Raw genomic sequence first — 187,091 nt, forward strand, 5'->3', positions numbered from 1 at the left:
GTCCGGCGTACGGTCAGGCTGAAGCCATTCCGTCACGGACTGCGGTGCAGACAATGTGATGGGCGTATGATCTTCCGGATCAACGGTCAGACCTGCCCCAGTGGAGAGCACGTCAACGCGATGGCCGGCCAGCGTGGGCTTCTCATCATCGTTAAACAGGCTGCATCCACCCATCGCAGTCAGAGCGGCGCCGGAACAGGCAACACGCAGCATCGAACGGCGGCTCATGGGCGCAGAAGAACGGTCAGGACGGCGCATTAACCAGCGTCTCCAAAAGTTTCGAGAAGAGCCTGTGCACGCGCACGAGCCCCTTCAGGTGCAGATACACTTCCAACAATCTGCGTCAGAAGGCGACGGGCTTCTTTCTGCTGGTCAGCTGTCGCATCCGGACGCAGATCCAGAGCAACCAGACCTTCCTGAGCCAAAGCTGACCAGGCGCCACCATTCTGCGCAAGCGCTTCATAGCCGGGACGCAACGTCTTCGGGTCCGCCGTGTTGGTCTGAGCATTCAGGACCATGTAACGGGCCATGTCCTTCAAGGCAGGCTCAGCGACAGAATCGGACGCGACACTGTTCCAGGCCTTCAAAGCAGATGCCAGATCATGATCCTGCATCTTCAGATCCGCCAGACGCAGCGCTGCATAAGACCGCACGCCAACAGGTCCATGATCTGCCAGATCCTGAAAAACCGTCTCGGCTTTCTGCGTGACAGTCTTGTCGTGCTTGGGATCAGCCAGCGTCTCAAGTGTATTGAAATACTGAGCTGAGGCAGCCTGCTGGGCCTGCTTCCGGGCGTGATTCTGCCACTCCCAGACACCGCCGCCAATCGCTCCCACGACGACGACACCTGCCACAACAGCACCCCATCGGCGCGCAGCTGCCCGTAGGCGCTGAAGCCGAATTTCCTCGTTCACCTCTGTGATGAAATCGTCCGCCACCTGGTCCCCTGCTGGATCGGTCTTGTAAAGTTCTGGCGGAACCATACAGGCGCCGCACGTTTGCGGCAAACGCTTCGCTTGAGAAGCTGTTACCGAAAGAAACCGGCCGTCAATTTAGGGCTTCCTTAACCCCTGCCGCATGATGCTGCCAAACATGAAAAAACCAGCTCTGCTTCTATCGCCGGTTCTGATGTTTTGCACACTGTGCGGCTGCGCGCCGGACCGGATTGCCTCTGCCATTACCGGAAAAGATTGCAATACGGCCTATCTGTATGATGACGAAAGCTTCTGCTCCCGCCCGGTTGGTCCACCCCCGCCCCAGCCATACTGCACCACCAGCTTTGAAGGTACGGATTGCTGGGCCAGGCCGGACCTGATGCCGAATGTCGCGCGCCAGACCTATGAAGGCCCGACTTCTCTAACGCCACAACAGAATCAGGTGCGGATGGGCCAGTGAAAACCCGTCAGTGATGACCGAGCTTACGTCCCGCGGCAGTCAGCTCGGAAGAAAGCTTCTGGAATGATCCCGCGATGTGAGTCTGAACGGCCGCACTGGCAGAATGAATTCGTGAGATTTTAGCGCTGGCTTCCTGGCTGATGGCCGTCTCTTCACGGTTGGCCTGCCCTGAAACGCATGCGTTATAGGCCCGCGCTTCTTTTTCGTAGGCTGTCACTCGGTCCACGCTCTCGTTGTACTGGGCAACAGTCCCAGCCTTCACGGCCGGAGCGTCCGGCTCGGCACCACATTTTGGTGCGCTCCAACCGGATTCGGCGGCACTGGCTGTTCCAAAGGCGAACACGGACAGAAGGGACAGGCCGCAGAATGCGGCGACGGGGCGAATCATAAAACTCTCTTTCATGGTCGAAGCGTCGCGCGCCCTACGCCCCGATCAAGGCGCAAATTTGGCAAACCGTCCCGTCGCTTCACCAATCACCTCGTCGTCCTGCATGACCACCGTTCCACGCACGATGGTTGCCATTGGCCAACCCCTCACATGGGTTCCGTCAAATGGCGTCCACCCTGCAGGCGAGACGATCCAGTCATTGGTAATTTCCCGCTGTGCTTTCATGTCCACAAGCGTGAAATCTGCGTCGAAACCAACAGCCATGCGGCCCTTGGTCTGAAGACCGTAAACACGCGCTGGCCCGGCGGACATCAGATCCACCAGACGTGCCAGTGACAGACGACCTGCATTCACATGATCAAGCATGACCGGAACAATGGTCTGGACACCAGTCAGGCCAGCCGGGCAATTCGGCCAAGGACGTTTCTTTGCTTCCAGTGGATGCGGCGCGTGGTCCGAAGACACAACATCGACACGACCGTCCTGAATAGCCTTCCAGCTTGCCTCGTAGTGATAGCGATCCCGCAACGGCGGGTTCATTACGGCAAGCCCACCCAGCTTTTCATAGCATTCCGGGCCAACCTGCGTGAGGTGATTGACCAGCACTTCTACTGTTGAAACATCCCGAAAGTCAGCGAGATATTCCAGCTCTTCGGCTGTAGACGTGTGGAGGATATGGGCCGGCCGACCCGTCTTGCGGGCAATCGCCATGATGCGGCGCGTTCCCAGAAACGCACATTCCACATCCCGCCAGACACTATGTGTGGCGTAAGGCTGGCCTTCATGAAACATCGGCTTACGTGCCTGAAGACGGTATTCATCTTCGGAATGAAAGCAGACACGACGGTGGCCCGAACGCATGACGGCTTCGATGCCTTCGTCGTCCTCGATCATCAGGTTGCCGGTAGAAGACCCAGCGAAAACCTTGATGGCACAGACGCCTGGCTGCTGCTCCAGCATGGCGAGGTCAGGCGTGTTGTCACGGGTCGCCCCGATGTACATGCCAACATCAACATGAGCGACATTGCTGATGTGCTCGCGCTTCCAATCCAGCATCGCCTTGTCCGTAACGCTAGGCGAGGTATTCGGCATATCGAAAACTGTTGCGACACCGCCCAAAGCTGCCGCGCGCGTTCCGGTTTCAAGAGTTTCCACCGCAGCATTTCCGGGGTCACGCAGGTGAACATGGCTATCGATCAGGCCCGGCAGGACATGCAGCCCCGTCGCATCAATCACCCTTTCAGCTTCATCGTCGTGCGAAACTGACAGAGAAGCGATGCGGCCGTTTCGGACACCCAGATCCGCCTCCGCTTCTCCCCACGGGAATACGCAGCGGCCACCCCGGATAATCAGATCGTAATGCATGGTCTGTCCTTGTCAGTCTGATGAAAACCGCACTTAGCGAGCGCGGGAAAGTGTCTCGAAAACATCTCCGTCAGCCGGAATGCCTTCAACATGGTGTCGGAACCACAAAGCGTAGAACAGCAGCGTCCAGGCTTGGCGGGCGTGACCGCGCTGGGTCGCAGTCGAGAAAATACGTTCGACCTTGTGCGGAGCCATGACGTCCTGAATGCAGGACTGTTGCGCCACCAGCGGGCCCAGTCGTTGAGACTGTTTCTCGATCCACGGCCCAACAGGCACAGTGAAACCCTGCTTTGGGGCGAAAGGCTTTGCCTGTGGAAGCGCATCCTGAAGCCAGCGGCGCAGAAGCCACTTGCCGTATCCATCCCGCACTTTGAAATGATCCGGGAGAGACCAGACAGCCTTGGCCACAACAGGGTCCAGTAGCGGTGTGCGCCCCTCAGCAGAATGCGCCATCAGGCAGCGGTCCAACTTGAGCAACAAGTCATTCGGGAGCCATTCGGCGATATCAAGCGCTTGCACTGCGGGAAGCCCCGTCAAACGCTGGGACAGTTCCATGGCCGCGAGCCCGGCGCGCCACTGACGCCCCTGTCCCGGCACACACCGACCAAATGTACCCGAACGCCAGGGGCCTCTTCCGCCGCGCCACCATGGCTTCATAGCCCGACGATAGCGCCCATACCCAGCAAAGAGCTCATCTCCCCCCTCGCCGCTCAGGATCACAGTGACGTCCTTGCGCGCTTCCTGCGCCAGAAACCACGTTGGAATAATCGCGTAGTCTGCCGCAGGATCATCCATGCAGGCCACAATGGCAGGCAGATGGGACCAGACCATTGCTTCTGTGACGGTCAGAACATGATGATCTGCACCAACCGAAGCCGCCAGCGCTGCGGCATCGGTAGATTCGTCCGCTTTTCCAGTGTCAAAGCGCGCCGTCCAGGTCATGGGGCGCGGTAGCCCGAGTTTATGAGCGGCGGCGAGGATAGCAGAGCTGTCAATTCCGCCCGATAGAAACAGTCCCAGAGGAACATCGGCCCGAAGGTGCGCATGAACACTGTCAGTTAAGGCGGCATCGAGCCTGCGCAGAGCCTGCTCGTCCGTCAGGTCAGCGGGGATGGTTTCCGTGGCTTCCTGCAAAGCGTGGCGACGACGCGATTCAACGATCCGCCCATCCACAATCCGCAGGGTTTCACCCGGCAACAGGCGCCGTATTCCCGGGAAAACTGTTTTTTGCCCGGTTGTGAACTGAAGCTGGAGCAGTTCATTCCGCGCCTTGCTCCTGACCCGCCGAACCCCAAAGCCTCCGGCCAGCAAAGCCTGCGCCTCTGAGGCGAAAGCAATTCCACCTTCGTATTCCGCAATATAAAGTGGCTTGATGCCGAACGGATCGCGGGACAGCAGCATTTCGTGCTGGCCTTGCTCGTTCTCAACGGCGGCGATGGCGTACATGCCGCGCAGTTCGTGCGTATAGCCAGTTCCATCTCTCAGCCAGAGGTGCAAAGGCGGTTCACAATCGCTCCTGGTCTGGAAACGATCAGCAGGAAACGTACTGCGAATGTCCGGATCGTTGTAAATCTCTCCATTGGCAATCAACGCCGCATTCCCGACCCGGAAGGGTTGGGTTCCGCCAGCAATATCCACGATGGACAGACGGCGATGTCTCAGTGCTGCGCCTGTAAGATCCAGGCGCCCTTCCCCATCCGGCCCACGATGAAAAATCGCAGCAGACATTCGTTCCAGCGCGGCTTGATCGGGTGCCTTTCCGGGCAGACAGGACAGACCGGCGATTCCACACATCAGGTCAGCCCTCCGTCCAGAAATTCGGACCAGCGGGCCATCACGACATCCTGTGCAAACTCGCGCTCGAACCGGGCACGACCATTGTGTCGCAAACGCAGGGCAAGAGCTTTATCTTCCAGAATATTTCCGATCTGGACAGAGAGGGCTTTAGCATCCTCAACGGGAGCAAGAAGGCCATCTTCAGTCCCGGAAAGAATTTCCTGAGGCCCCTGAATAGCACTTCCGACAACAGGCACCGCTGCTGAAAGACCTTCAATCACGACATTTCCAAGCGGCTCGATCCGCGATGGGCAAACCATAACATCACAGGCCCGCAACCATGGCCCACTCTCCGCGACCCACCCCGGAAGATGAACACGGCCTGAAAGATTTTCGCTTCGGATCAGCGCTTCCAGCGTCGCACGTTCCGGACCTTCCCCAGCAATGACGAGGTGCACGCTTGGCAGACGGGTCATGGCGCGTATCAGGACATCAAACGCCTTGTTTCCATGCAGGCGTCCTAGAGCCAGCACAAACGGAACATCGGGAGGCAGGAAATCCGGGCGTACCGGTGTCACAGACGCAAAATCGGTCGCAAAATTCGGTAGGTAATGAACGCGATCCGCAGGCCATCCCTGGGCTTTCATCCAATCGGCCAAACCACGTGTATTACCAATCAGATGCTCGCAGCGCCGATAATTGGACAGATCGTAGTATCCGCCCAAACGCCCCGCTGTCCGCCAAGGACCTGTTGGCAGTTTGCGCGCCGCACGACTCATCCAGGCCACAACGACATCAGGCTGAAACTCATTCAGGTTCCGCCGCAAATGCGACCGCGTACTGACGTCCAGAGCGCCACCAAACCTGAACGTATGTGTTTCCACGCAAGCGGCACGCAGACGATCTTCCCGTGCGGAATCATGCCGGATCAGCGCGCGAACTGGGCGCTCATCCTGAGTTTGAGCCATGGAAAGGCGCTCAAAGAACAGTTCCGCCCCGCCTCGTGCCGAGCCCGCCATGACATGGGCCACTCTGGCTTTGCGCCCGGGAAAAGAAGACGACACCGCAGGCGAAGGCTGGAAAAAAACACTCATACTTTCTCTATCGGCCATGCAGGGCAGCGCTTCAAGGTCAGGTCCGGAAGGAACCAGCGTTTCCTGCCAGAATGGCTTTGGCAACATCCAGAACCGCTTCGACACTCAGGTCTTCCAACGACGCTTTTCCTTCCGGACCGGGAGCCGCGATTGCGAACGCCTCAGCCCCCGACGGAGCATATTCGGACATGCGGGAGGGACCAAACAGACCAAGCGTGGGCGTTCCGGCAGCGGCGGCCAAATGCATGAGGCCTGAGTCATTGCCTACGAAGAGCGCACAACGAGCAAGCAGCGCGGCTACTTCTCCAAGAGACCTGTCTCCGCCTAGGTCCAGCGCCTCCGGGAGCGCTTCCAGAACAGGTCTGGCCCGTTCTTTTTCTGCATCTCCCGGCCCATAAAACAGAACAGGTCGCATCCCCTGACGACGCAGGCCCTCAGCAAGCGCGACAAATCGCTCTGGAGGCCAGATTTTGCCATCCCAGTTCGCCGTTGGCCCCAAAGCCAGCCAAGGGCCACCCGCAAGCAGGTCTTCTGCAGTTTTGTCATGTTGGCTGGAGGTCCAGACACGCGGCATCGGTGTTTTGTGACGGCCAAGCGCATCACGAAGCTGCTCGATTTTGCGTCCGTCCCGACGTCCTCCCTGGACGATCAACCTTCGACGGGTCCGCAGCGTGAGGCTGAGGAGGGAACCCCGCAGATCCACAACCATAAACCAGCGCGTTCGGACGCAGGCAGACCAGAGGTCCAGCCAGTGTCGATCGTGGCGGCGTTTTTCAAGAGTAATAACCCGCTCACAGCGAGGGTCTGGCTCGAACAACCCTGCCGCGACCGGTCCACAGACAACGGTAAATACAGCTGCCGGATAGCGTTTTTGCAGAGCATCCAGCACACCAGTGGAAATAACGGCATCGCCAAGCCTGTTGGACGTGATGAACAGGATCTTCATCAGTCGCGGCGCCACACCGGATCCTTCAGACCATCCACAAAAGCTGTATGAGCCGCCAGCTCTTCTGCATTCGGAAGCGGCATTTTCCGTGGGGTCCGGTTCGCGAGCATATCACCTGCTTCAGCAATACTGCGGCTCCGTGAAGGTCCAGCCAATCCAAGCCCGCGCTGGCGGCCGCCCATCAGTTCGACATACACGTCTGCCAGCAATTTGCAGTCCAGCAGAGCGTTATGGGTGCCACGCTGGGACAGGTCGATGTTGAAGCGGCGACACAACGCATCAAGGCTGGCGGGCATACCCGGATATTTTTTGCGCGCCATTTCCACGGTATCGATCGCACGACTGGCGTAATCCAGCGGCGCGCGACCGCATTTTTGCAGTTCGGCGTTCACGAATTTGAAGTCGAAGCGCGCGTTATGCGCGATCATCGGGGCATCGCCAATAAATTCCAGAAATCCGTCTGCGATTTCTGGAAACTTCGGCGCACCCTCCAGATCTTCAATCCGAAAACCGTGCACCTTCGTGGCCTCGGCCGGAATGTCGCGCTCCGGATGCACCATAACGTGGTAATAATTGGTCGTCGGCAGATCATCGATCAGTTCGATGGCTGCAATTTCGATGATACGATCGCCCTGATCCGGGTCAAAGCCTGTGGTTTCCGTATCGAACAGGATTGAGCGTTTCATGAAGCCTCGCGCAGACGGTGCAAAAGAGCGCGAACCTGCCGGGCAGCAGATCCGCGGGAAAGGCCGGTTCGTATCACGATGTGTGCCCGGCGTCTGCGTTCGTGGTCCGGCATTTGCCGTGCGATAAGGGAACGTGCCTGTGCTTCGCTCATTCTGGCACCCGTTTTCCCGCGCTGATGAATACGGGACAGGCGTGTTGCCATGGGGGCCTCAACCACCACCACTACATCGCATTTCCGGTCCTCACCGATTTCCATCAGAAGCGGAATATCCAGGACACAGAACGGTTCTTTTCGCGCACGACATTGACGCAGGAACCTCTCTCGCTCGGCTTTTACAAGCGGATGCATGATGGCCTCCAACGCTTGAAGCGCGGCCACATTTCCAACCACAGCCTGACGCAGGGCCATACGATTCAGAACGCCGTTCTGCACTGCAACAGGAAAGACGCGGGCAATGGCGGGGAGCGCCTTTCCTCTTGGCCCCTGAAGGGTCCGCACAACAGCGTCCGCGTCAAAAACCGGCACACCGGCCCGGCGAAACAGAGCGGCGACTGTACTTTTCCCCGCCGCCATTCCGCCAGTCAGACCGATGATTTTCATGGGTTAGCGCAAACTTGCAGCCAGCAGATTGAAGGTTGCCTCATCGGCTTCCGGGTCTACTCCGAACCAGGATCGAAATCCTGCCCGAGCCTGATGAATCAGCATCCCGAGACCATCAACCGTTTGCAGATCGGCAGCTTTTGCCGCTTTCAGGAGCGGTGTCTCCCGCGGAGTATAAACAATATCTGTCACGCACAGGCTGGACCCGGCCTGTCGCAGCATTGCGCTCCAGTCTATGTCGGCTTTGCCGTTCATCCCCAGCGACGTTGCATTGACCAGAAGTGAACAGCCCGGAAGGAGAGACGGCCAGTCATACCACTCGACAGCTTCCCCTCCCTTCAAGGCCTCGACCATTGCTTCGGCGCGCGCCATGGTTCGGTTCGCGACTACAACTTCACAGCCGCGATCCAGCAGTGCAGCCGCAACGGCGCGCGCTGCGCCTCCAGCCCCAAGGATTAGCGCTCGGCCGGACAAGGTGACCCCATGTGCGGTGAGGTTGTCACAAAAACCCGTGCCGTCAGTGCAGTCACCGATAATCTGACCATTCTCAAAACGCACAGTGTTAACGGCTCCCGCACGCCTGGCGGTATCCGTCATGCTGTCGCAGGCCCGCATCGCGGCTTCCTTGTGCGGAATCGTGACATTCACGCCCCGAAAGCCTGCTGCAGCCAGTCCCTTGAGAGCAGCCTCAAAATGTTCCGGTCGCGTGGGGAGCGGCACATACGCCCCGTTCACATCGTGCACCCTGCACCAGTGATTGTGCAGCATGGGCGAACGAGAATGCTCCACGGGCCATCCCATGACACCAGCAAGTTTTGTATGTCCGTCAATCATGCAGCCAGTGTCTCCCAGACCTGAGGCAGAAGTCTTGCGAGACGCTCCGCCCATGCACGTTGCCCCTCCTCATCCGCAATAAGGTCCTGTCGAAGTTCAATTTCCAGATAGGGCAACCCGTTTGCTTCTGCATGCCGGGGGACTGTGTATTCGTTGGTATCAGTCAGGACGTAAGGCTCATTGTCTCCAACGCAAAGGTCACCTTCTGTCCGCAGAGTATCGATCATCACGCGAGCCATCCGGCTATCCTTGTGATGAAGAATGCCGATCTGCCAGGGGCGCCGAACACCCGCCATTTCCGGGGTAAAGCTGTGCAAGGCAATCAGCGCCGTCGGGCGCGATGTCCGTTCCGCCAGAACCTCGGCAATTGCATCGTGATAGGGATGAAGGATTTCGCGCTCTCGCCGTGCCCGGCAATGAACAGGCGCTTCACTGTTTCCTGGAACATGGGTCCCATCACTGACATGAGGCATGGATGTCGGGTGACCCGGCGCGCGGTTACAATCGATGACCAGCCGGGAATAGACCTGCTCAATCAGGGGAGAGCCCAGCAGGTCACGCAGAAACCGCCCTACCCCGACGATCCCGATGTCCCATGCAATGTGCCGGTGCCAGTCCGGTTCCCTGACGCCCAGAAACTCCAGTGCTTTGGGAACAGCTTTTCCCGCATGGTCACTCACCAGCACGAACGGTGACGGTTGGGTCTCAGGGAACAGGAGGAACGGTGCCGGATCATCGGCACCCAGCAGAGAAAGGGACATCGACTCTTTACGTTGTTAGCCTGCGAGGACGGACAAGGTATGGCGGACCGCATCGGCAGACCAGTCCATATTCCCAATGGCCTCGGCGACAACCTCACCCTTGGCGTTCAGCAGAAGGGACCGGGGCACGCCATGCAGCGCCATGACACTTGGCGTAAGATCTTTCAGATCGTCCGGACGTACATGCTTGATAGACGCCACCAGAGCATCCTGATCGGCCGTTTCCATCATTACAGAGGACGTCGGGTCCACGAGAAGCGGCAGGGCGTCAATCTGGTGTGCATCATAAAAGGCCCGGACCTTGGGCACCGTACTGCCGCGCACGGCTGCCGTCACAATCTGTGGCCCGTCTGCACCCAGAGCCTTGGCCGTCGCGTTAACGGAGGGAAGTTCACGAATGCACGGCGGGCACCAGGTCGCCCAGAAGTGCAGAACGAAGGGCTTGCCGAACCAATGCGACAAAGGGACTTCCTGCCCCTGCTCATTCTGGAAAGAGAGCACTGGCAGAGCACGAGGCTTGGCCAGAACGCCAAATGAATTCGGGACAAAGGGTATGCCTTTGTCTTCAGCAGAAGCGCTGAAAACACGGGAAGAAGCGAGCAGTCCGGCGGCTCCTGCGAGCGCGGCACGGCGGGTCAAAGAAAAAGTCATTAGTGGAATTCCTGGTGTCGTCAGAAAATTAAAATCAGATTCCGGCAAGAACGTCGTGCAGTTGACGCGCGGCATCAGGGGCGGACCAGTTCACGCCACCTTCGGCCGCAGCCCGAAGACGACCCGACGAATCAATCAGGTATGTGACTGGAATGGCGACATCGGATGTCTTCAACCATGCTTTGTAAGCAGCCTTGTCCATCGTCCACGCCGGGAGGTGCTTCAGACCCGCCGCATCCAGAAATGACGCAACCTTTTCCGGTGTGCCACTGGCTACAGCAGCGGGAATGATGGGACAGTCTGTTCCCAGGGACGCACAGAAAGCGTCGAGCTTTGGAAGCTCCTGTTTGCAAGGACCGCACCATGTTGCCCACACATGCAGCAGGAACGGCTTACCCCGCATCGAGGCCAGCGATTGCGTTGCCCCTGCTGGGCCAATCAGTTGCAGCGCTACGGGCTCAAGCTGCGGCTTACCCGGCGCCAAACTCCTGACCGAACGAAGATTTTCCTGTTTTCCAGCCCATGCGGCACCAGACAGGCCGGCAGCCACGCTCAAACCGCCTACGCCCGCAATAAATCCACGCCGACCAATCGTCACTGCCATCAAATCACTCGTTCTGCTGTCACTTCCGCCAGAACACCATTACTTTTTCAAAGCTGCAATAACTTTTCTGAACTGCGCCACACTCTCTGGCGCACCCCAGTCCGTTTCGCCTTCAATCACCGCGCGAAGACGACCCTCTGCATCAATCAGATAGGTAGACGGAAAGCTCAGCGGCTTTTCACCCAGCCAGCTCTGGAATTCATGAGCATCCGCAGACCACGGATCAATATGGGTCAGATTTTGCGCCTTAAGAAACGCAGCGACGGCATCCGGCCCATGACTGGCCATGGCGACCGGGACGATAGGGCTGTCGTCTCCAAGCGCCTTCATAAAGGCATCCAGCTGCGGCAGTTCATGTTTGCAGGGCGCACACCAGGTTGCCCAGACATGCAGAACAAATGGCGTGCCACGCCAGGCGGACAAGGCACGACTGCCGCCCTCCGGCCGCTGGAGCTTCAATTCCAGCGGAGCAAGACGTGCCGCCGCTGGCTCCAGAGACGGAACAATCGGTTTCGGGCGATCTTCAGCACGTGCGGAATTGCGCAGGCTGGCCGCCGCAGCTAGGCTTAGGCCTCCTGAAAGAAGGGTTCGCCGGTCGATCTGCTTCTGTTTCATCCTGTTACGGTTATCATGAAAAACGTTCCTGTCGAAAAAGAAACCGATCCTGCCTCAAGCTTTGAAGGTACGGCTGCCAACCCGCAATGGGGTGGCCGTTTCGCCTCCGGACCGGCTGCGATCATGAGTGAGATCAATGCCTCCATCGGCTTTGATAAAATCCTCTGGCGTCAGGATATCCGCGGCTCTCTTGCACATGCAGCGATGCTTCAGAAGGTCGGCCTTCTGACGGAAACCGAACTTGCGGAAATCCGGCAGGGACTGGGGGATATCGCACAGGAAATCGGCGAAGGACGCTTCGAGTTCGCCCCTGCCCTCGAAGACATTCACATGAACATCGAGGCACGCCTCTCCGAGCGGATTGGCGAAGCCGGCAAGCGCCTGCACACGGCACGGTCCCGCAATGATCAGGTGGCCACGGATTTCCGCCTGTGGGTGCGTGATGCGATTGACGGCCTTCAGGAACAGACTGCTTCCCTCATGCGCGCCCTTGCAACCCGCGCACTGGAACATCACGCAACGCCGATGCCCGGCTTCACGCATCTTCAGGTCGCTCAGCCTGTAACGTTCGGCCATCACCTTCTGGCTTACGTCGAAATGCTCTCCCGCGACCGTGGGCGCCTGCGCGATGCACGGGCTCGGTTGAACGAATGTCCGCTGGGATCAGCGGCTCTGGCTGGAACGTCCTTCCCGATCGACCGTGCAATGACGGCAGCAGCGCTGGATTTTGATCGCCCGACGGCCAATTCACTCGACGCCGTTTCAGACCGTGATTTCGCTCTCGAATTCCTGTCAGCCCTGTCTCTTCAGGCCATGCATCTGTCGCGACTGGCTGAAGAAATCGTCATGTGGGCATCCGCTCCTTTCGGATTCGTAACCCTGTCGGACGCGTTCACAACCGGCTCGTCCATCATGCCGCAGAAGCGTAACCCTGACGCGGCTGAACTGGTGCGCGCCAAGATCGGCCGCATTATGGGGAATTTTGTTGGCCTGCTGACTGTCATGAAGGGCCTGCCACTGGCCTACGCAAAGGACACGCAGGAAGACAAAGAACCTGTCTTTGACGCGACAGAAGCCATGACGCTCTCCCTTGCTGCCATGGACGGGATGATCCGGGACCTTAAGCCCAACACGGACCGAATGCGTGAAGTCGCAGGCATGGGCTTCTCCACCGCCACAGATCTGGCGGACTGGCTGGTGCGTGAACTCCGCGTGCCTTTCCGGACGGCTCATCACGTTACAGGCCGTTTGGTTGGCCTGGCTGAACAGAAAGGCTGTGATCTGGCTGATCTGTCCCTTGCCGAAATGCAGGCGGTGGAACCCGGCATCACTGCAGGCATTTTTGATGTTCTGACGGTTGAATCTTCCCTCGCCTCCCGCACCAGCTTTGGCGGCACGGCTCCGTCCAACGTTCAGCAGCAGGCTCAGGCCTGGCTGAACAAACTTGGAGAGACGACATGAAACGTTTTTTGATTCTCAGTCTGACTTTTCTCGCCCTCAGCACCAGCCTGAGCGCCTGTGGAAAGAAAGGCGCGCCACGCCCACCGGGCCCAGACTCTGACGTCACATACCCGCGGAGCTATCCTGCGGAGTAGCACTTTGCTCCGGTAAGCACTTTTCATGGGATGCCCCCACTCCGCTGGGTCATCCCATGATTTCAGCTCTCCGCGAGTGCTTGAAGCACGAGCGGATGAGCCAGAACCTGCTCGGCAGTCCATCCAGCAGCACGCAGCGTCCGAATACCTTCCACTCCATTCCGTTTTGAGAGCTTCTGGCCACCTGCGTCTTTGATAAGGGCATGATGGCGATAGTGAGGTTCTGGCCATTTCATCAAGCACTGAAGAACACGATGAATGGATGTTGCGCCATACAGATCCCGACCACGCGTGACACAGTTCACACCCTGTTTGGCATCATCATGCGTGACGCAGAGGTGATAGGAAACACCCGTGTCCCGTCGGGCCAGCACAACGTCTCCAAATTCGTCAGCGCGGCCAGAAATTCTTCCCTGCCCCACTTCGTACCAAGACGGAACTTCCTGAAGCTCATCAAGCGCGCGCTGCATGTTCAGGCGCCAGGCTGGCACACGCCCGGATATTAATCGGCCGCCACAGAGACATGTGCCCGGGTAAACAATACTTCCGTCTGGAGCATAAGACGTAGAAGCCGCAGCAATTTCAGCTCGTGTACAAACGCAGGGGTAGAGAAGCTCCCTGTTCCTGAGTTCAGTCAAAACATGGGCATATTCCGCCAGATGCCGGGATTGTTGACGCACAGGTTCCTGCGACCATAGCCCCAGCCATTGCAGATCCTCGCCCAGCGCATCGGTAAAAGCTGATGTGCACCGCGCGGTATCAATGTCCTCAATCCGCACAAGAAACCGCCCACCCTGTCCGGCGGACGCACGCGCGTGAAGGGCAGACACAACATGTCCAAGATGCAGGAAACCAGTCGGGCTGGGCGCAAAGCGCGTTACAGGAGACAGCGTCATCAAGCTTTCATCAGGGTTTTCTTGCAGTTCATGAATTTTACTGAAATAGTCATCTCAAAGAAGCCGACGACGCATGTTTATCGGCGTTTGTCTTAAGTTTTCTACGCCGAAGTTCCCGCATGTGCCGTCCTTCAAAAAAGGAAGCGCGTGGTGCCTGTCAGTAGTCAGCATTTTCCGGCTCTTGTTCTGAATGCGGATTTTCGTCCGCTCTCATACTTTCCGCTGTCGCTATGGTCATGGCAGGAAGCCGTGAAGGCTGTGTTTCTGGACCGGGTATCCGTTCTATCAGAGTACGAAGACGCCGTCGTTCACTCTCCCAGCATGGCCATGCGCCTTCCCAGCGTCATCGCACTGAAAGATTACATTCCCTCAGCACGAAAACCCGCTTTCACACGGTTCAACGTTTTCTTGCGGGACAATTTTTCGTGTCAGTACTGCCATGATCGATTGCCAACACATGAGCTGACTTTCGATCACGTTATCCCCCGTGCGAAAGGGGGAAAAACAACCTGGCAGAACGTTGTTACCGCCTGCAGCCCCTGCAATCTCCTCAAAGGCTCCCGCCTCCCCAGCGAGATCGGCATGCATCCCCACCGAAAACCCGATCAGCCCAGCAGCCGCCTTCTTCAGGAAAACGGGAGGACCTTCCCGCCCCACTATCTTCACGAAAGCTGGCGTGATTATCTGTACTGGAACACTGAACTGGAGACCTGACACCACGTTTAGTGTCTCCAACTCCTGCAAGGATCACGTTCCATGCGTACAGGTCTCTTTGTTACCGCTCTCGCGCTGGGTCTCTCCGTTACGGCCCTGCCTGCTTCTGCTGAAACGATCCATCTTTTTGGCCCGTTCAAGGGCGAACATGGCGCAACATCCCCGATCAAGGGGTCTGCGTCTGCCATGCTGGACACAACCAAAAATACCCTGTCATACCGTTTCGAAGACAACGGTCTGACAGGTCCGGTCAATGCAATCCACCTGCATGGTCCAGCAGCCGAGGGTGAAGATGCAGGCGTAATTGCGCCGATCCCTGGCCCTTACCAGACCCGGATGACGGGAACCCTGACACTGACAGCAGATCAGGTGAAGGACGTGCTGGCAGGCAAAAGCTACATCAACCTGCACACGGAAAAATTCCCATCAGGTGAGGCTCGCGCCCAGCTCACGACAGAGCTGACAGGCCACAAGCACCATATGGAACACTAAGGTCTTTCCAGCCCAAACAAAGGCCTGCTTCGAAAGGAGCAGGCCTTTTTTCTGGATAGAGCTTAACGAGCGTTTATATCCGCCTCAAGTGACCATCCAGTTACCCGAGGCGTAGTTTTATGCGGATTAAAGAGAGGATCTGCCTCCTCTATCCACCCTCCTTAGCTGCGATGAATTCGAGCCGACACATAAGGTTTCGGCGTGTACGTCAGATCGGGCACCCAGGGCCACGTCGGTTTACGGCGATGATTACCGATATTGACGATATCCTGATTGATAGCCCCCGGCGAAAGCGCCATGAGCGCCGGATTGGCCAGCGGCTTCATGGTTGGGTTGAGATACCCGCATTTCAGAACGACAATGCTAAAATCAGTTGGCTCCAGCCCAATATCCCGGAATGCTTCCGCCGAATGATACAGACGCCGCCGAGCAGAAAGCGTCGCCGTGATGCCATTGAATTCAATGACAGCTTCACCTTCATCGGGATGCGAGACCGGCGTCAGATGCTTCACAGTCGCGCGGACATGCACAGGCTTGCACATCACGGGATCCAGGGTCGCGCCGATAGATAACGGAAGAACTGCACCAACACCCGCCTTGTAACAGGCATCCGTTGCAGGCCGATCCGTCATTCCACCCAGCAGAACATTCTTCGCGCCAGCCTTTAGCAAAGCCTGAAGGAAAAAAGTCTGGTCAGAGTTGCCGCCACCGCCCGGATTATCTCCGGAGTCCGAAATGACCACGGGATGCGTTTTTGATGACATCGCACGGCTGAGACACTCATCGATCGTCCCGGTTGGTGTGCCGAAATGAAAGTCGTGTCGTGCGTCCCAGTATCGCTGCGCCAGTTCCGTAGCGATACGCTTCTGCTCTTCGACGTTCGTACCCGTGACAACCACGGAGGCAGCCGAACGGGGCTCATCAGCCCAGACATATCCAACCAGTTGGGAGACATCGAGAATACCTGGCAGCCGATTGTATTCCGCCAGATCCGCCCACAGGCGGCGTCCCGGTTCCCATTCTGTGCTGCTCTGCTCACCCGGAAGCAGCGCCGGTATGCTTGCCCACACAATTCCGGGCCGTAAGCCGTAACGTAGACAATGTGTAAGCATATCCGTAGCCCGCATGACATTCTCGATACGATCAACATGCGGCGCCGTGCGGTATGCCGTCAGAGCATCCAGCGTATCGACACTGCGCTGACTGAGATTACCGTGAAGATCGTAATAGGCGGACAACAGGCAATCTGGCCCGACGACAGAACGCGTTGCGGCATACCAGTCCCCCTCCGCATCATCCATGCCTTCGACACTCAGGGCACCGTGCATAGCCAGGTAAACACCATCCAGCGGTAGGAGCTTGCGCAGACGCTCAAGATATTCTGCTTTCAAAGCCTCATACGTCTTGCGCTCAACTGGGCCGCCTGGTGGTGCGGATGCTTCCAGGGTCGGCAAGAGGTCAAAATCATAACGATGCAGCGGCTGGGACAGCGGCGCTCCAAAAATCTCATCACCTCGGCGCGTGGTGAACTCCGGCATGCGGGAGCGAATACGGCTGTAAGTGCTGCATTCTGACGCAATCCCACCCACGGCAATCCGGGGCGTACCTTTAAAAGCTGGTATCAGCCCGTTTCCACGATCTTGGGCATACCCCTGCCCTCGTAATGCCAGTAGACCCGCTGGAAGCATCTTCAAGATCAGTCTGCGACGCACGTCGTTAGCCCTCGTCCTATTGTCCAGATGTTCAAAAAGCAGGAATTGTCGCAGCTCTCTTAAAGCGGAGGGCCGCCCGGAGTACTCCGCTGAAGGCGCCTCTGAGCAAAAAATGGACCGGCCTTCGAACTGTCACCGTGCCTGACACCGGCAATTCCTCACTTGTTTTGTCCGCCAGAAAATGGCGATGACACGAACATGCGAAAGTCTGAACGAGATCAATATTGTTTTGCTACAAAAACTAATGTCGCAATGCGCGTTAAATTGACGCGAGGCGAAACAAATGGCCGCCTTGATGATAACACCATAAAAAAAGGCCCGTCCCTCTTGGGACAGGCCTTTCCAAATGACAGAGGTTTAGAACCTCATTCCCACTCAATCGTTCCCGGCGGCTTGGACGTAATGTCGTAAGTCACGCGGTTAACACCCCGGACTTCATTGACAATACGGCCAGCAACGCGATTCAGGAACGCGAAGTCGAACGGATAGACTTCAGCGGTCATGCCGTCAGTGCTGGTCACGGCACGCAGAGCACAGGCCTGATCATAGGTCCGGCCATCGCCCATCACACCGACAGTCCGCACAGGAAGCAGAACCGCAAAAGCCTGCCAGATGGCATCATAGAGGCCGGCATTGCGGATTTCTTCCAGGTAGATCGCGTCCACCTTCCGCAGAAGATCCAGCTTTTCCTTGTCGATCTCACCTGGAATACGAATAGCAAGCCCCGGCCCCGGGAACGGATGACGTCCCACAATGTGTTCCGGAATGCCAAGTTCACGCCCCAGTTCACGAACTTCGTCCTTAAACAGTTCGCGGAGAGGCTCGACCAGCTGCATGTTCATGCGATCCGGCAAGCCGCCAACGTTATGATGGGACTTGATGGTAACGGATGGGCCACCCGTGAAGCTGACGCTTTCAATCACGTCTGGGTAGAGCGTGCCCTGAGCAAGGAACTGTGCGCCACCAAGCTTTGCAGCTTCTTCCTCGAACACTTCGATAAAGAGGCGGCCAATGGTCTTCCGCTTGATTTCCGGATCTTTGACACCTGCAAGTTCACTCAGGAACAGGTCAGATGCGTCGCGGTGAACCAGACGGATATTGAAGCGACCACGGAACGTCTTGACGACTTCGTCGGCCTCCCCGGAACGCAGGATGCCCGGATCAACGAAAATACAGGTCAGCTGGTCGCCAATAGCATCATGGATCAGCTTCGCAGCCACGGAGCTGTCCACACCGCCGGATAGACCACAAATGACGCGGCCGTCCCCGACCTGCTTGCGGATACGGGCAATTTCCAGCTCACGGAAGCCAGCCATCGTCCACGTGCCGCTGCAACCCGCTACATTGTGCGTAAAGTTACGAATCAGCGCAGCACCATGCGGCGTGTGCACGACTTCCGGATGGAACTGCACACCATACAGGCGGCGGCCTTCATCGGCGATGATCGCGAACGGAGCCCCTTCCGAATAGGCAACAGCGCGGAAGCCCGGCGGAAGCTGCGTGACGCGATCGCCATGGCTCATCCAGACCTGTTCGCGCTTGCCGCGTGCCCAGACGCCACGGAACAGGGCGCAATCTTCAGCGATGTCGATATAAGCGCGACCGAATTCACGATGTTCGTGCGTTTCGACCTTGCCGCCCAACTTCTGGCACATGGCCTGCTGGCCATAGCAGATGCCAAGAACCGGACGGTTCAGTGAGAAGACGATTTCCGGAATCGCCGGAGCATTTTCGTCATGGACGCTGGCAGGGCTGCCAGACAGAATGATACCGCGCGGATTGAATTCACGGATCTTCTCGTCCGTCGCCGTGAACGGCCAGATCTCACAGTAAACACCGCTCTCACGCACACGGCGGGCGATGAGCTGCGTTACCTGGCTGCCGAAATCCAGAATGAGGATACGGTCTTCGTGAAGTGTTTCGTCGAGTTTCGCGACGGTGCTGGCGTCCTGCTGGGTCAATGTGATGGCCTCGCGTTCCGTGTTCATGGTGCCTTTTGATGCTCTCCTATAAGGTGTTGTGTCGTCTGCGTCATCCATTCTGCATCACAGGACAGGCACAACATGCGTCCGATTGCTCTTTTTTCTCTTTCTGCCATGGCTTTTCTGGCAGCCTGCGCCACTCCTGATCCTGGAAATGATCCATCAGGCCGTTGGGTAGGCGCTCTCGTCACGGATCAGGGCTCCTGCCCTACAGAACGCACGTCCACACTTGATATTCGTGGGCGAAAGATCGTTTTCACACCGGGAGATGGGTCTGAAGTGCTCTCTGGCATCTATCAGCCCGGCGTTCATCACTATCACGCAGAGCTTGCCAGCAAGGACATGAACGGCCGTCCGACCGCGCTGGTTTTTAACGGATATCCCGTTGGTCAGGCGATTGGTGGCACTTTTGGTTCCAGTGCCTGCCGTGCTCACATCACCATGACAAGAAAGTAGAAATTAATTTTCAGAGGGGGGTTGTCAGGTTTTGAAACCGCCTGTAAAACCCCGCCTCAAGACGCACCCGTAGCTCAACTGGATAGAGCACCAGACTACGAATCTGGGGGTTAGAGGTTCAAGTCCTTTCGGGTGCACCATCTTACTTTTGGCTCTGCCAAAAACATACAGTGTTCGCACCCGTAGCTCAACTGGATAGAGCACCAGACTACGAATCTGGGGGTTAGAGGTTCAAGTCCTTTCGGGTGCACCACACAACATCTTCACAAAAATCAGTGCTGCAGTGCTTTCAGAGCACGATAGACGTCTTCCCATTCGTATGGCTTGGGAAGAAACATCGCCTTGTTTGGCAAAGGTCGCTTTTCCTGAAGATAAGCACCTGACGTCAGTACAACGCCGATCTGCGGCCAGCGAGCTCCAACTGTCTCAGCCAGATCCAGTCCGTTGAGCCGTCCGGGCATGTTCACATCCGAAAAGACGAGATCGACTGTCTCACCTTTGGAAAGAATATCCATCGCCTCATCGGCAGTAGCAGCAAGAATCGGGTTATAGCCGGCGTCTTCAAGCATATCCGCAGCCAGAAAGCGCAACAGGGCCTGGTCTTCAACAACCAGCACATTCTTGCGGTGCGTCAGATAGGCGTTGCTCGCATGCATGCCACGAGACTGCCCGACAGACGCCGTTCCTTTCCCTGCCATGACATACATAAAGTGCCCCTTTCCGGACCGAATAAAAAGTGGGGAACACCAAAGATCATGTTTCCCGATCCTTCAAACGCGTCATGCAGGCGATGTTTGCAGAATTATGAAAATTCTTCCGCCATCAACTAAGGAACAAGTGGAGCGGCCAACCCACCTGGCCCCACATCTGCCGCGACAGCAAGCCCGCCGATACCCCACGTTCCGTCCGGCTTTTGAAGCAGAAGCGGAGCGCCGCTTACTCCTTTTGTCGCCTCGCAATCGTGATGGACAAGACCACTGACTGTCACTCCGTTGATATGACAGTCCAGATCGCCGAAAGGCACTTCGTTTCTATCTTGCGAATACCCAACCAGCATTGCCCTTGCGCCATCCTGCACAGGAATCGCCGGGAGAAGATCCCGCGTCGCGATGACTGGTTCCGACAGCAACAGTGTTGCCCGATCACTGGCCCCGGTAGCGGATTCGTTTTTTGGGTCGTATCCGGGTGGGATAATGAATCGCACAACATGAGCATGTTGGCGGTATGAGCCCCGCGAGTATCCCATCAGCACATGAACATCGCTCGGCCGTATGTAAGTGTGCATTTTCGGCAGCCAGAGACAGTGAGCTGCCGTCATGACCACATTGGGAGCTACGGCAAAACCCGTACATTTAACGCCGAGTTCAGTCTGTACACGCCCCAGAATTCGCCAGGGCGCCGCACGGACGTCAATCAGTTCACGTCTGGCCCCGTCCCCAAGACCGGGCAGAGACGGAAGAGGCTGCGCACAGACCGTTCCTACCACCAGCAGTCCTAGAAAACAGGGCCAGTATTTCATTCCAGATTGTCCGGACCGAATGCGTCAGGCAGCAATTCCGCGAGGGTACGTGTCAGGAGCAAAGCTCCTGAGGGCGAAATCATGTGCACTTTCAGATCAGGCAGGCCGAATTCACGGAGTTTCTGCCGACAGCCACCGCACGGTGTGCAGGGTTGATCTCCACCACCTACAATCACGATTTCCTCAATGCGTCGTCCCCCGGCAAGAATCATGGCCGAAATGGCCCCCCCTTCAGCACAGGTTCCAAGCGGATAGGCTGCATTTTCGACATTACAGCCTGAATGAACCACGCCCTCACAGCGCAGGGCCGCGCCAACCTGAAAGCGGGAGTATGGCGCATAGGCCCGGGATCGGGCTTCAAGAGCCCGGGAGATCAGTTCTTCCATCATAATTCAGACACTAGCGCCTGTGTGAACAGCTTGGAACATCCAAGCGTCCACGATACGGTAGGAAGATCATGAATGCTCTCTCTTCCGAACCCACGCTCAACGACCTTCTGACAAGCCGCCCTCCTCTGGAGGTCAATGCGCGCGATGGTCTTCTTTTTGAAGGCGTGCCTCTGCATGTCATCGCCGCCGTAGCAGGAACCCCCTGCTGGATCACGGGAGCAGGCACTCTGCGTCGCCGTGCAAACGCGCTCAAAGCTGCTTTTGAAGCCCGCAAGTTGCCGGTGCATTTCCATTTCGCGATGAAATCACAGGATCATCAAGCCACACTCACGATCCTCCGCGAATGTGGCTATGGCGTGGACATCGTGAGCGGTGGAGAGATGACCCGCGCGCTACATGCCGGGATCAAGCCGGATGGAATCGTCTTTTCAGGCGTTGGAAAATCGGATCTTGAACTTCACGCAGCAGTGGAACACGGCATCCGGCAGATCAATGTCGAGAGCGTGGAAGAGCTTTATCGCCTGAACGATATTGCACGGGCCTGTGGCAAGATCGCTCCGGCAGCACTCCGCGTGAACCCGGATGTCGACGCACAGACGCATGACAAGATCAGCACGGGCCGCGCAGGAGACAAGTTCGGGATTGAACATCGTCGCGCGGTTGAACTGTACGCCGAAGCTGCTGCTTTGGAGCATGTGGAGCTTGTCGGCCTGGCGGTTCATCTTGGCAGTCAGATGCTGACGGCCGAGCCATTTCGCCAGGGTTATTCCCGTCTGGCCGATATGGTTCGGGAAATTCGTGCCCTAGGGCATACCGTCAAAACAGTGGACTGTGGCGGTGGGCTAGGCATTCGCTATCAGGATGAAATCGCTCCACCTCCGGAAATGCTGGCCGGTGTCATTGCCGAAACACTTGGAGACCTTGGGGTAGAGCTCAGCATTGAGCCCGGCCGCTGGCTTTCTGCACCAACCGGAATTTTGCTGTCCCGCGTGATTGAAACAAAAGCTGGCAATCCGGATTTCGTCGTGATCGACGCGGCAATGAACGATCTCGCCCGTCCTGCGCTTTATGATTCTTGGCACGGTATTCTGCCCGTCGCTCCGGCGGCATTCAACGATGCACTCAAACCGTGGGACGTGGTGGGACCAGTCTGTGAAAGCAGCGATATCTTTGCCAAGGACCGGGTTCTGCCCGCTTCCCTGAAGCGCGGAGATCTTGTCGCCCTTCTGGACACGGGAGCATACGGATCCGTCATGAGTTCGACCTATAATTCCCGGCCGTTTGCTGCGCAGGTTCTGGTCGATAATGGTCGCTGGGAGATCATTCGCCAGCGCCAGAGCGTCGAAGACCTGATCGCCGCAGAAACTATTCCGGACTGGCTCCTGCCCGCCCATGGCTGATTCGTTTGCCGCAGCAGCTCGCCTAGCTTCCGTCCGCCGTCGCGCTCGACGCGTTCTGTGGTGGGAACACGCCTGGCCAGCTCTGCGCTGGTCTTTGCTTCTCGCGGCATTCTATCTGCTGGCCTGTCTGGCCCGCATTCCCCAGTCATTGCCTGACTGGTTACACGCTCTTTTCGAGCTCACAGTCTTAGGGACTGCCTTCTGGCTGGGCATCAAAGGCCTGCGTGCTATCCCGCAGCCTACGGATGCTCAGGTTGATCGTCGGATCGAGCGCGACTCTCGCCTGGCCTATCAGCCCCTTCTGACCTTAGCAGACCGCCCCGCCTACGCAGCAGATGGCGAACAAGGCGCCATCTGGACGCAGCACGTTCAACGTGTAGTTTCCTCTCTAGGACCGCTTAAGGTCAGCCTGCCAAAGCCAGACGTCACGACGCAGGAAAAACTCGGGCTTGCCTCTATAGTCGCAGCCCTTGCCATTGCGGCCGTTCTGAGCGGCTCACATTCCCAATCCCGCTTGCACGCTGGCCTTGTGCCCGGTGTCGATGACGACAGTATTCCGCTCCCGTCCGTTCAGGCCTGGATCGACCGACCATCCTACGCTCCCGGCGCGCCAGTGTTTCTGTCTCAAACGCAGCAGGGCAATCCCATCCACGTTCCTCAGGGTGCCATTCTGAATGCGACCATTACAGGCACATCCGGGCGTCCGGTTCTTCGGGGGGCGACCTCCATCAGTCATGACCGTCTGGACGAACAGAGCTGGAGCGAAAAAGCCACGTTGCAGCAGACCGGCACGGTCACGCTAAAAGCCCGCGGCCGCACGCTGGGTTCATGGCGCGTGAACGTCGAGCCGGATCTGCCCCCAGTCGTAGCCTGGGACGGAAAACCCGCTCCCCAGAAAGATGACTGGCGCACCAGCCTTCCCTGGCACGTTCAGCAGACTTATGGCGTAGCCTCTCTGGAAGCGGAAATCCGACTGCCTGACCTGCCCAAAGGCCGCGTCGTGCGTGTTCCAGTGCCACTGAATGGACACCCCAAAGATGCGAAGGGAGAGGCACGCCCAGATCTTTCTTCGGACCCGTTTGCCGGAATGGAAGTCGAAGGCCGCCTTCATGCCGTTAGTGTTTCCGGCCGGGAAAACCACAGTGCTTTTGTACGCTTCCACCTAGGTTCCCGGAAGTTTTCGGACCCACTGGCACGAGCCATTGTCGCATTGCGTCGCCGGTTGATGCTGGGACAGGAACGTCCGCAGCAGGCGGCAGACGAACTGAAGCTCCTGACGCAGACAACGGATGTCCTCGCCCTCCTCGCCCCACTTGGCCTCGATATTGCTTCCCTGCAGTCCAATGCTCCTGAAGGAGCGGCGGAACAGGTGCCAGGGCAGCTTTGGGCACTAGCTCTGTATCTCGATGATCTCCGTCGGGACGGGCCGGAAATTGCGGATGCAGCCGCGGCCGTCCGGGCAGCACAGCAGAGTGTTCAGCAACAGCTCGATCACATGCAGTCTCTGGGAGATAAAGGCCATACTCTGGTTGAACAGGAAGAGCTTCAGAAGCGCACGAAAGCTCTCAAGGACGCCCTTAATCACCGCATGCAGCTTCTTTTTCAGAAGGCAGCCCAGAGCGGCATCATGATGCCGCAATCCGGCACAAGCTCTGCTGATCCATGGTCGGATCAGATGCAGCGCCTTCAGAACGATGCATCGCAGGGGCATGGGGATGAAGCATTACGTAAACTCCAGCAGATGGAAGACATGGCCGAGCATATGCGTCAGGCCACGCCGGAAGATCTGAAAGCCCTCGCGGCTCAGATGAAGGCTCAGGAAGAGGCACGCGCACAACGTGCCGCCCTCCATGATCTGGTTCATCGGGAAACGACCCTGCTGGATCATGCACAGTCCCGTTTGTCTGCTGCCCGCAAGGCCGCTCTGCCGCCTGACCAGCAGGACGGCCATGAAGACATCAGCCAGATGTCTACAGCCGATTTGCTGCGCCAGCTTGGAATGCAGCCTCCGCCAAATATGGAACAGTCAGCATCTCCAAAACCGGCAGCGCCTGTTGATCCTGCGACAGTCGCGGCGCAGTCGCCTGAACGCCGCGCAGATCATGCCTTTCAGCGTGCACTCTCTCGCGTGGATGAAATTCTTGGCCGTCGGGTAAAAGACCTGACAGGCAAGCCTGCCACTGCGTTCGACAAGGCAAAAGCGGATATGCAAGATGCCCGCAAGGCCTTGGCAGACCGTAAGGATGATCAGGCACTTACGGCAGAACAGAAGGCTCTCGCGGATCTGTCTGAGGCCGGAAAGCAGATGCGCCAGAGCCAGAAGTCCGGCGGATCTGGCCAAGGTAAAGGCGGAAGCCTGAGTTTCATCCCATCCATGGGTGGTGGTGGCTCTGGGCAACAGCAGCATGGCAAGGCTGGACAGCAGGGTGACGGAGGCGATCAGCCTGACGCCGGGGATGATGACGACGGGGACGAAGACCGCAAGGATCAGGATCCACTGGGCCGCAAGCTCGGCGAAGGCCAGAGCGGCAAGGATTCGGACGCCCACATCCCTGATCGTAACGCCCGTGATCGGGCACGGGATATCGAACGTGAACTACGTCGTCGCGCTTCCGACAGAACCCGCCCTCAGGGTGAACTGGACTATCTGGAACGTCTTCTAAAGTCGTTTTGAAGCCACAAAAAAAAGGTGCTCCGGATTTTCTCCTGAGCACCTTTTTTATACCGAAAACAGATATGTCTTAGGGAACGCGATAAAACGGGTTGGGGAGAAGGAAGCCCTTCTCTGCATGTCCGTCCGCAAGATCAGAAGGCTGATCTCCCAGGCTTGCAATGATCGTATACCCCTTGGCCTCGATGGCAGCGCGCGCTGGTGCCTTATAGTGCGCCGCATACCCATGAGATGTCATTGGGCGTAGATCCAGCCCGTCCCAATGCTTGATTCCCGCCAGATGAAGATTGCGTGCCGTCGCTTCACGCTCGTCTTCATGACGGCCTGTGATGAAGAACACAGCGACATGATTTCGCTCGGCTTCATTAATCAGAGCCAGGGTGGAAGCGAACGCCGGAGCACGGCCGCTCTTTTCCCAGGCAATCGCCCCGCAAGGGCCTTTCGGCAGCGCATCACAGGGACCATTGGCAATATAACCAAAGTTGTCCGCACGGATCTCGTCCCAATTGGAGAGTGTCGTCTCGTCAATATCGAGAACAATAGCTGGCTTGTGCACCTGAGGCGCCCGCTCGGACACCCAGTGACGAGCCTGTGCGATCACCGTGTCAAAATCGTGCTGGTAGTCACCACTATCGTGATACGCGCTGGCAGCCATGACAGCGTCACCAACGTTGGCAGGCTGCTCGGCGTAAGCTGCAAATGGCGTGAGAGCCGCACTGAAGAAAAGCCCGGTGGCGAGCAGAAAGGAACGGGTCATGGCGGGGCCACCTTTCGCGAAAAGAGAACAAGACCGACCCCAACCAGGGCCAGAGCCGTTCCGATAACGGAAACACCGGGATAACCCAACCCCATGGACAGGGCGACACCACCCAGAGCGGCCCCGATCGCATTGCCAAGATTGAAGGCACCGATATTGACCGAGGATGCCAGGGCTGGTGCATCGTGAGCAGCCTGCATGACCCGCATCTGAAGAGCTGGCATCAAGGCAAATGTCGCCGCGCCCCAAACGAGTGTTGCGATCAATGCACCTGGGACGGTTTGAGCCACCCAGGGGAAGAGCAGCATGACGGCACCCAGAATGGGAAAAAACATCAGCAGACTGCCATCCAGAGAACGATCCGCGCTGCGGCCACCAATCGCATTTCCGATGGAGAATCCAACGCCCGTCAGCATCAGGGCAACCGTGATGACCAGTGGGCTGGCATGCGTGATGTGCTGAAGAATAGGCGTGATGTACGTGTAGAGCACGAACATGGCCCCTGCCCCGATGGCCGTCGTGGTCAAAGCGAGCAGAACATTCGCCCTCAACAGCGCCTTGAGTTCACTGGCAACGTCTGGAACAGGACCAGCCTCACGGGCCGGAAGAGCCAGTTGCACGGCAATCATGGTCAGAACGCCCAGAATGGCCGTCACACCAAAGGCCATATGCCAGCCGAAATTCATGCCAAGCCACGTGGCAGCCGGGACGCCGATAATGTTGGCGACCGTCAGCCCCATGAACATTGTTGCAACGGCACTCGCCCGGCGCTCTGGCGCAACAACGGCAGACGCTTCGACAGCGCCCAGCCCGAAGAACGCACCGTGCGCCAGACTGGTCAGAACGCGTGAAGCGAACAGAAGCTCATAGCTTCCTGCAACGGCAGACAGGAGGTTCCCCGCAACGTAAAGCCCCATCAGGAGCGTCAGGGCGAATTTCCGACGAAGTCTTGCGAGAAGAAGAGTTATGAAAGGCGCGCCGACCATCACGCCTACAGCATAGGCCGTTACAAGTCCGCCCGCTTTCGGGACAGTAACCTGAAGGCCCTGTGCAATGACAGGCAGAAGACCCATCGGAGTGAATTCGGTGGTTCCGATGGCGAACGCGCCCACGGCCAGCGCCAATAAAGGCCAGTTCACGGGCAATCTCCGGGATTAACAAGTGTTCGAGGATGATCGAACCATGCCAGTCCCGAAGGCAGAGAACAAGATGGAGGGTTACATCATCCCGTTCATGTGCATGCCCGGCTCCATGCCGTCCATATGCATGCTCTTGTGTTTTGGATCATCAATCTTGCACTTGTGATCCTGAACTTCCTCACCGGATGCACGGTCCAGAGCATGAGCGACATCGTCGAGAATGACGAAGCCACCATGATGGCCCGGTGTCACCACGATCGTATGATCACCCATATTCTCCGCACCGATCAGCCGGAAAGGCGACTGATCAAGGGTCTGCACCAGCTTGGCACGATACGGATGACCGTAAAGGGAGACCGGGGTCCAGTCCTCACCAATCATGTTCTTGTCAATTTCCCCACGGACATAGGGCGTCAGACAGTCAATATGAATGTGGAGCTGGTCCTGCGTCCGGCCATCACGGGAATTAATAGCCAGCGAAAGGTGATCGTCTGAAACGGGAAAACCATATCCCTCAGACACCCGGTGACGTTCGGCCCAAGCTTCGGAGAAATAGTTTGGCGTGTCAGTCTGAAGCAACGAAGGATCTTCGATCCCAGGCACTTTTCGCGTGGGGATGAGCAGATACTGACCATGCCCGGCCAGATCTTTCAGAAGAGCATAACCGTCCTGCGGATCATACACTGCACACGGATGATGCTGGGCATCCTTCGCGCAACGGCTTCCAACAAGCTCCCACAACTTGTTACGGTCATGCCCAGGAACCTTGCCACAACCGACAAGGCCGGCCCCAATCGTGAGGGCCGCACACAGTCCCAATGCAGCCTTAGTCCCGATCTTCATTCTCAAACTCATTCTTCCCTTACCTGAGCCTCAAGCTGCATGGCTGCGGCCAATCGTTCAAAGCGTCGACGGACTGCACTTCCTGCTGCACGCACACTCCGTGCACCGAGGATCAGCACAAGCTGAGGTTCTTCCACCAGCAGGCGGCATTCTTCCAGCAACACTTCCGTTCCCGCGCACAGCGTATAGGCCAGACGCAGCGCCAGACCCAGCTTCACAGCACGATCAATTTCAGAGCGGGACAGAAGGCGGCGCGAGGGCTCAATCAGTGGAGCGTCCATCGCCACTTCATAACGCACGGCCAGGGTCAGGCCGATAAATGCACGGGCCGTGTGTTCGAACCCCACGCCGTGACAATGCATCACACGCTGATAGGTCTGTTCAGCACGATATTCCGGATGATCGTATGATCCGATATCCGAGAGGGTACAGGTCAGTTGACGCAGACGCTTCTGGGACGGTGTTTCACCCCGGAAAATCGGTGTCGTCCAATCCACGAGCGCCTTGGAGAGCGTCACGCTTCGCGCCAAACGGTCCGCCATTTCCTCCGCCAGCGTCGTCATGGGATCCTCCCCGGCGACAGAGGAGGCGACGTGTCGCATGTACCAGCCTTCCCGCAGGCCGTCCACGCTGAAGACCACTTTGGACGGACGAACACGTTCCATCAGGCACTTGAGGACGACCGCAGCGAAGGGCGCATCACCCAACCGCTTGCGTGGGGCATTTGGCAGTTTTTCAAGAGTTCGTTTTGAGGCACCGATGACCCAATCCGACATCTCCCGTGCTTCACCCTCAGAAAGCGTGAAGAGATGGACAAGATTCAGAGGATACTGCGTCCGTGCAATCTGAAGACGTGCCAGAGCCCGGAACGCTCCGCCGACCAGATACAATGGGCGGCCACTCATACCCGGAAGCCAGTTGACCTCCTGAAGCATTTCAGAGGCAATCCGCTCAGCTTCCAGCAGAACACCCTTCGCCCGATCCTGAAGACGAATGACGCCAAGCTTGGTTGTCAGGGCTTCATAATATTGTCCGTCAGCAACATGGATGAGCTCCAGTGAGCCGCCGCCGATATCCGCAACCAGACCATTGGCTTCCGGCAGCCCGCAGAGAACACCACGGGCCGCATAATCTGCTTCCTCAGTGCCTTCGAGCACACGGATGGCTACACCAGGCATTCTTGCACGGATGGCAGAAACGAAGTCAGGCCCGTTGGAGGCGTCACGCACAGCCGCTGTGGCCAGAACTTCGAAAGGTTCCGCTCCCATGGCCCGTGCGACTGTGTGGAACCGGCCCAACACGTCCATCGCCAGGGTAACGCCCTCGTCGTTCAGACGACCCGTTGCATCCAGACCGCGCCCCAGCTTGAGTGTCACTTTCTCATTGAAGATGGGGAGCGGATTGCGCGCTACGCCTTCGAAGACCACGAGCCGAACGGAGTTGGACCCGAGATCGACGATGGCGGAGCGCTGTGCAGATGATGACATGAGGTTTCAGTCTTCCAGAATCCGGTCAGGCCGTTCGCGCGGGCGATGGGCCTCCGGAAGAGCTTTTTCCCGTGCGGCCGACCCACGGCCAGACAGGGAGGGATTGTTCATGAAGTACTCGTGTGCGGAGAACGGGTGTGCACCAGGAGACACCCGATGCCAACGCCCGTCCTTGGAAAGCGTCCAGCTCTGAAGGTTGTCCTTGATATTCATGGTCATGATCTGGCCGAGAATCTGCGCGTGGACGGTTGGGTTGGTGATAGGCACCATTGCTTCTACCCGCCAATCCATGTTTCGCACCATCCAGTCCGCGGAAGAAATGAAAACTTTTGCCTTATGCGACGGCATCCGGTGACCATTTCCAAACGCAAAGACACGCGCATGCTCCAGAAAACGGCCGACAATGGACTTGATGTCGATGTTGTCAGACAGCCCCGGCACACCCGGGCGAAGGCAACAGATTCCACGAATGATCCCAACGATCTTCACACCGGCCTGCGACGCTTCGTAAAGCAGGTCGATCAGTTCAGCATCGACCAGACTGTTCATTTTCAGCCAGATCCGGGCGGGACGGCCTGCTTTCGCGTGAGCGATTTCATCACGGATGAGCTGTTCAAGGGTGGAACGGATCGTCATGGGAGAGAAGGCTAACGCGTCCATTTTTTCCGGCGTGGCATAACCGGTCATGTAATTGAACAGCCGCGCAGAGTCTGACGCAAGTTTTGGATCGCAGGTGAAGAACGACAGATCCGTGTAAATCCGGGCCGTAATGGGATGATAGTTCCCGGTCCCGAAGTGGGCGTAAGAACGCAGTGTTCCGTTTTCACGACGCACCACAAGGCTCAGTTTCGCATGCGTTTTCAGATGCGCGAACCCGAAAACAACCTGTACGCCAGCCGCTTCCAGCGCACGCGAAAGACGAATATTGGCTTCCTCGTCGAACCGGGCACGCAGCTCAACCATGGCCGTGACGGATTTTCCAGCTTCCGCCGCCTCTATCAGAGCATGAACGATCGGACTATCGCGTGAGGTCCGATACAGCGTCTGCTTAATGGCCAGCACATTCGGATCACGCGCAGCCTGCCGCAGGAACTGCACAACCACATCGAAGCTCTCGAACGGGTGGTGGACGACAATGTCCTTAGCCCGGATCGCTGCGAAGCAGTCTCCATCATAATCCAGAATGCGTTCCGGGAAGCGTGGGCTGTACGGTGGGAAAACCAGATCCGGGCGGTCATCCACAATCAACTGCTTCAGATCTACAACGCCCACAAAATTGGGCATGACCACGACATCTTCGTCACCAACACCCAGCTCTTCACCCATTTCGCGCCCGAGCGTTTCAGGGAGCTTGTGATCAAGAGCCAGATGAATACCGACGCCACGACGGCGCTGCTTAAGCGCTGTTTCATAAGAACGAACGAGATCTTCCGCCTCGTCCTCAAACTCGACGTCCGTATCACGGATAATCCGCAGGACACCGGCCGCACCAATCATGAGACCGGGGAAAAGGCGATCTGCAAACAGGCTGATCAGGTCTTCAAGCAGGATGAAGCGGATTTCACCCGTAGCGTCCTTGCCTTCACCAACCCGGGACGGAAGGCGCAGGAAACGCGGTACCTGTGCGGGAAGCAGGATCAGCCCGTCCATGACGTGCTTGCCCGAGGCGGGGTCTTTGAGCCGCATCACCAGCGCCAGCCCCATGTTCGGAATAAACGGCAGCGGATGAGACGGATCAACGGCCAGCGGTGTCAAAACCGGGAAAACACGCTCATCAAACAGGGCTGAGAGCTGTGCGAGATCCGTAGCGTCCAGGCTTTCGGTCGACAGGATGGAAATACCGGCCTCTTTCAGCTCACCTTCAAGCTGATGCCAGACGCGCTGCTGCTCTGCGAGAAGGAACCGGGCTTTCTGACGCACAGCCGAAAGCTGCTGAACAGGCGTTGCTCCATCCGGGCTGCGCACAACCATGCCTTCACGGACCTGCCCTACCAGCCCCGCAACACGGACCGAGTAGAACTCATCAAGATTACTGGCGCTGATGGAGAGAAAACGGACACGCTCCAGAAGCGGATTGCGCGAACTTTCGGCTTCTTCAATGACGCGTTGATTAAAGTCGAGCCAGGAAAGCTCCCGGTTGATGAACCGCGCTGGGGATGTTGGCATGTCAGCATAGTCTTCAGCTGTCGGAACAACCATTCTGCGCCGCCGGGCCCGGGTTGCGGCTGGCGTCAGATTCCCCTCTCGCGGCTGGTTGCGCGAACGTCGACGGGGAGTTGGCTTATTATTTTCAGTCGTCACGATGGTCTCTTCCGGGAAGCTCGAACCAAAACCCGTTTAAGATCAAGGCTTGGGAGAAGTGTGTCAAACGTAGGTTTTATGTCATTCCTCTGACATATCAGGCATCAGAAGATCGGGAAGCATTTCTCGCGCAAGCGCCCGTGTAATTGCAGTTCCACGTGCGAGAGCCGCATCATCCAGTCGCTCAACCGCCGAAACCAGAGCATTTCCCGTGCGCGGCAGATGACGCCAAAGCCATTCCGTAACGGACTGCGAAACAACGAGCTGACGATCCGCCAGAAGAGAAAGCAGCAACGTTGCACGCAGATCGTCTTCCGGCTCTCCCGTGGCCGTCGTTGCGGTCGCACGGAGCCGGCTTCCCAGATCTGGCAGGGAGACATGGCTGCGTGACGGTGGAAGGCGCCCAACCATCAACACCCGGTCCCCCTGCGTCAGCGCGTCATTCAACAGATGGAGCATGGTTGCCTCATCGCCGGGCGAATCGGCGTTATCAATCGCAAGGTTTCCCCTTACGCGAATGCGCCCTCCGGAAGAGGCGTGAGAAAACAGGCGTGCATCCAGAATGGTCGCATCATGCTCCTGCGCCCAGACAGATAACAAATGGGTTTTTCCCGTGCCCGCTGGCCCCCAGAGCCACAATCGGCCATCAGGCCACACTTTGCGTGAAAGCCATGCGCGCGCAGGCGCATTTGAAGGGCTCGTGATGAAGCGTTCAGCTGTCATCGCGGTCGGACGACGCAGAGGAAAGGCCATCTGAGGTCCGGCATCGCTTATGGCGTGCCCTTCCTGTCCGTCCTGTTTTGTCATCCCTCATCCCTTTTCATGCCGTTACGCCTTCAATTCAAGCGTTCCGCCCGCGTGCAGGATGCTCTAGAACGGCGTCACGTCAACCAGCGGGAAGCTTCATCATGACCGATCAGCCCGACACCTCACAGGGCGCCAGCTATGCACAGGCTGGTGTAGACATTGCAGCAGGCGATGCCCTGGTCGATGCCATCAAGCCCGCAGCCAAAGCCACGAACCGTCCTGGCACTATGGGCGGACTGGGCGGCTTCGGTGCCCTGTTTGATCTGAAGGCTGCCGGTTTCACCGATCCGGTCCTTGTCAGTTGCACAGACGGCGTGGGCACGAAACTCATGGTCGCGATCGAAGCCGGCAAGCATGATGAGGTCGGAATTGACCTCGTGGCCATGTGCGTGAACGATCTGGTCGTTCAAGGCGCAACCCCGCTGTTCTTCCTCGACTATCTGGCGACCGGCAAGCTCTCCATTGAAGATGCCTCAACGGTCGTGAAGGGCATCGCACATGCCTGCGCAGAGTCCGGCTGTGCGTTGGTCGGTGGCGAAACCGCAGAAATGCCAGGTATGTATGCACCGGGACATTATGATCTCGCCGGCTTCAGTGTCGGCGCGGCAGAACGCGGCGCCCTCCTTCCCGCAGGCATCCGCGAAGGCGACGCACTGATCGGAATGCCCTCCTCAGGCGTTCACTCGAATGGCTTCTCTCTGGTTCGGGAAGTTGTTCGCCGTTCAGGCCTCGGCTGGAACGATCCTGCTCCCTTCTCTGAAGGGCATACACTCGCTGAAGCCCTGCTAACACCAACGAAGCTGTATGTTCGCAGCGTGCTGGATCTGCACGCCAAGGGCCTGCTCCATGGCTGCGCGCACATTACCGGCGGCGGCCTGCCGGGCAATCTGCCGCGCGTCCTTCCGGAAGGTCTGGGTGTTCGCATTGACGGTTCGTCGTGGGTCGTCCCATCCGTATTCCGCTGGATGGCAGAAACCGGAAATGTTTCAGCTGATGAAATGCTCCGTGTCTTTAACTGTGGCATTGGCATGGTTCTCGTCACTCCTGAGCCAGAGCGCGTTCTGGCTGAACTGGAAGCCCGCGGAGAAAGCGCTTTCCAGATCGGTGAAGTTGTCCGTTCCGACGAGGCTTATGCCCTGACGGCACCGGTCTCCTTCGCATGATGCAGAAAATGCCCATCGCTGTGCTTATCAGCGGGCGTGGCAGCAACATGCGTGCACTGATCGAGGCCTGTGAAAGGCCGGATTTTCCGGCTCGGATCGTACTCGTGCTCAGCAACAAGCCGGATGCGGCTGGTCTGGAGGTCGCCCGCGCGGCCGGTCTCCAGACGGCGGCCATTGACCACAAGGCGTTCGGGAAAGACCGCGAAGCTCATGAACGCAAAGTGGATGCCGCCATCCGCGCTTCTGGAGCCCAACTCGTCTGCCTTGCCGGATATATGCGTGTCCTGACGCCTTATCTCGTCAACGCCTGGGATGGCCGGATGCTCAACATCCACCCTAGTCTGTTGCCAGCATTTCCAGGACTGCACACGCATGAGGCTGCCATTGCTGCCGGCGCAACCGAACACGGTTGTACTGTCCACCTCGTAACTGCCGGGGTAGATGAAGGGCCTATTCTTGGGCAAGCGCGTGTGCCGGTTCTGAAGAGTGACACGCCCGATACACTTGCTGCACGCGTACTGGAACAGGAACATGCCCTGTATCCTTCGGTTCTACAGAACTACATCAACAGACAGTAAGCAGACGGCGGGATGAACAGAAATTTCTTCTTTCATCCCGCTCCTCATTTTATCTGGGCACTGTGTACTAAAGACACCTCTCAGTTAAATGCCCTGCCGATAATGACCGCAAAAAACGCTCAGCACTTCCAAAACTCAGTTTTATAATTTGCGGATTGCCTTACTCTGAGTGGGTGCATATGAGCCCGGATGGCAGTCGGTCATGTGCCCCAACAAGGAAATAAGCACTGATATGAAGTCCGTTTCGTCATTTTTTGCGTTCTGCAAAACAAATCTGCGGCTTCTTGAACTCGCTTATCTTCTCGCAATTGCCGTTATCGGCGTTTTTCTTGTGTACCGCGTCACGCCGGTTAGTGGCGTAGATGAAGAATTCCATTTTTACCGCGCGCAACAGATCGCTCAGGGAAATCTTCTGGCACAGCGTTATTCGGGGCATATGTTCGGGGGTGGGCTCGACACCAGTATGCTGACCTGGGTGCGCTATTTCAATGCAAACCGGGACCAGCACAAGCCTTCTGACAGCAATGTCGCTGCGCAGATTGCAAAGGATCGGGAGAACTCCAAAAGAGACCGGGAAGTCGTTCATTTCCCCTCGACCGCTTCATATTCCCCACTGATGTATATTCCCTCCGCCGCCGCCATGATAATCGCCAATGCCGGACATGGCGGCGTGGATACAAGATATTACGCTGGTCGTTTAGGGAATCTGTTTGGATACATCGGGATGCTCGCACTCGTCCTTGCGGTGCTGCCCGTAGGGCGACTGTCTGTCCTTGCCCTGATGACCACGCCAACAAGCCTCCATCTGGCGACAACATATAGCGCCGATCCTGTCACCAATCTGGGATCAATGCTGTTCCTCGCCTGCTGCCTACGGGCCCGGATGGCCACTCCCGAAGACCGGAAAATCTGGATCCGGCTGATTATCGCTTTGGCCGCTCCGCTGGGGCTTTTCAAATTAACCTGCAGTTTTCTAAGTCTCGGCTGCTTTCTTGTGCCGACGAACTCCTTTCCGACCCAGAGAAAATATATCCAATTCTGTATGACGGTCGTCGGATTGAGCCTTGTCTCCGCCGTTGTCTGGAACGGAATTTACCCATTCACGCCTGCGCATTACTGGAATACGGGAGGAGATCCTAAAGTCCAGATCCTGACCATGCTGAAGCACCCATGGTCTTTTGTTCGGGAAATCGCTGAAACTTACCGTGTTGGCTCGCACTGGTGGTGGGAGGACGCATGGGGACGTTTTGGCGGCGGCCCAGTGCCACTTTTCTTCAAGATTGGTGAAGGCACTGGGTATATAGCTATAGCTCTAATTGTTCTAATGGCTCTCGCTGACAAACGGCCCATTGCTAGTCCACGGTCCGGAGCAATCCTGATTGCGCTTGGTGCGCTTTATTCGCTCTTAACCCTTCTGGCATTCTACGTTGGGTTCTCTCACCTTGGAGAGGACACTGTCAGCGGCCTTCAGGGACGTTATTTTTATATAAGCTGTGCTGCTATTCTAAGTGGCGTTCTGTTGTTCCTGCCGCGCCAGAACAAGACGTATCAAACAGTCTGTGCGGGCCTTTTAGGCGCCTATTTCGTTTGCGTTGCGCATGTCTGCATTGAAGCAACCGGCATTTATGCGCGTCTTTGGAATTAACCCATAGAAATCCAAGGGGTCGGCTACTTCTTTCGCGGAAACCGTCCCCTCACTATTAAATGGTCCCGGCAATTACCAATACCGCGCCAGTATCGTCTGAACGATAGCGCCAAATCCTACCCATAGCCCCACCGTAAGAAGCGCAATTTCCACGGCTTTTGCTTTAGCAACGGACAGAAAATGGGGCGTTGATACGAAAGGAAAGATCAGCACTGAGAAAATGGCCGAAGGGATATAATATCTCCCCTGAAGACCGCCAATATAACTGTCACCGACGGGGGTCCAGATAAGATAGAGAGAAAGGCTGACAGTGCTGACAGTCCCAATGGATACACAAAATATGAGCGCCTTTCTCAGCAGCTCTTCTCTTCCAATTTTTCCTGTCAGGTAAAGACAAGAGAAAATACCTGCGAGAATGAAAAACATGACTTCGAACTGGTAAAACCAGTCTGGAAGTCGTGCATCAAGCCATCCCAGAACACCGACAAACTGACCCATTAAGGAATGAACAGAAACCCTGACTGTGTGCAGGAGTACTGTGATTGTTTTGAACGGGTGAGAAAGAACGAAATGTAGCTGACGCGCCGCATCAACGTCATCTAACGAGCGAAAAGGGATCTTCGTTGAGTGAACGCCCATAACCGACCATGCCAGAGCAGCAAGTGCGGCAAACACACACGCACCCGCAGCCGAGCGCCAGGCTGCCCATGGAGCAATGATCAGCGGTAGAAAAGCGATAAGAATATAAGGCGGCTTGGATGCAATAATGCATCCCATCAGAAGCGCGAGTGTCGGCCAGAACCATCTGTTCTTGCAGAAATCATCATTTAATCGAGTCATAAGAGCCGTACAGACTGCACAGGCTGCGATCAAAGGCCCATCCTGAGAGCAGGACGCGAACAACGACAGCGACATCGGCATTGAGAGAAATGCCGCAATAATCAGTCGTCCCTGACGGACAATCGCAAGGGCGAACATTCCGGCAAGGACGCAAAAGACGGCGTTGGACAGGCGCGCCAGATAAAAGGACTTTAGAATGTCTTCATGAAGTCTTTTGCCGACTTCAATCCCCACCACTGATGGAAAATAAAAGATCGGAGAATAGATCACCGTGTTTGGAAAGCCTGCTTCCCGCTTCGGACTTTTCCAGCTTAACGGTGCGCTGCCGAAGATACGGTTCCAGTCTACTTTCCGTTCATATCGACCTTTGAGATCATCATATCTGTAAGCGAATACAACGCTGTCTTCAGGAATGACACCACCGCTATCAGAGGCACTGAAACGATGGCCGATCAACTGTCCCTGAGAAATCTGTATGGCTCTCTGAAAATGATTTGGCTCATCTGCGACCTGTAATGGCGGGGTCGCAATCACCAGAAACATCAGGCAGGCAGAGACCAGAAGTCCCCAGACGATAGCCAGCGGATATTTGTAAAGGAAAGAAGTTGTAGCGTCGTTGCCCACAGATCGAACCATGCCTCTCTTCCATCATCATGCCGCAGAGTGGGCCTGGATGACAGCGGAACCGGGAACGTGTGAAGGCTGACCAGTCGGGGCGTTCAGATACCGTCCCAAATCATTGGAAATGGAGAGCCACAGAGCCTGCGGCTCTCCATTGGCAGAACCCAGACCTTACGGCAGGATTTCTGTCTCAGCGAAGAAGAAAGCGATCTCGTTCTTCGCGTTCTCAAGGCTGTCAGAACCGTGCACGGAGTTTGCTTCGATGCTTTCAGCATAAAGCTTACGCACGGTGCCCTCAGCTGCATCAGCCGGGTTCGTTGCGCCCATGACTTCACGGTGCTTTGCAACAGCGTTCTCAGCCTGCAGAACCTGCACGACAACCGGCTCAGCGAGCATGGAGGACACGAGGCTGCCGTAGAACGGACGCTCCTTGTGAACTGCATAGAAAGCGCCAGCCTGCTTCTCGGTCAGCTGGATGCGCTTCTGAGCAACGATGCGCAGACCGGCTTCCTCGAACACGGCATTGATCTTGCCGGTCAGGTTACGCTTCGTGGCGTCGGGCTTGATGATTGAAAGCGTGCGCTCGAGAGCCATCTTTCTTCTCCTGTTGGACAAAGGGGTAAATCCCGCCGTTCCACTAGAGCAAATTCGTAGTTCCTGATAGGTCTGTCGCGGTTTTTTCACTCTTCCCGACTGATCGAGGCGCCCGTGAGCCTGCTCACCATCACTGACCTGACTCTCCGCATCGCCGGCCGTACCCTGCTGGATGGCGCATCGCTGACAGTCGACCCCGGTCGGAAAATTGGCCTCATCGGAAAAAATGGGGCTGGAAAATCAACACTTCTTGGCGCGATTGCAGGGGATATTGCCCCGGATGGGGGCACCATCACGCTTGCAAATCGGGCCACAATGGGCCGCGTAAAGCAGGAAACACCATCTGGTGACACCTCGCTGATCGACACTGTGCTCGAAGGCGACATCGAGCGCGCGGCTCTCCTTGCCGAAGCCGAGACTGCCACGGACCCTGCCCGTATCGCAGATGTGCATGAGCGCCTGATTGCCATTGACGCCTACACGGCCCCCGCCCGTGCCGGTGCTATCCTGTCGGGGCTGGGCTTCGATCAGGACGCGCAGCTTCGCTCGGTCTCGGACTTCTCAGGCGGCTGGAGAATGCGTGTCTCGCTGGCGACGGCCCTCTTCCTCAGCCCTGATCTCCTTCTGCTGGATGAGCCCACTAACCATCTTGATATCGAAGCCACCCTCTGGCTCGAATCCTGGCTCGCAAAATTCCCTGGTGCGGCTCTGATCGTCAGTCATGACCGATCACTTCTCGACAATACAGTCGATGCCATTGCTCATCTGGATCATCAGAAACTCAGCCTGACGCCCGGCGGCTACGACAACTTCGTGCGCATCCGGACAGAACAGGCCCTTCAGCAAAATCGTATGGCTGAGCGCATTGCAACACAGCGTGCGCATATGCAGTCCTTCGTCGATCGCTTCCGCGCGAAAGCCACGAAAGCCAAACAGGCTCAGGCCCGCCTGAAAGCGCTTGAGCGCCTTCCGCAGATTGACAGCGTAGTAGAAGACACCCCGACGCGCTTTTCATTCCCGGAACCGCAGCCCCTTCCCCCACCGATGATCACCCTCGACAATGTCAGTCTAGGGTATGATGGACGGGTGGTTCTCAAAGGGCTGAACCAGCGGCTCGATATGGAAGACCGAATCGCGCTTCTGGGCCAGAACGGGCGCGGCAAGTCCACATTCGCCAAGCTACTGGCCGGACGTCTTGATCCCATGGCGGGATCTTACAATCATTCGCCAAAGCTTAAGATCGGCTATTTTGCGCAGCATCAGGCCGATGAACTTATCCTGTCTGAAACACCGATCGACCACATGGCCCGCGCCATGCCTGACGCGACGCCGGTTGCCGTACGCTCGCAGCTCGCGCGCTTCGGACTGGATGTTAATCGCGCTGAAACCCGTGTTTCAGAATTGTCCGGCGGGGAAAAAGCACGCCTTCTTCTCGCGCTCTCCACTCGTGACGCCCCGCATCTTCTCATCCTCGATGAGCCAACCAATCATCTTGATCTTGATGCACGCGATGCCCTGATCCGTGCCCTTTCCGAATTTGAGGGCGCGGTAATCCTCATCAGCCATGACAGCCATCTGGTGGAATCCGTGGCGGATCGGTTCTGGCTGGTTGAAGACGGGACCATTGCGCCGTTTGACGGCGACATGGCGGAATACAAGGCATGGCTGGTCGAACGTGCTCGCAAGGCCAGAGCGGAAAATACGGAGCGGAACAGAAACGCCAATCGTCCGGCCTCGCAGGAGGCGTCTCAGGCGACAGCTCCCCAGAAGAAAATTGACCGCAAGGAGCTCACACGAGCGCTGGCCCCGCTCCGCCGGAAAATTCGTGATGCTGAAGCGAAGCTGGCTCAGATCAATCGGGAAAAAGAGAAAATTGAGACCAAGCTTGCCGACCCGGAGCTCTATCAGTCAGGGAATCCCGGTGAAATCGCGTCGCTGAATGCTCATCTTTCTGCTCTGAACGCGACACAGGAGAAAACAGAAGAGCTCTGGCTCGAAGCACAGGCGGAACTTGAAGATGCTTCTGCCTAACCAAAGCCGAACTTAACTGTAGCATGTGTACTCTCACGGATGTCAGCACTCCGTGAGAGTACCGTTAGATCACCTCAGCCAATTGACCCGCCTTCCCGAAGTCCATAAGCCAACACCGGCCTACAGATTCAGGATGGACCGGCTGATGCCTATTTCGTTTTCCGACCCGAAGGACCGAGACGAGAAGGAACCGCGCGCGCGCGAACTTTCAAAAATTGCCAGCCTGTTACGGATCGCCCTGACTGTGACGCTGATCCTTCTGGCCGTCTGGCTGATGAAGGATGTGCTGGCTGTTGTTTTCGCCTCAGCACTGATGGCCGTCGTCCTGCATGGCCTCGCCCGGATCGTACGGCGCCACGTCTCGTTCATCCCCTATCAGGGCGCTGTTGCTCTCGTCACAGTGATTATCCTGCTCGCACTGGCAGGCCTCGTCTGGAGCAGCGGCCCGGCGATAGGGGACCAGTTCATTCGCCTCAAACAGGCCCTTGTCCAACAGTCCGGCGATCTGAAATCGCATCTTTCAGGGTCTACTCTCGGCCAGCTTGTTCTGGATCATCTTCCAACCGCAGTTGGCGGAAATGATGCAACGTCTGGCAGCCTTGGATCACTGGGCTCCGGCCTTGCGGGGTCCGTGACTGGCATTCTCAGCAGCGCCTTTGGTGTGCTGGGCACACTGGCTGTCATTCTGATTGCAGGGCTGTACTTTGCCTTGTCGCCTGCAATTTACATTGACGGTTTTCTACGCCTCGTTCCTTCCCAGCACCGCGCATCCGCACGTGAGTTACTCATGGCGGCTGGCACGACACTCTGGGCGTGGACAGCAGGTCAGGCCCTCGACATGCTCGTCGTGGGCATTCTGTCCGGGATTGGCCTCTCTCTGATTGGCGTCCCTCTTGCGCTTGCACTCGGTGTGGTCGCTGGTATCTGCAACTTTATTCCCTATATCGGCGCCATTCTTGGTGCGGTCCCGGCCGTGCTTCTGGGCCTTTCCATGGGAAGCAAAGAAGCCCTGTTCGTGGCTATTCTTTACAGCGTGATCCAGTTCTTTGAAGGCAACGTTCTTGCGCCCCTCATCCAGCGGCGTGCAGTCCATATGCCGCCTGCCGTTGCTATTCTGTCCCAGACGGTTTTCAGCACCATTCTTGGTATTCCGGGCCTGATCCTGGCGTCTCCGATCACGGCAGCCCTGCTGGCTATGGGAGACAAGGCAACGGCCCCTCTCGATGACGAAGAACAGACCCGCCGCGACGTCGGCGAAATTTCCGAAGACGAAGCCCGGAAAGACTGAATATTTCCCTTGCTCCTGACGTAACGTCATCATTGCAGATGATGCGTCAGGAGGAAGATCAATGACTGCAAAGACCCTGACCATTGGCGAACTTGCCAAAGCCAGCGCAACAACACCCCGGACACTTCGGCATTTCGAAGCTTTGGGACTCATCAAGCCAGCCCGAGCTGAAAATGGCAGACGCGTTTACACGCTCCAGACAATCAGCACGCTGGCACACATTTTTCTTTTAAAGCGCATGGGATTTAGTCTCGCTGAGATCCGCTCCCTGGAACTGAAGCCGGCATCCCCAAAAGATATCATAGAGACCCAACTCTCCCTGCTGTCAGCACGCATGGCAGTATGAGAAAGAACAATTTCCCAACTCCGCACCACCCATAATCTAATCTCTGACCAACTCTCTGGTTCGGAGAGCCAGATTTACGATGGTCCGATGGATCTGGTAGCATTTTTCCTTCTGCTGGAGAAGGAGAAGCCATTCTACAACGAGGAAACCTTCAGCCCGTTTTTGAAAAATACTTTACTGCGGAAGAACAGATGGCGTGGCAGACGCAAATGGATCGTCACCTCCCAACTGAAGACAGAACATCCTATCAGGTGCTCTAGGAACGACTTATCGTGCGCTGTGAAGATGCTCTTGCCCGCTTGGTATCCCCATCTGCCCCAGAGGCTCAAAGCCTCGCAAGGGATTGGCTGGAACTTCAGAAGCCTTTGCAAAAGGCCGTGGGCCCGGAACTCTGGCGCAAGACGGGGACAATGTACGAAGACATGCAGGACTGGCAGACACCTGAACGACAGGCGCCTTTCAGTCCTGAAGTGTTCAGCTTTATCCGTGAGGCTGCAATTCTGCGGGCTGGAGCGCCGTGAGAGACGCGTCTTCAAAGGCGTTCATGCGGTAGGGGCCATTGTCCTCAAGCTGCACGCCGACGATGTCCGCTTGATGTTTATGCTTCCAGATGGAAATGATGACCGGATGATTGTCCGCGTTGTTCATGCGCAGGATGACCTGCCCCTTCGCGGGCGGCTGCTCCCCGCTGGGGCCCCAGGCCGTTGTGTGCGACTGAAGCCACAGATTAATGTCCTGAACTTCAGTTGCGCTCAGATCCCGGCTGACAGGAGCGACTATCTTGCCTTCAGTCACCGGCGGAAATTTCCATGCGTGAATCAGCGGCCACGCCACGAACCAGACAATACCCACTGGAATGAAAACCAGTGCACAAAAAGCCAGTAACAGCTTCTGCTCGCGCCTCATAACGTGTCTCCTGCCCAGCTTTTCAGGGCTTCCGTGATACGATCCACTTCTTCACTCGTCAGCTCTGGCTGAATAGGAAGTGCGAGAATACGTGTTCCGAGATCTTCCGAAACAGGAAGAGCCGCACCGTCATGATGCTCGCTATACGCGGGCTGATGATGGAGAGGTTTCGGGTAGTACACTGCTGTCGGCACACCCGCGGCCTTCAGGTGCGCCTGCAGGGAATCCCGTTTCGCTGCATCTGGCAGCAACACGCTGTAAATCGCCCAGGCACTTTCGCTGTCAGGCACGCGCACCGGCTGTTGAATACCTTGCGGCATGGCACGGTCATATGCGCAGGCAATGGCTTCACGCTTGGTCAGCTCATCTTCGAAAGCATCCAGTTTCGCCAGAAGAACAGCCGCCTGAATCGTGTCCAGCCGACCGTTGATGCCAATCCGCTCCACTTCGTATCGCGTCTTGCCTTCACCGTGCGTTCTCAGGGAACGATAGAGGGTGGCCAGGTCCTCATCATCCGTCAAAATAGCACCGCCGTCTCCGTAGCCGCCGAGAGGTTTGGACGGGAAAAACGATAGCGTCGTAGCACGCGCCTCGTGCCCCAAACGGCGTCCGTGATAAGAGGCACCGAAGGACTGCGCGCAGTCTGCAATGAGCGTCAGATCTTCCTGGGCCGCAAAAATTTTCAGTTCATCCCAAGGCCCAGGCTGACCGAAAAGATCCACCCCAATCAGAGCTCGCGGCTCCAGTTCCCCGACCTTCCGCACAGCGGTCAGCCGCTCCGCGAGAGACGTCAGACTGATCTGGAACGTATCTGGTTCCACATCGACGAAAACGGGCGTTGCGCCCAAAAGGAGAACAACTTCAGCCGTCGCCGTATAGGTGAAGGCTGGTAGAAAGACCGCGTCCCCCGGTCCGATCTCTTCTGCCATCAGAACCATCAGGAGTGCATCGGTGCCCGACGAGACGCCAACAGCATATTTCGCGCCCCCGAACTCGGCCAGCCGCTGCTCTAGCTCCTCGACCTCAGGGCCCATGACAAAGCGACAATGCTCAAATACTGCGTCAACACGGCTCTTGATCGCGTCTTTCAAACGAGCCTGCTGTTTGGGCAGATCCAGGAAGGCTATCGGGGTAATCATGCAGTGACCTCCGCATCAGGCTGTGAAAGCGCGACCGCAGACGGCGCCTTTCCATCCCGGTTATGGTTGAATTCCGGCACCAGCCGGTGAAATATTTCCATGACAGCTGAAAGATCTTCGCGGTGGCACGCCGCTTCCAGCGCATTCATGGCATCAGTCGCGATATTGAAATCCACTGTCCGGGGAGACGCCATTCTCAGACCTGGCGCATCTGTCGGCACTGGGGCTTCCCGTCCATGAAACAGCTCTTCAAAAAGCTTCTCGCCAGGGCGTAGGCCCGTAATCTGGATTTCCACGTCTGTTTCTGGTTTGAGGCCAGCCAGACGGATCATCTGACAGGCAAGATCCATGATCCTGACCGGATCGCCCATATCCAGAACGAAAATGCCGCCCTGCCGGAGACGCTGATCCGTTGTATCTTCCCCGGAAGCATCCTGAGTGCCACGGACGGCAGCCTGAAGCACCAGACCTACGGCTTCAGGGATCGTCATGAAGTAACGGGTCATGTCCGGGTGGGTTACGGTCAGCGGGCCGCCATGTTCAAGCTGGCGGCGAAACAGGGGGACGACTGACCCTGTAGACCCCAGGACATTCCCAAAACGCACGGTCACACACCGCAAACCGCCTTTACCAGCACGCGCACGCATATCGAGCGCCTGTCCATAGACCTCAGCACAGCGCTTGCTGGCCCCCATGAGGCTGGAAGGGTTAACGGCCTTATCCGTCGAAATCATCACCATCGCCTGCGCCCCTGAACGCTCGGCCTCGTCCAGAACAATACGGGTACCCACGACGTTGGTCAGCACACCCTCGATCGGATTTGATTCCACGATCGGTACATGCTTGAGCGCGGCGGCATGGAAAATAAGTGCTGGACGGTATTCCATGAAAATTTCGGAGATCCTGCCGCGATCGCGCACATCAGCAATAATCTGATGCCGCTGAACCGCAGGATATCGCTCTGAAAGATCCAGGTTGATCTGCCACAGCGCATATTCGCTGTTTTCAATCAGAAGAATGGCAGCAGGTCTGAACGAAGCAATCTGTCGCGCCAGTTCAGATCCAATGCTGCCGCCAGCCCCCGTTACAGCGATGACCTGCCCAGCGATCAGGCGGCTCATTCCTTCGCTATTCAACGCTACCGGAGGTCTGTTCAACAGATCTTCAATGGCGACGGGACGAAGCTCAACACTATCTGCGGGCTTCAGATCAGTCAGAGAGGGCGTTCTCTGAACATCAACACCATACTCACGCGCCACTTCGAGGATACGGGACAACGGAGCGCCCCGCAGTTCGGACGTGGTGATAACCAACGTATCCGGCAGACGCCCCGAGGCTGACATCTGCTTCAGAATTTCAGGCGTTTCATCAATCGTTCCAAGAATGGGACAACTGTGAATGCGTCGCCCTGCCTGCTGCGTTCCCCCCGTCAGAAGCCCGACAACGCGACGTCCCGCCTGATGATCCCGCTCCATTGCGCGAATGAAAAGATCCGCTTCGTGATCAGCGCCAAGTAACAGCACGCGCTCACGCTCAGCGACCATAAGGCGACGGCGCGCTGTGAGCCGCCAGAACATGCGTAAAGCGCCCAGGCATGTCAGGAGGACCAGCGCATGAATGACGGGGAATGTTGTGCTTGGAAGCGGGTAGCCAGCCAGGTGCAGCAAAGTTGAGAACAGCGTGGCACTGACAACTGACGCGCAGGCAATATTAAAGAGATCGGAAAGACCGGAAAACCGCCAGTATTGCTGTGCCATACGGAAAGGCAGCCCGCTGACGAGGAGCGTGATCCCCCCGCCCGCCACAAACCACAGCGGATGAAGCAGTCCCCCATGAGGGTCAGCCAGCCAACGTGCCACAGGAGCTGCCGCTGCGGACACGACTCCATCCAGAAGGACATTGAGAGCGATGCGTCTCGCCTGTGCGGTCGTGCGACCTGTACGGCTGATAGCGCTAGACGGGGCCGGAGACTGAGGGCCAGAAGATGGTGTGACTTTCACGTCTCCCTTATAACGCCAAAACCACTGTTCCCATAAAGTCCGTCCATGCCCTTTTCTTTGTCGTCCTTTCTCTCCGGTCTTACCCTGCTGGACTTGTGTGCCGCAGTCCTGTGCACAGTCCTGGTCGTCCTGATGATTCAGGCCGGAATTATGGACACTCCCGTGCACCGCAGCTCCCATACGCGGCCAACCCCCAAAGGCGGAGGCATCGGCATTATCGGAGCTTTTCTGCTCTGCGCGTTACCAAGCCTGTTTCTCAAAGGGCAACCCATTCTAAATCCGCCCGTCATCGGAATGCTGGCCGGCGTTATTCTACTCGCTGCCGTTTCCTGGCTGGACGATCTGTATTCTTTCAGGGCGCGTTACAAGCTTGGTGCACAATTCATAGCCGCCTTTTTGGCCGCGGTTGGAACGGGCGCATCTCTGCCAATGATGGGGATTTTCATACTGGGGGCCGTGTTCATCACCAATGCCCTCAACTTTATCGACGGGATTAACGGGCTAGCCTCAGGCACGATGATGATCGCCGTGGCCCTTCTGGCGTCAGCAGGGATCCAGCCCGTTATTTTCGTGCTGTTCGCGGTGTGCCTTGCAGCATTTCTGCCATGGAATTTTCCTAAGGCCCGCATCTTCATGGGGGATGTTGGCAGTCAGGCAGGAGCGCTTGTCATTGCCTGGGGGACCATGCAGCCTTCCCATACTTCAGTGCAAATCGTACTCGCAGTGCTTTCGGGCGTGCTGTGGGATGTCCTCTTTACGTTGGCTCGCCGCGCCCGCGCAGGCGATCGACTGGCCGAGGCCCACCGTGGGCATCTTTATCAGCTCGCGATCCGCTCAGGACTACCGATGCCGCTTGTAACGATTGTCTATTGGGGATTTGCACTGTGGGGTGCTGCGGCCTGTCTGGCCAATGAGTGGCTCGTAACTGCCCTGCTCATTCTTCTGCCTCAGCTTTGCTGGACAGGATATATCTGCACGCGAGCCCGAGCCCGCGTGCAAGATCGCTGGTAATCAGCCAGCGCGACGTGTGCTGATACGCTCGACAGAAGCAGCTGCGCGCTCTGCACGAACCGGACGGGTGCCGGAAGCTTCAGCCATGACAGCGCGCATTTCACGAAGGAAGGAAGAACCCTTCAGCGTGCGCTGTACGAGGACGGAACGACGGTCCAGCGGATCAACCTTACGACGTGCCAGATCCAGCTCACCCAGACGGTCCAGAGCGCGTGTAATAGCAGGCTTGGACACCTTGAGCTCCGAAGCCAGACCACGAACGGTGTGTGCACCGTCACGCAGGTAGCAGGTCAGGAACACAGCAAGCTGGCGGGCAGACAGATCAGGACCATCACGGCGCACCATGGAGACGACGGTGTCGCACAGAAGGTGAAGCATCTGGTCGTTGTTAGCCTGAGGCATTTCTCTCTCCTTAACGGTCTGCCCTGCCTGTTACCCGATCGAGTAACAGGAAAAAGAACATTCGAGCCTTGCCGGCCCGAGGGGTTGTATCTGTGGCTCACCCCATCATGGGATTGAGCGTTGGTCTTCTACATCTGGTGTTTTGAAACGCATCCGCAAGTATGCGGGTTTCAAAACGATTTATGCTGCGGCTAGCAGCTTTCGAACATGGAAGGCCGTATGCCCTATCAGAAGCAGATTTACACCCCATAGTTTTAAGACAATCATATTACGGTTCGTTAAGGATCACCTTCCCGTCAGGTTCTTCACTTCACGAAGACCTACGAATGTTTGTTATCATTTTAAGAAGCGCACGAAGTGCCAGCGTCTCGCCACCCTCTGGCCGACCCGGAGAATTGGCGTCATTCCATGCGTAAGTGTCTATATGCAGCCAGTTTTGTCCGGCCGGAACGAAGCGCTGAAGGTACAAAGCGGCTGTAATAGCGCCCGCCATAGGCTTGGATGTAATATTTCCGACGTCGGCTATTTTACTATCAAGCCATGCGTCATAGCCATGCCAGAGTGGCAATCTCCACAAAGCATCTGCAGTATCTGAGCCCGATTCGAGCAGTAATTGAGCCAGTTCATCACTGTTACTGAACACCGCTGGAAGGTCTGGACCGAGAGCTACGCGCGCAGCGCCGGTCAGGGTTGCAGCATCCACAATGTAATTTGGGGCAGATTCAGCGGCTTCCGTTATCAAATCGCACAACACCAAACGCCCCTCTGCATCCGTGTTGCCAATCTCTACCGTTTTTCCGCTTCGCGTCCGCAGAACATCGCCTGGGCGCATGGCATGGCCAGACACACTGTTCTCAACACATCCAAGACGCAGTTCCAGATCAACATCCAGTTGCAGATCAATCGCCGCGCACATCACAGCCAGAAGCAGGGCTGCGCCGCCCATGTCTTTTTTCATTCGCAGCATGCCTGCTGCGGGCTTCAGGTCGTATCCCCCCGTATCGAAGCACACGCCCTTCCCAACAAGAGACAGACGCGGCGCGCCTTCACGGGCTTTCCAGCGGGCCACAACAACAGCAGGCTTGCGCTCAGACCCCTCACCCACCTCTGCCAAACAGGGATACGCGACCTTCAGGTCATCGCCTTCAACAATGCGAACGTCTGCTCCACGATTTTCCAAAGCCCGATAAGCCGACAGCGCCAGATCTTTCGGACCAAGCAGATTGGCGGGCGTATTGATCAGATCTCTGCCAAACCAGTTTGCTTTCGCATAGGCAATAACGGTAGCCGCGTCGTCCGGCACAACCAATCGCGTGGTGAATGACCGCACGACCCCGACACGATATTGATATGTTCCCATGGCGAACCCGAGAAGAGCAGTCTCCTGAACGGCGCTTTCCATCCCGTGCGGCAGAAGGTTCCAGTCACCCTCCGGAAGGATCGTTCCCAGCAGGCCGAAGGCTGTCGGGTCATTCAGGCGCCCTTCATCGACACAAAGCAGAGCCGCTCCAGCACCACCGTCACCGGGCAGAAGCGTGAAAGCGCCATCTTTTGCTTTGAACCCCTGCGCGGTCAGAAAAGATGCGTGCTCGCCCAGGAGATCGGCAATCGTCTTGTCATCCTGCACCTTCACCAGATGCACAACGCGGGGTGTTGGCGCCTCGCCGGCGGAAACAAAAGGGAGCTGGATGTGAGAACTCATGAACCTCTTTCCTTAAAAGATCGAACCTTTTGGCTCGAACGCTTGCTTTTGTTCCGCAGGCACCCGACCATTCACACATGAAGGGTGCACACCGCGGTAACCATTCCGCTCATCATATCATGCCAGCAAGCGTCCGTGCGGCACTTGGCCCAACCAATACGGGCAAGACGCACTATGCTCTGACTCGCATGATGGCTCATTCCTCCGGCATCATCGGTTTTCCGCTGCGCCTTCTTGCGCGCGAAAACTACGAACGTCTGGTCGCGGCCAAAGGGGAGCGTTCCGTCGCCCTTATAACAGGCGAGGAAAAAATTGTTCCTCCAGGCGCGCGATGGTTCTCCTGCACGGTCGAGGCCATGCCACTGGACCGGAAAGCCGAGTTCGTCGCTGTCGATGAAATCCAGCTCGCGTCTGACCCGGACCGTGGACACATCTTTACGGATCGTCTCCTCCACGCCCGGGGAACCGTAGAGACACTATTCCTGGGTGCGGAAACAATTCGTCCGCTGCTGCAAAAGCTTGTGCCCGGAATCGAAATCGACACACGCACACGCCTGTCGAGTCTCGTCAGCACCGGGCCAACGAAGCTTTCTCGCCTTCCGCCCCGATCGGCCATCGTGGCTTTCTCGATGTCAGAAGTTTACGCTCTAGCCGAGGTCATACGACGCCGGAGAGGTGGTTGTGCCGTCATCATGGGGCAACTCAGCCCCCGGACGCGAAACGCCCAGATCGAGCTCTACCAGAACCGGGAAGTTGATTACCTGGTGGCCACAGATGCCATCGGGATGGGGTTGAACATGGATGTGGACCATGTTGCGCTTGCCCAGCTTTCCAAATTTGACGGCACAACACCCCGCCCGCTCTTCCCGCAGGAAATAGCGCAGATTGCCGGCCGTGCGGGGCGTGGCATGAAGGACGGTACATTTGGCACTACGGCTGATTGTCCGCCCATGTCTGCCGCAACCATAGATGCCGTAGAACAGCACCGCTTCGATCCGATTCAACGGCTATACTGGCGCAATCACGCACTGGATTTCAGCAATCCCCGGGCTCTTCTCGCCAGCCTTACGGTCGCGCCGCCTTCCCGCGGCCTAATGGCAGGCCGCGTTGCGTCTGACGTTGTGACCCTTGAGTCCCTGATTCTGGACCCGGAAATTCGGGAGGTCGCCAAAGGAAAACGTGCGACGTCTCTTCTCTGGGAAGTCTGCCAGATCCCTGATTTCCGCAAACTTGGCGATGACAGCCATACACGGCTCTGCGCACGCCTGTTCCTGCATATCCTCAAAGATGGCGCTGTTCCAGCAAACTGGATGGAAGGACACATCAAGGGTTTTGCCCGCACCGAAGGTGACATTGATACCCTGATGCATCGCCTGACGGGCGTACGGGTGTGCTCTTATGTGGCCGCCAGAACAGAATGGAGCCGGCACTCATCTGTCTGGCAACAGCGCGCCCGGGAAGTGGAAGACCTGCTTTCAGACGCACTGCATGAGCGCCTGACTTCCCGCTTTGTGGACAGACGCGCCACATCCCTGCTTCGTCGACTGGATGCTGAGACAGACCGTAACCTCCTGTCTGCCGTCACCGCAGACGGAGAGGTCATTGTTGAAGGCCATAGCATCGGCAAGATCCGTGGCTTTTCTCTCCAAACCGACACCACAAACGGGCCTGATCATCAGATCGTTCTCAAAGCCGGACGCAAAGCGCTCCTGCAGGAAATTCCACGTCGGGTCCGTCTTTTTCAGGAGACGCCAGATAGTGCTCTGTCCCTTGAGACAGAAACCGGCATTCTATCGTGGGACAACATCCCCATCGGCCGATTGACGGTTGGAAAAACGTTTCTACAGCCAGCCGTCAGATTGTTTTCCGCTGAGTTCACTGACACTAATCAGCGAATTCAGGTCGAGCAGCGCCTTCTCCGTTATGTAGACAGCACACTTCAACGGGAACTCTCCGTTCTCTACAAAGCGCAAAGCGCCGTAACGGATCAGCCTCAACTCAGAGGCATTCTACATCGATTGCATGAAGATGGCGGTATCTCCTCTGTCCTGCCGTCAGATCAGTCCCTTCCGCCACCAACTCAACGGGCCTTGCGGAAGCTCGGCGTGGAAGTGGGTCGTTTTGCCGTTTTCTGTCCCGCACTTCTGCGTCCACGAGCATCGGCCCTTCTGACACTTCTCACACAACTTCGCCTTGGCCTTCCCCTGATGCCCCCGCCAGCCGGTCGTGTCTCGTTGCCATGGCATATGGTGGAAGGCGTTCCAGGCTGGCTGCAGGCAGCCAAAACAGGGGTTAGACTCGATATCGCCGAACGTATTGTGAAAGAGCTGGAGCAATTAACGCGCAAGCGGGATCATCCTGCTCCCGTCGGTCTCGCCTCACGTCTTGGACTCAAAGCCGATCTTCTTCCTGAGGTTCTTGGTGCCCTTGGCGTTGCCCACAAACCACCGTGCTCTCCCAGCCAAACGCATGCTGGGCCCCCTGCACCACTGATGCTTCTGGCTGACCGCCGCAATCGAGCAACACGCAGAAAGGCCAGACCGTCAGGAGCGGCCAGCAACGCAAGACGCCCCATTGTCCGACCAGACAGCCCTTTCGCCGCTTTGGCCATTCTGAGAGATCGTGCCGCCCCATGAGTGATGCCTATCAGCGCCTGGATCAGTGGCTTTATTATGCCCGCGTTGCCAAAACACGCCCGCTCTGTGCAACCATTGTCAGCAAAGGGCGCATCCGGGTAAACAGACAGCCCACCAGCAAGCCGCATGCCAAACTCAGGGTGGGTGATGTAGTAACCCTTCCGCCTCTCAGCCCTGGTGAAGACGTGCGTGTCTGGCGCGTTCTGGACCTTGGGGAGCGTCGGGGCCCCGCGAAAGAAGCATCCCAGCTATACGAGATCGTGAGAGAAGAACCTAAGAAGCTTGCTTCCTAGGCCAATCCTTCGCATATCATCCCGCACAATATGAAATTGGGCCGCACAGCCGGGCCCGAATGAGGATCGGAGACACCAATGAGCTATGTGGTCACGGAAAACTGCATCAAGTGCAAGTTCATGGACTGCGTGGAAGTTTGCCCCGTAGACTGCTTCTATGCCGGAGAAAATTTCCTCGTCATTAATCCGGACGAATGCATCGACTGCGGCGTTTGCGAACCTGAGTGCCCGGCAGAAGCCATCTTCCCGGATAGCGACAACCGTGCAGCTCCATGGATCGAGATCAACTCCCGTCTCGCCGCCCAGTGGCCAAACATTACCCGTAAGGGCGAACAGCCAGCTGACGCGGAAGAGTGGAAAGATCAGCCGGGCAAGGCAGCCATGCTGTCCGAGGCTCCCCACAAGGACTGAGACGCCTCTCCCACCAAGATACTATCAAGCCCGGCCATTGTGCCGGGCTTTTTTATTGCGCCTGCCACCCCCTGCTCAGTTGGAAACTGCGAGGGCATTAAGGGGGGGGGGGGCACCTGAGTACCGATCAGGACAGCAGACATAAAAAAAGGCTGACAGGATTTCTCCTGCCAGCCTTTCCTGCCGTGATCTCAAAGAAGATCTTAGCGGGACATCATGTTGATGGCCGTGTCATGCATGATGAACAGCGTGCCGCCAATAATGACGATGACTGATACTGCTGCAAAGATGAAGCACATCAGGTTCCAGCTCTGCTCGTTGCTGGTGTTCATATGAAGGAAGAACACCAGGTGGACCACGATCTGAACGACCGCAAGAACACCAAGAGCTGCAAGTGCCATCCCCGGGGCGAGTGCGTGTGTCATGACTGCTGCGAAAGACGCAACAGTCAGGACGACCGCAAGAACGAACCCGATGATGTAAGACTGATAGGAGCCGTGGCTACCATCGTGGGTTGTATGTGCCTGGGCCATTACATCACACCTGCGAGATAGACGAAGGAGAAAACACAGATCCAGACGATGTCCAGAAAGTGCCAGAACAGGCTGAGGCAAGTCAGCTTGTCCATCATCCGCGGAGACAGATCCTGCGGGCCCATCATCTGGACCATCAGAACTGCCATCCAGATCAGACCGCAGGTGACGTGAAGACCGTGCGTACCAACCAGCGTGAAGAACGCTGAGAGGAATGCAGAACGGTCAGGACCATTTCCTTCTGCGATCATGTGGGTGAACTCAGTCACCTCAAGACCAACGAAGGAGAGACCCAGGACGAACGTCACGGCGAGCCACAGAAGAACCATCCCCTTGTTCTTTGCCAGCGCACTAAGCGAGGCAAAGCCATAGGTGATGGACGAGAACAGCAGGATAGCCGTCTCGATCCCGACATTCGTCAGATCGAACAGTTCTTTCCCCGAAGGGCCTCCGGCGTACTGGTTCCGGAGGACTGCGAAAGCAGCAAAGATCGACCCGAAGAGAATGCAGTCGGTCATCAGGTAGAGCCAGAAACCGAAGACGTTCGGGCTCTCGTGGTGATGCTCGTGATCGTGACCGTCAGCGTGTGCCAGAGGCGACATGGTTGCTTCGTGAGCCATTAGCTATGCCCCCCTTACTCTGCTGCCTGAGCAGCGGCGATACGACGGGAATAGACTTCCTCGTTGTGCTCGATTTCGCTGACAGGGACGTAGTAGTCGATATCACGGTTTGCACTGCGCATGATCATGGTGGCAGCGATACCGATCAGACCAAGACCAGCCATCCACCAGATGTACCAGATTGCACCGAAGCCCAGGATGAAGGCGAACGCACCGATGAAGGCACCAGCAGCGGTGTTCTTCGGCATGTGGATCGGAGCAAGCGGCTTGTTGTGTGCACGACGGCCAAGCTGCTTCTCGGTGTGGAACGTGTCCAGACCGTGGATGTCCGGGATCACTGCGAAGTTATAAGCCGGCGGCGGAGAAGAAATGGACCACTCCAGCGTACGACCACCCCACGGATCGCCCGTCAGGTCGAGGTTTTCCGGTAGGTTACGGTCACGGATGGAAACGTAAAGCTGCGTGAGCTGGCAGACGATACCCAGAGCGATAACAACCGCACCAGCTTCTGCAATCAGCAGCCACGGACGCCAGTCCGGATTGTCGTAGTGGTTCATACGACGCGTCATGCCTTCGAGACCGAGGACATACAGCGGAACGAAGGCAAGATAGAAGCCAACGAACCAGCACCAGAACGCGCGCTTGCCCCAGGCTTCGTTCAGCTTAAAGCCGAAAGCCTTCGGGAACCAGAAGCCCATACCTGCAATGTAACCGAAATACACGCCGCCGATGATGACGTTGTGGAAGTGGGCAATGAGGAACAGGGAGTTGTGAAGGATCCAGTCAGCGGCCGGCATGGCCATCATGACGCCCGTCATGCCACCGATGGAGAAGGTGATCATGAAGCCGATCGTCCAGTACATCGGAGCCGTGAATTCAACACGTCCCTTATACATGGTGAACAGCCAGTTGAAGATCTTCACACCAGTCGGGACTGCGATAACCATCGTCATGATACCGAAGAAGGTATTGACGTTGGCGCCTGCGCCCATGGTGAAGAAGTGATGCACCCACACGACGAACGACAGCACCATGATGGAGCACGTAGCGTAAACCATCGTGTTGTAGCCGAAGAGCGGCTTGCGGGAGAACGTTGAGGTAACTTCAGAGAAAACACCGAAGGCCGGGATGACCAGGATGTAAACTTCCGGATGGCCCCAGGTCCAGATCATGCTCAGATACAGCATGACGTTGCCGCCGGCATCGTTCGTGAAGAAGTGCATGCCGAGGTAACGGTCGAGGCTGAGCAGTGCCAGCGTAACCGTCAGAACCGGGAAGGACACCATGATCAGCACGGTCGTGCAGAACGCTGTCCAGGTGAAGACCGGCATCTGCATCCAGCCCATGCCAGGAGCACGCATCTTAACGATGGTCGTGAAGAAGTTCACGCCCGTCAGAAGCGTTCCGACACCGGAAATCTGAACAGCCCAGATGTAGTAGTCAACGCCGACGCCCGGGCTGAACTGCATCTCGGACAGAGGCGGGTAAACCAGCCAACCGCACTGAGCAAACTCACCGATAAACAGTGAAAGGTTGATCAGAAGGGCGCCGACCAGCGTCATATAGAAGCTGAGCGAGTTCAGGAACGGGAACGCAACGTCGCGCGCACCGATCTGGAGAGGCACCACCAGGTTGAGCAGCCCCGTCATGAACGCCATGGCCATGAAGAAAATCATGATCGTGCCGTGAGCGGAGAAGATCTGGTCGTAGTGGTGTGGCGGAAGGTAACCAGGGTTACCGGCATAGGCCAGCGCGAGCTGGGTACGCATCATGATGGCGTCCGCGAAACCACGGAACAGCATGACAATTGCCAGGATGATATACATCACGGCAAGGCGCTTATGGTCGACTGTCGTCAGCCATTCACGCCACAGGTAACCCCACTTACCGAAGTAAGTAACGGCACCCAGCACGGCAAGGCCGATGACAGCCACACCCAGGAATGTGCCGACAAGGATCGGCACATCGAAAGGTATGGCTGAAAGGGAGAGTTTTCCGAGCATCTGTCGGTTATTCCTTCATGCCAGTGTCGGACGGTGCAGCGCTGGAAGCGGACTGCATATGCATGACCTTGCCCGTCGTCTTCTCAACCATCATGCCATTGTTGTACTTGGCGACGATGCCGTCGAAGAGATCCGGCTGGACATGCGCGAAGTACTGAACCGGCGCAGCTTCCTGCGGGGCGGAATACTTCGGATATGTCGTGTCATCGAGGTTTTCGCTGCCGCTCTTCACCTTCTCGACCCAGGCGCTGAATTCTTCAGGCGCCATGGCGAGGGTGCGGAACTTCATGTCAGAGAAACCGCGGCCACTGAACTGGGAAGCTTCACCCAGATAATCACCGGACTCAGTTGCAAGAAGATGCAGCTGCGTCTGCTGACCTGGCATGGAGTAGATCATCGATCCCAGACGCGGGATGAAGAAAGACGTCATGACGGTGTCAGAGGTGATCTGGAAGTTCAGCGGCGTGTTCGTCGGGACATCCAGCTGGTTGATCGTTGCGATCCCCAGATCCGGATAGATGAACAGCCATTTCCAGTCGAGAGAGACCACCTGCACGTTCAGCGGCTTGACGTTGTCAGCCGTCTGAATCGGGCGGTACGGGTCGTAAGCGTGAGTGCTGTACCAGCTGATCGCACCGAGAGCGATAATGATCAGGGAAGGTACGCCCCAGATAACATACTCAATCTTCGTTGAGTGATCCCAGGTCGGCAGATACTCGGCCTGGGTGTTGGAAGCACGATACTTCCAAGCAAAGTAAAGCGTTGCGATACAGGTCGGAACCACAACAAACATCATGATGACAAATTCTGCCACCATGACATCGCGGTTCATTTCTGCGATCGGACCGCGCGGCTGAAGCAGATCAACCGTGCAACCCGATAGCATCAGCGCCGGCAACGCTGGGAGATATCGCCAGAGTTTTTTCATCGGTCCTGCTTTCATCATCCGTTCCGGCATGGAGTATTCGCCGGGAAACGGTTTGACACGATAAGGGCCGCATCAGAGCTGCCGAACGCTGCCATAGTCTGCTGCCTTTCTCGTTCGTATCCTGACGTCAGGAACCGGATCAAAGATCCGACCCTGAAATTCATTCAGCATGGGACACGACTGTCCCGGTTCCTCAGGTTTTTTCTGCCTGAATCGCCCGGAAGACAAGGCTTATCACGGATTTCGTGAGGGATGGGGCAGCCCCCTGTCAAACCTACAAATGGCTGTTTTTCGCCACATTTGATTTCATTATAAATTTCATTAAACGATAAAGTTACAACTTTTTAATGTAAACCTTTCCGAATGAGACGGAAATAATTCAAGACCTTTTTAGTCCGCAAACAAGAAAGGGAGCGACATTGACTGTCGCTCCCTCTGGAAACTTTCGAGTAACGTGAATGTACTGTCAGTCGCTATTACTGGAGCGAACACCTGTGAACTGAATAAGAAACTGAAAGAGGTTCACGAAATTGAGATACATCGACAGCGCATCGTAAATGCTTAGTCTGGCAATATCATCTGAAGACGCGAACGACATATATTGCTGGTAGTTAATCTTGATACGCTGGGTATCGTAAGCCGCGAGACCTGTAAAAAGAGCAACCCCGATTAGAGAAACAAGCATTGCCAGTGGTGCACTGTGCAGGAAGATATTCACAACCATCGCAATCATGAGGCCAATCAGGCCCATGAAGAGAAAGGAACCGAGTCGAAGAAGGTTAGCTCCAGTGGTGTATCCCCACAGAGCCATACCGCCGAACATCGCCGCACTGATGAAGAAGGTCCGCGCTACGGAAACACCCGTATAGCTCAGCAGCAGGCTGGCCATGCTGGCCCCCATCGTCGCGCTGAAGAGCAGGAAGATCGCCTGCACCGCAGGGCGCGACAGCCGGTTGATCCCGAAGGACAGGACCATCACAAACGCCAGTGGCGCGAAGATCATGATGCCGCCCAGGAAAGTAGGCCGCAGCACAAAGGCGCCTGTTGAGGTTTCTGCGATGTGGAAGAACAGCGCGCGCAGAGAGGTTTCCGCCACGCCATAAGCAACGAGCCCCGTAACAACGAGGCCAATCGCCATCCAGTTGAAGACGCGGCACATATAGGCGCGAAGACCGGCATCAAGACTGCCTGCGCCCGCCTGAGTGCCGGCCCTGCCGAAGTTGGAATTAAAAGCCATGACACCTTTTCCAGTAAAAGGCCCTTTTAAAAAGGGCGCTTGACGAACCTTGGAAGCTCGCCCGTACTTTCCCTGAATGTGGGGCTTTTCACTGTACGGTCAAGAAGACCCTTCATATCTGTGTTTCATTTCCTCGGGAAACGAGCCTCTTGAGACTTTTTGTCGCACTCGACCTCTCCCCCTCCCAGCGCGAAGCGCTTGCTCTCCTCCGTGGAACGCTTCCTGGCGTGCAATGGGTCCCTTCGGAAAACTACCATCTTGCCTTGCGCTTTATCGGCGAAATTACAGATCGGTACGTGATGGGGGAGATTGATCTCGCCCTCTCCCGCCTCTCCTGGACACCATTCGAGATATCATTTTCAGGGGCCGGCCTGAGAGAAGGCACGACGGCTGACAGCCTGACGATTGGCATTGAACGATCTACTGCACTGGAGACGCTTCAGGCGCAGGTGGAAAAGACCCTCCGCAAGGCGGGATGCCCTCCTGCCAAGCGCCGCTTCCAGCCCAGTGTCACGCTAGGCCACCTCGCGACAACCCAGCGGGCCGATGCGGCTCGCTGGGTTCAGAGACATAATCTCTTCAGGAGTGAGCCAATGCCTGTCGAGCACGTTACGCTCTTTGAGAGCCTGCGTGGCTATGATCAGCACGTTTATGTCGCACAGGCCGAATATGCCTGGCACCCTGAAATGCCACTTCTTCCTGAGGATGAATGATTTCCAGCCCAACGACGCAAGATCGCCTCACAGCCCTGGTCCGCGAGGTTCGTGCGTGCCGGGTCTGTGAAGAGCACCTTCCACTTGGCGCACGCCCGCTGATCCATATTTCAGCAACCTCCAGGCTTCTGATCGCGAGCCAAGCGCCTGGAACCAAAGCCCATTTCAGCAACACATCCTTCAAGGATCCGTCCGGAGTTCGTCTCAGAAAATGGCTCGGCCTCTCGGAAGAGGTATTTTACGATACCCGGCAAGTCGCAATTCTGCCTATGGGACTTTGTTATCCAGGGAGACTCCCCAAAGGAGGAGACTGCCCGCCGCGCCCGGAATGCGCGCCGATCTGGAGGAAGCGGGTTTTGTCCCTGATGCCCGCTCTCCGCCTTACTTTATTGGTTGGCAGTTATTCCCAGCATCACGTCTTGGGTCGCGGGTCAGTCACGGAGCGCGTCAGGAATTTTCGCCATTATCTGCCTGAGAACTATTTCCCACTGCCTCATCCATCATGGAGAACGGGTGTTTGGGAAAAAAAGGCGCCCTGGTTTCAGGAAGAAGTCATCCCTGCCCTTCGGGAACAGGTCCAGAAGATACTCAGTTCCGATTGAAATATCAGTGTCGAGCTAGACGTAAAGTATCAACAAGAACGCCCTGTATGCCTGAGATGAAAATCTGGATTCCGATAGCCAGAAGAATGAGCGCGGCCAAACGACTGACAATCCGCGCGCCAGTGATGCCAAGCATCGAAACGATCCGCTCCGCATAGGCGTAAGCGATGGCAACCACGATGCCCATGGCAGTCGCCGCTGCTGATACGCCCATATAATAATCCGGCGCAGGCATATGCGGCGGGCATGAAGAGCTCAGAGCAATTGCTACGGAGATGCTCCCTGGCCCCACGGTGAATGGCATGGCTAACGGAAAGAAAGCGCGTTCTTTGAGATCAGGCGCGGCAACGGTTCGACCACCCTGAAGAGCCTGCTTTTCTTTCCGGGCCTCGCTTGTCTCCGGCTGCTGCAACATGACCCACGCGCGCGAGGCCACAACAAGACCGCCAGTAATGCGCAGCGCATTCATACTGATGCCAAAGAAACTCAGAATCCAGCTGCCAAACCAGATAGACACCAGGAGGATCGCCAGCGAATTCAGCGCAACCAGCCGCGCGAGTTCGATAACCTCTTTGCGTGTCCGCCCCTCTGTCGCCTGAGCGAAAATCAAAGACGCACCAAGGGGATTGATGATCGAAAACAGCGCTGGAAATGCAATCAGCCAACTGTTGACCGCATTACCCAGACTGGGAGGCAGGCTCATGACCCTGTTGTGCCTGAGGCGACGTCTGAACGACACGACGCCCGCTTTTTGCGAGCGCGCCGCTCTTCTCCCGTGAGGAATGCCCGGATCATACGATAGTCCTCGGAAAAACAGCAGATCGTCCCTGCCCGGCCTTCCAGACACACCGTCAGACCAAGATCGTTATAGACCGCCATCAGAGACTGGCCAACACGCACAAAAGCAAGTTTTCGGCCTTCCTGACGCGCAAGATCTCTCAACCGCCAGATGGCAGCAATGCAGTTCCGCTCGGCACCCGCCGGATCCCCGAGGCCAATAATGAACTGACCCGTCCGGAAAAAGGGAATAGCTGCTCGGCCTGCTTCATCGTGCAGCAAACCACTGGGACGACGCGGGCCCAGTTCCTGCAAAGCATGAGACAGGCTTCGATAATGGCTTTCGTTCTCCGCATTCCACGCTTCGAAGCGGATGCGCGTTCTGCGCATACCAACCCAAAGAGCGAACAAGCCGCAAAGCGCAGAGAGGCCCAGAAACCACCGGCCGACCGCTGTGTGCGCATCATAAATCATGGAGCGCCACCAGATGGGACCCAAGTGCCGTTGCACAGCAACCCAGCCGACCCCAACAAGCCCCAGCGCCCATAAGGACATTGGCGCCAGCATCGCAGGCGTCAGGGGAGCCACAAGAAGATGGGCCCTGCGATAGTAACAGTTCCGGAAAGGCGCGATCAGCAACATCACGAGCCCCAGCGCAACCGGAGCTTCCCATGGTGCATGTCGCAACACAAGCAGGACGACTGACGCGCCAAGAACGCCGAGAGAAACCTTCCATGCAAGCGCGACGCGCTGGGACAACCCCATGGCCAGCCCAACAAGCGCAACACCCGACACGGTAAGGAACAAATCCGCAATTTGCGAGACCGCAGCACCGAGAGAAGTGCGCAGAGGCGGCAGCTCAGCAACCAGCGCATAAAAGACGAGAAGAATTCCCGCTACAGCCTGAACGCTGGTTGCAATTGTGACCGAAAAATCCGCTTCGGACTCTCGTACAACCTGACTGGGGCGAATACGCCGCGGCGCCTGTCCTGCGGACACAAGTGCCTGCTCTCCCAGCAGAAACAGTTCATGCCCGGCAAACATCAGACCCGCCATGACCAGCGGAATAATGTAATAGAAGAGGCGGAAAACAAGGATCGCGCCCATGATTTCCGGCACAGGAAGATATGGCCGCAATGCCAGAAGCATGGCACTGTCAAAAACGCCAAGGCCGCCCGGAACGCTCGCCACCAGCCCTGCTGTGTAAGACGCGATATAAATGGCAAGGAATGTCCCGAAGCCAAAATGGGCTTCCGGAGGCAACGGCGGCAACACGCTGTACGCAATCAAAGCCGTTGCAGCCATATCAGCCGCACTAACTGCAATCTGTGCGATCGCTATACCCGTGCTGGGAATTTCAATCTCGTAACGCCAGATTTTTACGTGCCGGCGGATGCGAGAAAAGACGACATAAGCCGCGAGAATACCCCAGCAGCCAAGACCAGCCAGCCGTAGCAGAAAAGCGGGCAGATGGGAGAGAACCGGAATAGCGTGGGGCTCAATGGTCAGAATACTTCCTACCAGAGCCAGCGTTCCCAGAAGATAGGTTGCTGAGCAAAAGGCAATGATCTGTGCAATATCCGCAGGCGCGACACCCCAGCTCCGATAAAGCCTGAACCGCACTGCAGCACCCGAAATCGCGGCGCATCCAAGATTATGCGACAGGACGTAAGAACAGAAGGCCGCAAAAGAAGAGCGCTTGAAAGAAACATCAGCCCGGACATGCAAGCAGGCCAGGCGGTCGTAAAATGACAGGATAAAATACGACAGGAATGTCGCTCCGGCTCCTGCCAGAAGCGCACCATCCGGAATATCGCTGAGACTTCTGGCAATGTCCCGCAGGGACAGATTGCGCAACTCACGCCAGATCACCACAACAGCAGCAATCAACAGCACAAGCCCGACAATTGCCGGGGCACGTGTCAGCAATAATTTCCAGCGGCTTTTAACAGGCCCACTCTCGTCTTCCACGTCGAGAGCAAGCCCATCATTTTGCCAGTCGTCTTCCCGAGGCGGGCACATCGACGTTAGGCCTGATGCGTCCCGGCAGCCGGGCGAGCCAGTGCACCCCTGATCAGGGCTACGGTCTCAGGCAAACCGAAGAGTGACGCGAAAATGCCGAAGCGCGGGCCTTCGCTCTGGCCCAAAAGCACTTCATACAGACAACCAAACCATGAGCGCAGCTCAGACTTCTCAAAGTAGCGCTTGCCGACCTCGAACACGACATCCTGCACATCGCCAGGAGACGTATGAACAGGGAGCTTCTCCAGAGCGACAGCCAGGTCCTCAAGGCCCTTTCGTTCAGTCTCGGAGGGATCACGATAAACCTTGTTCGGGTACACCTGCTCCTGAAAGTACGTCAGAGCGCAACGAACAAGCTTGTCGACATACGGATGCGTTTCTGGCGACAGCGTCTCGTCATAGCGACGCAGGAATTTCCAGAGTGTCTCCGGATTATCCGCATTTGCCACGTTCGCGAGATTTAGCAGCGCTGTGTAGGAAACCGGGCTGGTGTCTTCCGGGCGCACAGTTCCGCCGTGAATGAACCAGACCGGATTTGCCATCAGGTCTACCGGTTCCTGCGTCTCAGCCTTCTGAACCAGTGTCAGGTAATCATCCGTTGCACGGGGGATAACGTCAAAGAACAGACGCTTTGCACGCGTAGGCTGCTGGTACATGTACTGGCCGAGGCTTTCCGGCGTGCCGTAACGCAGCCACTCCTCGACAGACAGGCCATTGCCTTTTGACTTGCTGATCTTCTGACCCTGAGCATCAAGGAACAGCTCATAGGTCAGTCCGGCAGGCGGCTGCTTACCCAGAATACGGCAGATCTTCGAAGACAGCTTCACGCTATCGATTAGATCCTTGCCGGACATTTCATAATCGACACCCAGAGCGTACCAGCGCATGGCCCAGTCGGCCTTCCACTGCATCTTGGCGTGTCCACCGAAGACGGATGTTTCAAACGTCTTGCCCGCTTCATCTTTCCAGACGACCGTACCGGCATCCGGGTCCACCTTGATGATCGGGACCTGCATCACCTGTCCCGTTTCAGGGTGGATCGGCAGAACAGGGGAGTAAGTCGCGCGGCGCTCCGGACCAAGTGTCGGAATAATGGTCGCAACAACTTCATCATGCACTTCGAGCATCCGCCGAAGTGCAGCATCAAATGTCCCGCTCGTATAATAGTCTGTCGCGGATGCAAATTCGTAGTCGAAGCCGAAACCGTCAAAAAACTGGCGCAGGCGGGCATTATTGTGAGCGGCGAAACTCTCGTATTCACCAAAGGGGTCGGGAACGCGCGTCAAAGGCAGGCCGAGGTGCTTTGCAAGGAGGTCCTGCTGCGGCACATTCGTCGGAACCTTGCGCAAGGCATCCATATCATCCGAGAACGCCAGCAGACGCGTCGGCCGGCCTGTCAGAGCCTCAAAAGCCTGCCGTACCCACGTCGTACGGGCCACTTCGCCAAACGTGCCAATGTGTGGCAGCCCGGACGGGCCATACCCGGTCTCAAGCAGTGCGGGCACTTCTGGAGCGCGCGCGCCAACATGCTCGGCAATTTTTTTTGCCTCTTCAAACGGCCATGCTTTTGGAAGCGGCGCGTCAGATGCGAGGGACGGGATGATATGTGTTCTGGAATTGTGCATGATTATCGGAAAACGTAGGCAGACACGTATCGCGGGTCAAGCAGTACGAGAGCAAACGAAGTTTCTCCAAGGCCCCCAAACCATGACGAAATGTGTCAAATTTACTTCCAAACCGATATGACAGCCCAAGCCTCTTCATTCTTTCACGGTCTGTTCTTTAAAGCACTCGCTCGCTTCTGCCCTTCCAGTTAGACTGACCGCAATGCCGCGCTCGCCATCTTTCCCATCTCCGTTTGACGCACCCGCTCTTGTCGCGAGACGAGGCCTGTCCTCTCTCCTGACGCCCGATGGTGAGCTTCTTGACCTCCCGGCCGATGAGGTACGGGAAAGATTGGCGCAGCTTCCACCTCCCCTTCTCGTTCATGGCCCGGCCGCCCTGCGCGCCCTTGATCTCACACCGCTATCCCAGCCTGTCCCTTGGTTTGATCTTCTGGATCTCTTTCTGTTCGTGTGTCCCGCCACAACCGTTGCGCCTACCCCGCGCGGACTGGCGATCGCTCTTGGACTGACACCGCCAGAAACCACCACGGCGGATCTCCTGCCGCTGCTCTGCGAGACCCTGCTCGGCAAGTTACGGGAAAAAGCTGATATTCCTGAAGGAAAGCGCTTACGGGCCCTCCTGCTCCCGCTGACGCGGGCCGGCTGGATCTGGAGTGGCGAAGTGGCAGATGCCATCGGCACAGCCTCCGACCCGGGCAGTGCGCATCCTTATGATGCCGTCCGCGTCTGGCGCCGCCTGCCACGCTGGGAGGAAACAGCCCCCAGACCAGCTCCCGGCAGCCAGCCCGTTTCACCGCAGGCCGCGCGTGAAAGACTACGCCAGATCCTTGGCAAGAATGCAGAAGCACGCCCCGGACAGGCCGACTTTGCATCTGTGGCCACTGCGGCTTTCGAGCCCCGGGAAACGCTCGGATCGCCCAATGTCGTACTTGCTGAAGCCGGAACAGGCACGGGAAAGACCCTTGGCTATATTGCGCCTGCAAGCCTGTGGGCTGAGCAGAATGATGGAGCCGTCTGGGTCAGCACTTACACGCGACATCTTCAAAGGCAGATCGAGCAGGAACTTCATCGTCTCTATCCCGATGAGGCAACACTGAGACAAAAGGTCGTCGTCCGCAAAGGACGTGAGAACTACCTGTGCCTCCTGAATATGGAGGATCTGCTCAATGCCGCCACCTCTCGGGGGAATGACGGAGCGGCAGCCCTGCTTCCCCTCAGTCTTCTCGCACGATGGGCTGAAGCGAGCCGCGACGGTGATCTGATGGGTGGCGACCTCCCGGGATGGTTCGGCGATCTCTTTGGCCAGGGTACGTTGCACGGTGTGGCAGACAGACGTGGCGAATGCATTCATGCGGCGTGCCCACATTACCAAACCTGCTTTGTGGAACATGGTATTCGTCGTGCCAGACAGGCAGATCTTGTCGTAGCCAACCATGCGCTTGTCATGTCGCAGGCGGCTTGGAGCGCCCTCGCACCCCCCGGCCTCCCCGATGAAGATGCGACGCCAACGCGATATGTCTTCGATGAAGGACATCACGTCCCCGAAGCAGCAGACAGCGCGTTTGCCATGGTTCTGTCAGGGCTTGAAACAGCCGAACTCAGGCGCTGGCTTCTGGGTGCAGAGGGAAGCCGATCCAGAGCACGCGGACTCCTGCGGCGGCTTGATGATCTGGTTGAACGTATTCCGACAATAGACGCCCCACTTCATGCCGTGCTGCAAGCTGCCCGAGCGCTGCCAGCTCCGGGCTGGAGCGTAAGACTGAAAAACGGAATGGACGCGCCGGTTCCGCAGGAAGACGAAGCACCCGCGTTTCTTCCGCTCATGGCACCCGAGCCGGAACTGAATAACCCTGCTGAATTGTTTCTTCAGGCTCTCGACCATCAACTTAAAGCGCGACGCACCCAAGGCCCACAACAGGACACCACATACATCTCCACCGAGTGCGATCTGCACCCCACGAATGATACAGTGCGGACGAGCGCAGAGGACTTGGCCAGAGCGTTGCGGCGCCTGCAAACCCCACTGATCCAGCTGACAAAACGGCTTGAAGCAACGGTAGAAGACGATCCGGAAATGGAAGCCCCCACGCGCCAGCGGATCGAGGCTTTCATCCGGACTTTGCACCGTCGCGCCATCAGCCGCGTTACAGGCTGGATCGGAATGCTGGACGCCCTTCAGACGCCCCCCGAACCTGACCTGACACCCGTCCATATTGATTTCATCCGGACTGAACGTCTCCCCAGAACACGTGGGACACAGGGGGACCATGACGTGGGCCTCTATCGTCACTGGCTGGACCCGACAATTCCATTTGCATCGACCATTCAGACCCCGGCTCATGGCCTGCTTTTGACATCCGCCACATTGCGCGATCAGACTGGCTCAGAAGACGGAGAAGAAAGCTGGCACGCAGCAGAACTACGGCTTGGGGCCGCGCATTTCATGAAGCCACCAATCCGCGCTTCACTCATGAGCCCGTTCGATTACGCCAAGCAGACGCGCGCTTATGTTGTGACCGACGTTTCCGTCGAAATCGCGTCTCTTGCCCATGCATTTCGGGCACTATTCGAAGCAGCGGGTGGAGGAGCTCTTGGGCTTTTCACGGCAATCCGCCGTCTGCGCGAGGTTCATCGTCGCATTAACGAGCCACTGGAGGCTCAGGGCTTCCCCGTATATGCCCAGCACGTTGATGCCATGGATAACGCAACACTCGTCGATGTCTTCCGCACGGAAACACACAGCTGCTTACTGGGCACCGACGCCATGCGGGATGGGGTGGACGTGCCGGGGGAAGCCTTACGCATGGTGGTGTTTGAAAAGACCCCATGGCCCCGCCCCGATATTCTGCATCGTGAGCGACGCCGCCTTCTCTCAGAAGGAAGACCCGGTGATTATGATGATCGCATTACCAGAATGCGCTTGAGACAGGCTTTCGGCCGCCTGATCCGGAAAGGTGATGACAGGGGTGTTTTTGTGATGCTCGATCGCAGAATGCCCTCACGTCTTCTCTCTGCCTTCCCAGCAGGTGTAGAAGTTCGGCGCCTCAGCCTGGCAGAGACCATCAGTGATATTGCTGAGTTTTTCACTCCGTCCTGATCCGACCATTTCGAAGACAGTGACACATAAAAAAAGGCGGTGGAAATTCCACCGCCTTTTTCATGTTCCCGGAAAACCCGAGGATCAGAAGTTCACGCCTGCCTGCAGGAAGACGTAACGTCCCATGTAGAGGTTGCCATACAGTGCGGCTGCACTGTTGTCCGTTGCGCTGGCAACAAACGGTGGCTTCTTGTCGAGAAGGTTGTTCACACCACCTTCGAAGTTCCAGCTCTTCCAGCGATAAGACACCGTCACATCATGAGAGAAGATGCCCGGGGTGCTGGTACGGCCATAACCGTTGGCACGCTTCAGATCTGTCGTGCCGTCGTTCCAGACCATGCCGCCCATGTACTGCATCATGTACGTCACGCCGAACGCACCGTGCTGCCAGCCAACCGTTGCGTAGTCACGAACGCGCGGGTTGCCGCTGCCGCTTTGATACATCATGCGACCGGCATAGTTGTACCACTGACCACCAGCTTCGTTCTGCTGCAGGTAGCTGACGAGCTGCTGGAAGTTGTTGGACAGCGTCAGGACATCGTGCTGCGTGACACGGATACGGTAGTCGAGGTCGAAGTCGATACCGCTCGTCTTCAGGCCGCCAATGTTGTCATACATGGACGTCACAGCATTCAGCTGCCCGGTGCTTGCAACACGGGTAATACGATCACAGTAAGACGTGTTCGTGCCCGTATAGCACTGGTCCATGATGTACTGGCTGCTCAGGTACGTGATCATGTTCTTGAGCGTGTAGTGCCAGTATTCAACGGACGCAGACAGACCCGGGATCCAGCGCGGCGTGATCACCGTACCGATCGTGTAGGTCCGGCCCGTTTCAGGACGCAGCTTCGCGTTACCGCCATACAGCGTCGGTGCCTGTCCAGAGAAGTTGGACGAGAACGTGCTGCTGTTGATGCCCTGACGTGCACAGTTAGCTGCTACGACAGGAGACTGTGCACCGTAGGATGCGGCCTGCACGGAATCACACGGATCGGTCGCTGAAGCGTAACCCAGGGACTGACCACCATACAGCTCATACACGTTCGGCTGACGATAGGACGTGCCGAGTGTTGCGCGGAAGCGGATGTCCTGAATCGGTGCCCAGTTGATGGAGACCTTCCAGTTCTTCGTGCCACCAAACGTATTGTAGGCAGAGTAACGACCCTGACCGTCAATCGTCAGATCCTTGGCAAGGAAAGCGTTATGCAGCAGCGTTGCCTTGCCTTCGATGTAGCCTTCGGAAACATTGAAGCCACCGCCGGTGTAGGACGCAGAGTTCGTCAGCGTCTGGCCAGATTCAACCAGTGCATCCGGGTGATAGGCAAGCTGCTCACCACGGTGTTCCATACCAAGCGCAAGACCCAGGTCGCCACCGTTGTTCCATGGCATGTGAACAACATGGTTGTTGTTGATGCGCAGGTTCAGGTCACGAAGCTGGTAGTAATAGTGATCATGCGACGTGTAGTTGGAATAAGCTGCGGCTTCCGGTGAAAGCTTGCCGAACGGGTTCGACAGAACGCAACCTGCAGCAGCATTACAAACAGACGGATTGTAGCTCAGCGTACTGTCGGAATCACCCGGGGTGTCCTGCTGCAAGCCGTATGTCTGTAGAAGCTTGGAGTAGTTACCAACGCCAGACGTCTGGGACATGACCTGGTTCCAGCCGTAGGTGTAGGACAGATCGTAGTTCCAGCCGTGGGTGATTTCACCCTTTACGCCAGCAATACCCGTGTAAGTATCGGTGGCCGTTTCGCTGCGGCGGTTGCCCCACTCACCCATACGCTTGGACATGTAGGCGTCTTCACCCAGCGTATTTCCAGGATAGTTCTCCGGAACATACAGCGCGGTCGGCAGCGTGGACGGGTAGATGCTGCCAGCAACGGGGATCGGCGCCATCGTCGTGGACGAATTACGATGGGCGTAGTTGAAGTTCAGATACGGCGTGAAGTGACGGTTGATGTCATAGTGAGCATCAAACGACAGCGTCCCGTTCGTCAGGGAGTTCGTCAAGTTCTGGTCAGCACCATAGTTGTAACGATCAGCCTTCGTGTAGGAGTGCAGAGCGCCACTCTCACTACCGACATAGTTTCCGGTGCTGGTCTGGAAGAGACCACCTGTCGGATAACCTGAACCAAAGGAAAGGTTGGCCGGGTTGATAGGGTCGTTACCCTGAACCGGGCTTGCCCAGGAGCGGTTAGCCTGCTTGATGCCGCTCGAGGTCATGTAAGACCCGAAGAGCGTTACGTTGCCCTTGCCATGATCGAAGTTCCAGCCCTTGTAGCCGGAGATCATGCCAGTCTGGCCGTCGCCCTGATCCGTTCCGATGCCGCCACGAACCGTGAGGTTGGCGTCATTGAGGTCATGACGGAGCTTGATGTTGATAACGCCAGAAACAGCGTCAGCACCGTACAGCTCAGAACCGCCATCCTTCAGGATTTCAATGCTGGCAACCTGATGAACATTGATCGTGTTCATGTCGAAGCAGCTGTTGTTGCCATTGATGGCAGCACGCTTGCCGTCGACCAGAACCAGAACACGGTTCTGTCCAAGGTTACGCAGATCCATGCAGGACGAACCGCCCGTACCATTGGTCTGGCTGTTCGTCGTACCCGAAGATCCCATGGACGGCAGACGCTGCAGGTAATCACCAATCGTAGTGGCACCTGTCTGCTCAATCTGCTTGCTGGTCACGATCTGGACCGGATTGGCATTGGAGTTGTTCGACGTGCTTAGCGCCGAACCCGTTACTACAACGTTCTCGGATCGATTGGAATCGATGGAACGCAGGGCACGTGTATTGCTGACCGCAACAGGCGCAGCATACTGCGGAGCTGCAACCTGACGGGTTGCAGCAACCGGAGCTGTCGTTGCAGGCGTCGCAGCAGAACGCACCGGACTATGTGTCACAGTCTTGTGGCGCACATGTGAGGACGTGGTTTTAGCGTGATCGGTTGTTGCGGCCTGTGCCGCGCCTGACAGCGCACCCACACCCATAACCGACGCGCAAAGTAGCATATTGCGACGCGATACGATCATAATAAGACGAAATCCTTCTAAAGGCAGTGACGTCCTTTAGACATTTCATTGCGAAAGTGTCACCCCAACTTCCAGCGAGTACGATCGCTCCGTGATGGTTTTGTGACAAGCGTTGCATAAGGGTCACATATGTGTCGGACGCATATCAAAACAAGTCAAAAAAAAGCCGCCCCACCCTGAGGTGAGACGGCTCTTTTTGTAATTATTCGACATATTCCCCAGCTTTTAAAACTGGGGAATCTGAAGCGTTGGATCAGAAATCCATGTCGCCCATGCCACCTGGAGCAGCCGGAGCCTTCTTCTCAGGGCGCTCGGCAACCATGGCTTCCGTCGTGATCAGCAGACCACCAACCGAAGCGGCATCCTGCAGAGCCGTACGGACAACCTTCGTCGGGTCGATGATGCCTGCGCCAACCAGGTCCTTGTACTCAGCGTTCTGAGCATCAAAGCCGAAGTTGTAGGTGTCGTTCTCGAGCACCTTGCCAGCGATCACGGCGCCGTCTTCACCAGCGTTCTCAGCGATCTGACGCAGCGGTGTCTGAAGCGCCTTGCGAACGATCTCGCCACCGATCCGCTGATCGTCGTTATCGAAGGTCAGACCCTTCAGAGCAACGGAAGCGCGGGCAAGAGCCGTACCACCACCCGGGACGATACCTTCTTCGACAGCTGCGCGGGTTGCGTGCAGAGCGTCGTCAACGCGATCCTTGCGCTCCTTCACCTCAACTTCACTGCTGCCACCGACGCGGATGACGGCAACGCCACCAGCCAGCTTTGCAAGACGCTCCTGGAGCTTCTCACGATCGTAGTCAGAGGTTGTTTCTTCAACCTGAGCGCGGATCTGGTTGCAACGCCCCTTGATGTCGTCGCTGTTGCCAGCGCCTTCAACGATCGTGGTGTTTTCCTTCTCGATGTGAACCTTCTTGGCGCGGCCCAGCATGTCGAGAGTAACGGATTCCAGCTTGATCCCGATGTCTTCGGAGATGACTTGGCCACCCGTCAGGATCGCGATGTCTTCCAGCATGGCCTTGCGACGGTCACCGAAGCCCGGAGCCTTGACGGCAGCGATCTTCAGGCCACCACGCAGCTTGTTCACGACCAGCGTGGCAAGTGCTTCGCCATCGACGTCTTCAGCGATGATCATCAGCGGACGGCCGGACTGCACAACGCTCTCGAGCAGCGGCAGCATTGGCTGAAGCGAAGACAGCTTCTTTTCATGGATCAGGATGTACGGCGCATCGAGATCAGCCGTCATCTTCTCCGGGTTCGTCACGAAGTACGGGGAGATGTAGCCGCGGTCGAACTGCATGCCCTCGACAACGTCGAGTTCCGTGTGCAGGCCCTTGGCTTCTTCAACCGTGATGACGCCCTCGGAGCCGACCTTCTGCATGGCAGAGGAGATCATCTCACCGATTTCACGCTCACCGTTGGAAGAGATCGTACCGACCTGAGCGATTTCCTCCGGGGAGGTCATCTTCTTGCTGTTCTTCTTCAGCTCTTCAACAACGACGAGGACAGCCTTGTCGATGCCGCGCTTCAGGTCCATCGGGTTCATGCCAGCTGCAACAGCCTTGGCACCTTCACGGATGATTGCCTGAGCAAGAACCGTGGACGTCGTCGTGCCGTCACCAGCCAGATCGTTCGTACGGGACGCAACTTCGCGTACCATCTGAGCGCCCATGTTCTCGAACTTGTCAGCCAGTTCGATTTCCTTGGCGACAGACACACCGTCCTTGGTGATGCGCGGTGCGCCGAAGCTCTTGTCGAGAACAACGTTACGACCCTTCGGGCCCAGCGTTACCTTGACGGCATTTGCAAGAATATCAACGCCACGCAGCATACGGTCGCGGGCGTCGGCACCAAACTTAACTTCCTTGGCAGCCATGTTCTTAATCTCCTGTTGAGGTTTTTAACGAGAGGAAACGGGGACGGCTTTTCAGCCGATCACACCCATAATGTCGCTCTCTTTCATGATCAGCAGTTCTTCACCGTTGATCTTCACCTCGGTGCCGGACCACTTGCCGAACAGCACCTTGTCGCCTGCCTTGACGTCGAGAGCCACGATCTGGCCCTGCTCGTTCCGGGCGCCCGGGCCTACGGAAACGATCTCGCCTTCGGTCGGCTTGTCCTTGGCGGTGTCAGGGATGATGATGCCGCCAGCGGTCTTTTCTTCACCGGTCAGGCGACGGACTACAACGCGGTCATGCAGGGGACGAAATGTCGTCATGGATCGCTCCATTTTAGGCCGTGCCCTTCTACAAAGCGACGCGGCCGGGTTACGCGCTCAATTACTGCAGCGCAGTTGGCACTCCCATATCGAGAGTGCCAAGAGAGGTAGTGCCGCCACCCGTTTTCGTCAAGAACCATCGCCCTCGGCAGAAAAAATTTTCTTTCCGTCCAACAGGGCCTCGGAACGCCTTTTCTCTAGCATATCCGCCATTTTTTGACCTTTCGTCCTGCCATAAAGACGACGATTGGTCTCAGCTTCCTTCGCATCCTCTACGGACTTGCGGCGTTTGCGTTCCCGACGGAGATTGATGACGTCGCTCATGGCATCTGCCTTTCCGGCGTTACAGAGACTGGACAGAAATCAATGGACCACAAGCATTCCCAAGAAAAGACCGAGGGCCACATGATCCGCCTCACGGCGGCAGACGGCCACGAATTCGAGGCATGGGAGACGGGCTCCCCCGAGTCCACACGCTCCATTGTCGTCGTGCAGGAAATTTTTGGCCTGACCGGACACATCAGGGACGTCTGCTCTGATCTGGCTCAGCAGGGCTTCCATGTTCTCGCCCCTGCCCTCTTTGACCGTGTCAAACCCCATACGGTTCTGGCGTACAACGAGGCTGGCCTGAAGGAAGGGCTGGAATTTCGAAGTGGTATTTCGCCAGATCTGATCCAGCAGGATCTGGAAGCCTGCGCTCAAAAATTGAGACAGGAGGACGGTCACCGACCAGTCGGGATTATCGGCTTCTGCTGGGGCGGTCTCATCGCGTGGCTTGCGGCAACACGGACGCACCACTTTAATGCCGCCGTGGGATGGTATGGCGGCGGTATTGCCAACCATTGTGACACAGCGCCGCACTGCCCAACGCAGCTCCATTTCGGCGGAGAAGATGCGTCTATTCCGCCAGGTGACGTTCAGAAAATTCGCGCAAGCCGGCCGGAAGTCGAGGTCTTCCTCTATGATCAGGCTGGGCATGGCTTTGGATGCCCAGAACGTTCCAGCTTCAATCAGGACGCCCGTGATCTGGCCTGGAGCCGGAGCGTCGCGTTTCTGAAGCATCACATCAAGCGTGCGTGAGGCCTGACATGGAAGGCATTGCAGGAAAAATTGTCCTCATTACAGGCGGTAGCAGCGGCCTTGGTGAGGCCACCGCGCGTTATCTCGCAGCACGAGGGGCTTACGTTGCTATCGCTGCCCGGCGCCGGGACCGGCTGGACGAAATTGTCTCGGAGCTCGAAGCACTTGGCCAGACAGCACGGGCCTACACACTGGATGTCACAAACCGCCAGAACGTTGCGGACGTTGTAAAAGCCGTTGAGCAGGACTTCGGACGTCTTGATGTCCTCGTGAACAATGCCGGGCTGATGGCGATTGCCCCCATGAAACGACTGATGGTCGACGAGTGGGACCGGATGATCGACATCAACATCAAAGGCGTTCTGTACGGCATCGCCGCAGCACTACCGATCTTTGAGCGTCAGAAATCGGGACATGTCATTAACCTGTCCTCGGTTGCCGGGATCAAGGTCTTCGCCCCTGGAGGCAGCGTCTATTCAGGAACGAAGTTTGCCGTGCGGGCCATTAGCGATGGCCTCCGTCAAGAAGCTGGCAACGCGTTTCGCGTTACGTCCATCGAGCCGGGCGCAGTGGAGAGCGAACTCAAAACGGGCAGCGGCGACAGTGAAAGTCGTCAGCATGTTGAAGCGTTCTACAAGATTGCAATTCCGGCGGAATCCGTGGCGAGGGCCATCGCTTTCGCCATCTCACAACCTGACGACGTGGACATCAACGAGATTGTCCTGCGCCCAACCCTTCAGGAGTTCTGATCATGAGCAACAACCCACTCGAAGCAGATCCAAAACGTGACGCAGCAATCCGCCGCGAGGCCAAGTTGCTTTGGGAAGCTGACGGCAAGCCGGACGGTGGCCCTGAAGCCTATCTGGACAAAGCGACGGACCTGATTTCCATCAAGGGCGTTCCCGAAGGCACACCTGTTGAGGATCTTCCGCCGCCAGAGTTGGCAGATGTTCAGATCGAAGATCCACGCTTACAGGAGAATCTTGGGGAATTCCCAGAGCGCAGCACGGATCAGGGCGATCACCGCCATTTTCCCGTAGCTGATCGCAAAGAAGAACGCGAACTGCTGGATGATCCCAGCACCGACGCCGGTCAGCCGGGCTATGCTCAAATCGACGAAAAGCAGGAAGGCCCCTGATTGACCCTTCCATTCTGCCGCCCGCTTTTACGCGGGCGGCAAGCCATTTCAGGCTTTGTTCAGAACGCGACCTGCAACGGCATCCAGCTTGGCAACAAGAGCCGGATCTCGCTTCTCGGGTGCGGTGATAATCGCAAAGTCGAGCGCACGCTCGGCGGAAAGGTCCAGAGGGCGCTTTTGACCCAGAACCGGGATCACAGCCTTCACGAGACGGCGGGCATTATCCGCATTCCCCTTCATGACCTTCACCACACCTTCAACCGTCACGCTGTCATGCTCGGTGTGCCAGCAGTCATAATCCGTGACCATGGCAACCGTTGCGTAGGTCATCTCGGCTTCACGGGCGAGCTTGGCTTCTGGCATGTTGGTCATGCCAACCACCGAACAACCCCATGACCGATAGAGCTCGCTCTCAGCACGCGTCGAGAACTGCGGCCCTTCCATGACGATGTAGGTTCCCCCACGCGTCACCGGAATATCGAGCTTACGGGATTCCGCTTCCAGCACATCCAGCAGACGAGCAGACACCGGGTCCGCCATGCCGACATGCGCCACACATCCCGTCTCAAAGAAGCTTTTCTCGCGCGCGAAGCTGCGATCAATGAACTGATCGACAAGCACGAAACGACCTGGCGGGAGTTCTTCCTTTAAAGAGCCCACAGCTGAAAGAGACAGAATATCCGTCACGCCTGAGCGCTTGAGAGCATCAATATTTGCGCGGAAATTCAGGCGTGAGGGCGGGATCGGATGACCACGACCATGACGGGGCAGGAAGACGCACTTGATGCCTTCAAACGTTCCGAAAAGGAGTTCGTCAGAAGTTTCGCCCCACGGCGTTTCAACCCGACGCCATTCCTTGTTTTCCAGACCGTCAATATCATAGAGGCCGGAGCCACCGATAACGCCGATAACCGGCTGAATTTCTGTTTCCGAAGACATGGTTGTTCAGTCCGCCCCTGATTAACATGTTTGAGGACCGTTCAGGAACACGAGACGGAAGATTGGCGCAAGCCTCCGCTGATCCGTGTCCAAAAAAAATCACGCAGGCATTTACGAAGCGGCAAGATGCTCTCTGCCATCGTCGCGCCACAGAGCGACAGCAGACATGCAGCCAGCCAACTGTTCGTCTTGAGCGCAATTTGCTAGGACACTCCGCGTAACAAGAATTTGTCCTTAGGATGGTAGGGGAGAGAAAAATGGACCAGATCAGCCCCGTTTTTGCTGAACTCGTTCGCCCGGATGTGCCTCATGACACGCTGAAGCGTGAGGCGAAGGCCTGGTTTGAATCTCTCCGGGACCGGATTTGCGCGTCTTACGAGAAACTTGAAGACGAAGCCGCCGAAGGCAATTCCCAGGTCCTGCGAGATCGCACGCAACCGGGACGCTTCGTTCGCACGGCCTGGGATCGCCCGGATGGCGGCGGCGGCGTAATGTCCGTGATGCGCGGTCGCGTCTTTGAGAAGGTTGGCGTGAACGTTTCTACTGTCTGGGGCGAATTTTCTCCCGAATTTCGCAAAAACATTCCCGGCGCATCGGAAGATCCACGCTTCTTCGCAACGGGCGTGTCCCTAGTCGCTCACCCCTGCAATCCGCATGTCAGCGCCGCGCATTTCAATACGCGCATGATTATTACGACCAAAGGCTGGTTCGGTGGCGGTGGCGATATTACGCCAATGTTCCCGGACAGTGCCGAAGCCCGCAGTGACGCCGACTACTTCCACAAGATGTTTGAAGCTGCCTGTAACAAGCACGATCCGGAGCACTATCCGCGCTTCAAGGAATGGTGTGACCGGTACTTCCATCTGCATCACCGCGACGAGCCGCGTGGTCTCGGCGGCATCTTTTACGATCAGTTCTCGACTGGAAGCCTTGAAGGTGACTTCGCCTTCACGAAAGACGTCGGCATGGCCTTCCATGACGCCTACCCCGCAGTTGTCAGACGCCGCATGTTTAATCCGTGGACGGACGCCGACCGCGACGCCCAGCTGATCCGCCGCGGACGATACGTTGAATTCAATCTGCTTCATGATCGTGGAACGCTTTTTGGCCTGAAGACGGGCGGCAACACCGAATCGATCCTGATGAGCATGCCTCCAGAAGTTCGCTGGCCGTGATGCTTTGTTCCCCGACCCGCCGTGACTGCCTGAAAGGGCTGGCCGTGCTCGGTGCCGGAAGCGCCATGCCCTCTCTGCAGGCCCGTGCTGCGGACATGCCTGACGCACATCTACTCCTTGGTGGAACACTCGCGTCCATCCAAGGGCAGTTCGGGGAACTCGCGGCAGGCGTTATCTCCCGTACGCTGGGACTGGACGCTCCCCTGGAGATCACACCCGATATCGGTCAGGACGGCGTACGTGCTGCCAATCTTTTTGACGCTAACAGCGCCCCGGACGGAAGCACGGCCCTTATTGCGCCGGGAAGCGTCCTGCTGGCCTCGCTAACCGGTGACTCTCGCGTCCACTATGATTTTGCACGGTGGATTCCCCTTCTGACGGCTCATACGACAACTGTCGTCATTGCGCGTGCAGAACTGCACAAAACGCTCCGAAGCCGCCTAAAGGGTTTCTTTCACGATCATCCGGTTCGACTGGCTGTTTCTCGCCCAACGGGAACAGAACTTGACGCCCTTCTTGGCCTGACCCTCCTTGGCCTGCGCCCTATTCCGGTGTCTGGGTTCAGTCGAACGGAAGACGCACTGGAAGCACTTGCGAACAATCAGGTCGATGCCGTTCAGTTACTGCCTTACACGCTGGATGTACCGGTAGAGAGCATTCTCGCCAAGCTGCCGCCCGGTACAGCGCCGCTCTATCATACAGGCGACCTGTCAGACACAGGCTCAGATACAATCCCGAATTTTCTGGAGGCCTATCAGGAGGCTCGCCGCCGTCCGCCTGAAGGAGCACTATACAGAGCCTGGCAAGCAGTCTCCGCAAGTACCTACACAGCTCTGACAGTGGCACTCCCGATGCTCACCCCACCAGATATGGTCAAAAGCTGGAAGCAGTCCTGCTGGGACGCAGCGGTAGATCCAACCGTGCGCCACTGGGCGGAAAAGCACCATTTCATGCTGGCTGCGGGCGACAATGCAGCGCCATTCCTCTCTAGGGCAACGCCCGATATTGGCGCAATCCTTGCCCTTAGACGCTGGATTGCCATGAATACACCGCGCTGGCGCATCGGCCAGGAAACTCGACCGCTCTGACCTTTTACCGGCGCTTTGTCCGCAGCAAAATTCGGACGGAGCCATGGTTGGCAGCATGAGGGTGGACAACGGCCAGCACCATGGGCCGGATGTCCGCTCTCTGAAGCCAGAGTGGCAGCTCCCGACGGATCAGTCCGCTCGTGGCGCCACTCCCTAACCCCGTCACGACTTCAACGCACCGCCAGTTCCGTGCTTTGGCGCGATGCATGAAGTCAAGCAGGCGCTCGAAAGCGTCCTGCACAATATATCCATGCAGATCCAGCTTTGCATCGACCTTGAGCTCCCCGCGGGAAAGACGCTTCCAACTCGTATCATCCAGACCAGGTGATCGAACACCGACCCGCAGATCCTGCGGTCTGGGTCGACGAAGAACTGGACGAGCCAAAAGAGCGCGGAATGACAGGTCCTGTTCAGCGGGTGGAAGCGGAACAAGCGGAACTCGCGCGGGCTTTACTGCTTCAACTTTTGGCGTAGGTGGCGGAACGGGTTTGGATTTGGGTCTGGAAGGGTGTAGCGGCACGATGTCGCGCACAACCATGCGCCACAGGCTTTCCTCCTCCTCTTTCAGAACCCGTTTTGCCACCAAAGACCCCACCTGACCTGATTCAGTCTTGCATCCCGCAAATAACCTGCACTGCGTGTAACTGTTTCCATGCCGATCGAACAATGGAAAAGACGTAATTTCAGGCCTCTCGCAATTTTGGCATCAGGCTCTTCTTCAGCACGTTCGATCCTACAACTCTATGACTGGCCCCGATGGCACTGCTCCCTCACAGAGATCCGAACATTTCAGGCGCACGATCAATTCGGGAAGAGACCATTATTTTTGTCCGAGCTGCGCCTTGTAGAACCGGAAGCAGCTGTCCCAAGTCTTCTCATGAAGGAGACAGACCGTGAGTAAACTGACCAAAGAAGAGCGAGACAGCCTACCTGACGATGAATTTGGCCTTCCTGAAAAAAGGGCCTACCCCGTCGACACAAAAGCTCGGGCCCGAAATGCGAAAGCGCGCGCAACGCAGGAGCTTGAACGCGGTCTCCTGACGCCGGAAGAGAGAAATGAAATTGATCAGGCGGCAGATCGCAAATTACAGGAAGAATAATCCAGAATCAGAAACGGCTCCGAATTTCTTCGGAGCCGCTCGCTGACGTCATTGGAACATTCAGTTGGCTTGCGCGCCCCGAAGGGGAGCATCTGCCGGAACATCCTTGAGCGGAATGCCCTGATACTTTCCTGTCAGAGTTTTCAGGAAGGCCACAATGTCCGTAACATCCTGCTCTGTGATGTCATGATCGGGCGTCTCATAACGGGCCATGGCACGAACCGCAGCGTCCAGCGTCTTTGCTGATCCGTCATGGAACCACGGGCCTGTCAGCTCCACGTTCCGCAGGTTGGGGACCTTGAAGCGCTCACGATCAGACGGATTGTTCGTGAAAGCAAAGCGACCATCATCCACAGCCGTCAGCTTGGTGTGACGATCCTCGAAATACGGCCCTTCCAGACCCAGAATTTCGTAAGCGTCTCCACCGACCGCAACACCGCTATGGCAGCCCGAGCAGCCAATTGCCTTGAAGCGTTCATAGCCACGCTTTTCCTGAGCCGTAATCGCGTCTGCCTTGCCCTTCAGGTACAGGTCAAAGCGGCTGTCTGGAGTGATCAGTGTTTTTTCATATTCGGCGATCGCGTCCGTCACCGTGTTCTTGGTGATATCGTCCGAACCATAGATGGCCGTGAACTGATCAGCATATCCAGGCTCAGCACGCACACGGTCGGCAACGGATGCCCAGTCATGAGATCCCATTTCCAGCGGGTTCATCACCGGGCCTGCAGCCTGCTCAGCCAGATCCTTGGCACGACCGTTCCAGAACTGACCGATATTGAAGACGGAATTGTAAACCGTCGGCACGTTAATCGGGCCGGTCTGACCATTAATGCCGGTCGCCGTGGTCTGATTATCCACACCGCCCTTGTTCAGTCCATGGCAGCTTGCACAATTGAGCTGGCCATTGCCTGAAAGCTGCTTGTCGAAGAACAGGGTCCGGCCCAGTTCAGCCTTTTTCCAGTCTACAGCAATTGTTTCCGGGATCGGCTGAAGGACTTCGCCACGGAATTCTGGGGCCACGTCAGAGCTGGCATAATAGCGCTCACGCTGATCACGTACCCACTTCAGAATGTCCGCACGCTGTTTCTCGTCCAGATGAGCATGGGGATGCATCGTCAGGTAAGCCGCAGGCGGCATACGGTTCTGAACAATCACTTCCTCAATACGGGAAAGCTGTTCGACCGATGGGGGCTTGCCCTGCTGGAACGCTTCAATGATCGGCGCAAACTCAAAATGACGCTGCCCCTGCTCCAGATCACGGCTCATAATCTGATTGGCAAGCGGGAGTTTGAAGTAAAATGGCAGATCGGCGTTGCGCGTGTGGCAGTAGTCACAACGGACTTCCTGAAACGCTGCGAACGCTGTCATGGCGATAGGGTCATGCCGTGTGGGGCTGCTCGCGGGAAGCTGCGGCGCACCAGCATGATCGAAATGCTCAAGATAGGTGACTGTTCCGCCCCAGGCGACAACGCCCAGTGCCACCAGACCGGCAATTCCTTTGGTAATTGTGCTGCGACGCACCGCAAATCTCCTCACTGTCACGAGATTGTGAGGTTTGGGGATTGTAACACAAGAAGTCAAAACGATTGATCCTGTCAGACCTACAGGTCTGACCGATCATTCGTCTTCCCAGTCTTCCTCCCGGGTCCCAATCGCAGCCCTGAGGCGCTTACGGGCAATATTGACGTAACGTGTGTCCTTTTCCACGCCAATGCCGGACAACCCCTTGCGTTCCGCCGCAATCAGGCTGGTCCCCACCCCCATGAACGGGTCCAGCAACACCCCGCCTGGCTTGGCGCCATGTAACCTCAGACAGGCTTCGGGCAACGCGATTGGAAACGTCCCCGGATGGCTGAATTTTTCTTTTCGGCTTCGCACGGTCTCATAAGGAATGAACCACGTATCTCCGCGGCATCGACGATCCATCTCATGCTGTCGGCGCGAGATATTGCTCTTGTCCGTAAATGGAACGCCAGCATCCAACCGGGCGACTTTGACGTCCCCCTTTTTCGTCAGATGAAAAATATGCTCGTGATTACGGTTAACAAAGCGGGGTGAATTCAGCGGCTTGAAATGCCCATAGGTAATTTCACCCACCGAAATCGACTTGATCCAGGTGATATGGTTCTGAAGCACAAAGAGCTTCCGCAACCGGGACATCAGTTCGAACGGCAGCCAGGGCTGTGAAGATGATCCAGCGATATTCAGAAAGAACGATCCATCGTCCTTCATGATCCGTTTCACACTGGCGCAGACGTCTTCCATCCAGTCCAGATAGGCATCTTCCGGCAACTGGTCCTGATAGGTCCGATATTCGATCCCAAGATTATAGGGCGGGGACGTCACCACGACATCCACCGTCTGCGACGACATGCGCCGCAGAACTGTGGTGCAGTCTCCCCGGATCAGCGTATGGGCGCCGAGTGTTTCCCGGCGGCTCCGGATCATGGGGTGGGCGAATCCGCTGGAGGACGCGGCAACAGAATGACCATTCGGCCATTTTCATGCAGATTGCCGGCAACATACTGGGCAAAAGCACCCCATCCGGTGAACAGATCGGCACGTCCCTCCCCCTTGATATCGGTTCCGATATCCTGAGCGAACACGAGGTGCTGCCATGGCGCTGGCTGGCCCTTTGCATCCGGCAGCTTTGTCTCAACCCAAAGCGGGGTCGCAAACGGCACGATCGATCGGTCAATCGCAACAGACCGCCCAGCGGTCAGCGGCACACCGAATGCTCCTGTCGCGCCCTGTGCCAGACTTCCCGTATCTTTGCGGAAGAAAACGTAATTCGGGTTACGCTCCATCATCGCCATCATGCGATCCGGATGCGCCTCCAGCCATGCGCGGATGCTTTCCATACTGACAGCAGAGGGAGCCAGTTCGTTATCCTGAACCAGCACACGGCCAAGCGGGACATAAGGCTGGCCATTCTTGCCGTCATAACCAGCCCGGATCTGCGATCCGTCTGGCAGGATCAGACGACCGGAGCCCTGAATTTGCAGAAAAAACAGGTCCACAGGGCTTTTTAGCCATGCGATTTCCAGCCCGCGCCCCGCCAGAGCACCACTGTCAATCTGGGCACGATCATAATACGGTTTGAACTGACCGTTCTCCCAACGTCCCGTGACCATCTGACCGTTGGTTGCTTTGGCACGAACCAGATCTGCCGGGCGCCCATAAAGAGGCGTCTGGTATGGCCCCTCGCGCGTCAGGGATGCCTCAATCTGGGGTTCAAAATACCCGGTGTAAAACGCTTTGGTATCGGTCTCGTAGGGCTGGAACCATGTCTGCAGGTAAGATTTAGCATCCGCAGCACTCTCCAGTCCGGCGCAAGCACCAGACCAGTCTCCAACCTGACGGCCATACGGAAGGGTCTCAGCCCCCCCGAGAGGCGTTTCAGGCGGCAATTGCGTCAGCCGATGGCACTCCTGCCGCAGAACAGGCAGGAGCGAAGCGAAATCCTCCCGATCCCACCCCGCGAGCGCATCGAAACCTACAGGCGTCAATGAAACAGAAGATGACGGTTCATTCGACGTGGTGCACCCGACCAACAGGGTCAGGGCAGCCAGACTCAGCAGCTTTTTCATAATGGACGAACTATTTTCAGGCTGGACGCGATGCCGCAAGACGCCACCGCGCGTCTGACGTCCCGAACTGACGTTCAAACAGCCATAGATCATGGAATTCCGTCACGGCATCCGTGCCCTGTACAGGGTCTCCGTTGCGATCCGTCAGCATATTAACCTGACGGGACACAATCCGAACTTCGATTCGACCGATCTGGGCAGCCACGTCGTCGGTGGGAAGCATCGCATCCAGAATGGCCATACTTTCGATACCCCGCAGATCGCTGCGCTGTGTTTCGCCTGCTTCGGCGCGCGCGTTGATCGCGGAGAGAAAGGCGTCTTCAGTTTCCGGGGTCATAAGATCTGACAGAGCCGCGCGGTCCCCCGCAGCGAAAGCCGGAACAATCTGGCGGAACGTGTTCTCAGCATCGTTAAGAAAAGCCTGAGGCGTAAAACCCGCATCAAGCTGGGTCATACGACCCAGTACGCTGCCCACCCGGGTTGCCGGAGCGGGAATGTCGTATTCGACCTGCGCCACGACCGTTTCCTCACCCCGCTGGCTTGCACCAGGCAGCGGTGGAGGCGTCGGACGCGCGGAAGCCTGCCCACCAGTAGCGAAAACCGGCGGACGCTCCTGACGCACACCCTGCATGCCAATGCGACGCCCCAGCACGCGGTACAGGCGAAAGCCCAAGGCAATCGCCAGAATTGCCAGCACCACGATGTCCCATGGGAACGCGTGGCCGGAATGGCCCATCAGAGCGGAGGGAAGATGAATGTCGTCAGAAGACATGAAGATTATGTTTCACACAGATCGTTGGAATTTCCGTTGTCTTACAGATAGGGCGACAGCGGACCAATCTCAACCTTCCGCATGCAGGAACCCCGTCTTGGCGCGCATGACACATCATGCTACCGCCACTGTATCGCAATCGTTCCATCGCTATCCGCCTCGCGGATCCGGAGACCGTACATGTCCGAGAATACCACCGACAACACTGCACAGAACATGGAAGGCGCTCCGCCGCAGATGCCGCTTGCCGTCAATCTGCAGTACACAAAGGACCTGTCCTTTGAAGTTCCGGCTGGCGCTTCCATTTTCGCTACCCTGCGCGCTGCACCGCAGATCTCCGTGAACATCGATGTTCAGGCAAATCGCCTGGAAGAAGAGCAGCCGGTTTATGAAGTTGCCCTGGCCGTCCGCGCCGAAGCTGCTGAACCCGCAGCAGAAGAAGGTGGCAAGGCTGGCCGCACGGTGTTTATTGCCGAGCTGACCTATGCCGCCATCGTGACTCTCGGCAATGCTCCGCAGGAACTCGTCGAGCCGATCCTGCTGGTTGAAGTGCCACGCCTGATCTTCCCGTATGTGCGTTCCATCATCAGCGACGTCACCCGTGACGGTGGCTTCCCGCCGGTGGTTCTGCAGCCGATCGACTTCGTTGCTCTGTGGCAGGCCAAGCGCGCCCAGCAGTTCCCTGAGCCAGCTGGCGAAGCCTGATCCTTCAGGCGACGAAAGGCCCGAGCCGTTCCTGCGGATCGGGCCACTCCACTGCACGCCAGTCCTTTTCGGTCAGGCGTGCAGCGATGGCCTCTGACAGGCAGAGCGCCCTCACACCGGACAGAGCATTTCGCTCCGGCGCTCCCAAAGCCTCCATGAAGGCTTCAGCCGTTTTTCCGGAATAAAGAACAACTCCTTCAACACGGTCGTTCAACAAAGCGTCTCGCGCAGCATCCGTGAGAGCTTGCCTCTTCATCACTGCGTACGCGTCGATGCGCCTGGCCCCCAACGCCACTGCCAGGTCGAGGCCGTAACCCTTGCCACATGCCAGCATAAGGGACTGTCCCGTCAGGTTGTGACGACGGCAGAACTCCAGCAGGGCTTCAGCGTCGCCATCTGCGGCATGAACATTGGAAAAGCCCATGGCGCGAGCATGTTCAGCCGTTTTTGCTCCTACAGTGACCATCAAACGGTCGCGCGGCCAATTTTTGAGAGCGGTCAGCGCATTGGCGCTTGTCAGGGCTACAGCTACACAGTCAGTCACGGCTATGGGTTCGTAGGTCTGAATTTCCAGCATCGGGCAAGCAATCGCCTCCCAACCCTGACGCTGAAGGGCCTCCGAGGTAGAAGCCAGACCCGGCTCGGGACGCGTGACCAGAACAGCGCGCCGCGCCATGATCAGGCGCGTGTCATCTCGGCGAAAATCGCTGCTGGCGTATTGCGGCGCAGTTCGTCTGCCAATTCCGTTCCCATCCGGGCGGCCTCAAGTGGCGCACCAGTGATTTCATGGCGGATCAGGAACGTTCCGTCTTCGCTCGCAACCATACCTGTCAGTTTCAACACGCCAGCTTCAATTCTGGCATATCCACCAATTGGCGTTCGGCAGGAGCCGTCAAGCTCGGCCAGCAAAGCACGCTCCGCAGTCGAAACAGCCCGGGCTTCCGGGTCTTCGATGGCAGAGAGAAGCTCACGCAGCTCCGTGTCACTCTCGCGGACTGTCACACCGACGATACCCTGCCCTGCGGCTGGAAGCATCTGGTCCGGCTCAAGAACGATATCGACACGATCTTCCATCCCAAGACGCCGTAGTCCCGCAAGGGCCAGAAGCGTGGCATCACAAGCACCCGCCTGCAACTTGTCGAGACGCGTCTGAACGTTGCCTCGCAACAAACCAAACCGAAGATCCGGGCGACGGCTCAGCATCTGCGCCTGACGACGGACGGACGCACAACCGATCAAAGCGCCCTCTGGCAGAGAGGCATACGGATCAGCTGGGTCAACTTTGGTGGACCGGTCACGCAGGATAATGGCATCGCGGGCGTCTTCACGCTTCAGCGTGCACGCCAGGACAAGACCGGGAGGGAGATTGGTTTCGAGATCCTTGAGGCTATGAACTGCGAAGTCGATCCGGCCCGCTACAAGAGCTTCGTGGATTTCCTTGGCAAACAGGCCCTTGCCACCAATTTCCGCCAGACGCTGGCTGAGGTTACGATCACCTTCAGTGCTGATCTGATGTTCCTGGAATGCTCCCATGTCACGCAGGACTGGGCAAAAACGGGTCAGACGTGTCAGGAACGTCCGCGTTTGCCACAGCGCCAGCGGTGACGCTCGCGAGCCCACTCTGAGTGGGAGTTTGCGCTGGCCGGACGGGCTGGCGGCATGAGATCGGCGGACGGCTTCCGCCGCGACCTTTTGAAGGGCGTCGGAAGACAGGACGGAAGCATTCATGGACCGCACCTGTAGCTCATTCAGGCGGGGCTGTCATGATATGAGAGACTCGGTCATAATGCATGCCATGTCTGACCCTGCTGCATCCCGCCCCCTTCTGGCGATCGAAACGTCCTGCGACGATACCGCTTGCGCTATTCTGGCCTATGACGGCACCATTCTCGCCGAAGGTGTTCTTTCCCAGAACGATCACGCCATTCTTGGGGGCGTCGTACCGGAAATTGCAGCACGAGCTCATCTTGATGCCCTGCCCGCCCTTGTCCAGTCCGTGCTCGACAAGGCCGCCCTCACCTTGCAGGACATTGATACCTTCGCAGGAACGACTGGCCCGGGCCTGATTGGTGGGCTGATTGTGGGCAGTTCCTATGCAAAAGGGCTGGCTCTCGCACTGGGTCGACCTTTCATTGCAGTCAATCACATTGAAGGGCACGTCCTGACGGCTCGACTGCCGTCGCTTGAGGCCGATCTTCAGCTTCCATTCCTGACGATGCTGGTCTCAGGCGGTCACTGCCAGTGCATTTCCGTGGAACAGACAGGCCAGTACGTGCGCCTTGGCGGCACCATTGATGACGCCGCTGGCGAGGCCTTCGACAAAGTTGCCAAAATGCTTGGTCTTGGCTGGCCGGGTGGGCCTGCTCTTGAAAAACTGGCACAGGAAGGCCGCGCTGATGCTTTTGCACTTCCCCGCCCGCTTAAAGGGCGCGACGGCTGCGACTTTTCTTTTTCCGGCTTGAAAACAGCCGTCAGCCGCCTGATTGAGCCCTTGGGATCAGGCGCTCTTCCGCGCCAGTTCGCTGCCGACGTCGCCGCATCCTTCCAGCAGGCTGTGGCAGATGTCATGGCAGACCGTGCGGAACATGCGCTTGCAATGGCGCCTCACACGACTGCACTCGTCGTCGCAGGTGGCGTAGCTGCGAACCGGACACTTCGCGGTGCACTGGAAACTGTCGCAGACCGCCACGGTATCCCATTTATCGCTCCTCCGCTGCGCCTCTGCACGGACAACGCAGTCATGATCGGCTGGGCAGCCCTTGAGCGCCTCCATGCGGGTGAGCATCCCAACGAAATAGATGTCGCAGCCCGCCCCCGCTGGCCTCTTGCGGAACGTCATCCCGCTCATAGCCCTTCCTGATTCCATAGCCGGAACCCGTCTCCCGTGAACTACAGACACGCCTATCACGCCGGAAATTTTGCGGATTGCATGAAACACGCGATCCTTCTGGTGCTTCTGAAGTCCCTCGCGCGCAAACCTGCTGGATTTTGTGTTCTCGATACACATGCAGGCTGCGGACAGTATGACCTGTCTTCTGAAGAAGCCCAGAAAACCGGCGAATGGAAAAGCGGGATTGGCCGACTTCTGGACTCGGAAGAGCCGGCCCTTCAGGATTATCTGTCCGCCGTGCGCGACCTCGGCCTTTATCCGGGATCACCGGCCCTCGCTCGCCATGCGCTGCGCCCCCAGGACCAGCTTGTGGCCTGCGAACTTCACCCAGAAGATGTTCGCCCGTTACGTCGCCTTTTCCGGGATGACCCGCAGGTCTCCATTCATCATCGCAACGGGTACGAAGCTTTGCGCGCGCTTCTCCCCCCTAAAGATCTGAAGCGTGGTCTGGTTCTGATTGATCCACCATTTGAGAAGCTGGACGACTTTACGCAATGTGCTGGGGCGATCTCGCTGATCCGCAATCGCTTTCGCGCAGGCATTGTCGCGGTTTGGTATCCCATCAAGCACCGCACTCCGGTTCGGGCCTTTTACAACGCTCTGAAGGATGCAGGCATTCGCGATATTCTTGCGTGTGAATTTCTTCTGCGCCCGGCGTTGGACCCGTCTCGCCTGAATGGATGCGGAATGCTGGTCGTGAATGCTCCTTTCGGATTTGAAGAAGATGCCGCGCGCGTCCTGAATGCGTTGAAGCAGGGGCTTGCGACGGATGACCCGGAAGACGACATGCAGGTGCATATTGAACGTCTGGTAGAGGAATGAACATGAACGGGCGCCATATCGCAGTCATCGGCGCAGGCGCCTGGGGAACGGCTCTCGCATGTGCCGCGGCCCGTACCGGAGCACGCGTTACACTCTGGATGCGAACTCCGGTTCCTGCTGGCGTCCGGGAGCTTCCCCGCTTGCCCGGTATCCAGCTTCCTGAGGCGGTCACCGTTACAGGTGTTTTCCCAACAGATGCGGACGTTGTGCTTCTGGTTGTGCCTGTTCAGACTGCACGCTCCGTATCCGTCGCACTGGAAGGTGTTCTCGCTCCAGGTGTGCCGGTCGTGACGTGCTGCAAGGGCCTGGAACAGGCGACCTCGCTTCTGCCACTTACCGTACTCGCCGAAACGATGCCTGATCGGCCAACTGCCGTTCTTTCTGGGCCAAACTTCGCCATTGAAATTGCAAAAGGCCTTCCGGCAGCAGCGACATTAGCCAGCACAGATCTGGCACTGGCAAAACATCTCACCAGTATCCTCAACTCGTCATCGTTTCGCCTCTATGCCAGTGATGACATTGCGGGTGTGCAGCTTGCCGGAGCAGCAAAAAACGTTGTGGCGATCGGCGCGGGTATCGTGATCGGAGCAGGCCTGGGCGAAAATGGCCGGGCAGCCCTTATCACCCGGGCTGTCGCCGAGATTGCGCGTCTGGCCGAAGCGTTGGGCGGACGTGCTACCACTCTGGCGGGCCTATCTGGCGTTGGAGACCTGATCCTGACTTGTACCGGGCGGGGCTCACGGAACTACAGTCTCGGTATCGAGCTCGGAGAGGGTCACCCCCTGTCAGAAATCCTCGCTTCCCGTACAACGGTTGCAGAGGGCGTTTTGACCGCGCCGGCGCTCGTGGCGCTCGCTCAAAAGATGGGCGTGCACGTCCCGATCCTTGAGACGATCACCCATCTGCTCTCAGAAAAACTAACACTGGAAGAAGCCAGAACGCTGCTGCTGGACCGGCCGCCGACGCTGGAATAAATCGGTTTTTCACACGAACAACCCGGCGATCACGGCGCTCATGGCGTTGGAAAGTGTACCGGCCACTACAGCACGAACTGCCAGCTTCGATACATCCGTCCGCCTGCGCGGCTCCGCACTGCCAAACGCACCAATCAAAATGCCAATGGTGGAAATATTCGCAAATCCACACAGTGCGAAAGACAGGATCGTGATGGTTCGATGCGACAGGACATGCGCGTGAATCATGGGAGAAAGATTCACGTAAGCGACGAACTCGTTGAATGCGATTTTCTGGCCGAGCAATCCACCCGCCACCACACACTCAGACCACGGCACGCCCATCAGCCACGCAAAGGGCGCAAAAACGTAACCGAGGATTTGCGCGAGAGACAGACCGACCATCGCCAGAAGACCATCTGTCAGGGCAATAATGCCAACAAAGGCAATCAGAACCGCCCCGACTGCAACCGCGATTTTGGCACCATTCATGGCACCTTCGGCCAAGGCCTCAAACATGCTGTGATGGCCATGATCCGCCCCGGCAATTTCCGTGCTGACATGCCTCGGGCCGGGGAACAGAACACGTGAAAACAGCAGCCCACCCGGAATAGCCATTGCAGACGCAGCGAGCAGGTTCTCCATTGGAACCCCTAGCGACGCATAGCCTGCCAGAACCGAGCCTGCGATGGATGACGTCCCGCTGCATAGAACCGTCGCCAGCTCTCCAATAGAGAGTCCGGCCAGACAGGTCTGGAGCGCAATCGGCATTTCACTCTGGCCAAGGAAAATGGTTAGAACGGCTGAAAAGGATTCCAGCTGCGTGGTGCCGAGAATTTTCGCGAGAGCGCCACCGATGATGCGCGACAGGAACTGAAGCACACCCCAGTGCTGCATCACCCCCAGAAGCGCTGCGACATACACGATTTCAGGCAGAACCTTGAGGGCGAAGATAAATCCTCCGTCCCCGAAAACCGTGTCCATTTTCGGCCCTACAAGACCACCGAAAAGGAAGGCACTTCCCTGATCCCCGTAAGACAGGACCTTCGTCACGGCCCCGGAAATCATGTGGAGCCCATGTGCCCCGGCGGGAATCCAGAGAATTACGGCTGCAATAGCCACCTGAAGGGCTAAGGCACGCGCAACCAGTTTCCAGTCGATCGCCCGCCAATTCGTGGAAAATAACGCGCCAAGACAGAGAAGACCGGCCATGCCGATCAGGACGCGCAGGATCACGAAGGCAAGCTCCCTTTCAAAAACAGAACGGTTGCACAACCTGTCTGCATGACAGCGCCATGTCCAGCCCTGCTCTCGCCTCTTTAGCAGTATGATATTACAGTAGATGAAAATGAGGGGGAGAAACCATGACCTGCGCCTATGATTTCCACCTGCCCGGGCTGTCTGGGGAAACAATTGATCTTTCCCAGTTCCGTGGTCGGCCACTCCTGATCGTCAACACAGCCTCGAAATGCGGCTTTACCCCCCAGTATGAAGGCTTGCAGCATCTGTGGTCCCTCTATGGGCGCGACTACCCGGATGGCATGACGGTTCTCGGCGTACCTTCGAATGATTTTGGAGAGCAGGAGCCGGGCTCGGCAGAAGAGATCAAGACATTCTGCCACCGCAATTACGGGGTCTCATTCCCTATGGCGGCCAGAGCCCATGTCAAAGGGCCAGATGCCATCCCGCTCTTCAAATGGTTGGGTAAAGAGGGCGGATTTTTATCTCGCCCCCGCTGGAATTTTTATAAGTACCTCGTGAACCGCGAAGGGCATCTCGTGCGGTGGTTCACACCGCTTTCAAAACCGACGCCCGGACGGGTAGAAGAGGCCGTCCGCCGGATTCTTCTCGATCACTGAATTATATGGTGCCCCGGTTTCCGGCCGGGACAGCGCCTCTTCAATCAGGCGGACATTGCGCATGTCAGCCTTGAACACGGTATCGAACAGGTCCCCCATTAGCGGAACAACACCAACTACCGCTTCGATGCCCACATTAAGCAGCATCTTGCGCACAGTTGCTGCTCCCACACCCATCCGGTGGCCTTCCCAGACAATATAGAGGGAGAAGAGCGTTCCAAGAGCCAGCCCTCCTCCGGGAATGAGCCCCAAGACCGTATCAACACCTGCTCTCAAGCGAAGCCCGGGAATTCGGACAGCCGAGTTCAGAACCCAGGCCAGACGCTTAAGCCGCTCCAGCCTTCGTAAGAGTTCTGCGGTGTCTGATGGAGATGAGGAAAATGCGGTTTTGACCATGATACAAAATAACACGCAGACGGGATCGAGAGTTTCCTCTTTTTCCTTGACGCAGCGTATCAAAAAACGCGAGCCTCATGACAGGAATATGACAGGAGACTTCTCATGACAGCGTCTCTCCTTCGGCCCATTCTGCCGCTTCTGGTCGTTGCTGCCCTTGGCGCCTTCACGCCTTCTGTCGCACATCACGTCACGAGCTTTCTGGGCCTGCCCGGCATCTTCTGGGCGAGCGTCATGCTGACGCTGGAAATCGTTCTGCTTTGTATCGGCTTGGCTGCCGTTCGCCCCTCAATGACGCGTCCCTCAGAAAAACTTTACGCTCGCGAGACTGTTCTTCGGTAAAAATCGTTCCTTCTGGCTTCTGGAGGATATGTTACCCGTCAGCGGGATACGCTAGAGACAGGAAATGCTTCGCAATTTCCTGACAGTTGGCAGCTGGACCATGCTTTCGCGTGTTCTGGGCCTGATTCGTGACCAGCTTCTCGCTGCCTTCCTTGGAGCCGGCCCCGCACAGGACGCCTATCTGGTGTCCCTGCGCCTCCCGAACATGTTCCGGCGACTATTCGGAGAAGGCGCGTTCAACGCAGCCTTCGTGCCGATGTTCACCGCCAAGTATGAGACTGAAGGACGCACCGCGGCCCTGCGTTTCGCGGGGCAGGCCCTATCCGCTCTGGTAGCATGGCTGGTGATCCTGACGATCATCTGTGAACTGTGCATGCCCCTCATCATCTCGATTCTTGCCCCCGGTTTTCAGGGCGAGCGTTTTGAGATGGCCCTGACGCTGACACAGATCACTTTCCCCTACATGGTCATGATCTGCGCGGCGGCTCTGGTTTCCGGCGTGCTGAATGGTCTGGGGAAATTCAGTGCTGCATCCGCCGCCTATCTGAGTTTCAACATCATCGGCATCGCAGCGATCTTTCTGGGGGCCTATGTCTGGCGCAGTGTTGCCCTGACCAGTGCGTGGGGTGTCGTTATTTCGGGCATCGTCCAGCTGGGTGCCCTGTACTGGGCCGCTCATCGTGCCGGTGTCGCGCCGCATCTCGTTCGCCCCAGCTTTTCAAAAGATATCCGTGGTCTGATGCGACGGATGGGGCCGGGTCTCGTCGGATCGGGTGTCACACAGATGAACCTGATGGTGGACACGATCATTGCCACCAGACTGCCCGTTGGTTCCCCGTCGATTCTGTACTTCGCGGACCGGATCAACCAGCTCCCTCTTGGCGTTCTTGGTGCTGCGGCGGGCACAACCCTCTTGCCGCTTCTCACGCGACACGTGGCCAACAACGACCGCGTTTCCGTACATGCCAGCCTGAACCGGGCCCTCGATTACGCTCTGCTTTTGACCCTTCCCGCAACGATGGGCCTGATTGCACTGGCTCCCTCGATCATGGCTGGCCTGTTCAGCTACGGTCACTTCACAGTCGCAGATGCCCTGAAGTCCGCCCAGTCCCTGCGGGCCTATGCTCTTGGGCTTCCAGCATTTGTACTCATCAAGGTCTTTTCGCCCGGCTTTTTCGCTGAAGGGGATACCAGCACTCCGGTCCGGATTGGTTTCTTTACCCTTGGATTGAATCTGGCGCTTAATCTGGCGCTCTACAAGCCACTGGCTCATGTAGGCCCTCCATTAGCCAGCACGATTGCGGCGGTCGTGAACGTCGCCATTTTGGCAGTGCTGCTGCATCGCCGTGGCATTTTCCAGCCTGACCCTCGGCTGAAAAGCCGCTCAGCCCGCATAATCGGCGCCTCCCTCATGATGGCCCTCTGGGTTGCCGCAGCACAGAAATTTGCCGCTCCCGACCTGCCGAACTGGCACGGAATCTGGCGCCTGAGCATGCTGGGCGCACTGATCGTGTTCGGAGGCGTGGTCTACGCCATTTCTCTCGACGCCCTGAAGGTTCTGAAACTCAGTGACGTGCTCGCAGCGTTGCAAACGCGCATCGCCAGAAGACGCACACGCTAAGACACTGATCCTGCCGGTTCACACACCGGCAGGGACACGGTAGTTTCCCTTCCCCTCCTCATATCTCACCACCGGAGACCGGACCCATCGGCACGTTCATGCCCCTGCCTTCTGCCGCCAATGCCACGCCTTCCATGGCGCAATGGTTCGCGCTCAAGCACCAGGAGCCAGATGCTCTTCTGTTCTTCCGAATGGGTGATTTCTACGAGCTGTTCTTCGCAGATGCCCAGGCAGCCGCAATGGCGCTCGATATCGCGCTGACAGCACGGGGCAATCATAACGGCGAGCCGATTCCCATGTGCGGCGTTCCGGTCGCAGCGGCACCGGCCTATCTGTCTCGTCTGATTCGCCGAGGCTTTCGCGTCGCTGTTGCTGAGCAAACGCAGGCACCGCAAAAAGGCCAGAAAGGCCCGCTTCCCCGCGCGATCGTCCGTGTCGTCACTCCTGGCACTCTGACGGAAGACGAACTGCTCGAAGCTGGCCGCGCCAATCTGCTTCTGGCTATTGCCCGCTCCGGAGACCGCCGCTCCAAAATGATTGGCGCAGCCTGGATCGATATTTCTACAGGCGCGTTCGAGACAACGTCCGTGCCTGAAGTCGCCCTTCCAGAGCTGATGGCCCGCCTGGACGCTGCGGAAGTTCTTTCCGATCCAGAGCTCATCCCGGCAGACCACGCCAGCCGGCTTGCACCAGTCGCTGTTCCGCCGTCTCTGGATAGCGCCCGCACTCTGATTTCCCGTGCCTATGGGGTGGCACAGATTGATGCGCTCGGAGACTTCCCGGACGAGCAGGCCATCGCCTGTGCCATGGCACTTCACTACGTTCAGCGCAGTCAGGCCGGAGCGCTTCCCAGACTCTCGCGCCCGATGCCGCAGGGCATCAGCGGCGTGCTCGGGATCGACCCAGCAACCCGCGCCAGCCTCGATATTCTGCGCACCCGTGATGGGGAGACGAAATACAGCCTGTTCGGTGTGATCTCCCGCACCGTCACAGCAGCAGGCTCCCGCCTGCTCTCTCAGTGGATTTCCTCTCCACTCACTGACGCCATAACCATCACCGAGCGTCAGAACGCATGGCTGTGGCTTCAATCCGTCCCGGGTTTTACAGCCGCATTGGGCGATATTCTTAAACGCACACCCGACCCGGCTCGCGCCCTCGGCCGCCTATCGGCAGGACGTGGCCAACCGCGCGATCTCGCATCCATTCGCGATACTCTGATTGCCGCTGACGACCTGACAGCCCTCTTCCAGCCGGCCTGTGACAAGAGCACACCGTCTCTGATTCGCACGCTGACGGCTGGCCTTTATGGCCGCGCCGATGCCCTTTTGGACACGCTGAAAGCTGCGCTTGCGGAAGAATTGCCTGCACGCATCGAGGACGGTGGTTTCATCGCCGTCGGATTTGATGCTGAGCTGGATCAATACCGGACACTCCGGGATGAAAGTCGACGGATCGTCGCAGCACTTCAGGGGCGCCTCTCCGAAGAGTACGGGATCGGCAATCTCAAGATCCGCCATCATGCTCAACTGGGTTACGTCATCGAGGTCCCTGTTGCAGCCGGGGCGAAGCTGAAAGAACGGCCTGAGCTTTCTTTCCGACAGGGCACAGCCAGCCTCGCACGCTTCTCCACTGAAGAACTCGCTGCGCTGGACCGCGCCATTCTCGAGGCAGCAGACAAAGCGAGCACGCTGGAGCGCCGCCTTTTCACAGCGCTCTGCACCCGTATTCTCGAAACCCCCGCGCTGGACGAAGTCGCAGAATATCTTGCCCTGACAGACGTCTTACGATCCTGCGCAATTCTGGCAGAGGGAGGCTCGTGGTGCCGCCCAGCTGTCACGGACGATACCGATTTCGAGCTTGTCGCTTGCCGACATCCTGTTGTCGAAGCCGCCCTCACAGAAACCGGCAGCGCGGACGCACGCTTCATTCCCAATGACTGCGCTCTCCCCCCAGAACACCGCGCCATGCTCCTCACCGGCCCGAATATGGCGGGTAAATCCACATTCCTCCGCCAGACTGCTCTTGCCGTGATCATGGCGCAGGCCGGGCTGCCGGTTCCGGCGAAAAGTGCCCGTATTGGTGTTGTGGACCGGCTATTTTCCCGTGTGGGTGGTGCAGACGATCTGGCGCGTGGGCGCTCCACCTTCATGGTGGAAATGACTGAAACTGCTGCCATTCTCAATCAGGCTGGTCCCAAATCTCTTGTCGTCGTCGACGAAATTGGACGTGGAACGGCAACGCTGGATGGCCTCTCTATTGCCTGGGCTACGCTTGAGGCGCTTCACACCCAGCTTGGCTCGCGCACGATTTTCGCTACGCACTTCCATGAGTTGGGTGCTCTGACCGAGTTTCTGCCGCGTCTGGCTCCGTACACTATGGCCGTCAAAGAGTGGCGGGGCGAAGTCATTTTCCAACATGAAGTCCGCCCTGGCTCAGCCCGTAAGAGCTGGGGCCTGCATGTGGCCAAACTGGCCGGGATTCCGCAATCGGTGGTGAACCGTGCTTCCCGGCTTCTCAGCACATTCGAACGTGAACAGGCTGAAGCCCGCTCTTCGCTGCCATTGTTCGAAGCCGTTGCAGACGCATCAGAAGACGCCCCGGAGCCGCAGGTTCTGCACTCTCCGGCCCTCGATGCGCTTACGACCATCAATCCGGATGATCTCTCTCCCCGAGAGGCGCTAGCCGCGCTATATGATCTTAAACGCCTCGCTACAGGAGACAGGACTTGAAAAGTGCTGGTTTCTGGGGCGAAAGTCTTCCTTCCCCTTTCGCTGACGATACGGATACGACCCTGTCTGACCGCAAAGCCATGACCCCGTCGCTGCAAACAGCTCTTCAGACTGCCGCCGCACAGGGGCTGACGTCCCGAGATGACGTCCTCTCCATCCTTCGTCGTCATCTTGGCAATGGCCATGCAGATATCCGCATCAGGTTCGAAAAGCGCCTGATCTCGGGGATTGATGCGGCACGCGCGCTCGCGGCTCAAGCCGACAGCGTTGTCTGTGCGCTGGCTGATCTTTCTGCCGCGCAGGACAATGCGTCCTCCGAAGAGCCACTCTGTCTGTGTGCCACCGGCGGCTATGGAGCGGGCCTTCTCGCCCCCTTCAGCGATATCGATATCCTGTTTCTCATTCCGGAAGATGCGTCTCCGGCCCTGACCACACGCATTGAGTTCATTCTCTATGCCCTCTGGGATCTTGGCCTCCGAGTCGGTCATGCGACGCGCTCCATCAGTGCCTGCATCAAGGACGTGGCCGAAGATCTGACCATCCGCACGGCCCTTCTGGACCTACGCCCCCTTTATGGTGATCGGACGCTCGCCCGTAATCTCCGTTCTGCCCTCGGTGCGGACCTCCAGAACGACACGCTGTGCGATTTCGTCCGTGGCAAGATCGAAGAACGTGAGCTGCGCCATCGCCGCTTTGGCGACAACCCCTACATGGTTGAGCCGAACATCAAGGAAGGCCGCGGCGGTCTCCGTGATCTTCAGACACTGAACTGGATGGGCCGTGCCGCTCTTGGCTGCGCCATTACAACGCCAGACCAAAGCACGGCCCCTGCCGAAGCCGTCCCGACACCATCCTTTATTTCCTTTGGCCTCCTGACCAACCGTGAAACCCACCGCGCCCGGCGTGCGTGGGATTTTTTCTGGACGGTTCGCCTGCACCTTCACTACATCACCGGCCGCGCGGAAGAGCGACTCACCTTTGACGTTCAGCCCGTCATCGGTGGCCGGATGGGCTATGCCACGCACGGACGTCAGCGCGGTGTCGAGCGCTTCATGCGACACTACTTCCTGACGGCACGGGACGTGATGCGCCTGACGCATGTTCTTCAGCCGATCGTGCTGATGCGCCTGCAGGATCAGGCCAGCGACACTCATCCGGAAGCACTCCCGGGGCCAGAAGGCTTCGAACGCATCGCCGGACGTCTCTGCCCTGTTGATCCGGTCACGTTTGCGAAGAATCCGCGTGACATGTTCCGAATGCTGGACTGCGCGCGCCGGCATGATCTGGAACTGCACCCACTTGCCATTCAGCAGCTGATCCGCAACGAACGGCATGCCGTTGAACTGCGGGATGATCCGGAAACAGCGCAGATCTTTCTCAATCTGCTCTGTGAACCAAGTGCAGATGAGACAAAAACCGTTCCGTTCTGGCTTCCCATTCTGAACGAAACCGGCCTGCTCGGTCGCCTGCTTCCGGACTGGTCACGCGTTGTCGGCCAAATGCAGTTCGACAGCTATCACATCTATACGGTGGACGAGCACATCATCGAGGCCGTCCGTATGATGGGCCAGATCGAAGCGGGTCATATGGCGGATGAGATCCCGCTGGCTTATGGGCTCGCCAAGGATCTGCGCTCACGCCGGGCCCTTTATGTCGCGGTTCTTCTCCATGACATTGCCAAGGGCCGTGGCGGCGATCATTCGGAGCTCGGGGCGGATCTGGCCCTCACCATCTGCCCACAACTGGGTCTGGATCCTGAAGAGACAGAGACAGTCTCATGGCTGGTTTTGCATCATCTGCTGCTGTCCCAGACAGCATTCACCCGAGACATTGATGATCCCCGGACGATCCTTGATCTCGCAGACACCATTCAGTCTCCGGAACGCCTTCGCCTTCTCCTCCTCCTCACAATCGCGGACATGCGCGCCGTCAGCCCCAAAGTCTGGAATGCCTGGAAAGCCACGCTTCTACGTGAGCTATTTTCCCGTGTAGCAGAAGTTCTGGAAGGCGGACTGGCCGCAACGGAGCAGGACGGCCGCGTCACGCATGCTCGTGAATTGGCCCGGGATGGTCTGAGCTCACTGCTGCCAGAAAGCAGTATCGAGCACTTTCTGGCTCTCGGATATCCCAGCTACTGGCTCGGTTTCGACACCGATACCCACATGCGCCATGCACGCATGATCCACGATTCGGACCGATATCGCTCACCAGTCACGGTCGAGGCTTATCCAATCCCGGAACGCGGCGTGACAGAGCTGACCGTGCTTTGTGCTGACCATCCAGGACTGTTCTCACAGATTGCTGGCGCCCTTGCTGTCGCAGGCGCATCCATCGTGGATGCCCGCATCCATACCCTCAGCGATGGCATGGCTCTGGATACTTTCTGGGTTCAGGACGCTGATGGATGTTCCTTTGAAGATCCTCACCAGCTTGGTCGTCTTAATCATCTGGTCGAGCAGGCCCTGTCTGGTCGCCTTGACCTGAAGAAAGGTATCGCGGAGGCGCGTCACCGCGGCGCTTCCCGCCGGATGCGCGCTATTCACGTTCCACCCCGTGTAGTGATCGATAATACCGCTTCGGACCGGCATACTGTCATCGAGATCAATGGTCGTGACAGATCTGGCCTGCTCCATGACATCACAACGACGCTGAGCGAGCAGTCGCTTCAGATTTCCTCTGCTCACATTACCACCTATGGAATGCGGGCTGTGGACGTTTTCTATGTTCGTGACCTTCTGGGCATGAAGATCACAGATCCAACGCGCCTGGGTCACATACGTGAAACACTCCTTGCTTCCCTAACGCCACAAACCGTCAAGAAGGCTGTTGCTGCGCCCACTCCCTGAGGTTTTCGGCCACCTGTTCCACAACGGGTGGCCACGCTTCTGGCAGGAAGCCTTCTGGCCTGAACTGCCGCACATTCTGGTACCAGGGAGTTGTTTTCCACCGCCAGTCACCGCCTCGGCGATTCAACAGCCAAAGCGGGCGCCCCATGGCACCGCCCATGTGTGCCACCGCAGTATCCACACTAATAACAAGCGAGCACCGCCCTACGGCGTCCGCAAGCTCTTCGGGTGTTTCGAGAGAGACCTTTTCCATCCATTCCGGGCAATTTCCCTGCTGAAGGGATACAAAACGAACGCCCTCAACACGTTGCAACGGCTCAAGCCATTCCACGCGAAGAGAGCGACGCCGATCAAACCTGTAAGACGGATTTCCCGCCCAGCAGAGTCCAACAACCCGCGGCTCCGCGATCGACGCGGACTCCAGATAGGGCGCTGTTCCTCCCTGGCCCGCCAGCCCCAGAACAAATGGTAAGCTCAGAAGACTGATTTCTCCTGCGACAGGTCCTTCTGGTTCCAGAATCCGAGCATGGGCCATCGTAGGCATCCGGCTTACTAACGAATCTATTGGAAAATGCAGTCGGAGAGGTCGTCTGGTGGTGGCTAAAGGCAGAAACCTCAAAAACTGTATGCTATCTCCCAGACCCTGCTCTGCCGTCACAGCAATCGGCAATTCACCTTCGGAGCCATCCCACAATGGAGAAGACTGCGGCGTCTTTAGAAGGCGATGTCGACTTTCAAGTTCCTGCCAGCCTTCCGAAAACTCGCCTTCTCCCAGCAAAATAGTCGCGTGATTGAAGCGAGCCTGGGCTTGCTCGTAACCAGACGTCCGATCAGCGATGACCGAAAAAAGCCGCTTGGCTATCTCTTCCTCGCCCATCTCCATCAGAACCGTTCCAAGGTTATTGGCAATCCGGGCATCCTCGGGAGCAAAACCTAGTGCTTCTTCCAAGGTTCGGCGTGCTTCCGGCAAGTTCCCAAGAGCCATCTGAACCAAGCCGAGACTATTCAGGGTTGCTCCGGTTCGGGCTCCCAACTCAAATGCCTTTTCCAAAGCCTGTAGGGCTGACTCTAAAAGTCTGCTTTCAAAAAACGCTGCTCCGAGATTAGCCCAGCCACGCCCATCGCGCGGCGCACGTTTCGTCACTCTGTCAAAACAGAAAAATGCCTTATCCGGACGCCCATCCTGCAGATAGATTTCACCAAGCCTTGTAAGATATTCGACATCGTCTCGCGCAAGGGCGCACGCTTCCTCCAGAGCTTCACAAGCCTCTTTACGCTGCCCCAGCAGCAAAAAGACTTCAGCACTCGCGGCATGGGCGCGCGGGTCAGCAGGCTGCAATGTTCGCGCTACGGAGAGAGCCGCACGTGCGGGTTCAAAGTGCCCCTCTGCAGCGAGTGCTAACCCCAATGTGATATGAACACGCGCTGATCTTGATGCTGGAAGGCCACCAGCCTGCAAAGCCCGTCCCGCCATCGCAATAGCTGTCGCATTCTGCCCGCGAGCACGAGCCAGACAGGCCATGCCGTGCCATGCATCAGGTTGCGCAGGGTCATGAGACAGAATGTCACGAAAGGATTTTTCGGCGCTCGCGAGGTCGCCTCTGGCGAAGCAGTCAAAAGCAAAACGCGTCGGATCTGGCTTGTAATGACCTGTCATCCGTCAGTGATGCGGCCAAATGCCCTGAAAATCCATTCCTTCGAGAAGATTTCGGCAAGACATCCCAAAGAAACACCATGAGGCGTTAACGAAATTTTCAGACTCTGGGCGTCATAACGTCTCGTAACAAGACTAGCCAGAGGCGTCTGACCATGCATCTTGAACAACGGACAGGCAGCGTTCCGGGCCTGGTTTATGCAACTGTGCGCCAGGGTATGACCACGCGCACTTTCCCTATTGAAATCAGACAAACGGCATCCGGTCATTACATTGCCCGCATGCCCGACCAACGCTGGTCCATTGAATGTATGACTGTAGATGCGGCGTTGCTTATGCATGCAGCCGTGCTTTTCCCGGTTGAGCATGAACACGCCCCCTGGCTGTCCAACCCACGACCGGCGCTGTCGCCCGTGCAACGTCATGCAGCCCGCATTCTTTCTTCGAAAACCCGAGAAGAAAAAACGGAGCGAGAAGCCACGCTGGATTATTAGTCCTGTTTGAGGCTTGCCAAATTTTCTGGACGGGCCGATGTCTGGAGCTATGAAAAGCCGGTTTTTATATTCCGTCGCGAGCGCCCTTCTGGGCGCTGCTGGTCTGTTCTCTTCACCTGCTTATGCAGACCATCCGTGGAAAGATGCTCCGCAGTCAGCACAGATTGTTGCTGATGCTGCGCTTGATCGTGTTCAGCTCGGCTCCCTGCTTCCACATGGCGCAGACACTTTCCTGGCTTTGAGTGAAGAAGGTCGCCCTGTTTTACTCGATTCCCAAAATCACACTCATCCGTTTCCGATTGATGCCGCTGCGCAGGAACAAATCCCCCCCCTCGCATTTCTGACGCAGGCAGGATCGGATTACTGGGGCCTGGCAGCGTCGCCTCAGGCAAAACTTGTTCATCTCTCTGTGGATGGAAAGCTCCTTGGAGAGATCCCCTTCGTCGGCGGAACGCTGAAAGGCAGCAATCTCACGGCCCTTCAGGTCCATGGCAGCTTTGCCTATGTGACGGATGAAGGAAAACCGGCCCTCGTTGTTGTTTCCCTGAAGGACGGTAAAGCACAGCGCTTTCTGCCCTATGATCCCTCCGTCACAGGACGCAGACCGTTCACGCGCAACGCACAAATTACCAACGGACCAGACGGGCACCCTCTGACTGGCGGAAATGTTCGGTTTCTAGCGCTCGACGCAAAGGGGCAATGGCTGTTTTACATGCCTGCCTGCGGCCCTCTGTATCGGATTGACGCTTCCCTCCTGACAGATCCGGCTTTCACGCCCGTTGAGCAGCTTGATGGCATTGTGGAATGGCGCGATACGCCGAGCCTCGGCGGCATCACCCTAAGCCCTGAAAACGTCTTCTACATGTCTGACCTTACGGATGGCGCTCTCCTTCAGTTCGGCAGCGAACGCAATCCTCTGATCCTCATCCGGGATACTCGCCTTCTCGAGGCTGGAGCACTGGCGGTTTCTGACAGTCATCAGGTTGCCGTTCTGACATCAGAAGATGGAAAACCGCACATTCTTCGCATCGCCTTGCCATAGAAGGTCGTGATATAAACTTCCCATGCGCTACCGATCTACTCGCGGCGACCTGACCGCCGACGCACCCAACTTCTCCGACATCCTCCTTGCCGGCCTTGCTGGAGACGGTGGTCTCTACATGCCGGAGAGCTGGCCAAAAATCAGCGCCCAGACGTTCCGTGAATGGCGCACGCTCTCCTACGCGGACCTGACTGCCGAAGTCATTTCCCTGTTTTCCGAAGGCGCCATTGACCGCGATACTCTTCGCGACATGGCCCGGGACGCCTATGCAGGCTTTGATCACGCCGCCGTCGCGCCACTTTGCGAAGTGGAGCAGGACCTTTTCTCACTTGAACTGTTCCATGGTCCTACGCTCGCCTTCAAAGATATGGCGATGCAGATGCTCGGCCGCCTGTTCGATCATGTCCTGACGCAGCGGAACCAGAAAGTTACGATCGTCGGTGCGACATCCGGTGACACCGGCTCGGCTGCCATCGAAGCCTGCCGTGGCCGCGAGCGCCTGTCCGTCGTCATTCTTCACCCAAAAGGCCGGACATCAGAAGTTCAGCGCCGCCAGATGACGACGGTTCCGGACGACAATATCCTGAACATTGCCGTCGAGGGTGACTTCGATACCTGTCAGGACATGGTAAAGGCTCTCTTCGCAGACACGACGTTCCGCGACGAAGTTTCTCTTTCCGCCGTCAACTCCATCAACTGGGCCCGTATCGCTGCCCAGATCCCGTATTACGTCCGGGCAGCATTGGCATTAGGCGCACCAGACCGCGAAGTGTCTTTCTCCGTTCCGACCGGCAATTTCGGCAATGTGCTGGCAGCCTGGGCCGCACGCCAGATGGGTCTCCCCATCCGTCGCCTGTGCATCGGGTCGAACCGCAATGACATTCTCACGCGCTTCCTGATTGAAAACGATATGAGCGTCCGTACGGTGGAGCCAAGCCTCTCGCCGTCCATGGACATTCAGGTCTCGTCCAATTTCGAACGTCTGCTGTTCGAACTTCTGGACCGCAACCCGACGCGTTGCGCTGCGATCATGAAAGAATTCCGTGAAACTGGCCGAATGGCCGTACCACACGATGCGTGGACGCGCATGAAAGACGTCTTTGACGGCATGACGCTCAGTGATGAGCAGACCAGCGAAGCCATGCGTCACTTCTACAGCGAAAGCCTCTATCTGGCGGATCCCCATACGGCGATCGGCCTGGCAGTCGGCAAGCGCTTCCAGGAGCCGGGCATTCCGATGGTTGCGGCAGCCACTGCACATCCTGCCAAATTCCCGGATGCTGTTTTCGCCGCGACCGGGATCAAGGCTGCTCTGCCGCCTCACCTCGCTGATCTTTTCGAGCGCCCAGAGCGCTATGACACCATGAGCAGTCAGCTCGCCGGTATTCAGGATGCGGTTCGCACCCATATCCGCCGCCACTGACAGGCTTGTCCCTTCCTACAGGCTCCCCATCTCAGGGAGCCTGTCTTTTTATGATTTTACGGAAACTCATGCCCGATACGATTGAAGTCACCACGCTCGACAACGGTCTGACCATCATCACGGAACGCATGGAACGCGTTGAGACCGTATCCTTCGGCGCCTATGTTTCGATCGGCACACGCGACGAAACTGCCGAAAACAACGGCGTCTCCCACTTTCTCGAGCATATGGCCTTCAAAGGCACAGAAAGACGGTCCGCAGCCCGTATTGCCGAAGAAATCGAGAATGTCGGTGGTCATATCAATGCTTACACTGCGCGGGAAACCACCGCGTATTACGTCAAGCTCCTCAAGGAGGATCTGACGCTTGGTGTAGACATTATCGGAGACATTCTTACGCACAGCACGTTTCTGGATGCTGAAATCGAGCGTGAGCGTGGTGTCATCCTTCAGGAAATCGGTCAGGCCAACGATACACCAGATGACATTATCTTCGATCACTTCCAGGAATGCGCCTTCCCGGCTCAACCGATGGGCCGCCCGACGCTAGGAACCGAAGAGCTTGTTTCCGGCATGACGCGTGAGACGCTGATGGGCTACATGCGTGAACATTACACCACGCGTAACATCACGATCGCTGCGGCCGGCAACCTGCATCACCAGCAGGTCGTGGATCTCGTGAAAGAGCACTTCGCCGACCTTCCCACTCATCAGACCCCAACGCCCCGCAATGCGGACTATGCCGGGGGTGACATCCGCACAACGCGTGAACTGGATCAGGCCCATCTGGTGATGGGCTTCCCGTCTGTCAGCTATCACCACCCTGATCATTACGCTGTCATGATCCTGTCCACTCTGTTGGGCGGCGGCATGTCTTCGCGGCTCTTTCAGGAAATTCGCGAACGTCGCGGGCTGGTTTACAGCGTCTATTCGTTTGCCTCCCCATTCAGCGACAGTGGTCTGTTCGGACTTTATGCGGGAACGGGCGAAGCCGAGGTGGCTGAGCTGGTGCCAGTCATGATTGACGAACTCAAGCGCCTTCAGAACGGCCTAACACCTGAAGAGCTTTCTCGTGCCCGGGCGCAGCTCAAATCATCCCTGCTCATGTCTCTGGAGAGCACGGGTAGCCGGTGCGAACAGCTGGCACGCCAGATCCAGGTTCATGGCCGCCCTGTTCCTGTCACGGAGACAGTCGGCAAAATTGATGCCGTAACGGAAGCTGACATTCTTCGGGTTGCGAAGACCATCTTTGCAGGCACCCCAACTTTCACGGCTATCGGGCCCGTGAAGAATGTGCCTGCCATTGAAGACATCACTGCGAGGCTTGCTGCATGACCACTACGCCCATTGAAGCCCTCCTCGCCGCTGCCAAACGACATGGTGCCGATCACGCTGATGCCGTGCTCATCAGAAATGAATCCGAATCCGCGATGGTTCGCAAAGGTGTCCCTGAAGGCATAGAGCGCTCTGAAAGTGTCGCGCTGGGCCTCCGTGTTTTCCGGGGCCAAAAGGCCGCGTCAGTGTCAACCAGCGTTCTGGATGAAGCCGAGTTTGATCGGCTGGCAGAACAGGCCTGTGCCATGGCGCTCGTTGTGCCAGAAGATCGCTTTGGCGGTCTTGCGCCTGACAGCCTGGTTGGACATTTTGATGCGTCCGGTCTGGATCTGGAAGACACGGCAGCACCGCACATGGACGCGCTCTTGGCGCGCGCACGAGAAGCGGAAGACGCTGCCTTGGCCGTGTCTGGTGTTACCAATACCAACGGCGCTTCTGCCGGGCATGGTCGCACAGTTATTGCGCTTGGCACGTCTGCGGGCTTCATGGGGCGTTACAGCCGTACAGGGCACTCCATCAGCGCCAGCGTACTGGCCGGTGATGGCGCCCTTATGCAGCGGGACTACGCTCATCACGGCACTGTCCATTTGGAAGATCTGGACGCTCCTGCGCTTATCGGCCGTGAGGCAGGAGAACGTGCTGTCTCGCGCGTGAACCCCTCTCGTCCGAAGACTGGCACATACAGCATTATTTATGATCCGCGGGTTTCCTCCAGCCTGTTGGGTCATCTGGCGAGTGCCATCAATGGCGCATCCGTTGCGAGAGGCACGTCATTCCTGAAAGAAGCCATGGGGACGCGTATTCTGTCCGCTGGCCGGACAGTCCGTGACGACCCTCGCCGTATTCGTGGTGCAGGCTCGCGCCCCTTCGACGGTGAAGGCTGCCCTGCGGCAGCTCTGGATCTGATTTCGGACGGCGTTCTCACCACATGGCTGCTGGATTCCAGAAGTGCCCGTCAGCTTGACCTGCGGTCCAACGGGCGCGCAAGCAGAGGCGTTTCAGGTCCACCGAGCCCAAGTGTGACAAATCTTCATCTTGAAGCAGGTGATCTTTCCGCAGGGGATCTGCGTTCCGATATAAAGGAAGGGATACTGATCACGGAACTCATGGGATCATCCATCAATATGCTGACGGGTGATTACAGCCGAGGGGCTTCCGGCTTCATGATCCGTAACGGCGAGCTTGCTGAGCCCGTTGCGGAACTCACGATTGCCGGAAATCTTCGGGACATGTTTTCCCGTATGGTTCCAGCCAGCGATCTTTCCTTCCGGAGCAGCGTGAATGCGCCGAGCATCCGGATTGATGGCATGAGCATTGCAGGACTTTGATGCGTAATTTTCGTCTTTTCTCCGTCGCCTGTGCGCTGCTTTGCGTGCTGGGTTCCGCCGATGCCCGTCCGGGTGGCGGTGCCTCTATGGGGAGCCGTGGTTCACGCACCTGGAGTGCGCCTCCACGGACATCCATCACGCCGAGCTGGACACGCCCAATGGACCGGACCATGGCGCCGCAGTCCAACTATGGCGCACAGACCGCTCCTCGTCCGATGGCACCCATGACGCCGGGTTATCGCCCATCCTTTCCAAACCGCCATCCGTTCATGACAGGTTTTGCAGGAGGCCTGCTGGGCGCTGGTCTGTTCGGAATGCTGAGTGGGCACGGGTTCTTTGGTGGCATGAACGGCGGCACGTCATTCCTTGGATTTTTGTTCCAGGTGTTCGTGATTGGTGCGCTGATTATGTTCGTTCTTCGGCTGTTTAATCGTCGCAAGACGGCAGCAAACGGGATGTCTGGCAGTGCTCCGTTCAGTGCGACTGGAGGAAGCGCTCCCGTCACGTTGAGCAACGACGATTATACCACCTTCCAGCGCCTCCTTCTTGATATCCAGGCAGCCTGGAGTGCAAAGAACACACGTGCGCTTTCCAGCATGACCACACCGGAAATGGCTGGATACTTCAACGAACAGCTTTCTGATCTCGCCAGCCGTGGCGCACGTAACATTGTCTCCAATGTTCAGTTTCAACGCGGCGATTTGTCTGAAGCCTGGCGTGAACGCAACCTGACCTATGCAACGGTTGCCATGCGTTATTCCATGACGGACATCACAACCGACTCGTTTGGCAATGTGATTGATGGAAGCTCAACAGAGCCCGTAACCGTCACGGAACTCTGGACGTTTGTCCGCGCAGACGGGCGCGGAAACTGGATCCTTTCCGCCATCCAGCAGGCTGGCTGAAAGCCCGTTCTTAGAAACGGATCAGTGTAATCACATAGAAAATTGCAGCGAGGGTAATAACCCCTCCTGCAATTCCGACGATACGGCTCTGACGCCGTTTCGCTGCGAGATCAGGCATCGTTGTTTTCATGACAGCAGAACCCGATCCACCAGAAGACCACAAAATAGAAAAAACAGATAAGCCAGCGAGTATCGAAAAGCAAAGCGCGCTGGCTTGTCTTTTGTCAGGCTCACGCCCGTTGCATCCTGCTGGTCCATCAGCACACGCACGGCACACAGGATGAAGCCCAGATCCAGCAGGCTTGTCGTCACTGTGTAAAACATTCCGCATTCATGCGCGAAAGATGGCCACAGTGAGACGGCCGTGAGGATAAATGTGTAAAGAAGGATCTGCCAGCGTGTGTGACGGGCGCCTTTGACGACCGGCAGCATCGGGATGCCCGCTTTGTCGTAATCCTTGCATGCGTAGAGCGACAAAGACCAGAAGTGCGGTGGCGTCCAGAGGAACACAATGGCGAACATGGCAACGGGCAGAATTGCCATGGAATTCATGGTCGCTGCCCAGCCGATCATTGGAGGAAACGCCCCTGCGGCACCACCAATCACGATGTTCTGTGGCGTACTCCGCTTGAGCCACATCGTGTACACAACGCTGTAGAAAAAGATCGAGAACGCCAGAATACCTGCGGCAAGCACATTTGTGGCAAGCCACAGCACGACAACCGACAGTACGGACAGCGCGATACCATAAACCAGCGCACTATCCGCTGGCATTCTGCCATCAGGGATCGGGCGTACATTTGTTCGGCGCATGACTGCGTCGATATCGCGATCGTACCACATATTGATCGCACCGGCGGCGCCAGCACCGATACAGATGCACAGGATGGTAATAAGACCGATGGGAATGGATGGCCATTGGGGAGCCACAGCCATGCCCGCCGCGCCCGTAAACACAACAAGGGAAATAACCCGCGGCTTCAGCAGAGCCAGCCAGTCCTTGAGCGACGAGTCTCCTTTATCGCCCAGAACTGAAAAAAGCCCCGAGGAGGCCAGGGGTGTTGCTTCACTCATGCTTTGGCCCGGGCGCGCCCGGTCTCCTTGATCAGGAAAAGTCCGAGTATGCCGAATGTCAGCAGGCTGAGGCCCATCAGGCCTTCTCCGACCACCATCAGCGCAGGCGTCAGAGAGCAAAGAGCACCCACAAAGGTCAGGCCTGCATGCATACGGCTCAATGGAGACGGAATATGATCTGGGAGCACACGCATCATCCAGGCATAGAAACCACCACAGAGCGCCATGATGCCACCAAATGCCGCAGCTGAATGATCTGTTCCATGGCCCGGCATGAACTCTGCAATCCAACCCGCTGAGAAAAGGATCACGCTGCCCAACGCCCAAAGCGTCGTCCCGTCCAGTTCCTGGCGCTGCTTCCAGACGTCAATGCAAAGCGCAGTCACCAGCAGCACTGACGGTACAAGCTGCGTCAACACCACGAGGCTTCCCTGCACTGCCGCAGGCACACCACCGAAGAGGCCGTCCATCCAGAAGAGCGGACCAACGACGGCCATCACGCCAAAAGCATAGGGAGCCAGCCGGTCAGCCAGTCCTGGCTTATTCCGGCTCGACGACAGCAGATAGCAGACCAGCCCCAGAGCTGGTGTCAGCATCAGGGATGTTTCTGGAAGATGAAGCAGACTGACCAGTTCATGAGCAGCATTGGCCGGAGCCCCGTTGATCATCATCCGCGTCGTGATTGCAGCAAGAACAGGCGCAACAATCGTCACACCTGATGCCGTGGCAAGCATGGACCAGGCCAGTGGGGAAAGCTTCCGGAACTGAAGAACACGTCCTTCAAGAAAAGTCGTGATTATATCCAGAGCGACAGCGAAAACCCCGACAGCCCAGAGCGCGAGTGCAATGATTGGCTGGATTGGAAGAAACACAACGCCGGATGACAGAAAACAGAAGCCCGTCAATGTCAGAGCTGGAAGGGTTGTTCTGTCTGTCCCAAGTTCAGCGGGGAGTAGCCACTGACCGAATCCACCGAGCGCAGCCGGGCAGATTACAAAGAAAGCCATCAGAATGCCGTGGCAGAAAGCCTGCCCGGCAGTCGGATGAATCTGAAGGAATGGCAGAGCCAACGACCCACCCAGAAGACCAGCAAACAGTGCCAGTAAAATAAAGGATGCGCCGATCCGTCTATTGGAAAGAGCGGGGGTAGAGTCGAAGGCCTGATAAGTCATGATCGCGTAGTCGGTCCCTGCCAAGGAATACCGCAGCGAGCGTCGGAATACTCGGCGCCGGCTTAACCGGAGCCATACGCCGATCAGGCGACCAGGGCTGCGGCGTCGCTTTTACTCTCGCATTGCGGCAATGTCACGAGTGTAAACAGCCCGGCAGGCGGAACGGGCGTCATAGTCGCGCGTTTCAGGTCTTCTGGTGGCAGAAGAGACTCGATTGCGAAGTCCGGATGCCAGCCGAGGGAACGCGAGGCACGGGCCATGCCGCGCTCTACCGTCAGCCGCAGGCCACCTGTTGCAAGAAAGTGGTTCACAAACAGGATGTGACCGCCCGGACGAACAACACGCTTCAGTTCGGCAAGAAGACGGTCGGGGTGTGGAACGACGGACGCGACGAACATTGCAACGGCAATATCAAAGCTGTTGTCTTCGAAAGTCGTGGCTTCCGCATCCATTTCCAGCAAATCGTCGACGTTGGTCAGACGGTCCTGAAGAACGCGCTGGCGGGCACGGTCAAGCATATCTTCCGACAGATCAATGCCGGTAATGCGTTTATCCGGAGAATATGACGGCAGCGCGAGGCCTGTACCAACGCCAACTTCAAGAACCCGCTCTCCTGGGAGAGCATTTACGGCTTCAACAGCCCTCTTGCGTCCATAGCCGGAGATACCACCAAAAACAGTATCGTAAACTCGCGCCCATCGACGATAGGCCGCCTTGACGGCCTCCGCATCCAGTGCAGAACGCGGGGAGAGGGTTGAAGACATAATATATGCGACCTTCTGTGTCCGCTCCCCATCAAGACTGGAGAGCTTGTCCGGAAACTTCGTTCAGTTGGGTCCTTCTTGCCCTTCCAGACATGCATCTGGCAAGACACGCGTTGCGGATGACGGGCGAGTTACCCGTTTTTCACCGTTTTGGAGGTCCCGGATGCTGAATTTCCTGCTGATCCTGCTCTGCCTCGTTACATGGGGCGGTGTCTACGTGTTTCATTTTCGGGGACAAATTACGGAATGGTGGGATAACCGTTTTGTAAAGGACAAGGCACCGGAACCGCAGGACGAGCCTACGCCCGAGTTGCAACTTCCCATCCGCTATGATGCGGCGTCAGCTGAAACAGAAAAAAAAGACGCCTGAGCTGTACCGCTCAGACGTCTTTCTTGCTCATCACTTCAGGACGGGTAGCGCCGTTCAATCGCGTCCCAAACCAGCCCGGCACTGTTAATGCCCTCGAACCGGTCCAACTCCTGGAGCCCGGTCGGGGATGTGACATTAATCTCCGTGAGCCAGTCCCCGATCACGTCAATACCAACGAAAATCAGGCCATGATCTCGAAGGTACGGACCGATCGAATCACAGATCTCCCGATCGCGCTCCGTCAGTTCCACCCGTTCTGCACGGCCGCCAACATGCATGTTTGACCGCGCTTCCCCTGTAGCTGGAACGCGGTTAATCGCACCGATGGGCGTACCATCCACAAGAATAATGCGCTTGTCTCCAAGGCGCACAGCGGGCTCATAGCGCTGGATCATCAACGGTTCGTTGGTGCGGGCAAAGTGCATTTCCAGCAGAGCCTTCAGATTTTCATCATCCGGCTTGATACGGAAAATTCCTGCACCACCATTGCCGTAAAGCGGCTTGACGATGATGTCCTTGTGCTGCTCGCGGAATGCCAGAATATCCCGGCTATCCCATGCAACTAATGTCGGCGGCATAAGGTGCGGGAAATGTGTGACAAGCAGCTTTTCAGGCGCATTCCGAACGGCGACTGGATCGTTCACGACAAGTGACAGCCCCTCGCCCACCCCATGAACGTGTTCAAGCATATGGGTCGCGGTGATGTACCCCATGTCAAACGGCGGGTCCTGACGCATCAGGATCACATCCGTTTCGCCCAGCGGAAGAATTTCTTCTTCACCAAACGTCGCATGATCTCCACGGACACGGCGAACCTCAACCCGGCGCGCGCGCGCCTGAAGGCGGCCGCCCTTGCCCTGACCTTCAATCAGACTGAGCGTGGTTACAGGATAAACCCAGAGCTCGTGTCCACGCGCCTGCGCTTCAAGCATGAGGGCAAAAGTGGAGTCGCCATCGATGTTGACCTGTTCTAACGGGTCCATCTGTACGGCGACCCGGAGTGAGCGGGGCATGTCGGAAACTCCGGCTAAGGAAAAATAGGATTTTATTCTGTAGCGGCCAGAATGGCTTTTTCAAAGCCACCCACAGCTCGCTCTCAAAAGATGTCGGCCCGGCTACGCAAAGCGGCCATAGCCTGCACTGTCGGTGTGGTCAGGGGAGAGGGAAGCTCACCCAAAGGAAACCAGCCAAAATCACTATGCTTTTCTGGCTCCATGAGCGTCGGCGTTCCAGTCAGTTTCGTCACCAGATAAACGGGGGCGATCCAATGCGTACCGCTCTCCCGATCAGACTGCTCGACCAGACACAGCATGTCCCGGGCGTGGATCGTAATGCCCAGTTCTTCTGCAACTTCCCGTTCGACAGCACGCGAAACAGGCTCAAACAGATCTACTTTACCGCCGGGTAGTCCCCAGCATCCGGCTTCGGGCGCCTTTTTGCGACGAATCAGCAGAAGCTTTCCATCCACGAGAATGGCAGCGCCACATCCAACACGCGGTTCAGATTGCACGACGCCCTCTTTCAACCCTGTGACTCAGGATAAGTGATTTTGAGAATTTCGATTTCGACAGGGCCACGAGGCGTCTGCAACATGGCCACATCCCCGACACGGGTTCGCATCAAGGCACGTGCGATGGGTGAAATGAGACTGACCTCCCCTCGCACCAAGTCCGACTCGTCCACACCGAGGATCGTTACGGTGTGTTCGACATCGTCCTCATCGACATAAGTCACGGTCGCGCCAAAAAAGACCCGATCCCGCGTGGTCTGCGCCGCTGGATCAACGATCACGGCATTTTCCAGCCTTTTTCCTAGGAACCTCAGACGCCGGTCGATTTCTCGCAATCGGCGTTTGCCGTATTGATAATCGGCATTCTCAGATCGATCCCCATTACCTGCGGCCCAAGAGACGATTTCGACAATGCGCGGACGCTCTTTCTGCGCCAGCTCCTTGAGTTCCGCTCGCATCACCTCCGCACCGCGCGGGGAAAGATAATGAGAGAGTGGTGTTTTTTCAGACATCAGAGCGCCTGAACCCGAAAGCGCATCCGACCACCAATCCGTGTTTTTGGTTTGAGAAGATGCAGCCCGCTACCAACGACATCAGCCTGATTGATAGCGTCTGTCATGTTCGTAACGGGTTCCACAGCGACAAACGGGCTATCCGGGGAGGTAAAGACGACCAGATGCTTGAAGATTGGATCCGCCTCAACCGTCACTGCCAGCCCATCGTCCGGACGCTTCAAAACAACCCGCCCGCCAAATCCTGCAAAGCAGTTATCGACAAAACGGTCATGAGCGGGCTTGGTCGTATGAAAAGACCATTCCCCATCACAAGGAACATCCTGAACAGGCAAACCGTCCGGAGACGTCAGCCAGACCTTTTCAGCATCAAATGACAGCGTTGCGTTTTCCTCTGCGGCGAGAAATGGATGAAAACCAAACCCGACTGGCTGCTCCGCCTCACTCCGATTTTCAATGGCAATCTGCACGTCCAAACCTGCGTCTGTAAGTTGGTAAGACAGAGCAGCACGATAAGCGAAAGGCCACGCTTGATCATTATCCTGCGGGATATGATCAAGCGTCAGTACCGCATGGCTTTCCCCTTGATGAGCAATAGTCCAGGCCTGCTCCCAGGCGTTGCCGTGAATCGTATGCGGATGATCCGCCATGTTCGGAGCCAGATCATAACTCTGGCCGCCAAACGAAAAGCGGCCATTGGCAATACGATTTGAATACGGAATTAGCGGGTACGCCCCAACTGCCACTCCATTCAGCGCGCGCAACGCTGCATTCGGGGTTGGTAGAAAAATATCTTTTCCATCCCGCTTCCAGAGGCCGGCAGAGCCTCCCGTTTCGGAAAGAAGAGTGAGCCGGCTCTTGCCGCAACTCAGTTCAATCATGACAGTCTGCAATCCTGATAATGGCGGTCGGTCATGGGCAACCCAGGGCCCTCGTATAGCCGGATCAGCGACGCCCACCACGTTTGCGCTTGTTTGGGTCATAGCCTCCGCCGCCCGGCCCGAGGGGCGTCGGGCCTTTTGGCTTTTTCCCGCCCCCGGGTCGCCCGGCGGTGGACGTTGCCAGCGGCGGTGGCTCCAAGCCCATATCAATAGCTTCCAGACGCCGCACCTCATCACGCAGCCGGGCAGCCTGCTCGAAGTCCAGATTGGCGGCGGCTTCACGCATCCGCTTTTCCAGCTCCTGAATCGTAACAGGAAGAGACTTGCCGACGAATTCTTCCGTGTCGCCAGCATCGTCAGGCGCAACAGTGACGTAGTCCTGCTCAAAGATAGACGACAGCGCATCACCAATCTTCGAACGCACTGTCATGGGCGTAATCCCATGAGCGTCGTTCCACTCGGTCTGTCTTGCGCGTCTCCGAGCAGTTTCCTCAATCGCGAATTTGAGGCTGTCCGTCATCTTGTCCGCATACAGCAGAACTCGACCATCCACGTTACGGGCTGCACGGCCGATTGTCTGGATCAACGATGTCCGGGATCGCAGGAAGCCTTCCTTGTCTGCATCCAGAATGGCGACGAGGGCACATTCCGGAATGTCGAGCCCCTCTCGCAGCAGGTTGATCCCGACCAGAACATCAAAAGCGCCCAGACGCAGATCACGGATAATCTCGATCCGCTCCAGCGTATCCACATCAGAATGCAGATAACGCACTTTAATCCCAGCTTCGCCCAGATAATCCGTCAGATCTTCCGCCATCCGCTTGGTCAGCGTTGTGACAAGAATGCGTCCGCCCTTGGCAATCGTCTCACGCGCTTCGTGCAGCAGATCATCAACCTGACCTTCCACAGGCTTCACATCTGTTACCGGATCAATCAGACCTGTCGGACGAATGATCTGCTCGGCAAACACACCCCCCGTCTGTTCCATTTCCCACGGACCAGGCGTTGCCGAGACAAAGATACTTTGCGGCCGGAAAGCATTCCATTCACCAAAGGCAAGCGGACGATTATCAATGCAGGAAGGTAGCCGGAATCCAAAGTCAGACAGGACAGATTTTCGCGCCCTGTCCCCTCGTTCCATTCCACCGATCTGTGGCACTGTGACGTGGCTTTCATCTACAATCAGAAGAGCATCTTCCGGTAGATATTCGAACAACGTCGGCGGCGGATCACCGGGGCCACGGCCTGAGAGATAACGGGAGTAGTTCTCAATCCCTTTGCACGCCCCCGTCGTTTCAATCATTTCCAGATCAAACGTCGTCCGTTGCGACAAGCGCTCTGCCTCCAGCAACTTCCCTTCTTCGGTAAACTGCGCAAGCCGCTGCCGAAGCTCATTCTTGATCCCGATCATCGCCTGATTCAGCGTTGGTCGCGGGGTCACATAATGGGAATTTGCGTAAACGCTGATCTCAGCCAGATCAGCCGTTTTATTTCCCGTTAGAGGATCAAACTCGGTGATCTGATCAATTTCATCTCCGAACAGAGAAACACGCCAGGCGCGGTCTTCATTCTGCACGGGAAAAATGTCGATCTGTTCGCCGCGCACACGGAATGTCCCGCGCTCAAAGGCCGCGTCGTTGCGACGATACTGAAGCTCGACAAGGGCTTTGATGAGCTTCTCGCGATCAATCTCGCCCCCGACCTCAAGCCGGACAACCATTTTCGAGTACGTTTCAACCGAACCGATACCGTAAATGCAGGATACGGACGCAACGATGATAACGTCATTTCGCTCCAGCAGAGCCTGCGTTGCCGCATGGCGCATCCGGTCGATCTGTTCGTTGATCTGGCTGTCTTTCTCGATATACGTATCTGACCGTGGAACGTAGGCTTCCGGCTGATAGTAGTCGTAGTACGAGACAAAATATTCGACGGCATTATCAGGAAAAAACTGCCGCATCTCGCCGTAAAGCTGGGCAGCCAACGTCTTGTTTGGCGCAAGGATCAAGGTAGGCTTCTGTGTCCGCTCAATGACCTTGGCCATGCTGAACGTCTTGCCCGACCCCGTCACGCCGAGCAGAACCTGATCTCGCTCTCCGGCCTCCACACCCTGAACAAGCTCCCCGATTGCGGTTGGCTGATCCCCTGCGGGCTCATAGTCAGCTTTGACCACAAACTTCCGCGTCTTTGCTTTGGTAGGCTGTTTTTCAGGGATGAATGCCGTTAGGGGCATTTCGGTCGCATTGCGGAGCGCGGAAGGTTTTTTGGCCATAGGGTCCAAGATGGGAAAGAAACGGGAACATCACAAGAGCGTCTCACTGGGCCTGTCGTTTCGTTCTTCGCAAAGAATTCCTGCAACCGGCTACCAATCTAATGCCGAACGAGAGGGGATGAACTTTCGTAAGCCTCCCCAAAAGCCTTTAAATTCGCGCCTGTGACAGGATCATGATCCATATCAGCACCTAGCCGCACATGAATGCGAACTCCGGGCCAGAGCTGAACATCACGCTCCGTATGCCCATCAGGAAACTGACGCATCAATGGTTCTTTCAGAGCAGGCCGCATTATCGACTTACGGCCCTGCACGTGAATGACCTCTCCTTTCACACCCTCCGGCTGTGATGTGGCGGAAAAAGACAAATCCTTTGCAGACAATATCGGCATGCTCGCAAACGTGCTGACAGGCTGGGCTTGCGCCATAGCACCATGCAAGACGATTGCACTGAAGATGCCTAAACCAACTGTCCTGCCCCGACCGGGCAAGCTCTTGCTGCCCCGCATTCTGACATCCGCCACAGCCGCATCTTCCCAGTAGGGCAAGTGATGAAATATCATTCATGACATAACATTTCTAAAAATGGATAGTGAAACTTGTTTTCCCGCGCTATGCAGACCAGCATATTTCTGAAGGAAGACCGATCATGGACGTCCAGACGATCGAACAGACGTATAATCAGCTTCAGCAGCAGGCCCAGCAGTCTGCGCAGGCGCTCCAGGCGCTGGGAGCAAAGATGCAGACCGCAGCTCAAACCGGGGACATGCAGGCCCGCGAGTGGTCTTTGGACCTGCGGGAGTTGGCTCTCTCTTTTCAGGCTGAACAGCAACAGGTCACAAACCTGCTTCAGCAATTGCACGCAGCGCTTACAAATGCGGCTTCAAACCAGCAGCCGGTGGCGGCGGCCCAATCGCCATATGATGCTCAACCCCCTGTTCAGGTTGTTGGGCAAGCGCAGGATAACGGATTTTTCTCGAATATCCTTAACTCAGGCTTTGCACGGTCCGTAGAAGCTGGTGCAGGCTTCAGCATCGGCAATGATCTGATCAAAGAGATTTTCTGAGCCTGTTCATTCTGCTGCGGCGCTTGAGGAGAACTTTACATTCCTTCTCTCAATGGGGGCATCCATTCGTGCTCCCATTAAATTGCCACCTTTGCCGAAGACACCAGAGTGCGCTCACGCATTGACCGTCTTTAGGCTGAAGCGCTAACCCACCACGAACTCATGCGGCCGGAAGACAGTCGCGGATCGGGACCGAAACCGGGATCAGGAAAACCATGACTACAGCGCTCATCACAGGAATCACCGGCCAGGACGGTGCATATCTCAGTCAGCTTCTGCTTAAAAAGGGCTACCGCGTTGTAGGTCTTCTGCGTCGCTCCGCCTCAGCCGATGTTGTCGGAGAAAGACTTCGCTGGCTCGGAATTATTGACGATGTTGAGCTGGTTGATGGGAACCTGACGGATCTTTCTTCCCTGATCCGCATCATGGAAACCGTCCGACCGGACGAGATTTACAATCTAGCAGCCCAGAGTTTTGTTGCGGCGTCCTGGCAGCAACCGCTCCTCACGGGGAACGTGACGGGCATTGGCGCTGTCAACGTTCTGGAAGCGGCTCGCATTGTTCAGAGCAAGGCCAGATTTTATCAGGCGTCTTCGTCTGAAATGTATGGCCTGATCCAGCAGCCGGTTCAGAACGAAAACACCCCGTTCTATCCCCGCTCTCCCTATGCAGTTGCCAAGCTGTACGCTCACTGGATGACGGTGAATTATCGTGAAAGCTTCGGGATGCATGCATCGTCGGGCATCCTCTTCAACCATGAGAGCCCTCTTCGCGGCATTGAATTCGTAACCCGCAAAGTTACGGACGGCGTAGCGCGCATCAAGCTGGGGCTTGCGAAAGAACTTCCGCTCGGGAACCTGGACGCCACACGGGACTGGGGCCATGCCCGCGATTACGTTCGCGCCATGCATCTTATGCTGCAGCAGGACACCCCGGACGACTATGTCGTCGCAACCGGTCGCACCACGAGCATTCGCGACCTGTGCCGCATCGCGTTCTCTTACGCTGGCCTGAACTACGAAGACCATGTGGTCACAAACCCGGCTTTCCTGCGCCCCGCTGAGGTAGAAGTTCTCTTGGGAGATGCCGGCAAAGCCAAGCGCGTTCTTGGCTGGGAAGCTGAGACAACCCTTGAAAGCATGGTTGCCGAAATGGTGGACGCTGACCTGGCCCGCCATCGCAACCGAACGGCCATCTGAGGACGCTTCATGCGTATTCTTGTTACGGGCCAGCGGGGCTTTGTCGGGCAGCATTTAAAAAACCGACTGAAGGCTCGCTTTCCGCAAAGCGAGATCCTTCCGTCCAGTCCGGACGTTCGTGATGCAAAAGCCGTCGATGCGGCTGTAGCAACCAGCAAACCAGATCACTGCATTCATCTGGCGGCCATCTCAAGCATTGGAAACGCCAGGCAGGACCCCGATCATGCCTGGCAAGTCAACCTGCAGGGCACGCTCCATGTTGCACGAAGCATGCAGCGTCATGCTTCGCAGGGCCGACTTTTGTATGCGTCAACGGCTGAAGCCTATGGCTCCACCTTCCAACGCGGAACTCCCGTCGCAGAAGATGCAGCTCTTGCCCCTGGCAATACTTATGCCGCCACCAAGGCGGCCGCAGATCTGGCACTGGGCGCTATGGCAAAGGAGGGCTTGAATGTCATCCGGATGCGACCGTTCAATCACACTGGCCCGAACCAGTCAGCTGACTTTGTCGTTCCGGCTTTCGCCTTGCAGATCGCCCGCATTGCCAAAGGGCTTCAAGCCCCAGAAATCCGCGTAGGGAACCTGGAAGCCCAACGTGATTTTCTGGATGTACGGGATGTCTGTGATGCTTATCTTGACGCCCTGATGCCCGACAACGCGCTGGAACGCGGTACAATCCTTAACCTCTGTTCCGGACAGACACGCTCAATTCGTTCCATTCTGGATGACCTCATCGCCCTCAGCGGGGTCAAGGCCGACATTCTCACGGACCCAAACCGTCTGCGCCCTTCAGACACGCCGGTCGCCCGCGGTGATGGGTCCTTAGCCAGACAGCTTCTCTCATGGGCGCCTTGTATCCCGTGGGAGCAAACGTTGAGTGATATTTACACAGACTGCCTGAAGCGCGTTGAAACTAACTAAGCATGTTCTACATTCACGGCTTCTGCCGAACAGCGGTTCAAGTCGTGCAGCGTTTCTGAAGCAGAAGTCAGAAAAACACGTACCTGAACTCTTCGGGCCTTATCTGCGATCAAGTATAAACGGACACCAATTGTGAGCCATTTTCCTGTCCGACAATGTGTGATCCTGCTCGAACCCACAGAACTACACGGTGAAACAGGTACACCTCCACACGCTCTCATGCAGTGTGGAGACAGACCGTTTCTGGCATGGCTCATGCGCGAAATGCAGCGTTTCGGAATAGAAGATTTCGTACTGCTGGCGACAGAGCAGTCCGTGCTGCACTTCGAAACTGCTGTTGAGTTGATCCGCTCACGCCTTCCGAAACCGGCAAACATTACTATTTTAACAGCACCTCATCAGGCTGGCAGTGGCGGCATGCTCCATCATGCGCGTCAGCACCTTCAGGAATGCTTCCTCTTTTGTGACGGAGAGGTTCTCTTTTCAGGCAATCTGGCAAGGTTTCTTACGCATGCCGGACAAGGAAACTGGGCATTGCTGCGTGCGGACGACAGTGACGATCAAGAGAGTTTGGCTTGCGCGGGGGAAGACGACGAAAAGGTCGTTCCGTCTCTTTTAACAACACAGCACAATTATCCAGCCGCCTTTGAAAAGAGCGGTATCTTTCTGTTCGACCACTCCATATTCCAGTATCTGACGGCAGCATGCTCGCTAGAGCAGGACGTCCTACCCGCTCTCGTTAAGGACGATGTCCTGAAAGGTTTGTCGCTTCCCGGAGATGTTTGGAATGTGCGGCGACCAGAAAACCGCGCCAAAGCGAAGACGCACCTCCCGACCACACTCCTCCGTCCAGCGGTATTTCTTGATCGTGATGGCGTGATCAATCACGATCATAGGTGGGTTGGAACATGCGACCGCTTCGAGTGGGAGCCGGATGTACTGAAGACTATCGCGAAGATTACTGACAGCGGCCATCACGTTTTCATCGTGACAAACCAGTCTGGAATTGCCCGCGGGTTTTATACTGAGGACCACCTCGAACAGCTTATGAGCTGGGTGATCGACACTATTCGCGAGCATGGTGGAACAGTCGATGACTGGCGATACTGCCCCATGCATCCGGAAGCTGTGGTGGACCAGTATCGTGGCCAAAGCCCGAACCGCAAGCCGTCGCCAGGTATGATACTCGACTTATCAAGCCGGTGGGAGTTAGACCCCGCGCGTTGCGTTATGTTTGGAGACCAGATTTCGGACATCCAGGCTGCCGAAGCCGCTGGAATCAAGGGCGCTCGTGTTGGTCCGCTGCTTCTTTCCGAACTGGCTTCCCAGATGAGCGCATTCCAGTAAATAAGGGTTTTCAGGCTCCGTCGGATATCTGTTTACGCAAATTTTTCGCGTTTATCGTATGTGACCTGATAGAGCGAAGTTTCTAGAGTGGGCTTGTCATCGCGACAAATTTTTTACCTTCGCCCTACCGATGCGTGTCCGTCATCTGTGCACCTGCAACGTGTTTTCTGCTCCGTCGCGACACCCACAGATCAAACAATTGTGTCAAAATCAAAGTAATATCGAGAAATAAATAACAACTTCTCGATACTCTGGAAGTTAGGCACACGCCCTTGATCACTGGACGACACTTGTCATACAATCTTCGTTCAAAATGATTTGAATGAATGCCGCTCCCGTCGGCCAAACTGAAGCTAGCCTGGACCCATGAACAAAGATTACGTTATCTGGATCGACGTCGAAGACATCTTTCAGTACTTCGAAAACAATGCGCGTCCTAGCGGAATTCAGCGCGTTGTCTTTGAAATACTGCATGTCATCCGGCAGCAGGCTGCCCAAAAGCCAGGTATCGGTCGCATAGTTCTGACCCGGCGCGGCAAAGAGGAAGCCTGCCTCCTCTCGTCAGTTACTTTTGAGGAACTGGAAGCGCTTTTCTCCGTCCGTTCGGAAGAAAAAATCACGCCGCCCCGGACGACAGCCGCAAAAAAAACGCGCCAGAACGCCCGCTCGCTCATGCGCAGCTTTCGTCACACCGTTATCCGACGCCTGGAAAGTCTGCCACCAGAGCTGGCCCGCCCGCTGCTGAACATCGCTGTTAATCAGTTGCGCGCATTACAGCTCCTGAAACGTTACGCGCGTTCAAAGCTTCATCGCCCAGCATCAACTGCTGTACAGCCCGCTCCCGTGGCTCAGCCCTCCCCCGCCTATGTCGCAGCACACCCAGAGGCATCACCGAGCCCAGGGGATATTTTTCTAATCCTTGGTGCGGCATGGTCCGAGCCAGATTTTGGGGAGCGCCTGGCGCGCCTGCGCAAGGTTTTTGGCGTCAAACCCGTTCTCCTTGTTTACGACCTCATTCCAGCCGTCAGGCCCGAATGGTGTGCTCTTTCGCTCATTTGCGATTTCCGTCACTGGCTGGACACAACGCTCCCGCAGTGCGGTCGCCTGTTAGCCATCAGTCATTCCACCGCTAGCAGCGTTGAAGAGTATGCTCGCAAACAGCGCCTGACATTACAGGGTCCGGTTCAGACCATTCCAATTGGCAGCGGCTTTGGCCCTCCTCGACACGCTGAGGGCGAAAGACCCTTGGGTCTTCCCGCGAAGGACAGCTACGTCCTTTTTGTCTCAACACTCGAGGCACGCAAAAACCACCTGCTCGCGTTTCGGATCTGGCGGCGTATGGTCATTGACCTTCCAAGAGAACAGGTACCAACGCTCGTCTTTGCAGGGCGCGTGGGTTGGCTGGTTTCCGACCTCATGCAGCAGCTTGAAAATACGGAATGGCTGCGTGGGAAAATTCGCCTTCTGCGGGACCCAAGTGACGATGAACTGGCCCATCTTTATGACGGCTGCATGTTCACTCTTTTCCCGTCGCTTTACGAAGGCTGGGGACTACCAGTGACCGAAAGCCTCGTGAATGGTCGTCCCTGTGTGGCATCCAATTCAACCTCCATTCCCGAAGCTGGTGGTCCGCTGACGCGCTACTTTGACCCTGAAGACTTTGACGACGCCTATCGTGTTGTGCGCGGAACAATCGAAGACCGAGCTGGTTTGAAGGCCTGGCAGGAGCAGGTCCGCACCCAGTTCAAGCCTGTGCCATGGGAAGACAGCGCAGATGCAGTGTTGGATGCATGCCACGCTGCTTATCTGAGCGGAGGCCTGTCATGACACTTTGGGTAGATATAGACGACCTGCTGTTCCATCTCCTGCATCATAGTCGACCGAGCGGAATTCAGCGTGTCGTTTTCGAGATTTGTGCTGCTTTGCGTGAGCTTCGCGGCCATGAAATCCAGTTCGTCCGTCGTGGAACAGACTCTGCGGATCCCCGTGGCTTCCGAACAGTAGATTGGTCTTCTATTGAAACTCTCTTCCGGCAAATCATGGAAGGTAATAGTGCCCAAAACGGGTCTTCTCGATCAGCCGGATCGTTCCCCGTTACCCCGCCGATGGAAAAAGTTGCCTCGCAGGACGTTCTCTCTACTTTCCTGCAAGCAGAAAGCTGGGCGCTTAAAGAGCTTGTCACTGTCCCTCGCGCCCTCGGACATTTTGCCCTGGATCTCGGCCGAGCAAAAATACAGGAGCGCCAGCAGGAGAAGCCGTCGGCTCAATACGACGAGGGCACCAAGCTGGCGGATGCTGCCCAACCAGGCGACGTTTTCCTGACTCTCGGCGCACCCTGGCATCATGCCAACTATGTTCAGAGCATTCGATGGATGCGCGACGAGCTGCGCATGTCGTTTGGAATGCTCATGCATGATCTGGTTCCCGTTCGTCACCCCGAATGGTGCGATCGTGGCATCATCATCACGTTCAAAGCCTGGCACAGCGCGATCCTTCCTTTGGCTGATATGATTTTTGCCAACAGTGACGCAACCGCACGGGACGTTCAGTCTTACCTAGCCGAGCAGGATGTGGGCACTCATGTCACTGTCCAGACCGTTCCACTTGGTACAGGCTTTGGTCTTGCCGACGCCCCTATGGCACCTGAGCCGATTGTACAGGAACCATACGTTCTTTTCGTTTCCACCATTGAAGCACGCAAAAACCATGCCCTTCTTTTCCGGGTCTGGCGGAGAATGCTTGAGGAAATGCCGGTAGAAAACGTTCCCACGCTCGTCTTTGCGGGTCGCGAGGGGTGGCTGGTTTCCGACCTCATGCAGCAACTCGAAAACGCTGAGTGGCTGGATGGAAAGATCCGCTTCATCCAGAACCCGACAGATGCTGAACTGCGGCGCCTTTACGCTGATTGCAGTTTCACGATTTTCCCCTCCTTCTTTGAAGGCTGGGGCCTGCCTGTGACGGAAAGCCTGTCCATGGGGCGCCCTTGTCTGGCATCAGGAACCACATCCATTCCGGAAGCTGGGGGCCAGCTGAGCCGCTATTTCAACCCGGACAATATCAATGAAGCCTACACGCTCATTCGCAAGACCATTGAAGATACTGAGGGCCTGAAAGCCTGGACGAAACAGGTCCGCTCAGAATTCCAGCCGGTCCCGTGGACTGAAAGCGCCAAAGCCATTCTCAAGTTTATAAGCTGAGAATTTCTTCAGTCATTAGCTTGGCCTGAACTTAAAAAGGGGCGCCTTCCGCATGGAGGACGCCCCTTTTTAATTAGAGGGATGACAGCGCAGGAGGTACTTTAGCCTTCGCCAAGGCTTCTTTCTGACGCGCTGCCAGAACATTCACGTCGAAACCGTCAATCAGCTCCTGAAACATCTGATGCCAGTTCAGACGCGCGCCCAGACGGAGGAACGCACTTCCCAGGCCAATTGCCGAGCGATCCATCAGAACAAACTCACGAGGCAGCTTCACGCCTCCCGTTCGTTTCAACCCGTCATAGACCCTTTCCAGAACCTGCTTGGCTTCGGCTGGATCATTGCTCTCCTGCATAGAGCAAACACGATCAGTCATCAGCGGCCGATAGAAGAAACGAGCCCACTCGTTCAGAACCTCAGCCGTCTCGCGCGACAGACCTTCGAAGCCCCACTTGCTATAGGCGTGGAAAGCTCTGTCTTCATCGTTATCCCTAAGCGCGGCAAACAGATCCACCACGCCCTCAACAAAGCGGGGAGAGAAGATGCGAACAGCGCCGAAATCCAGCAGGTTCAGACCGTAATCATCGCGCACGGTGAAATTGCCCATATGCGGGTCACCGTGGATGACACCATAGCGATAAACCGGTGTGTACCAGGCCCGGAACAACGCCCGCGCCATATCGTCCCGCTGTTCCTGCGTCGCCTCAGACGCCAGAACAGCCTTCATGCCACGACCAGACACCCAGTCCATCGTCAGAAGACGCCCGGTGGACAGTTCCTCAATGGGGGCCGGGACGGTGACAGTCGGGGTTTCAGACAGCATGTCCCGATACAGGCGCAGATGGCTGGCTTCCCGGCGATAATCCAGCTCTTCCCGAAGCCGGTCAGACAGTTCGGTGTAAACCTCGTCCTGACGGATCGTTGTCTCAAACCGCTTATATACGCCAAGAGCCGCACGGAACTGCCGCAGATCGGAGTCCACCGCGCCCTGCATGTCCGGATACTGGAGTTTGCAGGCCACTTCGCGTCCATCAACCAGACGGGCACGATGCACCTGCCCCAAAGACGCCGCTGCAACGGCTTCGTGACTGAAAGAGCGGAAGTTCTTTTCCCAGCCAGCACCCAGTTCCGCCGTCATCCGACGACGCACGAAGTTCCAGCCCATCGGAGGCGCATTGGCCTGAAGATGAGCCAGTTCTTCCGCATATTCGTCCGGCAGAGCGCCGGGAATGGTGGACAGAAGCTGAGCGGCCTTCATGAGCGGCCCCTTCAGATTGCCCAGCGAAGACTTCAAGCCTTCAGCGTGGACACCCTTGTCCGTCTTGATGCCAAGACGGTTTCCAGCCAGGCGCGCAGCGATGCCGCCGACTGCACCAGATGTCCGAGCCATCCGGCGAAGTTCGCCCATCAAACCGGTATTATCGAGATCGCGCGCCATGGTGCCCTCAGCCCTCCTGCTCGAGCTGATCAATCAGACCCGAGATTACATCCAGTCCTTTACGCCAGAAACCCGGATCCGTCGCATCAAGACCGAACGGCGCCAGCAATTCCTTGTGGCGAAGTGTCCCGCCAGCTTCGAGCATGGTCCGGTATTTGTCCGCAAAACCGTCAGGCTGATCCTGATAGACGCCATACAGCGCATTCACCAGGCAGTCTCCGAACGCATAGGCGTACACATAGAACGGCGAATGCACGAAGTGCGGGATGTAGGACCAATAGGCGTCATAATCCGGCGTAAAGTGGAACGCGGGACCAAGGCTGCGTTCCTGTACGTCGCGCCAGATGGAGCCAAGCTGCTCTGCTGACAGTTCACCCTTGGCCCGCTCGTCATGCACGCGAACCTCAAACTGATAGAACGCGATCTGGCGGACTACCGTGTTCAACATGTCCTCCACTTTCGCTGCCAGAAGATGACGGCGACGCTTTGGATCGGTTTCACGATCGAGCAAAGACTGGAACGTCAGCATCTCACCGAAAACGGAGGCCGTTTCAGCCAGGGTCAGAGGAGTCGCAGAGTTCAGATAACCCTGCTTCTGGCCAGCAAGGATCTGATGCACACCATGCCCAAGCTCGTGAGCCAGCGTCATCACATCGCGGGCGCGACCATGATAGTTCATCAGGATATAGGGATGGACGGACGGTACGGTGGGATGGGCAAAAGCCCCCGAAGATTTGCCCGGCGCGGCTTCAGCATCAATCCACGGATGCGTCAGGAAGCGGTCCACTAGTGTTCCAAGCGCCGGATCGAAACCCGTGTAGGCGTTCAGAACAATCTCCTTGCCGTTCTCCCAAGGAATCACTGTGTCAGCCACGCCGGGTAGAGGCGCATTCCGGTCCCAGTGCTCCAGCTTTTCCAGCCCGAGCCATTTGGCCTTCATCGCGTAATAACGATGGGACAGACGCGGATACGCCTCATCAACGGCGCTGACCAGCGCATCCACAACTTCGTCCTCGACCATGTTGCCACGGTTCCGGCTGCTGGACGGACGCGGATAACCACGGAGTTTATCCCCGATCGCCTTGTCTTTGGCGAGCGTGTTCGTGATCATCGTGAGCAGACGGGAATTGTCTGCCAGTACAGCGCTGATCTGCTCTGCGGCTGCGGCACGCCTGTCACGTTCAGCGCTCGTCAGAGTGTTGAACGCCGCACCGAGGGGTTTTGTCTCCCCATCCAGCGGGACAGTCAGGCTGGCCATGGTTTCATCGAACAGCCGGTTCCAGGCACTCCGTCCCGTTACGGACTTGTCCATCAGAACCTGCTCAACCTCATCCGAGAGCTGATAAGGACGAAATACCCGCAGATCCCGCAGGAACGGCTGCCATTTAGTCATTTCTGGCGCAACTGACACGTTGTCCAGAACGTCGTCATCGAGACGGTTCAGTTCCAGCGAGAAAAAGAGCAGATCAGCAGAAATGTCTGTGACACGCTCCTGAATGCCCTGTGTGAAACGGCCCCAGACCGGATCTGTCGTATGAGCGGCAAAACCTAACTGGGCAAAGGAACCGATGCGTCCCAGCCCTTCCTCAATCCGCTCATATTCTGCGAATGCCTTCGCCAAAGCAGCACCATCGGCCTGACCAAGCTTGCCTTTCCAGGTTTCGCTGAAAGCTTTGGCGGATGATGTCAGAGTCGCGAAATCCTGTTCGATCGCCGGATCGTCCAACGAAGCGTACAGATCGGACAGGTCCCAGCGCGGCGGAGCACCGTTCTCGGCCGAGGGGGCAGACGGGCCAGTGGCCGCTGAGAGATTTTGACTGTTCATAATTTGAATTTAGACGTCCCTGCCGCCGGGTCAAACGGGAGGTTGATGACAAATCGGTAGGAAATGCACTGACCCCATTCAGAGCAGTATTTAACTGGCCAATTGAACAGCAATACTCAGATCTTCAATCGTGTCCTGACTGAAAACCTGAATCCCGTTCTGGCTGAGCAGCGCAGCCGTTACACCGGCTCCGGCATGTTTCTGCCCGCTGAAACTGCCGTCATAAATCATCTGACTTCCACAGGACGGGCTACCTTCCATAAGCAACGCGAACCCGCATCCCTGTGCCTGCGCGACGTTCAGGGCAATCCGGGCTCCCGCTATAAACTCATCCGTCACATCTGCACCGGATGTGTCGGTCACACGCGCCTCGCCCAGAAGAACATCTTTGCCATCCTGCCGTGCCCCGATTTCCGCTGGGGGGCGTGGAACGGGCATCCCACCTGCAAGCTCGGGACAGACCACAACCAGACGTCCCTCTTCCTGCCATTGCTGAAGCAGCGGGTGCAGAAGGGTCTTTGCCTTGCCATCATATCGGACTGGCTGACCCAGCAGACAGGCACTGACCAGAATTCGGTTTTTCACAAGCTGCGGCATCCTGCTTTCGGGGCATCTGAGAATTCTGTTCTGATACCCTCATCTGCCCGAAAACAGAACGACTTCTGGTTCTGTTTCAGTTCAGACCGTCCGGCATCGGCCCCAATATGAACGTCGCAAACCCATCCGGACGAATATAGCTTTTGAATGCCGCCTGAACGCTTTCTGGTGTCGCAGCCTGATAGGCTTTAGCGGCATCGTTCAAATGCTCCCAGCCAAGTCCACGCAATATCAGATTTTCATCCGTGCTACTGGGCGCCAACATTGTCGCGTTCGAGATAATCATTTCGCGGATCACATGTGCTTTGGCCCTGTTCAACTCTCCAATAGTGACGGGCATTGCTGCCATGCTTTGCAGCTCTTGCAGAACATGCTCCCGCGCGACCTTCACGGAGCCAGGATCAGCACCAAAACCCACACTGTAGGTACCAAAATTTTTCTGAGCAAAGACCATTGATTCGACAGTATAAACATATCCGGTTTTGATCCGCAGATCTTGATACAGGCGACTGTCAGGGCCTTTGGTTAACATGGTATCAGCCAACATCATGTTGTAACGCTGAGGGTCCGTCCATCCGTGGGCATTCGCCTGTGCGATGATCACCATATCCTGTGACCGAACAGAATCTTTGACGGACTGGACTTCCGGAAGCGTACGCAATGGAAGGGCTGGCAAATCCACATCTGGCTTTGGTCCGCTGGCTTTCCAGCCCCCAAAGGCCGCTGTGATCTGTCTGCGTGCCTTTTCGACGGAAATGTCACCAACAACTTCTATCGTCGTCATATCTGGTCGATAGACGGACGCGTAATAGGATAGCACGTCCTCACGGGTCAGATCCGATAGTGTCTTCATGGTTTGCATGCGACGAGAGGGAAAACCTTCCGGCATCAATGTGTTCGTGATGCTTCTCCGAAAACGATAGGCAGGCATCTGCTCAGCCCCTGACTGCAGACGGATCATGTTCTGACGTATCAAATCAAACGCATATTGGGGAAACGCCGGGTACAGTTCCAAGTCTGCCAAAATGGTAAGGGCGGCACCGAAATCCTGTGTCCGACTTCGAATGGAAAAATTGGTCCCACCTCTTGCAGTAGCTGCCAGATCATCCAGATTCTTCTCTAATATTTCCCGGTCTCGTGTAACTGAGCCAAACGAAAACAACTGACCTGTCAGGGCGGCAACTCCGTCTTTTCCGGTTGGGGCCTGCATGTCAGGGTCGGACTTTATGTACCCAAACAAAAATACCGTTGGACTGATATGTCTGGTTCGCACCAGCACCCGCAGACCGTTTGGAAGCATGAAGTCTGCATCCGGCGCGTCGTAGATTGGGGGCACGGGAACATTTTCAATCGGCTTGGCCCAATCAGGCAGCGGCCCTGTCGCGCTAGCGTGACTGCCAAAGGATTCTGCGCCACCAAAGCCTGTTCCTGCTGGCAAAACCGCATGATCTGATGCAAGCATCGTCACCGCAACGGCATGTTCCGGATCCAGAAGTTTACGCGCCAGAGCATTGACGTCCTGCACAGTCACTTTTGTAAAACGATCGTAGACAGCATCGGGGCTATCGGCATTCTCTGCTGTCACAGCGGCAGACCATTGACTACCAAGCCCTGCAATGGAGTTCTTTTCAAAAGCCTTCGACGAAAGCACCCGTTTTTTCATACCCTCGAGCACATCCGCTGATACACCCTTGGCCCGAATTTCAGTAAGTGTCGTCTTGAGAAGGGCCATAGCCGCCTTTGGGTCGCCTCCTCTGGGAATTGTCAAAGATGCTTGAACGGTTCCCGTGTGAAGACCCCGAGCGATACCCAATTCCGCCGACAGCGCCTTATGTTGCAGCACCAATTTGTAGAGGGGTCCACGACGGTTCGAAAGAACTGCGTCCAACAGGACTGCAGCGGGAGCATCCCTATCGCGGAGAGTGGGTCCTCTCCAGAACAACGTAACCCCATCGACCGCATAATTTGACTGCACGCTCAAGGCCTGGGGAACAACCGGCGCAACAGGAGCCTTCGGGCGTTCTGGAAGCGGCTGTGCGGGAATAGATCCAAAGATCTGTTCAACCTGCTTCAGGCTCGTAACCGGATCGACATCCCCGACGATAACTAGAACAGCATTATTGGGCACATACCATTTACTGTAAAAATCTCGTAGGAGCTTCACGTCTGTCGCCTCGAAAGACAGCCGGGTTCCTAACGGCGAATGATCGTAGCCGCTGTTTTCAAACAGAATAGAATTCATTTGTTCTTTCAGCCGGAAATCAGGGCTCGAAAGATCCCGCGAGACTTCCTGCTCAATAGCGCCCCTCTCCTTTGCCCACTGCCCCGCATCCAATGAAAGATGCTGCATCCGATCCGCTTCCATATGCAGGACAACATCCAGATCCTGCGCCGGAATCAGACAGTGATAGCGGGTCAGGTCCGTCTGCGTGAAAGCATCGAACTGCCCCCCTAGCGTCCCCATCACTGTTGAAAGCTGGTCTCCACTGAGAGATGGCGTTCCACGGAACATCATGTGCTCAAGCGCATGGGCTGTACCCGGAAAGCCTTTCGGAGCCTCAGCAGACCCCACCATATAGGTCAGTTGCACGCTGACGGCAGGGGCGATCGGATTGCGGACCACAACGACCCGCAAACCATTCGGCAAAGTTTCGCGCCCAATGTCTGCACCATAAGCCGTTGAGCAGGCCAGACCCGTGAGCAGGGAAATCGCCAGAAATGTCTTTTGAAAAATATGCATCGACATGACTTCATCAGTGTATCGGTCAATGTAACGTAACAGTTACAGATCCCAAGTCATGTGGATATTTTGTGACCCCACTTGATGCGGGGGTGCCGCCCTTGTGAGACTACTGTTTCACAGGGGCGGCCATTAATTCAGTGACGAATGACTTCGTGGGTATTTTCGTCGTCTTCATCATCTTCGTCATCGTCTGGAGGACCAGCAATCTCGTCGTCATCCACGAGACGACGCGGATCAATAGCGCGCCAGTCGCGCTCCATGGGTGTCGCCCGATTGGCAACGAAGTCATCCAGTTCCGTGGAAGACTTCCAGCCATCATCTCCCGCATCAACAACTTCCGCGTTCTCACCAAAAGCCATCCAGCTTTCCAGCACTTCACGACTTGTCGCACCGGAAACACGACAGCGCTCAATACTGTCTCGCACATAGGCGCGGGCGTAAGCATTGGCGTGCATCAGGTCCATGAAGTCTTTTACAACTTCTACGGTGTCATCCTCGGATGCACCGGAGAGATCGATGATCCTGACACTCCAGGACTGGCCCTGCCCGGCAGTTTCCGTTCCCGGGTTTTCGGCTTCGTCGCTCATGAGACCTCCTGTTCGGCTTTTGCCTTGTTCAGCAGAAATTCACGCCCAACCTTGACGCGAAGCGTGCCGTCATAGGCCACGATGTCTGCCGTTGCATAGGTCTCGGACCAACGATCAGGAATAAAAGAGCCACTGCCAACAACGTCGATCGGCGCGTGAGCATCGCGCATGCTTGTGCACTTGGACACATTGAACCCTGACGACACCGTAATTTTCACTTTCGGAAAACCCGCCTCGTTCAGAGCTTCGCGCATCCTCCAGATCGCAGCAGCTGAAACACCCGTGCCAACCAGATCCCGCAGCTCTGCATCGGAGCGGTAGCGGCGGATCGTACCCGGCGTATAGCGTTCCAGCACGGCGTAAGACGACTGTGGGTCCAGCCCTTCCAGAAAGCGCCCACCATGCGTATCGAGGCGGACACTTAACTGCCCGGCAGCAGCTTTTTCCGGGAAACGTCGGCAGACTTCCAGCGCATCCGTCACTTCCTGTCCGAAATAATCCACCAGAATGGTCAGCGGATCATTCGGGTACACTTCGGCATACATTTCGGCAGCCCGGAGCGTTGAACCTGCATACCCGATCAGGGCGTGCGGCATGGTCCCAAGACCGTGCTCCTGACCAAAGAAGCCAGCTGTTGCATCATTGGCATTCCCAATGAACCCACGGGCCCCTTCCTTTTGAGCTGCACGGGAGCCAACGGCTGCCGCATAGCCCATTTGTTCCTGCATTTCGAAGCCAGCACAATGACGCGCTTCCATTGCCAGGAACGGGACTTCCGGCAACGCCATCGCCATCTGATACGCATTATGGGCAGCGACACAGGCAGCGCCAAGACGCTGAAGGAGCAGAGTTTCAAGAGGAGCAAGTTTTGTGAACGGGCCAGTCAGATACAGAAGCGGTTCACCCGCGCCGACCCACTGCCCTTCTTCATAAACTTCGCGGATATGGAGATCGAAACTCTGGGCCTTGGCCACATTCCGCAGCCAGGTGACTGCTATGCCACAGGCCGCGATGACCGGGCGGCGGATAAAAACCGCATAGGTGACTTTCGCGTCACCAAAATGTTCGACGATTTTTCGGGTTCGCCCGAAATAAGCATCGGTCCTGGATTCAATTGTTTGTTGATCCAGCGGGCCAATGGCACCGCTGGACTGTTCTAATGCGCTTTGAGAAACGGAAGAATTCATTCCTGCTTTCCTGCTCGTCGGCCTGTCAGTTCATGCGCAAGTAGAAACGCCATTTCAAGCGACTGTTCCGCATTAAGGCGTGGATCACAGAATGTTTCATACCGATCACCCAGATCGGCTTCCGTCAGGCACTGGGCACCACCAATGCATTCGGTCACATCCTGACCTGTCATTTCAAGGTGGATACCACCCGGACGACGGCCTGCGGCTTCAAACACATCGAAGAAACCAAGCACTTCGCCCAGAATACTCTCGAAAGAACGCGTCTTGACCTTACTGGACGTTGTGGTGGTGTTGCCATGCATCGGGTCACACAGCCATGTGACCGTACGCCCCGTCTTGATAACGGCATCCAGAAGCGGCGGCAGATGCTCGCGCACATTGTCCTTGCCCATACGCGAGATCAACGTAATACGACCGGCCTCGTCATTCGGGTTCAGAATCTCAAGCAGCTTTTCCAGATCGGCCACTGTGGTCGTCGGGCCAACCTTGATACCGATCGGGTTCTGAACGCCACGCAGGAACTCAACATGCGCGCCATCGGGCTGACGGGTGCGATCACCAATCCACAGGAAGTGCGCAGAGCAGTCATAGTAGTTACCGCTGGTGCTATCGATGCGCGTCAGAGCCTGCTCGTATGGCAGGAGAAGAGCTTCGTGAGACGTATAGAATTCCGTCTCATCAATCTGGGATGCTGCACTGTCGAAGCCACAAGCCCGCATAAAGGACAGCGTTTCGTCAATGCGATGGGCCAAATCCTGATAGCGGGCTGCGAGCGGTGAGCGCTCCACGAAGCCGAGGTTCCAGCTATGAACCTGATGCAGGTTTGCATAACCGCCGTTTGCGAATGCACGCAGGAGGTTCATCACACCGGCAGACTGGAAATACCCCGTTTCCATGCGGGCAGGATCAGGAATACGGGAAGCCGCCGTGAATTCCGGACCATTGATGATGTCACCGCGGTAGCACGGCAGCGTCACACCATCGATCGTTTCCGTATTGGACGAGCGCGGCTTGGCATACTGACCCGCCATACGGCCGATCTTCACCACAGGCACCTTGGCGGCGAATGTCAGAACCACAGCCATCTGAAGCAGCACACGGAAAGTGTCGCGGACGATATCGGCCGTAAATTCGTCAAAGCTTTCTGCACAGGCCCCACCCTGAAGCACAAAGGCTTCACCGCGGGATGCTGCGGCCAGACGTGTCTTCAGGCGGCGGGCTTCACCCGCAAAAACCAGCGGAGGATATCGATGCAGACGAGCCTCGACAGCAGCAAGCGCAGCTTCGTCTTCATAAGACGGGGCCTGGACGATCGGACGGGAACGCCAGCTTGCAGGAGACCATGACATCGTGTTGTCGGACGTCTGGGTCTTGGTCGAGGGGTGCATTGAATGCCCTCCGGGGGTCGGGAAGTGAACAGAATTGCGGGGCGCTGTTTATGGCTGAAAAAGCGCCGGGTTGATAGCGCGAAAAGTTAGATTGTAACGCATGGCACCTGTCTGCTGATGGAATGTTTCACGCACGGGCGAAACACCGTGCCATGCCAGCCGAGACGGCCCGCCCCACACCATGACGTCTCCATGCCTCACATCAAAGCGCCTGACCGGGTCTGTCTTCTGTAAGCCTCCAAACGCAAATCGGGCCGGAACCCCCAGAGAAACGGACACAATCGGAGATGCCAGATCATCTTCATCCCGATCCTGATGAAGCCCCATCTTTGCGCCTGGCTCATAGCGGTTCACCAGACACGACACGGGAGTGAAATCTGAAAATCCGGCCTCCTGCGCGGCCGCGGCCGCGATATGACGAAATATATCCGGCATATCCGGCCAGTGTTGGCCAGTCATCGGGTCGTGTCGAACGTACCGGTATCCGCGTTTGTCAGTATACCAGCCGCAGGCCCCGCAACTGGTCATGGCGACAGACATTGAGCGACCACCCGGTGTCATCATGAAGCGGAAAGGAGAAATCTGGGAGAGAGAATAGATATGCTGCAGGAGCTGGTCCGCAACGGAGTCGACAAAGCCCGGAAGCCAGACCGCGCCTGTCCCGAGCTCTGTGCGAACCCGCATTTCCGCAAAGAGATCCTCCACTGCTTCCTCCTGCTGCCGCCATTCAAGATGAAAAGAACTCTTGAACCTCAGCCCAAGCGGACCGATTATAAAAAAATATGCGGTTCTGCTTTCCATATGGTGATGGGGCCGTTGATTTCCATGATTGGTTCAGGACCAGATCCCATGCTGCCCTCTTCCCGCTTTTTCTGCCATGCCCTGCTGGCGACCGCTCTGCTGGGAGGGGTGGCTCAGGCTCAGAGCACGACTTTCGGTCAGCCCTACGAAACAGCCCCCCAGCAAAACAGCACTCAGTCTCAAGTGCCGGGCGCTGAACAGAAGGCCAATGGCGGAGAGCATTTCCGTGCCCGTGGCCACCGGTCCCTGCCACCTGGCTATCAGGATGCTCCGAGCACAGAATTTGAGCACGGGCCTGATCCGGACCATGAGGCCGGTGTGGAACGCGATAGCGTAACGGGTGCCAATCTCTCCAAATTCGGGTCGTCCTATCAGGGCAGCAACAACACCCAGTCTGGCCAGCTCGGTGATGCCACCGGCAACGGCTATGTCGCTCCGCGCGGCAACGGCTGGTAAAAGAAACCAATCTCCAGCGCAGGGGTTCTGCTCTTCAGGATGCGGCTGGTATCATCCAGCCAGATCGTATGAGGAGCAGACTCCATGCCGTATATTACTGCTACTGACGGAACGAGCCTTCATGTGAAGGATATGGGCGTCGGACGCCCGGTTGTTCTGATCCACGGCTGGCCACTGACCGGCGATATGTGGGAAAAACAGACTCTCGCACTTGTCGAAGCTGGCTACCGCGTCATTACCTATGACCGGCGTGGCTTTGGTCTCTCAGGCCACCCCATCAATTGCTACAATTATGACGTTCTGGCCGATGACCTTGCGGTCATTCTGGAACAGCTTGACCTGTGGGATGCGACCCTCGTGGGCTTCTCCATGGGCGGTGGCGAAGTTGCCCGCTATCTGACACGCCATGGTCGCTCAAGAATTTCAAAAACTGTGCTTCTGGCCTCCATCGTCCCATTCCTTCTGAAAACTGCAGACAATCCCGAAGGCGTGGATATTTCTGTTTTCGATGGCATCAAACAGGAAATTCGACAGGATCGCTTTGGCTTCCTGAAGAGTTTTCTGCCGGGCTTTTATGGCACGACCATGCTGCACCACCCCGTCAGTGAGGGCGTGCTGGACTGGTCTTTCACACTGGCCAGCATGGCTAGCCCGATGGCGACGCTCGACTGTGTGGACGCTTGGGGAAAAACCGATTTCCGCAGTGACCTTCAGTCTTTCACCATTCCCACGCTCATCATCCATGGAACAGCTGATTCAGCGGTTCCGGCTGATATCGCCGGCCGACGTGCCGCCGATCTGATTCCGGGATCGATCTTCCGGGAGTATGACGGTGCTCCGCATGGGTTGTTCTTCACCCATGCCGAACAGGTCAATGCAGACTTGCTGGAATTCCTGGCGTCCTAACCTTGGAACTCAGGTTGTTGCCCTGAGAAATGCCCTGCTGGTCGGCAATTCTGACTGTACGATCAGCAGGGAGCCAATCGCCAGCACGAGATCATGACGAATGGACGGGTCCTGAGATTCACGCTCGAGGGCGTAAAGTTCCGTCAGTGTCGGCTCAATCGTTGCGGCTGTATGGGTGAGCGGCAGCTTACGACGCAGAAGATTGCGGATCAGACCATCCACCGCAGCTACGGCAGTATCTGGCAAACTGCCATGTTGCGCCAGCTTTCGCAGCATCAGCACATTTCGCCCAACGGTCATGACTGACAGCGTCCCACGCAGCATTTCTTCAGCGCGATCGCTTGCCAGAGAGCCTGCAAATCGGACGGCACGCTCCATGCTTTGCGTACCATCATTGATCCAGACGTATTCGTCCATGACGACGCCTGGAAGCGCCAGACGCCGTAGACTGCGACGCAGCTGATACCGCAGCACCTCCGCCGCACGACGTGGTGTGAAAGGCAGAACTGCGCGGAAAATTACGACACCGGCTCCAAGACCTAGCAGCAGGGCGATTGTCGTGTTGAACCACGAAATCTCGTCCATACGTCCCTGATTATCCATTCCGAGAAGGAACGGAAAAAACGTACCATAGGACGCTGCCATGACGGCCGTGCCAGGATTACGCGTCGCAAGACCGCCCAACATCATGAAGAAGCCAACGGTCAGACAGAAAAAGACATAGCTGGCCGTCACAGGCATCACGACGAAAACGGGAATAACACTCGCTAGGGCGGCCCAGACTGCGCCGTAAAAGAATGCGCCACTCAACAGAACCGTGTTCTCGAAGGTGGCAAAACGCGCGCAGACCACGGCTATAAAGGTCAAAAACACACTTCCCTGCGGCCAGGCTGTCACTTCCCAGACGTAAGCGCCGAATAGAAGAGCAGCCATCGTCCGCACTCCGTTTCGGACGGCCGCGCGCCAGTCTGTGTTCCGGGTCAGGCGGTGACGCTCAGAAATCGGGGCACCATCTACACTGGCGCGATAGGAACGCAGTGTTTCACAGAGGTCCGAAATCATGACCTCCACGCCGGTCAGAATAATGCCTTCATTCAGGGAATCTTCGTCGTCCCGTGGCAAAACTGCCTGCATTCGGCCTCGACATTCAGCCAGTAAGGCTTCCGTCTGAACAAGAGCTGCAATGCCGCGACGGTCGCTTTCCAAGCGCGCTGGCAGCCCTTCAAGGGCGACCCCCATGTCGTGAAGAAACGGGAGAAGCGCTTCCGGAATATGAGACACAGACGTCATACGCGTCTTGAGCCCCAGTCCGCGCGACAGAACACGCGCCACGAGGCCCAGCGTCACATAGGCATGTTCGACCTCATTTCCCTGACTGCGAATTTCGATCCGGGAGAACTCGATCTGATCGCTTGATGCCTGAAGCGATCCCATGAGGGCACAGAGCGTATCTGTGGCGTTGGCTTTCTGGTTCAGAACATCCGTCAGGGCACCACTGGCTTTTGTGAGAATAGCCTGTAACCGCTTTCGCAGTTCTTCGCGGGCGCGGTCTGCCACATTGGGAACGAACACCATTCCCATGACCGTCTCGCAGATCACGCCCAGAAAAATGTACGTTCCACGCGCCATGGCAATGTTGAACACATTGTCCGGCTCTTTGACGGCGCCAAGAGCAATGATCGTGCAGGTGTATCCGGCAAGAACGAGCGCATAGCCTCGAAAATTATGCGTTAGTGTGGCGAACCCGGCGCAAAGTCCGACCCAGATCGCCAAGGCAGGAAGAAAGAGCCAGGGATACTGCGGAAACATGCCCATCAGGGCGATGGCGGCAACCATACCGGCAACCGTGCCGACAAGACGCCAGCGGCCTTTGGATATACTTTCTCCACGGGAGTTCTGGGCGACAATCCAGACCGTCATGGCGGCCCATTGCGGCTCACCTAGTTCCATCCACAGAGCGATGGCCAGAGCCAGTAGCGAAGCAATCGTCGTACGCAGGGCGAACATCACAGAGGTGATGGACGGCGCAAACAGCCAGCCGAGTTTCACGCCTGCACCTGCCCTGCTGTGTAATGGCTCATGATCTTCAGGGGCGGCAAAGGATCGTCATGAGCCATCGGAGTATCAGTTCTGTTTGTCGGAAGAAGGAGGAACATGGCGCGTCGGGGTCCGCATGGTCACGAACTCCTCCGCACTTGTGGGGTGAAGGCTGATCGTGCGGTCCAGATCGCGCTTGGTCAGACCTGCCGTGACGGCAATGGCCAGCCCCTGGATGATTTCCGGTGAATCCGGGCCAATCATATGGGCACCCAGCACGACCTGGCTTTTGGAATCCACAACCAGCTTCATGAACGCCTTGCCCTTACGACCAGACAGTGACTGGCGCATCGGCGTGAAAGACGACGTATAGATATCGAGCGTGTGGTGTTCGGCTGCCTCTTCTTCTGTCAGCCCAACCGAAGCGAGCGGCTGGCTGAAGAACACGGCTTTCGGCGTCGTGCCAAAAGACCACTCGCGGCCCGTTTCGCCGAACAGACGCTCCGCCAGAAGATGACCTTCGGCAATAGCGGTCGGCGTAAGGTTATAGATGTCGGTCACGTCCCCGATGGCATAAATGCCCGGAACATTCGTCTTTGCATCTTCAATGCGCGTCACGATGCGACCGTCTGTGACCTCGACCCCGGCCAGATCCAGCCGCAGGGATGTCAGGTTCGGATGCCGCCCAGTTGCCATGAAGACGCAGTCGGTTTCGATAACCTTCCCACCCTTCAGGTGAAGGTTATACCCTTCAGAAGTCTTCTCAATCCGTTCCGGCGTGCTGCCCGGATGGGATGTGATGCCATTCAGTGGCACCAATTCTGCGATATGGCGACGCATTTCCTCGTCAAAGCCACGCAGCGGCAGGTCCTGCCGATAAACGAAGTCCACCTGCGAACCGAGACCCGCAAAAATGCCTGCAAATTCAATCCCGATATAGCCGCTGCCAATAATGGCAACGCGCTCGGGCCGGTTCCCCAGATGAAACGCATCATCCGAAACAATCGCGTGCTCCGCACCGGGAATATCGAGGCGCGTCGGTGCACCACCCGTCGCAATGACGATGTTCTTCGCACGAACGGTTTGAACCTCAGCATCCGGATCAAGCTCGGACGGGCCGATTTCAACCGTATTCGCATCCACAAAGCGTGCATCGCCCGTGAACAGCTCAACGCCAGCTTTCTTGAGCATTGAGACGTAAATGCCATTCAGGCGTTCGATCTCGCGGTCCTTGGCATCAATCAGCGTGCGCCAGTCATGCGGTCCCGGAGTTACATCCCAGCCATAAGCGCGGGCATCGTCGATCTCGCGGCCATACTCCGCCGCATAAACCATCAGCTTCTTCGGCACGCAGCCGAGATTCACGCAGGTTCCGCCCCAGTGACGACGCTCCGCAATCGCGACGCGCGCGCCGTTCTGAGCAGCAATACGCGCACAGCGTACCCCGCCCGATCCGGCTCCGATGACGAAAAGATCGAATTCCTGCATAAATCCCGGCCTTCCGTGCCTCTGGTCTCAGCGCTCTGCGAACGCCTTCTCGACAACATACGAACCCTGACGGCTCATGTTGCCTTCTTCGAAGCCCATACGCTCCAGAAGTGCTTCCGTATCCGCAAGCATTTCCGGCGAACCACAGATCATGACGCGATCATGCTCAGGGTCGAGCTTATCGATACCCAGATCCTCGAAGATCTTGCCGCTTTCGATCAGCTTCGTAATGCGATCCGTGACAGCATAGTCTTCACGCGTCACAGCCGGGTAGTACTTGAGCTTCTCAGCAACGAACTCACCCAGGAACTCATGCTCCGGCAGTTCATGACGGATGTGGTTCTCATAAGCCAGCTCGCCCGAAATACGGACCGTATGGCTGAGGATCACATTCTCATAGCGCTCGTAGGCTTCCGGGTCCTTGATGAGGCTCATGAACGGCGCAAGGCCTGTGCCTGTGGACAGGAAGTACAGGTTACGACCCGGCTTCAGGTTATCAAGAAGCAGCGTCCCCACCGGCTTACGACCGATCAGAACCGTATCGCCCACCTTCACATGACGTAGACGGGACGTCAGCGGCCCCTCCGGCACGGCGATGGAGAGGAACTCCATGTGGTCTTCATAATTGGCAGACGCGATGGAATAAGCACGCAGAAGCGGCTTGCCCTCGACCTCAATGCCAATCATCGCGAACTGGCCGTTCTCGAACCGCAGGCCCGGATCACGCGTTGTGGTGAAGCTGAAAAGACGGTCAGTCCAGTGATGAACGGTCAGAACCTTTGCAGGATACAGATGAGCGTATTCCTTGCTGGGTTCAGCCAGACGATACTGTTTCGGATGGCCTTCATACGGCGTCAGGCCCGTAATGGGTTCGTCGATCTCAGGAGTCGGGGCGGCAAAACTCGGGGTGGACATATCGGTTTCTGTCTCCGGTGTGGCACGGATAACAGGTCTCGGACCTGATAAGAGCCGGACCTTTTAGCGCAATCATCACGTTTCGGAAAACCCATCTGCGTTGAACCCGATAGCCGAATGACGCAAAAGTCTTTTCATGACAGACGACTCCGTGAGCGACGCCCCCCTCTCTCCCGCCGAACGGGCCCTGAACCAGGCTGAAGCCGATTTCGGGACACCACTGGACATCACCCCCCGTGAGCGGCCAGCGCTGCTTCGGCAGGTCGCCCGGCGACTTGAGGGTAATGAAGCTACCCTCCCCCACGAGGCCTTGATCGACGCGCTGTGCGTCGTACGGCGTAAGACATGGGCGTCCCAGCTCATGAATGTCGCCCGCCGTGCCGGTGAAGTCTGGGTCACGAAGGCGGACACACAGGAAGCTGCAGCCCGCACGCACGACCCTCGTGCCGACATTGCGGCTCTGCGCCTCACGCTAGAGGATGTTCTGGTCTCACGCTGGCAGGATCTGGGAGACTCGCCACGCAGCGTTCTCGAAGAGGTTCGTGCCGATCTTGCAGATGCTGGCCTGATCCTGTCTGGCGGCCAGCTTGAAAAGCTTTCCCGCAGTATTGCGAGCGCATTCGGAAGCGTTGACCTTGGCTTCGAAGACGATCTCCGCCTGGCGGAAGAGCGTCGTGCTCGCGAACAGGCTGACATTCAGGCCCGTGCAGAACGTCGCCGGGAGCGTGAGCTCGAACGCCTGAAAGAATGGGAAGCCAATCTTGCCGGGTTTGAAGAAGTCCCGGGCATTCTCCATTGTTCCCGGCGTGAAGCGTTGCGGTGGGTGGCGGAAAACCGTCTTCCCATTGCCAAACGCGAAACACGTGACGACGGCATCGAGCTGTTCTTCTTCGATCCAGACGAACTGAAGAAGCTTCGTGCACGCCTTCCCGAGTGGCGCAGCGGCACACCGGATCGTCCGGAGCAGCTGGAGCGTGGCACCAAGGTCGGCAATGCTGCCATTGCCCGCGTTGCAGCGCTGGATCGTTTTGCGGCTCATTTCCGCACGGCGCGTTCTCTCAAGCGCCGCATTACACTCGTTACGGGCCCGACCAATTCGGGAAAGTCCTACACAGCGCTCAATGCTCTCGCCAATGCAGAAAGTGGCCTGGCCCTCGCCCCTCTTCGTCTCCTTGCGCATGAATTTCGGGAAGCTCTACTGACCCGTGGCGTTCCCGCATCTCTGGCTACGGGCGAAGAGCGCATTGAAATGCCCGGTGCCCGCCACCTGGCAGCAACGGTCGAAATGTGCCCGTTCCATAAGCCGGTGGACGTCGCCATCATTGATGAGGCCCAGATGCTGGCGGACCCGGATCGAGGTGCAGCATGGACAGCCGCGATCATGGGTGTGCCCGCTCGACATGTGTACATTCTTGGCGCTGCGGACTGTATCCCGCTCGTCAAACGGATTGCCGAACTCTGTGACGACCCGGTGGACGAGATCCATCTCGAACGAAAAAGTCCGCTCAAAGCTGGCGGAACGGTTCATCTCAGCGAATTGACGGTCGGCGATGCCGTCATTGCGTTTTCACGGCGTGAAGTTCTGGACATGCGAGCCGAACTTATGGCCCGTGGACGCCGGGTGGCCGTTGTTTATGGCGCCCTCAGCCCTGAAGTGCGCCGCGCGGAAGCCGCCCGTTTCAATAATGGCGATGCAGATATTCTGATTGCGACAGACGCTATTGGAATGGGATTGAACCTCTCCATCCGCCGTGTTGTCTTCAGCGCCCTGCGCAAGTTTGATGGGCGTCAGACCCGCGATCTGATCTCGCAGGAGGTCAAACAGATCGGTGGGCGTGCTGGACGCTACGGCAAGCATGAGGAAGGCCTTGTCTGCGTTCTGGCAGAATCTGGCAGCCCGACTTTCGTTCGCCACATGCTGGCTGCTCCTCCAGAACCTGTGACGGAACTGCGGCCACTGGTTCAGCCAGACTCAGACATCGTGCGTGCCGTTGCTGAAGAAATCGGCAGCGACAGTCTTTATGGTGTTCTGACACGCATCAAGCACGCTGTTCTGCGGCCGGATGATCCAAACTACCGCTTGGCGGACATGGAACAGTCTCTCGAGATTGCGGCAGCCTTAGAAGGCGTGGAAAACCTCGATCTGACCACCCGCTGGACCTACGCCATGTGCCCGATTGATGAGCGGGACAATGGAATTCAGCGACTGGTGAGTTGGGCCGCTGATCACGCTGCTGGTCGCCCGGTTCCGCCACCAGGAACGGGGCGCCTGCCCCATCCAGAGCAGGCAGGCCGTGAGGAGCTGGAACGCGCTGAAAAGCGCCATAAGCGCCTCGTCGCCTGGCGCTGGCTCGCATTGCGCTTCCCGGAAGCCTATCCCGCGCAGCAGAACGCTGAGATCAACACGTCGATCCTGAATGACTGGATTGAGCAGGTTCTGCGCACCCAGAGCCGGATGCGCGAAAGCCAGAAGCAGCAGCGCGGCGGGTTCACGCCGAGAGGCCGCAGTGACAAGCCGTTTGCCGGAAAGTCAGGCCATCCTGCCAAGCCGGGCTTCAAGAAAAAAGGGAAGCCTGGTGGCTTCCCTCGGAAACGAAGCTGAAAAGCTGTTCCGAAGGGCAGGAAACATCCTGCCCTTCGAAGCACCTTAACCTTCTGCAGCGTCTTCAGCCTGCCGAACGCGCCGTTCTACCCATTTCTGGGCCTGCAGCTTGATAAGCGGACTGAGCTGCCGATAAAGGTTCAGGAACATGCTTTCATCGGGGGTCAGCGTTTCCTGAATTTCCTTGTACGCCATGCCGGTCAGGAGCACTTCAGCGTCCACCCCAAGGGCCTCAGCCAGTGCGCCTAGATGCTTACCGACGTGGCCGGAGCGCCCGGTTTCCCAGAAAGCCACGGCAGACCGCGAAATTCCAACCCGATCTGCAAGCTGCTGCTGATTCAGTCCAACCATTTCCCGAAGAAGACGGATACGGCGTCCAAGCTCCAGCCCCGGTGAGAGCCGCTCTGGCCCATTTTCTTCCGTAGGTTGAGTCATTTTTTTCATCCCAAGCATCACCGTACCTTCAAGCACCTGAAACGCACGCTCTTCAGATTGAGAAGGTATCAACAAGACCGCAGCTATCGGAAAAACTTCATCAATTTGCAAATAATTTTTATCAGAGGGTGAAGTTAAAAATAATCTGACACAGCTTTGCGCGTCACGATTACTTCGTATCAGGCGAAATTTCAGCCGACCTCGGTAGCAATCATAATTTTTGACTATCAATATCTGTCGAAGTCAAAACAATCATGGCGATCCCAGATTGTGAATTCAAAGTGAGCTCTCCTCTCTGACCGATAGACCAGGAGCGCACATCTTCCAGATTTTTAACGAAATGACTTTCGATCCCCATGCCAGAGCCAATACAGGCCATCCGGGTCATCGCCATCGGGGCGAACCGTATTGTGTTCCCCTTAATCACGGCATGACCCATCAGCCTGTTACAGCCACCAAACCCCGAAACGCGACCGTTTTGATTGAGCGTTAATAAAGGCTTTCTGGCCGTCGGCTCCAAAGGCTTGCCGTCCAGGGCCTGCACGCTCCATGTTCCGTATGGAGATGATGCAGCGGGCGCAGAAACGCGATGAACAAGAATGTTCGGCTGATCAGGCCCATGAAAATCTTCGGTGGTGAACAGCAAGGTATCACCCACACGAATTTCTGCACGCAGCGCGTAACGGAACCCGCTTTTCAATGCAGGGTAGCGCAATGTGTAAGCAATCGGGCCCGGACGGAGAATATCCTGGCTGCTCTCAGCCAGAGTAATCGCGGGGGCATCTGCGCGGGAAATGTCTTCAAGCTGAACTGTGAGAATAGCTCCAGCCGGGAGCGCCATACGCTCCCGGTATGTGACCGTCCCGCTCAAAGTTTCCAGAGGCTCGGCTTTTGCCATCTGGACAAAGGCACTTCCTGCCACAAGGGAAAGAGCGAAACGGCGTGTTATCATCTTAGCAATAGTCCTTAGCCAATACGGGTTAGCCCACCCATATAGGAACGCAGAACTTCAGGAATGGTTATGCTGCCATCTTCGTTCTGGCAGGTTTCCATCACGGCAATCATCGTCCGCCCTACAGCAAGACCGGAACCGTTCAGCGTATTCACGAAGGCCGGGCCATTCTCGGAGCGATACCGGGCTTTCATGCGCCTTGCCTGAAAGGCCCGGGTGTTGGAGCAGGATGAAATCTCGCGCCAAGCCTGCTGCCCTGGAATCCACGCTTCCAGATCGAACGTCTTGGCCGCACCAAAACCCGTATCGCCCGCACATAGCAGAATACGGCGGAACGTGATGCCAAGGCGCTCCAGAATGGTCTCGGCGGCCTGCGTCATGCGCTCGTGTTCGGCATCGCTGTCTTCGGGCTTCACGATGGAAACGAGTTCGCACTTCGTGAACTGATGCTGGCGCAGCATACCGCGCACATCGCGCCCCGCAGACCCGGCTTCGGAACGGAAACACTGGGAGAGTGCCGTCAAACGGATCGGCAGCGCATCAGCAGGCAGAATGTCGCCCATGACAGAGGCCGTCAGCGGAACTTCCGCGGTCGGGATCAGCCAGCGGCCATCTTCCGTACGGAAGGAATCCTCAGCAAACTTCGGCAGCTTATCGGTGCCGTACATCGCCGCATCATTCACGAGAAGCGGAACACTGGTTTCGCTATAACCAAACTCGGTCGTATGTGTATCCAGCATGAACTGACCCAGCGCACGTTCCAGACGGGCCAGCGCGCCACGCAGAACGACAAAGCGCGTCCCGGACAGCTTGGCCGCCGTCGGGAAGTCCATCAGACCAAGAGCTTCACCCAGCTCGAAATGCTGTTTCGGCTCGAACGTGAATTCACGCTTCTCACCACAATAACGAACGACGACGTTCTCATCCTCGCTCTTCCCATCAGGAACAGATGGGTCAAGCTGGTTTGGCAGAGACGCCAGAACATCGTCGATGCTCTTCTCGATAACCGCAGCTTGCAATTCGAGCTTCGCGATCTTATCACGCAATTCAACCGCATGAATTTCCAGATCAGATGTATCAGCCCTCGTACGCTTGCCCTGCCCTATTTCTTTGGCAAGGTTCTTGCGCTTAGCCTGTGCATACTGCAATTCCGCCAGAGCGGCGCGGCGATCCTCATCTTTCAATATGAGCTTCTTCGCCACGGGTGACAGGCCCCGACGCTCAAGAGCAGCGTCAAATGCGGCCGGATCGGCGCGCAGGGCTTTCAGGTCATGCATGGTTTAGGGCTCCGTCAGTCTTCTTCGTCAGTCACGGGCTTCGGCTCAACCAGCCGCGCCACAAGAATGGATACCTCGTACAGCGCCACAAGCGGAATGGCGAGGCTCAGCATGGTAATGGCATCAGGCGGGGCAATCACGGCCGCAACGGCGAAAGACGCCACCACCGCATAACGGCGAAATTTCTTGAGCTGCGCCGTCCCGATCAGCCCCACACGCACCAGCAAGGTCAGGATCACCGGAAGCTCAAAGCAGATCCCAAATGCGAGGATCATCTTCGTTACGAGCGTCAGATATTCAGACACCTTGGCCTGAAGTTCGATGTCCATTCCGCCATTGCCCGATGTCTGGAACGACAGGAAGAACTTCCAGGCAAACGGGAACACGACATAATAGGCCAGCGCGGCGCCAACGGTGAACATGACAGGCGTTGCGACGAGGAATGGCGCAAACGCCTTCTTCTCACTGCGATACAGGCCGGGCGCGATGAAAATCCACGCCTGAATGGCAATCATCGGAAAAGACAGGCACGTCGCGCCAAACACCGCCACACGAATATACGTGAAGAACGCTTCATAAAGCGCCGTATAGATCAGGTGTGGCTGTTCACCCTTCTCGCGCATGATATTACCGAGAGGCGCCGCAAGAAACCGGTAGATATCGCCCGCATAGTGATAGCAGATCGCAAAGGCGATCACGAACGTTGCAATGGACCAGATCAGCCGGCGTCGAAGCTCGACAATATGGTCGAGCAACGGCATCGGGGTGTCCTGGATCGTATCGGAGTCCGTCATGCGTCTTTCTCCGCGCTCGAAATGGCAACGCGCCGGCCATGATGAAGCGCACGGACAGGCGGTAGAATATCGGGCGCCCGCCACCGGGGGCGCTCATGCATCAGGCGCCGTGCTGTTGCGGGTGGAAGGATGGATGGCGCGTCCACAATGTCATCATTGAGCTCTTCTTCCGCCTGATCCTGAACCATCGCGTTGTAGGGGCGGCTCTCACCACCGCCAAAAGAAGATGGAGGCATTGGTGGAGGAGCCGGGACCCGTGGCAGATCGTTGACACTGGAGGACGACACTGCTGCGCCGCTGGTATTAATGTCCAGGCTACGGCGAATGGAATTATCGCTGTCGATCGCCTTCGTGACACGGTCACGCAGATTGAAGTTCTTCAGATCCCGAAACTGATCCCGCGCTTCAGACAGGTCCGCTTCCCGTACCATATCGTCAATATGAGACTGGAATTCACCAGCCATCCGGCGCATCGCCTTGATACCGTTTGAGAGTGTACGAATGGCAACCGGCAGATCTTTCGGCCGAATGAAAACCATTGCCACGACGACAAAAAGGGCAATTTCAGAGAAACTGAAGTCAAACATGCAACAATCCTAGCCCTTCCCGTCAGTCTCGCCTACGGGTGAAGGCGCATCTGGTGCTGCTTCAGTGGGAGCCCTGTCCAGCAGGAAGTCTTCACGCTTCGGCAATGACCCGATATCGGGCAGCCCGAAACTCTCCAGAAATATGGGTGTCGTTCCCCAGAGAACGGGACGCCCGGGCACTTCCTTTCGGCCTTTCGGCGCAATGAGACTATCTTCCAGCAGCGCATCCAGAATAGCCTGCCCCAGGGACACACCACGGATCGCTTCAATTTCTGCCCGTGTGCACGGCTGGTGATACGCAATAATTGCCAGCGTTTCCATCGCCCCCCGGCTGAGCCGACGAGGCTTCTCCACGATCTTGGTCAGCGCAGACGCATATTCAGCGCGCGTCCGGAACTGCCAGCCTCCAGCCACTTCAACAAGCTCAATAGCATGGGTCGCATAACGCTCTCCCACTGCTGCCAAAGCGTCCGCGGCCGCGATTTTCAGACCCTGTGTACTTAGAAGATCCGCAATGATGGAAAGGCGTACCGGCTCAGGGCTGGCAAAAACAAGCGCCTCCACCAGCAGGCAGGCGCGCTCCATATCGGAAGACATCACGAAACTGCCCGCCATTCAATTTCAGCAAAAGCCTCTGGCTGACGGAGTTCCACCGCACCGCCCTTAGCCATTTCCAGTCCGGCAAGTAGCGTTCCCGCAAGAGCGGCATTGTGATCATACGGACCGGCCTCCAGCCCTTCCCCCAGATGTTCGGGCAGAAGGGACGTCAGCGTCTGCCAGTCCGCCACAGCATCTGTGCCCAGCATGCGGCGGAGACGGGCCAAGGCATCCTGCACGCTCCAGTACCTGCGGGTGCGTGGCGCATAGACACGTTTGCGGTTCGTACGCCTGCGGGCAGAAAGATAAGCCGTAATCAGCGCTGACAGGTCCACTCGCAGACCCGAACGGTCAATCTCGGTGTGGTCTTCCCCTTCACCGCGGCGAAACACATCCATACCAAGCCTGGGTTGTTTCATGAGCCAGGCTGCGGCTGCACGCATACGTTCCAGTTCGAACAGACGCTCCTGAAGCTGCTCCACCGCTTCTTCAGCGTCTTCCCCGTTATTTTCTGCGGGAAGAAGCAGTTTGGACTTCAACCAGGCGAGCCAAGCCGCCATCACCAACCAGTCTGCTGCCAGTTCAAGCCGCAGTGCCCTTGCTTCCACGCGGGCCTGCTCCACAACGGACAAATACTGCTCGACAAGCTGAAGAATGGAGATTTTTGCGAGGTCCACCTTCTGGGACCGGGCGAGGTCAAGGAGCAGATCCAGCGGCCCCTCAAACCCGTCCAGCGTCAGATGCAGAACCTCGCTCAAACCCGGTCTCTCAGAACTGGGCTGGAGTGCAGGCGATGGACTGTGCGTGCAGCTTCACGCAATACGCCCGGGCAGCCTTCAGATCCGCGAAGCCGCCAATACGCAGACGCACGAATGTCTTGTCGCCATGAGCAGTCTTCTCAAAGAGCGGTGAATGACCTGCGAACAGTCCGGGTGCCTGATGGCGCAGTGTGTCCCATTCCTTGCGCGCTGCGGCTTCGCTGTCGAGCGCGGCAAGCTGAACTTCGCGTGCACCACCAGCCTCAGCCTTCGGAGCAGCAGCAGTTTTCTGCTGAGGAACAGCATTTTCTGGCTCAGCCACAGGCGCCGGAAGGGGCTTCTGCACAGGCTTGGGCGGAACAGCCTTGTGAACAGGCGCATCAGGGGCCTTAGGCTGCGGCTTGACGGCTGGAACCGGCTTTGGCGCTGGAGCCTCTTCAGGCGTCTCGGCGTCCGCAGGCGCTGAAGGGGCATCTTTGCTTTCAGGAGGCGCAGGAGGCATAGCCGACGGTTCAGCGGCAACCTTGTCCTGGCCTGCTGCAGCATCTGGAGCAGCCGGAGCCGCACCGTCAGGAGGCGTAGCGTCAGTGGGCGCTGCTGGCTTGTCCGGCTGAGCCGCAGGAGGCGTCCCGGGCTGCACACCATATTGACGAGCCAGCGCCTTCGCGTCCGGCTGTTCCGGTCCCGGAGCCAGATGCGCTTCCCCGTTGCCTGTCAGATCCGTATCGCCGCTATCACTGCCCATGATCTGCATTCCTCCCGGATCGGTTGGAACGTCTTTCACAGGGCCTGGCGGTGGGCCGATAATGGGAATTCCGCCGTGATGGCCTCCCGTCAGAGACCATCCCCCGACCGCGAGCAGCAACACGGCGCCAATGCCGATGGCGCCACCGACAAGCTTTCGCGTCGCCGGATCACTGCCAAGAAGGGACGCAAGGCCACCGGCGCGGCTCGCAGTCTCCGGCGCTGCCGCCGCACGACGACGCGGTGGGGCGTCATCGTCGTAGTCGTTGCTCAGGCGCTCACGCTCCGCACGCGGGCCAGACGACGGGCGGGGAGAAGAAGGTCCCGCGCCATAATCACCCGGATCCCGGAAATCGCGATCATTCTCGCTGTCAGGGCTCATCGCATTTCCTCCACTGGCACAACGCCAAGAATGGTCAGTGCGCAACGCAGGGTGCCGGCAATCGCAGAAACAAGCGCCAGTTTTGCCAGGCTCGTCTCACGATCGTTCTCATGCAGAAAGCGCAGGGTCGTGTCTTCGCGTCCACGATTCCACAGTGTGTGGAAATCAGACGCCAGATCAATGCAATACGTTGCAATCCGATGCGGTTCACGCGCTGCAGCAGCCGCTTCGACAGAACGCGGGAAAGACGCGATACGATGCAGAACGGCCAGTTCCACGTCTGATGACAGACCGGAAAGATCAACAGTTGCCAGTGCTTCAGGCGTCACGGATGCGGCACCAAACATCGCTTCTGCTGAACGCAGAACCGAGCGGCAGCGGGCGTGAGCATACTGAACGTAAAACACCGGGTTATCACGCGTCTGGGCGACAACGGCATCCAGATCGAATTCCATCTGCGCATCGGCCTTACGGGTCAGCATCGTGAAGCGCACAGCATCACGTCCGACTTCATCCAGCAGATCGCGCAGCGTCACGAACGTGCCCGCACGCTTGGACATACGGACGGGTTCGCCGTTCTTCACAACGCGCACAATCTGGCACATCACGACTTCAAAGCCGGTCTTGCCATCCGTCAGCGCCGAAATTGCAGCGCGCATGCGGGAGACGTAACCGCCGTGATCCGCACCGAGCACATCGATCAGAACGTCTGAGTTCTCGGCCTTCTGAGCGTGATATCCGATGTCATTGGCGAAATAGGTGTTGGTGCCGTCAGATTTGCGAAGTGCACGATCCTGATCGTCCCCGAAATCTGTAGAGCGGAACAGGGTTTGGGGGCGCGGTTCCCAGTCTTCAGGGGTCTTGCCCTTGGGTGGCTCAAGCACGCCTTCATAAAGCAGGCCCTTGCTTTCCAGCTTGGCAATCGCGGCATCAACCCGTCCGCTCGCCAGCGTTTCCGCTTCACTGGCGAAGACCTCATGGGAGATGCCCAACCCTTCCAGATCTTCGCGGATTGCGGCCATCATCTGCACCAGCGTTTCAGCGCGAATGATATCGAACCAGACAGACGGATCAGCCGGGCTTCCATCATCGTTGGCTAGAGCGCGACCATGCTTTTCAGCAATACTCTCTGCAACCGGGATCAGATAGTCACCCTGATACTGCAAACCATTCGGCGTCAGCGGGCTGAACGTGTCAGCATCGATGTCCGTGCCGATAACCTGCAGGTAACGCCAGTAAGTTGCCCACGTCAGGGCAACAACCTGCGTTCCGGCGTCATTGATGTAATATTCGCGCGTGACCTTGTAGCCTGCGGCCTGCATCAGGTTTGCAAGCGCATCCCCCACCACAGCGCCACGACAATGACCCACGTGCATTGGGCCAGTCGGATTGGCGGATACATATTCGACATTGACGCGCGTTCCCTGCCCGATCGAGGAACGACCGAAGGCTTCACCGGCCTCCAGAACAGCCTTCGCCACACCCTGCAAGACATATGGCTTCAGCGTCATGTTCACGAAGCCGGGACCGGCGGCTTCAGCATGATCTATGTCTGGCAGGTCGGCGAGTTTCTGCACCAGTTCTGCCGCAATCTCCGCTGGCTTGCGCTTGGCGGGCTTTGCGGCCAGCAAAGCAGCATTGGTCGCCATATGGCCATGGGACGGGTCACGCGGCGGCGTCACTTCAACGCGCTGCACCACCTCTTCCGGCAGGCCGGGGACAACGGACCGCAGCGCCTCGCACACCTGGTCTCTGGCGCGGGCAAAAAGGCAGTCAGTCGTATGGGCAGTGGGTGCAGCGACCATTTCAGCTCGATTCCTGTAACCTGTATCGTCTTGGAGGGGCTTTATCAGCCCAGCACGGAGAGGTCCGTCAACCGTCGATGTTCTTCCATCGCGAAACGATCGGTCATTCCGGCGATATAATTGGCCACCAGACGCCGACGTTCCATATCATCTGCGGCCTTGGCACGATCCTTGAGCGGGTCTGGCAGAAGGCCGGGCTCTTCTGAAAGGATCGTAAAGATTTCAGCCAGCGCGATCTTCGCTTTACGCGCCATGCGATTAACCCGCCAGTGGCGATACATACGGGCATAAAGAAATTTGCGGATAGCCTTGTTCTTTTCCCGCATCTCGGGACTGAACGCTACAACTGCATGATCGGCATGGCGGATGTCATCCGCAGACTGCGGATCAAGAGCCTCAAGATTGCGGCGCGTCTGATCCGTCAAATCCGTCGCAAGGGCGTTGATCACCACGCGGATTGTCTCATGACGGACACGTTGCGCCTGATCCATCGCTTCGCGACCCGTGCGACGCTCCATCTCACGCGACGCCCGAAGCGCATCACCCACCAGGGGAAGATCTTCAATGTCATCGAACGTGAGAAGACCGGCTCTCAGCCCGTCATCCAGATCGTGCCCATGATAGGCTATATCATCCGACATGGCTGCAACCTGCGCTTCCGCTGACGCATAGCTGCCGAGATCAAGATGATGGCGCGCATCATATTCAGCCAGATACGGCGTTGGGCGCTTTACCGGGCCGTTGTGCTTCGCCAGCCCTTCCAGCGTTTCCCATGTCAGGTTCAGACCATCGAAAGCGTGATAGCGCGTCTCAAGCGACGTCACGAGGCGAAGGGACTGCGTGTTGTGATCGAAACCACCCCAATCCTGCATGGCAAGGGCCAGAGCATCTTCTCCGGCATGACCAAACGGCGTGTGACCCATGTCATGGGCTAGCGCGAGCGCTTCTGTCAGATCCTCATTCAGGTCGAGGCTTCGGGCAATCGAACGGGCAATCTGGGCAACTTCCAGGGAATGGGTCAGACGGGTGCGAAAGAAATCACCTTCATGATTGATAAACACCTGCGTCTTGTATTGAAGCGTCCGGAAGCCGGCGGAGTGCAGGACGCGATCCCGGTCCCGCTGCCATGGAGAACGGACAGGGCTTTCTGTCTCCGGGTAGAGTCGGCCTCGCGCACCTTTTTCCTGAACCGCATAGATGGCAGGCATCAACACACTCCCCTGATGATCCTTAGGCGCGGAAAGCACTCTAATTGCTGGATCAAACGCCTCATTCTACGACAGGCTCCCTTCAGCGCAACTCTACCCCTTTGCCCCTGACCCCAGTCTGACCATATAATCAGGACCAGAACCGTCCTGCCTTTCAGCAGACCTCCAGAAACCGGGAACGAGCAATGTCCGAAACCCCTTCCTTCACCATGTCTGCCAGTGCGGCAGCACGGATTGTGGAAATCATTTCCGCCCAGCCGGAACCCGAAGGGCTGGCTTTGCGCGTGGCTGTTCTGGCGGGAGGCTGCAATGGCTTCCAATACCAGTTCAAGCTGGATCGCACGAAGAACGATGATGACGTTCTGATCCAACGCGATGGCGCGACCGTCTATGTCGATGAAACCAGCCTCGATCTGCTTGAAGGCGCCGAGCTGGAATTCGTAGACAAGCTGATGGGCGCGCACTTCACGGTCACGAACCCCAATGCCGCCTCAGCCTGTGGTTGCGGTACAAGCTTTTCGCTGGCCTGATCGAATGTCCTTTACCTTTGCAAGCTGGAACATCAATTCCGTCCGCGCCCGCGCGCATCTCGTTCAGGACTGGCTGGAGCGTTATCCGGAGTGCGACCTGCTCTGCCTTCAGGAAATCAAATGTGAGGACAGCCAGTTCCCGGCGGTTTTCAAGGACGCAGGCTATCACGTCGCCACGACAGGCCAGAAAGCTTACAATGGCGTAGCGTTCATTGGCCGCCGCCCATTTGACGTTACAACGCACACCCTGCCCGGCTTCGATGACCCCACTGCTCGTTATATTGAATGTGAGCTTGATGGTCTGACGATTGGTAACCTCTACCTTCCCAACGGAAACTCCGGCGGAGAAGATGGCTACAGCAAAAAACTCGCGTTCTTTGAGGCTCTGGCGGTCCGGGGGAAAGAGTTTCTGGAAAGCGAAAAGTCATTCGCCTTCATCGGAGATTATAACGTCTGCCCCACAGATGAAGATCTCGCGCCCAAGGCTCTGTCGCCTACTGATGCGCTTGTGCGACCGAAAACCCGCGCAGCCTTCCACCGCCTGCAATGGCTTGGTCTGACAGACGCTCTACGCGCTATTCACCCAACGGGTCGTCACTACACCTTCTGGGACTATCAGGCCGCCGCATTCCAACGGAACTCAGGTCTGCGCATTGACCACGCCCTGCTCTCCCCACGCGTCGCCGAACGGCTTGTCTCGTTCACGATCGACCGTGACGAGCGTTCGGCTGAAAAAGCTTCAGACCATGTCCCGGTAATTGTAACCCTCCGATAAGCCACAAAAAAAGCCGCTCCCTTTCAAGGAGCGGCTTTTCCGTTTTAACCCCGCGGTGAGTATGGCGGCGGCCTATGTGCTTGCACCCGGGCCAAATGGCCTGGCACCCACTGATAGCCATTTCCGACCCATTTCCACTGCCCTGGAATCCACTGCATCGTCCGTGCATGCGGTGGAATTCTCTCGTTGGGGGGATGTGGCGGAGGGGGCGGCGTCTGGCGATATGGCCCCTGATAAGGAACGAACTGGGCATGGGCCGTGCCACTAATGGGTGGCAAAGCCATAGCTCCGACAAAAAGCGCCGACACGGCGAGCAAGCCCGACAGATGTTTCAACATAACGTCTCACTCCTTTTACAAAAGGCGCTGCGTAGGAGTGCACCTTGCTGCCCTCACAAGGCAGTGATCAGGCGGAGTTGTGGCGGAAAAAAGATTCTCTGCTGCGCTCTGTAACAATTCTCTCGCTGCCCCTAGATCATGGCTCCGCCTTCTGAAGACCGTCAACAATTTTAGTTACAAAATCTGCCATGGCTCGCACTTTGGCACTGACCATTCGTCCCGCGGGAAATAGCAGCCAGAGTTCTACCGCCTCCAAAGACCAGTCAGGCAGACACCGTTGCACATGTCCGGCTGCCAGCTCCGGTGCGAACATCCAGTCTGCCGCAATGGTCATGCCCTGCCCCGAAAGAACAGCAGCCCGAATTCCCTCCGCTGCACTCAGACGAAGTCCGGACCGTAGCGAAACCTCCTGACTGTCATTGTCCCTCGTAAAAGCGGCTCGGAGCTGTCGGCCCTGTGCATAGAGAACCATCTGATGGTTTTCCAAATCTGCCGGGACTGATGGTACAGCGAATTTTTCAAGATATGCTGGGCTTGCCATCACAGATCGGCGCCCGCGCGCCAGACGTCGGCCAATCACGGCTGTATCTTCAGGACGGCCAATCCTGACGGCCATGTCGATCCCTTCCGAAATCAGGTCTACGCGCCGGTCATCCATTTGAACGTCAAGCTCGAGCCCGGGATATCGTGCGGTGAACTGCCCAAGCTGTGGCACCAGATGGATACGCCCGAATGTGGTGGGAATGGCGATCCGCAAGCGCCCTGACAGTTCCTTGCCGCTTCCCCGGGCCAGACTGTCCGCTTCTCTGGCATCTTCGATAATTCTGGCTGCACGCTCGTAGTAGCGCTGCCCGGCATCCGTTGGGGTGAGACCGTGCGTGGACCGTAAGAGAAGCGCTGTGCCCAAATGGGCCTCAAGCTGTGCGATGACTTTGGAAACCGATGGCTGACCGACGTTCAGCAGACGGGCAGCCCCTGAAAAAGATCCGACCTCCACCACCTTTACAAACACCGTCATGGCTTGAAGACGATCCATATTTATTCCCTTTAAGAATAATAAATATCTGAAAAACCAATCTACGCATATTATCAGAGAATAACCATTCTGGCTGTCACAGGACGCATCCATACCGGACATCCTTTTTAGACAACGGAACACCATCAGCATGACGACGCTTCTCTTCACACCACGCTTCGTCGGTCCCACGCGACTGAGCCATCGGGTTGTTATGGCACCACTCACCCGTATGCGGTCCAGTGAGGGTAACCTGCCGAATGATCTGATGCGCACCTATTACAGCCAACGCGCAACGGAAGGCGGCCTGCTGATTTCTGAGGCATCGCCCGTCTCCCTCACCGGATATGGTTTTGAACGCGCGGCCGGAATTTACGATGACAGCCAGATTCCGGGATGGAAGCACATCACGGACGCCGTTCATGCCAAAGGCAGCAGAATGGTTCTTCAGCTCTGGCATGTTGGCCGTCAGTCAGCACGCATCCTTCAGCCGGGCGGTGTTGCCCCCGTTGCCCCTTCAGCCATTCGCGCCGATGGAGACGCCTGGACGCTCACGGGGACGGTGCCCTACGACATGCCACGCGCGCTTGATCGGGATGAAATTCCCGGGATCATCAAGGATTACGAACAGGCTGCCGAACGCGCACTGAAAGCCGGATTTGATGGCGTGGAAATCCATGGTGCGAATGGATATCTGCCAGATCAGTTTCTTCAGGATGGCAGCAACACCCGCACAGACGATTATGGCGGCTCGCTCGAAAATCGCGCCCGTTTCCTGCTGGATGTGACTCAGGCTGCAATGACCGTATGGGGGCCGGACCGGGTTGGCGTGCGGGTAACCCCGAGCGGGCGTTATGGAACCATGGCAGACAGCAACCGCCCGGCAACGTTCCGCTATGTGGCTTCTGAACTGGATCGTCTGGGCGCTGGGTATCTCCATGTGGTGCAACCACGCATCGGGGGCGATGCAGAACCGGACCCTGTAGATGCCGGGACGCTTCGGCAGGTCTTTTCCCGCACCATCATTGCGGCTGGGGGATTTGACCGACAAAGCGCCGAAGCCCTGCTGGCTTCTGGACAGGCGGATCTGATCGCCTTTGGTCGCTCATTCCTCGCAAACCCGGATCTGGTCGAGCGTTTGCGTCAGAACTGGCCTCTGAATTCCTATGATCGCTCCACCTTCTATGGCGGCGATGCACGGGGATATACGGATTATCCATTTTACGCTGACGCAGCACAGCGTTGAGCAAAAAAAGACCCCGACCTGTGTCTGGCCGGGGTCTTTCTGATCAGGATTGCAGAAAAGACAGCAGATCCGCGTTCAGTTGATCTCCATGGGTGACCGCAAAACCGTGCGGCGCACCGGCATAGACCTTGAGAACCGCTCCCGGAACCAGTTTTGCCGTCAGGGCGCTTGTGGCCTCAAAAGGCACGATCTGGTCATCATCTCCATGAATAATCAGGGTCGGAACGGTGATCTGCTTCATGTCTTCCCGATAATCCAGCCCGGAGAATGCCTTGACGCACTCGATCGTGCTCCGCAAGGATGCCTGAAGAGCAATCTGCTGCGTCTGCCCCAGAACACCGTCAGAAATCTTCGCGCCATGATTGATCCCGTAAAAGGGCACCGCAAAGTCTTTCAGGAACTGGGCCCGATCTTTTACCAAGCCTTCGATGATGCCATCGAAAACAGCGGCCTCGACACCTTCGGGATGATCGTTCAGCTTCATGAAAACAGGCGTGACAGCCCCCAGAAGCACCAGCTTCGCAACGCGGTCACTGCCATGGCACGTCAGATACCGGGTGACATCCCCGCCCCCCATCGAGAAGCCGACCAGCGTCACATCTCTCAGGTCCAGGGTTTCGATCAGTTCTGCAATATCATCAGCAAAACGATCATAGGTATTGCCATCCCAGGGCTGGCTTGACCGCCCGAACCCGCGCCGGTCAAAGGCAATCACACGGTAGCCGTTCTGTGCCAGAAACAGCATCTGTGAGTCCCACATGTCTGAACTTAGCGGCCAGCCATGGCTGAACAGAACGGGCTTTCCGGTGCCCCAGTCCTTGAAATAAATCTCTGCCCCGTCGGATGTCGTAAATCTGGCCATGAGTGTGCTCCGTTAAGAGGTCAGGAAAGCATCGGCTCCCCCGGAAACCTTGCTCTTACGATAAGCTCTGCTCGTCATGCTCAATATAGACATCATGGAATAGTAAGATTTCCATTCATCACTGATGCCACGCGGCACCCGTGTAGAAAAACCGCCCTAACCCCACCGTGAAAATGAGACATCCGTAGAGGCTGTGCTCAAAGCAGGTCAGGGTGAGCGAACGATGCCGACTGTAATCGCTCGCAAACAGCGCTCCCCCTATGAGCGTCATGCCAACGGCAATCCAGTTCAGAAACAGAATATGCGCAAAGCCGAATGCCACGGCACTGGCCGCGATCGTCACAGGCGCGATACGGAAAAGAGCGCCGTATCGCGAGAACAAAAACGCCCGGTACAGAACCTCCTGCGGCCAGACGGACAGAATGGGATAAAGCACCATGACCAGCAGCCAGAACAGCGGCTTTTGTCTCGGCAGGCTGAGGAATACGTCTGGCCAGACCCACCATGTCAGCAGAACGATCAGTGGAGCGAGTGCGACAAAGCGCAGCGAAATTCTGCGCACTTCTCCCGGAAAATCATGAACCTCTGACTTCTGATGCCTGAGAGACAGGAACGCCAGAAGCGCTGCAATCCAGAGCAGGCCAAACAACAGCCCGGCCCGACGGACGAACAGAATGAGCAAAGGGCCACCGCCGTAAAGCGTCAGAAACTCAGCTCCCAGATACAGGCGCCTTCTAAAAGGGACGGTCGGGCGAACCGGCATAGACAACACACCTTCCAAATTTCAACCGGACGGGCAGACTATCATGATGCTCTTGAGTTTTTTGGGGCGCAGACAAAAGAAAAGCCGATACCCCTTCAGGAGTACCGGCTTTTTCAGACGTCAGGCTCGAATACGTTACTTCGTGACAGCTGGCTTTGGCTTCGGCAGATCCAGCGCCAGATGCAGCTCCTTCAGACGGGCTGGCTCGACCGGGGCCGGCGCTTCCATCATCAGGTCTTCGCCGCTCTGGTTCAGCGGGAAAAGAATGACTTCACGGATGTTCGGCTCATCAGCCAGCAGCATCACGATACGGTCCACACCCGGAGCGGCACCACCATGCGGCGGAGCGCCGTAGCGGAAGGCATTCAGCATGCCGCCAAAGCGCTCTTCCACAACTTCCGGGCCGTAGCCTGCGATCTCGAACGCGCGCAGCATGACTTCCGGCAGATGGTTCCGGATTGCGCCGGACGACAGTTCCACGCCGTTGCAGACGATGTCGTACTGATAGGCGTTGATCGTCAGCGGGTCCTGCGTGTTCAGCGCGTCCAGACCCCCTTGCGGCATGGAGAACGGGTTGTGGGAGAAGTCCACCTTGCCCGTCTCTTCGTTGAGCTCGAACATCGGGAAGTCCACAACCCAGCAGAAGCGGAACGCGTTCTTCTCGATCAGGTCCAGCTCTGTCGCCACCTTGGTGCGAACAACGCCGGAGAACTTGGCAACTTCGTCACCCTTTCCAGCAGCGAAGAACACAGCATCACCAGCCTTCAGACCACAGATCTCACGGATACTCTCGACGCGCTCAGCTTCAAGGTTCTTGGCAATCGGGCCCTTGCCGCCTTCTGCCTCAAAAATGATGTAGCCCAGACCACCTGCGCCGCTCTCACGGGCCCAGGTGTTCAGCTTGTCAAAGAAACCACGCGGACGATCACCTGCACCCGGTGCCGGGATCGCACGGATCTGACCGCCGGAAGCTGCAATCTTGGCGAACAGGCCGAAACCGGAATCGCGGAAGGCTTCCGTGACGTCCTTGATGATCAGCGGGTTTCGCAGATCCGGCTTGTCGGAGCCGTAATCGCGCATGGCATCAGCATACGGAATCCGCGGGAATGCGCCGTCCGTGATCTTCCAGCCTTCCGGCGTGAACTCATTGAACACCCCAGCCAGAACCGGCTCCAGAACTGTGAAGACGTCTTCCTGCGTGACGAAGGACATCTCGAAGTCGAGCTGATAGAACTCGCCAGGGCTACGATCAGCTCGTGAGGCTTCATCGCGGAAGCACGGAGCAATCTGGAAGTAGCGGTCAAAACCCGCGACCATCGCAAGTTGTTTGAACTGCTGCGGAGCCTGCGGAAGCGCGTAGAACTTACCCGGATGCAGACGCGCCGGCACGAGGAAGTCACGTGCACCTTCCGGAGAAGACGCCGTCAGGATGGGGGTCTGGAACTCGGTGAAGCCCTGCTCGATCATGCGCTGACGCAGGCTGGTGATGACCCGGCTGCGCAGCAGGATGTTCTGGTGCATCTTCTCGCGACGCAAATCAATGTAGCGATACTTCAGGCGCAGTTCTTCAGGATAATTCTCCTGACCGGCCACCTGAAATGGCAGAACAGCCGCGTTGGAACGGACTTCCAGCTCTTCGGCAAGAACTTCGATGTCACCCGTCGGCAGGTTCGGGTTCCGCTGGGAACCCTGACGGACCACAACCTTGCCGGTAACGGTAATGACGCTCTCAACGCGAAGGCGCTCGGCCTTTTCCAGCAGGTCCGTGCCAGCAGGGATAACAACCTGTGTCACGCCATAATGGTCACGCAGATCGATGAACAGCAGGCCACCATGGTCGCGCTTGCTGTGCACCCAGCCGGACAGGCGGACGGTCTGTCCGGCGTCCTGTTCACGCAGGGCGCTACAGTCATGGGTGCGGTATGGATGCATGTCGGGCCTCTTCAACGTCCTGGCGGATAAGTGGGCGCAGGAAGCCGGGACGGCCCGCTCATGTCAAGCTTCGTGCGCGGTTCAGACCTTTTCCTGCACAAAACCTTCGAAATCGACGGTGGCTCTGGCCATGTCATACGCATGACCCGCGCCCGCCAACGCAACAGGCTTTCCGTCCTTAAGATAGGTCGCAAGGAAGCTGAAGCCCTTGATATCCCCTTCAAGGCTGACGTTATCGAAGCTCTCACCCCAACCTAGCAGCTCGATCTTCTTGCCAAACTGCTGCGTCCAGAACCATGGCGTCGGCATATGGCTGGTCTCGTGTCCCATCATGGCCATTGCGGCGATCCGTCCCTGCACCTGCGCATGACGCCAATGCTCGATTCGCCGTGGTTTCCCCTCATGCAGGATCGCGGACGCATCCCCTGCTGCGTAAACACCTGGCGCTCCCCGCATCAGATGATCGACAATGATCGCGCCGTCCTCATCCCGGTCCAGGCCTTGCACAAATCCGGTTGCAGGCGTCACGCCGATGCCGGCCAGAATGAAAGATGCTGGCAGCTTCATGCCATCTTCCAACTCCACGCCTTCGGCCTTTTTCTCTCCGTAAATTTTCACGACTTTTGCGTCGGAAATGAACGCCACGCCATTTTCTTCATGTAACTGGCGCAGACGCGTTCCAATCTCTCGACCAAAGTGTTTTTCCATCGGAACATCTGTGGAAGCGATGATAGTCACTCCCACACCGCGCTGTCGCAGGCAGGAAGCCACTTCCAGGCCTATGAAACTCGCACCGATGATCGTTACGGCCTGATCCGGGTCAATAACCCGGGCAATGTCTTCTGCATCCTGCTCCCTGTGCAGCGTAAAGACGCGCTTCAGGTCTGCGCCAGGAATGTCCAGGCGCTTGGACCGCGCGCCCGTTGCGATCAGAACATGATCGCCAGACACGCTCGTTCCGTCTGATAATTCAGCCGTCTTGGTCGCGGGATCGAAGGTCTGGATGGTTGCATGCTTCAGACCAATACGGTGCTGGCCATAAAAAGATTCGCTTCGCAGCGAAGGAGCGTGCGCTTTCTCCGGCTCGCTCAGCAGTACGGTCTTACTCAAGGCCGTCCGGTCATATGGACGGTGCTTTTCTTCCGTCACCATCGTGATTTTCCCGGCAAATCCCTCCTGACGGAGCGTCACCGCTGCCATCAGGCCTGCTGCACCGGCGCCAAGGATCAGGACGGTTTCATCCTCCTGACGCGCTGATGGCACATCCCGCTTCATGGGGCTGGTGCCGACCAACACACGACCGTCAACAATTTCCACCGGATACCGTGGCAGGGGCTCAAGAGCGAGCGGCTCTACGAGACTGCCGTCAACGGCATCGAAAACCGCCTTATGCCAAGGACAGACTAACACGCTGCCTTTTTCAGTCTTGCAAAACGCGCCCTGCTCCATCGGCGCTTCCTTATGGGGGCACTTGCCACCCAAGGCATGCACCTCCTCGCCGTCCTTCACCAGAACGACCGAAGTCCCCTCAATGGAAAAAGAGGCAATCTGTCCCTCTTCCAGATCCTTGAAGGCCACTAGGTCGCGAAAATCATTGGTGCTCATCGGACAGCCCCTGAAAATAGTGGAAAATCTCGTTACAGAAACAAACGCAGCATAGGCATTTGGGTTGGCAAACAGCAAAAAACCCGCCGGGACAACGCCCGGCGGGTTTTCTGGATAGAAGCTCTATCAGGCGTAACACGCTGCGCCTTCAGAACATGTCGTCGAAGCCACCACCGTCTCCGCCACCGCCGAAGTCTCCTCCGCCGCCGCCAAAATCGGAATCTGTGAAGCCGCCGCCTGCATCCGTGCCTGCACCACCGAACGGATCGGAGCCAGCATCACCATAGTTGTTGTTGATGATGGTTTCTCCGCCGCCACCAAAAGCACCGGCGTCCCCACCGGAATGATGATCGCTGAACAGACCTTCAAGCGCGTTCGCTGCCATCATGCCGCCAGCTACACCCGCAGCCGTCGTCAGAGCGGAGCCGAGGAAGCCCGATCCACCGCGCTGGAACATGCCCGGCTGATATCCAGGCGGATAGCCGTACTGCTGCTGCGGCTGGAAGTTCGGCGGAGGCATGGCGCCACCTTGCGCTCCCCAGCCCGGAGGCGGAGCAGAAGCCTGCTGGCGGTTGTTGTTGCCACCGCCGAACAAACCACCGAAGAGTCCGCCACTTCCGGAAGGGCGGCTCTGCTGAGCCTGCTGAAGCTGCTGTTGCGCCTGCTGAAGCTGAAATTCCAGCTGACGGATACGGTTCTGCGCCTGAGCAAGCGCTGCTTCCTGCACAACCGCCATCTGCGTCACGCGATAACGGGCTTCCGGATATTTCTGGAAGTTATCAGCAATGAAGCGATCAGCTTCAGGGTCGATTGGCGGAAGAGCTGGCATCTGCTGCTGGCTGAAGCCACCTCCCTGCTGCGCACCGCCAACACGGCCGATAAAGCGGGAAATGACTTCGCGTTCTTCGTTGTTCATCGTCTTTGATCCTTCCAGACGAAGAAGTTACGTTCTCCCCCATCATATGAGGCACCAGCGCTCAATCGACAAGGGATCGACCTGCAGCTCCATCAGGCCTGTTACTAAATTAGAAGTAACGCACCTGACTGCTTCCAAGGCTCACGACGACCTGCATATCATGCAGTCAAACACAGTGTCTGATCTTTAGTTTCATGCTGGGGCTGCCCGGGCCTTTCCAGCCATTCCCGTGTCATAGCGATTCGTCCATTTGACGAGGACATCCGCGATGTCACGGCTGCCTCCAAGCCGACAGCAAGCCACGTCGAATCATGTGATGGCCAGAGCTTTGCCCTGACCGAAATTGCTGCGGATGTATATTCGACCTTCTCCACCCTTGCGGCTCAGACAGGAGACATGCCTTCGTGCTGAAAGTAACAACCGGAATAAGCGCCAGCTCTGACGGTAAAGCGGCGTTTGATAAGGCTGGCAGCGAATTTTCAACGATCTAGCAGTCCAATAGCCCCGCTCACTTCCGGTTATGGACCTCAGGCTGTAAGGTAACCGCCAATTTTGCCAACCGGAGCCTATTGAATTGTCTGCGACCCGGCCGCTCAGCTTTCAGGACCTGATCCTGCGCCTTCATCAATTCTGGTCTGAAAAGGGCTGTGCTATCCTGCAGCCCTATGACACAGAAGTCGGAGCCGGAACGCTCTCCCCTCATACGACCCTGCGCGCTCTGGGCTCGAAGCCATGGGCTGCGGCCTATGTGCAGCCCTGCCGCCGCCCGTCGGACGGTCGTTACGGCCAGAACCCGAACCGTCTCCAGCACTATTATCAGTATCAGGTGCTGCTGAAGCCAACCCCGGAAGAGAGCCAGAATCTGCTTCTGGAGAGCTATCGCGCCATCGGGATTGATCCCGAAAAGCACGATATCCGATTCGTGGAAGACGACTGGGAAAACCCGACGATCGGCGCCTGGGGTCTGGGTTGGGAAGTCTGGTGTGATGGCATGGAAGTCACGCAGTTCACCTATTTCCAGCAGGTCGGCGGTATTCCGACCGTCATGCCTTCCACCGAACTGACTTACGGTCTGGAACGGCTGGCCATGTATGTTCAGGGCGTCGAGAACGTTTACGACCTGGACTTTAACGGCAAGGGCCTGAACTACGGTGACGTGTTCCTCCGTGCCGAGCGTGATTATTCCCGTCACAACTTCGAACTGGCTGACACGCAGATGCTACTCACGCATTTCAACGATGCGGAGAAAGAGTCCATCCGTCTGGCAGAAGCTGGCGTCGCACAGCCTGCATTCGATCAGTGCCTGAAGGCTTCCCATTATTTCAATCTTCTGGATGCCCGCGGCGTGATTTCCGTCTCTGAACGCGCATCCTATATCGGACGCGTCCGGACGCTGGCGAAAGCCTCGTGTGAAGCGTGGCTTTCTGGCGAGGAGGAGACGTTCAATGGCTGAACTGTTGCTTGAACTGTTCTGCGAGGAAATCCCGGCTGGCATGCAGCCCAAGGCTGCAAGCGAACTCGGCACCCTTCTGACCAAAGCACTCGATGGCCTTAACCCGTCCGGTATTCAGACGTTCTACGGTACCCGCCGCATCGCGACCGTCCTGAACGTCGATGCCGAAATCCCGGCTCGTACCGTCTCCGAACGTGGCCCTCGCGAAGGCGCACCGGAAAAGGCTTTGGAAGGCTTTACCCGCAAACATGGCGTAACGGCTGACGAACTCACGCTGGAAAACGGCTTCTGGGTTCTCAACAAGCAGCTTGATCCCGTGAGCGCGGAAAGCCGCGTGGCTGAAGCTGTGCCAGACCTTCTGTGGAAGTTCCCCTGGGCCAAGTCCATGCGCTGGGGTGCAGGCTCGAACTTCTCATGGGTCCGCCCGCTCCGTCGCATCACCTGCCTTCTTGATGGCAAGGTCGTTCCCTTCTCGCTCGCCCGCGATGACGACGATGCTCACGGCCTGAAGTCCTCCAACCTGTCCGAAGGCCATCGCTTTCTGGCGCCCGGCGGATTTGAAGTCCGTTCGGCAGATCAATGGCTGGAAGAGCTGGAAACACGCTCCGTCATCGTGGACGCGGACAAGCGCCGCGACATGATCCGTACCGGTGTTCACCGTCTGGCTGAACAGCAGGGCATTACGGTTGTGGAAGATGAAGGACTGGTCGATGAAGTCGCCGGTCTGGTCGAATATCCGGTTCCACTTCTGGGCCGCATCGACGACGCATTCATGGACCTGCCTGCCGAAGTCATGCAGGTTTCGATGCGCATCAATCAACGCTATTTCGCCCTGCGCAATGCAGACGGCAAAGCCGCGCCGTTCTTCGCCTTCGTCGCTAACCTGCCGTTCAAGGATGGCGGCAAGCTGACGATCGCCGGAAACGAGCGCGTTCTGCGTGCCCGTTTCGCCGATGCCCGCCACTTCTGGGATCTGGATCGCAAAACAAAGCTCGCGGACCGCGTGGCAGCCCTCGATGCCGTGACCTTCCATGCGAAGCTGGGAACGCAGGGCGAGCGCGCCAAGCGGATTTCCGACCTCGCCGGAACTGTCGCTTCTGCCATGGGCCTGAGCGGAGAGCAGATCGAACAGGCAAAGCGCGCAGGCCTGCTGTCTAAAGCTGATCTGACGACCGGTATGGTCGGCGAATTCCCGGAACTTCAGGGCGTCATGGGCGGCTATTACGCAGCACATGATGGCGAAGGCGACGCCGTTTCAAAGGCTGTGGCCGAGCATTACATGCCGCGCGGCCAGTCCGACGATACGGCAAAAGCGCCTGTCTCGATTGCCGTGGCCCTTGCGGATCGTCTGGATCTGCTGGCTGGCTTCTTTGCCATTGGCGAGACGCCAACCGGCTCCGGAGATCCGTACGGCCTGCGTCGTGCGGCACTGGGCGTAATCCGCACTATTCGTGACAACGGCCTGCGCCTGGATCTGACGGACCTCTTTGCCAAGGCGGCAAATGGTCGCGCCGGCGGAGAACTCGCCAAACTGCCGGACTTCATGGCAGACCGTCTGCGCGTTCAGCTTCGCAGTGAAGGCGAGCGCCACGACGTTCTGGCTGCCACCCTGGCAGGCGGTCTGGATGGCGATCTTGTGCGCCTTCTGGCCCGCACTTCGGCGCTGTCTGACATGATCCAGACGGAAGACGGCAAGAACCTTCTCGCCGCAGCCAAGCGCGCAGCTAACATTCTGCGCATCGAAGACAAGAAAGACGGTCCTCACAAGGGAACGCCGGATGCGTCTCTTTACGCGCAGGACGAAGAACGCGCTCTGGCAGACGGCCTGAACAGCGCTGTGCCTGCAATCGAGACAGCCCTGAAAGACGAGCGTTTCACCGATGCCATGCAGGCCATTGCGGCCCTGCGGCCGACGCTGGACCGCTTTTTCGATGCTGTTACCGTCAACGCTCCGGAAGCCGACATTCGCGCCAACCGTCTGAAGCTTCTGGCGACTTTCCGCACGACCACAGCCCTGATCGCCGATTTCGGTCAGATCGAGGGCTGAACCTGATGGGAGCGTGGTGGTCCGGCCCAGTCGCCACGTTCCTCAACACGGACCCGGATCGTATTGGAGAGCGCCTCGCCCACGAAGCCGGGCGCAGGCGCTTCTCCAGCGAACCCCAGCAACTCCGTGCCTGGGCCACCCAACTTGATCTTCTCCGCACCACGCTAACCGCTCTGCCGCAAACGGCAGGCTGGCAAATCCTGTTCGAATTCCCCATTCCTCGTCTGGGCGGCCGGATCGACACCGTCCTCATTTCCCCGGATGTGACGTTTGTCCTGGAATTCAAGGTTGGTGCGTCTCAATTCGACGCCGCGGCTCTCGCCCAGACCGAAGGTTACGCGCTAGACCTTCAGGACTTTCACGCGGGCAGCCGACGTCACCCGATTATCCCCATTCTGATTGCAACAGAAGCCGCACAACCTGCGCAAACATCGCCGCTCCTTTTAGGATCTGGCGTCACGCCAGTTCTGAAGTGCAATGCACCAAACCTGACGGAGCTTTTGTCGGATCTCGCACGCCGGACATTACACTCCGTAGCACCCATACGACCGGAAGACTGGGAACAGGCGCCCTACAATCCCGTCCCAAGCATCGTCGAAGCGGCTCGCCTCATTTATTCCACGCACAGCGTCGCAGATATTCACACAGCGAGAGCAGACGCGACCAATCTGACCCTGACGTCTGACCGTATTACGGAACTCCTTGAATCCGCGCGGAGACAGCACCGGAAAACAATCCTTTTTGTCTCTGGCATTCCTGGCGCAGGGAAAACGCTTTGCGGCCTAAAAGCTGCGTTCGGCACCGCGGAGCCCGACAACTCAGCGACATTCCTCACCGGCAACCCAACGCTCGTCCATGTTCTGCGTGAAGCCCTGACCCGTGACGCCGTGGCACAGGGTCAGAAACGCGCAGCCGTAGAACAGCGCATGGAATCCACCATTCAGTCCCTGACCAAATTCCGGGATTACTATGTCGGACGGCCAGTCGAATGTCCGCCAGAACGGATCATGGTCATCGACGAAGCCCAGCGTTCTTGGAACACCGATCAGGCTATTCGCAAAAGTGCACAGCGGCCTGTTCGCCTGACGCAGTCTGAACCCGCGCATCTCCTCGACATCATGCACCGGCATGACGGATTTGCCGCCATCATCTGCCTTATCGGACAAGGGCAGGAAATTCATGACGGTGAAGGCGGAATGGCCTGCTGGGGAGACGCTTTGGCGAGCCGCCCTGAATGGCAGATCCACGCATCACCGGATGTCGTCAGTTCTACGCGTGGCCTCACCACCTTGCCCCCATCCCTTCCGGTTCAAAAAGAGCCCTCTCTGCACCTCACAGTGCCGGTTCGCTCCCTTCGGGACACTGCAACACCCCAATAGGTGAATGCCGTACTGGAGGGAGATGTCTCTCTCGCCCGCAATATTGCGGAGAACGCCAGTCTTCCATTCCGCCTGACACGAAGTCTTCCGGAGCTACGCAAAGCCCTGCGAGAACGAGCCCGCCTGACCTATCGCTGCGGTTTGATTGCCAGCTCTCAAGCCAAACGATTACGTGCGGAGGGCCTCGGTGCAGAACTGGCTCACATGGACTCCAATGCGGTCGCTCAATGGTTTTTGAACCGCTGGGTTCCTGACAAAGACGTCCGGGCTTCCGATGCGCTGGAAACCGTCGCCACTCAATTTGCCATTCAAGGTCTGGAACTGGATTTTGTCGGCCTTTGCTGGGATGGAGATCTCATCCGTACTGGGTATCCGCAACGTTGGCAGCCCCGGCGCTTTAGCGGGACCGCATGGCAGACCGTTAAATCCTCGGAAAAAGCCCTCTGGTCCCTCAATACCTATCGCGTGCTGCTGACCCGCGCGCGGTATGAGACCATCATTTGGGTGCCGGAAGGTAATCCTAATGATCCGACGCGCTGCCCTGACACACTAAATGGCATTGCTGACTTCCTTCTGGCGTGTGGCATTGAACCACTAAAGCAGCCGGAAACTCGCCGCACGATCGAAAACTGCCTTCTAGACGTATGAGTGGATAGAAGGCTCTTGCGTCTCCCAAACGTGACTGCCTTTAGCGCACAAGATCGGCCATATCTGAGTAACGTCATTCACGCTCCTCAGATGAAAGAGGCACAGCCATGCCCGGCATTTCCGCCCCTCAGACGACCGAAGCTCTGGTTATTCATGAAAAGGGTGATCTGCGTTTAGAGACTGTTACCGTCCCACCGCTCAAGGCGGGTCAGGTACTGATACGCCCAGCCTGGGGCGGGATCTGCGGGTCGGACATGCATTATTTCCTGCATGGCGGGGCCGGAGCTTCCGTTCTGCGAGAGCCGATGATTCTTGGCCACGAGGTTTCCGGAATTGTGGAAGCTGTCAGCCCGGACGAAACACGTTTCAGGATCGGGGACGCTGTCGCCATCCATCCGGCTCACCCGTGTGGGCACTGCCCTGAATGCGAACGTGGGGCGAAGCACCTGTGTCGAAACATGCGCTTTTTTGGCAGTGCCGCGTTTCTGCCCCATACGGATGGCGGTTTCCGGCGCGAGATGGTCGTCGAAACATCGCAGCTTTATCCCCTGCCATCGGGGCTGGACGTGAAACGTGCCAGCCTTGCCGAGCCTTTCTCGGTCGCGCTCCATGCCATCTCTCGCGCTGGCGATGTTAAGGGCAAACGCATCCTGGTTCAGGGAGCAGGCCCGATTGGCGCCCTGATTATTGCCGGACTTAAAGTGGCTGGGGCTGCAGAGATCGTAGCAACCGACTTGCAAGACTTTGCACTGGATATCGCCATCAAACTGGGGGCAACAGCCACAGTGAACACCGGCCGGGACAGCCACGATCGGGAATACGAAATCGTCTTTGAGGCCACGGGAGTCATACCTGCCCTCCCGACTGCAATCGCTCGTACACAGAAAGGCGGTATTCTCGTCCAGGTTGGGATTTTCCCACCGGGCGACGTGCCTGCTCCCTTAGGGCAGATTATTGCGCGCGAGATCGATTACCGAGGGACATTCCGCTTCGATGAAGAGTTCGCAGAGGCACTGAAGATCCTTGCGGATAATCCATGGATTGCCGACGGTCTCATCACCCACAGCTTTCCGCTGGCTCATTACAAAGACGCTTTTGACGCCTCGCTGGACCGTAAAAGCTCTTCCAAGGTTCTCCTAGAATTGTAAGGGATCAGTCGTCTTCGTCTTCAAAACCTGGGTCCCGCTCATTGCGATGGACCCAGGCGGACATCAGAAGCCCAAAGCCGAACATCATCGTCAGCATGGCCGAACCGCCATAGGAAATCAGCGGGAGCGGCACGCCACCGACCGGAATAGCACCCATCACCATCGACAGATTGACGGCACAATACAGGAAAAAATCCATTGCGATGCCGAGCCCGAGCAGTCGCCCGAATTGATTACGGCTCCGCATGGCAATGAGCATTCCTCCTAATGTGAGAGTGGTCAGCAATCCAATGACTGCAATGCCCCCTGCAAAACCCCATTCTTCGCCGATCATGGTGAAAATGAAGTCTGTCTGTTTTTCCGGAAGGAAGTTCAGCTGCCCCTGGCTGCCATGCAGATATCCTTCCCCCCACATTCCGCCTGAGCCAAGCGCAATCTTGGACTGGATGATGTTGTAGCCGGCCCCCAGAGGATCATGCTCCGGATGCAGGAAGGTATCGATCCGGGCCTTCTGATAGTCATGCAAATGGCCGTAAATGAATTTCCCAAGGAACGGAATTGGCGCCACGAGAAGAACGATTTGCCATAGTCGCATGCCTGCAGCGAAAAACAGCGTTGCACCAATAACGCCAATAATCGTCGCAGTCCCAAGATTGGGCTCCTTGAGCACCAGAACGACGGGCAGAAGCGTCAAGATGGCAGGCATTATCAGACGCAGCGGGTTCCCCATCCGCTCGTTACCAATCCGGTGAAACCACGTAGCAAGCATCAGGATCAGGCCGATTTTGGCGAACTCTGAAGGTTGGAACTGCATTCCTGCCAGATTGATCCAGCGTTCGGCCCCCTTACCCACATGCCCCATTCGCAGCACGAGCCCGAGCAGCAGGATGGACAACAAATAGACGGGAACGGCCATAATGCGCAGAATGCGTGGGCTGACCAGCGCCACTGCAATCATCATGACCAATCCAAAACCGAACCGAACCATTTGCGGCCCAGCGAAAGGTTTGGCTGATCCGCCCCCAGCCGAATACAGCGCCACATACCCAACACCCGCCAGCAAACAGACCAGCAGCACATACAGCCAGTTGACCTGAAGCAGCCGGGCCATAGGGCGGAAATCTGGCTCAGCACGCAGGAGCCGTTTATCAGATTTCAGAAAGCCAAATGTATTCATGACACCGCCCCTCACCCTTGCTCCGGTTCTGCCTGCGCCACAGTCTGCCCGGGAGGCCTGGATTGATTGGATGGATCACGAAGCAAAGTGTCTGTCATGATCTGCTTGGCCAGCGGGGCAGCTTCGTCTGCGCCTGCATTGCCATGCTCCACCACGACCGAGACTGCATATCGGGGGTCATCATATGGAGCGAAACAAATGAACAGCGCATGAGGACGATATTCCCATGGCAAGCTCATGGAATTAAAGTGCCCAGACTCACGCAAAGCCCGGGATACGCGCCGCACCTGAGCTGACCCGGTTTTCCCCGCCATCTGGACATCAGGCAGATCCAAACGGGCTTTCGGGGCCGTACCACGCTGCTCATTCACGACCGCAAACATACCTGCACGAACAACATTCAAATGTTCCTGCGGGATATCCACTGCCGGAGCGGCGTCCAAAGAAGCCAGTCCGGAAATCTGGTCATTCGTTGCGCGGATCAGATGCGGTTGAACATTTCGACCTGAAGCAATCCGGGATACGTAGGTTGCAAGCGCCAAGGGCGTGACCTGCACAAAGCCCTGACCAATACCCGCATTCACCGTATCACCGCCATTCCAGTGAAAGCCGTGCTGCTGTCGCCATTCCGGCGTCGGGATGACACCTGCGCGGACATGCGGCAGCTCAATATCGAGTTTCACACCCAGCCCCATGGCGTTCCCGACGGCCTTGATCGGGTCCATGCCACAGCGGCGGGCTACTTCGTAAAAATAAACGTCACAGGAAAATTTGAGGGCTTCACGCATGTTGATCATGCCGTGCCCCCATTTGTTCCAGCAGTGGAACCGCACGCCACCCATGTCGAAATAACCGGGGCAATTGAAGCGGTCCTGCGGCGTCACGGCACCAGCTTTCAGGGCGCCCATCGCCACTGCGGGCTTGAAGGTAGACCCAGGCGGATACAGCCCGGAAACAGCCTTGTCTACGAGTGGCGTCCGCGGGTCATTCGCCCACTCATTCCACTGCGCATGGCTGACACCGGAATCAAACAGGGAGGGATCGAAAGACGGGGTACTGACCATCGCCAGCACTTCACCATTCCGGCAGTCCATGACCACGGAACTGGCGACGCGATCACCCAGCCGCTCTAAGACCTTTGACTGGAGGCCGACATCCAGAGTCAGGCGAACATCCTCTCCCTGCTGGCCTTCCACACGGTCAATCTCGCCAATCACACGCCCCAGCGCGTTGACTTCCATTTCAACAGACCCCGGATCTCCACGAAGAACCGATTCCTGCGTCTGCTCTATACCAGCCCGCCCCACGCGCATTCCTGGCAGGGACAACGTCGTGTCCTTGGCCACATCGTCTTCATTCGGCGGAGCAACATAACCGACAATATGCGCAGTCAGGTCCTGAAATGGATAGAGCCGGGTGGATCCGACATCGACGAGAACACCCGGCAATGAGGGAGCATTCAATTCAATCCGCGCCATGTCATCCCATGACAGGAATTCATGGAGCGTGACCGGAACATATTTATGAACGTGCTTCAGATCGCGCTCAATGCGAGCCCGATCATGCTCATCAAGCGGCACAATCTGTGCAAACCGTTCAATGACAGAGGCGATATCTGTCGTTTCTTCCGGCATCAGGAGCGCGCGCCAACTGACCTTGTTATCAGCAAGAGCCACACCAAAGCGGTCATGGACGGTTCCACGCGCGGGAGCCAGCAGACGCTTGCTTGTACGGTTGCGCTCCGCAAGCTGGCGGAGATGGTCGCCCTCAATGGTCTGAATATTATAAAGCCGTCGCCCCAAAGCCCCCAGAACACCCGCTTGGACCGCCATCACCACGAGAGCACGGCGCGTGAAGACGCCACGCCCTGAGCGAACAGGCGCATCCTGGCTTCGTGAGCGCAGCAGGGTCCGAAAAGGGCGTTTTCTGGAAAACATCAGGTCAGGCGTTCAAGTCCGGAAAAGAAAGCGGCGATTTGCGCGGAGAGCGCGAAAATGCGCCGTCAGGCCTGATCGGGATTGGCAAACGTGCGGCGGCCCCAGACAAACAGCGCGGTAAGGCTGGGATAGATACCGATTGTTAGCGCAGCCTGAAAGAGGCCTGGTGCGGGCGATAATAGCGCAAATGCATGCAGACAGACGAGAGCCCACTGAAAAAAGGATGCCAGCGCCGCCAGAAAGCTGAAAATCAGCCAGCAGGCTACGAATCCCAAGCGGGACAACCCATAGCGCCAGTGATGGGCCACTCCGTAAATCACGAGCAGTGACAGAAGAATGGCACCCGGCGGACCAAAACTGAACAGTTCCAGAACGAGTCCGCACACAAAGACGGCCAGGGCCGGCATGGAACGTGGGCGACTAAAGGCCCAGAACCAGACTGTACACATGGCGATGCCAAACTGAAGCTCTGCCTGCCCGGGAATTCCAAAAGGCGCAGATAGCAGAACCGCCACCAGAATGATGAACAGCGACGGCATGGCCGCGCGAACAAACATGTCCAGCCGGCGGCGGAGCGTCTGTTTCGGCTCAACAGCAGAATGCAAATGGGGGGTGGAGTTTTCGGCAACCATTCCGATTATTGCCCTCCCTTCCCCAAAGGTTCAGACATTCCCGGTAATTTGGGGAACGACAATCCACCCGGCAACGCAGGTTCTGAAGGAGGGCGCCGGATCTTGACGCGCCCTGGCGCATCAGGAGCCTGGCCGCCGTCGTCACCGTAGTCAAAGACGCGCACGATATCCAGACGGCGCAAGTCAGCGTCCGGCATTACAACCGGCCGGTTGGGAGCGAGGTAATGAACCGTTCCAATCGGAAGGCCCGCAGGCATTGCGCTCTGCCCGCGCGTCTCCACACGTTCCCCTTCAATGGGATGGTGGTCCTGCGGGTAATAAATCAGTCGGGGTGTATCCGTGTCATCCCCGGCCATAATGGCATCTCCATGAGATGCCGCCAGCGTGACAGGAATTCGGCTGGCATCATCATTGATGAGCAGAACACGGACCGTATGAGGCCCGACCTCTGTGACACGCCCTAACAGCCCAGACGAATCCAACGCCACATCGCCCATATGAACCTGATGCCCGCTGCCAACATCCAGCAGAACAGCGCGTGAGTAAGGCCCACCATCATCACGCGTAACGCGGCCGGTCACATACTGGGGGATACTTTCCGGAATCCAGTGAAGGCTATTCTTCAGGCGGCCATTTTCGGCTGCCAGAGCCACAGCCACATCATACCAGTGACGCAGAGCACGATTCTCATCTCGCAGACGGGAGTTCTCCCGTGCAAGATCCGTCGCACCTCGTAGATCTACCAGCCAGTCCTGCAATTTGGCCTGGGGCAGAACAAGAGCCTGATAAGCAGGCGCCAGAATATCCGTGGCCTGCAGACGTGCCCCATCCACTACCGGCCGCCGAACCAGCCCAAGCAGGACCAGTGCCACTGCGAAGAGGATCAGGATCGGCAGAGTTGCTCGTGCGAACACCTGCCGAGTGTGGATGGAGAACACTGAACTGTGTCCTGGTTCAGTACATGCTGCTCAGAACACTGCGCAGACGGCGCATTTCTTCGAGCGCACGCCCCGTTCCCAGCGCCACGCACGACAGCGCATTCTCAGCCACGGTCACAGGAAGCCCGGTGTAGAGACGCAGAACCTCATCGAGGCGGTACAGGAGCGCACCACCGCCGGAGAGGACAATGCCCTTGTCCACGATATCGGCAGCCAGTTCAGGTGGCGTATTTTCCAGTGCTGTCGTCACGGCATCCACGATCTGCATGACCGGCTCTGCCAGACTTTCGGCAATCTGGGCCTGGCTGACCATCACTTCACGCGGCACGCCGTTGATCAGGTCCCTGCCTTTGATTTCCGTGATGGGACCATCCGGATTGGATGGATCATCAGGCATCATGGCGGCGCCAAGCTCGATCTTGATACGCTCGGCAGAGCTTTCGCCTACGAGAAGATTATAGGTCTTCCGGATGTAGGAGATGATGGCCTCGTCCATCTTGTCTCCACCAACACGGGCAGAACGAGCATAGACAATGCCACCGAGTGAGATCACGGCCACTTCCGTCGTCCCGCCACCGATATCCACGATCATGCTGCCAGACGGCTCAGTGACCGGGAGGCCTGCACCGATTGCGGCTGCCATTGGCTCTTCGATCAGCATGACTTTACGGGCACCCGCGCTCTCGGCACTTTCCTGAATGGCCCGACGTTCAACAGCCGTTGCACCGGAAGGAACGCAGATGATGATCTGCGGACTCGCGAAAGCCCGCCGGTTATGCACTTTACGAATGAAGTGCTTGATCATTTCTTCCGCGACTTCGAAGTCCGCAATGACGCCGTCCCGCAGCGGACGGATGGCGGTGATGTTGCCAGGCGTACGCCCGACCATCTGCTTGGCTTCGTTACCAACAGCCAGAACCTGCTTTTTGCCGCGCACTTCAGCGATGGCAACCACAGACGGCTCATCGAGCACGATGCCGCGGCCTTTAACGTAAACGAGCGTGTTGGCAGTGCCGAGGTCGATCGCCATGTCAGCAGACATGAGACCCAGCAGACGAGAAAACATCCAAAACTCCTGGCGCGGCTCTGTGCGGCAGACAGATTATATATCGTAAAGTGGGGCGGGCTCCCCGCGGGTGGACTTAACGATGCAAAGGCCGTTCAGCAAGGGTAACAGTTCGGATAATGTCATTCATGACGAACAACTTTTCATCACGCGACATCAGGACATGGAAAAAAATCTTTCCGCGCCTCAATCCTGCCACCCTTCAGTCACGTTCTCCACGTTACCACTACATGGTCTTATCCGACATTCCTTTCTGAAAGATGACTGGAGTTCGGAGAAACAAAACAGAACAGGACATAAAAACATGAACATCACCAAGACTCCTCGCCTGATCGCCGTCCTGACTCTTTGTGGCGCTGCCCTTGCTGGTTGCGGCAGCCCGTACGACAGTGGCGCCCGCGCAGGCTCTGGCGCACTTGTAGGCGCAGGTGCCGGTGCAGCTATTGGTGCACTTGCTGGCGGTGGACGCGGCGCGGCTATCGGCGCACTTGCAGGTGGTGGTACAGGCGCTGCTGTTGGTGCGGCGACCACGCCAAGCCAGCGTTCACGGAACGGTTACTGAGACTGACACCGGGCTTGGCGACCATGAACTCTAAGGATTTGTGACATGAGGTCCGTTATCGACCGCTCTGCTGTTCGGGGCGTCGCCCTGATTGGAGCTTTTGCGACCGTTCTTTCCCTCGGCGGTTGTCAGGGAAATTATGATCCAGGATCCCGCGCGCTCGGCGGTGGTCTCCTGGGTGGTGGTGCAGGTGCAGCCATCGGCGCACTTGCTGGCGGTGGTCGCGGTGCAGCGATTGGTGCACTCGCCGGCGGGGCCCTTGGTGCGACGACAGGTGCTGTTACCGCCCCTAATCGCCCCAGCTACCAGCAGGGTGGGTACCAGAATGGTTACCCTCAGCAGGGTGGTTACCCTCAGGGCTATCAGCAGCAGAACGGTCAGTACCCGACCTATCCGCAGCAGCAACAGCAGTATCAGTGCCCACCCAACACGAACTGCCAGAACCCGTACCCTCAGCAGCAGGGCTATAACAACGGCAGCTACCCTCAGCAGAGCAATTACGGCTACTGAGTTTCACGGTTTCCGGATGTTAGATCATCCGGAAACCAATAACGGCGAGAAGAATACCCAGAACCCACCGCTGGGTGTCTTCGTGCAATTTGCCTGCACATAACGTTCCCAAAATAATTCCCGGAATGGACCCCATCAGCAACGCGAGAAGCACGGCAGTATCAACCGCCCCTTCCAGCCAGTGACCTCCCCCTGCAATCAGGGTTAATGGCACTGCGTGCGCGATATCCGTTGCAACGAGCGTTCGTGTTGTCAGACGCGGATACAGCATCGTCAGAGCAGCCATGCCGACAGCCCCAGCGCCCACTGACGACAGCGTCACCAGCGTTCCCAACAAAATACCAAGCAAAACGGTCAAAACGGTTTCAGCCGTATTGCTCAGAGGCTTACGCCCTTCAGCCCATGTTCTGAGCCTCGGCTTCAGCAAAATTGCCGGTGCCGTCAGAAGCAGAGCTACGCCAAGAACAACTTGAATCAGACGCGACGCAGCGTCCGACATACCCGCATGGTGCAGGAAAATCAGGCACAGAAGACCTGCCGGAAGACTCCCCGCCATCTGCCAGCCAACAATCTTCCAGTTCACAACGCCCATATGACGGTTGAGGCCGGTGCCAACAATTTTCGTAACGGCTGCGTAAAGCAGGTCTGTTCCGACAGCTGACTGAGGCTTTGCCCCAAACAGCAGGATCAGCAGCGGCGTCATGAGGGACCCTCCCCCCACTCCGGTCATGCCCACCAGAAAGCCTACAAAAAGACCCGACGCCGTATAAAGCCACGAATGCGGCATAGCTGCCCCTTCCAAATCCAGAAGGAGACAATATCAATCGTGTTATTTTTGTCTAGATCATCAATAAACTATATTAATTAGTTTATTGATGATCTCTCATGGTTCGTTCGAAACTTAGAGTGCTTCAGGCTCGGTCCGCTCACGCTTGGTGAGCAGCTTATTCAGAGCATGGATATAAGCACGAACAGCAGACACAACCGTATCGGCATCAGCACCCTGACCGTCTACGAGCTTACCATTTTCCTGCAAACGGACCGTGGTGCGGGCCTGAGCGTCCGTTCCTTCCGTGACGTTTGCCACAGAGAACAGCGCCAGTTCGGCTGAATGAGGGAATGCCTCACCGATGGCACGGAATGCCGCGTCAACCGGGCCATTTCCACTGACAGCCGCATACTGGATGGCGCCATCAACGCTGATTTCCAGCTTGACCTGAGACTTCTGCTTGGTACCGGACGCAACTTCCAGAGAAATCAGATGAACACGCTCGTGATCGCGGCTTTCATCATCGACCAGTGCGCAGATATCGTCATCGAACACGACCTTCTTGCTGTCAGCCAGATCCTTGAACCGGGCAAAAGCAGCGTTCAGAGCCTCGTCTTCCAGCGGCGGGTAGCCAAGCTGAGCCAGCTTGTCGCGGAATGCCGCACGGCCGGAATGCTTGCCCATCACCAGCGAGCTCTTGTTCCAACCCACGCTTTCCGGCGTCATGATTTCATACGTGGCTGCGTTCTTCAGAACACCGTCCTGATGGATGCCACTTTCATGTGCGAAGGCGTTCCGGCCAACGATGGCCTTGTTCGGCTGCACGTCGAAGCCCGTGATCGTCGCCAGCATCCGGGACATGCCCAGCAGCTTCGGCGTCTCGATGCCCGTCACCTTGCCGTACTGGTCATGACGCGTCCGCAGCGCCATGACGATTTCTTCCAACGCAGCATTACCAGCACGCTCACCGATGCCATTGATCGTGCATTCGATCTGACGGGCACCGCCTTCGACAGCGGCCAGCGTATTTGCAACGCCCAAGCCCAGATCATTGTGGTTATGGGTGGAGAAAATCACCTGATCCGCGCCCGGCACCCGTTCACGCAGCATATCAAAAATGCGTCGCATTTCTTCGGGCGTTGCAAAGCCTACGGTGTCAGGAATGTTGATGGTGTTCGCACCATTTTTGATGGCGACTTCGACACAACGGCACAGGAAGTCAGGGTCCGTACGGGAACCGTCTTCAGCAGACCATTCCACGTCATCCGTGTACTGACGTGCCTTCTGATTGCCAGACGCAATGATGTCCAGAACCGTTTCCGGCTCCATCCGCAGCTTATACTTCATGTGCAGCGGAGATGTGGAAATGAAGTTATGAATTCGGGAGCGTTCAGCCCCCTTCAGGGCTTCACCACAGGATTCAATGTCGCGCTTGCCACCGCTACGGGCCAGACCGCAGATCACGGAACCACGGACTTCATCCGCAATGCTGCGCACGCTTTCGAAGTCGTCCTTGGATGCGACCGGGAAGCCTGCCTCAATAACGTCCACGCCCAGAGCGCTCAACGCATGAGCCATGCGGAGCTTCTCTTCGAGGTTCATGGAGAAACCGGGGGACTGTTCACCGTCACGGAGCGTCGTATCGAAAATGATAACGCGGTCGTCGGAAATTGTACCGAAGGACGGGTGTTGGAAAGTCATGTCTTGATCATCTCGCTGGTCAGGAAATTTTCTGGTCTGTCATCCCCTGAACGCAACGGAACGCTGCCCGCCTTGATGTGGCGTTCAGGGGCCGATAAGTCGAAGCGAGAGGATCGAAAGAAATGTCATGGGCACGGAAAATGTCCGATTCTTTCGTCATGCGCAACCCACATGACTAAAAACTCTGCCCTGCGTTCTTTCAGGGTCAACCTGTCATCACACCGGGGCGGGTTGAAAAGTACCGATCGACCGCAGTTTTCATAGCGCTGGCAACCTGCGTGCGATGCACAGCCTGCCGTAACGCAGCCTCATCCAGCCGGTTGGACATGAAACCCATCTCCACCAGAACTGACGGTATTTCTGCAGACTTCAACACCACAAAAGCCGCATGACGGGACGGATGCGTCAGCAGTCCTATGCGACTACGAAATGCTCCTACAACGCTGGATGCCATGTGCGCAGACCCACGCCGCGTTTCTTCAGAAACCAGGCTGGAAAGGATCTGCTGGACGTCGGGAGACATGCCATGGAATGCAGGGCCGCCAAACCGATCTGCACTATTCTCCCGCTGAGCCAGAGCCGCTGTCTGAGCATCCGACGCTCCGCTGGAAAGCGTATAGACACTCGCCCCGCGAACATCACGGTCATGCAGCGCATCGGCGTGCATAGAAATAAAGAGATGCGCCTGATGCTGCTGGGCCATTTCCACGCGCCCTTCCAGGGGAATGAAATGGTCCTCCGAACGGGTCATAGCCACGCGGTACTGTCCGGACGCCAGAAGCTGGCGCCGCAGTTCTGTCGCAGCAGCTTCAGCAATATGTTTCTCATACGTACCGGAAATACCGATTGCGCCAGGATCTTTCCCGCCATGTCCGGGATCCAGCATGACCAGCGGTTTGGGCGGCGGCGCATTTCGGTGAACAGCCGGTGCCTGAAGCGGTTTGGCGGATGGGGAATGAGATGTCGGGTGCTTAGTCCGGGCGATGGCACTCAAGGGAGCCACCGTGGAGAGGCAGGCAAGACCTTCCATTACCATGCGTCGCGTCAGCATCCGTTTACCCTGCGTCTTTTCGATCATCTGGACCTTCAATCATAACAGACACAGGACAATGTCTGAAACAAGGCAAAGCACCTTTTGGAGAGCCGGAAAAAGCCCTGCTTGCCAGCGGCCCTTCTTTAAGTCATCCTGTGCGCCAAGGACCTGAAGAGAGCGGTCCGATCGTTTGTGGGCTTTTATCCTTTTCCCACAACGCTCCCGCCTCGATCGTCCGAGCCGCGACGCCCCATCGTTTGACATGTGCCGGACATTTTCTGCGCCATGTCCTGATCGGGCTGCTCCGGCAGGATTAGTTCAGTCCGGCACAGGCTCACAACCTGACCGGAGTGCGTTTTCATCCGGTACCAGACCACGGGCCGGACGTCTGTCAGGGGTCGAATGTCACGCGACGTGATCACAGCCAGGAGCCTAACCGAAACGGGACCAGATGCGTCCCGCGGTCTGGCATTCCGGCTGATCCGCCCCCTCCACCCCGTACAATCAGGTGTTCCCTCTGGCCCAAAGCGCCACACTGGAGCATCGTGGAGTTCAGTTTTCTATGACCAAGCGTATGCTTATCGACACCACACACGCGGAAGAAACGCGTGTTGTGGTCATGGACGGTGACCGCGTTGAAGATTACGACGTCGAGACATCGTCCAAGAAACAGCTCAAGGGCAACATCTACCTTGCCAAAGTCATCCGTGTTGAGCCGAGCCTTCAGGCCGCTTTCGTAGAATACGGCGGAAACCGTCACGGCTTCCTCGCCTTCAGCGAAATTCACCCGGATTACTTCCAGATCCCCGTCGCAGATCGCGAGAAGCTTCTGGCCATCCAAGAAGAAGAGGTTGCGTCTGAACAGCGCGCCGAACTGCCGGACAGTGAGGAAGAGCCCGCTTCTGAAGAAACGGACGAGAACGACAACCAGGATCGTCGCGCACCGGAGACTGTCGGTGGCGAGCATGACACGGGTGAGGAAAGCGCGGCTTCGCGTCGTACAGCCCGTTTCCTGCGCAACTACAAGATTCAGGAAGTCATTCGCCGCCGTCAGGTCCTTCTCGTTCAGGTCGTGAAAGAAGAGCGTGGCAACAAGGGCGCCGCCCTCACCACCTACGTTTCTCTTGCTGGCCGTTATTGCGTCCTGATGCCGAACGCCCTGCGTGGCGGTGGTGTCTCTCGCAAGATTACTTCTGACACGGATCGTCGCCGTCTGCGCGACATCATTGCAGAGCTGAACCTGCCCAAGACGATGGCTATGATCGTCCGGACAGCAGGGGCAGGACGTCCAGGACCGGAAATCATCCGCGACTGTGAATACCTGCTTCAGCTCTGGGACGACATTCGCTCACACGCCCTGTCTTCCGTTGCCCCAACACTGGTTTACGAGGAAGCGAGCCTCATCAAGCGCGCCATTCGCGACCTGTTCTCCAAAGACATCGAAGACATCATGGTCGACGGTGAATCTGCGTGGAGAAGTGCGCGTGAGTTCATGCGCCTGCTGATGCCGCACAACGCTGGCAAGGTGAAGCTCTGGCAGAACCGTGGGCAAAGCCTCTTCGCGCGTTACAACGTCGAAGGGCATCTGGATGCGATGTTCTCCCCGACCGCACGCCTGAAGTCTGGTGGCTATCTGGTCATCAACCAGACGGAAGCACTTGTCGCCATCGACGTAAACTCTGGCAAATCCACGTCCCAGCGCAACATTGAGGAAACGGCACTCCGCACGAACCTTGAAGCTGCTGAAGAAGTTGCGCGCCAGCTGCGCCTGCGTGATCTGGCCGGCCTTGTCGTCATTGACTTTATCGACATGGAAAGCCGTCGCCATAACGCTCAGGTCGAGAAGCGCCTTAAGGAATCCCTGCGTACTGATCGCGCGCGCATTCAGGTCGGACATATCTCTCATTTCGGTCTACTCGAAATGTCCCGCCAGCGTCTGCGTCCGTCCATCGCTGAAGCACTGCTGACGCCTTGCCCGCACTGTCAGGGCACTGGCTTCATTCGCGGTACGGAAAGCTCCGCTCTTCATGTGCTGCGTGCCATCGATGAAGAAGGCACCCGCCAGCGTGCCGCCGAAATCGATGTTCACATCGGATCGGACATTGCCCTCTACATTCTGAACAACAAGCGCGACTGGCTGTCTGACATTGAGCAGCGTCACCGCATGCGCGTAATCTTCCGCACGGAAGAAGATCTGCCCGCAGCAGACATGCGTATCGAGCGTATCCGTCCGCAGACGGCTGCACCGGCACCAGAGCCAGTACCGGCTCAGATTGCTGCGCCTCACAACGTTCGCACGATCGAAATCATTGAGGACGAGGCACCTGTCGTTCCTCAGGCCGCCGCGGTTGAAGCGCGGGCTGAGTTGCCTGCCCGGAGTGAAGACGTCGAAGTCAACACGGGTGACGAGGAAGAGGGCAACAACGGCAACCGTCGTCGTCGTCGCCGCCGTCGTCGTGGTCGTCGTGATCAGAACGGCGAGAACGAGACCGTTCAGGGCAATGCTGCCGAACCAAACGGTGAACAGCCTTCCGTCCACCGGTCTGACGATGAAACCGAAGAAGTCGGTCTTATCCCGGGTCGTCGCCGGACGCGCTTCAAGCGTGTTCAGAAGGAAGACGAAGTCGCAGCAGAAGCTCCGGTGCAGGAAAAGGTGTCTGTCCAGGAAGAAGCACCTAAGCCAGCACGCCACGCTCCGGTTCAGCAGCCTTCCCAGCGCCGCCGGGAAGAACGCCAGCCTGTTTCGCGTGGATATGCAGGCCCGACGCCGGCTGATCCGTTCGGTGGAAGCTTCGATATTTTCGATGTGATCGAACAGGCTGAAATGGAGCAGGCTTCCCGCCCGCTTCAGACATCTACAGCAACCCCTGCTCGCCTTTCTGTCGAGAGCGCTCCGGTAGTTGACGTTGCCGAGATCGCTGCCGAGCCGATTGCTGCAGAACATGAAAAGCCAAAGCGCACCAGAGGCCGCCGCAGCACCAAGGCTCTGAAGGCTGAAGCTGCGGCACCGGTAGCGGCAGAAGAAGTCGTCGTGGCTGCTCTGACTGCTCCGACGGAAGAGGAAGCTCCGGCAAAGCCAAAGCGCCCACGCACCCGTCGCACGACCAAGGCTACAGAAGCCAAGGCAGACGACGTTGTTGTGGAAGCAATGGCTCCGGAGGCCTCAGCTCCTGTCGCCGAGGAAGAGGCAACCGCCAAGCCGAAGCGTACTCGCGCCCGTCGCGCAACCAAGGCTGTCAAAGCCGACGACGCCGCAGCGGATGATGGAAACACGCTACAGCCCATCAACATTGACGAGTTGCCACCGGTGACGCGTCGCATGGGCTGGTGGAAGCGGTAACACCCGCTTCTCACCTCAACAAAAAGCCGACCGGATATTTCCCGGTCGGCTTTTTTTATGCCCGGTTTATGCGTAACGCTTCAGGCAACCTTCAAGGCTTGTGGAGCCCCGCACGGGGTCTGCGGGGCGGTCATAATGTTGATGAACAAAGAGCCCGCTCATGTTCGCATAAGACTGCGCGGCCTCTTTCGAGAAACCGTTTCCGCGATAGGCCTCATACCACCTCTCCTGGGGAATGACCTGCACCTGGACGACGCGTCCTACCAGTCTGGAAAGGACAGCAGCAACATCTGAAGGCGTGTAGCTTTCCGGCCCCTCAATATTGTGGATACCCGTCTCTTCGACGTCAGATATCAGTAACTGACCTGCCAGGCTTCCAACATCTTCTGGCGCAACCATGGGAAACGCCTGTGTTGACGGCAGAAATGTCTGTAGCACTCCTGTTGCTTTTGCAGCGCTTATCGCCCCTGCCCAGTTGCTCATGTAATAGGCCGCGCGGACAATACACACCGGAACGTTCAGGGCCTGCGCACCCTGTTCCAGCTCATACAAAACGCCAAGATCACCACAGTGCTCACCAGGCTGTGCGCCGTAGGTGGATTGCACGACGACCTTTTCCAGAGCGACGCCCCGCAATGCTTTCAAAATGGAGCATACGGTCTTGCGTTCTTCCACATCCGTATTGCCAGACACTGCCGCAGGAGGATTGAGAACGAATACGCGTTTCGCCCTCTGAAAAAGTGCCCTCAGAGTATCGGTGTCGTTCACATCCACTGCCGCATAATCTACGCCGGCATGGCGTTGTTCAGAGGCCGCAACCACCTGACGGGTTACTACCGAGACATCATGTCCTGCCGCCAGAACAGTTTGTGCAACAGCGCGGCCGACATGGCCCGTCCCGCCAAGAATGACATACATGCCTATATCCCCTGTATCGTCGAAAGGCGTGCCCCCAGAACGGCATCAGCCTCCGTAAGGAGACCCCACGAAGGCTGATGAAAGCACACACGATGTAGCTAAATGGCGTAACCCGTCAGGATTTTTTTACGAATTCAGACTTCAGGTTCATTGCGCCAATTCCCGCGATCTTACAGGCAATATTATGTCCGTCCGTCGCATCAACAAGACGAATGTTCTTGACCTTGGTGCCGCTTTTCACAACCAACGAAGATCCTTTGACCTTCAGGTCCTTCGCAACCGTAACGCTGTCACCATCTACAAGAACATTGCCATTGGCATCTTTGATTTCCGCAGATGCGTCGCCAGCATCGGCCTGACCGCCCTCTTCCGGGTTCCATTCATTGCCGCAGTCCGGACAGACCCACAGGGTCCCATCCGGATAAACATGCTCCGACCCACATTTGGGACATTTCAGCTCATCAGTCATATTAAACCTCACTCTTTCGTGAGATCCACTTTAAAGCACTGAAGATGATAGGGAAATGCGCCAGCTCAATCTGCCCGGAAATTTTTACCGGCAAACGCTCTTGTTGCCGTTTGCCGCAATGAATGTTCCCGTCAAAGGTTCAAAACACGCATTCTGCGGGCAGGACGACGTTGTGGTGGCCAAACCCTGCGCATAGAGCGCTGATCCCGCCAGATTGGCTTCACGCTGCGCTGTCCCGCAAAGCGGCGTATTTGACGCCGCAGACGGGTCATTCAGAAGCACCTTATGACCGTCTGCCGGAGCTTCTTCGGCTAATCCCGGAGCAAAATCCTGCGGGGGAATCTTCTGGGCGGGAGCCTGCACGGCCGCGCTGGAAGATGGGGCGGAAGGCTGCTCCGCACAAGCTGCCAGAAGAGGCAGGACAACAAGGCTCAACCAGAACGAACGCATGTGAACTCCGGATCACAAACCGGGCCACGCCCGGACACTTCACCATTAAAGACCCAGATCGGCCTGGGACGTAAGAAGGGTATCGAGTTTTGCCCCACGTTGGCCGTCAGCGAAAGACAGAACCACACGTCCGTTCAAAGGTTCCGCGTCGGAATGGGTCACGGGACGCCCCTTGCTATCCTGGACGAGCACATATCCCCGGCTGAGGATCGCCCTTGGGGAGACCGCTTCCAGATGACTTCCCAACCCATCAAGACGCGCTTTTTGAAGCCGGATGGCGCTATTAAGAGTCTCAGGAGACAGTCTCTGTCGTTCTACTCGAAGGTGGAACCGTTGGGACGCGCGCTGCCATGCCGTGACAAGAGCGGTCTCTGACGCACGAAGAGCGCTTTGTCGCCGTTCGATCATTAAACGTGGTGACGGAAGCTGCCTTGAGGGCGCAGTCAGGGCGGCCCTCGCCCGGCTGACAATCAGTTCCGGCGACGGCAGTTGCCGTACCGGAGCATCCAGACGGCTTCTTGCGCGCATGACAAAGGCTGGAAGAGCAAGATCAAGGCGCTGGCTCCGGTCATCCAAACGCATGCGTGCAGTCTCAAGAAGAGACGGCAGATCTGGCAGTCGCGATGTAGCCTGCTCCAGCCTTGCCCGGGATGTCTGCATGATGCGGCTCAAACCACCTGCCAGACGGGCCGTCCGATGTGCCAGATCTGCGACCAGTTCAGAGCGCAAGGGCACGGCCATTTCTGCCGCAGCCGTTGGCGTCGGTGCACGGCGGTCTGAGACAAGATCGATCAGGGTGGTGTCTGTCTCGTGCCCGACAGCCGAAATAACCGGGATGGGACAGGCTGCAACGGCACGTAAAACACGCTCATCATTGAAGGCCATAAGATCTTCAAGAGAGCCACCACCACGGGCCACAATCAGAACATCCGGGCGACGAGACCTCTGTGCCATACCGTCAATGGCCGCAGCGATCTGGGCTGCAGCCCCCTCTCCCTGCACGGCAACGGGCCACAACAACACATCCCGGGGAAAGCGGCGTTCAATGGTCGTACGAATATCATGAAGAACCGCCCCGGACCGTGACGTCACGACACCGACAAGCGATGGCAGAAACGGAATGGGTTTCTTGCGATCGGCTTCGAACAGTCCTTCATCAAGCAGTTTGCGACGCAAGCGCTCAATATTGGCGAGCAGAGCCCCTTCGCCTGCGAATTCCATCCGATCAATAATAAGCTGATAGCTGGAGCGCTCGCCGTAGGACGAGACCTTCCCCGTCGCGATGACTTCATTACCGTTCTCGGGCGCCATTCCCAGACGCGAGACTGTTCCACGCCAGATGACGCCGGAGATCTTTCCGCCCTCATCCTTCAGGGACAGATAGATATGCCCTGACGGGTAACGCTTGAGTTCCGTCACCTCACCACGCACACGAACACGCCCGAATCCGGTCTCAAGCGTGCGCTTGATGGCCCCGGAAATCTCGGAAACTGAATATTGCGGCACATTCCCGCGTGCAGACGCGGCATCACTCTCCATCATGGCGCCAGTCTATGCTACGCACGCCGTCAGACGAAGCCCTGATCTCAGGGACCCGCAGATGAAAAAGGGAGAGCGGAATGCGCGTTTTGCTGGTCGGTTCCGGAGGGCGCGAACACGCCCTGGCAACATGTCTGGCGCGCTCGCCCAGTCTTACGGCACTTTATGCGGCGCCTGGCAATCCTGGCATAGCGTCTTTGGCTACCTTGGTTCCCCTCAAGGTTGATGACGTCGCCGGTCTTGTTGCCTTTGCAAAAGAGCAGAAAATTGATCTGATCGTCCCCGGACCTGAAGCCCCTTTGGTCGCAGGCCTTGCTGATGCCTGTGCGGACGCTGGCATTCCATGTGCTGGCCCGACCAGGGCGGCAGCTCTGCTGGAGGGTAGCAAAGCCTTCACCAAAGAAGTGGTTGACGCCGCAGCCATTCCAACTGCAAAATGGGAGCGCTTTGAAGAAGAAGCTCCTGCCCTTGAATTTGTGCGTCGACGCGGCGCACCGATCGTGGTGAAAGCAGATGGACTAGCCGCCGGTAAAGGCGTCGTCGTAGCGCTGAGCGTGGACGAGGCAGAGGATGCCATTCGCAAGCTGGGCATGCCGCTTGTGATTGAAGAATGCCTTGTGGGCGAAGAAGTCTCCCTTTTCGCATTCTGCTCTGACGAAAAAGCCGTTCTGATCGGTGCCGCACGAGACCACAAACGCCTCGGAGATGGCGATACAGGCCCCAATACGGGTGGCATGGGCGCTATTTCTCCGCCACCAGCTTTTGACCGAGCAGCTCAGGAAAAAGCCCTTGATCTCAGCGTTCGCCCGATGCTGGCAGAAATGGTTCGCCGGGGAACACCTTTCCGCGGTGTGATCTTTGCAGGGCTGATGCTGACCAGCGAAGGCCCAAAACTGATTGAATATAACGTCCGGTTTGGGGACCCTGAAGCACAGGCGTTGTTAATCCGCCTGAAGTCAGACCTGCTCCCCATTCTTGCAGCGCTTGCTAATGGCAATCTTGAACATGCCGCTGCCGAATTTTTGGATGAGGCTTCCATTTCTCTGGTGCTGGCCGCCAATGGCTATCCGGATGCCCCAAAGAAGGGAGGGCGCATCACAGGTATCGAACGTGCTGAAGCCGTTCCGGGCGTGTCAGTTTTCCATGCTGGCACAAAACTGGTCGATGGAGTGCTTGTCGCTGATGGCGGCCGCGTCCTGACCGTTTGTGCCAAAGCAAGCACCCCTGAAGAGGCACGCCGCCTTGCCTATGAGGGTGCCTCAGCCATTCAATGGGAAGACAAGATCTTCCGGACCGATATCGGCCTCTAGAAAGCCTGCTCAAGAAACAGGCTTTCTGTGTCTTCGGGCATCAGGATGTGGAAAGGGCTCGCAGTGCATCGGTTGTTGGAAGAATTTTTATAAAGTTCAACCAGAACCCATCTGGGCCTTTCTGCTCCACCACGAATTCGTTGCTTTTCGCAGGGAAATTTACCGCATAAAAACGGAGTTCCCCTTTCTGCTGGTAGAAGGCGACTGGCACGTTTTCGAAGCTCGAGATTTCTCCCTTACACTTAACGTCAAAATGAGATGTTAAATCAGGATCACGGGCAGCAACAATAAGAGTGTATGCCTGATCCGCCCCAAGTGAAACTTGCAAAGTAACTTCTCTGTCGAAAAACATCGCGTGGCTTCGGTCATAACTTGGAAGCGATGCACAAACCCTCTCAGGATATTCAGAGTAAACCTGACCCAAGGCTTGGGGCCAATCTAACGCCATCCCTTCGGAAGCCAGATCAAAATCAATTCCCGTGAGAAGCTCACGCGCATCATCGACAACATCTTCGCGTAAAACCGGATTATTATAGATCCGAGGGCAATGGAAAAGGCGTGAATAGGCTTCAAAATCGTTAATCTTCCGAGATCTATGCCGCGAAATTCCGTTACTGATCTCTTCTTCTGAAATCATGCAATGATAGTCTTGTACAAAATTAGAAACAATAAATTTCTCATTCATCTCTGTAACCGGATGAATAAACGTTTTTTCTGTTTCGTTGATAATTTCTTTTTCAAGATAAACAGGCGCCCAATCATACTGCCTTAAACTATCACAGTAATGCGCGAGCTCTTCTGTTCTCATACCTGCACTAATAATTTCATGCGACATGACGGCTTCACCAATCGGCCATGTCAACAACCCTTTTTCTCTCTTAAGAACTGACATTTCCAATCGTCTCTTCAAAATAAGCAAAGCAGCTTTTCTCGAAAAGAACGAAATACAGAAGAGTCCTTTGTGAATATGTTGTGAAAGATCATAGTATCCTTCACAACTTCCAGAATGAGCCCAGGCGTGATTTTCAGCTCCAACATGGAGGGTTCGAAAAACCCCCTGGTATTGAGGTCTGCTCTGTGATTCCATTTCCCCTTAGTTGATTGGGGATGATGAAAGATGAAGCAGCCGGGTTTCTTTGATGTTGAAGAACGGCTTGCCCGCTT

The 187,091-nt window shown here is 57.1% G+C and carries 170 protein-coding genes, 2 tRNA genes and 1 pseudogene (1 of these 173 cut by a window edge); 67 read left to right on the forward strand and 106 right to left on the reverse strand.

Features of this window, described 5'->3' with window-relative positions; all coding sequences use genetic code 11:
- Both ABDK75_RS09515 and ABDK75_RS09520 read right to left on the reverse strand, forming a co-directional pair.
- Positions 1–258: the beginning of a PQQ-binding-like beta-propeller repeat protein gene (locus ABDK75_RS09515; protein ID WP_099210287.1), read on the reverse strand. 1,137 nt of this gene lie to the left of the window's left edge; the window shows 258 of its 1,395 coding nt (coding positions 1–258); it begins with the start codon at positions 256–258; its stop codon lies off the left edge, out of view.
- Entirely contained in the window at positions 258–983 is a 726-nt protein-coding gene (locus tag ABDK75_RS09520) for a tetratricopeptide repeat protein (RefSeq protein ID WP_046899600.1), read from the reverse strand. The genes ABDK75_RS09515 and ABDK75_RS09520 overlap by 1 nt, the downstream gene beginning before the upstream one ends.
- Positions 984–1,092: 109 nt before the next feature.
- Between ABDK75_RS09520 and ABDK75_RS09525 the strand changes: the two genes are divergently transcribed.
- Complete coding sequence (locus ABDK75_RS09525; RefSeq protein WP_046899858.1) at positions 1,093–1,395, forward strand: hypothetical protein; 303 nt, start codon at positions 1,093–1,095, stop codon at positions 1,393–1,395.
- Positions 1,396–1,402: 7 nt separating this feature from the next.
- Here ABDK75_RS09525 and ABDK75_RS09530 read toward each other — a convergent pair whose 3' ends face one another.
- The 12 genes from ABDK75_RS09530 to ABDK75_RS09585 are packed head-to-tail and all read right to left on the reverse strand — an operon-like array spanning position 1,403 to position 11,717.
- The gene (locus ABDK75_RS09530) at positions 1,403–1,783 is read right to left on the reverse strand and encodes a hypothetical protein (protein WP_046899601.1); all 381 of its coding nucleotides are present in this window, start codon (positions 1,781–1,783) and stop codon (positions 1,403–1,405) included.
- Positions 1,784–1,828: 45 nt separating this feature from the next.
- Positions 1,829–3,148, reverse strand: coding sequence for a dihydroorotase (locus tag ABDK75_RS09535; RefSeq protein ID WP_346005690.1), 1,320 nt, complete (start codon positions 3,146–3,148; stop codon positions 1,829–1,831).
- Between the two features lie 33 nt (positions 3,149–3,181).
- Complete coding sequence (asnB, locus tag ABDK75_RS09540; RefSeq protein ID WP_346005691.1) at positions 3,182–4,942, reverse strand: asparagine synthase (glutamine-hydrolyzing); 1,761 nt, start codon at positions 4,940–4,942, stop codon at positions 3,182–3,184.
- On the reverse strand, positions 4,942–6,018 hold the full coding sequence (locus ABDK75_RS09545) for a glycosyltransferase (protein ID WP_346005692.1): 1,077 nt from the start codon (positions 6,016–6,018) through the stop codon (positions 4,942–4,944). The genes asnB and ABDK75_RS09545 overlap by 1 nt, the downstream gene beginning before the upstream one ends.
- 37 nt (positions 6,019–6,055) lie before the next feature.
- A complete protein-coding gene (locus tag ABDK75_RS09550; RefSeq protein ID WP_346005853.1) occupies positions 6,056–6,964 on the reverse strand; it encodes a glycosyltransferase family 9 protein in 909 nt (302 codons plus the stop codon).
- Positions 6,964–7,650, reverse strand: coding sequence for a DNA polymerase III subunit epsilon (gene dnaQ, locus ABDK75_RS09555; RefSeq protein WP_346005693.1), 687 nt, complete (start codon positions 7,648–7,650; stop codon positions 6,964–6,966). Before dnaQ ends, ABDK75_RS09550 begins: the two co-directional genes overlap by 1 nt.
- On the reverse strand, positions 7,647–8,252 hold the full coding sequence (gene coaE / locus ABDK75_RS09560; protein WP_346005694.1) for a dephospho-CoA kinase: 606 nt from the start codon (positions 8,250–8,252) through the stop codon (positions 7,647–7,649). The genes dnaQ and coaE overlap by 4 nt, the downstream gene beginning before the upstream one ends.
- 3 nt (positions 8,253–8,255) lie before the next feature.
- Entirely contained in the window at positions 8,256–9,086 is an 831-nt protein-coding gene (locus ABDK75_RS09565; protein ID WP_346005695.1) for a shikimate dehydrogenase, read from the reverse strand.
- Positions 9,083–9,847: an N-formylglutamate amidohydrolase gene (locus ABDK75_RS09570; protein ID WP_346005697.1), complete on the reverse strand. Its 765-nt coding sequence runs from the start codon at positions 9,845–9,847 to the stop codon at positions 9,083–9,085. Before ABDK75_RS09570 ends, ABDK75_RS09565 begins: the two co-directional genes overlap by 4 nt.
- Before the next feature lie 15 nt (positions 9,848–9,862).
- A complete protein-coding gene (locus ABDK75_RS09575) occupies positions 9,863–10,498 on the reverse strand; it encodes a TlpA disulfide reductase family protein (RefSeq protein WP_202206626.1) in 636 nt (211 codons plus the stop codon).
- A gap of 34 nt (positions 10,499–10,532) precedes the next feature.
- Entirely contained in the window at positions 10,533–11,102 is a 570-nt protein-coding gene (locus ABDK75_RS09580) for a TlpA disulfide reductase family protein (protein ID WP_215768484.1), read from the reverse strand.
- Between the two features lie 39 nt (positions 11,103–11,141).
- Entirely contained in the window at positions 11,142–11,717 is a 576-nt protein-coding gene (locus tag ABDK75_RS09585) for a TlpA disulfide reductase family protein (protein WP_339405369.1), read from the reverse strand.
- A 15-nt stretch (positions 11,718–11,732) separates the two neighbouring features.
- Here ABDK75_RS09585 and argH point away from each other — a divergent pair, with 15 nt between their 5' ends.
- Complete coding sequence (argH, locus tag ABDK75_RS09590; protein WP_346005698.1) at positions 11,733–13,178, forward strand: argininosuccinate lyase; 1,446 nt, start codon at positions 11,733–11,735, stop codon at positions 13,176–13,178.
- Positions 13,175–13,312, forward strand: a complete 138-nt coding sequence (gene lptM / locus ABDK75_RS17840) for an LPS translocon maturation chaperone LptM (RefSeq protein ID WP_215751551.1) — start codon at positions 13,175–13,177, stop codon at positions 13,310–13,312. Before argH ends, lptM begins: the two co-directional genes overlap by 4 nt.
- 62 nt (positions 13,313–13,374) lie before the next feature.
- Here lptM and gluQRS read toward each other — a convergent pair whose 3' ends face one another.
- Positions 13,375–14,208: a tRNA glutamyl-Q(34) synthetase GluQRS gene (gene gluQRS / locus ABDK75_RS09595; RefSeq protein WP_211502106.1), complete on the reverse strand. Its 834-nt coding sequence runs from the start codon at positions 14,206–14,208 to the stop codon at positions 13,375–13,377.
- 150 nt (positions 14,209–14,358) lie between these two features.
- Between gluQRS and ABDK75_RS09600 the strand changes: the two genes are divergently transcribed.
- The gene (locus ABDK75_RS09600; RefSeq protein ID WP_046899613.1) at positions 14,359–14,922 is read left to right on the forward strand and encodes an HNH endonuclease; all 564 of its coding nucleotides are present in this window, start codon (positions 14,359–14,361) and stop codon (positions 14,920–14,922) included.
- A 42-nt stretch (positions 14,923–14,964) separates the two neighbouring features.
- A complete protein-coding gene (locus tag ABDK75_RS09605; RefSeq protein ID WP_046899614.1) occupies positions 14,965–15,414 on the forward strand; it encodes a CHRD domain-containing protein in 450 nt (149 codons plus the stop codon).
- 161 nt (positions 15,415–15,575) lie between these two features.
- Here ABDK75_RS09605 and ABDK75_RS09610 read toward each other — a convergent pair whose 3' ends face one another.
- A complete protein-coding gene (locus ABDK75_RS09610) occupies positions 15,576–17,126 on the reverse strand; it encodes a M81 family metallopeptidase (protein ID WP_346005700.1) in 1,551 nt (516 codons plus the stop codon).
- Between the two features lie 365 nt (positions 17,127–17,491).
- The gene (gene guaA / locus ABDK75_RS09615; RefSeq protein WP_174694761.1) at positions 17,492–19,114 is read right to left on the reverse strand and encodes a glutamine-hydrolyzing GMP synthase; all 1,623 of its coding nucleotides are present in this window, start codon (positions 19,112–19,114) and stop codon (positions 17,492–17,494) included.
- Positions 19,115–19,189: 75 nt separating this feature from the next.
- Here guaA and ABDK75_RS09620 point away from each other — a divergent pair, with 75 nt between their 5' ends.
- The 3 genes from ABDK75_RS09620 to ABDK75_RS09630 all read left to right on the forward strand — a co-directional run bounded on the left by ABDK75_RS09620 (position 19,190) and on the right by ABDK75_RS09630 (position 19,817).
- Positions 19,190–19,564, forward strand: coding sequence for a hypothetical protein (locus tag ABDK75_RS09620; RefSeq protein WP_086634037.1), 375 nt, complete (start codon positions 19,190–19,192; stop codon positions 19,562–19,564).
- A 63-nt stretch (positions 19,565–19,627) separates the two neighbouring features.
- Positions 19,628–19,704 (forward strand) — tRNA-Arg (locus ABDK75_RS09625).
- A 36-nt stretch (positions 19,705–19,740) separates the two neighbouring features.
- Positions 19,741–19,817 (forward strand) — tRNA-Arg (locus ABDK75_RS09630).
- A gap of 19 nt (positions 19,818–19,836) precedes the next feature.
- Here ABDK75_RS09630 and ABDK75_RS09635 read toward each other — a convergent pair.
- From ABDK75_RS09635 to ABDK75_RS09645, 3 genes are all read right to left on the reverse strand, one after another.
- Positions 19,837–20,262, reverse strand: a complete 426-nt coding sequence (locus tag ABDK75_RS09635) for a response regulator (protein WP_233126240.1) — start codon at positions 20,260–20,262, stop codon at positions 19,837–19,839.
- A gap of 128 nt (positions 20,263–20,390) precedes the next feature.
- Positions 20,391–21,083 (reverse strand): trypsin-like serine protease, encoded by a 693-nt coding sequence (locus tag ABDK75_RS09640; RefSeq protein WP_346005702.1) that lies wholly within the window; start codon positions 21,081–21,083, stop codon positions 20,391–20,393.
- Positions 21,080–21,472: a cytidine deaminase gene (locus tag ABDK75_RS09645; RefSeq protein WP_346005704.1), complete on the reverse strand. Its 393-nt coding sequence runs from the start codon at positions 21,470–21,472 to the stop codon at positions 21,080–21,082. Before ABDK75_RS09645 ends, ABDK75_RS09640 begins: the two co-directional genes overlap by 4 nt.
- A 68-nt stretch (positions 21,473–21,540) precedes the next feature.
- On the opposite strand from ABDK75_RS09645, the gene lysA reads away from it, so the two are divergent.
- Both lysA and ABDK75_RS09655 read left to right on the forward strand, forming a co-directional pair.
- A complete protein-coding gene (gene lysA, locus ABDK75_RS09650; protein ID WP_346005705.1) occupies positions 21,541–22,872 on the forward strand; it encodes a diaminopimelate decarboxylase in 1,332 nt (443 codons plus the stop codon).
- Positions 22,865–25,546 (forward strand): DUF4175 family protein, encoded by a 2,682-nt coding sequence (locus ABDK75_RS09655; protein WP_346005706.1) that lies wholly within the window; start codon positions 22,865–22,867, stop codon positions 25,544–25,546. The genes lysA and ABDK75_RS09655 overlap by 8 nt, the downstream gene beginning before the upstream one ends.
- Positions 25,547–25,613: 67 nt before the next feature.
- On the opposite strand, the gene ABDK75_RS09660 is transcribed toward ABDK75_RS09655, so the two are convergent.
- From ABDK75_RS09660 to ABDK75_RS09685, 6 genes are all read right to left on the reverse strand, one after another.
- Entirely contained in the window at positions 25,614–26,300 is a 687-nt protein-coding gene (locus ABDK75_RS09660; RefSeq protein ID WP_346005708.1) for an HAD family acid phosphatase, read from the reverse strand.
- Positions 26,297–27,439: an MFS transporter gene (locus ABDK75_RS09665; protein ID WP_046899622.1), complete on the reverse strand. Its 1,143-nt coding sequence runs from the start codon at positions 27,437–27,439 to the stop codon at positions 26,297–26,299. The genes ABDK75_RS09660 and ABDK75_RS09665 overlap by 4 nt, the downstream gene beginning before the upstream one ends.
- Before the next feature lie 78 nt (positions 27,440–27,517).
- Complete coding sequence (locus tag ABDK75_RS09670) at positions 27,518–28,282, reverse strand: CDP-diacylglycerol diphosphatase (protein ID WP_099210322.1); 765 nt, start codon at positions 28,280–28,282, stop codon at positions 27,518–27,520.
- A gap of 8 nt (positions 28,283–28,290) precedes the next feature.
- Complete coding sequence (locus ABDK75_RS09675) at positions 28,291–29,769, reverse strand: Ppx/GppA family phosphatase (RefSeq protein WP_346005709.1); 1,479 nt, start codon at positions 29,767–29,769, stop codon at positions 28,291–28,293.
- A 6-nt stretch (positions 29,770–29,775) separates the two neighbouring features.
- Positions 29,776–31,968: an RNA degradosome polyphosphate kinase gene (locus ABDK75_RS09680; RefSeq protein WP_099210326.1), complete on the reverse strand. Its 2,193-nt coding sequence runs from the start codon at positions 31,966–31,968 to the stop codon at positions 29,776–29,778.
- A gap of 183 nt (positions 31,969–32,151) precedes the next feature.
- Complete coding sequence (locus tag ABDK75_RS09685) at positions 32,152–32,823, reverse strand: HdaA/DnaA family protein (protein WP_046899863.1); 672 nt, start codon at positions 32,821–32,823, stop codon at positions 32,152–32,154.
- Between the two features lie 155 nt (positions 32,824–32,978).
- Between ABDK75_RS09685 and purM the strand changes: the two genes are divergently transcribed.
- The 3 genes from purM (at position 32,979) to ABDK75_RS09700 (ending at position 36,263) form a co-directional block, all read left to right on the forward strand.
- Positions 32,979–34,040, forward strand: coding sequence for a phosphoribosylformylglycinamidine cyclo-ligase (purM, locus tag ABDK75_RS09690; RefSeq protein WP_099210328.1), 1,062 nt, complete (start codon positions 32,979–32,981; stop codon positions 34,038–34,040).
- Positions 34,037–34,618 carry a phosphoribosylglycinamide formyltransferase gene (gene purN, locus ABDK75_RS09695; RefSeq protein WP_346005711.1) on the forward strand — a complete coding sequence of 194 codons (582 nt, stop codon included), beginning with the start codon at positions 34,037–34,039 and terminating at the stop codon, positions 34,616–34,618. The genes purM and purN overlap by 4 nt, the downstream gene beginning before the upstream one ends.
- Positions 34,619–34,850: 232 nt before the next feature.
- Positions 34,851–36,263, forward strand: coding sequence for a DUF2142 domain-containing protein (locus ABDK75_RS09700; protein ID WP_346005712.1), 1,413 nt, complete (start codon positions 34,851–34,853; stop codon positions 36,261–36,263).
- Positions 36,264–36,335: 72 nt separating this feature from the next.
- Here ABDK75_RS09700 and ABDK75_RS09705 read toward each other — a convergent pair whose 3' ends face one another.
- Both ABDK75_RS09705 and ndk read right to left on the reverse strand, forming a co-directional pair.
- Complete coding sequence (locus tag ABDK75_RS09705; RefSeq protein WP_346005713.1) at positions 36,336–37,739, reverse strand: DUF2142 domain-containing protein; 1,404 nt, start codon at positions 37,737–37,739, stop codon at positions 36,336–36,338.
- Between the two features lie 156 nt (positions 37,740–37,895).
- A complete protein-coding gene (ndk, locus tag ABDK75_RS09710) occupies positions 37,896–38,318 on the reverse strand; it encodes a nucleoside-diphosphate kinase (protein ID WP_046899630.1) in 423 nt (140 codons plus the stop codon).
- A gap of 114 nt (positions 38,319–38,432) precedes the next feature.
- On the opposite strand from ndk, the gene ABDK75_RS09715 reads away from it, so the two are divergent.
- From ABDK75_RS09715 to ABDK75_RS09730, 4 genes are all read left to right on the forward strand, one after another.
- Positions 38,433–40,349, forward strand: coding sequence for an ABC-F family ATP-binding cassette domain-containing protein (locus ABDK75_RS09715; RefSeq protein WP_346005714.1), 1,917 nt, complete (start codon positions 38,433–38,435; stop codon positions 40,347–40,349).
- Positions 40,350–40,494: 145 nt separating this feature from the next.
- Complete coding sequence (locus ABDK75_RS09720) at positions 40,495–41,637, forward strand: AI-2E family transporter (RefSeq protein WP_346005716.1); 1,143 nt, start codon at positions 40,495–40,497, stop codon at positions 41,635–41,637.
- 61 nt (positions 41,638–41,698) lie between these two features.
- The gene (locus ABDK75_RS09725; protein ID WP_346005718.1) at positions 41,699–41,983 is read left to right on the forward strand and encodes a MerR family transcriptional regulator; all 285 of its coding nucleotides are present in this window, start codon (positions 41,699–41,701) and stop codon (positions 41,981–41,983) included.
- A 272-nt stretch (positions 41,984–42,255) separates the two neighbouring features.
- On the forward strand, positions 42,256–42,504 hold the full coding sequence (locus ABDK75_RS09730) for a TipAS antibiotic-recognition domain-containing protein (RefSeq protein ID WP_346005720.1): 249 nt from the start codon (positions 42,256–42,258) through the stop codon (positions 42,502–42,504).
- Here the strand turns inward: ABDK75_RS09730 and ABDK75_RS09735 are convergent.
- From ABDK75_RS09735 to ABDK75_RS09745, 3 genes are read right to left on the reverse strand one after another with little or no spacing between them, the layout of a single operon-like run.
- The gene (locus ABDK75_RS09735) at positions 42,464–42,889 is read right to left on the reverse strand and encodes a hypothetical protein (RefSeq protein WP_046899633.1); all 426 of its coding nucleotides are present in this window, start codon (positions 42,887–42,889) and stop codon (positions 42,464–42,466) included. The genes ABDK75_RS09730 and ABDK75_RS09735 overlap by 41 nt on opposite strands.
- Entirely contained in the window at positions 42,886–44,028 is a 1,143-nt protein-coding gene (locus ABDK75_RS09740) for a DegT/DnrJ/EryC1/StrS aminotransferase family protein (protein ID WP_211500104.1), read from the reverse strand. The genes ABDK75_RS09735 and ABDK75_RS09740 overlap by 4 nt, the downstream gene beginning before the upstream one ends.
- On the reverse strand, positions 44,025–45,977 hold the full coding sequence (locus ABDK75_RS09745) for a nucleoside-diphosphate sugar epimerase/dehydratase (RefSeq protein WP_317215089.1): 1,953 nt from the start codon (positions 45,975–45,977) through the stop codon (positions 44,025–44,027). Before ABDK75_RS09745 ends, ABDK75_RS09740 begins: the two co-directional genes overlap by 4 nt.
- Positions 45,978–46,073: 96 nt before the next feature.
- Here ABDK75_RS09745 and ABDK75_RS09750 point away from each other — a divergent pair, with 96 nt between their 5' ends.
- On the forward strand, positions 46,074–47,039 hold the full coding sequence (locus ABDK75_RS09750) for a UDP-phosphate alpha N-acetylglucosaminyltransferase (protein ID WP_346005722.1): 966 nt from the start codon (positions 46,074–46,076) through the stop codon (positions 47,037–47,039).
- Here the strand turns inward: ABDK75_RS09750 and ABDK75_RS09755 are convergent, their stop codons facing one another.
- The gene (locus ABDK75_RS09755; RefSeq protein ID WP_046899636.1) at positions 47,040–47,441 is read right to left on the reverse strand and encodes a MarR family transcriptional regulator; all 402 of its coding nucleotides are present in this window, start codon (positions 47,439–47,441) and stop codon (positions 47,040–47,042) included.
- A 310-nt stretch (positions 47,442–47,751) separates the two neighbouring features.
- On the reverse strand, positions 47,752–49,143 hold the full coding sequence (locus ABDK75_RS09760; protein ID WP_346005724.1) for a leucyl aminopeptidase family protein: 1,392 nt from the start codon (positions 49,141–49,143) through the stop codon (positions 47,752–47,754).
- A gap of 77 nt (positions 49,144–49,220) precedes the next feature.
- On the opposite strand from ABDK75_RS09760, the gene ABDK75_RS09765 reads away from it, so the two are divergent.
- The 3 genes from ABDK75_RS09765 (at position 49,221) to fdxA (ending at position 52,483) form a co-directional block, all read left to right on the forward strand.
- Positions 49,221–51,779: a helicase-related protein gene (locus tag ABDK75_RS09765; RefSeq protein WP_346005725.1), complete on the forward strand. Its 2,559-nt coding sequence runs from the start codon at positions 49,221–49,223 to the stop codon at positions 51,777–51,779.
- Positions 51,776–52,072, forward strand: a complete 297-nt coding sequence (locus ABDK75_RS09770) for an RNA-binding S4 domain-containing protein (protein WP_046899639.1) — start codon at positions 51,776–51,778, stop codon at positions 52,070–52,072. Before ABDK75_RS09765 ends, ABDK75_RS09770 begins: the two co-directional genes overlap by 4 nt.
- A 78-nt stretch (positions 52,073–52,150) precedes the next feature.
- Positions 52,151–52,483: a ferredoxin FdxA gene (gene fdxA, locus ABDK75_RS09775; protein WP_046899640.1), complete on the forward strand. Its 333-nt coding sequence runs from the start codon at positions 52,151–52,153 to the stop codon at positions 52,481–52,483.
- Between the two features lie 203 nt (positions 52,484–52,686).
- Here the strand turns inward: fdxA and cyoD are convergent, their stop codons facing one another.
- From cyoD to ABDK75_RS09800, 5 genes are all read right to left on the reverse strand, one after another.
- Positions 52,687–53,016: a cytochrome o ubiquinol oxidase subunit IV gene (gene cyoD, locus ABDK75_RS09780; protein WP_086634521.1), complete on the reverse strand. Its 330-nt coding sequence runs from the start codon at positions 53,014–53,016 to the stop codon at positions 52,687–52,689.
- Positions 53,016–53,636, reverse strand: a complete 621-nt coding sequence (gene cyoC, locus ABDK75_RS09785; RefSeq protein WP_046899642.1) for a cytochrome o ubiquinol oxidase subunit III — start codon at positions 53,634–53,636, stop codon at positions 53,016–53,018. Before cyoC ends, cyoD begins: the two co-directional genes overlap by 1 nt.
- A gap of 14 nt (positions 53,637–53,650) precedes the next feature.
- Positions 53,651–55,639, reverse strand: coding sequence for a cytochrome o ubiquinol oxidase subunit I (cyoB, locus tag ABDK75_RS09790; RefSeq protein ID WP_086634522.1), 1,989 nt, complete (start codon positions 55,637–55,639; stop codon positions 53,651–53,653).
- A gap of 7 nt (positions 55,640–55,646) precedes the next feature.
- Positions 55,647–56,585 carry a ubiquinol oxidase subunit II gene (gene cyoA, locus ABDK75_RS09795; protein WP_046899644.1) on the reverse strand — a complete coding sequence of 313 codons (939 nt, stop codon included), beginning with the start codon at positions 56,583–56,585 and terminating at the stop codon, positions 55,647–55,649.
- Positions 56,586–57,033: 448 nt separating this feature from the next.
- A complete protein-coding gene (locus tag ABDK75_RS09800) occupies positions 57,034–57,804 on the reverse strand; it encodes a Bax inhibitor-1/YccA family protein (protein WP_086634523.1) in 771 nt (256 codons plus the stop codon).
- Positions 57,805–57,953: 149 nt separating this feature from the next.
- Here ABDK75_RS09800 and thpR point away from each other — a divergent pair, with 149 nt between their 5' ends.
- Both thpR and ABDK75_RS09810 read left to right on the forward strand, forming a co-directional pair.
- Positions 57,954–58,517 (forward strand): RNA 2',3'-cyclic phosphodiesterase, encoded by a 564-nt coding sequence (gene thpR / locus ABDK75_RS09805; protein ID WP_346005726.1) that lies wholly within the window; start codon positions 57,954–57,956, stop codon positions 58,515–58,517.
- On the forward strand, positions 58,514–59,119 hold the full coding sequence (locus tag ABDK75_RS09810) for a uracil-DNA glycosylase family protein (protein ID WP_346005727.1): 606 nt from the start codon (positions 58,514–58,516) through the stop codon (positions 59,117–59,119). Before thpR ends, ABDK75_RS09810 begins: the two co-directional genes overlap by 4 nt.
- 4 nt (positions 59,120–59,123) lie before the next feature.
- Here the strand turns inward: ABDK75_RS09810 and ABDK75_RS09815 are convergent, their stop codons facing one another.
- Genes ABDK75_RS09815 through ABDK75_RS09825 form a run of 3 tightly spaced genes read right to left on the reverse strand, consistent with a single transcriptional unit; the run spans position 59,124 to position 63,543 of the window.
- A complete protein-coding gene (locus ABDK75_RS09815; RefSeq protein WP_346005728.1) occupies positions 59,124–59,822 on the reverse strand; it encodes a MarC family protein in 699 nt (232 codons plus the stop codon).
- On the reverse strand, positions 59,819–61,918 hold the full coding sequence (locus tag ABDK75_RS09820; protein WP_346005729.1) for a lysylphosphatidylglycerol synthase domain-containing protein: 2,100 nt from the start codon (positions 61,916–61,918) through the stop codon (positions 59,819–59,821). The genes ABDK75_RS09815 and ABDK75_RS09820 overlap by 4 nt, the downstream gene beginning before the upstream one ends.
- A gap of 5 nt (positions 61,919–61,923) precedes the next feature.
- Positions 61,924–63,543 carry a lysine--tRNA ligase gene (locus ABDK75_RS09825; protein WP_346005730.1) on the reverse strand — a complete coding sequence of 540 codons (1,620 nt, stop codon included), beginning with the start codon at positions 63,541–63,543 and terminating at the stop codon, positions 61,924–61,926.
- A 202-nt stretch (positions 63,544–63,745) separates the two neighbouring features.
- On the opposite strand from ABDK75_RS09825, the gene ABDK75_RS09830 reads away from it, so the two are divergent.
- Positions 63,746–66,640: an ATP-dependent DNA helicase gene (locus tag ABDK75_RS09830; protein WP_346005732.1), complete on the forward strand. Its 2,895-nt coding sequence runs from the start codon at positions 63,746–63,748 to the stop codon at positions 66,638–66,640.
- 84 nt (positions 66,641–66,724) lie between these two features.
- Here ABDK75_RS09830 and ABDK75_RS09835 read toward each other — a convergent pair whose 3' ends face one another.
- The 4 genes from ABDK75_RS09835 to ABDK75_RS09850 all read right to left on the reverse strand — a co-directional run bounded on the left by ABDK75_RS09835 (position 66,725) and on the right by ABDK75_RS09850 (position 72,224).
- Positions 66,725–69,676 carry a TonB-dependent receptor domain-containing protein gene (locus tag ABDK75_RS09835; protein ID WP_339405409.1) on the reverse strand — a complete coding sequence of 984 codons (2,952 nt, stop codon included), beginning with the start codon at positions 69,674–69,676 and terminating at the stop codon, positions 66,725–66,727.
- 253 nt (positions 69,677–69,929) lie between these two features.
- Positions 69,930–71,558 carry a chaperonin GroEL gene (groL, locus tag ABDK75_RS09840; protein ID WP_211500092.1) on the reverse strand — a complete coding sequence of 543 codons (1,629 nt, stop codon included), beginning with the start codon at positions 71,556–71,558 and terminating at the stop codon, positions 69,930–69,932.
- Between the two features lie 51 nt (positions 71,559–71,609).
- Entirely contained in the window at positions 71,610–71,900 is a 291-nt protein-coding gene (gene groES, locus ABDK75_RS09845; protein ID WP_046899653.1) for a co-chaperone GroES, read from the reverse strand.
- Between the two features lie 129 nt (positions 71,901–72,029).
- On the reverse strand, positions 72,030–72,224 hold the full coding sequence (locus ABDK75_RS09850) for a DUF4169 family protein (protein WP_046899654.1): 195 nt from the start codon (positions 72,222–72,224) through the stop codon (positions 72,030–72,032).
- A 42-nt stretch (positions 72,225–72,266) separates the two neighbouring features.
- On the opposite strand from ABDK75_RS09850, the gene ABDK75_RS09855 reads away from it, so the two are divergent.
- Genes ABDK75_RS09855 through ABDK75_RS09865 form a run of 3 tightly spaced genes read left to right on the forward strand, consistent with a single transcriptional unit; the run spans position 72,267 to position 74,118 of the window.
- Entirely contained in the window at positions 72,267–72,980 is a 714-nt protein-coding gene (locus ABDK75_RS09855; protein ID WP_346005734.1) for a dienelactone hydrolase family protein, read from the forward strand.
- Between the two features lie 8 nt (positions 72,981–72,988).
- Positions 72,989–73,729, forward strand: coding sequence for an SDR family oxidoreductase (locus ABDK75_RS09860; RefSeq protein ID WP_046899655.1), 741 nt, complete (start codon positions 72,989–72,991; stop codon positions 73,727–73,729).
- Positions 73,730–73,731: 2 nt separating this feature from the next.
- Positions 73,732–74,118 (forward strand): DUF2934 domain-containing protein, encoded by a 387-nt coding sequence (locus tag ABDK75_RS09865; protein WP_346005735.1) that lies wholly within the window; start codon positions 73,732–73,734, stop codon positions 74,116–74,118.
- A 48-nt stretch (positions 74,119–74,166) separates the two neighbouring features.
- Here ABDK75_RS09865 and ABDK75_RS09870 read toward each other — a convergent pair whose 3' ends face one another.
- A complete protein-coding gene (locus tag ABDK75_RS09870; protein ID WP_099210368.1) occupies positions 74,167–75,057 on the reverse strand; it encodes an S-methyl-5'-thioadenosine phosphorylase in 891 nt (296 codons plus the stop codon).
- A gap of 257 nt (positions 75,058–75,314) precedes the next feature.
- On the opposite strand from ABDK75_RS09870, the gene hemF reads away from it, so the two are divergent.
- Both hemF and ABDK75_RS09880 read left to right on the forward strand, forming a co-directional pair.
- The gene (hemF, locus tag ABDK75_RS09875) at positions 75,315–76,232 is read left to right on the forward strand and encodes an oxygen-dependent coproporphyrinogen oxidase (RefSeq protein WP_086634534.1); all 918 of its coding nucleotides are present in this window, start codon (positions 75,315–75,317) and stop codon (positions 76,230–76,232) included.
- On the forward strand, positions 76,232–77,320 hold the full coding sequence (locus ABDK75_RS09880; protein ID WP_346005854.1) for a hypothetical protein: 1,089 nt from the start codon (positions 76,232–76,234) through the stop codon (positions 77,318–77,320). Before hemF ends, ABDK75_RS09880 begins: the two co-directional genes overlap by 1 nt.
- Positions 77,321–77,324: 4 nt before the next feature.
- On the opposite strand, the gene ABDK75_RS09885 is transcribed toward ABDK75_RS09880, so the two are convergent.
- Positions 77,325–77,858 carry a Smr/MutS family protein gene (locus ABDK75_RS09885; protein WP_346005736.1) on the reverse strand — a complete coding sequence of 178 codons (534 nt, stop codon included), beginning with the start codon at positions 77,856–77,858 and terminating at the stop codon, positions 77,325–77,327.
- A 355-nt stretch (positions 77,859–78,213) separates the two neighbouring features.
- Here ABDK75_RS09885 and ABDK75_RS09890 point away from each other — a divergent pair, with 355 nt between their 5' ends.
- Positions 78,214–78,420, forward strand: a complete 207-nt coding sequence (locus ABDK75_RS09890; RefSeq protein ID WP_064273999.1) for a hypothetical protein — start codon at positions 78,214–78,216, stop codon at positions 78,418–78,420.
- Positions 78,421–78,480: 60 nt separating this feature from the next.
- On the opposite strand, the gene ABDK75_RS09895 is transcribed toward ABDK75_RS09890, so the two are convergent.
- From ABDK75_RS09895 to ABDK75_RS09910, 4 genes are all read right to left on the reverse strand, one after another.
- Positions 78,481–79,941, reverse strand: coding sequence for a cytochrome-c peroxidase (locus ABDK75_RS09895; protein ID WP_064273998.1), 1,461 nt, complete (start codon positions 79,939–79,941; stop codon positions 78,481–78,483).
- A 96-nt stretch (positions 79,942–80,037) separates the two neighbouring features.
- A complete protein-coding gene (locus tag ABDK75_RS09900) occupies positions 80,038–80,868 on the reverse strand; it encodes a site-specific DNA-methyltransferase (RefSeq protein WP_046899662.1) in 831 nt (276 codons plus the stop codon).
- A complete protein-coding gene (locus tag ABDK75_RS09905; protein ID WP_346005737.1) occupies positions 80,865–82,010 on the reverse strand; it encodes an MltA domain-containing protein in 1,146 nt (381 codons plus the stop codon). The genes ABDK75_RS09900 and ABDK75_RS09905 overlap by 4 nt, the downstream gene beginning before the upstream one ends.
- Positions 82,011–82,026: 16 nt before the next feature.
- Positions 82,027–82,782: a Tim44/TimA family putative adaptor protein gene (locus tag ABDK75_RS09910; protein ID WP_346005739.1), complete on the reverse strand. Its 756-nt coding sequence runs from the start codon at positions 82,780–82,782 to the stop codon at positions 82,027–82,029.
- A 180-nt stretch (positions 82,783–82,962) separates the two neighbouring features.
- Between ABDK75_RS09910 and secB the strand changes: the two genes are divergently transcribed.
- On the forward strand, positions 82,963–83,487 hold the full coding sequence (gene secB, locus ABDK75_RS09915) for a protein-export chaperone SecB (protein WP_046899665.1): 525 nt from the start codon (positions 82,963–82,965) through the stop codon (positions 83,485–83,487).
- 4 nt (positions 83,488–83,491) lie between these two features.
- Here secB and ABDK75_RS09920 read toward each other — a convergent pair whose 3' ends face one another.
- Together ABDK75_RS09920 and hemC are read right to left on the reverse strand one after the other, a co-directional pair.
- A complete protein-coding gene (locus ABDK75_RS09920; RefSeq protein WP_346005740.1) occupies positions 83,492–84,163 on the reverse strand; it encodes a uroporphyrinogen-III synthase in 672 nt (223 codons plus the stop codon).
- 2 nt (positions 84,164–84,165) lie between these two features.
- Positions 84,166–85,215 carry a hydroxymethylbilane synthase gene (gene hemC, locus ABDK75_RS09925; protein ID WP_346005741.1) on the reverse strand — a complete coding sequence of 350 codons (1,050 nt, stop codon included), beginning with the start codon at positions 85,213–85,215 and terminating at the stop codon, positions 84,166–84,168.
- A gap of 58 nt (positions 85,216–85,273) precedes the next feature.
- On the opposite strand from hemC, the gene tsaD reads away from it, so the two are divergent.
- The 3 genes from tsaD to ABDK75_RS09940 are packed head-to-tail and all read left to right on the forward strand — an operon-like array spanning position 85,274 to position 88,173.
- On the forward strand, positions 85,274–86,347 hold the full coding sequence (gene tsaD, locus ABDK75_RS09930; RefSeq protein ID WP_346005742.1) for a tRNA (adenosine(37)-N6)-threonylcarbamoyltransferase complex transferase subunit TsaD: 1,074 nt from the start codon (positions 85,274–85,276) through the stop codon (positions 86,345–86,347).
- A 24-nt stretch (positions 86,348–86,371) separates the two neighbouring features.
- Positions 86,372–87,199, forward strand: coding sequence for a 23S rRNA (adenine(2030)-N(6))-methyltransferase RlmJ (locus ABDK75_RS09935; protein WP_346005743.1), 828 nt, complete (start codon positions 86,372–86,374; stop codon positions 87,197–87,199).
- Positions 87,196–88,173, forward strand: coding sequence for an NAD(P)H-dependent glycerol-3-phosphate dehydrogenase (locus ABDK75_RS09940; RefSeq protein ID WP_346005744.1), 978 nt, complete (start codon positions 87,196–87,198; stop codon positions 88,171–88,173). Before ABDK75_RS09935 ends, ABDK75_RS09940 begins: the two co-directional genes overlap by 4 nt.
- A 9-nt stretch (positions 88,174–88,182) precedes the next feature.
- On the opposite strand, the gene ABDK75_RS09945 is transcribed toward ABDK75_RS09940, so the two are convergent.
- Positions 88,183–89,427, reverse strand: coding sequence for a nucleoside transporter C-terminal domain-containing protein (locus tag ABDK75_RS09945; RefSeq protein WP_346005745.1), 1,245 nt, complete (start codon positions 89,425–89,427; stop codon positions 88,183–88,185).
- Between the two features lie 89 nt (positions 89,428–89,516).
- Here ABDK75_RS09945 and ABDK75_RS09950 point away from each other — a divergent pair, with 89 nt between their 5' ends.
- Positions 89,517–90,011 (forward strand): glutathione peroxidase, encoded by a 495-nt coding sequence (locus ABDK75_RS09950; protein ID WP_083956279.1) that lies wholly within the window; start codon positions 89,517–89,519, stop codon positions 90,009–90,011.
- Here the strand turns inward: ABDK75_RS09950 and ABDK75_RS09955 are convergent.
- Positions 89,952–90,407: a DUF4112 domain-containing protein gene (locus tag ABDK75_RS09955; protein WP_346005746.1), complete on the reverse strand. Its 456-nt coding sequence runs from the start codon at positions 90,405–90,407 to the stop codon at positions 89,952–89,954. The genes ABDK75_RS09950 and ABDK75_RS09955 overlap by 60 nt on opposite strands.
- 105 nt (positions 90,408–90,512) lie before the next feature.
- Between ABDK75_RS09955 and ABDK75_RS09960 the strand changes: the two genes are divergently transcribed.
- From ABDK75_RS09960 to ABDK75_RS09975, 4 genes are all read left to right on the forward strand, one after another.
- Positions 90,513–90,749 (forward strand): hypothetical protein, encoded by a 237-nt coding sequence (locus ABDK75_RS09960; protein ID WP_046899673.1) that lies wholly within the window; start codon positions 90,513–90,515, stop codon positions 90,747–90,749.
- Positions 90,750–90,813: 64 nt separating this feature from the next.
- Positions 90,814–92,370 carry a murein biosynthesis integral membrane protein MurJ gene (gene murJ / locus ABDK75_RS09965; protein ID WP_346005747.1) on the forward strand — a complete coding sequence of 519 codons (1,557 nt, stop codon included), beginning with the start codon at positions 90,814–90,816 and terminating at the stop codon, positions 92,368–92,370.
- Between the two features lie 98 nt (positions 92,371–92,468).
- Complete coding sequence (gene mutS, locus ABDK75_RS09970; RefSeq protein ID WP_346005748.1) at positions 92,469–95,099, forward strand: DNA mismatch repair protein MutS; 2,631 nt, start codon at positions 92,469–92,471, stop codon at positions 95,097–95,099.
- The gene (locus ABDK75_RS09975) at positions 95,096–97,945 is read left to right on the forward strand and encodes a [protein-PII] uridylyltransferase (protein WP_346005749.1); all 2,850 of its coding nucleotides are present in this window, start codon (positions 95,096–95,098) and stop codon (positions 97,943–97,945) included. The genes mutS and ABDK75_RS09975 overlap by 4 nt, the downstream gene beginning before the upstream one ends.
- Here the strand turns inward: ABDK75_RS09975 and ABDK75_RS09980 are convergent.
- Complete coding sequence (locus ABDK75_RS09980) at positions 97,914–99,602, reverse strand: tetratricopeptide repeat protein (RefSeq protein WP_346005750.1); 1,689 nt, start codon at positions 99,600–99,602, stop codon at positions 97,914–97,916. The genes ABDK75_RS09975 and ABDK75_RS09980 overlap by 32 nt on opposite strands.
- 152 nt (positions 99,603–99,754) lie before the next feature.
- Between ABDK75_RS09980 and ABDK75_RS09985 the strand changes: the two genes are divergently transcribed.
- From ABDK75_RS09985 to ABDK75_RS10010, 6 genes are all read left to right on the forward strand, one after another.
- A complete protein-coding gene (locus ABDK75_RS09985) occupies positions 99,755–100,093 on the forward strand; it encodes a hypothetical protein (protein ID WP_233126245.1) in 339 nt (112 codons plus the stop codon).
- A gap of 49 nt (positions 100,094–100,142) precedes the next feature.
- Complete coding sequence (locus tag ABDK75_RS09990; protein WP_346005751.1) at positions 100,143–101,135, forward strand: hypothetical protein; 993 nt, start codon at positions 100,143–100,145, stop codon at positions 101,133–101,135.
- Between the two features lie 22 nt (positions 101,136–101,157).
- Positions 101,158–102,558, forward strand: coding sequence for a threonine synthase (gene thrC, locus ABDK75_RS09995; protein ID WP_099210398.1), 1,401 nt, complete (start codon positions 101,158–101,160; stop codon positions 102,556–102,558).
- A 68-nt stretch (positions 102,559–102,626) separates the two neighbouring features.
- Entirely contained in the window at positions 102,627–103,892 is a 1,266-nt protein-coding gene (locus tag ABDK75_RS10000; RefSeq protein WP_346005752.1) for a pitrilysin family protein, read from the forward strand.
- Positions 103,889–105,220 carry a TldD/PmbA family protein gene (locus tag ABDK75_RS10005; protein WP_346005754.1) on the forward strand — a complete coding sequence of 444 codons (1,332 nt, stop codon included), beginning with the start codon at positions 103,889–103,891 and terminating at the stop codon, positions 105,218–105,220. Before ABDK75_RS10000 ends, ABDK75_RS10005 begins: the two co-directional genes overlap by 4 nt.
- The gene (locus tag ABDK75_RS10010) at positions 105,220–106,125 is read left to right on the forward strand and encodes a TIM44-like domain-containing protein (RefSeq protein ID WP_346005756.1); all 906 of its coding nucleotides are present in this window, start codon (positions 105,220–105,222) and stop codon (positions 106,123–106,125) included. Before ABDK75_RS10005 ends, ABDK75_RS10010 begins: the two co-directional genes overlap by 1 nt.
- A gap of 126 nt (positions 106,126–106,251) precedes the next feature.
- Here the strand turns inward: ABDK75_RS10010 and ABDK75_RS10015 are convergent, their stop codons facing one another.
- From ABDK75_RS10015 to ABDK75_RS10025, 3 genes are all read right to left on the reverse strand, one after another.
- Positions 106,252–107,199, reverse strand: coding sequence for a heme o synthase (locus tag ABDK75_RS10015; protein WP_408874417.1), 948 nt, complete (start codon positions 107,197–107,199; stop codon positions 106,252–106,254).
- Positions 107,196–108,371 (reverse strand): cbb3-type cytochrome c oxidase subunit I, encoded by a 1,176-nt coding sequence (locus ABDK75_RS10020; protein WP_346005757.1) that lies wholly within the window; start codon positions 108,369–108,371, stop codon positions 107,196–107,198. Before ABDK75_RS10020 ends, ABDK75_RS10015 begins: the two co-directional genes overlap by 4 nt.
- 83 nt (positions 108,372–108,454) lie before the next feature.
- A complete protein-coding gene (locus ABDK75_RS10025; RefSeq protein ID WP_046899684.1) occupies positions 108,455–109,135 on the reverse strand; it encodes a class I SAM-dependent methyltransferase in 681 nt (226 codons plus the stop codon).
- 163 nt (positions 109,136–109,298) lie between these two features.
- On the opposite strand from ABDK75_RS10025, the gene ABDK75_RS10030 reads away from it, so the two are divergent.
- Positions 109,299–109,505 (forward strand): hypothetical protein, encoded by a 207-nt coding sequence (locus ABDK75_RS10030; RefSeq protein ID WP_086634556.1) that lies wholly within the window; start codon positions 109,299–109,301, stop codon positions 109,503–109,505.
- A 35-nt stretch (positions 109,506–109,540) separates the two neighbouring features.
- Here ABDK75_RS10030 and gshB read toward each other — a convergent pair whose 3' ends face one another.
- The 6 genes from gshB to ABDK75_RS10060 all read right to left on the reverse strand — a co-directional run bounded on the left by gshB (position 109,541) and on the right by ABDK75_RS10060 (position 114,946).
- Positions 109,541–110,518 carry a glutathione synthase gene (gene gshB / locus ABDK75_RS10035; protein WP_211502062.1) on the reverse strand — a complete coding sequence of 326 codons (978 nt, stop codon included), beginning with the start codon at positions 110,516–110,518 and terminating at the stop codon, positions 109,541–109,543.
- A gap of 83 nt (positions 110,519–110,601) precedes the next feature.
- Positions 110,602–111,015 (reverse strand): NUDIX domain-containing protein, encoded by a 414-nt coding sequence (locus ABDK75_RS10040; protein WP_083956329.1) that lies wholly within the window; start codon positions 111,013–111,015, stop codon positions 110,602–110,604.
- Positions 111,016–111,026: 11 nt separating this feature from the next.
- Positions 111,027–111,527 (reverse strand): transcription elongation factor GreB, encoded by a 501-nt coding sequence (gene greB, locus ABDK75_RS10045; protein WP_086634557.1) that lies wholly within the window; start codon positions 111,525–111,527, stop codon positions 111,027–111,029.
- On the reverse strand, positions 111,527–112,510 hold the full coding sequence (locus tag ABDK75_RS10050) for an aldose 1-epimerase (protein WP_346005758.1): 984 nt from the start codon (positions 112,508–112,510) through the stop codon (positions 111,527–111,529). The genes greB and ABDK75_RS10050 overlap by 1 nt, the downstream gene beginning before the upstream one ends.
- Entirely contained in the window at positions 112,473–114,680 is a 2,208-nt protein-coding gene (gene uvrB, locus ABDK75_RS10055; protein WP_086634559.1) for an excinuclease ABC subunit UvrB, read from the reverse strand. Before uvrB ends, ABDK75_RS10050 begins: the two co-directional genes overlap by 38 nt.
- Positions 114,681–114,778: 98 nt before the next feature.
- Positions 114,779–114,946 carry a hypothetical protein gene (locus ABDK75_RS10060; RefSeq protein ID WP_211511374.1) on the reverse strand — a complete coding sequence of 56 codons (168 nt, stop codon included), beginning with the start codon at positions 114,944–114,946 and terminating at the stop codon, positions 114,779–114,781.
- Between the two features lie 52 nt (positions 114,947–114,998).
- On the opposite strand from ABDK75_RS10060, the gene ABDK75_RS10065 reads away from it, so the two are divergent.
- From ABDK75_RS10065 to ABDK75_RS10095, 7 genes are all read left to right on the forward strand, one after another.
- On the forward strand, positions 114,999–115,223 hold the full coding sequence (locus ABDK75_RS10065) for a hypothetical protein (protein WP_346005759.1): 225 nt from the start codon (positions 114,999–115,001) through the stop codon (positions 115,221–115,223).
- 106 nt (positions 115,224–115,329) lie between these two features.
- Positions 115,330–115,746 (forward strand): hypothetical protein, encoded by a 417-nt coding sequence (locus tag ABDK75_RS10070; RefSeq protein WP_211502056.1) that lies wholly within the window; start codon positions 115,330–115,332, stop codon positions 115,744–115,746.
- 215 nt (positions 115,747–115,961) lie between these two features.
- A complete protein-coding gene (locus ABDK75_RS10075; RefSeq protein ID WP_099210418.1) occupies positions 115,962–116,945 on the forward strand; it encodes a GDP-mannose 4,6-dehydratase in 984 nt (327 codons plus the stop codon).
- Positions 116,946–116,954: 9 nt separating this feature from the next.
- Positions 116,955–117,866: a GDP-mannose 4,6-dehydratase gene (locus tag ABDK75_RS10080; RefSeq protein ID WP_346005760.1), complete on the forward strand. Its 912-nt coding sequence runs from the start codon at positions 116,955–116,957 to the stop codon at positions 117,864–117,866.
- Positions 117,867–117,998: 132 nt separating this feature from the next.
- A complete protein-coding gene (locus tag ABDK75_RS10085; protein ID WP_346005761.1) occupies positions 117,999–119,213 on the forward strand; it encodes an HAD-IIIA family hydrolase in 1,215 nt (404 codons plus the stop codon).
- Between the two features lie 366 nt (positions 119,214–119,579).
- Positions 119,580–121,040 carry a glycosyltransferase family 1 protein gene (locus tag ABDK75_RS10090; RefSeq protein ID WP_346005762.1) on the forward strand — a complete coding sequence of 487 codons (1,461 nt, stop codon included), beginning with the start codon at positions 119,580–119,582 and terminating at the stop codon, positions 121,038–121,040.
- A complete protein-coding gene (locus ABDK75_RS10095) occupies positions 121,037–122,410 on the forward strand; it encodes a glycosyltransferase family 1 protein (protein ID WP_346005764.1) in 1,374 nt (457 codons plus the stop codon). The genes ABDK75_RS10090 and ABDK75_RS10095 overlap by 4 nt, the downstream gene beginning before the upstream one ends.
- A gap of 73 nt (positions 122,411–122,483) precedes the next feature.
- On the opposite strand, the gene ABDK75_RS10100 is transcribed toward ABDK75_RS10095, so the two are convergent.
- The 8 genes from ABDK75_RS10100 to alkB form a co-directional block, all read right to left on the reverse strand.
- Positions 122,484–123,845 (reverse strand): AarF/ABC1/UbiB kinase family protein, encoded by a 1,362-nt coding sequence (locus ABDK75_RS10100; protein WP_086634566.1) that lies wholly within the window; start codon positions 123,843–123,845, stop codon positions 122,484–122,486.
- Between the two features lie 7 nt (positions 123,846–123,852).
- Entirely contained in the window at positions 123,853–125,670 is a 1,818-nt protein-coding gene (locus tag ABDK75_RS10105) for a M3 family oligoendopeptidase (RefSeq protein WP_346005765.1), read from the reverse strand.
- A 90-nt stretch (positions 125,671–125,760) separates the two neighbouring features.
- Positions 125,761–126,255: a DUF523 domain-containing protein gene (locus ABDK75_RS10110; RefSeq protein WP_408874418.1), complete on the reverse strand. Its 495-nt coding sequence runs from the start codon at positions 126,253–126,255 to the stop codon at positions 125,761–125,763.
- Positions 126,256–126,343: 88 nt separating this feature from the next.
- Complete coding sequence (locus ABDK75_RS10115) at positions 126,344–129,013, reverse strand: pitrilysin family protein (protein WP_346005768.1); 2,670 nt, start codon at positions 129,011–129,013, stop codon at positions 126,344–126,346.
- Positions 129,014–129,144: 131 nt separating this feature from the next.
- On the reverse strand, positions 129,145–129,597 hold the full coding sequence (locus ABDK75_RS10120) for a hypothetical protein (RefSeq protein WP_086634570.1): 453 nt from the start codon (positions 129,595–129,597) through the stop codon (positions 129,145–129,147).
- Positions 129,594–130,784: a nicotinate phosphoribosyltransferase gene (locus ABDK75_RS10125; RefSeq protein ID WP_211500059.1), complete on the reverse strand. Its 1,191-nt coding sequence runs from the start codon at positions 130,782–130,784 to the stop codon at positions 129,594–129,596. The genes ABDK75_RS10120 and ABDK75_RS10125 overlap by 4 nt, the downstream gene beginning before the upstream one ends.
- Positions 130,781–132,175 (reverse strand): class II 3-deoxy-7-phosphoheptulonate synthase, encoded by a 1,395-nt coding sequence (locus tag ABDK75_RS10130; protein ID WP_346005769.1) that lies wholly within the window; start codon positions 132,173–132,175, stop codon positions 130,781–130,783. Before ABDK75_RS10130 ends, ABDK75_RS10125 begins: the two co-directional genes overlap by 4 nt.
- Positions 132,176–132,223: 48 nt before the next feature.
- Complete coding sequence (gene alkB / locus ABDK75_RS10135) at positions 132,224–132,880, reverse strand: DNA oxidative demethylase AlkB (protein WP_346005770.1); 657 nt, start codon at positions 132,878–132,880, stop codon at positions 132,224–132,226.
- A gap of 96 nt (positions 132,881–132,976) precedes the next feature.
- Between alkB and ABDK75_RS10140 the strand changes: the two genes are divergently transcribed.
- Entirely contained in the window at positions 132,977–133,432 is a 456-nt protein-coding gene (locus ABDK75_RS10140) for a hypothetical protein (protein ID WP_086634573.1), read from the forward strand.
- A gap of 84 nt (positions 133,433–133,516) precedes the next feature.
- Positions 133,517–134,338, forward strand: coding sequence for an alpha/beta hydrolase (locus tag ABDK75_RS10145; RefSeq protein ID WP_346005772.1), 822 nt, complete (start codon positions 133,517–133,519; stop codon positions 134,336–134,338).
- Positions 134,339–134,347: 9 nt separating this feature from the next.
- Here the strand turns inward: ABDK75_RS10145 and ABDK75_RS10150 are convergent, their stop codons facing one another.
- From ABDK75_RS10150 to ABDK75_RS10160, 3 genes are all read right to left on the reverse strand, one after another.
- On the reverse strand, positions 134,348–136,387 hold the full coding sequence (locus ABDK75_RS10150; protein ID WP_086634575.1) for an FUSC family protein: 2,040 nt from the start codon (positions 136,385–136,387) through the stop codon (positions 134,348–134,350).
- 75 nt (positions 136,388–136,462) lie between these two features.
- A complete protein-coding gene (gorA, locus tag ABDK75_RS10155) occupies positions 136,463–137,863 on the reverse strand; it encodes a glutathione-disulfide reductase (protein WP_346005774.1) in 1,401 nt (466 codons plus the stop codon).
- Between the two features lie 27 nt (positions 137,864–137,890).
- On the reverse strand, positions 137,891–138,778 hold the full coding sequence (locus tag ABDK75_RS10160; protein ID WP_046899709.1) for a ferredoxin--NADP reductase: 888 nt from the start codon (positions 138,776–138,778) through the stop codon (positions 137,891–137,893).
- A gap of 136 nt (positions 138,779–138,914) precedes the next feature.
- Here ABDK75_RS10160 and ABDK75_RS10165 point away from each other — a divergent pair, with 136 nt between their 5' ends.
- A complete protein-coding gene (locus ABDK75_RS10165; protein WP_346005775.1) occupies positions 138,915–141,380 on the forward strand; it encodes a helicase-related protein in 2,466 nt (821 codons plus the stop codon).
- Between the two features lie 45 nt (positions 141,381–141,425).
- Here ABDK75_RS10165 and ABDK75_RS10170 read toward each other — a convergent pair whose 3' ends face one another.
- From ABDK75_RS10170 to ABDK75_RS10215, 10 genes are all read right to left on the reverse strand, one after another.
- Complete coding sequence (locus ABDK75_RS10170) at positions 141,426–141,815, reverse strand: helix-turn-helix domain-containing protein (protein WP_099211091.1); 390 nt, start codon at positions 141,813–141,815, stop codon at positions 141,426–141,428.
- A 211-nt stretch (positions 141,816–142,026) separates the two neighbouring features.
- Positions 142,027–142,767, reverse strand: coding sequence for an META domain-containing protein (locus ABDK75_RS10175; protein WP_346005778.1), 741 nt, complete (start codon positions 142,765–142,767; stop codon positions 142,027–142,029).
- A 14-nt stretch (positions 142,768–142,781) separates the two neighbouring features.
- On the reverse strand, positions 142,782–144,044 hold the full coding sequence (gene serS, locus ABDK75_RS10180; RefSeq protein ID WP_346005779.1) for a serine--tRNA ligase: 1,263 nt from the start codon (positions 144,042–144,044) through the stop codon (positions 142,782–142,784).
- 14 nt (positions 144,045–144,058) lie between these two features.
- Positions 144,059–144,838, reverse strand: coding sequence for a twin-arginine translocase subunit TatC (gene tatC / locus ABDK75_RS10185; protein ID WP_046899712.1), 780 nt, complete (start codon positions 144,836–144,838; stop codon positions 144,059–144,061).
- On the reverse strand, positions 144,835–145,425 hold the full coding sequence (gene tatB / locus ABDK75_RS10190) for a Sec-independent protein translocase protein TatB (RefSeq protein ID WP_346005781.1): 591 nt from the start codon (positions 145,423–145,425) through the stop codon (positions 144,835–144,837). Before tatB ends, tatC begins: the two co-directional genes overlap by 4 nt.
- 9 nt (positions 145,426–145,434) lie before the next feature.
- Entirely contained in the window at positions 145,435–146,022 is a 588-nt protein-coding gene (gene scpB, locus ABDK75_RS10195) for an SMC-Scp complex subunit ScpB (protein ID WP_408874432.1), read from the reverse strand.
- Positions 146,022–146,780 (reverse strand): ScpA family protein, encoded by a 759-nt coding sequence (locus tag ABDK75_RS10200; RefSeq protein ID WP_346005784.1) that lies wholly within the window; start codon positions 146,778–146,780, stop codon positions 146,022–146,024. Before ABDK75_RS10200 ends, scpB begins: the two co-directional genes overlap by 1 nt.
- 10 nt (positions 146,781–146,790) lie before the next feature.
- The gene (locus ABDK75_RS10205; RefSeq protein ID WP_346005785.1) at positions 146,791–147,906 is read right to left on the reverse strand and encodes an SPOR domain-containing protein; all 1,116 of its coding nucleotides are present in this window, start codon (positions 147,904–147,906) and stop codon (positions 146,791–146,793) included.
- Positions 147,903–149,711 carry an arginine--tRNA ligase gene (argS, locus tag ABDK75_RS10210; protein ID WP_346005787.1) on the reverse strand — a complete coding sequence of 603 codons (1,809 nt, stop codon included), beginning with the start codon at positions 149,709–149,711 and terminating at the stop codon, positions 147,903–147,905. The genes ABDK75_RS10205 and argS overlap by 4 nt, the downstream gene beginning before the upstream one ends.
- A 44-nt stretch (positions 149,712–149,755) precedes the next feature.
- Positions 149,756–150,919, reverse strand: coding sequence for a deoxyguanosinetriphosphate triphosphohydrolase (locus ABDK75_RS10215; RefSeq protein WP_211497858.1), 1,164 nt, complete (start codon positions 150,917–150,919; stop codon positions 149,756–149,758).
- A gap of 185 nt (positions 150,920–151,104) precedes the next feature.
- Between ABDK75_RS10215 and ABDK75_RS10220 the strand changes: the two genes are divergently transcribed.
- Together ABDK75_RS10220 and xth are read left to right on the forward strand one after the other, a co-directional pair.
- Entirely contained in the window at positions 151,105–151,449 is a 345-nt protein-coding gene (locus ABDK75_RS10220; protein WP_046899719.1) for an iron-sulfur cluster assembly accessory protein, read from the forward strand.
- 4 nt (positions 151,450–151,453) lie between these two features.
- Positions 151,454–152,224 carry an exodeoxyribonuclease III gene (xth, locus tag ABDK75_RS10225; RefSeq protein ID WP_346005788.1) on the forward strand — a complete coding sequence of 257 codons (771 nt, stop codon included), beginning with the start codon at positions 151,454–151,456 and terminating at the stop codon, positions 152,222–152,224.
- Between the two features lie 474 nt (positions 152,225–152,698).
- Here the strand turns inward: xth and ABDK75_RS10230 are convergent, their stop codons facing one another.
- A complete protein-coding gene (locus ABDK75_RS10230; protein ID WP_346005789.1) occupies positions 152,699–153,598 on the reverse strand; it encodes a LysR family transcriptional regulator in 900 nt (299 codons plus the stop codon).
- Between the two features lie 130 nt (positions 153,599–153,728).
- Between ABDK75_RS10230 and ABDK75_RS10235 the strand changes: the two genes are divergently transcribed.
- Entirely contained in the window at positions 153,729–154,823 is a 1,095-nt protein-coding gene (locus ABDK75_RS10235; RefSeq protein ID WP_346005790.1) for an alkene reductase, read from the forward strand.
- 43 nt (positions 154,824–154,866) lie between these two features.
- Here ABDK75_RS10235 and ABDK75_RS10240 read toward each other — a convergent pair whose 3' ends face one another.
- The 5 genes from ABDK75_RS10240 to ABDK75_RS10260 all read right to left on the reverse strand — a co-directional run bounded on the left by ABDK75_RS10240 (position 154,867) and on the right by ABDK75_RS10260 (position 160,901).
- Positions 154,867–155,685, reverse strand: a complete 819-nt coding sequence (locus ABDK75_RS10240; protein ID WP_346005791.1) for an alpha/beta hydrolase — start codon at positions 155,683–155,685, stop codon at positions 154,867–154,869.
- A gap of 118 nt (positions 155,686–155,803) precedes the next feature.
- Positions 155,804–156,448, reverse strand: a complete 645-nt coding sequence (locus tag ABDK75_RS10245) for a CPBP family intramembrane glutamic endopeptidase (RefSeq protein WP_346005792.1) — start codon at positions 156,446–156,448, stop codon at positions 155,804–155,806.
- Between the two features lie 135 nt (positions 156,449–156,583).
- A complete protein-coding gene (gene aspS / locus ABDK75_RS10250; protein WP_211497852.1) occupies positions 156,584–158,380 on the reverse strand; it encodes an aspartate--tRNA ligase in 1,797 nt (598 codons plus the stop codon).
- Positions 158,381–158,461: 81 nt separating this feature from the next.
- A complete protein-coding gene (locus tag ABDK75_RS10255; RefSeq protein WP_346005793.1) occupies positions 158,462–159,985 on the reverse strand; it encodes an FAD-dependent oxidoreductase in 1,524 nt (507 codons plus the stop codon).
- Positions 159,986–160,133: 148 nt separating this feature from the next.
- Positions 160,134–160,901 carry a DUF2076 domain-containing protein gene (locus ABDK75_RS10260; protein ID WP_046899725.1) on the reverse strand — a complete coding sequence of 256 codons (768 nt, stop codon included), beginning with the start codon at positions 160,899–160,901 and terminating at the stop codon, positions 160,134–160,136.
- A 574-nt stretch (positions 160,902–161,475) separates the two neighbouring features.
- On the opposite strand from ABDK75_RS10260, the gene ABDK75_RS10265 reads away from it, so the two are divergent.
- The 4 genes and pseudogenes from ABDK75_RS10265 (at position 161,476) to ABDK75_RS10280 (ending at position 167,576) form a co-directional block, all read left to right on the forward strand.
- Positions 161,476–162,354 carry a glycine--tRNA ligase subunit alpha gene (locus tag ABDK75_RS10265; RefSeq protein ID WP_346005794.1) on the forward strand — a complete coding sequence of 293 codons (879 nt, stop codon included), beginning with the start codon at positions 161,476–161,478 and terminating at the stop codon, positions 162,352–162,354.
- The gene (gene glyS, locus ABDK75_RS10270; protein WP_346005795.1) at positions 162,347–164,401 is read left to right on the forward strand and encodes a glycine--tRNA ligase subunit beta; all 2,055 of its coding nucleotides are present in this window, start codon (positions 162,347–162,349) and stop codon (positions 164,399–164,401) included. Before ABDK75_RS10265 ends, glyS begins: the two co-directional genes overlap by 8 nt.
- A gap of 5 nt (positions 164,402–164,406) precedes the next feature.
- Positions 164,407–166,428 (forward strand): annotated as a pseudogene (locus tag ABDK75_RS10275) (DUF2075 domain-containing protein).
- A 107-nt stretch (positions 166,429–166,535) separates the two neighbouring features.
- On the forward strand, positions 166,536–167,576 hold the full coding sequence (locus tag ABDK75_RS10280) for an L-idonate 5-dehydrogenase (RefSeq protein ID WP_346005796.1): 1,041 nt from the start codon (positions 166,536–166,538) through the stop codon (positions 167,574–167,576).
- Positions 167,577–167,580: 4 nt separating this feature from the next.
- On the opposite strand, the gene rodA is transcribed toward ABDK75_RS10280, so the two are convergent.
- The 5 genes from rodA to ABDK75_RS10305 all read right to left on the reverse strand — a co-directional run bounded on the left by rodA (position 167,581) and on the right by ABDK75_RS10305 (position 173,326).
- Positions 167,581–168,753: a rod shape-determining protein RodA gene (gene rodA / locus ABDK75_RS10285; RefSeq protein ID WP_064273947.1), complete on the reverse strand. Its 1,173-nt coding sequence runs from the start codon at positions 168,751–168,753 to the stop codon at positions 167,581–167,583.
- An 11-nt stretch (positions 168,754–168,764) separates the two neighbouring features.
- Positions 168,765–170,690: a penicillin-binding protein 2 gene (gene mrdA, locus ABDK75_RS10290; RefSeq protein WP_211497848.1), complete on the reverse strand. Its 1,926-nt coding sequence runs from the start codon at positions 170,688–170,690 to the stop codon at positions 168,765–168,767.
- A 65-nt stretch (positions 170,691–170,755) separates the two neighbouring features.
- Entirely contained in the window at positions 170,756–171,322 is a 567-nt protein-coding gene (locus ABDK75_RS10295; protein WP_046899733.1) for a hypothetical protein, read from the reverse strand.
- A 5-nt stretch (positions 171,323–171,327) separates the two neighbouring features.
- A complete protein-coding gene (gene mreC, locus ABDK75_RS10300; protein WP_346005799.1) occupies positions 171,328–172,260 on the reverse strand; it encodes a rod shape-determining protein MreC in 933 nt (310 codons plus the stop codon).
- Between the two features lie 16 nt (positions 172,261–172,276).
- Complete coding sequence (locus ABDK75_RS10305) at positions 172,277–173,326, reverse strand: rod shape-determining protein (protein ID WP_007283695.1); 1,050 nt, start codon at positions 173,324–173,326, stop codon at positions 172,277–172,279.
- Between the two features lie 304 nt (positions 173,327–173,630).
- Here ABDK75_RS10305 and ABDK75_RS10310 point away from each other — a divergent pair, with 304 nt between their 5' ends.
- Both ABDK75_RS10310 and ABDK75_RS10315 read left to right on the forward strand, forming a co-directional pair.
- Positions 173,631–173,888 carry a hypothetical protein gene (locus ABDK75_RS10310; protein ID WP_046899876.1) on the forward strand — a complete coding sequence of 86 codons (258 nt, stop codon included), beginning with the start codon at positions 173,631–173,633 and terminating at the stop codon, positions 173,886–173,888.
- 45 nt (positions 173,889–173,933) lie between these two features.
- A complete protein-coding gene (locus ABDK75_RS10315) occupies positions 173,934–174,398 on the forward strand; it encodes a hypothetical protein (RefSeq protein ID WP_211496562.1) in 465 nt (154 codons plus the stop codon).
- Positions 174,399–174,417: 19 nt separating this feature from the next.
- On the opposite strand, the gene ABDK75_RS10320 is transcribed toward ABDK75_RS10315, so the two are convergent.
- The 3 genes from ABDK75_RS10320 to ABDK75_RS10330 all read right to left on the reverse strand — a co-directional run bounded on the left by ABDK75_RS10320 (position 174,418) and on the right by ABDK75_RS10330 (position 177,919).
- Positions 174,418–175,185 carry a sulfite exporter TauE/SafE family protein gene (locus ABDK75_RS10320; RefSeq protein ID WP_099210484.1) on the reverse strand — a complete coding sequence of 256 codons (768 nt, stop codon included), beginning with the start codon at positions 175,183–175,185 and terminating at the stop codon, positions 174,418–174,420.
- Between the two features lie 114 nt (positions 175,186–175,299).
- On the reverse strand, positions 175,300–176,868 hold the full coding sequence (locus tag ABDK75_RS10325) for a 2-isopropylmalate synthase (RefSeq protein ID WP_046899736.1): 1,569 nt from the start codon (positions 176,866–176,868) through the stop codon (positions 175,300–175,302).
- Between the two features lie 205 nt (positions 176,869–177,073).
- A complete protein-coding gene (locus ABDK75_RS10330; protein ID WP_249195103.1) occupies positions 177,074–177,919 on the reverse strand; it encodes an N-acetylmuramoyl-L-alanine amidase in 846 nt (281 codons plus the stop codon).
- 544 nt (positions 177,920–178,463) lie between these two features.
- Between ABDK75_RS10330 and ABDK75_RS10335 the strand changes: the two genes are divergently transcribed.
- On the forward strand, positions 178,464–181,241 hold the full coding sequence (locus ABDK75_RS10335) for an Rne/Rng family ribonuclease (protein ID WP_346005800.1): 2,778 nt from the start codon (positions 178,464–178,466) through the stop codon (positions 181,239–181,241).
- A 66-nt stretch (positions 181,242–181,307) separates the two neighbouring features.
- Here ABDK75_RS10335 and ABDK75_RS10340 read toward each other — a convergent pair whose 3' ends face one another.
- From ABDK75_RS10340 to xseA, 4 genes are all read right to left on the reverse strand, one after another.
- Positions 181,308–182,159 (reverse strand): NmrA family NAD(P)-binding protein, encoded by an 852-nt coding sequence (locus tag ABDK75_RS10340; RefSeq protein ID WP_346005801.1) that lies wholly within the window; start codon positions 182,157–182,159, stop codon positions 181,308–181,310.
- Positions 182,160–182,274: 115 nt separating this feature from the next.
- A complete protein-coding gene (locus tag ABDK75_RS10345) occupies positions 182,275–182,628 on the reverse strand; it encodes a zinc ribbon domain-containing protein YjdM (protein WP_346005803.1) in 354 nt (117 codons plus the stop codon).
- A gap of 84 nt (positions 182,629–182,712) precedes the next feature.
- The gene (locus ABDK75_RS10350; protein WP_211496566.1) at positions 182,713–183,078 is read right to left on the reverse strand and encodes a hypothetical protein; all 366 of its coding nucleotides are present in this window, start codon (positions 183,076–183,078) and stop codon (positions 182,713–182,715) included.
- A 45-nt stretch (positions 183,079–183,123) separates the two neighbouring features.
- On the reverse strand, positions 183,124–184,620 hold the full coding sequence (gene xseA, locus ABDK75_RS10355) for an exodeoxyribonuclease VII large subunit (RefSeq protein ID WP_346005804.1): 1,497 nt from the start codon (positions 184,618–184,620) through the stop codon (positions 183,124–183,126).
- 77 nt (positions 184,621–184,697) lie between these two features.
- Between xseA and purD the strand changes: the two genes are divergently transcribed.
- Positions 184,698–185,927 carry a phosphoribosylamine--glycine ligase gene (gene purD, locus ABDK75_RS10360; protein WP_346005805.1) on the forward strand — a complete coding sequence of 410 codons (1,230 nt, stop codon included), beginning with the start codon at positions 184,698–184,700 and terminating at the stop codon, positions 185,925–185,927.
- Between the two features lie 40 nt (positions 185,928–185,967).
- Here purD and ABDK75_RS10365 read toward each other — a convergent pair whose 3' ends face one another.
- Complete coding sequence (locus ABDK75_RS10365) at positions 185,968–186,819, reverse strand: hypothetical protein (protein ID WP_346005806.1); 852 nt, start codon at positions 186,817–186,819, stop codon at positions 185,968–185,970.
- 14 nt (positions 186,820–186,833) lie between these two features.
- A partial coding sequence (locus ABDK75_RS10370) for a hypothetical protein (RefSeq protein WP_346005807.1) occupies positions 186,834–187,091 on the reverse strand: 258 nt, incomplete at its 5' end.

This window comes from Gluconobacter sp. OJA, from assembly GCF_039638325.1.
Taxonomy (GTDB): domain Bacteria; phylum Pseudomonadota; class Alphaproteobacteria; order Acetobacterales; family Acetobacteraceae; genus Gluconobacter; species Gluconobacter cerinus.

Bases quoted from the DNA above. Each gene is read 5' to 3' on its own strand.
- ABDK75_RS09520 (WP_046899600.1), bottom strand. From the start codon at position 983: ATGGTTCCGCCAGAACTTTACAAGACCGATCCAGCAGGGGACCAGGTG.
- ABDK75_RS09525 (WP_046899858.1), top strand. From the start codon at position 1,093: ATGAAAAAACCAGCTCTGCTTCTATCGCCGGTTCTGATGTTTTGCACA.
- ABDK75_RS09530 (WP_046899601.1), bottom strand. From the start codon at position 1,783: ATGATTCGCCCCGTCGCCGCATTCTGCGGCCTGTCCCTTCTGTCCGTG.
- ABDK75_RS09535 (WP_346005690.1), bottom strand. From the start codon at position 3,148: ATGCATTACGATCTGATTATCCGGGGTGGCCGCTGCGTATTCCCGTGG.
- asnB (WP_346005691.1), bottom strand. From the start codon at position 4,942: ATGTGTGGAATCGCCGGTCTGTCCTGTCTGCCCGGAAAGGCACCCGAT.
- ABDK75_RS09545 (WP_346005692.1), bottom strand. From the start codon at position 6,018: ATGAGTGTTTTTTTCCAGCCTTCGCCTGCGGTGTCGTCTTCTTTTCCC.
- ABDK75_RS09550 (WP_346005853.1), bottom strand. From the start codon at position 6,964: ATGAAGATCCTGTTCATCACGTCCAACAGGCTTGGCGATGCCGTTATT.
- dnaQ (WP_346005693.1), bottom strand. From the start codon at position 7,650: ATGAAACGCTCAATCCTGTTCGATACGGAAACCACAGGCTTTGACCCG.
- coaE (WP_346005694.1), bottom strand. From the start codon at position 8,252: ATGAAAATCATCGGTCTGACTGGCGGAATGGCGGCGGGGAAAAGTACA.
- ABDK75_RS09565 (WP_346005695.1), bottom strand. From the start codon at position 9,086: ATGATTGACGGACATACAAAACTTGCTGGTGTCATGGGATGGCCCGTG.
- ABDK75_RS09570 (WP_346005697.1), bottom strand. From the start codon at position 9,847: ATGTCCCTTTCTCTGCTGGGTGCCGATGATCCGGCACCGTTCCTCCTG.
- ABDK75_RS09575 (WP_202206626.1), bottom strand. From the start codon at position 10,498: ATGACTTTTTCTTTGACCCGCCGTGCCGCGCTCGCAGGAGCCGCCGGA.
- ABDK75_RS09580 (WP_215768484.1), bottom strand. From the start codon at position 11,102: ATGGCAGTGACGATTGGTCGGCGTGGATTTATTGCGGGCGTAGGCGGT.
- ABDK75_RS09585 (WP_339405369.1), bottom strand. From the start codon at position 11,717: ATGAAACAGAAGCAGATCGACCGGCGAACCCTTCTTTCAGGAGGCCTA.
- argH (WP_346005698.1), top strand. From the start codon at position 11,733: ATGAAAAACGTTCCTGTCGAAAAAGAAACCGATCCTGCCTCAAGCTTT.
- lptM (WP_215751551.1), top strand. From the start codon at position 13,175: ATGAAACGTTTTTTGATTCTCAGTCTGACTTTTCTCGCCCTCAGCACC.
- gluQRS (WP_211502106.1), bottom strand. From the start codon at position 14,208: ATGACGCTGTCTCCTGTAACGCGCTTTGCGCCCAGCCCGACTGGTTTC.
- ABDK75_RS09605 (WP_046899614.1), top strand. From the start codon at position 14,965: ATGCGTACAGGTCTCTTTGTTACCGCTCTCGCGCTGGGTCTCTCCGTT.
- guaA (WP_174694761.1), bottom strand. From the start codon at position 19,114: ATGAACACGGAACGCGAGGCCATCACATTGACCCAGCAGGACGCCAGC.
- ABDK75_RS09620 (WP_086634037.1), top strand. From the start codon at position 19,190: ATGCGTCCGATTGCTCTTTTTTCTCTTTCTGCCATGGCTTTTCTGGCA.
- ABDK75_RS09635 (WP_233126240.1), bottom strand. From the start codon at position 20,262: ATGGCAGGGAAAGGAACGGCGTCTGTCGGGCAGTCTCGTGGCATGCAT.
- ABDK75_RS09640 (WP_346005702.1), bottom strand. From the start codon at position 21,083: ATGAAATACTGGCCCTGTTTTCTAGGACTGCTGGTGGTAGGAACGGTC.
- ABDK75_RS09645 (WP_346005704.1), bottom strand. From the start codon at position 21,472: ATGATGGAAGAACTGATCTCCCGGGCTCTTGAAGCCCGATCCCGGGCC.
- lysA (WP_346005705.1), top strand. From the start codon at position 21,541: ATGAATGCTCTCTCTTCCGAACCCACGCTCAACGACCTTCTGACAAGC.
- ABDK75_RS09655 (WP_346005706.1), top strand. From the start codon at position 22,865: ATGGCTGATTCGTTTGCCGCAGCAGCTCGCCTAGCTTCCGTCCGCCGT.
- ABDK75_RS09660 (WP_346005708.1), bottom strand. From the start codon at position 26,300: ATGACCCGTTCCTTTCTGCTCGCCACCGGGCTTTTCTTCAGTGCGGCT.
- ABDK75_RS09670 (WP_099210322.1), bottom strand. From the start codon at position 28,282: ATGAAGATCGGGACTAAGGCTGCATTGGGACTGTGTGCGGCCCTCACG.
- ABDK75_RS09675 (WP_346005709.1), bottom strand. From the start codon at position 29,769: ATGTCATCATCTGCACAGCGCTCCGCCATCGTCGATCTCGGGTCCAAC.
- ABDK75_RS09680 (WP_099210326.1), bottom strand. From the start codon at position 31,968: ATGGTTGTTCCGACAGCTGAAGACTATGCTGACATGCCAACATCCCCA.
- ABDK75_RS09685 (WP_046899863.1), bottom strand. From the start codon at position 32,823: ATGGCCTTTCCTCTGCGTCGTCCGACCGCGATGACAGCTGAACGCTTC.
- purM (WP_099210328.1), top strand. From the start codon at position 32,979: ATGACCGATCAGCCCGACACCTCACAGGGCGCCAGCTATGCACAGGCT.
- purN (WP_346005711.1), top strand. From the start codon at position 34,037: ATGATGCAGAAAATGCCCATCGCTGTGCTTATCAGCGGGCGTGGCAGC.
- ABDK75_RS09700 (WP_346005712.1), top strand. From the start codon at position 34,851: ATGAAGTCCGTTTCGTCATTTTTTGCGTTCTGCAAAACAAATCTGCGG.
- ABDK75_RS09705 (WP_346005713.1), bottom strand. From the start codon at position 37,739: ATGGTTCGATCTGTGGGCAACGACGCTACAACTTCTTTCCTTTACAAA.
- ndk (WP_046899630.1), bottom strand. From the start codon at position 38,318: ATGGCTCTCGAGCGCACGCTTTCAATCATCAAGCCCGACGCCACGAAG.
- ABDK75_RS09720 (WP_346005716.1), top strand. From the start codon at position 40,495: ATGCCTATTTCGTTTTCCGACCCGAAGGACCGAGACGAGAAGGAACCG.
- ABDK75_RS09725 (WP_346005718.1), top strand. From the start codon at position 41,699: ATGACTGCAAAGACCCTGACCATTGGCGAACTTGCCAAAGCCAGCGCA.
- ABDK75_RS09735 (WP_046899633.1), bottom strand. From the start codon at position 42,889: ATGAGGCGCGAGCAGAAGCTGTTACTGGCTTTTTGTGCACTGGTTTTC.
- ABDK75_RS09740 (WP_211500104.1), bottom strand. From the start codon at position 44,028: ATGATTACCCCGATAGCCTTCCTGGATCTGCCCAAACAGCAGGCTCGT.
- ABDK75_RS09750 (WP_346005722.1), top strand. From the start codon at position 46,074: ATGCCCTTTTCTTTGTCGTCCTTTCTCTCCGGTCTTACCCTGCTGGAC.
- ABDK75_RS09755 (WP_046899636.1), bottom strand. From the start codon at position 47,441: ATGCCTCAGGCTAACAACGACCAGATGCTTCACCTTCTGTGCGACACC.
- ABDK75_RS09760 (WP_346005724.1), bottom strand. From the start codon at position 49,143: ATGAGTTCTCACATCCAGCTCCCTTTTGTTTCCGCCGGCGAGGCGCCA.
- ABDK75_RS09765 (WP_346005725.1), top strand. From the start codon at position 49,221: ATGAAGGGTGCACACCGCGGTAACCATTCCGCTCATCATATCATGCCA.
- ABDK75_RS09770 (WP_046899639.1), top strand. From the start codon at position 51,776: ATGAGTGATGCCTATCAGCGCCTGGATCAGTGGCTTTATTATGCCCGC.
- fdxA (WP_046899640.1), top strand. From the start codon at position 52,151: ATGAGCTATGTGGTCACGGAAAACTGCATCAAGTGCAAGTTCATGGAC.
- cyoD (WP_086634521.1), bottom strand. From the start codon at position 53,016: ATGGCCCAGGCACATACAACCCACGATGGTAGCCACGGCTCCTATCAG.
- cyoC (WP_046899642.1), bottom strand. From the start codon at position 53,636: ATGGCTCACGAAGCAACCATGTCGCCTCTGGCACACGCTGACGGTCAC.
- cyoB (WP_086634522.1), bottom strand. From the start codon at position 55,639: ATGCTCGGAAAACTCTCCCTTTCAGCCATACCTTTCGATGTGCCGATC.
- cyoA (WP_046899644.1), bottom strand. From the start codon at position 56,585: ATGATGAAAGCAGGACCGATGAAAAAACTCTGGCGATATCTCCCAGCG.
- ABDK75_RS09800 (WP_086634523.1), bottom strand. From the start codon at position 57,804: ATGGCTTTTAATTCCAACTTCGGCAGGGCCGGCACTCAGGCGGGCGCA.
- ABDK75_RS09810 (WP_346005727.1), top strand. From the start codon at position 58,514: ATGATTTCCAGCCCAACGACGCAAGATCGCCTCACAGCCCTGGTCCGC.
- ABDK75_RS09815 (WP_346005728.1), bottom strand. From the start codon at position 59,822: ATGAGCCTGCCTCCCAGTCTGGGTAATGCGGTCAACAGTTGGCTGATT.
- ABDK75_RS09820 (WP_346005729.1), bottom strand. From the start codon at position 61,918: ATGTGCCCGCCTCGGGAAGACGACTGGCAAAATGATGGGCTTGCTCTC.
- ABDK75_RS09825 (WP_346005730.1), bottom strand. From the start codon at position 63,543: ATGCACAATTCCAGAACACATATCATCCCGTCCCTCGCATCTGACGCG.
- ABDK75_RS09830 (WP_346005732.1), top strand. From the start codon at position 63,746: ATGCCGCGCTCGCCATCTTTCCCATCTCCGTTTGACGCACCCGCTCTT.
- ABDK75_RS09835 (WP_339405409.1), bottom strand. From the start codon at position 69,676: ATGATCGTATCGCGTCGCAATATGCTACTTTGCGCGTCGGTTATGGGT.
- groL (WP_211500092.1), bottom strand. From the start codon at position 71,558: ATGGCTGCCAAGGAAGTTAAGTTTGGTGCCGACGCCCGCGACCGTATG.
- groES (WP_046899653.1), bottom strand. From the start codon at position 71,900: ATGACGACATTTCGTCCCCTGCATGACCGCGTTGTAGTCCGTCGCCTG.
- ABDK75_RS09850 (WP_046899654.1), bottom strand. From the start codon at position 72,224: ATGAGCGACGTCATCAATCTCCGTCGGGAACGCAAACGCCGCAAGTCC.
- ABDK75_RS09855 (WP_346005734.1), top strand. From the start codon at position 72,267: ATGGACCACAAGCATTCCCAAGAAAAGACCGAGGGCCACATGATCCGC.
- ABDK75_RS09860 (WP_046899655.1), top strand. From the start codon at position 72,989: ATGGAAGGCATTGCAGGAAAAATTGTCCTCATTACAGGCGGTAGCAGC.
- ABDK75_RS09865 (WP_346005735.1), top strand. From the start codon at position 73,732: ATGAGCAACAACCCACTCGAAGCAGATCCAAAACGTGACGCAGCAATC.
- ABDK75_RS09870 (WP_099210368.1), bottom strand. From the start codon at position 75,057: ATGTCTTCGGAAACAGAAATTCAGCCGGTTATCGGCGTTATCGGTGGC.
- hemF (WP_086634534.1), top strand. From the start codon at position 75,315: ATGGACCAGATCAGCCCCGTTTTTGCTGAACTCGTTCGCCCGGATGTG.
- ABDK75_RS09880 (WP_346005854.1), top strand. From the start codon at position 76,232: ATGCTTTGTTCCCCGACCCGCCGTGACTGCCTGAAAGGGCTGGCCGTG.
- ABDK75_RS09885 (WP_346005736.1), bottom strand. From the start codon at position 77,858: ATGGTTGTGCGCGACATCGTGCCGCTACACCCTTCCAGACCCAAATCC.
- ABDK75_RS09900 (WP_046899662.1), bottom strand. From the start codon at position 80,868: ATGATCCGGAGCCGCCGGGAAACACTCGGCGCCCATACGCTGATCCGG.
- ABDK75_RS09905 (WP_346005737.1), bottom strand. From the start codon at position 82,010: ATGAAAAAGCTGCTGAGTCTGGCTGCCCTGACCCTGTTGGTCGGGTGC.
- ABDK75_RS09910 (WP_346005739.1), bottom strand. From the start codon at position 82,782: ATGTCTTCTGACGACATTCATCTTCCCTCCGCTCTGATGGGCCATTCC.
- secB (WP_046899665.1), top strand. From the start codon at position 82,963: ATGTCCGAGAATACCACCGACAACACTGCACAGAACATGGAAGGCGCT.
- ABDK75_RS09920 (WP_346005740.1), bottom strand. From the start codon at position 84,163: ATGGCGCGGCGCGCTGTTCTGGTCACGCGTCCCGAGCCGGGTCTGGCT.
- hemC (WP_346005741.1), bottom strand. From the start codon at position 85,215: ATGAATGCTTCCGTCCTGTCTTCCGACGCCCTTCAAAAGGTCGCGGCG.
- tsaD (WP_346005742.1), top strand. From the start codon at position 85,274: ATGCATGCCATGTCTGACCCTGCTGCATCCCGCCCCCTTCTGGCGATC.
- ABDK75_RS09940 (WP_346005744.1), top strand. From the start codon at position 87,196: ATGAACATGAACGGGCGCCATATCGCAGTCATCGGCGCAGGCGCCTGG.
- ABDK75_RS09950 (WP_083956279.1), top strand. From the start codon at position 89,517: ATGACCTGCGCCTATGATTTCCACCTGCCCGGGCTGTCTGGGGAAACA.
- ABDK75_RS09955 (WP_346005746.1), bottom strand. From the start codon at position 90,407: ATGGTCAAAACCGCATTTTCCTCATCTCCATCAGACACCGCAGAACTC.
- ABDK75_RS09960 (WP_046899673.1), top strand. From the start codon at position 90,513: ATGACAGCGTCTCTCCTTCGGCCCATTCTGCCGCTTCTGGTCGTTGCT.
- murJ (WP_346005747.1), top strand. From the start codon at position 90,814: ATGCTTCGCAATTTCCTGACAGTTGGCAGCTGGACCATGCTTTCGCGT.
- mutS (WP_346005748.1), top strand. From the start codon at position 92,469: ATGCCCCTGCCTTCTGCCGCCAATGCCACGCCTTCCATGGCGCAATGG.
- ABDK75_RS09980 (WP_346005750.1), bottom strand. From the start codon at position 99,602: ATGACAGGTCATTACAAGCCAGATCCGACGCGTTTTGCTTTTGACTGC.
- ABDK75_RS09985 (WP_233126245.1), top strand. From the start codon at position 99,755: ATGCATCTTGAACAACGGACAGGCAGCGTTCCGGGCCTGGTTTATGCA.
- ABDK75_RS09990 (WP_346005751.1), top strand. From the start codon at position 100,143: ATGAAAAGCCGGTTTTTATATTCCGTCGCGAGCGCCCTTCTGGGCGCT.
- thrC (WP_099210398.1), top strand. From the start codon at position 101,158: ATGCGCTACCGATCTACTCGCGGCGACCTGACCGCCGACGCACCCAAC.
- ABDK75_RS10000 (WP_346005752.1), top strand. From the start codon at position 102,627: ATGCCCGATACGATTGAAGTCACCACGCTCGACAACGGTCTGACCATC.
- ABDK75_RS10005 (WP_346005754.1), top strand. From the start codon at position 103,889: ATGACCACTACGCCCATTGAAGCCCTCCTCGCCGCTGCCAAACGACAT.
- ABDK75_RS10010 (WP_346005756.1), top strand. From the start codon at position 105,220: ATGCGTAATTTTCGTCTTTTCTCCGTCGCCTGTGCGCTGCTTTGCGTG.
- ABDK75_RS10015 (WP_408874417.1), bottom strand. From the start codon at position 107,199: ATGAGTGAAGCAACACCCCTGGCCTCCTCGGGGCTTTTTTCAGTTCTG.
- ABDK75_RS10020 (WP_346005757.1), bottom strand. From the start codon at position 108,371: ATGACTTATCAGGCCTTCGACTCTACCCCCGCTCTTTCCAATAGACGG.
- ABDK75_RS10025 (WP_046899684.1), bottom strand. From the start codon at position 109,135: ATGTCTTCAACCCTCTCCCCGCGTTCTGCACTGGATGCGGAGGCCGTC.
- ABDK75_RS10030 (WP_086634556.1), top strand. From the start codon at position 109,299: ATGCTGAATTTCCTGCTGATCCTGCTCTGCCTCGTTACATGGGGCGGT.
- gshB (WP_211502062.1), bottom strand. From the start codon at position 110,518: ATGCCCCGCTCACTCCGGGTCGCCGTACAGATGGACCCGTTAGAACAG.
- greB (WP_086634557.1), bottom strand. From the start codon at position 111,527: ATGTCTGAAAAAACACCACTCTCTCATTATCTTTCCCCGCGCGGTGCG.
- ABDK75_RS10050 (WP_346005758.1), bottom strand. From the start codon at position 112,510: ATGACCCAAACAAGCGCAAACGTGGTGGGCGTCGCTGATCCGGCTATA.
- uvrB (WP_086634559.1), bottom strand. From the start codon at position 114,680: ATGGCCAAAAAACCTTCCGCGCTCCGCAATGCGACCGAAATGCCCCTA.
- ABDK75_RS10060 (WP_211511374.1), bottom strand. From the start codon at position 114,946: ATGCGTCAGTTTCCTGATGGGCATACGGAGCGTGATGTTCAGCTCTGG.
- ABDK75_RS10065 (WP_346005759.1), top strand. From the start codon at position 114,999: ATGACCTCTCCTTTCACACCCTCCGGCTGTGATGTGGCGGAAAAAGAC.
- ABDK75_RS10070 (WP_211502056.1), top strand. From the start codon at position 115,330: ATGGACGTCCAGACGATCGAACAGACGTATAATCAGCTTCAGCAGCAG.
- ABDK75_RS10075 (WP_099210418.1), top strand. From the start codon at position 115,962: ATGACTACAGCGCTCATCACAGGAATCACCGGCCAGGACGGTGCATAT.
- ABDK75_RS10080 (WP_346005760.1), top strand. From the start codon at position 116,955: ATGCGTATTCTTGTTACGGGCCAGCGGGGCTTTGTCGGGCAGCATTTA.
- ABDK75_RS10090 (WP_346005762.1), top strand. From the start codon at position 119,580: ATGAACAAAGATTACGTTATCTGGATCGACGTCGAAGACATCTTTCAG.
- ABDK75_RS10095 (WP_346005764.1), top strand. From the start codon at position 121,037: ATGACACTTTGGGTAGATATAGACGACCTGCTGTTCCATCTCCTGCAT.
- ABDK75_RS10100 (WP_086634566.1), bottom strand. From the start codon at position 123,845: ATGGCGCGCGATCTCGATAATACCGGTTTGATGGGCGAACTTCGCCGG.
- ABDK75_RS10105 (WP_346005765.1), bottom strand. From the start codon at position 125,670: ATGAACAGTCAAAATCTCTCAGCGGCCACTGGCCCGTCTGCCCCCTCG.
- ABDK75_RS10115 (WP_346005768.1), bottom strand. From the start codon at position 129,013: ATGTCGATGCATATTTTTCAAAAGACATTTCTGGCGATTTCCCTGCTC.
- ABDK75_RS10120 (WP_086634570.1), bottom strand. From the start codon at position 129,597: ATGAGCGACGAAGCCGAAAACCCGGGAACGGAAACTGCCGGGCAGGGC.
- ABDK75_RS10125 (WP_211500059.1), bottom strand. From the start codon at position 130,784: ATGAATTCTTCCGTTTCTCAAAGCGCATTAGAACAGTCCAGCGGTGCC.
- ABDK75_RS10130 (WP_346005769.1), bottom strand. From the start codon at position 132,175: ATGCACCCCTCGACCAAGACCCAGACGTCCGACAACACGATGTCATGG.
- ABDK75_RS10140 (WP_086634573.1), top strand. From the start codon at position 132,977: ATGGTGATGGGGCCGTTGATTTCCATGATTGGTTCAGGACCAGATCCC.
- ABDK75_RS10145 (WP_346005772.1), top strand. From the start codon at position 133,517: ATGCCGTATATTACTGCTACTGACGGAACGAGCCTTCATGTGAAGGAT.
- gorA (WP_346005774.1), bottom strand. From the start codon at position 137,863: ATGCAGGAATTCGATCTTTTCGTCATCGGAGCCGGATCGGGCGGGGTA.
- ABDK75_RS10160 (WP_046899709.1), bottom strand. From the start codon at position 138,778: ATGTCCACCCCGAGTTTTGCCGCCCCGACTCCTGAGATCGACGAACCC.
- ABDK75_RS10165 (WP_346005775.1), top strand. From the start codon at position 138,915: ATGACAGACGACTCCGTGAGCGACGCCCCCCTCTCTCCCGCCGAACGG.
- ABDK75_RS10170 (WP_099211091.1), bottom strand. From the start codon at position 141,815: ATGACTCAACCTACGGAAGAAAATGGGCCAGAGCGGCTCTCACCGGGG.
- ABDK75_RS10175 (WP_346005778.1), bottom strand. From the start codon at position 142,767: ATGATAACACGCCGTTTCGCTCTTTCCCTTGTGGCAGGAAGTGCCTTT.
- serS (WP_346005779.1), bottom strand. From the start codon at position 144,044: ATGCATGACCTGAAAGCCCTGCGCGCCGATCCGGCCGCATTTGACGCT.
- tatC (WP_046899712.1), bottom strand. From the start codon at position 144,838: ATGACGGACTCCGATACGATCCAGGACACCCCGATGCCGTTGCTCGAC.
- tatB (WP_346005781.1), bottom strand. From the start codon at position 145,425: ATGTTTGACTTCAGTTTCTCTGAAATTGCCCTTTTTGTCGTCGTGGCA.
- scpB (WP_408874432.1), bottom strand. From the start codon at position 146,022: ATGTCTTCCGATATGGAGCGCGCCTGCCTGCTGGTGGAGGCGCTTGTT.
- ABDK75_RS10205 (WP_346005785.1), bottom strand. From the start codon at position 147,906: ATGAGCCCTGACAGCGAGAATGATCGCGATTTCCGGGATCCGGGTGAT.
- argS (WP_346005787.1), bottom strand. From the start codon at position 149,711: ATGGTCGCTGCACCCACTGCCCATACGACTGACTGCCTTTTTGCCCGC.
- ABDK75_RS10215 (WP_211497858.1), bottom strand. From the start codon at position 150,919: ATGCCTGCCATCTATGCGGTTCAGGAAAAAGGTGCGCGAGGCCGACTC.
- ABDK75_RS10220 (WP_046899719.1), top strand. From the start codon at position 151,105: ATGTCCGAAACCCCTTCCTTCACCATGTCTGCCAGTGCGGCAGCACGG.
- xth (WP_346005788.1), top strand. From the start codon at position 151,454: ATGTCCTTTACCTTTGCAAGCTGGAACATCAATTCCGTCCGCGCCCGC.
- ABDK75_RS10230 (WP_346005789.1), bottom strand. From the start codon at position 153,598: ATGGATCGTCTTCAAGCCATGACGGTGTTTGTAAAGGTGGTGGAGGTC.
- ABDK75_RS10235 (WP_346005790.1), top strand. From the start codon at position 153,729: ATGACGACGCTTCTCTTCACACCACGCTTCGTCGGTCCCACGCGACTG.
- ABDK75_RS10240 (WP_346005791.1), bottom strand. From the start codon at position 155,685: ATGGCCAGATTTACGACATCCGACGGGGCAGAGATTTATTTCAAGGAC.
- ABDK75_RS10245 (WP_346005792.1), bottom strand. From the start codon at position 156,448: ATGCCGGTTCGCCCGACCGTCCCTTTTAGAAGGCGCCTGTATCTGGGA.
- aspS (WP_211497852.1), bottom strand. From the start codon at position 158,380: ATGCATCCATACCGCACCCATGACTGTAGCGCCCTGCGTGAACAGGAC.
- ABDK75_RS10255 (WP_346005793.1), bottom strand. From the start codon at position 159,985: ATGAGCACCAATGATTTTCGCGACCTAGTGGCCTTCAAGGATCTGGAA.
- ABDK75_RS10260 (WP_046899725.1), bottom strand. From the start codon at position 160,901: ATGAACAACGAAGAACGCGAAGTCATTTCCCGCTTTATCGGCCGTGTT.
- glyS (WP_346005795.1), top strand. From the start codon at position 162,347: ATGGCTGAACTGTTGCTTGAACTGTTCTGCGAGGAAATCCCGGCTGGC.
- ABDK75_RS10280 (WP_346005796.1), top strand. From the start codon at position 166,536: ATGCCCGGCATTTCCGCCCCTCAGACGACCGAAGCTCTGGTTATTCAT.
- rodA (WP_064273947.1), bottom strand. From the start codon at position 168,753: ATGAATACATTTGGCTTTCTGAAATCTGATAAACGGCTCCTGCGTGCT.
- mrdA (WP_211497848.1), bottom strand. From the start codon at position 170,690: ATGTTTTCCAGAAAACGCCCTTTTCGGACCCTGCTGCGCTCACGAAGC.
- ABDK75_RS10295 (WP_046899733.1), bottom strand. From the start codon at position 171,322: ATGGTTGCCGAAAACTCCACCCCCCATTTGCATTCTGCTGTTGAGCCG.
- ABDK75_RS10305 (WP_007283695.1), bottom strand. From the start codon at position 173,326: ATGTTTTCTCGTCTGCTGGGTCTCATGTCTGCTGACATGGCGATCGAC.
- ABDK75_RS10310 (WP_046899876.1), top strand. From the start codon at position 173,631: ATGAACATCACCAAGACTCCTCGCCTGATCGCCGTCCTGACTCTTTGT.
- ABDK75_RS10315 (WP_211496562.1), top strand. From the start codon at position 173,934: ATGAGGTCCGTTATCGACCGCTCTGCTGTTCGGGGCGTCGCCCTGATT.
- ABDK75_RS10320 (WP_099210484.1), bottom strand. From the start codon at position 175,185: ATGCCGCATTCGTGGCTTTATACGGCGTCGGGTCTTTTTGTAGGCTTT.
- ABDK75_RS10325 (WP_046899736.1), bottom strand. From the start codon at position 176,868: ATGACTTTCCAACACCCGTCCTTCGGTACAATTTCCGACGACCGCGTT.
- ABDK75_RS10330 (WP_249195103.1), bottom strand. From the start codon at position 177,919: ATGCTGACGCGACGCATGGTAATGGAAGGTCTTGCCTGCCTCTCCACG.
- ABDK75_RS10335 (WP_346005800.1), top strand. From the start codon at position 178,464: ATGACCAAGCGTATGCTTATCGACACCACACACGCGGAAGAAACGCGT.
- ABDK75_RS10340 (WP_346005801.1), bottom strand. From the start codon at position 182,159: ATGTATGTCATTCTTGGCGGGACGGGCCATGTCGGCCGCGCTGTTGCA.
- ABDK75_RS10345 (WP_346005803.1), bottom strand. From the start codon at position 182,628: ATGACTGATGAGCTGAAATGTCCCAAATGTGGGTCGGAGCATGTTTAT.
- ABDK75_RS10350 (WP_211496566.1), bottom strand. From the start codon at position 183,078: ATGCGTTCGTTCTGGTTGAGCCTTGTTGTCCTGCCTCTTCTGGCAGCT.
- xseA (WP_346005804.1), bottom strand. From the start codon at position 184,620: ATGATGGAGAGTGATGCCGCGTCTGCACGCGGGAATGTGCCGCAATAT.
- purD (WP_346005805.1), top strand. From the start codon at position 184,698: ATGCGCGTTTTGCTGGTCGGTTCCGGAGGGCGCGAACACGCCCTGGCA.
- ABDK75_RS10365 (WP_346005806.1), bottom strand. From the start codon at position 186,819: ATGTCAGTTCTTAAGAGAGAAAAAGGGTTGTTGACATGGCCGATTGGT.